153 protein-coding genes, 1 tRNA gene and 6 pseudogenes are annotated in these 163,740 nt (G+C 66.4%); 98 read left to right on the forward strand and 62 right to left on the reverse strand.

What is annotated here, in order from left to right; all coding sequences use genetic code 11:
- The 3 genes and pseudogenes from ASE91_RS03500 to gyrB all read right to left on the reverse strand — a co-directional run.
- Positions 1-268, reverse strand: a pseudogene (locus ASE91_RS03500) (ArsR/SmtB family transcription factor); the annotation flags it as partial.
- A 24-nt stretch (positions 269-292) separates the two neighbouring features.
- Positions 293-712 (reverse strand): annotated as a pseudogene (locus tag ASE91_RS18585) (ArsB/NhaD family transporter); the annotation flags it as partial.
- Between the two features lie 125 nt (positions 713-837).
- Positions 838-3,318, reverse strand: a complete 2,481-nt coding sequence (gyrB, locus tag ASE91_RS03510) for a DNA topoisomerase (ATP-hydrolyzing) subunit B (RefSeq protein WP_056001274.1) — start codon at positions 3,316-3,318, stop codon at positions 838-840.
- 197 nt (positions 3,319-3,515) lie between these two features.
- Between gyrB and ASE91_RS03515 the strand changes: the two genes are divergently transcribed.
- Positions 3,516-3,890 (forward strand): glycine zipper 2TM domain-containing protein, encoded by a 375-nt coding sequence (locus ASE91_RS03515; RefSeq protein WP_056001271.1) that lies wholly within the window; start codon positions 3,516-3,518, stop codon positions 3,888-3,890.
- Between the two features lie 86 nt (positions 3,891-3,976).
- Here the strand turns inward: ASE91_RS03515 and ASE91_RS03520 are convergent, their stop codons facing one another.
- Complete coding sequence (locus ASE91_RS03520) at positions 3,977-7,000, reverse strand: TonB-dependent receptor (RefSeq protein ID WP_082453782.1); 3,024 nt, start codon at positions 6,998-7,000, stop codon at positions 3,977-3,979.
- Between the two features lie 263 nt (positions 7,001-7,263).
- Here ASE91_RS03520 and ASE91_RS03525 point away from each other — a divergent pair, with 263 nt between their 5' ends.
- Together ASE91_RS03525 and ASE91_RS03530 are read left to right on the forward strand one after the other, a co-directional pair.
- On the forward strand, positions 7,264-8,778 hold the full coding sequence (locus ASE91_RS03525; RefSeq protein WP_056622677.1) for a tryptophan halogenase family protein: 1,515 nt from the start codon (positions 7,264-7,266) through the stop codon (positions 8,776-8,778).
- Positions 8,779-8,869: 91 nt separating this feature from the next.
- Positions 8,870-11,422 (forward strand): TonB-dependent receptor, encoded by a 2,553-nt coding sequence (locus ASE91_RS03530; RefSeq protein WP_235530291.1) that lies wholly within the window; start codon positions 8,870-8,872, stop codon positions 11,420-11,422.
- A 143-nt stretch (positions 11,423-11,565) separates the two neighbouring features.
- Here ASE91_RS03530 and era read toward each other — a convergent pair whose 3' ends face one another.
- On the reverse strand, positions 11,566-12,468 hold the full coding sequence (gene era / locus ASE91_RS03535) for a GTPase Era (protein WP_056622693.1): 903 nt from the start codon (positions 12,466-12,468) through the stop codon (positions 11,566-11,568).
- 184 nt (positions 12,469-12,652) lie between these two features.
- Between era and ASE91_RS03540 the strand changes: the two genes are divergently transcribed.
- Complete coding sequence (locus ASE91_RS03540) at positions 12,653-14,227, forward strand: alpha-N-arabinofuranosidase (RefSeq protein ID WP_056622695.1); 1,575 nt, start codon at positions 12,653-12,655, stop codon at positions 14,225-14,227.
- Between the two features lie 172 nt (positions 14,228-14,399).
- Entirely contained in the window at positions 14,400-14,957 is a 558-nt protein-coding gene (locus ASE91_RS03545; RefSeq protein WP_056622697.1) for a hypothetical protein, read from the forward strand.
- Here the strand turns inward: ASE91_RS03545 and ASE91_RS03550 are convergent.
- On the reverse strand, positions 14,918-16,018 hold the full coding sequence (locus tag ASE91_RS03550; RefSeq protein WP_056622699.1) for a glycosyltransferase: 1,101 nt from the start codon (positions 16,016-16,018) through the stop codon (positions 14,918-14,920). The genes ASE91_RS03545 and ASE91_RS03550 overlap by 40 nt on opposite strands.
- Before the next feature lie 138 nt (positions 16,019-16,156).
- Between ASE91_RS03550 and ASE91_RS03555 the strand changes: the two genes are divergently transcribed.
- Positions 16,157-16,930 (forward strand): hypothetical protein, encoded by a 774-nt coding sequence (locus ASE91_RS03555; RefSeq protein WP_235530292.1) that lies wholly within the window; start codon positions 16,157-16,159, stop codon positions 16,928-16,930.
- A gap of 166 nt (positions 16,931-17,096) precedes the next feature.
- Here ASE91_RS03555 and ASE91_RS03560 read toward each other — a convergent pair whose 3' ends face one another.
- Both ASE91_RS03560 and ASE91_RS03565 read right to left on the reverse strand, forming a co-directional pair.
- Positions 17,097-18,572, reverse strand: a complete 1,476-nt coding sequence (locus ASE91_RS03560) for a hypothetical protein (protein WP_056622703.1) — start codon at positions 18,570-18,572, stop codon at positions 17,097-17,099.
- A 4-nt stretch (positions 18,573-18,576) separates the two neighbouring features.
- Positions 18,577-20,184 carry an inorganic phosphate transporter gene (locus ASE91_RS03565; protein ID WP_162233612.1) on the reverse strand — a complete coding sequence of 536 codons (1,608 nt, stop codon included), beginning with the start codon at positions 20,182-20,184 and terminating at the stop codon, positions 18,577-18,579.
- A 218-nt stretch (positions 20,185-20,402) separates the two neighbouring features.
- Here ASE91_RS03565 and ASE91_RS03570 point away from each other — a divergent pair, with 218 nt between their 5' ends.
- The 7 genes from ASE91_RS03570 (at position 20,403) to ASE91_RS03600 (ending at position 28,874) form a co-directional block, all read left to right on the forward strand.
- On the forward strand, positions 20,403-20,762 hold the full coding sequence (locus ASE91_RS03570; protein WP_056001243.1) for a hypothetical protein: 360 nt from the start codon (positions 20,403-20,405) through the stop codon (positions 20,760-20,762).
- 83 nt (positions 20,763-20,845) lie between these two features.
- Positions 20,846-21,259, forward strand: coding sequence for a DUF2147 domain-containing protein (locus ASE91_RS03575; RefSeq protein WP_056622705.1), 414 nt, complete (start codon positions 20,846-20,848; stop codon positions 21,257-21,259).
- Positions 21,252-23,867, forward strand: coding sequence for a bifunctional lysylphosphatidylglycerol flippase/synthetase MprF (gene mprF / locus ASE91_RS03580; protein WP_056622707.1), 2,616 nt, complete (start codon positions 21,252-21,254; stop codon positions 23,865-23,867). Before ASE91_RS03575 ends, mprF begins: the two co-directional genes overlap by 8 nt.
- Positions 23,864-24,613 (forward strand): AcvB/VirJ family lysyl-phosphatidylglycerol hydrolase, encoded by a 750-nt coding sequence (locus tag ASE91_RS03585; protein WP_056622710.1) that lies wholly within the window; start codon positions 23,864-23,866, stop codon positions 24,611-24,613. Before mprF ends, ASE91_RS03585 begins: the two co-directional genes overlap by 4 nt.
- A gap of 97 nt (positions 24,614-24,710) precedes the next feature.
- A complete protein-coding gene (locus ASE91_RS03590) occupies positions 24,711-25,847 on the forward strand; it encodes an HlyD family secretion protein (RefSeq protein WP_056622714.1) in 1,137 nt (378 codons plus the stop codon).
- A 1-nt stretch (position 25,848) separates the two neighbouring features.
- Positions 25,849-27,405, forward strand: coding sequence for an MDR family MFS transporter (locus ASE91_RS03595; RefSeq protein WP_056622719.1), 1,557 nt, complete (start codon positions 25,849-25,851; stop codon positions 27,403-27,405).
- Complete coding sequence (locus ASE91_RS03600; RefSeq protein WP_056622723.1) at positions 27,405-28,874, forward strand: efflux transporter outer membrane subunit; 1,470 nt, start codon at positions 27,405-27,407, stop codon at positions 28,872-28,874. The genes ASE91_RS03595 and ASE91_RS03600 overlap by 1 nt, the downstream gene beginning before the upstream one ends.
- On the opposite strand, the gene ASE91_RS03605 is transcribed toward ASE91_RS03600, so the two are convergent.
- Positions 28,816-29,397, reverse strand: coding sequence for a TetR/AcrR family transcriptional regulator (locus ASE91_RS03605; RefSeq protein ID WP_056622726.1), 582 nt, complete (start codon positions 29,395-29,397; stop codon positions 28,816-28,818). The two genes, ASE91_RS03600 and ASE91_RS03605, sit on opposite strands and share 59 nt — an antisense overlap.
- Before the next feature lie 217 nt (positions 29,398-29,614).
- Here ASE91_RS03605 and ASE91_RS03610 point away from each other — a divergent pair, with 217 nt between their 5' ends.
- The 4 genes from ASE91_RS03610 (at position 29,615) to ASE91_RS03625 (ending at position 34,541) form a co-directional block, all read left to right on the forward strand.
- Positions 29,615-31,006: an MATE family efflux transporter gene (locus ASE91_RS03610; RefSeq protein ID WP_235530293.1), complete on the forward strand. Its 1,392-nt coding sequence runs from the start codon at positions 29,615-29,617 to the stop codon at positions 31,004-31,006.
- Positions 31,007-31,145: 139 nt separating this feature from the next.
- Positions 31,146-31,433: a co-chaperone GroES gene (groES, locus tag ASE91_RS03615; protein WP_056001221.1), complete on the forward strand. Its 288-nt coding sequence runs from the start codon at positions 31,146-31,148 to the stop codon at positions 31,431-31,433.
- Positions 31,434-31,512: 79 nt separating this feature from the next.
- Entirely contained in the window at positions 31,513-33,159 is a 1,647-nt protein-coding gene (gene groL, locus ASE91_RS03620) for a chaperonin GroEL (RefSeq protein ID WP_056622729.1), read from the forward strand.
- A 200-nt stretch (positions 33,160-33,359) separates the two neighbouring features.
- Positions 33,360-34,541 (forward strand): acyltransferase family protein, encoded by a 1,182-nt coding sequence (locus tag ASE91_RS03625; protein ID WP_082453784.1) that lies wholly within the window; start codon positions 33,360-33,362, stop codon positions 34,539-34,541.
- On the opposite strand, the gene ASE91_RS03630 is transcribed toward ASE91_RS03625, so the two are convergent.
- Both ASE91_RS03630 and ASE91_RS03635 read right to left on the reverse strand, forming a co-directional pair.
- The gene (locus tag ASE91_RS03630; RefSeq protein WP_056001215.1) at positions 34,504-34,914 is read right to left on the reverse strand and encodes a DUF2147 domain-containing protein; all 411 of its coding nucleotides are present in this window, start codon (positions 34,912-34,914) and stop codon (positions 34,504-34,506) included. The genes ASE91_RS03625 and ASE91_RS03630 overlap by 38 nt on opposite strands.
- Positions 34,911-35,192 carry an ETC complex I subunit gene (locus ASE91_RS03635; RefSeq protein ID WP_056001213.1) on the reverse strand — a complete coding sequence of 94 codons (282 nt, stop codon included), beginning with the start codon at positions 35,190-35,192 and terminating at the stop codon, positions 34,911-34,913. The genes ASE91_RS03630 and ASE91_RS03635 overlap by 4 nt, the downstream gene beginning before the upstream one ends.
- 298 nt (positions 35,193-35,490) lie before the next feature.
- Between ASE91_RS03635 and mdh the strand changes: the two genes are divergently transcribed.
- The 9 genes from mdh (at position 35,491) to ASE91_RS03680 (ending at position 47,024) form a co-directional block, all read left to right on the forward strand.
- The gene (gene mdh, locus ASE91_RS03640; RefSeq protein WP_056001210.1) at positions 35,491-36,453 is read left to right on the forward strand and encodes a malate dehydrogenase; all 963 of its coding nucleotides are present in this window, start codon (positions 35,491-35,493) and stop codon (positions 36,451-36,453) included.
- A gap of 102 nt (positions 36,454-36,555) precedes the next feature.
- Positions 36,556-36,843 (forward strand): GIY-YIG nuclease family protein, encoded by a 288-nt coding sequence (locus ASE91_RS03645; protein ID WP_056622734.1) that lies wholly within the window; start codon positions 36,556-36,558, stop codon positions 36,841-36,843.
- 38 nt (positions 36,844-36,881) lie between these two features.
- Positions 36,882-37,766, forward strand: a complete 885-nt coding sequence (gene sucD, locus ASE91_RS03650; RefSeq protein ID WP_056622737.1) for a succinate--CoA ligase subunit alpha — start codon at positions 36,882-36,884, stop codon at positions 37,764-37,766.
- A 76-nt stretch (positions 37,767-37,842) separates the two neighbouring features.
- Positions 37,843-40,806, forward strand: a complete 2,964-nt coding sequence (locus ASE91_RS03655; RefSeq protein WP_082453785.1) for a 2-oxoglutarate dehydrogenase E1 component — start codon at positions 37,843-37,845, stop codon at positions 40,804-40,806.
- Between the two features lie 42 nt (positions 40,807-40,848).
- Positions 40,849-42,081, forward strand: coding sequence for a 2-oxoglutarate dehydrogenase complex dihydrolipoyllysine-residue succinyltransferase (odhB, locus tag ASE91_RS03660; RefSeq protein WP_056622748.1), 1,233 nt, complete (start codon positions 40,849-40,851; stop codon positions 42,079-42,081).
- Positions 42,082-42,104: 23 nt separating this feature from the next.
- Positions 42,105-42,596: a DUF1877 family protein gene (locus tag ASE91_RS03665; protein ID WP_162233613.1), complete on the forward strand. Its 492-nt coding sequence runs from the start codon at positions 42,105-42,107 to the stop codon at positions 42,594-42,596.
- A gap of 15 nt (positions 42,597-42,611) precedes the next feature.
- Positions 42,612-44,012: a dihydrolipoyl dehydrogenase gene (gene lpdA, locus ASE91_RS03670; protein WP_056001192.1), complete on the forward strand. Its 1,401-nt coding sequence runs from the start codon at positions 42,612-42,614 to the stop codon at positions 44,010-44,012.
- A gap of 289 nt (positions 44,013-44,301) precedes the next feature.
- On the forward strand, positions 44,302-45,822 hold the full coding sequence (locus ASE91_RS03675) for a CpaF family protein (RefSeq protein ID WP_056001189.1): 1,521 nt from the start codon (positions 44,302-44,304) through the stop codon (positions 45,820-45,822).
- 32 nt (positions 45,823-45,854) lie between these two features.
- A complete protein-coding gene (locus ASE91_RS03680; RefSeq protein ID WP_156357640.1) occupies positions 45,855-47,024 on the forward strand; it encodes an aspartyl protease family protein in 1,170 nt (389 codons plus the stop codon).
- A 150-nt stretch (positions 47,025-47,174) separates the two neighbouring features.
- On the opposite strand, the gene ASE91_RS03685 is transcribed toward ASE91_RS03680, so the two are convergent.
- Positions 47,175-47,366 (reverse strand): hypothetical protein, encoded by a 192-nt coding sequence (locus ASE91_RS03685; protein WP_056622757.1) that lies wholly within the window; start codon positions 47,364-47,366, stop codon positions 47,175-47,177.
- Positions 47,367-47,392: 26 nt separating this feature from the next.
- Here ASE91_RS03685 and ASE91_RS03690 point away from each other — a divergent pair, with 26 nt between their 5' ends.
- Positions 47,393-48,193 carry a class I SAM-dependent methyltransferase gene (locus ASE91_RS03690; RefSeq protein ID WP_056622761.1) on the forward strand — a complete coding sequence of 267 codons (801 nt, stop codon included), beginning with the start codon at positions 47,393-47,395 and terminating at the stop codon, positions 48,191-48,193.
- Between the two features lie 521 nt (positions 48,194-48,714).
- On the opposite strand, the gene phaR is transcribed toward ASE91_RS03690, so the two are convergent.
- A complete protein-coding gene (gene phaR / locus ASE91_RS03695) occupies positions 48,715-49,287 on the reverse strand; it encodes a polyhydroxyalkanoate synthesis repressor PhaR (protein WP_056001177.1) in 573 nt (190 codons plus the stop codon).
- A gap of 79 nt (positions 49,288-49,366) precedes the next feature.
- Here phaR and ASE91_RS03700 point away from each other — a divergent pair, with 79 nt between their 5' ends.
- Both ASE91_RS03700 and ASE91_RS03705 read left to right on the forward strand, forming a co-directional pair.
- A complete protein-coding gene (locus tag ASE91_RS03700) occupies positions 49,367-50,368 on the forward strand; it encodes an alpha/beta fold hydrolase (protein ID WP_235530294.1) in 1,002 nt (333 codons plus the stop codon).
- Between the two features lie 29 nt (positions 50,369-50,397).
- Complete coding sequence (locus ASE91_RS03705; protein WP_056502573.1) at positions 50,398-51,570, forward strand: acetyl-CoA C-acetyltransferase; 1,173 nt, start codon at positions 50,398-50,400, stop codon at positions 51,568-51,570.
- Between the two features lie 316 nt (positions 51,571-51,886).
- Here the strand turns inward: ASE91_RS03705 and ASE91_RS19120 are convergent, their stop codons facing one another.
- A complete protein-coding gene (locus ASE91_RS19120) occupies positions 51,887-52,093 on the reverse strand; it encodes a hypothetical protein (RefSeq protein WP_235530307.1) in 207 nt (68 codons plus the stop codon).
- Here ASE91_RS19120 and ASE91_RS03710 point away from each other — a divergent pair.
- The 11 genes from ASE91_RS03710 (at position 52,053) to ASE91_RS03760 (ending at position 59,431) form a co-directional block, all read left to right on the forward strand.
- On the forward strand, positions 52,053-53,324 hold the full coding sequence (locus ASE91_RS03710) for a glutamate-5-semialdehyde dehydrogenase (RefSeq protein ID WP_056623027.1): 1,272 nt from the start codon (positions 52,053-52,055) through the stop codon (positions 53,322-53,324). The two genes, ASE91_RS19120 and ASE91_RS03710, sit on opposite strands and share 41 nt — an antisense overlap.
- Before the next feature lie 31 nt (positions 53,325-53,355).
- A complete protein-coding gene (locus ASE91_RS03715; protein ID WP_056622770.1) occupies positions 53,356-53,616 on the forward strand; it encodes a hypothetical protein in 261 nt (86 codons plus the stop codon).
- On the forward strand, positions 53,604-53,903 hold the full coding sequence (locus tag ASE91_RS03720; protein WP_056001162.1) for a type II toxin-antitoxin system RelE/ParE family toxin: 300 nt from the start codon (positions 53,604-53,606) through the stop codon (positions 53,901-53,903). Before ASE91_RS03715 ends, ASE91_RS03720 begins: the two co-directional genes overlap by 13 nt.
- Entirely contained in the window at positions 53,900-54,523 is a 624-nt protein-coding gene (locus ASE91_RS03725) for a nicotinate-nucleotide adenylyltransferase (protein WP_056001159.1), read from the forward strand. Before ASE91_RS03720 ends, ASE91_RS03725 begins: the two co-directional genes overlap by 4 nt.
- A gap of 35 nt (positions 54,524-54,558) precedes the next feature.
- Positions 54,559-54,912 (forward strand): ribosome silencing factor, encoded by a 354-nt coding sequence (gene rsfS, locus ASE91_RS03730; RefSeq protein WP_056001157.1) that lies wholly within the window; start codon positions 54,559-54,561, stop codon positions 54,910-54,912.
- 12 nt (positions 54,913-54,924) lie between these two features.
- The gene (locus ASE91_RS03735; protein WP_056001154.1) at positions 54,925-55,347 is read left to right on the forward strand and encodes a 23S rRNA (pseudouridine(1915)-N(3))-methyltransferase RlmH; all 423 of its coding nucleotides are present in this window, start codon (positions 54,925-54,927) and stop codon (positions 55,345-55,347) included.
- Positions 55,344-56,495 (forward strand): murein hydrolase activator EnvC family protein, encoded by a 1,152-nt coding sequence (locus ASE91_RS03740; protein ID WP_082453786.1) that lies wholly within the window; start codon positions 55,344-55,346, stop codon positions 56,493-56,495. Before ASE91_RS03735 ends, ASE91_RS03740 begins: the two co-directional genes overlap by 4 nt.
- A gap of 135 nt (positions 56,496-56,630) precedes the next feature.
- A complete protein-coding gene (locus ASE91_RS03745; protein WP_056396423.1) occupies positions 56,631-57,977 on the forward strand; it encodes a S41 family peptidase in 1,347 nt (448 codons plus the stop codon).
- 4 nt (positions 57,978-57,981) lie between these two features.
- Positions 57,982-58,461, forward strand: coding sequence for a disulfide bond formation protein B (locus ASE91_RS03750; protein ID WP_056622773.1), 480 nt, complete (start codon positions 57,982-57,984; stop codon positions 58,459-58,461).
- Positions 58,458-58,997, forward strand: coding sequence for a demethoxyubiquinone hydroxylase family protein (locus ASE91_RS03755; RefSeq protein WP_056622776.1), 540 nt, complete (start codon positions 58,458-58,460; stop codon positions 58,995-58,997). The genes ASE91_RS03750 and ASE91_RS03755 overlap by 4 nt, the downstream gene beginning before the upstream one ends.
- A 35-nt stretch (positions 58,998-59,032) precedes the next feature.
- On the forward strand, positions 59,033-59,431 hold the full coding sequence (locus ASE91_RS03760; protein WP_056622779.1) for a hypothetical protein: 399 nt from the start codon (positions 59,033-59,035) through the stop codon (positions 59,429-59,431).
- Between the two features lie 231 nt (positions 59,432-59,662).
- Here ASE91_RS03760 and ASE91_RS21005 read toward each other — a convergent pair.
- The 3 genes and pseudogenes from ASE91_RS21005 to ASE91_RS03780 all read right to left on the reverse strand — a co-directional run bounded on the left by ASE91_RS21005 (position 59,663) and on the right by ASE91_RS03780 (position 63,056).
- Positions 59,663-60,483, reverse strand: a pseudogene (locus ASE91_RS21005) (IS5 family transposase).
- 110 nt (positions 60,484-60,593) lie between these two features.
- Complete coding sequence (locus tag ASE91_RS03775; protein ID WP_056623036.1) at positions 60,594-61,886, reverse strand: homoserine dehydrogenase; 1,293 nt, start codon at positions 61,884-61,886, stop codon at positions 60,594-60,596.
- 216 nt (positions 61,887-62,102) lie between these two features.
- Positions 62,103-63,056 carry an isopenicillin N synthase family dioxygenase gene (locus ASE91_RS03780; RefSeq protein WP_056622781.1) on the reverse strand — a complete coding sequence of 318 codons (954 nt, stop codon included), beginning with the start codon at positions 63,054-63,056 and terminating at the stop codon, positions 62,103-62,105.
- A 119-nt stretch (positions 63,057-63,175) separates the two neighbouring features.
- Between ASE91_RS03780 and ASE91_RS03785 the strand changes: the two genes are divergently transcribed.
- From ASE91_RS03785 to ASE91_RS03800, 4 genes are read left to right on the forward strand one after another with little or no spacing between them, the layout of a single operon-like run.
- Complete coding sequence (locus tag ASE91_RS03785; RefSeq protein WP_056622783.1) at positions 63,176-64,462, forward strand: multidrug effflux MFS transporter; 1,287 nt, start codon at positions 63,176-63,178, stop codon at positions 64,460-64,462.
- Between the two features lie 54 nt (positions 64,463-64,516).
- Entirely contained in the window at positions 64,517-64,858 is a 342-nt protein-coding gene (locus ASE91_RS03790) for a hypothetical protein (RefSeq protein ID WP_056001134.1), read from the forward strand.
- Entirely contained in the window at positions 64,855-65,496 is a 642-nt protein-coding gene (locus tag ASE91_RS03795) for a hypothetical protein (protein ID WP_056622785.1), read from the forward strand. The genes ASE91_RS03790 and ASE91_RS03795 overlap by 4 nt, the downstream gene beginning before the upstream one ends.
- Positions 65,493-65,891, forward strand: a complete 399-nt coding sequence (locus tag ASE91_RS03800) for an acyl-CoA thioesterase (RefSeq protein WP_056622788.1) — start codon at positions 65,493-65,495, stop codon at positions 65,889-65,891. The genes ASE91_RS03795 and ASE91_RS03800 overlap by 4 nt, the downstream gene beginning before the upstream one ends.
- Positions 65,892-66,028: 137 nt before the next feature.
- Here ASE91_RS03800 and ASE91_RS03805 read toward each other — a convergent pair whose 3' ends face one another.
- Positions 66,029-66,751, reverse strand: coding sequence for an SIMPL domain-containing protein (locus ASE91_RS03805; protein WP_162233614.1), 723 nt, complete (start codon positions 66,749-66,751; stop codon positions 66,029-66,031).
- Between the two features lie 194 nt (positions 66,752-66,945).
- On the opposite strand from ASE91_RS03805, the gene ASE91_RS03810 reads away from it, so the two are divergent.
- The 9 genes from ASE91_RS03810 (at position 66,946) to ASE91_RS03850 (ending at position 77,463) form a co-directional block, all read left to right on the forward strand.
- A complete protein-coding gene (locus ASE91_RS03810) occupies positions 66,946-68,154 on the forward strand; it encodes an efflux RND transporter periplasmic adaptor subunit (protein WP_056622793.1) in 1,209 nt (402 codons plus the stop codon).
- Positions 68,155-68,158: 4 nt separating this feature from the next.
- Positions 68,159-71,356, forward strand: a complete 3,198-nt coding sequence (locus tag ASE91_RS03815; RefSeq protein ID WP_056001123.1) for an efflux RND transporter permease subunit — start codon at positions 68,159-68,161, stop codon at positions 71,354-71,356.
- 87 nt (positions 71,357-71,443) lie between these two features.
- Positions 71,444-72,709, forward strand: coding sequence for a DUF445 domain-containing protein (locus ASE91_RS03820; RefSeq protein ID WP_235530295.1), 1,266 nt, complete (start codon positions 71,444-71,446; stop codon positions 72,707-72,709).
- Between the two features lie 249 nt (positions 72,710-72,958).
- Positions 72,959-73,621 (forward strand): ligase-associated DNA damage response endonuclease PdeM, encoded by a 663-nt coding sequence (pdeM, locus tag ASE91_RS03825; RefSeq protein ID WP_056001116.1) that lies wholly within the window; start codon positions 72,959-72,961, stop codon positions 73,619-73,621.
- A 103-nt stretch (positions 73,622-73,724) separates the two neighbouring features.
- Positions 73,725-74,852: a homoserine O-acetyltransferase MetX gene (gene metX, locus ASE91_RS03830; RefSeq protein WP_056622799.1), complete on the forward strand. Its 1,128-nt coding sequence runs from the start codon at positions 73,725-73,727 to the stop codon at positions 74,850-74,852.
- On the forward strand, positions 74,849-75,283 hold the full coding sequence (locus ASE91_RS03835) for a GNAT family N-acetyltransferase (RefSeq protein ID WP_056622802.1): 435 nt from the start codon (positions 74,849-74,851) through the stop codon (positions 75,281-75,283). Before metX ends, ASE91_RS03835 begins: the two co-directional genes overlap by 4 nt.
- Positions 75,284-75,315: 32 nt before the next feature.
- Positions 75,316-75,903 carry a methionine biosynthesis protein MetW gene (gene metW, locus ASE91_RS03840; RefSeq protein WP_056623038.1) on the forward strand — a complete coding sequence of 196 codons (588 nt, stop codon included), beginning with the start codon at positions 75,316-75,318 and terminating at the stop codon, positions 75,901-75,903.
- Between the two features lie 29 nt (positions 75,904-75,932).
- Positions 75,933-76,625, forward strand: coding sequence for a hypothetical protein (locus tag ASE91_RS03845; RefSeq protein ID WP_056622805.1), 693 nt, complete (start codon positions 75,933-75,935; stop codon positions 76,623-76,625).
- A gap of 40 nt (positions 76,626-76,665) precedes the next feature.
- The gene (locus tag ASE91_RS03850; protein WP_056622810.1) at positions 76,666-77,463 is read left to right on the forward strand and encodes a DUF72 domain-containing protein; all 798 of its coding nucleotides are present in this window, start codon (positions 76,666-76,668) and stop codon (positions 77,461-77,463) included.
- A 3-nt stretch (positions 77,464-77,466) separates the two neighbouring features.
- Here ASE91_RS03850 and ASE91_RS03855 read toward each other — a convergent pair whose 3' ends face one another.
- Both ASE91_RS03855 and tsaD read right to left on the reverse strand, forming a co-directional pair.
- Complete coding sequence (locus ASE91_RS03855; RefSeq protein ID WP_056622812.1) at positions 77,467-78,441, reverse strand: NAD(P)H-dependent glycerol-3-phosphate dehydrogenase; 975 nt, start codon at positions 78,439-78,441, stop codon at positions 77,467-77,469.
- Positions 78,438-79,478: a tRNA (adenosine(37)-N6)-threonylcarbamoyltransferase complex transferase subunit TsaD gene (gene tsaD / locus ASE91_RS03860; protein WP_056622814.1), complete on the reverse strand. Its 1,041-nt coding sequence runs from the start codon at positions 79,476-79,478 to the stop codon at positions 78,438-78,440. Before tsaD ends, ASE91_RS03855 begins: the two co-directional genes overlap by 4 nt.
- Positions 79,479-79,563: 85 nt before the next feature.
- Between tsaD and hemC the strand changes: the two genes are divergently transcribed.
- From hemC to ASE91_RS03890, 6 genes are read left to right on the forward strand one after another with little or no spacing between them, the layout of a single operon-like run.
- Entirely contained in the window at positions 79,564-80,475 is a 912-nt protein-coding gene (hemC, locus tag ASE91_RS03865) for a hydroxymethylbilane synthase (protein ID WP_056001094.1), read from the forward strand.
- Positions 80,472-81,143, forward strand: a complete 672-nt coding sequence (locus tag ASE91_RS03870; RefSeq protein ID WP_056622819.1) for a uroporphyrinogen-III synthase — start codon at positions 80,472-80,474, stop codon at positions 81,141-81,143. The genes hemC and ASE91_RS03870 overlap by 4 nt, the downstream gene beginning before the upstream one ends.
- 33 nt (positions 81,144-81,176) lie before the next feature.
- Positions 81,177-82,091, forward strand: coding sequence for a hypothetical protein (locus ASE91_RS03875; protein ID WP_082449839.1), 915 nt, complete (start codon positions 81,177-81,179; stop codon positions 82,089-82,091).
- A gap of 11 nt (positions 82,092-82,102) precedes the next feature.
- Positions 82,103-83,287 (forward strand): acyl-CoA dehydrogenase, encoded by a 1,185-nt coding sequence (locus ASE91_RS03880; protein ID WP_200911190.1) that lies wholly within the window; start codon positions 82,103-82,105, stop codon positions 83,285-83,287.
- The gene (locus ASE91_RS03885) at positions 83,287-83,799 is read left to right on the forward strand and encodes a GNAT family N-acetyltransferase (RefSeq protein WP_056622826.1); all 513 of its coding nucleotides are present in this window, start codon (positions 83,287-83,289) and stop codon (positions 83,797-83,799) included. The genes ASE91_RS03880 and ASE91_RS03885 overlap by 1 nt, the downstream gene beginning before the upstream one ends.
- Positions 83,796-84,908: a CaiB/BaiF CoA transferase family protein gene (locus tag ASE91_RS03890; protein WP_056622829.1), complete on the forward strand. Its 1,113-nt coding sequence runs from the start codon at positions 83,796-83,798 to the stop codon at positions 84,906-84,908. Before ASE91_RS03885 ends, ASE91_RS03890 begins: the two co-directional genes overlap by 4 nt.
- A gap of 309 nt (positions 84,909-85,217) precedes the next feature.
- On the opposite strand, the gene ASE91_RS03895 is transcribed toward ASE91_RS03890, so the two are convergent.
- Positions 85,218-87,044: an AsmA family protein gene (locus tag ASE91_RS03895; protein ID WP_056622836.1), complete on the reverse strand. Its 1,827-nt coding sequence runs from the start codon at positions 87,042-87,044 to the stop codon at positions 85,218-85,220.
- Positions 87,045-87,727: 683 nt separating this feature from the next.
- Here ASE91_RS03895 and ASE91_RS03900 point away from each other — a divergent pair.
- The gene (locus ASE91_RS03900) at positions 87,728-87,943 is read left to right on the forward strand and encodes a hypothetical protein (RefSeq protein ID WP_056622842.1); all 216 of its coding nucleotides are present in this window, start codon (positions 87,728-87,730) and stop codon (positions 87,941-87,943) included.
- Between the two features lie 180 nt (positions 87,944-88,123).
- Here ASE91_RS03900 and ASE91_RS18595 read toward each other — a convergent pair whose 3' ends face one another.
- The gene (locus ASE91_RS18595) at positions 88,124-88,291 is read right to left on the reverse strand and encodes a DUF1674 domain-containing protein (RefSeq protein ID WP_082449783.1); all 168 of its coding nucleotides are present in this window, start codon (positions 88,289-88,291) and stop codon (positions 88,124-88,126) included.
- A 93-nt stretch (positions 88,292-88,384) separates the two neighbouring features.
- Between ASE91_RS18595 and ASE91_RS03905 the strand changes: the two genes are divergently transcribed.
- The 3 genes from ASE91_RS03905 (at position 88,385) to ASE91_RS03915 (ending at position 92,107) form a co-directional block, all read left to right on the forward strand.
- Positions 88,385-89,644: an RsmB/NOP family class I SAM-dependent RNA methyltransferase gene (locus ASE91_RS03905; RefSeq protein WP_056622845.1), complete on the forward strand. Its 1,260-nt coding sequence runs from the start codon at positions 88,385-88,387 to the stop codon at positions 89,642-89,644.
- 70 nt (positions 89,645-89,714) lie between these two features.
- Positions 89,715-90,374: a ribulose-phosphate 3-epimerase gene (rpe, locus tag ASE91_RS03910; RefSeq protein WP_056622849.1), complete on the forward strand. Its 660-nt coding sequence runs from the start codon at positions 89,715-89,717 to the stop codon at positions 90,372-90,374.
- A complete protein-coding gene (locus ASE91_RS03915) occupies positions 90,371-92,107 on the forward strand; it encodes a heparinase II/III family protein (protein WP_056622853.1) in 1,737 nt (578 codons plus the stop codon). Before rpe ends, ASE91_RS03915 begins: the two co-directional genes overlap by 4 nt.
- A 6-nt stretch (positions 92,108-92,113) precedes the next feature.
- On the opposite strand, the gene ASE91_RS03920 is transcribed toward ASE91_RS03915, so the two are convergent.
- Entirely contained in the window at positions 92,114-92,893 is a 780-nt protein-coding gene (locus tag ASE91_RS03920) for an SDR family oxidoreductase (RefSeq protein WP_056622855.1), read from the reverse strand.
- A gap of 183 nt (positions 92,894-93,076) precedes the next feature.
- Between ASE91_RS03920 and purH the strand changes: the two genes are divergently transcribed.
- A complete protein-coding gene (gene purH, locus ASE91_RS03925) occupies positions 93,077-94,663 on the forward strand; it encodes a bifunctional phosphoribosylaminoimidazolecarboxamide formyltransferase/IMP cyclohydrolase (RefSeq protein ID WP_056622857.1) in 1,587 nt (528 codons plus the stop codon).
- Positions 94,664-94,732: 69 nt separating this feature from the next.
- On the forward strand, positions 94,733-95,335 hold the full coding sequence (locus ASE91_RS03930; RefSeq protein ID WP_082453787.1) for an HAD-IA family hydrolase: 603 nt from the start codon (positions 94,733-94,735) through the stop codon (positions 95,333-95,335).
- A gap of 213 nt (positions 95,336-95,548) precedes the next feature.
- Here ASE91_RS03930 and ASE91_RS03940 read toward each other — a convergent pair whose 3' ends face one another.
- The 3 genes from ASE91_RS03940 to ASE91_RS18600 form a co-directional block, all read right to left on the reverse strand.
- Positions 95,549-96,661 (reverse strand): serine hydrolase, encoded by a 1,113-nt coding sequence (locus tag ASE91_RS03940; RefSeq protein ID WP_235530296.1) that lies wholly within the window; start codon positions 96,659-96,661, stop codon positions 95,549-95,551.
- 94 nt (positions 96,662-96,755) lie between these two features.
- Positions 96,756-98,345, reverse strand: a complete 1,590-nt coding sequence (gene nadB, locus ASE91_RS03945; RefSeq protein ID WP_056622862.1) for an L-aspartate oxidase — start codon at positions 98,343-98,345, stop codon at positions 96,756-96,758.
- A gap of 206 nt (positions 98,346-98,551) precedes the next feature.
- Positions 98,552-98,728: an energy transducer TonB gene (locus tag ASE91_RS18600; RefSeq protein WP_082453797.1), complete on the reverse strand. Its 177-nt coding sequence runs from the start codon at positions 98,726-98,728 to the stop codon at positions 98,552-98,554.
- 194 nt (positions 98,729-98,922) lie between these two features.
- Between ASE91_RS18600 and ASE91_RS03950 the strand changes: the two genes are divergently transcribed.
- Genes ASE91_RS03950 through ASE91_RS03970 form a run of 5 tightly spaced genes read left to right on the forward strand, consistent with a single transcriptional unit; the run spans position 98,923 to position 103,450 of the window.
- Positions 98,923-99,783, forward strand: coding sequence for an STAS domain-containing protein (locus ASE91_RS03950; protein ID WP_056001047.1), 861 nt, complete (start codon positions 98,923-98,925; stop codon positions 99,781-99,783).
- 5 nt (positions 99,784-99,788) lie between these two features.
- Positions 99,789-100,199 carry an STAS domain-containing protein gene (locus ASE91_RS03955; RefSeq protein WP_056001044.1) on the forward strand — a complete coding sequence of 137 codons (411 nt, stop codon included), beginning with the start codon at positions 99,789-99,791 and terminating at the stop codon, positions 100,197-100,199.
- Entirely contained in the window at positions 100,153-100,584 is a 432-nt protein-coding gene (locus ASE91_RS03960) for an ATP-binding protein (protein WP_235530297.1), read from the forward strand. The genes ASE91_RS03955 and ASE91_RS03960 overlap by 47 nt, the downstream gene beginning before the upstream one ends.
- Positions 100,575-101,588 carry an ATP-binding SpoIIE family protein phosphatase gene (locus tag ASE91_RS03965; protein ID WP_200911191.1) on the forward strand — a complete coding sequence of 338 codons (1,014 nt, stop codon included), beginning with the start codon at positions 100,575-100,577 and terminating at the stop codon, positions 101,586-101,588. Before ASE91_RS03960 ends, ASE91_RS03965 begins: the two co-directional genes overlap by 10 nt.
- The gene (locus ASE91_RS03970; RefSeq protein ID WP_056622868.1) at positions 101,585-103,450 is read left to right on the forward strand and encodes an ATP-binding protein; all 1,866 of its coding nucleotides are present in this window, start codon (positions 101,585-101,587) and stop codon (positions 103,448-103,450) included. The genes ASE91_RS03965 and ASE91_RS03970 overlap by 4 nt, the downstream gene beginning before the upstream one ends.
- A 140-nt stretch (positions 103,451-103,590) precedes the next feature.
- On the opposite strand, the pseudogene ASE91_RS20400 reads toward ASE91_RS03970, so the two are convergent.
- Positions 103,591-103,786, reverse strand: a pseudogene (locus ASE91_RS20400) (IS3 family transposase); the annotation flags it as partial.
- Positions 103,787-104,313: 527 nt separating this feature from the next.
- Here ASE91_RS20400 and ASE91_RS03975 point away from each other — a divergent pair.
- Together ASE91_RS03975 and ASE91_RS18605 are read left to right on the forward strand one after the other, a co-directional pair.
- A complete protein-coding gene (locus tag ASE91_RS03975; protein WP_056622872.1) occupies positions 104,314-105,519 on the forward strand; it encodes a tyrosine-type recombinase/integrase in 1,206 nt (401 codons plus the stop codon).
- Between the two features lie 157 nt (positions 105,520-105,676).
- On the forward strand, positions 105,677-105,850 hold the full coding sequence (locus ASE91_RS18605; RefSeq protein WP_235530305.1) for a helix-turn-helix transcriptional regulator: 174 nt from the start codon (positions 105,677-105,679) through the stop codon (positions 105,848-105,850).
- Positions 105,851-106,009: 159 nt separating this feature from the next.
- Here the strand turns inward: ASE91_RS18605 and ASE91_RS19130 are convergent, their stop codons facing one another.
- Positions 106,010-106,465, reverse strand: a complete 456-nt coding sequence (locus tag ASE91_RS19130; RefSeq protein WP_156357644.1) for a hypothetical protein — start codon at positions 106,463-106,465, stop codon at positions 106,010-106,012.
- Between the two features lie 1,015 nt (positions 106,466-107,480).
- Here ASE91_RS19130 and ASE91_RS19135 point away from each other — a divergent pair.
- Positions 107,481-107,981 carry a hypothetical protein gene (locus tag ASE91_RS19135; RefSeq protein WP_156357645.1) on the forward strand — a complete coding sequence of 167 codons (501 nt, stop codon included), beginning with the start codon at positions 107,481-107,483 and terminating at the stop codon, positions 107,979-107,981.
- A gap of 1 nt (position 107,982) precedes the next feature.
- Here ASE91_RS19135 and ASE91_RS03980 read toward each other — a convergent pair whose 3' ends face one another.
- A complete protein-coding gene (locus ASE91_RS03980; RefSeq protein ID WP_056622876.1) occupies positions 107,983-108,558 on the reverse strand; it encodes a recombinase family protein in 576 nt (191 codons plus the stop codon).
- 204 nt (positions 108,559-108,762) lie between these two features.
- Here ASE91_RS03980 and ASE91_RS18615 point away from each other — a divergent pair, with 204 nt between their 5' ends.
- Positions 108,763-109,509: an FRG domain-containing protein gene (locus ASE91_RS18615; protein ID WP_082453790.1), complete on the forward strand. Its 747-nt coding sequence runs from the start codon at positions 108,763-108,765 to the stop codon at positions 109,507-109,509.
- A complete protein-coding gene (locus ASE91_RS18620; protein WP_082453791.1) occupies positions 109,506-110,588 on the forward strand; it encodes a DUF262 domain-containing protein in 1,083 nt (360 codons plus the stop codon). Before ASE91_RS18615 ends, ASE91_RS18620 begins: the two co-directional genes overlap by 4 nt.
- A gap of 777 nt (positions 110,589-111,365) precedes the next feature.
- Here ASE91_RS18620 and ASE91_RS03985 read toward each other — a convergent pair.
- A complete protein-coding gene (locus ASE91_RS03985) occupies positions 111,366-112,304 on the reverse strand; it encodes a hypothetical protein (protein WP_156357647.1) in 939 nt (312 codons plus the stop codon).
- Positions 112,305-112,506: 202 nt separating this feature from the next.
- Positions 112,507-112,599: transfer RNA gene (locus ASE91_RS03990), tRNA-Ser, on the reverse strand.
- 164 nt (positions 112,600-112,763) lie between these two features.
- Between ASE91_RS03990 and ASE91_RS03995 the strand changes: the two genes are divergently transcribed.
- On the forward strand, positions 112,764-113,483 hold the full coding sequence (locus ASE91_RS03995) for a DUF1134 domain-containing protein (protein WP_056622884.1): 720 nt from the start codon (positions 112,764-112,766) through the stop codon (positions 113,481-113,483).
- A gap of 159 nt (positions 113,484-113,642) precedes the next feature.
- Here the strand turns inward: ASE91_RS03995 and ASE91_RS04000 are convergent, their stop codons facing one another.
- Positions 113,643-114,974, reverse strand: a complete 1,332-nt coding sequence (locus ASE91_RS04000) for a dihydroorotase (RefSeq protein ID WP_056622887.1) — start codon at positions 114,972-114,974, stop codon at positions 113,643-113,645.
- 45 nt (positions 114,975-115,019) lie between these two features.
- On the opposite strand from ASE91_RS04000, the gene ygfZ reads away from it, so the two are divergent.
- Positions 115,020-115,751 (forward strand): CAF17-like 4Fe-4S cluster assembly/insertion protein YgfZ, encoded by a 732-nt coding sequence (gene ygfZ / locus ASE91_RS04005; protein ID WP_056622891.1) that lies wholly within the window; start codon positions 115,020-115,022, stop codon positions 115,749-115,751.
- 7 nt (positions 115,752-115,758) lie between these two features.
- On the opposite strand, the gene ASE91_RS04010 is transcribed toward ygfZ, so the two are convergent.
- The 18 genes and pseudogenes from ASE91_RS04010 to ASE91_RS04090 form a co-directional block, all read right to left on the reverse strand.
- Positions 115,759-116,568, reverse strand: a complete 810-nt coding sequence (locus ASE91_RS04010; RefSeq protein WP_056622893.1) for an APH(3')-I family aminoglycoside O-phosphotransferase — start codon at positions 116,566-116,568, stop codon at positions 115,759-115,761.
- A 110-nt stretch (positions 116,569-116,678) separates the two neighbouring features.
- Entirely contained in the window at positions 116,679-117,800 is a 1,122-nt protein-coding gene (locus tag ASE91_RS04015; protein ID WP_056622896.1) for an OmpA family protein, read from the reverse strand.
- A gap of 107 nt (positions 117,801-117,907) precedes the next feature.
- On the reverse strand, positions 117,908-118,408 hold the full coding sequence (locus tag ASE91_RS04020) for a DUF2793 domain-containing protein (protein ID WP_235530298.1): 501 nt from the start codon (positions 118,406-118,408) through the stop codon (positions 117,908-117,910).
- Entirely contained in the window at positions 118,408-120,522 is a 2,115-nt protein-coding gene (locus ASE91_RS04025; RefSeq protein ID WP_056622904.1) for a GTA baseplate fiber-binding domain-containing protein, read from the reverse strand. The genes ASE91_RS04020 and ASE91_RS04025 overlap by 1 nt, the downstream gene beginning before the upstream one ends.
- Before the next feature lie 9 nt (positions 120,523-120,531).
- A complete protein-coding gene (locus ASE91_RS04030; RefSeq protein WP_056622908.1) occupies positions 120,532-120,891 on the reverse strand; it encodes a hypothetical protein in 360 nt (119 codons plus the stop codon).
- The gene (locus ASE91_RS04035) at positions 120,888-121,670 is read right to left on the reverse strand and encodes a DUF2163 domain-containing protein (protein WP_056622912.1); all 783 of its coding nucleotides are present in this window, start codon (positions 121,668-121,670) and stop codon (positions 120,888-120,890) included. Before ASE91_RS04035 ends, ASE91_RS04030 begins: the two co-directional genes overlap by 4 nt.
- Positions 121,667-123,955, reverse strand: a complete 2,289-nt coding sequence (locus ASE91_RS04040; RefSeq protein ID WP_056622916.1) for a DUF2460 domain-containing protein — start codon at positions 123,953-123,955, stop codon at positions 121,667-121,669. Before ASE91_RS04040 ends, ASE91_RS04035 begins: the two co-directional genes overlap by 4 nt.
- A 1-nt stretch (position 123,956) precedes the next feature.
- On the reverse strand, positions 123,957-124,508 hold the full coding sequence (locus ASE91_RS04045; protein ID WP_056001007.1) for a tail tape measure protein: 552 nt from the start codon (positions 124,506-124,508) through the stop codon (positions 123,957-123,959).
- Complete coding sequence (locus ASE91_RS04050; protein WP_056001004.1) at positions 124,501-124,692, reverse strand: phage tail assembly chaperone; 192 nt, start codon at positions 124,690-124,692, stop codon at positions 124,501-124,503. Before ASE91_RS04050 ends, ASE91_RS04045 begins: the two co-directional genes overlap by 8 nt.
- Positions 124,689-125,000 (reverse strand): GTA-gp10 family protein, encoded by a 312-nt coding sequence (locus ASE91_RS04055; protein ID WP_056001002.1) that lies wholly within the window; start codon positions 124,998-125,000, stop codon positions 124,689-124,691. The genes ASE91_RS04050 and ASE91_RS04055 overlap by 4 nt, the downstream gene beginning before the upstream one ends.
- Positions 124,997-125,404, reverse strand: a complete 408-nt coding sequence (locus tag ASE91_RS04060; protein WP_056622918.1) for a phage major tail protein, TP901-1 family — start codon at positions 125,402-125,404, stop codon at positions 124,997-124,999. The genes ASE91_RS04055 and ASE91_RS04060 overlap by 4 nt, the downstream gene beginning before the upstream one ends.
- 67 nt (positions 125,405-125,471) lie before the next feature.
- Positions 125,472-125,852, reverse strand: coding sequence for a DUF3168 domain-containing protein (locus ASE91_RS04065; RefSeq protein ID WP_056622920.1), 381 nt, complete (start codon positions 125,850-125,852; stop codon positions 125,472-125,474).
- Entirely contained in the window at positions 125,849-126,052 is a 204-nt protein-coding gene (locus tag ASE91_RS04070; protein ID WP_056000997.1) for a hypothetical protein, read from the reverse strand. Before ASE91_RS04070 ends, ASE91_RS04065 begins: the two co-directional genes overlap by 4 nt.
- On the reverse strand, positions 126,049-126,543 hold the full coding sequence (locus ASE91_RS04075; protein ID WP_056623046.1) for a hypothetical protein: 495 nt from the start codon (positions 126,541-126,543) through the stop codon (positions 126,049-126,051). Before ASE91_RS04075 ends, ASE91_RS04070 begins: the two co-directional genes overlap by 4 nt.
- A gap of 150 nt (positions 126,544-126,693) precedes the next feature.
- On the reverse strand, positions 126,694-126,881 hold a 188-nt coding region (locus ASE91_RS20410), incomplete at its 5' end, for a phage major capsid protein (protein ID WP_235530299.1).
- A 3-nt stretch (positions 126,882-126,884) separates the two neighbouring features.
- Positions 126,885-127,728 (reverse strand): annotated as a pseudogene (locus ASE91_RS04080) (phage major capsid protein); the annotation flags it as partial.
- A gap of 77 nt (positions 127,729-127,805) precedes the next feature.
- Complete coding sequence (locus ASE91_RS04085; RefSeq protein WP_200909558.1) at positions 127,806-128,183, reverse strand: HK97 family phage prohead protease; 378 nt, start codon at positions 128,181-128,183, stop codon at positions 127,806-127,808.
- Positions 128,171-128,479: a DUF6127 family protein gene (locus ASE91_RS04090; protein ID WP_056622923.1), complete on the reverse strand. Its 309-nt coding sequence runs from the start codon at positions 128,477-128,479 to the stop codon at positions 128,171-128,173. Before ASE91_RS04090 ends, ASE91_RS04085 begins: the two co-directional genes overlap by 13 nt.
- 36 nt (positions 128,480-128,515) lie before the next feature.
- On the opposite strand from ASE91_RS04090, the gene ASE91_RS19145 reads away from it, so the two are divergent.
- On the forward strand, positions 128,516-128,665 hold the full coding sequence (locus ASE91_RS19145; protein ID WP_156357649.1) for a hypothetical protein: 150 nt from the start codon (positions 128,516-128,518) through the stop codon (positions 128,663-128,665).
- Between the two features lie 6 nt (positions 128,666-128,671).
- Here the strand turns inward: ASE91_RS19145 and ASE91_RS04095 are convergent, their stop codons facing one another.
- The 3 genes and pseudogenes from ASE91_RS04095 to ASE91_RS04105 all read right to left on the reverse strand — a co-directional run bounded on the left by ASE91_RS04095 (position 128,672) and on the right by ASE91_RS04105 (position 131,745).
- Positions 128,672-129,799: a phage portal protein gene (locus ASE91_RS04095; protein ID WP_056622926.1), complete on the reverse strand. Its 1,128-nt coding sequence runs from the start codon at positions 129,797-129,799 to the stop codon at positions 128,672-128,674.
- Positions 129,800-129,960: 161 nt separating this feature from the next.
- Positions 129,961-131,260 (reverse strand): annotated as a pseudogene (locus tag ASE91_RS04100) (DNA-packaging protein); the annotation flags it as partial.
- Complete coding sequence (locus tag ASE91_RS04105; RefSeq protein WP_056000984.1) at positions 131,257-131,745, reverse strand: hypothetical protein; 489 nt, start codon at positions 131,743-131,745, stop codon at positions 131,257-131,259. The pseudogene ASE91_RS04100 and the gene ASE91_RS04105, both read right to left, overlap by 4 nt.
- 269 nt (positions 131,746-132,014) lie before the next feature.
- Here ASE91_RS04105 and ASE91_RS20050 point away from each other — a divergent pair, with 269 nt between their 5' ends.
- Complete coding sequence (locus tag ASE91_RS20050) at positions 132,015-132,185, forward strand: hypothetical protein (RefSeq protein ID WP_200910889.1); 171 nt, start codon at positions 132,015-132,017, stop codon at positions 132,183-132,185.
- The gene (locus tag ASE91_RS04110) at positions 132,182-132,520 is read left to right on the forward strand and encodes an antitoxin Xre/MbcA/ParS toxin-binding domain-containing protein (RefSeq protein ID WP_235530300.1); all 339 of its coding nucleotides are present in this window, start codon (positions 132,182-132,184) and stop codon (positions 132,518-132,520) included. Before ASE91_RS20050 ends, ASE91_RS04110 begins: the two co-directional genes overlap by 4 nt.
- A gap of 253 nt (positions 132,521-132,773) precedes the next feature.
- Here ASE91_RS04110 and dapF read toward each other — a convergent pair whose 3' ends face one another.
- Both dapF and ASE91_RS04120 read right to left on the reverse strand, forming a co-directional pair.
- Positions 132,774-133,727 carry a diaminopimelate epimerase gene (gene dapF, locus ASE91_RS04115; RefSeq protein ID WP_056622934.1) on the reverse strand — a complete coding sequence of 318 codons (954 nt, stop codon included), beginning with the start codon at positions 133,725-133,727 and terminating at the stop codon, positions 132,774-132,776.
- Positions 133,724-134,380, reverse strand: coding sequence for a glutathione S-transferase family protein (locus tag ASE91_RS04120; protein ID WP_056622936.1), 657 nt, complete (start codon positions 134,378-134,380; stop codon positions 133,724-133,726). Before ASE91_RS04120 ends, dapF begins: the two co-directional genes overlap by 4 nt.
- Positions 134,381-134,429: 49 nt before the next feature.
- On the opposite strand from ASE91_RS04120, the gene ASE91_RS04125 reads away from it, so the two are divergent.
- Positions 134,430-136,880 (forward strand): DUF2339 domain-containing protein, encoded by a 2,451-nt coding sequence (locus ASE91_RS04125; protein ID WP_235530301.1) that lies wholly within the window; start codon positions 134,430-134,432, stop codon positions 136,878-136,880.
- A 71-nt stretch (positions 136,881-136,951) separates the two neighbouring features.
- Here the strand turns inward: ASE91_RS04125 and ASE91_RS04130 are convergent, their stop codons facing one another.
- Positions 136,952-137,404: a DUF6456 domain-containing protein gene (locus tag ASE91_RS04130; RefSeq protein WP_056622942.1), complete on the reverse strand. Its 453-nt coding sequence runs from the start codon at positions 137,402-137,404 to the stop codon at positions 136,952-136,954.
- Between the two features lie 94 nt (positions 137,405-137,498).
- Here ASE91_RS04130 and ASE91_RS04135 point away from each other — a divergent pair, with 94 nt between their 5' ends.
- From ASE91_RS04135 to ASE91_RS04165, 7 genes are all read left to right on the forward strand, one after another.
- Positions 137,499-138,059, forward strand: a complete 561-nt coding sequence (locus ASE91_RS04135) for a helix-turn-helix domain-containing protein (protein ID WP_056402299.1) — start codon at positions 137,499-137,501, stop codon at positions 138,057-138,059.
- A gap of 237 nt (positions 138,060-138,296) precedes the next feature.
- Positions 138,297-140,573 carry a phosphoenolpyruvate--protein phosphotransferase gene (gene ptsP / locus ASE91_RS04140; protein WP_056622945.1) on the forward strand — a complete coding sequence of 759 codons (2,277 nt, stop codon included), beginning with the start codon at positions 138,297-138,299 and terminating at the stop codon, positions 140,571-140,573.
- A gap of 229 nt (positions 140,574-140,802) precedes the next feature.
- Positions 140,803-141,615, forward strand: coding sequence for a helix-turn-helix domain-containing protein (locus tag ASE91_RS04145; RefSeq protein WP_235530302.1), 813 nt, complete (start codon positions 140,803-140,805; stop codon positions 141,613-141,615).
- A gap of 59 nt (positions 141,616-141,674) precedes the next feature.
- On the forward strand, positions 141,675-142,637 hold the full coding sequence (locus ASE91_RS04150; RefSeq protein ID WP_056622952.1) for a hypothetical protein: 963 nt from the start codon (positions 141,675-141,677) through the stop codon (positions 142,635-142,637).
- Positions 142,638-143,028: 391 nt separating this feature from the next.
- Positions 143,029-144,075: a tRNA lysidine(34) synthetase TilS gene (gene tilS, locus ASE91_RS04155; protein ID WP_056622957.1), complete on the forward strand. Its 1,047-nt coding sequence runs from the start codon at positions 143,029-143,031 to the stop codon at positions 144,073-144,075.
- Positions 144,076-144,144: 69 nt separating this feature from the next.
- On the forward strand, positions 144,145-146,109 hold the full coding sequence (ftsH, locus tag ASE91_RS04160) for an ATP-dependent zinc metalloprotease FtsH (protein WP_056402315.1): 1,965 nt from the start codon (positions 144,145-144,147) through the stop codon (positions 146,107-146,109).
- Between the two features lie 170 nt (positions 146,110-146,279).
- Positions 146,280-148,217 (forward strand): CocE/NonD family hydrolase, encoded by a 1,938-nt coding sequence (locus ASE91_RS04165; RefSeq protein ID WP_056622959.1) that lies wholly within the window; start codon positions 146,280-146,282, stop codon positions 148,215-148,217.
- Between the two features lie 44 nt (positions 148,218-148,261).
- Here ASE91_RS04165 and ASE91_RS04170 read toward each other — a convergent pair whose 3' ends face one another.
- From ASE91_RS04170 to ASE91_RS04180, 3 genes are all read right to left on the reverse strand, one after another.
- Positions 148,262-149,170 carry a prephenate/arogenate dehydrogenase family protein gene (locus ASE91_RS04170; RefSeq protein ID WP_056622962.1) on the reverse strand — a complete coding sequence of 303 codons (909 nt, stop codon included), beginning with the start codon at positions 149,168-149,170 and terminating at the stop codon, positions 148,262-148,264.
- The gene (hisC, locus tag ASE91_RS04175; RefSeq protein WP_056622965.1) at positions 149,170-150,264 is read right to left on the reverse strand and encodes a histidinol-phosphate transaminase; all 1,095 of its coding nucleotides are present in this window, start codon (positions 150,262-150,264) and stop codon (positions 149,170-149,172) included. The genes ASE91_RS04170 and hisC overlap by 1 nt, the downstream gene beginning before the upstream one ends.
- A gap of 256 nt (positions 150,265-150,520) precedes the next feature.
- Positions 150,521-151,360: a zinc-ribbon domain-containing protein gene (locus ASE91_RS04180; RefSeq protein WP_056622968.1), complete on the reverse strand. Its 840-nt coding sequence runs from the start codon at positions 151,358-151,360 to the stop codon at positions 150,521-150,523.
- A 189-nt stretch (positions 151,361-151,549) separates the two neighbouring features.
- On the opposite strand from ASE91_RS04180, the gene ftsE reads away from it, so the two are divergent.
- The 5 genes from ftsE to ASE91_RS04205 all read left to right on the forward strand — a co-directional run bounded on the left by ftsE (position 151,550) and on the right by ASE91_RS04205 (position 154,917).
- Positions 151,550-152,230: a cell division ATP-binding protein FtsE gene (ftsE, locus tag ASE91_RS04185; protein ID WP_056622971.1), complete on the forward strand. Its 681-nt coding sequence runs from the start codon at positions 151,550-151,552 to the stop codon at positions 152,228-152,230.
- The gene (locus tag ASE91_RS04190) at positions 152,227-153,108 is read left to right on the forward strand and encodes a cell division protein FtsX (protein ID WP_056000938.1); all 882 of its coding nucleotides are present in this window, start codon (positions 152,227-152,229) and stop codon (positions 153,106-153,108) included. Before ftsE ends, ASE91_RS04190 begins: the two co-directional genes overlap by 4 nt.
- On the forward strand, positions 153,105-153,644 hold the full coding sequence (locus ASE91_RS04195) for a YdcF family protein (protein WP_056622974.1): 540 nt from the start codon (positions 153,105-153,107) through the stop codon (positions 153,642-153,644). Before ASE91_RS04190 ends, ASE91_RS04195 begins: the two co-directional genes overlap by 4 nt.
- Positions 153,641-154,336, forward strand: a complete 696-nt coding sequence (locus ASE91_RS04200) for a lysophospholipid acyltransferase family protein (protein WP_056622977.1) — start codon at positions 153,641-153,643, stop codon at positions 154,334-154,336. The genes ASE91_RS04195 and ASE91_RS04200 overlap by 4 nt, the downstream gene beginning before the upstream one ends.
- A gap of 206 nt (positions 154,337-154,542) precedes the next feature.
- Positions 154,543-154,917 (forward strand): hypothetical protein, encoded by a 375-nt coding sequence (locus tag ASE91_RS04205; protein ID WP_056622980.1) that lies wholly within the window; start codon positions 154,543-154,545, stop codon positions 154,915-154,917.
- A 187-nt stretch (positions 154,918-155,104) separates the two neighbouring features.
- Here the strand turns inward: ASE91_RS04205 and ASE91_RS04210 are convergent, their stop codons facing one another.
- Positions 155,105-157,189: a malate synthase G gene (locus ASE91_RS04210; RefSeq protein ID WP_056622983.1), complete on the reverse strand. Its 2,085-nt coding sequence runs from the start codon at positions 157,187-157,189 to the stop codon at positions 155,105-155,107.
- Positions 157,190-157,320: 131 nt separating this feature from the next.
- On the opposite strand from ASE91_RS04210, the gene ASE91_RS04215 reads away from it, so the two are divergent.
- The 4 genes from ASE91_RS04215 to ASE91_RS04230 all read left to right on the forward strand — a co-directional run bounded on the left by ASE91_RS04215 (position 157,321) and on the right by ASE91_RS04230 (position 161,219).
- Positions 157,321-158,226 (forward strand): LysR family transcriptional regulator, encoded by a 906-nt coding sequence (locus tag ASE91_RS04215; RefSeq protein WP_056623051.1) that lies wholly within the window; start codon positions 157,321-157,323, stop codon positions 158,224-158,226.
- A gap of 52 nt (positions 158,227-158,278) precedes the next feature.
- Positions 158,279-159,337: a 4-hydroxyphenylpyruvate dioxygenase gene (gene hppD / locus ASE91_RS04220; protein WP_056622985.1), complete on the forward strand. Its 1,059-nt coding sequence runs from the start codon at positions 158,279-158,281 to the stop codon at positions 159,335-159,337.
- Positions 159,338-159,570: 233 nt separating this feature from the next.
- On the forward strand, positions 159,571-160,863 hold the full coding sequence (gene hmgA / locus ASE91_RS04225) for a homogentisate 1,2-dioxygenase (protein WP_056622987.1): 1,293 nt from the start codon (positions 159,571-159,573) through the stop codon (positions 160,861-160,863).
- Entirely contained in the window at positions 160,860-161,219 is a 360-nt protein-coding gene (locus tag ASE91_RS04230; RefSeq protein ID WP_056622988.1) for a Rieske (2Fe-2S) protein, read from the forward strand. Before hmgA ends, ASE91_RS04230 begins: the two co-directional genes overlap by 4 nt.
- Here ASE91_RS04230 and ASE91_RS04235 read toward each other — a convergent pair whose 3' ends face one another.
- The gene (locus tag ASE91_RS04235) at positions 161,220-162,254 is read right to left on the reverse strand and encodes a patatin-like phospholipase family protein (protein ID WP_056622992.1); all 1,035 of its coding nucleotides are present in this window, start codon (positions 162,252-162,254) and stop codon (positions 161,220-161,222) included. It lies immediately after the preceding gene.
- 369 nt (positions 162,255-162,623) lie between these two features.
- On the opposite strand from ASE91_RS04235, the gene ASE91_RS04240 reads away from it, so the two are divergent.
- Positions 162,624-163,241 (forward strand): YbhB/YbcL family Raf kinase inhibitor-like protein, encoded by a 618-nt coding sequence (locus ASE91_RS04240; RefSeq protein ID WP_056622995.1) that lies wholly within the window; start codon positions 162,624-162,626, stop codon positions 163,239-163,241.
- Between the two features lie 175 nt (positions 163,242-163,416).
- Here ASE91_RS04240 and ASE91_RS20830 read toward each other — a convergent pair whose 3' ends face one another.
- Positions 163,417-163,545 carry a hypothetical protein gene (locus ASE91_RS20830; protein WP_268795016.1) on the reverse strand — a complete coding sequence of 43 codons (129 nt, stop codon included), beginning with the start codon at positions 163,543-163,545 and terminating at the stop codon, positions 163,417-163,419.
- Between the last annotated feature and the right edge of the window lie 195 nt (positions 163,546-163,740).

The raw sequence follows: 163,740 nt of genomic DNA on the forward strand, positions 1-163,740 counted from the left end.
CGCGGGCGTCGGCAATGGCGTACCAGAGCGTCTGGCTCTGCCGCCGATAGGTGACGAGACCTTCGTCGCGCATCTTGGCCAAGTGCTGCGAGCAGGCCGATTGCGACAGGCCGACATCGCGGGCGAGATCGCCGACCGTCAGCTCGCCATGTTCGACCAGCTTGCACAGCAGCATCAGCCGGCGCGCATTACCGATCGCCTTCAGCGTGTCGGCAACCTGTCCGGCCTTCGCTTCGAATGTCGCGAGGTTCATCGATGGCTTGAACATCGCCGCCACTCCATAAGTTTATTCTTATGTAGAATCCTCTAATATATTGGCAAGTGCTACGGGAAGAAATTTTGATCCGGCGCTATCGGAATTCGCGGCGTCACGGATCGCGGCGCCGCGAGCGCGGTGCACGGCCACATCGTAATTTCGCGGTATGTCACGACGAAGAAGAACATCAGCGCGCGCAGCGTGGCGGTAATCGCCAACAGGTCGACCGGCACCATCGCGGCGCATCGTTGGCAAACCGGTCTTGAAGAAGGCGGCCGACACGATGTTGACGAGGTTCGTCACGACCAGCGGCAGGCCGGCGGTGTCGGAGACGAGCCCCGCTGCCATGACGAACGCAAGTTTCGTCTCGTCCTCGAAATCCGGCGTCCGCAGCACATCGATGACGATCGACGTCAGGATCGGCGCCACGCCATCTCGAGCGAACAGCGCCACGACGGCCCCGCCCGTCGCGCTGTTCTGATCGTGTTAAGACGCGCCTGACCTATTCAGCGACTTGATCCCAAATTCCGGCTTTCTGCTTCCGTTTCCGATTATTCGCATAAGGGAACATGAGACCGATTTCACACGTCCAGATTGGCGACGTTCAACGCATTTTCCTGAATGAAGTCGCGCCGCGGCTCGACGACATCGCCCATCAACCGCGTGAAGATCTCATCGGCCACATCGGCCTGATCGATCGCCACCCGCAGCATCGACCGGTTCGACGGGTCGAGCGTCGTTTCCCACAACTGCTCGGCGTTCATTTCGCCCAACCCCTTGTAGCGCTGGATTGACAGTCCCTTGCGCCCGGCGGCGAGAATCGCGTCGAGCAACTGGCTGGGTCGTGCGACCAGTGTCTCGCCCTTGGCGGCAACGGCGGGGATTTCGCCCTCCTCGACCTCGGGTTCGGCGACGGGATCGCTCGCGGCGCTGCGCGCGCTCACCAGCTTCGACACGCCGGCATAGCTCGCCGCTTCCTCGGCGGCGAGGCTGTGGAGCTTGCGCCCTTCCGCCGACAGCAGGAACGCCGGTTCGATATTGTGGGTGTCGGTCACCCCGCGCCAGCGCCGCTGGAACTGCAACCCGCCATCCTCGGTCACGCGCGCGGTCCAGTCCGCCTCGACATCGGTCCGCCCGATCCGCGACACCGCGTCCTGCAACCGCGTCTGGCGGTCGGTGTCGTTGATCTGCGGATCGAGCACGCCGGCCAGCGCCAGCACCTCGACGATGCCCATGTCGTACCGCCGCGGCACATAGCGCATCAGCGTCCGCATCCGCCGGGCATGACCCAGCAGCGCCTTCAGGTCGTCGCCGCTGCGCGCGCCCGCCGGGCTTTCCAGCACATGCGCGCTGACCCCGGCCTCGACCAAATATTCGTCGAGCGCGTTGTCGTCCTTCAGATACACTTCGGACCGGCTTTTCGTCGCCTTATACAGCGGCGGCTGCGCGATATAGAGGTGCCCCGCCTCGATGATCTCGGGCATCTGGCGATAGAAGAAGGTCAGCAGCAGCGTGCGGATATGCGCGCCGTCGACATCGGCGTCGGTCATGATGACGATCTTGTGGTAGCGCAGCTTGTCGAGATTGAAATCGTCGCGGATACCGGTGCCGAGCGCGGTGATGATCGTCCCGATCTCGCGGCTGGCGAGCATCCGGTCGAACCGTGCGCGTTCGACGTTCAGGATCTTGCCGCGCAGCGGCAGGATCGCCTGGAAATGGCGGTCGCGGCCCTGCTTGGCCGATCCGCCGGCCGAGTCACCCTCGACGAAGAACAGTTCCGATTTGGCGGGATCGCGCTCCTGACAATCGGCCAGCTTGCCGGGCAGCGAGGCGATGTCCATCGCGCCCTTGCGCCGGGTCAGCTCGCGCGCCTTCTTGGCGGCCTCGCGCGCGGCGGCGGCGTCGATGACCTTCTGGATGATCGACTTCGCATTGGCGGGATTTTCCTGAAGATACTCGGCCAGCTTGTCGGCCATCAGCGCTTCCAGGGGCTGACGCACTTCCGACGAAACCAGCTTGTCCTTGGTCTGGCTGCTGAACTTCGGATCGGGCAGCTTGACCGATACGATCGCGGTCAGCCCCTCACGCATGTCGTCGCCGGTGAGGCTGACCTTTTCCTTCTTCAACATGCCCGACTTGTCGGCATAGTTGTTGAGCGTGCGCGTCAGCGCGGCGCGGAACGCCGCCATGTGCGTGCCGCCGTCGCGCTGCGGAATGTTGTTCGTGAAGGCGAGGACGTTCTCATAATAGCTGTCGTTCCATTCCAGCGCGACGTCGATGCCGACATCGTCGCGAAAGCCGTGGATCGCGATCGGATCGGGCATCAGCGGCGTCTTGGTCCGGTCGAGATATTTCACGAACGCGGCGATCCCGCCTTCGTAGAACAGTTCGATTTCGCGCGGCTCCTCGTGCCGGGCATCGACCAGCACCAGCCGGACGCCGGAGTTCAGGAATGCCAGTTCGCGAAAACGATGTTCAAGCTTGTCGAAGTCGAATTCGACGATCTTGAACGTGTCGGGGCTGGGCAGGAAGGTGACGCGGGTACCCCGCTTGTCCGACGGCCCCACCATCTTCAGCGGCGCCTCGGCATCGCCGCGGCGGAAGCGCATGTAATGCTCCTGCCCGTCGCGCCAGATCGTCAGGTCGAGGAAGTCGCTGAGCGCGTTGACCACCGACACGCCGACGCCGTGCAGGCCGCCCGACACCTTGTACGCATTGTCGTCGTTGGTGTTTTCGAACTTACCGCCCGCGTGCAGCTGGGTCATGATGACCTCGGCCGCCGACACGCCTTCTTCGCTGTGGATGCCGGTCGGAATGCCGCGGCCGTTATCCTCGACCGAGACCGACCCGTCGGCGTTGAGCGTGATCAGGATGCGGTCGCAATGTCCGGCCAGCGCTTCGTCGATCGCATTGTCGCTGACCTCGAACACCATATGGTGCAGGCCGGAGCCGTCGTCGGTGTCGCCGATATACATGCCGGGGCGCTTGCGGACCGCATCCAGCCCCTTGAGCACCTTGATCGAGTCTGCGCCGTAGTCGTTCTGATTGGGGTTCGTTGCCATAGCGAGTATATAGGGTTTCGGGGCACGGAACTAAAGCAAAACCCGCATGTGCGCCGCGACCGTTCCGGCCCGATAATGAACGGCAGCTAACAGGCGCATTCAGTATCGGCTCAAGCGAATCGGCGCATACCCCAAATCACAGACGGACCAACCGCCAGGGACTTTCGGACCGTCGCCAGATTTGAGGGAGAAGACCCATGTTCAAGAAGCTGACGCTCGCTGCCGCCGCACTCGCCACGGTCGCCACCGCCGCCGCTCCCACCGCCGCATCGGCGCAGAGCTGGCGCGGGGACCGCTACGAGCGGGACTATCGCGACGGCCGCAGCTATCGCGAATATCGCGGCGACCGCGGCTATTACAACGACCGCAACTACGCCCGCCGCAGCAACAATCGCGGATGCGAGAATGGCGATGGCGGCACGGTGATCGGCGCGATCGCCGGCGGCCTGCTCGGCAACCAGGTCGGTGGCAATGGCAACCGCCTGCTCGGCACCATCCTCGGCGGTGGCGTCGGCGCACTGGCCGGCCGGGCGATCGATAAGTCGGACGCCCCGCGCTACTGCCGCCGCTAAGCCTTTCCCGACCCCGAGTTGCGTAACGGGGTCACGGGAATGGGGCCGGTCCTCCGACACGGAGGGCCGGCCCTTTTTTATCGCGCTCAGTCGCCGAAGCGGAAGCGCAGACCCACGCCATAGTAGCGACCCTCGTCGCGCACGTCGATCGGCGACGACCGGCCGGGCTGGAAGTTGACATAGTTACGGAACGGCCGCGCCAGGATGTTGCCGATATCGGCGCTGACGGTGATGTTCTTGTTGATGTCATAGCTCGCCCCGGCGTCGAGCCGATCGCGGGCATAGGTGGATTCGCCCGAATATTGGAAGCCGCTCAGCTGGTCGGTATTATACCGGTTCACCCAGTCCGAACGCCGGTTGTACGAGACGCGGGCGACGAGACCCGACTTCTCGTAAAACAAGGCGGCGTTATACGTCCATTTCGACAGGCCGGGAATGGTCAGATACGCGCCCTCGCCTTCGAACGTGTCGGTATTCGGGTTGTAGCCATTGGGGTAACGGTTCTTTCCGGTCAGGTAGCTGACGTTGCCCGAGACACCGAAACCGCTCAAAGCGCCCGGCAGGAAGTCGAAGAAGGTCTGGAAATTGGCTTCCGCGCCCTTGATGTTCGCATCACCCGCATTGATCGGGCTCGACAACGACAAGATGCCGAATTGCGGATCGTTGCGGAACCGCTGCACCCCGGTCGTGAACCCGAAAATGTCCCGCTGGAACACCGACGCGCTGACGAAGCCCGTTTTCGAGAAATACCATTCGAGGCTGATGTCGTAGTTCGTCGACGTGAACGGCTTGAGCGACGGGTTGCCCTGCGACCCGCTATAGTTCGGGTAGATGCGGCCCGGAATCCGGCAGCTCGTGGTGTCGGTCGGATTGTAGTTCGGGGCGGTCGGTTCGAGGCACGGCTGGTAAATCACCGGCTGAATGTTCAGCGCCGGATTGAGGTCGCCGAAATTCGGCTTGGTCCGCGTCTTGGTGTAGCCGAGACGAAGTTGCAGTTCGGGCGTGAATTTGAAACGGGCACTGACGTTGGGCAGGATGTCGAGATAGTCCTGCTTCTCGGTCCGCTCCGACAGCGAGCGGATGCAGGTGTCATCCCGCGGATCGGCCGGCGTACCGCCATCGTTCAGGGTGCAGATGTTCGATACACCGAAGCTGGTGCCGTGGGTCATGACGGCGCGAACGCCGACGACGCCATCGATTTCCAGCCCACCCAGCGCGAAATTATACTTGCCCTGCGCATAGGCCGCGTAAGTGCTCTCGTCGGCCTGCCAGCCCGAAGTCGTGGGCGGCTGGACCGTTTCGGTGCTCCATTCGGCCAGCCGGTCCTTATACCCCTGATCGTTCGGGAACCGTGCCACCAACTGGGCAAGCGTATCGTAGCTCAGCTTCCGCAGTGCTTCCCGGTTCTCGTAGATGCCGGCACGCGGCGGCTGGAGGTACGACACAAAACCCTGCGCGCTGCCACGGAACGGATCGATCGTCTTCGCCAGGTCGCCGATCGGCAACGATGCATAGGGGATCAATGCCGCCGACAATTCGGCATAGCGTGAACCATCGGTGGTTCGCTCACTGTGGTGCTTCGTCGCGCGCAGACCGAACTGGATCTTCGGCAGAACGGCCCAGTCGGTATCGAGCGCGAGGTCGCCGCGCCACTGCCAGTCGTCGCCCTTCACATCGTACGTGGCTTCATAATAGCCGCGGAACATATAGTTGGCGGGGTTGAACGGGTCCCAGCTCGGAAAGTTGAACGACACGCCACCATCGCGATTGAACGCGACGTCGACCGACTTTGCGCCGATGGTACGGAAATCGAGACTGTAATTGTCGCGGGTGTAGCGGCTCCGGCTATAGGCGAGGTCGGTCGACAGCGTCGCACGATCGGTCTGCCAGCGCGCACCGGTCGCGATCTGATAGGTGTTGGTCTGGTCCTGCGTCGTGTTGCGATAGCCCTGCGGCTCGGAGCCTGACGTCTTCGACAGCGATACCGCCTGCGGTACCGTCGTCACGTCATAGGGCGGCTCCTTGCCGGGAAGCAGCTTGGTGTCGTTGTACGACTGCCCGTCCATCAGCACGACGTTGGTGAAAACCGGTGGGGTCGAATTCGGACCCCATTGCTCCAGCGGCACGTCGAAATTGTCGGCATAGCCGCGACCGCGATAGCCTTGGTAGATGCCCTCTACATAGATTTCGGTGTCGGGGTTCGGTTTATACTGCAGCGAGAAGTTGCCGGACGGACGATACCGTTTGCCGCCATCATTATACAGGCCGACATTGTTCGGGAAGAAGAAGAGGCCGTTGGCGTTGCCCTTGTCGAAATTGTCGCGAACCTTCGCTCCCTGCACACCGAAGTCCGAGTAACGGGAATCGCGGACATAGCTCGCATTGTAGCGGACGCCGTTATAATATTGCGACTGTGCGAAAGTGGCGTTGACCAGCAGGCCCATTTCGCCGTCGCCCACCTTCCAGCGGTCCGAAATCAGCACGTTGCCGCCCGGATCGTACTTGCGGCTCTGGTCATTATAGGTACCGCGGAAGCCGCCGGCGATGACGCGGCCGTTGAAGTCGAGCGGACGACGCGTGCGGACGTTGATCAGGCCGGCAAGACCCGGTTCGACCAGATCGGCGGTACCCGACTTGTACACTTCCATGCTGGCGATCGCCTGTGCCGGAAAATCCTGCAACTGCACGCGGCGCAGTTCGGCAGTGAACAGTTCGCGACCGTTATACGACGTCGCAACGTCAGGCAGGCCACGGATCAGCACCCCGTTCACTTCATCGCTGAAGCGGGTGACCTGGACACCGGCGATACGCGCCAGGCTTTCGGCGGCGGTGTAATCCGGCAGCTTGCCGATATCGTCAGCGACGATCACGTCGATGATCGAGTCCGAATTGCGCTTGATCGCCTGCGAGCTGGCAAGGCTGCGGCGAAGACCACGCACCAGGATTTCGGACTGTTCGTCGTCCTTCTTGGTCGCGTCCGGCACTTCGACCGTTTCGCCGGCATCGGCACCGACCGGTCTGTCGGTCGGCGAAACCTGCGCGAATACTGGCGCGGCAGCCAGCATGATTGGCACGACGGCGACCGACGCCATCAGCGTGAAACGACGCATTATACCCCCCCTTTTTGTATTTTATGTTCTATATGACAAATCGCTATTATCTATTTGTCCTACTTTCAAGCGGTATTTGTTGCTGAAGGGTTGCTGATATCGCTACCAATTGCGCATGTGCGCCGAACCCGACGGTCGACGCCGGATCGATATCGCACTACCCCTTGCCACATGCCGGGATCGGGCAAGATCGTTGCCGATAATACGATATTCGAACGATCGGCCGCCGGTGATTCGATCCTGAACCGGCAAAGGAGGGGGCCATGCCAAAACCTGCGACTGTGTCGACAACGGATGCATTAGTACGGCAAGTCGTTATCGTCGGCGGGGGAACGGCAGGCTGGATGGCGGCGGCAGCGCTGTCGCGCGCGCTCGGACCGGTCGGGCGTCATATCACGCTGATCGAATCCGACGCGATCGGTACGGTCGGCGTCGGCGAAGCGACCATTCCGCCGATCCGTGCCTTCAACGCCATGCTCGACATCGCCGAGGACCGCTTCCTGCGCGAAACGATGGGCAGCTACAAACTCGGCATCGAATTCGTCGATTGGGGCCGGATCGGGCAGCGTTATTTCCATCCCTTCGGCGCGGCGGGACAGGATTTCCACGGTGTGCCATTCCACCAACTGTGGCTGCGCCACCGGGCGCGCGGCGGCGATACCGGGCTGACCGATTATTCGATGTGCACCGTCACCGCGCGCGAGGGACGGTTCGGGATCCCGCCGGCGGGCGACCGCACCCCGCTCGCGCATATCGCCCATGCCTATCATTTCGACGCGACCCTCTATGCCGCGCTGCTGCGCCGCGTCGCCGAGGAACAGGGCGTCGTCCGCCACGAGGGGCGGGTCGTACAGGTCGATCGCGACGGCGGGACGGGCGACGTCACTGCGGTCCGGTTGGACGACGGCCGGACGATCGCCGGCGATCTGTTCGTCGATTGCTCGGGGTTTGCCGGGCTGCTGATCGAAGGGGCGCTGGCGACCGGCTATCACGACTGGCGGCATTGGCTGCCGATGGACCGCGCGCTGGCGATGCCGACGACCCGGCTCGATCCGCTGCCGCCCTACACCCGCGCTACCGCCCATTCCGCCGGATGGCAGTGGCGGATACCGTTGCAGCATCGCACCGGCAACGGGCATGTCTATTCCAGCGGCTTCACCACCGCCGAGGATGCCGAACGCCTGCTGCGCGACCATGCCCCGGGCGAGCCGTGCGGCGATGTCCGGTCGCTGTCGTTCACCACCGGTATGCGGCGCAAGGCATGGTCGCACAATGTCGTCGCACTCGGCCTTGCCGCCGGTTTCGTCGAGCCGCTCGAATCGACCAGCATCCACCTGATCCAGCATGGCATCCAGCGGCTGATCGCGTTGTTTCCGGGCGCTGCCGTCCACCCGGCCGAACGCGACGCCTTTAATGCCGACATGGCCCGCGCGTTCGAGGCGGTCCGCGACTTCGTCGTGCTGCATTACAAGGCGACGACCCGCAACGACAGCGACTTCTGGCGTACGATGCAGGCGATGACCGTGCCCGACAGCTTGGCGCACCGGATCGAATTATGGCGCGCGCAGGGGCGGTTGATCCCGCAGGCGGGCGACATCTTCGCGGTTCCCAGCTGGGCAGCGGTGCTGACCGGACAGGAGCTATGGCCCGCGGCCTACGAACCGGGCGTCGACCGGCTGAACGCCGATTCGGTCGAGGCCGCGCTGCGCGACATGCATGCCGCCTATCGCCGCGCTGCGCGGTCGCTGCCGATGCACGCCGCGGCACTCCCCCGATAGAATCGCCCCGCCGCGCGGTTGCCTCGTTTCGCCACGATCCGGTCGGAAACGCCGCCTACTGCGCGCTCGCAACGACGATGGAGCATGCTGCATGACGGGACACGGGCGGAACGGCTGGCGGATGCTGGCCGGGGCGGCATTGGTGATGGCCCCTGCCCCGGCACTGGCGCAGGACGATCCCGAACCGGCCACCGATGACCGACGTAAGGACGACATCGTCGTCACCGGCAAGCGTCCGCCGGGATCGGCGCTGGGCGAGGCCGCACCGGTCGCGGTGCTCGATGCGGAGGCGATCCGCGCCCTGGGCGTGACCAGCATCAACGACCTGCTGAAACTGCTCAAGCCGCTGACCACGTCGAACAGCGGCGGCGAACCGGTGTTCCTGCTCAACGGCCGCCGCATCTCCGGCTATCGCGAGATCCAGACCCTGCCACCCGAAGCGCTGGAGCGGACCGAGATCCTGAACGAACAGGATTCGGCGCGGTTCGGGTTCCCGGCCACGGTCCGCATCGTCAATTTCGTCACCAGGAAACATTTTCGCGCGCTGACCATCGAACAGGGGGCGGGCACCACCACCGATGGCGGCGGCGGCACCGCGCGCGTCGAACTGGGCACGACCCGGATCGAGGGCGACCGCCGCACCTTGCTGTCGATCAAATACGACCGGCAGAACCCCCTATTCGCCGATGAACGCCCCTATCAGATCGACAGCGACACGGTGTTCGACCGTACCGGCAATCTGCGCGGGCTGAACGGCGGCAGTATCGACCCCGCGCTCGATCGCCTCGCCGGCCGCGCGGTCACCGCCACCGCCGCGCCGACCGATCCGGCCCGGCGCGACAGCCTGAGCGCCTATACCGCCGGCACGACCCGCGCGACCGATCTCTCGCCCTTCCTGTCGCTCCGCAGCAACGACCAGTTGAAGGTCGACATGACCCATGCCGTGCCGATCGGCAAAACCCTGACCGGGTCGCTGAACCTGATCGTGGACGCGCAACGCGGTTTCGCGCTGGCCGGGTTGCAGGGGGCCGCGCTGCGCCTGCCCGCCGCCAATCCCGCCAGCCCGTTTGGCGGCGACGTGATGCTCTATCGCTATCTGGACGAAGCCGGCGCGCTGACCCAGCGCAACGACAATCTGACGCTGCATGCCGGATCGGCCGTGCAGGGCGGGATCGGTCGCTGGATGTGGACGGTCAGCGGCGAATTCGACCGCGTCCGCGCCCGCGCCTCGGTCGATCGCGGCGTCGATCCGGCGGTGTTGCAGGCGGCGGTCGATGCCGGCGCCGATCCGTACGACCTGTCCGGTCGCGTCGCCACCGCCGGCCGGATCATCGTCCGCAGCCGCACCCTGACCAACACCGCCACGGCCAAGGCGACCGCCAACGGCCCGCTGTTCGATCTGCCCGCCGGACAGGCGCTGCTGACCCTGAACGCAGACTACGCCTATTCAAACAGCACCGGGCGGCTGGCCGACAATGCCGAGGCGGCAACGTCGCTCACCCGGACGATCGCGGGCGGCAGCGCCAGTCTCGACCTGCCGATCACCTCGGCCGATCGTGGCGTGCTGGACGCCATCGGCACGGTTTCGGCCAATGCGACGCTCGGGCTGACCGGGGTGTCGGATTATGGCAACCTGACCAGCAGCAACCTCGCGCTGCGCTGGAATCCGTGGCGTCCGATCCAGATCACCGCATCGATCAACACCGCCCGGACGCCGCCGGCGATCGCGGCGCTGACCAATCCGATCGTCACCGTCCCCAATACGCCGTTCTTCGACTTCGTGACCGGCGTGAGCACGTTGATCGTGGTGACCGGCGGCGGCAATATCGATCTCGCGCCCGAAGAGCGGCAAATCCGCACCCTCGGCGTCGACTGGCAACCGATCAAGGGCAGCGAGCTGCGCCTGAACCTTGCTTATGTCGACACGCGGATCACCGATCAGCTGGTCTATCCGGGCAGCGCGACCGCCGCGCTGCAAGCGGCGTTTCCCGAACGATTTCCGCGTGATGCCGCCGGACAATTGCTGCGCGCCGACCTGCGCCCGATCAACGCGCTGCGCGAACGCGAACGCAAGATCACCACCGGCTGGTCGTTCTTCGGCCAACTCGGCCCCAAACCGCCCGCACCGACGCCCCCGGCCAAGGACGCGCCGTCCCCGCCTCCGCCCAAGGAGCGCCCGATGCTGTGGAGCTTCACCACCTTCACCGTCCGGCTCGATGATCAGCTGGTGCTGGCCCCCGGCCAGTCGCAGCTCGACCTGCTCAATGGCGCGTCGCTCGACGGCAATAGCGGGCGTCCGCGCTATGAAGTGCAGGGCAATGTCGGCGGTTCCTACGGCCCGGTGCGGTTGGGTACCTATATCCTCTGGCAGGCACCGACCCGCATCCGCAGCACGATCGCCGCATCCGACCTGCGCTTCACCCCGGCGACGTTCATGGGCTTTTATTCGCAGTTGGAGGGCCAGCAACTCGCCCCCAAGGCGGCGTGGGCCAAGGGCATGACCTTCCAGTTCGAGGTGCAGAATATCCTCAACGACCGACCCGACGTCCGCGACCGGAACGGCGCGGTGCCGTTCCGTTTCCAGCCCTCGTTCCTCGATCCGTACGGGCGGATCATCAAGCTGTCGGTGCGCAAGCTGTTTTGAGAGCGCCCCGTCCCATTGCCTCCGTCATTCCCGCGCAGGCGGGAATCCATATACGCCGACATCCGGGCAGAGTTCGCCACCATAACGTCTATGGATTCCCGCCTGCGCGGGAATGACGGCTGTGAGACGGAGGACGCTGGCCCCTACTCGACCCAATCCAGCCCGATATCGCGGTACAGCATCCGGTCTTCTTCCCAGTTCGGCTTGACCTTCACATGCAGGTACAGGTGCACCCGCACGCCGAGCAGTTCCTGCAATTCCTTGCGCGCGGTCGCGCCGATTTCCTTGATCCGCTGCCCGCCCTTGCCCAGCACGATCGCGCGCTGCGTATCGCGCGCGACATAGATTTGCTGGTGGATTTCGACCGACCCGTCCTCGCGCTCCAGATAGCGTTCGGTATCGACCGCGCTGGCATAGGGTAGTTCCTCGTGCAGCTGATGATACAGCTGCTCGCGCGTCACTTCGGCCGCCAGCATCCGGTCGGTGGCATCGCTCACCTGATCCTCGGGGAAATGCCACGGCCCCTCGGGCATTCGCTTCGCCAGCGCCGCCTTCATCTCGGGCAAGCCGTCGCCGGTCGTCGCGCTGACGAAGAACGTCTCCTCGAACGCCGCCAGTTCGTGCAGCCGCGCGGCGTGGTCGAGCAGGCGCGGCTTGTCGGCGATATCGACCTTGTTCAGGATCAATATCTTCGATTCCTTCCGCCCGGCGAGCGGCTCGACGATCGCGCGGACCTTCGGCCCGATCCCGCCCTTGCCATCCACGACCACCGCGACCGCATCGGCACCCGCCGTGCCCTCCCACGCCGCCGACACCATCGCCCGGTCCAGCCGCCGCTTCGGTTCGAAGATGCCCGGCGTATCGACCAGCAACAGCTGCGTATTCCCCTCGATCGCGATGCCCATCAACCGGGTGCGCGTCGTCTGCGCCTTGGGACTGGTGATCGCGACCTTCTGTCCGACCAGCGCATTGACCAGCGTCGACTTGCCCGCATTCGGAGCACCAAGGACCGCGACGAGGCCGCACGACTGGGGAGAAGACGTCAAAAGCTAACCTCGTTCGTTATTGGATAGCGTCCTTCATACCCGCCGCCGCCGCGCAAGCAAAGCGGCTGCGGATGTCGATCAACGCTTGATCCCCTTGCCCATGCCCGCTACCCAATAGTCCGACAAGAATAAGTCAGGAGGGGGCGAGAACCCAATGCGTGACCAATCCACTGCGCGCCGCACGATGCGGACCCGTGCGCGCAATTTCGTGCTCGGTACGGCATCGCTGCTGATCGCGGCGACCGCGTCGGCACAGACGCCCGCCACCACGCCGCAGCCGGGCGAGCCGGCGCAGATCGCGATCCGGGGCGACCAGCAGGGTCCGACCTATGACCGCCGCATCTTCACCCAGTTCGCCGAGCATCTCGGCAACGGCATCTATGGTGGCCTGTGGGTAGGCAACGACCGCAAAATTCCCAACACGCGCGGCTTCCGCAACGACGTCGTCGCCGCGCTGAAGCGCCTCGGCGTGCCGGTCATCCGCTGGCCCGGCGGCTGCTTCGCCGACGAATATCACTGGCGCGAAGGTATCGGGCCGAAGAACAAGCGCCCGGTCAAGATCAACAACCACTGGGGCGGCGTGACCGAGGATAACGCGGTCGGCACCCATGAATTCATGGACCTGACCGAACAGGTCGGCGCCGAAGCCTATATCTCGGGCAATGTCGGCAACGGCTCCCCGCGCGAAATGGCCGAGTGGGTCGAATATATGACGCAGGAGGCCGGCACACTTGCCGACGAACGCGCAAAGAACGGCCGCAAGGCACCGTGGAAGGTGCCCTATTTCGGCATCGGCAACGAACTCTGGGGCTGTGGCGGCAACATGCGCCCGCAATATGCCGCCGACGAGACCCGCCGCTTCGCGACCTTCATCAAATCGCCCGCCGGCAGCCGCATCCTGAAGATCGCGTCGGGCGCGAACAACGACGACTATAACTGGACCGACGTGATGATGCGCGAATCGATCGGCCAGATCGATGCCGTCTCGCTCCATTACTATACGGTTCCGGGCAGCTGGCCGCCGCGCGCCTCTCCGACGCAGTTCGACGAATCGAGCTGGGCCGAAACGCTCGCGCTGACGTGGCGGATGGACGAATACATCACCAAGCACGTTGCGATGATGGATAAGTACGACCCGCAAAAGCGCGTCTGGCTGGCCGTCGACGAATGGGGCACGTGGTATGCACAGGACCCGGGCACGACGCCAGGCTTCCTGCGCCAGCAGAACACGATGCGCGACGCGCTGGTCGCCGCGATCAACCTCGACATCTTCGCCAAACATGCCGACCGCGTGAAGATGACCGCCATCGCCCAGATGGTGAACGTGTTGCAGGCGATGATCCTGACCGACGGGCCGAAGATGGTCCTGACGCCGACCTATCACGTGTTCGAAATGTACAAGCCGTTCATGGACGGCACGGTGCTGCCGATCACGGTCAACAGCCCCTATTACTCACGCGACAAATGGGTGATGCCGGCGGTGTCGGCCTCGGCGGTGCGCGGCAAGGACGGGGTGGTCCATGTCGCCCTGTCGAACGCCGATCCGAACCGTCCGACCACCGTGTCGGCGGCGCTGACCGGGATCAACGGCGCAACCGTCACCGGCCGCGTGCTGACCGCGCCCACGATCACCGCGCACAACACCTTCGACAACCCGAACGCCGTGACCCCGACCGCCTTTACCGGTGCACAGGTCGCGAACGGCACGCTGACGGTAACGCTGCCGGCCAAGTCGGTGGTGATGCTCGACATCAAGTGAGGAACGGGGCGGCGCAGGTCGCCCCGGACCGCTCCCCTCCCCGAAACGGGAGGGGAACCACACTGGTCGACGCAACGACCGCGCATTCTTCACCGAATCTGCACAGGCCATCCATTCGCGGCCGACACCGACCGGCCATAGGGTCCGGTACGAAGACCGCGAAAGGACCGTCATGCCCCGATCGATCAATCCACACCTGCTCGGCTGGGGCGGCGCGCTGCTGCTGCTCGCCATGCCCGCCCTGCTGGGCGCGCCATGGACGTCGTCCGATTACGGTTTCGCCGCGATCCTGTTCGCGCTGGCGGGCGGCGCGGTCGAACTCGGCCTGCTGGCATCGTCGAACATCGCCTATCGCTTCGGCACGATGGTGGCGGTCGTCACTGCGTTCCTGCTGATCTGGGTCAATGCGGCGGTCGGGTTTCTCGGCAACGAAGCCAATCCCGCCAATGCGTTGTTCGGCATCGTGCTGCTCGTCGCGCTCGGCGGGGTGGTCCTCGCCCGCTTCACGGCACGCGGCATGGCACAGGCGATGGCCGTCGCCGCCGTCGCGCAACTGCTGGCGGGCATCGTCGGCTGGAGCCTCGGCTGGGCCTCACCGGGCGCGAACGGTGTCCGTGAAGTGGCGATTGGCACCGGCCTGTTCTGCGCGCTATGGTGCATCAGCGCGGCGTCGTTCGCCCGCGCCGCGCGTCACTCCGCCCAGAGCCGCACCGCCAGCCCCTCGATATAATCCGCCGCCCGCGCCGCCGCATCCGCGTCGTAAAGCGCGGCCAGCGCCGCCGGATCGAGTGCCTTCGCCGCATCCAGCAGCCCGCGCCACGGTGCCAGCGACCCCGGCCACTGGTGCAGCGCCACCGCCGCGCCGACCTCTGCCAGCCGGTCGGCCTTGCGCGTCTGTTCGGCGAAATACCGCCATTCGGGCGCGCAGATATAGGGGCGGCCGACCCGCGCGATCTCGTGCACCGTATTGTCCCCCGCCGATGCGATGACGACGTCGGCGGCGGCGATGTAATCGGTGACGCCCTCGACCCAGCCGCGCTCGACCAGATTGCCGAAATCGGTCTCATGCCCCTCGCGGTGGACCGGCCCGATCACCAGCCACAGGGCTTGCGGAACCGCCCGCGCCGCCATGGTCAGCGGCGCATAGGGCGTCCCCGCCCCGCCGCCGCCGGTCAGCACCAGCACGACCTCTTGGGTAGGATCGATGCCCAGCTTCGCCCGTGCCTCGTCCCTGGTCGGCACGGGATCGGTCGTGGTGCACAGGCCACCGGTGTAACAGGTCTTGGCCCGGCCCCAATCGGGGAAGTCGTCCTGTTCGATCGCTTCGTCGAACGGCGCCAGCAATCCGACGCATGCCTGATACGCGCCCAGATGCCCCGGATCGGTGCGATCGCCATGCATCCGGATCTTGATCGCAGGCACGCTGGCGATCCGCGCCATCAGCGCGATCTCTGCCGAAACGTCGACCACGAACAGCGCGGGTGCGGCATCGTCGAGATGGTCGAGGATCGTCCGCATCGTCCGCCGCGTCGCCTCGACGCCCAGCGGCACGCAGTGCAGCACTTCGGGCGTCGGCTGGTCGAACAAGGCCCTGGTCGGCACCGGCGCGCCGATCATGTTCGGCAGGGCGACGATCTCGATCGGGCGGTCGAATCCGTCGAACAGGTCGGGGCGGGCGCACAGGATCGTCACCCGCCGGTCGGCGGGCAGTTCCCGGATAATTGCGATCGCCCGATTGGCATGGCCGCGACCCTGATGGTGGATGAAGAAGGTGATCGGCCGCGTCGTCATGTACCCCCCGGAGAAACCCGTCTTGGCCGCACGAACGCGGCGGAACCGATTCCGGCTCCCCGCGTAGCTGCCTTCAGCAGAAATTATTTCGGAAGCTCAACGATTTCCGATGATTTAGATGGGAATAGAACCTGCATGATGACGCATGACGGCTGGTCCAATCCGCGCCCCGGCCTGACGATCCTGCGTCGCGGCGACGCGCCGATCCGCTCGATCCAGGTGTACGGACAGCGTTGTTCGGGCACCAACGTTCTGATCCGGTCTATCGAGGCCAATCTGGGCCGCACCGCCTTTACCGAAAGCTACGGCTTCAAACACTGGTTCGTACCCGAACAGGTGTTGTTCCCACGCGACGTGATGGTGCTGGTGGTGGCGCGCGACCCGGTCGACTGGGTGCGCAGCCTGCATCGCCAGCCATGGCACGCCCATCCCGAGATAAAAAAACTCGGATTCTCCGACTTCATCCGCGCGCCGTGGCATAGCTATTGGGACAGCGAATTCTGGGGGGTCGAGGCGGATCATCCGGTGCTGGGGCGCGAAATGCTGCACGAACGCTGCCCCGATACCGGCGATCGCTTCGCCAATCCGGTGGCCAAGCGCACCGCCAAGCTGCGTCACTGGGCCGGGCTGCACGACCGGGCGCATCATGTGGCATTGCTGGGCCATGCGGCGTTCTGCGCCGATCCGGCCGGCGTGATCGTCGACCTCGCCGCCGCGACCGGCCTTGCGATGGCCGATCCCTTCATCGCGCAGGACACGTACAAGGGACAGGGCCGGCGCAGCTTCACCCCGACCGCCTACCCACCGGTATCCGACGCCGATCTCGCCCATATCCATGCGTGGCTCGACCCGGCGGTCGAGGCCAAGTTCGGTTTTGCCATTCCGGAACGTCAGGCGCAGGCGGCGGAATAGAAGAATGGTTCACGCGAAGGCGCGAAGACGCGAAGGGGTTTCGCCAGCGGGCAACCCACCCGCGCCAGCGGTCTCATCTCCGTTGCAACTGGTGAAGGTGTCTCCCGATCGCGCGACCGTCGCCCGGAACGCAACGCCTTCGCGTCTCCGCGCCTTCGCGTGAACCCTATCTTCCTTCAGCCTTAGCCCGCCCGACCAACACCGCCAAAGCAACCGTCAGCAACCCGGCAACCAACGCCCAGATCGCCAGCCCCTGCCACGGCGTATACCCGAACCATTCATCGGCCACCGTCCGCAAATACCCCGGATCGAACCGCGCCGCGAACACCGACTTTAACAGTGCGCGCGGTTCGTCCTGCGGGGCGGTGATCTCCGCGCTGGCGATCGCCATGTTCAACGTGACCGACCCGGCCAGCAGCGCGCCGACGGCCACCCGCGACCAGCGGGTCGTCCGTGCCCAGAAGGCACCGATGCCGATGCACAGGAATCCGACCGCCGGCAGCGCATGGCGCGGCCCGGTCGCGTTGCCGCCGTCCCAGTAATAATAGGAGGCGTTGATCAGGAACGGCACCACCGCCCCTGCGATCGCCAGCCAGCCGAGATCGCGCGTGGCGCGATCACGCACCAGCATCGCCAACCCGAACGGCGCGACGATCAGGATCGGCGCGACCCACACCATGCCGCGCCGCTCGCCGAAAACCAGTTCGAACAACACATAGGGCTTGGGATAGGTCAGTCCGAACAGCCCCTCCTGCATCCCTGCAAAGCCGGCCACACCCGAATAGCCGAGCCGGAACACCGTCCCGAACGCGATCAGGTTATAGGCGAGCAGTACGACCAGCGCGCTCGCCCCCGCCGCCAGGGCGACGACGACCGTCCGTATGGCGGTGGCGCGCGGCAGGTCGCGCAACCGCCACAGCGCGAAGCCCGCAACCGGCAGCCCGGCGATCAATGCCGAATGCTCGATCAACACCGCCCAGCCGAGCGCCAGCCCGGCGATAACGGCATGCCCCCGCGATCGCGCCGGCCCGGTCCCGCGCCACACCGCCCAGCTCGCGATCAGCAGCAGCGCGGCGACCGGCGCATGGCCGAAGATCGTGGTCGACCATCCCCAGACGGTCGTGCCCAGCCCATAGGCGAGCGCGGCGACCGCCCCCGCCTCGATATCGCCGGAGATCCGGCGAACGAGATCGTAGAGCAGCATCGCTGCCAGCGCGCTCAACACCGCACAGATCGTCGCCGCGACCAGCCGGATGCGGACCTTCAGGAAACGGTTGAACGCGGAATTTTCGAAGGCGGGGACGAAGGTATCGGCGCGCTGCCCCGATGCCCGGTCGGCAAGGGCGACGGCGGGGATGCCGAGCACGGTCATCCCCGGTGCCTTGTCCGAATAATAATGCTCCCCGAACTGCGCCTTGTCGATCGTCAAGGGCGCGAATTCGTCGATCGTCGCATCGCCCTGTTCGACCAGCGACAGCGTGGCGAACATCCGCACGGCGTTGTTGGGATTGAACTCCCACGACCCGAACCATGCGCAGGAGAACCAGACCAGCAGCGCGATCAGCCATGCCACCGGATCGCGGCGGAGCTGCACGACCGGCACCGTATCGGGCCGGTCGACCCGCTCCGCCGCCCCCGTCATCCGGTCAGAAGACCCGGTTGAGCAGCAGGTACAGCGACCCCGACAGCAGCACCGACACCGGCAGCGTCAGCACCCACGCCATCAGGAGGTTGCGCACCGTCGACGTCTGCAACCCCGACCGGTTGGCCGCCATCGTGCCGGCGACGCCCGACGACAGGACATGGGTGGTCGACACCGGCAGGCCCATGCTGTCGGCACCGAAGATCGTCGCCATCGCCACCAGTTCGGCCGACGCGCCCTGCGCATAGGTCAGGTGGGTCTTGCCGATCTTTTCGCCGACGGTGACCACGATCCGCTTCCACCCGACCATCGTGCCGAGGCCGAGGGCAAAGGCGACCGCGACCTTTACCCAGAGCGGGATGAAGCGCGTACCGGCGTCGAGCGAGCCGCGATAATCGGTCAACACCTGCTGATCGCGCTCGTTCAGGCCCAGCGACTTTTCCTTGCCGAGGCGCTTCACCGCTTCGGAGGCGAGGTACATGTCGTTGCGCATGTTGCCGCTGACGGCGGCCGGTACCTTCGCCAGCGAACCATATTCGCGGACCTGCCGGTCGATCGTGCCGACCAGCGCAGTGACGGCGGGCACGGTTTCGGCGTCCAGCTTGCGCTCGGTGATGTAGCGCTGCGTCTGGCTGCGGGCGGCGGTATCGTCGAGGCTGACGCGCGCGCCGCGGGGGCTCAGCACCTGCGTCGCGGCCGCGCTGTTGGTGACGAACTGCGCTTCATATTCGGCGGGAACCGCGCGGTTGAGCGCATAGGCGGTCGGCACGGTACCGATCAGGATCAGCATGATAAGGCCCATGCCCTTCTGCCCGTCATTCGACCCGTGGGCAAAGCTGACGCCGGTGCAGGTGAAGATCAGCAGCGCACGGATCCACAGCGGCGGCGGCGTATCGCCGACCGGCGCCTCGTACAGCTTGCGGTTGCGGATCAGCGTCTTCATCGCGAGGAACAGCAGCGCGGCGACCCCGAAGCCGATCAGCGGCGAGATGAGCAGCGCCTTGCCGATCTCGGTCGCCTTGTCCCAGTCGACGCCAGCCGACCCGCTGCGCCCTTGCAGGATCGCATTGGCGACGCCGACGCCGATGATCGATCCGATCAGCGTGTGCGACGACGACGACGGGATGCCCAGCGCCCAGGTGGCGAGGTTCCACACGATCGCCGCGATCAGCAGCGCGAAGACCATCGCGAAGCCCGAAGACGACCCGACCTGCAAGATCAGTTCGATCGGCAGCAGCGAGATGATGCCGAACGCGACCGCGCCGGTCGACAGCAGCACGCCGAGGAAATTGAAGAAGCCCGACCACACGACCGCGACGTGCGCGGGCATCGAATTGGTGTAGATCACCGTCGCCACCGCATTGGCGGTGTCGTGGAACCCGTTCACGAATTCGAAGCCCAGCGCGATGATGAGCGCCAGCACCAGCAGCCCGAACGGCATCAGCGTCAGCGGATCAACACTCGCCGCCGCCGCATCGCGATAGACGTTGTAGACGACATAGCCGAGCGCGGCGACGATCGCCACGGCGAATCCAAACGTACCGGCACGACCAAAGCTGTCGTCCAGTTTCGGGCCGGGGCGTACATCCCGCTCCAGCGCTGCGCTCGTCATCGAAATTCCCCTGCCGAATGGACGAATCGCCCTACTGGCGAAGTGTGACAGTTGCACACCGCCCCCGCGTCGGCATCGCGGTCGGCGAGCGGCCCATAGCCGATGGAAGATGCTTTGGCGATATGATGCGAAAGGGTGTTCGGCCACGGTTTATCCGCCGGCCGCGCCCTTTTCTGTGCTTGACGCAGACGCCCGCTTCGCCGCACCGCAGGGCCGCCATGACCGACCGCATCGATCCGCCGCGCGCCGGACGGCGCAACCGTCGCGACCTGCTCGACGAGCGGACCTGTCAGATGATCTGCCCGATCGCCGCGGCGATGGTCGGCGTCTGCCTGACCGGCATCGGGCTGCTCCACGTCACCATCACCCTGCGCGCGCGCCAGACCTTTGCGGACGACCTGTTGTCGATCGACGCGCTGATGTTCCTGATCGCGACGCTCAGCGCCTATTTCGCGCTGCGGGTACAGGGCGTGCGGCGACTGCACTGGCTGGAACGGATCGCGGATACGGCCTTCATCATCGCGATGCTGTTGCTGACCGCCGCCTGCTTCTTCATCACCTACTCGCTCAACCGGTGAATCATTACCGATTGTTCAGCGCGCGCTGAACGCCCGGCAAGAATAAAACCGCTACACGCCCCAGGATGAAGGGGATGTGAGCGATGCGCAGGTGGTTGGCGATTTTGGCGATGACACTGGCGGTGCCGGCGGGCGCGGCGGAAGCGCCCCAGCCCGCCGGGCTGTGGCTCAGCCCGCATAGCGATGTGGCGGTCCGCACCGCGCCGTGCGGCAACCGGCTGTGCGGCTGGGTGGTCTGGGCCAGTGCGACCGCGCAGGCCGATGCCCGCGCCGGCGGCACCGACCGGCTGATCGGCACCGAATTGCTCGAAGACTATACCGCCGACGGGCGCGGCACCTGGTCGGGCATGGTGTTCGTCCCCGATATGGGCCGGCGGTTCTCGTCGCGGATCGAACAGCCCTCGGTCGATCGCCTGCAGATTCGGGGCTGCCTGCTCGGCGACATGCTGTGCCGGACCCAGATGTGGACCCGGATCGCGCAGGTGCCCCATGACTGACCTGCGCCGCTGGATCGAACGCTATCGGACGCCGATCAGCGTCCTGATCGTCCTCGTACTGATCGGACTGGGCTTTGCGGCGCTGGAGCATCTGACGCAGGAAGTCCGCTTCGACGATGTCCGCACGGCAATGCACGCGCTGTCGCCGCACCGGATCGTGCTGGCGCTGATGGCGACGGCGGGCAGCTATCTCGCGCTGACCTTCTACGACGTGCTGGCGCTGAGCGTCATCGGACGCCCGCTGCCGTGGCGGACCGCCGCGCTCGCCTCGTTCACCAGCTATACGCTCAGCCATAATCTCGGCCTCGCCCTGCTGACCGGCGGATCGGCGCGCTACCGCGTCTATACCACCGCCGGACTCGACGGACCCGACGTCGCCCGCGTCATCGCGATCGCCAGCGGCACCTTCTGGGCCGGGGTGATCAGCGTCACCGGCGTGGCGCTGCTGCTGCATCACGGCCCCCTCGACCTTGTCGGGTTGAAGCTCGGCGCGGGTGAGGTCGCGCTGGCCGGCTGGGGCATCGCGGCGCTGACACTCGGGTCGCTCGCCGCCTGTGCGCTGATGCGCAGCCCGATCCGCCTGTTCGGCTTTTCCATCCCGCTGCCGACGCCGATGCAGCTGTTCCTCCAGATCGCCATCGCGCTGATCGACATCAGCTGCGCCAGCGCCGCCCTGTTCGTGCTGATCCCCGGCGCGACCCCGGCGCTGCTGCCCGCCTTCATCCTCGCCTATGCGCTCGGCATCGTCGCGGCGGTCATCACCCATGTTCCGGGCGGGATCGGTGTGTTCGAGGCGGTGGTGCTGGCGGTCGTCCCCGCCGGCCGCGCCAAGCTGTTCGCCGCGCTGATCGCCTATCGTGTGCTCTATTACCTCCTGCCGCTCGCGCTCGGCATCCTCGTGCTGGCATGGCATGAAGGCGCGCGGCAGCGGCGGCGGCCGGTTCGCTTCCTGTCGGGCGTCCGCGCCGTCGCCACCGGCGTCGCCCCACTGGCACTCAGCGCCGCGACCTTCACCACCGGCGCGATGCTGCTGCTGTCGGGATCGCTGCCCTCGGTCCGCGCGCGTATGGGCGACCTTGCCGCGATCCTGCCGCTGCCGATGATCGAGGCGAGCAGCATCGCCGCCAGCCTGACCGGCACCGGCCTGCTGCTGCTCGCCCCCGCGCTCTATCGCCGGCTCGATGGCGCGTTCGTTGCCGCCCGCGCACTGTTGATCGCGGCCGCGCTGTTCTCGATCGGCAAGGGGCTGGATTATGAGGAAGCGACGATCTGCCTGACCGTCGCCACGCTGCTGCAATGGACCCGCAGCGCATTCTATCGGCGCACGACGCTGACCAGTCAGCCGATCGGTCCCGGCTGGATCGCATCGGTCGCGGCCGTCATCGCGCTGACGATCTGGGCGGGCTTCTTCGCGTATCGCCACGTCCCCTATTCGGAAAATCTGTGGTGGAAATTCGCGCTGAACAGCGATGCGCCGCGGTTCCTGCGCGCGTCGCTGGGCGTGATCGTGATGCTGGCGGGCGCGTGCATCTGGCGGTTGATGGCACCGACCGCCGCCGCCGCCCGCACCATGCCCTCGATCGTCGACGCCGCCAGCGTCCGCCGCATCCTGACCCAGGCCAACCGCACCGATGCGATGCTGGCGCTGACCGGCGACAAGCGTTTCCTGCTGTCCGATGCGGGCGACGCCTTCGTCATGTATCAGGTGTACGGCGCCAGCTGGATCGCGATGGGCGATCCGGTCGGCCCGCGGGCGGCGTGGGGCGAATTGCTGTGGAACCTGCGCGATCTGGCCGATCGCGAACAGGGGCGGCTGCTGCTCTACGAAGTATCCTCCCCGGTGCTCGACATCGCGATCGGCATGGGATTGAACATCGTCAAATATGGCGAGGATGCGGTGGTCGACCTGACGACCTTCACCCTCGACACGCCCCGCCTGCGCGCGCTGCGCAAGTCCGAACGCGCCGTCGCGCGCAAGGGCGCAAAGCTGCACATCGTCGCCGCCAGCGAACTCGGCAGCATCATCGACGAACTCGAAAGCGTGTCCGACGAATGGCTGACGGCCAAGGCGCAGCGCGAAAAGGGCTTCAGCCTCGGCCATTTCGACCGCGCCTATCTCAGCCATTTCGACGTGGCGGTGGTGACGATCGACGACCGCATCGTCGCCTTCGCCAATCTGTGGCTGACCGCGTCGAAGAACGAAGCCTCGGTCGACCTGATGCGCCATCGCAGCGACGCACCGCCGGGAACGATGGATTTCCTGCTGGTCGACATGATGCTGTGGGCGCAGGCACAGGGCTATGCCCGCTTCTCGCTCGGCATGGCCCCGCTGTCGGGGATCGAGGATCGTCGGCTCGCCCCCGCCTGGGCCAAGGCGGCGGCGTTCATCTTCCGCCATGGCGAACGATTCTACGGTTTCCGGGGCCTGCGCACCTACAAGGAGAAGTTCGCGCCCGGGTGGGAGCCGCGCTACATCGCCGGCCCCGGCGGCATCGGCCTGTTGCAGAGCCTGCGCGACCTTTCCCGCCTGATCGGTCGCCCGCAGCCAGCCCAGTATCTGCCCCCCGCCCCGGCCCCCGCCCCCCTGCCAGCGAAAGTCCATCCATGAGCCTGTCGCCCCGCGCCCGCCGCACCCGCCTGCGCCGCCGGATCGGCATCGGCGCACTCCTTGCCGGGCTGCTGGTCCTGCTCGGCCTCGCCGCCCCGGCGCTGCACCTGATCGATACCCAGTCGATCCGCTTCTTTCAGGGAAAAAAGCATCCCGACGTCGTCGCCGTGTACTTCTCCGGTGACATGGGATTGCGCTTCGGCATGGGCAGCAAGGTCGTGCCCGCGCTCGCCGCGCACGGCATTCCGGTGATCGGGGTCAGCTCGCCGGTCAATTTCGGCACGACCCGCAGCCGCGAACAGGCCGATGCGATCGTCGTCGGGGCCATCCGTACCGCGCTGGCGCAGACCGGCGCGCACCGCGTGATCCTGATGGGCCAGTCGTTCGGCGCCGACATCGTCTCGGCGATCGCGCCCGACCTGCCCGCCGACCTGCGGGCAAAGGTCGCGGCGATCAACGTCGTCGTGCCGGCGCAGACCGTCTTCTTCCGCTCCGACCCGACCGGCATCCTGTATCACGGCACGCCCGATGCGCATCCCGAAGCGGCGATGCGCGCACTGCACTGGGCACCCGTCATCTGCATCTACGGCACCGACGAGACTGAAAGCCTGTGCCCGACGTTGCGGGGTAGCGGGGCACAGGTCGTCGGCCTGCCCGGCGGGCATTTCCTGCGCAACGACGACCAGTTGCTGGTCGCGACCATCCTCGCGACGCTGCGCACTGCCGACCCGTCGATCCTGACGTGAGGATTCTCCCGCTCGGTCTTGAACCGGACATTTTGCCCGCTTATTGTGCGATGCAGCGGACGGAGGGGCGTTCCGCGACTCATCGGAACGACGACGCATGACCGACCAGCAGCCCATTGCCGTTGCCGCCGACGAACCGGAATCAGCGAAGCCAACCCGCAAGAACGGCCGGGCGAAGCTCATCCTGATCGTCGTGCTTCTCGTCGCGCTGGTCGCGGGCATCTGGTGGTACATCGGCTATCAGGACCGCGGCAAATATCTGCAGGACACCAACGACGCGACGGTGCAGGCCGACATGGTGACCATCGCCCCGCGCGTATCGGGCTATGTCGCCGAGGTGCTCGTCGCCGAGAATCAGGACGTTCGCGCCGGCCAGCCGCTGGTCCGCATCGATCCGCGCGACGCGCGCGCACAGGCGGCGCAGGCCGAGGCGCAGATCGCCGTCGCCGGGGCGCAGGCCGATACCGCCCGTGCGCAGATCAACGAACAATATGCCGCGATCGAACAGGCGCGCGCGCAACTCGCCGCCGCCCGCAGCAAGGCAGCCTATGACGCCGCCGAGGTCGCACGCTATCGCCCGCTCGCCGCGTCGGGTGCCGAAACCCGCCAGCAACTGGCGCAACTCGACGTCGCCGCGCGCCAGTCGGCCGACAATGTCCGCGCGGCGCAGGCCGCCCTCGCCGCGCAAGAGCGCCGCGTCGGATCGCTCGAAAGTCAGGTCGCGCAGGGCCGTGCGCAGGGGCAAGCTGCCCGCGCCCAACTCGCCGCCGCCAGCGTCGATGTCGGCGCGACGCAGCTGACCGCGCCGATCGGCGGGCGGATCGGCGACAAGACGGTGACGATCGGCCAATATGTCCAGGCCGGCACGCGGCTGATGTCGATCGTCCCGCTCGATCGGCTTTATATCACTGCCAATTTCAAGGAAACGCAGCTCGCGCTGATGCGCCCCGGCCAGCCGGTCGAGATTCATGTCGACGCGCTCGACGATGTGGTGGTGAAGGGTCGGGTCGAAAGCCTCGCCCCCGGCACCGGCGCGCAATTCTCGCTGCTGCCGCCGCAGAACGCGACCGGCAACTTCACCAAGATCACGCAGCGCGTGCCGGTCCGCGTCTCGATCGAGGCGCCGCCCGCCGCCCGCCGCCTGCTGATCCCCGGCCTGTCGGTGACCGTCACCGTCGACACCCGATCGGCCCGCGACGAAATGCAGCAGCTTCGCGAGCAGGCGGGCCGCTGACATGGCCAGTGCGGCGATGACCGCCGCCGCCCCGCCGCAACGTGCCGATCTGAGCGCGTGGCTCGCGGTGATCGCCGGCAATCTCGGTGCGCTGATGGCGACGCTCGACATCTCGATCGTCAATTCGGCGCTGCCAACCATTCAGGGGGAGATCGGCGCGAGCGGGACCGAGGGGACGTGGATCGCCACCGCCTATCTGGTCGCCGAGATCGTCATCATCCCGATGGCCGGCTGGTTGCAGCGGATGCTGGGCCTGCGCACCTTCCTGCTGATCGCCGCCGGGCTGTTCACGATCTTCTCGGTCGTCTGCGGCATCGCCACCACCCTGCCGATGATGATCGTCGGCCGGGTCGGACAGGGCTTTACCGGCGGGGCGATGATCCCGACCGCGCAGACGATCATCGCCCAGCGCCTGCCGCGATCGCAGCAGCCGATCGGCATCGCCGTGTTCGGCGTGACTGCGATCCTTGGCCCGGTGCTGGGTCCGCTGGTCGGCGGCTGGCTGACCGAGAATATCAGCTGGCACTACGCGTTCTTCCTGAACATTCCGATCTGCGCGATCCTCATCACCCTGCTGCTGGTCGGGTTGCCGCACGAGAAATCGAAGCTCGAACTGTTCCGGCAGGCCGACTGGTTCGGCATCGCCGGCCTCGCGCTGGGTCTCGGTGGCCTCACCGTGTTCCTTGAGGACGGGCAGCGCGAACAATGGTTCGATTCCGAACTGATCCGCTGGATGGCGTTCATCACCGCCATCGGCTTCGGCCTGCTCTTCTATGGGCAGGCGACGTCGCAGCGCCCGATCATCAAGCTGAAGCTGCTGCTCGACCGGCAATTCGGGTCGGTCGCACTGATGGGCGTGGTGCTCGGTGTCGTCCTCTACGGCACCAGCTACGCCATTCCGCAATTCCTTGCGGCGCTGGCCGATTACAACGCGTTGCAGGCGGGCAAGGTCGTGCTGCTGTCGGGCATCCCCAGCCTGATCCTGATGACGATGGTCCCGATCCTGCTCAAACGCGTCGATATCCGCATCGCGGTATCGGCCGGGCTGCTGATCATGGGCACGTCGGCGCTGCTCGACGCGAACCTTACCGCGCAATCCTCCGGCCCCGACTTCACCGTGTCGCAGCTGATGCGCGGTGTCGGGCAGATTCTCGCGATGCTGTTCCTCAGCCAGGCCTGTGTCCGCTCGGTCCCGCCCGAGGATGCCGGCGATGCGTCGGGCCTGTTCAACGCGATGCGCAATCTGGGGGGCAGCTTCGCGCTGGCCGGCATCTCGATCCTGCAGGATCAGCGGATGTATTTTCATTCGCGCCGCATCGAGGAAACGCTGAACGCCAACAGCCCGGCGGTGCAATCCTATGTCACCGGCCTCGGTCAGGCGGCCGGCGACCAGCGCGCCGGCCTGCGGCTCCTGTCGCAACAGATCGCGCAACAGGCGCTGACCATGACCTACAATGACATCTTCTGGATCATGGGCGTCGGCGCACTCGCCGTCCTGCCGCTGGTCCTGTTCCTGCGCCCGCTGCCCACGGGTGCCGAACCGGTAACGGTGCACTGATGACCCGATCCTTTCCCCTGTTCGCCCTGTTGCTGCTCGGTGCCTGCACCGTCGGTCCGAACTATGCCGGTCCGCCGGCAACCGCATCGGACGCCAGCGGACGCAGCGGTTTCGTCCGCGCGACCGATGCGGCGCTGACTCCTGCCCCCGGCCTTGCCCGCTGGTGGGAAGGGCTGAACGACCCGCTGCTCACCCGGCTGGTCGACGATGCCCTGACCCAAAGCCCGACCATTGATCTGGCCACCGCCCGTCTGCGCGAGGCGCAGGCGCGGCTGACCCAGCAGCGCGTCGGCCAACTGCCCAGCGCCAGCGCCAACGGCACCGCGATCTTTGCCGAACTGCCGCCGATCGAACCGGGGTCGGGCAGCGCCACCGCCAGCTTCTACAATCTTGGTCTCAATGCGTCGTGGGAAGCCGACCTGTTCGGCGGTGGCCGCCGCGCGGTCGAACAGGCGCGGGCGACCGCCGGTGCCCGGCAGGCCGATCTTGCCGATGCGCAGGTCTCGCTGTCGGCTGCCGTCGCCCAGGCCTATGTCGCGCTCCGCGACGTACAGGCCCGCATCGGCTTGAGCGACGCCAACACCCGCCTGCAACAGCGCCAGCTCGACCTGACCCGCCAGCGCTTCGCCGCCGGCACCGCGTCCAGACTCGCGATCGAACGGCTCCAGACGCAGCTTGAGAATACCCAGGCCGACGCGATCCCGCTCGCCGCACAGCGCGACGAGTATCTGAACCAGCTGGCGGTCCTAACTGGCCGCACCCCCGGTACGCTCGATGCGACGCTCACCCCGCCCGCCCCGGTGCCGCTGCCGCTGCCGCCGCAACGCGTCGCGGTCGGCGATCCCGCCGCGCTGATCGCCCGCCGCCCCGACATCCGCGCCGCCGAGCGCCAGCTTGCTGCCGGCACCGCCGCGATCGGGGTGAGCAAGGCGCGCGAACTGCCCGGCATCCGCTTTCTCGGGCTGCTCGGCCTTGGCGGCACGTCGCCCGAAAAGATCCTCGACCTCGGCAATCTGGCGGCACTCGCGGTGCCGTCGCTCAACTGGTCGTTCCTCGACTTCGGCCGTGCCAAAGCCGCCACCCGCTCGTCGGAGGCGCAGCGCGATCAGGCCGACGCGACCTATCGCCGCACCGTGCTCGACGCGTTGCAGGATGCCGAGACTGCCCTGTCGCGCTTCGGCAATCGTCGCCGGCAACTGGGGCAATTGGTGCAGGTGGAGGCGACCGCCGCCCGCGCCGCCGCGCTCAATCGTCAGCGGGTCGCCGCCGGCACCGCCACACTGATCGACCAGCTCGATATCGAACGCCAGCAGGTCTCGGCGGCCAGTGCCGTCGCACAGGCGCGCGCCGGGCTGACCCAAAGCTATATCGCGGTGAACAAGGCGCTGGGGCTCGGCTGGACCGATCCGGTCAGCGCGGACGCAGCCCCGCGAACAACAGCCGCAGACCCGTCTCGATCTGCGCGCTGACTTCGTCGTCGCTCATCACCGGCAGCACCAGACTGCCGGCCATGCGTAGCGCCAGCACCAGATCGCGCGACGTCGCATCGTCCCGCACCTCGCCGCGCCGCTGCGCCGCGACCAGGGCCGGAGCGAGGATCGCCTCCAGCCGCCCCCCGAGCGCCTGAAACGCCGCGCGGTTGGCATCGTCGAGATGCAGTTCGGCGGCAATCCGTGCGAACAGCGAGAACGCCCCTGTCCCCGCCCGCACCATCGCCGCGACCGTCTGCGCGATCGGCAGGGTCGGGTCGACCAGCACCGCCAGCCGATCGACCGCGCGCGAAAAGATCGCCAGTGCCAGCGCCTCGCGATCGTCGAAATTGCGATACAGCGTCGCCCGCCCGACCCCGGCGGCCGCCGCGACGGTTTCCAGCGGCACGCCATAGCCCTGTTCGGCAAAACACGTCGCCGCCGCATCGATCAGCGCATCGCGCCGACGGGCGGCATCGCGCCGGAGCGCGCGGATCGACCGTGGCTCGGCATCGTCGTTCATCACGGTGTCCTACCGGGAAAAGGGGGCGGCGTCATCGGCCCGACACGCTCCATCGCTTCCATCGTCGCTCCCGCGAAGGCCGGAGTCCATAAACGCTACCGGTGCGAACCCCGCCGAAACGTTGGCGGGTATGGATTCCCGCCTGCGCGGGAATGACGAATATAGTACCCCCCGCCCCCAACTGGCCTCCCCCCGTCAAAACCACTACACGCCCCCCGTGACCAACGCCGCCGCCCCTGCCGCGCCCGCCAGCGCCCGCGCCGAACTCGCTGCGACGTTGCGGCTGGCGGCGCCGCTCGTCGGCGCGAACTTGTTGCAGATGGCGGTCTATGCCGTCGACGTGGTGTTCGTCGCCCGGCTCGGTGCGGTCGAACTCGCCGCCGCGACTCTGGGCGTCTATCTCTACAGCGTCATCCTGTTCGCCCTGTCGGGGCTGGTCGGGGCCGCCGCGCCGATCATCGCCGCCGAACTCGGTCGTCGTCGCCATGCCGTGCGCGAAGTGCGACGCTCGTTCCGCATGGGCGCATGGATCGCGGTGCTGGGCAGCCTGCCGTTCATGGCGATCCTTGCCCATGGCGAGAGCCTGTTGCTGCTCGCCGGGCAGGACCCGCGCGTCGCCGTGCGCACCGATGCGTTTCTCGACATTCTGCTCTGGGCGTTGATCCCGGCGCTCGCCGGCAACGTGATGCGCATCACTGCCTCCGCGCTCGGCCGCGCGGGATGGGCAATGGCCATCACCGCGCTGGGTCTCGGCGTCTCGATCCTTGCCAACTGGTTGCTGGTGTTCGGCAATCTCGGCTTTCCGGCGCTGGGGCTGGAGGGGTCGGCGGTGGCCAGTCTTAGCACCGCGATCGCGATGATGATCGCCTATGCGGTGGTCCTGCTCGCCGATCGCCGGCTGCGGCGCTTCCACCTGTTCGGCAACTGGTGGCGCGGCGAATGGACCCGCCTGCGCCAAATTTTCGTGCTGGGGCTACCGATCGCGGCGACGATGACGTTCGAAGGGGCGCTGTTCTCCGCCGCCGGGTTCCTGATGGGCCTGATCGGCGTGACCGAGGTGGCGGCCCATGCCATCGCGCTACAGATCGCCGCCTTCCTGTTCCAGGTGCCGTTCGGCATCGCGCAGGCCGCGACGATCCGCGTCGGCCTCGCCTATGGGGCTGGCGACCGCATCTGGATCGCGCGCGCCGGATGGTCGGCGCTGATCGTCGGCACCGGCTTCATGGGGTTCACCGCGCTGCTGCTGTGGATCGCGCCGCGTGCCTTCCTGTCGATCTATATTGATACAGACGCATCCGCCAATGCGGCGATGGTCGCGCTGGCGCTGCAATATCTCGCCATCGCCGCCATCTTCCAGCTGGCCGACGGTGCGCAGGCGGTCGCGGCGGGAGTCCTGCGCGGGGTACAGGATACGCGGGTGCCGATGGTGATCGCGTTCGTCGGCTATTGGGGCGTCGGCTTCACCGCCTCGGTCGCGCTCGGCTTCTGGACCGATCTGGCCGGGGTCGGGGTATGGATCGGCCTCGCGCTGGGATTGCTGGCGGTTGCGCTGCTGCTGGTCGACCGCTGGCGCCGGCGCGAACGGCTGGGGCTGGTTCAACCCGTCTGACGCGGGCCACGTAGTACCTGCAAAATTGTTCCGGCCCTGCTTGACGCTGCGTGAACGGCTCCACATATCCCGGCTGCTGGCACTCCCGAACGGTGAGTGCCAGGATCAGTTTCGTATTACCAATCAAAGGGAACCGCGCATGAACTTCCGTCCGCTGCACGACCGCGTGCTCGTCCGCCGCGTCGAGGCCGAGGAAAAGACGCTCGGCGGGATCATCATCCCCGACACCGCCAAGGAAAAGCCGCAGGAAGGCGAAGTCGTCGCCGCCGGCACCGGCGCACGCACCGAAACCGGCACGATCACGCCGCTCGACGTCAAGGCCGGCGACCGCATCCTGTTCGGCAAGTGGTCGGGCACCGAGGTCAAGGTGAACGGCGAAGACCTGCTCATCATGAAGGAATCGGACATTCTCGGCATCGTTGGCTGAGCGACCGATCCTGATCCGGTCGCACTTGCATGGCGAGTGTGACCTTTGTGACTTTTGACATTTGGAAAGGGTAGCCACCATGGCAGCCAAGGAAGTAAAATTCGGTCGTGACGCCCGTGAGCGCATTATGCGCGGCGTCGACATCCTCGCCGATGCGGTGAAGGTCACGCTCGGGCCGAAGGGCCGCAACGTCGTGATCGACAAGTCGTTCGGCGCGCCCCGCATCACCAAGGACGGTGTGTCGGTCGCCAAGGAAATCGAACTGAAGGACAAGTTCGAGAACATGGGCGCGCAGATGGTGCGCGAAGTGGCCTCGAAGACCAACGACATCGCGGGCGACGGCACCACCACCGCCACCGTGCTGGCACAGGCGATCGTCCGCGAAGGCATGAAGTCGGTTGCCGCCGGCATGAACCCGATGGACCTTAAGCGCGGCATAGATATCGCCGTGACCAAGGTCGTCGAGGACATCAAGGCGCGTTCGAAGCCGGTGTCGGGCACCAACGAGATCGCCCAGGTCGGCATCATCTCGGCCAATGGCGACCGTGAAGTCGGCGAGAAGATCGCCGAAGCCATGGAAAAGGTCGGCAAGGAAGGCGTCATCACCGTCGAGGAGGCCAAGGGTCTCGAATTCGAGCTGGACGTCGTCGAAGGCATGCAGTTCGACCGCGGCTATCTCTCGCCCTACTTCATCACTAACCCGGAAAAGATGCAGGTCGAACTGACCGACCCGTACATCCTGATCCACGAGAAGAAGCTGTCGTCGCTGCAGGCGATGCTGCCGATCCTCGAAGCGGTGGTGCAGTCGGGCCGTCCGCTGCTGATCATCGCCGAGGACATCGAAGGCGAAGCGCTGGCGACCCTCGTCGTCAACAAGCTGCGCGGCGGCCTGAAGGTCGCAGCGGTCAAGGCTCCGGGCTTCGGCGATCGTCGCAAGGCGATGCTCGAAGACATCGCGATCCTGACCAAGGGCGAAGTCATCAGCGAGGACCTCGGCATCAAGCTCGAGACCGTGACGCTGGGCATGCTCGGCACGGCCAAGCGCGTGACGATCGACAAGGACAACACCACGCTGGTCGACGGCGCCGGCGATGCCGAAGCGATCAAGGGCCGCACCGATGCGATCCGTCAGCAGATCGAAGTCACCTCGTCGGACTATGACCGTGAGAAGCTGCAGGAGCGTCTGGCGAAGCTCGCCGGTGGCGTCGCGGTCATCAAGGTCGGCGGTGCGACCGAAGTCGAGGTCAAGGAGCGCAAGGACCGCGTCGACGACGCGCTGCACGCAACCCGCGCAGCCGTCGAAGAAGGCATCGTTCCCGGCGGCGGCACCGCGCTGCTGTACGCGACCAAGGCGCTCGACGGCGTCACCGGCGCGAACGACGACCAGACGCGCGGCGTCGACATCGTCCGCAAGTCGCTGACCTCGCTGGTGCGTCAGATCGCGCAGAATGCCGGCCATGACGGTGCGGTCGTCTCGGGCAAGCTGCTCGACCAGACCGACACGTCGTTCGGCTTCAACGCCGCGACCGACGTGTACGAGAACCTCGTCGCTGCCGGCGTGATCGACCCGACCAAGGTCGTCCGCACCGCGCTGCAGAACGCGGCCTCGGTCGCCGGTCTGCTCATTACCACCGAAGCGACCGTTTCGGAACTCCCGGACGACAGCAAGGGCAGCGCAATGCCCGCCGGCGGCGGCATGGGCGGCATGGGCGGCATGGACTTCTGATGTTCGACCGGGGCAGGAAAACCTGCCCCGGACAGAAAATCGGAACGACCGGCGGGTGCCAAGGCACCCGACCGACGGCCACCGGCTTTGCCGGTGCCAGACCCCAGAGAAAAGGCCGGGAAGGGACACCCCCTTCCCGGCCTTTTCGCATTTTCTGCCAACATATCAAATATTAGCACCTGTCGGGTACGACGACGGCGATGACCGCCGCCCCCGCCACCGCGATCTCCCACGACCGACCCTCGACCGCGCATTACCCCGCGCTCGACGGTCTGCGCGGCATCGCGGCGCTATTGGTGGTCGCCTTCCATCTGTTTCAGGCACATGCGCGCGGCGACGTGCAGCGGCAGATCGTCAACCACGGCTATCTGGCCGTCGACTTCTTCTTCCTCCTGTCGGGCTTCGTCCTCGCACACGCCTATGACCATCGCTGGGGAAGCATGTCGGTCGCCGACTTCTGGCGCCGGCGTGTGATCCGGCTACAGCCGATGGTGGCGATGGGCAGCGTGATCGGCGCGGCGCTGCTTCTGTCCGGTGCATCGTCCGCCACCGAAGCCATATCGCCCCCCCGCGTCCTCGGGATCCTGCTGCTGGGCGTGGCGATGATCCCGCTCGCGCCCCATGCCGGCTTGCAAGGAGGCGCGGCACTCTATCCCCTCAACGGGGCGGCGTGGTCGCTCTTCTACGAATATATCGCCTATGCCGCCTATGCCGCAGGCGTGCGCAACGCCTCCGATCGGGCATTGGGGCTGCTGGTCGCCCTGTCGGCGCTGGCGGTATTTCACCTCGCCGTGTTCGGCCCGCATGGCGAGATGGTCGGCGGCTGGGCGTTCGACGGGTGGGGCGTGCATGTCGGGCTGACCCGGGTCATGTTCCCTTTTTTCGCGGGCATCCTCCTGCGCCGCAGCGGCTGCGCGCTGACCGTCCGCCACGGCTTTCCCATCGCCGCGGCGCTCCTCGCGGTCGCTCTGGCGATGCCGAGAATCGGCGGCACCGACGGGCTCTGGCGCAACGGCCTGTACGAGGCTGGCTGCGTCCTGCTGCTATTCCCGCTGATCGTCATACTCGGCGCGAGCAGCGGCGGGGCCGCCGGCCGCCCCGGACAGGCCGCCCGCTTTCTGGGCGACCTGTCCTACCCGCTCTACATCACCCATTATCCGGTCGTGACGCTCTACGCGGACTGGGTTGACCAGCGCCACCCGCCGATCGTCGCGACCAGTTTGATCGGACTTGCCGTGTTCGTCGCCTGCCTCGCCGTCGCGCTGCTCTGTCTCCGGCTATACGACGTTCCGGTCCGGCGCTGGCTGTCGCGTCCGTCGCGCGCGCGCCGGGCCGAAACCGGCCTTACCCCGCCGGCTTCCACCGCTGCGTCTGGCAGATGAAGGCGATACACCCCTGCACCTTCAGCGTGCCGTCGCCGTTGCGCGACACGATCGATTTATAGCTCTTGCCGTTGCGCGGGTCGTAGATGCGGCCGCGCCAGTCCTTGCCGCCGTCGGCGAAGCCGCTCAGGATCGGCATGCCCAGAATAGGCCGCGAACGGAGCGCCGGATCGCTGTTGTTGACGTCGGTCTTGGGCGCGTTCGGCTCGGACTTCAGGATGCGGACCAGCTTGCCGCAGACCGTCGCGCCGCAGCGGCCGATCTCGATCACGCCCGACCCGTCCTCGGTCACATACCGCCCGGCGATCGGCGTCGCCGCGAACGCGGGCATGGCCAGCAGCATTGCGCCGGCGACGAACGAAGCGCGGATCATTTGAAGTTGTCCGCATAGGCTTGCAGCTTCAGCTTGCGCTCGGGCGCCGGTACCACGTGAAAGTCGATCCCTTCGCGCTTCGCGTAATCGGTCGCGGCGTCAAGCGACGGAAAGCGCAGCTTGACCTGTTCGCGCGTATCGCCCGACCCCGCCCAACCGGTCAGCGGATCGGCCTGTTTCGGCTCGGCCGGTTCGAATTCGAGCATCCAGATCTGCGTCTTGGCACGACCCGACTGCATCGCGTTCTTCGGGTACTGATAGATACGGGCGTTGGGCATCGACGAAACCTTAGCAATCGGAATTCACCGCCTGCATAGCAAAGCCCACGCCGGTTGCCAGCAGAGTCGCACAGCGGACCACCCCGAATCGCGGTTTGTTACTCCCGCCGGCTGGGTTGATGGCAAATTTTTAGCGGTTGTTCCGTAAGAAGCCCGCATTTACGACCCGATTGAACCCTATTGCACTTGCGATCTATTATCATTAAGATGTGCTTTAGGGTTGTTTCTCGTTGGAAAACGCCGTACAGCGCCCCCGTCGCGGCAGGACCGCGCCCGACTTGCTACGGAGAGAGACGTCTTGGCTCGCAAGAAGATCGCGCTGATCGGCGCTGGCAACATCGGCGGCACGCTCGCCCACCTCGCTGCCCTCAAGGGGCTGGGTGACATCGTTCTGTTCGACGTCGTCGAAGGCGTGCCGCAGGGCAAGGCGCTCGACCTGTCGCAGTGCGGACCCGTCGAAGGGTTCGACGCGACGATCACCGGCACCAACGACTATGCCGACATCGCCGGTGCGGACGTCATCGTCGTCACCGCCGGCGTCGCGCGCAAGCCCGGCATGAGCCGAGACGATCTGCTCGGCATCAACCTGAAGGTGATGAAGGCGGTCGGCGAGGGCATCAAGAACAACGCCCCTGACGCGTTCGTCATCTGCATCACCAACCCGCTCGACGCGATGGTGTGGGCGCTGCGCGAATTCAGCGGCCTGCCGCACAACAAGGTCGTCGGCATGGCCGGCGTGCTCGACAGCGCGCGCTTCAGCCACTTCCTCGCCGACGAGTTCGAGGTGTCGGTCAAGGACGTTAACAGCTTCGTGCTGGGCGGACATGGCGACACGATGGTCCCGGTCCTCGAATATTCGACCGTCAGCGGCATCCCGGTCACCGACCTGATCGAAATGGGCATGTCGACCAAGGAGCGCGTCGACGCGATCGTCAAGCGCACCCGTGGCGGCGGCGGCGAGATCGTCGGCCTGCTTAAGACCGGTTCGGCCTTCTACGCACCCGCGACCAGCGGCATCGCGATGGCCGAAGCCTATCTGTACGACCAGAAGCGCGTCCTGCCCTGCGCGGCGTATCTGTCGGGCGAGTACGGCATCGACGACCTGTATGTCGGCGTGCCCGTCGTGATCGGTGCCGGCGGCGTCGAGAAGATCGTCGAAGTGAAGCTGGCCGACGAAGCCAAGGCGAACCTCTCCGTCTCGGTCGATGCGGTCAAGGAACTGCTGGTCGCCTGCAAGGGCATCGACAACAGCCTCGCATAACTTAGGTGACGTACCCCCGCGCAGGCGGGGGTCAAGGGTAACGGAGCGTACCGCTCGTGGCTCTGGATCCCCGCCTGCGCGGGGATACGAAGGGGCGGCGGGATGAAGACAGGTTTGGTCTACATCGTTGCCAGCCGCCGGAATGGAACGATCTATACCGGTTCGACCAGCAATCTGATCCAGCGCGTCCATCAGCATCGCGACGGTACGGTTGAGGGATTTACGAGCCAACACGAATGCATTCTTCTGGTCTGGTACGAATGTCATGACGATCTGCAGGAAGCGCGACTACGCGAACGCCGGATCAAGAAATGGAACCGTGACTGGAAGTTGCGGCTGATTGAAGAGAACAACCCCGGCTGGCACGATCTGTTCGGACAGCTGACCTGATTTTCGCTCCGTCACTCGGAGCAGCAAGGGAAACGAAGATGAGCATCCTCGTCAACAAGAACACCAAGGTCATCACCCAGGGGATGACCGGCGAAACCGGCAGCTTCCATACCAAGGCGGCGCTGGAATACGGCACGCAGATGGTCGGCGGCGTGACGCCGGGCAAGGGCGGCACCGAGCATCTCGGCCTGCCGGTCTACAACACTGTCGCCGAAGCCAAGTCGAAGACCGGCGCCGATGCCTCGGTCATCTACGTGCCGCCGCCCTTCGCCGCCGATTCGATCCTTGAGGCGATCGACGCCGAAATCCCGCTGATCGTCGCGATCACCGAAGGCATTCCGGTGCTCGACATGGTGAAGGTCAAGCGCGCGCTGTCGGGTTCGAAGTCGCGGCTGATCGGCCCGAACTGCCCTGGCGTGCTGACGCCGGGCGAGTGCAAGATCGGCATCATGCCGGGCTCGATTTTCAAAAAGGGCAGCGTCGGCGTGGTCTCGCGCTCGGGCACGCTGACCTATGAAGCGGTGTTCCAGACCTCGAACGCGGGCCTCGGCCAGACGACCGCCGTTGGCATCGGTGGCGATCCGGTCAATGGCACCAACTTCATCGACGTGCTCGAGCTGTTTCTCGCCGACGACGAGACCCAGTCGATCATCATGATCGGCGAGATCGGCGGCGACGCCGAAGAACAGGCCGCGCAGTTCCTGATCGACGAAGCCAAGCGCGGTCGCAAGAAGCCGATGGCGGGCTTCATCGCGGGCCGTACCGCCCCTCCGGGCCGTCGCATGGGCCATGCCGGCGCGATCGTGTCGGGCGGCAAGGGCGATGCGGAAAGCAAGATCGCGGCAATGGAAGCCGCCGGCATCAAGGTTGCGGCTTCCCCAAGCGAACTGGGTTCGACGCTGCTCGCAGTGCTGAACGGTTGAAGGTGACTTGCCCCGTGCGACCACCCGCACAGGGCACCGCCCGGTTCGACCGGGCAGAAGCGGACAGGATGTGACCATGGGCTACGAAGGCCAGGATTTCGACATCGCCGCCGGCGTCAGCCCGGCATTCGTGGAAACGCTCTATGGTCGCTACCGCGAGAACCCCTCGTCGGTCGATGCCGGCTGGCGGCAGTGGTTCGACGGGCTGGAGGGTGCGACCCAGCATCCCAGCTGGCAGAGCAAGCGCTGGCCGCTGACCGAGACCGACGCGCTGACCGCCGCGCTCGACCCGACGCAGATGGAGCCGGCGCCCAAGCCCGCCCGGGGCGGCAAGCCCGCCCCGGCCGCCGCTGCCGCGCCCGCGCCGAAGGTCGACGTCGCCAAGGCCGCCGGTGACGCGATCCGCGCGCAGTTGCTGATCCGCACCTATCGCGTGCGTGGTCACCTCGCCGCCAATCTCGATCCGCTGGGCCTCGCCCGTCGCGAACTGCCCGAGGACCTGCGCACCGAATATCACGGCTTCTCCGATGCCGAGATCGACACGCCGGTCTATCTGGGCGGTACGCTCGGCCTCGAATGGGCGACCGTGCGCGAGATCGTCGACATCCTGCGCGCCAATTACTGCGGCAATGTCGGCCTCGAATATATGCACATCGCGGATGTGGAGGAGCGCAAGTTCCTGCAGGACCGGATGGAAGGCCGTGACAAGGCGATCCAGTTCACTCCGGAAGGCAAGAAGGCGATCCTCGCCAAGGTCATCGAGGCGGAACAGTGGGAGAAGTTCCTCGGCCGCAAATATGTCGGCACGAAGCGCTTCGGCCTCGACGGCGGTGAATCGATGATCCCGGCGCTCGAAGCGGTCATCAAGTACGGTGGCCAGCTCGGCGTGCGCGAGATCGTGTACGGCATGGCGCATCGCGGCCGTCTGAACGTGCTGACCAACGTCATGAACAAGCCGTTCCGCGTCCTCTTCCACGAATTCGCGGGCGGCAGTGCCAACCCCGACGATATCGGCGGTTCGGGCGACGTGAAATACCACCTCGGCACCTCGACCGACCGCAGCTTCGACGACGTGTCGGTGCATATGTCGCTGGTCGCCAACCCCAGCCATCTCGAAGCGGTCAATCCGGTCGTGCTCGGCAAGGTCCGTGCGCAGCAGACCTTCCGTGGCGATCTGGAAAAGCATGAACAGGTCCTGCCCGTCCTGATCCACGGCGACGCGGCGTTCGCGGGCCAGGGGATCGTGTGGGAATGCCTCGGCTTCTCGGGCATCCGCGGCTACAATACCGGCGGCTGCGTCCACTTCATCATCAACAACCAGGTCGGCTTCACGACCTCGCCGCAATTCGCACGCTCGTCGCCCTATCCGTCGGACGTGGCGAAGGGCGTTCAGGCACCGATCTTCCACGTCAACGGCGACGATCCCGAGGCGGTGACCTTCGCCACCAAGATGGCGATCGAATTCCGTCAGGCGTTCAAGCGCGACATCGTCATCGACATGTGGTGCTATCGCCGCTTCGGCCATAACGAAGGCGACGAGCCGTCCTTCACCCAGCCGCTGATGTACGCGAAGATCAAGGGCCACCCCGGCGTCAGCGACATCTATGGCAAGCGGTTGCAGGACGAAGGCGTCATCGACGGCGACTTCGTCACCGCCAAGACCGCCGAGTTCACCCAGCATCTCGAAGGCGAATTCGAAAACGCCAAGAGCTACAAGCCCAACCGCGCCGACTGGTTCGCCGGTCGCTGGTCCGGCCTGCACGCGCCGATGGATGCCGAAGGATCGCGCCGTTCGGTCGATACCGGCATCGAACAGAAGCTGTTCGATTCGCTCGGCCGCACCCTGACGACGGTTCCCGACAGCATTCAGGTCCACAAGACGCTGTCGCGCGTCCTCGATGCCAAGCGCGGCATGTTCGCGGGTGGCGAAGGCTTCGACTGGGCGACCGCCGAGGCACTGGCGTTCGGTTCGCTGCTGTCGGAAGGCTTCGGGGTGCGCCTGTCGGGTCAGGATTCGGGTCGCGGCACCTTCTCGCAACGCCATGCGGTGTGGGTCGACCAGACCGACGAGCACAAGTACGTGCCGCTCAACAATATCGAGCATGGCAGCTTCGAAGTGCTCGACAGCCCGCTGTCCGAATATGGCGTGCTCGGCTTCGAATATGGCTATGCGCTCGCCGATCCGAAGGCGCTGGTGATCTGGGAAGCGCAGTTCGGCGATTTCGCCAACGGTGCGCAGATCATGATCGATCAGTTCATCGCGGCGGGCGAAGCCAAGTGGCTGCGCGCCAACGGCCTCGTGTTGATGCTGCCGCACGGCTATGAAGGTCAGGGTCCGGAACACAGCTCGGCGCGTCTCGAACGCTTCCTGCAGCTGTGCGCTGGCGACAATATGCAGGTCGCCAACGTCACGTCGCCAGCCAACCTGTTCCACCTGTTGCGGCGACAGATGCACCGCAATTTCCGCAAACCCTTGGTCATCATGACGCCCAAGTCGCTGCTGCGGCACAAGATGGCGGTGTCGAAGACCGAGGACTTCCTGCCGGGCACCCATTTCAAGCGGTTGCTGTCCGATCCGTCGGCACCGGCCGATACGAACACGACCCGGCTGGTGCTGTGTTCGGGCAAGGTCGCCTTCGATCTGATCGAGGCGCGCGATGCGGCCGGCGATACCGCGACCCAGATCGTCCGCGTGGAGCAGATTTATCCGTTCCCGTCGGACGCGCTGGTCGAGCGGCTGAAGCGTCTGCCCAACCTGACCGACGTCGTCTGGGCACAGGAAGAGCCGAAGAACAACGGTTCGTGGTTCCTGGTCGAACCGGCGATCGAGGAGGCGCTGGCCGAGGCCGGTTCGCAGGTTCCGCGCGCCCGGTACGCGGGTCGTGCGGCGGCGGCATCGCCCGCCACCGGGCTGATGAAGCGGCACCAGGCCGAACAGGGCGCGCTGGTCGCCGATGCGCTCGGCCACAATGTCCGCGACGAAATCCGCCGCACCCGTCAGGCCGAGGGCGATCGCGCCACCGGCAAGGCCGCATCCTAACCGTGTTATTACCCCCGACACGGGGGAGATGAGGAAGATCCGATGGCAACCGAAGTTCTGGTCCCCACGCTGGGCGAATCGATTACCGAAGCGACGCTGGGCGAATGGTTGAAGAAGCCCGGTGAGGCGGTCGCCGCCGACGAACCGATCGCCAGCCTCGAAACCGACAAGGTGTCGGTTGAGGTGCCCGCGCCGGTCGCCGGCGTCATGGGGCAGCACGCCGTGCAGCCCGGCGATACCGTGTCGGTGGGCGCGATGATCGCGACGATCGAATCGGGCGACGGCGCCGCCGCTGCGCCGAAACAGGACGCAGCGCCTGCCGCCGCCCCTGCCCCGGCCGCTGCGCAGCAGGCTCCGGCCGCTAGCGACAACAATGTCGACGCCGCCGCGCTTTCGCCGTCTGTCCGCCGCGCGATCCTCGAACATGGCGTCGACCCGGCCAAGGTGAAGGGCACCGGCCGCGACGGTCGCATCACCAAGGAAGACGTGGTCGCCGCCGCCGGTGACAAGTCGGCCGCTGCTGCGCCCGCCGCTGCTGCACCTGCCGCCACCCCGGCCGCTGCCGCCGCACCGACGCGCGGTGAAGAGCGCGTGAAGATGACGCGCCTGCGCCAGACGATCGCCCGCCGTCTGAAGGAAGCGCAGGACACCGCCGCGCTGCTTACCACCTTCAACGACGTCGACATGACGGCGGTGATCGAGGCCCGCGCGAAGTACAAAGACCTGTTCGAAAAGAAGCACGGCGTTCGGCTGGGCTTCATGGGCTTCTTCGTGAAGGCCGCGACGATGGCGCTGAAGGACATTCCGTCGGTCAACGCATCGATCGAGGGCGATGAGATCGTCTATCGCGACTATGCCGACATCTCGGTCGCCGTATCGGCACCGGGCGGCCTGGTCGTTCCCGTGATCCGCGACGCCGACAAGCTGTCGGTCGCGGGCGTCGAAAAGACGATCGGCGACTTCGGCAAGCGCGCCAAGGATGGCACGCTCAAGATGGACGAGATGAAGGGCGGTACCTTCACCATCTCGAACGGCGGCGTGTTCGGCTCGCTGATGTCGACGCCGATCATCAACCCGCCGCAGTCGGCGGTGCTGGGCCTGCACCGGATCGAGGAACGCCCGGTCGTCCGCAACGGACAGGTCGTGGTGCGCCCGATGATGTATCTGGCACTCAGCTATGACCATCGCCTGATCGACGGTCGCGAAGCGGTGACCTTCCTCGTCGCGCTCAAGAACGCGATCGAGGATCCGACCCGCCTGCTGATCGACCTTTAAGGGCGACCCGGAAACCGATGGGCATGGTCATCTATCTGCGGCGGGCCGGCGATGCCGACATCGACCGGCTGGTCGCCGACCCATCGGTGTTCGAAGACTTTCTGTTCGAGGAAGGCGTCGAAGATCTCGACTTTCTCGATCTGGGCGAGGCGTGGCACGCGGTCCATTACCTGCTGACGGGATCGGCGGACGATATCGGCGACACGCTGGGCATCATCATCGCCGCGCTCCCCGAACTGGGCGCGGACGAGAATGGCGAGGGCGGGATCGGCCTGATCGCGCCGCCGCTGATGCAGGCGTTCGCCGATGCGCTCGACCGGCAGGACGATGCCACCCTTGCCCGCCGCTTCGATCCGCGGGCGATGGCGAAGGCCGATGTCTATCTGGCCGACACGTTCGGCGGCGCCGATGCACTTGATTACGTGATGCGGGGGATTCCGGCCCTGCGACAATTTGCGGCACAATGCCGCCGTACCGGCGACGGCGCGATCCGCGTGATCGCCCACAACGACTAGGACGGGATAGAGACTATGGCTGAATATGACTTCGACGTCCTCGTGATCGGTGCCGGCCCCGGCGGCTATGTCGCGGCGATTCGTGCGGCGCAGCTTGGGCTAAAGACCGCGTGCGCCGAAGGGCGCGAGACGCTGGGCGGCACCTGCCTGAACGTCGGGTGCATCCCGTCCAAGGCGCTGTTGCATGCGTCCGAACTGTATGAGGAAGCAACCGGCGGTCACCTCGCCAAGTTCGGCGTCGAGATCCAGGGCGCGACACTGAACCTCGACCAGATGCATGCTGAAAAGGCCAAGGCAGTCGGCGAGCTGACGGGCGGCATCGAGTATCTGTTCAAGAAGAACAAGGTCGAATGGCTGAAGGGCTATGCCGCGTTCGAGAACGACCATAGCGTGAAGATCGGCGACCGCACCGTCACCGCGCGCGACATCGTCATCGCCACCGGTTCGAGCGTTACCCCGCTGCCGGGCGTGGCGGTCGACAACGACGCAGCGATCATCGTCGATTCGACCGGTGCGCTGGCGCTGCCCAAGGTACCCGAGCATCTGGTCGTCATCGGCGGCGGCGTGATCGGGCTGGAGCTGGGCAGCGTGTGGCGGCGCCTGGGTGCGAAGGTCACCGTGGTCGAATATGCCGACCAGATCCTGCCCGGCTTCGACGGCGAGGTCCGCAAGGAGTCGGCCAAGCTGTTCAAGAAGCAGGGCTTTGACCTCAAGACCTCGACCAAGGTCACCGGCGCGTCGGTCGACGGCGGCACCGCGACGCTGACGGTCGAACCGGCCGCCGGCGGCGAAGCGACCACGCTGACCGCCGACGCCGTGCTCGTATCGATCGGTCGCCGCGCCAACACCGAACATCTGGCGCTCGACAAGGCCGGGCTGTCGGTCAACCAGCGCGGACAGGTCGATATCGATGATGAATTCCGCACCAAGGTCGACGGCATCTGGGCGATCGGCGACGTGGTCCATGGGCCGATGCTGGCGCACAAGGCCGAGGACGAGGGCGTCGCGGTCGCCGAATTCATCGCCGGTCAGACCGGCATCGTGAACCACGACGTCATCCCGAGCGTGGTCTACACCATGCCCGAAATCGCCGGCGTCGGCCTGACCGAGGAAGCCGCGAAGGAAAAGGGCGAGGTAAAGGTGGGCAAGTTCCCGTTCGCCGCCAACAGCCGTGCCAAGACCAACCGCGACACCGATGGCTTCGTGAAGGTCATCGCCGATGCCAAGACCGATCGCGTGGTCGGTGTGTGGATCGTTTCGTCACTGGCCGGCACGATGATCGCGCAGGCGGCCCAAGCGATGGAATTCGGCGCGACCAGCGAAGACATTGCATACACCTGCCACGCACACCCGACCCATGCCGAAGCGCTCAAGGAAGCGGCGATGGCGGTACGGGGCAAGCCGATCCACATCTGATCGGGTGCGGACGGGATCGTCGTTCCCGCGCCGGCGGGAATGACGAGCAGCCGCCGAGGGATGGAAGCAGACATATGCGGGGCGGGGCATGGCGACATGCTCCGCCCTTTCGCTGTCGGGCTTGGCCGAGACGCAGAGGCAATTACCCTCCCCTCCCTGGAAGAGGAGAAGCGCCCCCGTCCGACCGCCTACCGGACGTAGTTAGGCAAATATAAAAACATCCCCCCTAGCCTGTCGTCTGAGAATCAATGGGGTGGCGAGCGTGAACGCATTCGGGCGGCGGAGCGGCATGGGCGGAGCGGGCGGCGGCAGGCCGTCCTTCGGGGTCGCGCGGCCGATGCAGGGATCGGGGCCGGCACGCGCCGCCGATCTCGACCTTGGCTCGCAATTTCCATCGCTGACCCAGATACCGCTGTCAGGCGACGATTTCACCCCGATGCCGGGCGAACAGGCGGGTAGCCTGCCGCAGGGGGTGGGCGACGCGATGCAGCGGCTCGCCGACCGACAGGCATTGTCGGGTGACGCCGGCAACAGCCGCGTCGAAGGGTTCGAATCCTCGATCCACCGCATTAAGGAACAGGTGTTGCCGCGCCTGCTCGAACGCGTCGATCCCGAAGCCGCCGCAACGCTCAACAAGGACGAGCTGGCGGAGGAATTTCGGCCGATCGTTGGGGAGGTGTTGGCCGAATTGAAGCTGACGCTGAACCGGCGTGAGCAGTTCGCACTGGAAAAGGTGCTGGTCGACGAGCTGTTGGGCCTTGGGCCGCTTGAGGAATTGTTGGCGGACCCGGCGATCAGCGACATCATGGTCAACGGTCCGGAACAAACTTTCGTCGAGCGTAAGGGCAAGCTGGAACTCGCCAATATCGCGTTTCGCGACGAAGAGCATCTGTTCCAGATCGCGCAGCGCATCTGCAACTCGGTCGGGCGGCGTGTCGACCAGACGACGCCGCTGGCCGATGCACGGCTGAAGGACGGCAGCCGCGTCAACGTGATCGTGCCGCCGCTCAGCCTGAAGGGCACCGCGATCTCGATCCGTAAATTCTCGGCGAAACCAATTACCATCGACATGATGTCGGGCTTCGGATCGATGAGCAAGGAGATGGCGACCACGCTGAAGGTCGCGGGCGCCAGCCGGTTCAACGTTGTGATCTCGGGCGGCACCGGCTCGGGCAAGACCACCATGCTCAACGCCCTGTCGAAGATGATCGACCCCGGCGAACGCGTGCTGACGATCGAGGACGCCGCCGAATTGCGGCTGCAACAGCCGCACTGGCTACCGCTGGAAACCCGCCCGCCCAACCTGGAGGGGCAAGGCGAGATCACCATCCGCGATCTGGTGAAGAACGCCCTGCGTATGCGCCCGGACCGGATCATCCTCGGCGAAATTCGTGGCAGCGAGTGTTTCGACCTGCTCGCGGCGATGAACACCGGTCACGACGGATCGATGGCGACGCTCCACGCCAACTCCCCGCGCGAATGCCTCGCGCGGATGGAGAACATGGTGATGATGTCGGACATCAAGGTGCCGAAGGAAGCGATCAGCCGCCAGATCGCCGACTCGGTCGACCTGATCGTACAGGTCAAGCGCCTGCGCGACGGTTCGCGGCGCGTCACCAACATTACCGAGGTGATCGGCATGGAAGGGCCGGTGATCGTGACGCAGGAGCTGTTCAAGTTCGAGTATCTCGACGAAAGCGCCGACGGCAAGATCATCGGCGAATACCGCTCGATGGGGATGCGCCCCTACACGCTCGACAAGGCGCGGCAATATGGCTTCGATCAGGCGCTGCTGGAGGCCTGCCTGTAGCGCTTGCGCGACCGTCGCCCTACATCCGGACGGTGTTGCTCCGCCTGATCCTCGCGCTGCTGCTGTGCGCGCCCGCCATCGCCCGTGCGCAGGGCACGCTGTCCGCCGATGCCGAGGCGCGCTGGGTGCCCTTCACCCTGACCGCCGCCAACCATCTGCGGTTCGCGATGACCATCAACGGGGTCGCGGCGCAGGCGCTGCTCGACACCGGCCTCAACCATTCGGCGGTCAGCCGCGACTTCGCCCGCCGCGCGAAGCTGACCATCGATCCGCAGGGCGCGGCGTCGGGCGTGGCGCTGGGCGGTTCGATCCGCGTCGACTGGGCAGCGACCAAGTCGGTTGCGTTCGGCGCGCTCGACCGCAGCGGCGGACGGGTGGCGGTGATCGACCTGCCCAAACTGCTCGCCAGCGCCTCGGGCGATGCCGATGTGCTGGTCGGCACCGACCTGATCTCTCCCCATGCGCTCGACATCGATTTCGCCAACCGCCGGTTCCGCCTGTTGCCGAGCGGACGGATGCCGTTCACCGGCACCCGCGTGCCGCTGTCGATCCAGTCGGGCAGCGGCCTGTATCTGACGCAGGCGACGCTGGCCAAGACGCGCGTCCGCCCGCTGCTGATCGATACCGGCGATGGCGGCGCGCTCAGCATCGCGCGCAACGCGTGGCGCACGGCCGCGATCAGGGGCGCGCGGGTCACGTCGACAATCGCCTATGGCGCGGGCGGGGTGGTCGATGCCGGGCTGACCGTTACCGACGCGGTATCGCTGGGCGGGCAACCGACCGGGCCGATCGAAGTGCGGATCGAGGCGGATGGCGGCTTTGCCAAACAGGTCCGCGTCGCCGGGCGGGTCGGCACCGGGCTGTTGCTGCGCTACCGCGTGCTGCTCGATCCCGGCGCAGGGCAAATGCTGTTGTCGCCGAACCCCGACGCCCCACCCGCGCCGCTCAAATCGACCAGCGGCCTGCTGCTGGGGTACGACCGGGCACGGTTGCGCGTGCTGCATGTCATGGCCGGCGGCCCGGCGGCGAAGGCGGGGTGGAAGGCCGACGACCTGATCTGTCAGGTCGATGGACAGGCCGTGGCACTGAAACCCGATGGCGGCGTCGACGTCCGCTGGGGCACCGATGCACCGGGACGGGTCGTGCGGCTGACGATGTGCGACGGCGCGGCCCGGACGCTGACGCTGGCGCGCTTCTATTGAGCGGCGGGAGTGCGGGTGCATGATCGCCACCCGCCCGGCGTCACCGCCCGCGTAACCGGATCGTACTGAATCGCCTGCATTTTCGCCGGCGTCAGCCGCGACGGCCGCCTGCAAGCCTCCAGCGCCATCTTACCGGCAGGATATCGCGCCCTATTTCAATGCCATCGCGACGCTGAACACCGTCAGCAGCACCGCGATCAGCTGGACCAGCGTCCATGGCATCCAGCCGACGCGATCGGGATCGCGGCGCAGGGTACGGCGACGTTCCGCCAGCACCGACACTGCAAAGAGCATCGCCGCCACGCCCGCGATCGTCCATAACAACCTGTGTGCGTCGTCCACCCGTTCCTCCCGTCAGGATTTTCCCCATGCGTCGAACCGCCCTGTTCCTGCCAGTCCTAAGTACCGCGCTGGTCGCGCTGACCCCCGCCCCGGCGCAGGCACCGCGCGGCCCGCTGGCCGCTGCGGTCGCATCGCCGCTGCGCGATCCGGCCAATACTCAACGCGATCGCTATCGCCATCCGGCCGAGACGCTGAGCTTTTTCGGGGTGAAGCCGACCGACACGGTAGTCGAAATCTGGCCGGGCAATGGCTGGTACACCGAAATCCTCGCACCGATGCTGCGGGAAAAGGGCCGCTATGCCGCCGCCGGCCCCTTGCCGCGCACCGCCGAGATGGTCGCGAAGCTGCAAGCGCGCGATGCGACCGCGTTCGGCAAGGTGCAGGCGATGGCCTTCCCCGCCGATGCCGGACAGGCCGGCGTGCCTGACGGCGTCGCCGACAAGGTGCTGACATTCCGCAACGTCCATAACTGGCGCTTCGGCGGGGCCGATCAGGCGCAGGCGGCGTTCAACGCGATGTTCCGGATGCTCAAGCCCGGCGGCGTGCTGGGCGTGGTCGAGCACCGCCTGCCCGAGCAACGCGACGCCGCCGCCGAAGAGAAATCGGGGTATATGAAGGAAAGCTCGGTCATCGCCTTTGCGACGAAGGCCGGGTTCAGGCTGGCCGGCACATCGAACGTGAACGCCAACCCCAAGGATACCGCCGACTGGCCGCAGGGCGTGTGGACGTTGCCGCCGACCTATCGGTTGAAGGACGTCGATCGCGCCAAATATGCCGCGATCGGCGAAAGCGACCGGATGACGCTGCGCTTCGTCAAGCCGAAGTAACGTTCATGGGGTGGGGGCTGCATCGCTCTCACCCCGGCCGTTCGCGGGGATCGAGCCCGTTCGAGCAGCGGCGATCGAAAATGACCGGGACACCCGGAAGCGCGTATCGGGTTACGGGTGGCATGTCCTTCGATACACCGCTTCGACTTTGCTAAGCGGCTACTCCAGACGAACGGACCAGGACCGATCGACCTTCAGTTCGCTGGGCGCAGGAATGGCCTTCCATCCCCGTTCGTCACTCCCGCGCAGGCGGGAGTCCCTATACGCCAGCGTCGCGAATCCAGCCAAACCGCCGGTGTCTATGGATTCCCGCCTGCGCGGGAATGACGAAATTTCGTGGTTATCTCTGAATGTCGATCGGCCCTAAAGCCAATCGCGCCATTCGGTTCGAGCCGCGATCGGACAACGTACCGCGCGCATCGGGAACGGGGTTTCGCAGGGTAGCCGTTCTCGACAGACGCTTCCCGACAAGCTCGACCCCGACAGTATGGATGGGGGAGCCGAACGGCACCCCCGTCCGCTCATCCCAGCTTGTCGACCTTGTCCTGCAACCGGGCGAGTTCGGCGCGCAGGGCGGCCATTTCGTCGACCTTGACCGGCGTTTCGGTCGTGGTCGTCGCGGGGGTCGCAGCCCCGGGTGCACCGGGGGCACCCGGCTTGAACGCATGCGCCGCCGCTTCGAACATGGCAAGGTTGCGCTTGGCGATTTCCGCGAAGGGCGAATGGGCGAAGGCACCCTCGACCGCGGTCTTGAACTGTTCCTGGTTCCGGCGGAAGCTGTCCATCGACGCCTCCAGATACCCCGGCACCATTGCCTGCATCGAATCGCCGTACAGCGTGATGAGTTGACGCAAGAAGCTGACCGGCAACAGCGTCTGTCCCCGGCTCTCCTCCTCCATGATGATCTGCGTCAGCACGTTATGGGTGATGTCGTCGTCGGTCTTCGCATCGACGACCTTGAAATCGCGATGTTCGCGCGTCATCGCTGCCAGATGCTCGAGCGTGATGTAGGACGAAGTCTCGGTATTATAGAGCCGACGATTGGCGTATTTCTTGATGATGACGGGGCTGCCGTCGGCCGCTGCCTTCTTCATGCGAAATCCTTGCGCGAAAGATGTTCCTATGGCTACACCGGTTGATACCGCGCCGCAACACGGACCACGGCCTTTACCGTTGTTTCTCTCGATGTTGCGCAGCGAAACCGCCGATGATCCCGGCCGTCGCGCCCGCGCGCTGACGGGCCTGCGCGCCTATCAGGACGCGCCGCGCCTGCCGCGCACGCCCATGGCCGAACCGGTCGCGCGCGACGGACGGATCGTTCTACGCGATTATGGCGGTGCGGGACGACCGGTGGTGGTGATCCCGTCGCTCATCAATCCGCCGTTCGTCCTCGACCTGTCGCCCGAAAAATCGCTGCTGCGCTGGCTGGCCGGACAGGGGCTGCGGGTGTTGCTGGTCGACTGGGGGACGCCCGCGCCTGACGATCGTGCGATGGACCTTGGGCGTCATGCGCAGGCGGCGGCGCGGCTGTGCGCGACGCTGGACGAACCGCCGTTGCTGGTCGGCTATTGCCTTGGCGGGACGATCGCGCTCGCCACGGCGGGGTTCGTGCCGGTGGCGGGCATCGCCCTGATCGCGACGCCGTGGCATTTCACAGGGTTCGACGATGCGACCCGCGCCGGCATCGCCGACCAATGGACCATGGCGCAGCCGACCGCCGAGCGGATGGGCCTCGTCCCGATGGAGTTCCTTCAGGCGATGTTCTGGCAGCTCGATCCGGGGCGCACCGTCGACAAATATGTCGGCTTCGCCGATCTCGACCCGGCATCGGCCAAGGCGCAGGCGTTCATCGCGCTGGAGGATTGGGCCAATGCCGGCGCGCCGCTGCCCTATGCGGCGGGGCGCGAATTGTTCGACGACCTGTTCGATGCCGATCTGCCCGGCACCGGACGCTGGCAGGTCGCCGATCGCATCGCCTCCGCCGACCATCCTGTGCCGATGGTCGAATTCGTCGCGGCGGACGACCGCATCGTTCCCGCCGCCAGCGCGATCGGCCTGCCCGACCGGCGTATCGTGCCCGCGGGCCATGTCGGCATGATCGTCGGATCACGCGGACCAAGCGTCCTGTGGGAACCGCTTGCGCACTGGCTATGCGACGGTTCGCGCACTAGATAGCGCGCGAACCTTTAGGAGAAGGATTGCCCATGACCGACGTCGTCATCGTAGCCGCCAAGCGTACCCCCGTCGGGAGCTTCCTCGGCGCTTTTGCCGCGGTGCCGGCGCATGAACTGGGGCGGCAGGCGATCGCCGCCGCGCTGGATCAGGCCGGCGTCGCTGCGGCGGACGTATCGGAAGTGATCCTCGGCCAGGTGCTGACCGCGGGACAGGGCCAAAATCCGGCCCGGCAGGCGTCGATGGCGGCGGGCGTGCCGAAGGAAGTGCCGGCATGGAGCCTGAACCAGGTGTGCGGGTCGGGCCTGCGCGCGGTGGCACTGGCGGCACAGGCGATCCAGACCGGCGATGCAACGATCGTGGTCGCGGGCGGACAGGAAAGCATGTCGCTGTCGGCGCATGCGGTACAACTGCGCGCCGGCACCAAGATGGGCGACGGCACGATGGTCGACACCATGATCAAGGACGGCCTGACCGACGTCTTCAACGGCTATCACATGGGCATCACTGCCGAAAACCTTGCCGAGCAATATCAGGTGACCCGCGCCGAGCAGGACGAATTCGCCGTCCGTTCGCAGAACCGCGCCGAAGCCGCCCGCAGCGAGGGCCGCTTCGTCGACGAGATCGTCCCGGTGACGATCAAGGGCCGCAAGGGCGACACGGTCGTCGATCAGGACGAATATATCCGTGCCGGCGCGACCATCGACGGCGTGTCGGGCCTGCGTCCGGCGTTCAAGAAGGACGGTTCGGTGACCGCCGCCAACGCGTCGGGCCTGAACGACGGTGCCGCCGCGCTGGTCGTGATGTCGGCCGACGAAGCCGCGAAGCGCGGTCTCGAACCGCTCGCCACGATCAAGAGCTGGGCGACCGCCGGCGTCGATCCGTCGATCATGGGCATCGGCCCGGTCCCCGCCTCGCGCCGGGCGCTGGAAAAGGCCGGCTGGAGCGTCGACGACCTCGATCTGGTCGAAGCCAACGAAGCCTTTGCCGCACAGGCGCTGGCGGTCGGCAAGGACATGGGCTGGACCGCCGACAAGGTGAATGTGAACGGTGGCGCTATCGCGATCGGCCATCCGATCGGCGCATCGGGCGCCCGCGTGCTGACCACGCTACTGTACGAGATGAAGCGCCGCGACGCGAAAAAGGGGCTGGCGACGCTGTGCATCGGCGGCGGCATGGGCATCGCGATGTGTGTCGAGCGGTGATTCCGGAATTGTAACGAAGTATTGCTGCGCAGCTTAATGAGCTGCTCTCGAGATAAAAAGCTGCGCAGCACTACCAAGCCGACCAGCGCCAATCCGCTTGCGCGATATGGGCGGGCCTTCAGATTCCTGTCCGATGGCTCGTTTCAGGCAGATAACTGTCTCAACGACCTGCGCGTTGCGGTCGCAAGCTCGAATTGCGTTGGCGGCATCGGTTCGACGCTGCGTCTGACCGGCACGTTGCAGATGCCCATCGAACGTTGTGGTGCCAACCAGTTCGCGCACATCGGTGAAGTACGGCCGGGTCGGAACATCCTATTCAATGGCCGGCAACGTCCTGCAGCTGCAATATGTCGGGTTCAAAACGAAATTCTGATCGAGCCTGCCAGCGGCGATCGGGGGCCGCCTGTATGGCGGCCCCTTTTTTATGGACGACGTTGCCATATTGGGCGATGCGCCATCGCAGGATCATGAAGGGATCTTCGATGTCAGCCGCCGAGACATATACCAATCCGGTCACCGACATGGCCGCCCTGGGGCGAACCGCCCGGACCGCCGCACATGCGCTGGCGACCACGCCGACCGCGGTCAAATCGACGGGTCTCCGTCACGCCGCAGCCGCGATCCGCGAAGACGCCGCCGCGATCCTAGCCGCCAACGCACAGGACATTGCCGCGGCCGAAGCCAACGGCCTGTCGGGGGCGATGCTCGACCGGTTGCGACTCGACCCCGCCCGGCTCGAAGCCACGGCCGCGGGTGTCGAGGCAGTGGCGGCCTTGCCCGATCCGGTCGGCGACGTCATCGACCGCTCCGAACGGCCCAACGGCCTCGTCCTCACCCGCGTTCGCGTGCCGATCGGCGTGATCGGGATCATCTATGAAAGCCGCCCCAACGTGACTGCCGATGCCGGCGCGCTGGCGGTGATGGCGGGCAATGCCGCGATCCTGCGCGGCGGCAGCGAGGCGATCCATAGCAACCGCGCGATCCATGCGGCGATGGTGCGGGGGCTGGTGGCCGGCGGATTGCCCGAAGGTGCGGTGCAACTGATCCAGACGACCGACCGGGCGGCGGTCGGGGCGATGCTGGCTGCCGAGGGGCTGATCGACCTCATCATTCCGCGCGGGGGCAAGAGCCTCGTCGCGCGGGTGCAGGCGGAAGCGCGGGTGCCGGTGCTGGCGCATCTCGACGGGTTGAACCACAGCTATGTCGATCGCGCCGCCGATCCGGCAATGGCGCGGGACATCGTCGTCAATGCCAAGCTGCGTCGCACCGGCGTGTGCGGCGCGACCGAGACCCTGCTGATCGACCGGGGCTATGCCGATCCGCTGCCGATCCTGACCGGGTTGCTCGACGCCGGCTGCGAATTGCGCGGCGATGCGGAGGTGCGGGCGCTGCACCCCGCGATCCTCGAGGCGAATGACGACGACTGGGACACCGAATATCTCGATGCGATCCTGTCGGTGAAGCTGGTCGACGGCGTCGACGCGGCGATCGCGCATATCGCGGCGCATGGATCGCACCATACCGACGCGATCATCACCGCCGACGAAGCGACCGCCGACCATTTCCTCGCGCGGGTCGATTCGGCGATCGTGATGTGGAACGCCTCCACCCAGTTCGCCGATGGCGGCGAATTCGGGTTGGGCGCGGAGATCGGCATCGCCACCGGCCGGCTGCATGCGCGCGGCCCGGTCGCACTGGAGGGGCTGACGACGTACAAGTGGATCGTGCGTGGGACCGGTCAGACCCGGCCTTGATGCCGGGGCTGGCGCGGCATAGGTTGCTGCGATGGAAAAGACCCCGCTGACTGCGTCGATCGACGTCGAAACCGCCGCCATCGTGCAACGATTGGCGACGGCTCGCGGTCAATCGATCGGCGATGTCGCTGCGGCTCTATTGCACGAAGCTGCCCTGTCCGAAGAACGCCTGCTGGACGCCGCGCAGACCGGACTGGACGACTTGCAGCACGGCCGAACGATTCCCCATGACGTGGTGATGCGGGAATTGGATGCGATGATCGCTCGCCATCGCGCACGATGCCAGGACTGATCTGGACCGCGTCGGCCCTTCGCGATCTGGCCGATCTCGATGCCTATCTGATCGAGCAGGATGCCGCCCTGTCGGCGGTGCGCATCCTGGGTTACCTTCGTGCAGCGGCTGATCGGGTGCGAGATTACCCTGGCATCGGTCGATCGATCGCCCAGGGCGTCCGGGTCTGGCGGGTTGCCCGCACCGCTTATATCCTGCTCTACACGCTCGAGCAGGACGATGTAGCGATCCTCCGCGTCTTGCACGAACGTCGGAACTGGCGCGACGACCGGTCTTCGCTGGCATGAGCCGCATCGGCCTGCTCGGCGGATCGTTCAATCCCGCGCACAACGGCCACCGCCGGGTGTCGCTCGCCGCCAGACGCGCACTGGCGCTGGACGAGGTGTGGTGGCTGGTATCGCCCGGCAACCCGTTGAAGCCCGCTGCCGGCATGGCACCGCTTGCCGCGCGGCTGGCGTCGGCCAAGCGAGTGGCACGCCATGCGCCGATCCGGCCAACCGCGATCGAACGCCGGCTCGGCACCCGCTATACCGTCGATACCTTACGGAGACTGGTGCGGCTGTACCCGCAGCATCGCTTCATCTGGCTGATGGGTGCGGACAATCTGGCGGAGTTTCATCGTTGGCGCGACTGGCGCGGAATTGCGCGGACGGTGGCGATTGCGGTCGTCGCGCGTCCGGGCTATGACGGTCGCGCCCTCGCTAGTCCTGCGATGGGCTGGTTGCGGCGCCATGCGCGGCCCGCAGGCCAGGCGAGACGATGGACGATGTGGAGTTTGCCGGCGCTGGTCCGTTTACGCTTCCGCCCCGATCCGACTTCGGCGACCGCGATCCGCGCCGCCGATCCCGCTTGGCACCGTCGGGCAATTCCGCCCGTCCGGTCCGGTGCACAGGCCCCTGAAAGCTGACCCCCTTGCCGACTTCTTCCGACCCGACCGATGCCATGCGCGAGACCGAAGCGCTGCACCGCCTGGTGCTCGCCAGCCTCGACGACGACCAGGCGGTCGAAACGGTGTCGATCCCGCTCGCCGGCAAGTCGAGCATCGCCGATTACATGGTCATCGCCAGCGGCCGGTCCAGCCGGCAGGTGGCATCGATGGCGACCAAGCTGGCCGAACGGGTCAAGGCCGAGTTCGGCCGTCCGTCGCGCATCGAAGGGCTGCCGACCGCCGACTGGGTGCTGATCGACACCGGCGACGTGATCGTCCACCTGTTTCGTCCCGAAGTCCGCACCTTCTACAATCTGGAGCGGATGTGGGCGTTCGGCGATACGCTGAACCCGACCGCACACGCATAACGCCGTCCGCCCGTGCTGCTGCATATCGTCGCGCGCGGGCGGATCGGGCGTGGCCCCGAAGCCGAACTGATCGACCGCTATCTCAAGCGGGTCGGCTGGCCGACCCGGATCACCGAACTGCCCGATACCGGCGGCAAGATCCCGCCGGTCGATCCGGGCACGCGCATCGTGATGCTGGATGAAAAGGGCCGCGACCTGCCGTCGCTGGCGTTCGCGACGCAGCTTGGCCGCTGGCGCGACGATGGCGTGCGCGAAACCCGGTTCCTGCTGGGTGCCGCCGATGGCTTCGACGATGCGCAGCGGGCACAGGCCGATCTGTTGCTGGCGTTCGGCCGGGCGACATGGCCGCATCTGATGGCACGGGCGATGCTGGCCGAACAATTGTGGCGCGCGACCAGCATCCTCGCCGGCCACCCGTATCACCGCGAAGGATGAGGCGCGCCTTCGCCCTGATCGCCGGGCTGGCCGCGCTGGCGGGCGCGGCGGCGTGGGCGCAGGATGACCCGGTCGCCAGCGGGCGCGAGCGGCTGGAAAGCGCGCGCCGGGCGGCGGCGGCAGCCAGCGTCCGATCGCAACAGCTCGACCGTGCCGCCCGTGCCGCCAGCGCCGGGGCCGAACGCAGTCGTGCCGCGCAGGCCGCGCTCGCCGCGCGCATCACTGCTGCCGAAGCGGATCGCCGGGCGGCGCAGGCGCGCGTTGCCCTGATCGGGGAACTGCTCGCCCGGCGGCGTAGCGAACTGGCCGCCCGGCAGGCTCCGGTCGCGCGGCTGGTCGGGGCGTTGCAGTCGCTGGCCAGTCGTCCCGCATGGCTGGCCGTCGCGCAGCCGGGGTCGACCGACGATCTGGTCCATGTCCGCGCGGTGCTCGGCACCGTGGTGCCGGCGATGCAGCAGCGTACCGCCGCGGTGCGCACCGCCATCGCCGATGCCGCGCGGCTGCGCTCGCAAGCCGGCACGGCGCTGACCGCGCTGGCGGCGAGCAACGCGCGACTGGAAAGCGAACGACTGGCACTGGTGCAGGCAGAGGCGGCACAACGGCTGCGCTCGCGGGTGCTGGCGCGCGGGGCGCTGGTCGAATCGGACCGGGCGATCGCGCTGGGCGAACAGGCGCGCGACATCGTCGATTCGCTGGAGGAACTGGGCGAGGTCAGCGATACCCGCGCCGCGCTGGCCGCGTTGCGGGGACCGCTGCCGCGCCCCGAAACCGGCGCATCGCCCCTGCCCCCGCCTGCCTATCGCCTGCCGGTCGCGGGGATCGTCGCCGCAGGATTCGGTGAAATCAGCGACAGCGGGGTGCGTGCGCGCGGCGTCACGCTGACCGTTCCACCGGGGGCTGTCGTCGTCGCGCCGGCGGCCGGCACCATCGCGTTCAGCAAGCGGTTTCGCGGCTATCGGCGGGTCATCATCCTCGACCATGGCGGCGGCTGGACGACGGCGATCACCGGTCTTGCCGCCAGCGCCGGTCCGGTCGGCGCGCATGTGCGCGCGGGAACGGTGATCGGGCGCGCGCCGGGCGGGGAATCGCCGGTGACCGTCGAACTGCGGCGCCACGGCGTGCCCGTCGATCTGGCCGCAATGCTGTAGCGAGGGCCGAAAACCGCTTGCATCCGGCCCCGCGTCGTCCATCTCCGGTTCAGGCCATCGCCGCTTTGATCGCCGGACGATTTCCAGCTAGTGTGGCTTCCGTACCGCAGTCGAAAGCATCAAGCCTATATGCGTATGTCCCGTCCGTTTCTTCAGGCTACCGCGATCGTCGGCGCGCTGGCGCTGGTCCCCGTCGCGACCGGCGCGATGGCGCAGGCCGATGCCGGCAGCTTTCGCGAACTCGATAACTTCATGGACGTCTATAACCGGGTGAAGGCGAGTTACGTCGACAAGGTCGACGACAAGACGCTGATGGAAGGGGCGATGCGCGGCATGCTGGCCGCGCTCGACCCGCATTCCAGCTATCTCGACGCCAAGGATTTCGAAAATCTGCGCATCGCCACGAGCGGCAATTATTCCGGCCTCGGCCTGTCGGTCACGATGGAGGACGGCGCGGTCAAGGTCATCACCCCAACCGAGGATACGCCGGCGGCGCGCGCGGGCATCAAGTCGGGCGACTATATCACCCATGTCGACGGCAAGCTGATCGTCGGCGGAACGCTGGACGAAGCGGTCGCGCAGATGCGCGGGCCGACGGGGTCGAAGGTATCGCTGACCATCGTCCGCCCCGGCCGCGACAAGCCGATCGAACTGACGCTGGTGCGCAGCACGATCGTGCAGAAGCCGGTGAAGTGGGAAGTGAAGGACGGCATCGGCGTCATCAACATCAACACCTTCAGCGAGACGACCGGGGCCGATACCCGCGCCGCGATCGCCGGGATCGACAAGGCGCTGGGCCACAAGCCCAAGGGCTATGTCATCGACCTGCGCGACAATGGCGGCGGCCTGCTGACGCAGGCGATCGAGGTGTCCGACACCTTCCTTGCGCGCGGCGAGATCGTGTCGCAGCGTGGCCGCGACAAGGCGGATACCGAACGCTATTTCGCCGAGGAAATGGTGCCGGGCGATCTGGCGCAGGGGTTGCCGATCATCGTGCTAACCAATCCGGGGACGGCATCGGCGTCGGAGATCGTCGCCGGCGCGTTGCAGGACCATCACCGCGCGATCGTGATGGGCGAGCGCAGCTTCGGCAAGGGATCGGTCCAGTCGATCTTCGACCTGTCGAAGAATACCGCGCTGCGCCTGACCACCGCACGCTATCACACGCCATCGGGTCGATCGGTACAGGAAGGCGGTATCGACCCCGACCTGAAGGTACCGCAGATTTCGGACCCCGATTACAAGAGCCGTCCGGTGTACCGCGAGGCCGATCTGCGCCGGCATCTGGTCAACGAAGCCGGCATCGACGACAAGACCCTGACCGAAGATACGAAGGACGATCCGCGCTTCGCCGAAACCGCCGAATCGCTGAAGAAGCGCGGCGTCGACGATTTCCAGCTCTATTATGCGTTGCAAACGATGGGCCGGGTCGGTCCGACGACGCGGATGGCCGCCGCCGCACCCAAGCCGGGCAAGCGCTGAACCGATGCGCGCCAACGACCTGCCGCTTGCGCGCTGGATCGCGCTGCTGCTGCCGCTGACGCTGATCGCGGGAGCGCTTGGCTCGCAATATCTGGGCGGGCTGTATCCGTGCGAGATGTGCCATTGGCAGCGCTGGCCGCATTATGCGGCGATAGTGCTGGCGGCGCTGTCGTTCTTCGCGCCGCGTACCTCGGCGAAACGGCTGCTGGTAATCCTTGCCGCGCTGGGCATCTTGGCCAGCGGGCTAATCGGGGTGTTCCACGCCGGCGTCGAATATCACTGGTGGCAAGGCGTCACGACCTGCGCGAACACGCTGCATGCGACCGGCGGCGATTTGCTGGCGGCGATCGTGCGGCAACCGGTGGTGCGCTGCGACGTGCCGCAATGGTCGGTCCTCGGCATCTCGCTGGCCGGATTCAACGCGATCTTTTCAATCACCGGTGCGTTGGTGGTGCTGATGCTGGCGACACGGAGGCGGACATGAGCAAGTGGCGACCCGGCGATCCCCGGCCCGGCGGTGTCCGATCCATGATCCGCGTCGATCAGGCGGGTGAATATGGCGCGACGCGCATCTATGCCGGCCAGCTGGCGGTGATGGGCGACCGCAGCCCGATGTCGGCGGCGATCCAGGGCATGGCGTTGCAGGAGGCCGAGCACCGCGCCTATTTCGACGCGCTGATCGCCGAACGCGGCGTGCGGCCGACGATCATCCAGCCGATCTGGGACGTTGCCGGTTTTGCGCTGGGGGCGGCGACGGCGGCGCTCGGGCCGGAGGCGGCGATGGCGTGCACCGCCGCCGTCGAGACCGAGATCGACAAGCATTATGAGGATCAGCTCACCGAACTGGGCGACGACGATCCCGAACTCGGGGCCGCGATCCGTAAATTCCAGGCCGAGGAGCTGGAGCATAAGGAAGCGGCGCTGGCACACGGTGCCGAACGCGCGCCCGCTTATCCCCTGCTGTCGGCGGCGATCCGCGCGGGCTGCCGCATCGCCATCGAAGTTTCGAAACGCATTTGATCGTCGGGGCGTTACCCCGACAGGAGGATTTTGTGATGACCCGCATGTTTCTGGCCGGTGCCGCCGCGATCGTCGCCTTTGCCATGCCGGCAGTGCCCGCCGATGCGCAGGTCCGCAACGGCACGCTCGTGATCTATGGCAATGACAAATGCCCGACCAACGCCGATGGTGAGGAGATCGTGGTCTGCGTTCGCCGTGGCGAACAGGAACGGTTCCGCATTCCCAAGGAATTACGCGACGGCGAACCGACCCGCGACGGCGAAAGCTGGGCCACCCGGGTCGAGGACAATCTGAACGCGGGCGCAAGCGGAATCGGCAGCTGCTCGACCGCCGGTGTCGGCGGGCAGACCGGATGCTTCGTCCAGCGCGCCAATGCCGCGCGGGCGGAACGTCGCGCACGGCGCGATGCCGAGGCGAACGTCCCGCTGCCGTGAAGACGGTTCGCTGACCGGTAGCTGTCTTGCGGCGTTACCGGGAATGCGGACGTTGCGTGCCTTACCCGGCTTGCATCGGTGACCCTAGGGCCGACCGACATTCAGTAAGGTTTCAACTTCTCCCCTCCCCGACAAGAGCATCTCGCCAGCCCCAGACCGACCCACCCCCAGCCCCTCCCTTGTCAGGGAGGGGAGTAGTGCACTGGCCTGACAGATGAATGTTGATTTGGCCTAGGCATCGTGGACAAAGGGTAGCCAGAGCAGGACTGATGCGAGGTTGACGAAGCCGATGTAGGACTCTGCCGTTTTGTCGTAGCGGGTTGCGATCCGTCGCCAATTCTTAAGTTTGTTGAACAGACGCTCGACCTGATTGCGCCAGCGGTACTTGGTCCGATCATGCGCAGCCGGTTTACGACGGTTGCGCCGAGCCGGTATCACGGCCTCAATGTTCATGCTGGCCAGGGTGTCGCGAACCGCGTCGCTGTCATAGCCTTTATCTGCAAGCAGAGCGTCGATCCGGTCGGCGATCATGCGCATCAATGGTCCAAAGCCTTGCGTGTCGTGTGCTTGGCCCGGTGTCAGGACAAAGGCGAGCGGGCGACCTCTGACATCGCAGCGGGCATGGAGTTTGGTGGTGAAGCCGCCTCGCGATCGGCCAAGCGCCTCGGCCGCGCCAGTCCCTTTTTTATGCCCACGGCACAATGATGCGCCCGGACAACCGTACTGTCGATCATGTCGGCCCGGCCATCGCGTTCGACCGCGCCGGCCAGCGTCTCCAGCATGGCCTCGAACACGCCTGTCGTCACCCAGCGACGATAGCGGCGGAACACGCTGTTCCACTTGCCATATTCCTCCGGCAGATGCCGCCACTGCGCACCCGTCCGCGCAATCCACATCATACCTTCGAAGAAGGGCCGGTTGTCACCAGCGGGACGACAGCCTCGTCCACGCTCGGCCGGTAGCAGCGGCCCGATCAGCGACCATTCCTCATCCGGCAAACCGATCCGCTCGCCCAAGCCTGCCTCCAAATGGCAGCCTTGAATCAGTGGCACATCACGCCGTCAAGCTTTGTCCACGGTTCCTAGGGACATACGCCGGTCGCCAAATTCAGGCGGCGATCCGGTACCCGCGACAATCGCGACAGCATGCTACAATGCGACGCTCACGCGCCCAGCACGTGCATCCACATCGGTCGGCCGAGCACGCTGGTCGAGCTTTCCAGCTTCTCCAGCGCCTGCGCGACGCTGCGCTCCGGCCCTTCATGCGTGACGATCGCCACCAGCACGCTGCCATCGGCATTCGCGCCGCGCTGTATCAGGCTTTCGATCGACACGCCGGCATCGCGCATCGCCGCGGCGATTTCGGCGAGGACGCCGACCTTGTCGGTGACCTGCAACCGCAGATAGGCGCGCCCGCGACGGTCGCCGGTCGGTTCGGGGGCCGCCGGGGTCAGATCGGCGACCGGCATCGCATAGGGCGGGCCGAATTCGCCACGGGCAATGTCGATCAGGTCGGCGACCACCGCGCTGGCCGTCGGCCCATCGCCGGCACCGCGCCCCTGAAAGAACAGCCGCCCGACGAAATTACCCTCGGCGACCACGGCATTCAGCGACCCGGTAACATGCGCCAGCGGGTGGTCGAGCGGCACGAGGTGCGGATGGACCCGCTGGAACAGCCCGCGCGGCCCCGCTTCCCCCACTCCGACCAGCCGGATGCGATAGCCGAGTGCCGCCGCTTCGGCGATATCGGCGGCCAGCACGTGGCGGATGCCGGTGACCGCCACCGCATCGAACGCCGGCTGCGTATTGAAGGCAAGGCTGGCGAGGATCGACAGCTTGTGCGCGGCATCGACGCCGTCGATGTCGAAGCTCGGATCGGCTTCGGCAAAGCCCAGCGCCTGCGCCTCGGCCAGCACCTCGGCGAAATCACGCCCCTCGGCCTCCATCTTCGACAGGATGAAGTTGCAGGTGCCGTTGAGGATGCCGAAGACCTGCAAAATCTCGTTGGCCGCCGCCCCTTCGCGCAGGCCCTTGACGACCGGCACGCCGCCCGCGACCGCCGCCTCGAACTTCAGCGCGACACCCTTGCCCTCGGCGGCCTTCGCCAGTTCGAGGCCGTGATGCGCGATCATCGCCTTGTTGGCGGTGACGAAGCTCTTGCCCGCTGCCAACGCGCCGCGCGCCAGCGTCAGTGCCGGGCCATCCGATCCGCCGATCAGTTCGACCACGACATCGGCATCGCCCGCCTGCACCAGCGCGGCGGTGTCGTCGACCCATTGGTAGCGCGACAGGTCGACGCCACGATCGCGGCTGCGGTCCCGCGCCGATACCGCGACGACCTCGATCGGGCGACCGGCCCGGCGTGCGATCAGCGCGCCGTTGGTTTCGATCAACCGAATCACGCCCGCACCCACGGTTCCAAGGCCGGCAATGGCGACGCGGAGCGGTTCGGTCATGATATCCTCGGTTCGTTGCGACATAAAATTGCGGCCGGAGCGTCGCCCCGGCCGGTTTCGTATCTCTAATGGGTGCGACGCGGGAGGGAAAGGGTGTTGGGTACACCCATCGTCATCCCCGCGCAGGCGGGGATCCATAGACGCCAGCGTTTCGAACGAACCGTGACGACAGCGTTCGTGGATTCCCGCCTTCGCGGGAATGACAGGGAGCACGGCTTACGGCTTGATCAGCCCGATCTCGACCAGCCGCTGGTAGAGATAGTCGTGGGCGGTGATCGGCGTTTCGTAGCGATTGGGGCGTTCGTCCGAGATACAGCCCGGCAGCGTCTCAATCAGGAAATCGGGGGCGGGATGCAGGAAGAACGGCATCGAATAGCGCGAATGGCCGCGCCGTTCGGGGGCCGGATTGACGACGCGGTGGGTGGTCGAGGGCAGGACATGGTTGGTCAGACGTTGCAGCATGTCCCCGACATTGACGACCATTGCCCCCGGCGGCGGTGCGACCGGCAGCCAGCGCCCGTCGCGGTCGAGCAGTTCGAGACCCGCTTCCTCCGCCCCCAGCAACAGGGTGATAAGGTTGATGTCCTCATGCGCGCCGGCGCGCACTTCGGGCGCATCGGCCGCAACCGGCGGATAGTGGAGCAGGCGCAGCACCGAATTGCCGTCCTTGACCGCAGGATCGAACCAGTTCGGCGCCAGCCCGAGATAGCGCGCGATCGCCGACAACAGCCGGTCGCCCGCCGCATCCAGCGCGGCGAACAGGTCGAGGAACGCCTCGCGAAACCCCTCCGGCCGGTCGGGCCAGACATTGGCGGGCATGACGTCGCCATAGCGGTGCCCGGCGGCAAGTTCGCGGCCGACATGCCAGAATTCCTTCAGATCGACATGGGTCGCGCCCTTGGCGATCTCGGTCTTGAACGGGGTATAGCCGCGCGCACCGCCGCCGCCCTCGACGAAATAGCCGCGCTTTTCCGCCTCGGGCAGGTCGAAGAACGCCTTCGTCATCGCCCATGCGCGGTCGATGATGTCGCTATCGACACCATGGTCGGATACCATCGCGAAACCGAAGCGTTGGAACGAGCCGCCGAAATCGCGGGCAAAGCCATCGGGGTCCTGATCCGCTTGCGCCATTGAAATCAACGGAACCTGCGAAAGCGGCGTGTCGGCCATGGGTCTCAAATCCTGAAAGATACCGGAACGAAGCCATGAAGATAGACGCCCGGCCCGCCCACGAACAGGGTCATCCTTTGCGTGACGCAGCGCCCGAGTTCCGGCATGGGGATGATGCGATGCAACAACGATCCGATCCCCTGTCGCCTGACACCGCCGCCGCGTCGGCTGCCGCCACCCCCGCACCTGACGGCGCCGGGTCGGCGGACCGTTCGCCGTTGCCGTTCGGGGAGTTCGTGACGCTGATCGCGGCGCTGATGGCGTTGACCGCGCTGGGCATCGATTCGATGCTGCCCGCGCTGCCCGCGATCGGCGACGCGCTGGGCGTCGCCGAACCCAATACGCGGCAGTTCGTCGTCACCTCGTTCCTGCTCGGCTTTTCGATCGCGCAGCTGGCCTATGGTCCGCTCGCCGATCGCTATGGCCGGCGGCCGGTGCTGATCTTTGCGCTGATCGCGAGCACGATCACCAATCTGGTCGCGGCGGTATCGGGCAGCTTCCTGCTGCTGCTGATCGCACGTTTCGCATCGGGCGCGGCGGTGGCGGGCGGACGCGTGGTCACCGTGGCGCTGGTGCGCGACTGTTATTCGGGGCGGGCGATGGCGCGGGTCATGAGCCTTGCCTTCATCTTCTTCATGGCCGCCCCGGTGCTGGCGCCGACCTTCGGCCAGTTCGTGCTCGCCTTCGCATCGTGGCGCTGGATCTTCGGCGGGATCGCGATCGTCACCGCCGCGGTGTTCGCGTGGTTCGTGCTGCGGATGCCCGAAACGCTGGCCGAATCGGACCGCGCGCCGCTCGACCCCAGCCGGATCATGGCCGGTTATCGCATCGTCCTGCGCGATCGGTATGCGGTCGGCTATACCGTCGCGGCGGCGCTGCTGTCGGGCGGGCTGTTCGGCTTCGTCGGGTCGATCCAGCAGATCATGGAAGTGACGTTCGGCCGCCCGAAGCTGCTGACGGTCGTGTTCGCCTGCGTCGCGGGCACGATGGCGGCGGGGTCGTTCTTCAATTCGCGGATCGTGATGCGCTTCGGCACGCGGCTGATCTCGCACGCCGCCTTGCTGGGGCTGGTCGCGGTTGCGGCGGTCCATCTGGCCATCACGCTCGCCGGTCTCGAATCGCTCACCAGCTTCATCATCCTGCAGGCGATCATGATGGCCTGTTTCGGTCTTGCCTCCTCCAACTTTTCGGCGATGGCGATGGAGAATATGGGGTCGATCGCCGGCACCGCCTCGTCCTTGCAGGGATTCGTGTCGATGCTGGGCGGCGCGGTGCTGGGCGCGCTGATCGGTCAGGCATTCGATGGGACCACCGTGCCGCTCTATGGCGGGTTCCTGTTCCTTGGGCTGATCGCGCTGCTCGTCGTGTTTCGTACCGAACATGGCCGCCTGTTCCGCCGCGGATAGGAACCGGGGCGCGATGCGGCGGGTTTCCCTGTCCTAACCAGCAGGAGTCACGCGATGGGTGGTCATCAGGTAAATGGTCAGGGGTCGGGCGACGACGGCTATGACGAGGACGGCTATGACGAAAGCCAGCGCGCCGAAATCCTCGAAGCGACCCGCGACGGACCCAGCGACGGCACGATCCTGACCGACCTCGAACCCGATCTCGGCCTGTCCGACGATGAGGACGAGGACGAACTCGACATGGTCGACGACGAGCTCGCCGAAGAGGATGAGACGGTCACGATCACCGGGCAGGGCGATCAGGCCGAGGACGAGTTGCAGGAAGATTTCGACGAGGACAATCTGGCCGAAGACGGCGACCTTGCCGATGCCGATCGGGACGCGATCGAACCGTGAGGACGGCGGCGGTTGCCGGGCTGGCGGTGCTGCTGTCGGCGTGCGGCGGCGGCGAGGCGGGTAACGAGATGGCGGCGGCGAACGACGCCGCCGTCGCTGCTGCCGAATCGACCCCCGTTGCCGGTGCCCCGACACCGGTGACGCCGTCAACCAAATTGCCGCCCGGCGACGGCATTCCCGGCGTATCGGCCCCGCCCCCGGCCAATGACGTCCGCGCGGTCGCCACACCCGATCCCATGGCGACCGAAGCAGGTCCACAGGAAGCGGTGGCGGTGCTGAACCGGTATTTCGCCGCGATCGACAGCGGGCGATATGACGATGCCTACCGCCTGTGGAACGGGCGTGGCGAGGCGGCCGGCATGTCGGCCAAGGCGTTCGCCGATTCCTTCGCCAAATACACCGAGTATCGCGCGACGATCGGAACGCCCGGCCGGATCGATGCCGGGGCCGGGCAACGCTATATCGACATACCGGTACGGGTAATCGGACGGTTGCGGGACGGGACGCCGGTATCGCTCGCCGGGCCGATCACGCTGCACCGGACCGGCGATATCGACGGCGCGACCGCCGAACAACGGTCATGGCGTATCCAGACCAGCGGGCTGAAGCCGCGCCCTGCGACCGCCCCTACGCAATGAGCCCGCCTCGCTACACCCGACAGATCACCGCCGGTCCCGACGACATCGATGAGCTGGGCCATGTCAACAACGCCGTCTGGGTCCGCTGGATTCAGGACGTGGCGGTCGCGCACTGGCACGCACTGGCCACGCCCGAACAACATGCGGCCTATGTCTGGGTCATCACCCGCCACGAAATCGACTATCGCGGCAGCGTCCTCGACGGGGAAACGGTCACCGCCGAAACCTGGGTCGCCGATGGACCGAAGGGGGCGAGGTTCGACCGGCTGATGCGGTTTACCGGCACGGATGGCCGGGTGAAGGTCGATGCCCGCACGACATGGGCATTGCTCGACCGGCAGAGCGGGCGACTGCTGCGCGTGCCTGCCGAGGTGGTCGATCGGTTTACGCGATAACCGTCCATCACTCCCGCGAAGGCGGGAGTCCATACACGCTACCGGCGCGGCCCGTGTCGCCAACGTAAGCGCCTATGGATTCCCGCCTTCGCGGGAATGACGAAGGAGGCTTCCCCGGTTGAGAGATCCGCCTGCGATCACCGCAGCAGGAAGCGGACCGAGACATTGATCGTCATATCCTGTTCGCCCGCCGCGACCGGCGTCGAATCGGCCATTTTCACCATGCGCGCCATTTGCAGCATCGGCATCGGCGGCTGCGGCAATTGTCCGCCGTCCTCCGCGATCAGCAGGATGCGGTCGACCCGCAGCCCGGCAGCGCGGGCATAGAGATCGGCACGGGTACGCGCCCGGCGGATCGCGTCGGTGCGGGCTTCGTCGAGCGCGGCATCGGCGGCATCGACCGACAGCGTCGGCCCGTCGATCTGGTTCGCGCCCTGCGCCACGAGTGCATCAAGGATCGCGCCGCTCTTCGCCACGTCGCGGAACCGGACCGCGACACTGTTGCTCGCCTGATAACCGGTGATCGCCGGGGGCTGGTTTTCGGCATAGCGATATTGCGGCTGCAACTGGATCTGGGCCGTCTGGATATCGCGATCGGCGACCCCGGCGCGGCGCAGCGCGGCGACGACGCGGGTCATGCGCTGGCTGTTGTCCGACAACGCCGCCGCGGCCGTCGCCGCCTGACTGACCACCCCGGCGCGGATGGTGGCGATGTCGGGCACGCGCGTCGCCTTCCCGGTCGCGCTGATGTCGAGCAGCGTCCCGTCGGTCAGGACCGGCGCCGACGCCGACACCGTCGATTGCGCGGCGGCGGGAAGTGCGGTGCCGATGGCGGCAAGGATCAGGACGGAACGGAGCATCGACAATTCCCTTTCGACTATAGTCACGACGAACGACCGGTCGTTACGCATCCGCCGCAAAACGTCGCATGAACGCAATCGATGCAGCCCTTGCCGTGCTTATCGAAAAACGCGATGTCTATGCTTGAGGGAAGTGCTGTATTCGGGTAATACAGCATGGAATTGGCTGGGGGCCTTCCAACAGGATGGGGTGGATGAATTACGAATCGACGTCGATCGCGGGTGACCGCCAGCTTCTGACCGGACCCGACGGCGCGAAACGTTCGCGCCGCCGTGCCGTCATCGTCGGGATCGTGATCGTCCTGCTCGTCCTGCTCGGTGCCTTCTGGGCATTCGGTCGCAAGGGGGGCGACGCGCCGGCCGCACAGGGTGCGCCGCCCGCCGCTGCCGGCGGTACGCTGCCCAAGGTGACGGTGGTGGTTCCCGGTCGCGACACGGTGACCCGTGCGGTCACCGGTACCGGATCGCTCGCTGCCCGCCGGGAAATGCCGGTCGGCGTCGTCGGCGAAGGCGGTCTGGTCACGCGGGTATTCGTCGAGCCGGGCAGCTGGGTAAGCGCCGGACAAGTGTTGGCGACCGTCGATCGCTCGGTCCAGGCGCAGACCGCTGAATCGCTGTCGGCGCAGGTGCGCGTCGCCCGCGCCGATGCGCAGATCGCGCAGACCGAACTCGACCGTTCGAACCAGCTGGTCGAGCGCGGCTTCGTGTCGAAGGCCGATATCGATCGCAAGACCGCGACCCGCGACGCCGCCAACGCCCGCGTACGGGTGGCGCAGGCACAGCTGGCCGAGACGCAGGCGCGCAACCGCCGCCTCGACATCCGCGCGCCCGCCGCCGGCCTCGTGCTGACTCGCGCGGTCGAGCCGGGTCAGGTCGTCGGCAGCGGCAGCGGCGTGCTGTTCCGCATCGCGATGGGCGGGCAGATGGAAATGCGCGCGCAGCTGTCCGAGGCCGATCTCGCCAATGTCCGCGCCGGTTCGGCGGCGCAGGTCGTGCCGGTCGGCGATACCCGCGTGTTCAAGGGGCAGGTGTGGCAGGTCGCGCCGATCATCGACCCGCAGACGCGACAGGGTATCGCCCGGATCGCGCTGAACTACGACCCGGCGCTGCGCCCCGGCGGTTTTGCCAGCGCGCGCATCGCGGCGGGTGCCTCGACCGCGCCGCTGCTGCCCGAATCGGCGGTGCTGAGCGACGACAAGGGCAGCTATGTCTATCTGGTCGATGCCCAGAACAAGGTGATCCGCCGCGACGTCCGCGTCGCCGAAGTGTCGGACGAAGGTGCGCTGATCGCCTCCGGGTTGATCGGTGACGAACGCGTGGTCGCAAGCGCCGGCGCGTTCCTGAATGTCGGACAGGAGGTGGTGCCGGTACGCGCCGCCGCCGCTTCCGCTCGCAAGGAATAGCGCCATGGGCTTTCGCAACATTTCGGCATGGTCGATCCGGAACCCGGTACCGCCGCTGGTGCTGTTCCTCGCGCTGACGATCGCCGGGATCGTCAGCTTCATGCGCATGGACGTGAACCAGGACCCGGATATCGAATTCCCGGTCGCGATCGTCGTGATTACCCAGCCGGGTGCTGCGCCTACCGAACTCGAAACGCAGGTGACGCAGCGCGTCGAGGCGGCGGTGCGATCGCTGCAGGGCATCGACCAGATCGAATCGAGCGTTACCGAAGGATCGTCGCAGACCGTCATCCAGCTCGATATCGGCACGCCGATCGACCGCGCCGTCAACGACGTGCGTGAAGCGGTGAACCAGATTCGCGGCCAGTTGCCCGACGGCATCCTCGAACCGCAGGTCTTCCGCGCGAATACCACCGACAAGGATCTGGCGTCGTGGACCGCGATCGCCGACGACATGACCGCCGAACAGCTCAGCTGGTACGTCGACAATACCGTCGCCAAGGAATTGTTGGGTATCGAGGGCATGGCGACCGTCGAACGCGTCGGCGGCGTCGACCGCGAAATCCGCGTGACGCTCGACCCCGCCCGGTTGCAGGCGCAGGGGCTGACCGCCAGCCAGGTCAATCAGGCGCTGCGCCAGGTCAATCTGAACGCGGCGGGTGGTCAGGCAGAAATCGCCGGCACGCAGCAATCGGTCCGCGTGCTCGGCAACGCCGCCACCGCCTATGCCCTGTCGCAGACGCAGGTGCCGGTCGGCAGTGGCCGCTCGGTCCGGCTGGCCGACATCGCCGACGTCCGCGACGCCTATGCCGAACCTACCAGCCGCGCCGAATATAATGGTCGCCCGGTGCTGGCGTTCGATATCAAGCGCGCCAAGGGCGCGTCGGACGTGACCGTGTTCCACGAGGCGGAAAAGAAGCTTGCCGACCTGCAGAAGCGCAATCCGCAGGTTCGCTTCGCCCTGCTGTCCAATTCGGTGAAGTTCACCGAAATCCAGTATCATTCGGCGATGACCGCGATGGTCGAGGGCGCGCTGCTCGCGATCGTCGTCGTGTTCCTGTTCCTGCGCGACTGGCGGGCGACGATCATCTCTGCGCTCGCCATCCCGCTGTCGGCGATTCCCGCCTTCTGGTTCATGGACATGCTGGGCTTCACCCTCAACCAGATGACGCTGCTCGCGCTCAGTCTGGTCGCGGGGGTGCTGGTCGACGATGCGATCGTGGAGATCGAGAACATCGTCCGCCACATGCGCATGGGCAAATCCGCCTATCAGGCATCGATCGACGCGGCCGACGAGATCGGCATCGCGGTGCTGGCGACGACGATGGCGATCGTCGCGGTCTTCCTGCCGGTCGGGTTAATGCCGGGCATTTCGGGCCAGTTCTTCAAGAATTTTGGCCTGACCGTCGTCGCGTCGGTGCTGATGAGCCTTGCCGTCGCGCGGCTCATCACGCCGATGATCGCCGCCTATTTCCTGAAGGCGCACGGATCCGCCAGCCATGGCGAAGGCTGGCTGATGGACCGGTATATGGGCGTGCTGCGCTGGACGCTGCGCCATCGCTGGTCGACGATCGTCGGCGGCGCCGTCGCACTGACGCTGACCGTCATCATGTTCATGGTCCTGCCGCAGACCTTCCAGCCGCCGCAGGACCGCGACCGCGTGACCGCCAGTGTCGAAATGGTGCCCGGCACCACCCTCGAACAGACCGCGGTCGTCGTGAAGCGCGTCGAGGATCTGTTGCGGGCGCAACCGCTGGTCAAATCGGTCTATTCGTCGAGCTATGCCGGCAACGGCCGGGTGACCGCCGAGCTGCTCGACAAGCCGAGCTTCGGCCAAAGCGTCCGCCACACCTTCGGGCTGGTCGACGACGCGACCTATGACGCGATGCGCAAGTCCAAGAGCACCGAGTTCGAACGCGGCCTCGCCCCCCAGCTCGCCGCCATTCCCGATGCGCGGGTAACCTTCCGGTCGCAATTCGGCTGGGGCGGGTCGAGCCGCGACCTGTCGATCACGCTGGGCGGCGACGATCCGGTCAAGCTGAACGAAACCGCGAACCAGCTGGTCAAGCAGATGGAAAAGCTGCCGATGGTCGTCGCCCCGCGCGTGTCGGGCGATCTGAAGCGGCCGGAGATCATCATCCGGCCGCGCAGCGACCTTGCCGCCAGCCTCGGCGTCACCACCGCCGCGTTGTCGGGGGCGATCCGCATCGCGACGCTGGGCGATATCGACCAGAACAGCGCGCGCTTCTCGCTGTCCGACCGGCAGATCCCGATCCGCGTCGCCCTGTCGCGCGATGCCCGGTCGCGGCTGTCGACGATCCAGAACCTGCCGGTCCCGACCGGCAATGGCGGATCGGTGCCGCTGTCGGTGGTCGCCGATATCGGCTTCGGCGCCGGCCCGACCAAGATCGACCGCATCAACCAGCAACGTCGTCTGGTCGTCGGCGCCGATCTGGCCCCCGGCGTGGTGTCGGGCGTCGCGCTGGAGGCGATCCACAAACTGCCGATCATGCAGAACCTGCCGCTGGGCGTCACCGAACTGACCGTCGGTCAGGCGAAGTGGCAGAGCGAGATGATCACCAACTTCATCGTCGCGGTGATTTCGGGCATCCTCCTCGTCTTCGCGGTGCTGGTGCTGCTTTACAAGCGGGTGATGCCGCCGTTCGTGAACATGGGATCGCTGTTCCTCGCACCGCTGGGCGGGCTGCTGGCATTGTGGATCACGGGCAACCCGATCTCGATGCCGGTCTATATCGGGCTGCTGATGCTGCTCGGCATCGTCGCCAAGAACTCGATCCTGCTGATCGATTTCGCGCTGGAGGAAATGGAGAAGGGCGTCGACAAGGAGGTCGCGATCCTCGATGCCGGGCACAAGCGTGCGCAGCCGATCGTGATGACCACCGTCGCCATGGTCGCCGGCATGGTGCCGACCGCGATGGCGCTGTCGGGCGACGCATCGTCTCGCGCGCCGATGGGCATCACCGTGATCGGCGGGCTGGCACTGTCGACGCTGCTGACGCTGCTGATCGTGCCGGGCGCGTTCAGCCTCGCGGTCGGGCTGGAACGCTGGGTCGGTCCGCGCCTGTCGCGGCGGCTGCTCACCTATCGTCCGGGCGATGGCGACCGGCCGGCGATCGAACATCAGCCGGGCGGGCAATTGCCGCCGGCCGACGGGCCGAAGTCGCTGCCGGCGGCGGAATGACCCATCGCCGTCCGGTTCGCGCCCGTCGCGAACCGGATGGCGATGCCAGCGATTGAACTTTCCCCGCAGCCGGCGATTGTTTCGCTGATGCCACGATCTTCCACCATCGCTGGGGCCGGCGATGCGGTTCCCCTTCCCTTACGCCGGATGCGGCGGCTCGCCACCTTCATGCTGGTGGCGATGGCGGCGCTGTTCCTGCTGTCGCGGCGGCTGGAGGGGGTCCACCCGGCATGGGGCTTCGTACAGGCCTTTGCCGAGGCGGCGATGGTCGGCGGCCTTGCCGACTGGTTCGCGGTCACTGCCCTGTTCCGCCATCCGCTCGGCCTGCCGATCCCGCATACCGCGATCATCCCGCGCAACAAGGACCGGATCGGCGACACGCTGGCCGCGTTCCTGCGCGACAATTTCCTGACCGCGCACGTCGTCGCGCGCCGCATGCACCGCGTCGACGCCGCCGCCGTCGCCGGCAAGTGGCTGGCCGACCCGGCGACGCGCAGCGGGCGGCTGCGGCATGGCGCGTCGCGGCTGGCGGTCAACGTGCTGGAGGGCCTCGACCCCGATCAGTTCGGGACGATGGTCCGTGGCGCGCTCGCCAACCGGCTGCGCGCGATGCGGGTGTCGCCCGCGCTTGGCCGCACGCTGGCGGCGGCGATCGCCGAGGATCGCCACCTGCCGCTGATCGACGCCATCATCCGCTGGACGTCCAAGACGCTCGACGCGAACGAGGAACTGGTCCGCACGATGATCCAGAAGCGCGCGGGTGCCGTGTTGCGCTGGACCGGGCTGGACGCGACGCTGGCGACGTCGGTGCTGAACGGCCTGCACAAGATGCTGGCCGACGTCGCCGAAGACCCGACCCATCCGCTGCGCGCCAAGGCGAACGAGGGCCTCGCGCTGCTGGCCCACGATCTGCAACATTCGCCCGAGATGCAGGCCAAGGTCGAACGGCTGAAGAACGAGCTGATCGAAAACCCGGCGCTGGCCGGCTGGTGGATGGGGGTGTGGGAAAAGATTCGCGGCGGCCTGCTGAACGCCGCCCGCAATCCCGACCGTGCGCTGGCCGGACCGATTGGCGAAGCGATGCGGCAACTGGGGCTGACGCTGCAATCCGATCCGGTACTGAAGGCAAAGGTCAATCGCTTCGTCCGCCGCGCGGTGGTCGGGGCGGTCGCCGATTATGGCGACGGCATCGTCCGGCTGGTGTCGGACACGGTGCGCGGCTGGGACGCGCAGACCATCACCGGCCGCCTCGAAAACGCGGTCGGGCGCGACCTGCAATTCATCCGGATCAACGGCACGCTGGTCGGTGGCACGGTCGGGCTGGCGATCCATGTGGTCGATATCTGGCTGTAACGTCGACGCTGGTGAACCTTCGAACGGCCCCTCCCTCATCGCCCCGGACCTGAGCAAGGCGTCTGCGCAAGTACCAATTCTCGACCCTGCCGTACCCCCACTTGCGTGGGGGTACGGCGAGTTTCGGCCAAGCTTGCGTCTTTCGCAAAGGTCTCGACCTGATCCGATGTGACAAAAGAACGACGACCGCGCAGATCGTTACGCCCTCATGGCTTGAGCATCCCCCCGGCTTGCGTCATAGGCGCGGCCATGGTTCGCCTTTCGTTCGCCGGTCACGCTTTCGATGCCCTGTCCGCCGGTGCGCTGTTCTGGCCGGCGCGGCGCGCGCTGCTGCTCGCCGACCTGCATTTCGAAAAGGCGAGCTGGTTCGCGCAGTTCGGGCAGATGCTGCCGCCCTATGATACGCTGGAAACGCTGGCGGGGATCGAGGCGGTGGTGGCGCGGACCCGGCCGGCCGAAATCTGGTGCCTCGGCGACAGTTTCCACGATGTCGGCGGCTGCGACCGGTTGGGCGACGAGGCGCAGACGCGGCTGCGCGCGCTGACGACGGCAAGCGACTGGACGTGGATCACCGGCAATCACGACCGGATCGTCGCCGACCATTGCGGTGGCCGGGTGATCGACGAAGCGGTCGTCGACGGACTGGTGCTCCGCCACGAAGCCGACCCAGCCGAACCCCGCCCCGAACTGTCGGGCCATTTCCACCCCAAATTGCGCGTCAGGCTGCGCGGACGGGGCGTGTCGCGCCGCTGCTTCGTGGCGACCGCGACCAAGCTGATCCTGCCCGCCTTCGGCTCGCTCACCGGCGGTCTCGACGCGGACCATCCCGAAATCGTCCGCGCGGTCGGTGGCCGGGCAGAGGCGTTGATCGCGCTGGAGGACCGGCTGCTGCGATTTCCGCTAGCTGCTTGACGGCGGTTTGAAAATGCGCAGTAGCGCGCGTTTCGCAGGCGGTGCCGACCCGATCCCACCGCAACGCTTGAACCCGGTGCCGAGCGCAATTACCGCAGCGCCCATGGATTCCCGTTTCGGTCCCGATCGCCGCGCGACACTGGCCACCCCGCTGGCGCTGGATGGCGGCGCGACACTGCCCGCGATCGACATCGCCTATGAAACCTATGGCACGCTGTCGCCCGCGCGCGACAACGCGATCCTGATCTGCCACGCGCTGACCGGCGATCAGCATGTCGCCTCCACCCATCCGCGCACCGGCAAACCCGGCTGGTGGTCGCGCATGATCGGGCCGGGCAAGCCGATCGACCTCAACCGCCATTTCGTCATCTGTTCGAACGTGCTCGGCAGTTGCATGGGATCGTCGGGACCGGCCAGCATCGATCCCGCGACCGGCAGCCCATGGGCGATGCGCTTTCCGGTGCTGACCATTCGCGACATGGTGCGCGCACAGGGGATGTTGCTCGACCATCTCGGCATCGACTGCTTGCGCGCGGTAGTCGGCGGGTCGATGGGCGGGATGCAGGCGCTGTCCTGGTCGGCGACGTTGCCCGACCGGGTGCAGGCGGTGGTGGTGATCGCCTCGACCGCGCGGCATTCGGCGCAGAACATCGCCTTTCACGAAGTCGGACGACAGGCGATCATGGCCGACCCCGACTGGCGCGGCGGCGATTATTATGCCGACGGGTCGCCGCCCGCCGCCGGGCTGTCGGTGGCGCGGATGGCGGCGCACATCACCTATCTGTCCGAAGCGGGTCTGACCGCCAAATTCGGCCGCAAGCTGCAGGCGCGCGCCGATGGTGCGGCCGGGACCAAGACCTTCGGCTTCGACGCCGATTTTCAGGTCGAAAGCTATCTGCGGCATCAGGGGCTGGCCTTTACCGACCGGTTCGACGCCAATTCCTATCTCTACATCACCCGCGCGCTCGATTATTTCGATCTGGCGGAGGAACATGGCGGGGTGCTGGCCAATGCGTTCCGCGCGACGAAGGCACGGTTCTGCGTCGTCAGCTTCGATACCGACTGGCTGTATCCGACCGCCGAATCGCGCAGCATCGTCCATGCGCTGAACGCTGCCGGCGCACCGGCCAGCTTCGTCGAACTGTCGTCGCCGTTCGGCCATGACGCGTTCCTGCTCGATTCGCCCGAACTCGACCGGATCATGCGCGGCTTTCTGGAGGCGGGCGCATGACCTTCGACCTTTCCGATGATCGCAACCGGCTCGACATCGCCCGTATCCATGGCTGGCTGGCATCGAGCTACTGGTCGCCCGGCATCGAGCGCGAGCGGGTCGAGCGCGCCATCGCCGGGTCGCAGCCGATCGGTGCCTATCGCGACGGTGTGCAGATCGGGTTCGCCCGCGCGATCACCGATCGGGCGACCTTCGCCTGGATCGCCGACGTGTTCGTCGACGACCGCACACGCGGGCAGGGCATCGGGCGGGCGATGGTCGGCTGGTTCGTCGATCACCCCGATCTGGCCGGTATCCGCCGCATCGGCCTCGTCACGGCGGACGCGCATGGCGTGTATGCGAAGCTCGGCTTCCAACCCCTGCTGCGGCCCGATCGCTATATGGAACGGTTGTCGGCGGAAGCGACGGCAATGCTGGAGGCGATGCCATGACCACGATCGCCGGATCACCGCGTCGGACTCCGCTGGCCCTGCGCCCCGACCTTGCGATCATCGCGGCCAATATCACGCCCGGTTCGCGCATCCTCGATGTCGGTTGCGGCGACGGGCAGTTGATGGCCGCGCTGCGCGACGAACGCGGCGTCGATGCGCGCGGGCTGGAAATCGATCCGGGCAATGTCGCCGATGCGATGGCGCGCGGGCTGTCGGTGATGCAGGGCGATGCCGATCGCGACCTTGCCGACTATCCCGACGCCAGCTTCGACTATGCGATCCTCAGCCAGACGTTGCAGACGGCGATGCGGCCGCATGTCGTGCTCGACCATCTGTTGCGCATCGGTGCGCAGGCATTCGTGTCCTTCCCGAACTTCGCGCACTGGCGGGTGCGCGCGTCGCTGCTGTGGGGCGGGCGGATGCCGGTGACGACGCTGTTGCCGCTCGAATGGTATGAAACGCCGAACATCCACCACGTCACCATCGACGATTTCCGGGCGTTCGTCGCAAAGCGGGGGATCACCGTCGTCGATGCGTGGTTCCTGTCGGGGGGCAAGCGTACCACGGCGGCGGCGGCGAATTTCCGTGCCGAACACGCGGTGTTCCTGCTGCAACGCTGATGCCGCGGGAACGAAGGGGAGTGAGAAAGATGCGTAGCCGCCTGCCGCTGGTCGTCGCCTGCGGGGTCGCCCTGCTTGCCGGCTGCGCCCGCAGGACGCCGGAGGTGGCGACCGTCACCCCGCCGACCATTCTGGTCCCGCCGCCCGCGCCGAAACCCAAACCGCCGCAGGGGGCCGCGCCGAACCTCGTCATCCCGGCGACCACGCCCGATGGCGGCTATGCCACGCTCAACCGGGGCCTTTCGCCCGATGCCGCGCTCTGGCACCTGCGCGCTGCGCTGAATGTCGCGGCGCTACAGTGCAACATCGGCGATCCGGCCGGGGTCGCGGCCTATAACCGGCTGCTGAAGGTACATGCCACCCGCTTCGCTGCGGCGTTCAAGGCGCTGGAGGCGGAGTATAAGCGCGGCGGCGGCGACTGGCAGGACCGGTTCGACGACGCGATGACCCGCGTCTACAATTACTTTGCGCAGCCGCCGGTCCGCGATACCTTTTGCGCACGCGCGCTGCCGATGTTGACACAGGTGGCCGACATGCCCGCCGGCGGGCTGGATGCCGTCGCCGCGCCGAATATCGAGGCGCTCGACCAGCCGTTCGTCGATTTCTACCGCGCCTACGACCGCTATCGCGCCGACCTGTCAACCTGGACCGCCGCACAGCCCCCGGTGCTGAGCGTCGACCCGCAAATTCTGACGACTTCTACGGACGTTACCGCCCACTGACCCCTTGCCAGCCCCCTCGCTACGCGACACCTTCGTCACCATGACCCACGCTCCCATTCGCATCGGCATCGGTGGCTGGACCTTCCCGCCATGGCGCGGCAGCTTCTACCCCGAAAAATGGCCGCAGAAGCGGGAGCTGGAGTTCGCGTCGCACGCGCTGACCGCGATCGAGATCAACGCGACCTATCACGGCACCCAAAAGCCGGCGAGCTTCGCCAACTGGGCCGCGACCGCACCCGACGATTTCGTCTTCGCGGTAAAAGCCTCGCGCTTCTGCACCAATCGCAAGATACTGGCGGAGGCCGGGGAATCGATCGCGAAATTCGTCGACTCCGGCATCACCGAACTCGGCGACAAGCTCGGTCCGATCCTGTGGCAGTTCATGGCGACCAAGAAATTCGACGCCGACGACTTCGCCGCCTTCCTCGCATTGCTGCCCGCAACCCATGCCGGCGTGAAGCTCCGCCATGCCATACAGGTCCGCCACGACAGCTTCCATGTTCCCGAATTCGTGGACATGGCGCGCACGGCGGGCGTCACGATCGTCTATGCCGACTCGGCCGACTATCCGGCGATTGCCGACATCACCGGCGATTTCGTCTATGCCCGGCTGGAAAACGCGGTTGAGGACGTGGCCACCGGTTATGACGACGCCGCGCTGGACCACTGGGCGAAGGCGGCACGGACGTGGGCGACGGGTGGTGCGCCGGACGGCCTGCGCTATGCCGACCCGGACCAGCCGCCCGTAAAGCCCCGCGAAACGTACATCTTCTTCATCAACGGCGCGAAGGTGCGTGCGCCAGCCGGCGCGCAGGCGCTGATCGATCGCGTCAAATAGCCGCTACATGCCCTCGCGGCGTAGCGGACGGCTGAGCAGCGTATCAATCACCTGCCCCACCGGCATGCCGGTCAGCAGCGCACCGACCGCCGCCGTCACCGGCATGTCGACGCCGGCGTCGGCCGCCGCCTCGCAGAGCACCGGCGCAGTGAACGCCCCCTCCGCTACGGTCCGACGGTCCGCAAGCAGGTCGGCGGCGGCGCGCCCCTGTCCCAGCCCGACGCCCAGCGAATAGTTGCGCGACGCGGTCGACGAACAGGTCAGCACCAGGTCGCCCAGCCCCGACAGCCCGGCCAACGTTTCGGCCCGCGCCCCGCGCGCCAGACCGAAACGGGTCATCTCCGCAAAGCCCCGTGCGATCACCGATGCGCGGGCGTTTTGGCCCAGCCCGGCCCCCTCGACCACGCCACAGGCGATGGCCAGCACGTTCTTGACCGCCCCGCCAATCTCCGCCCCAATCACGTCGTCGCTGGCATAGGGCCGGAAACCCGGTGCGGCGAGCCGCTCGGCCAGCCGGTCGCGCAAGGCGGCATCGGCGCAGGCGAGGGTAACGGCGGTCGGCTTGCCCGCCGCGACCTCGTGCGCGAAGGTCGGACCGGACAGCACCGCCACCGGAGCCTGCGGATGGACCGCACGCGCGACCTCGCCGACCAGCATCCGGCTGCCTGCCTCGATCCCCTTGGCACACAGCACCAGCGCGCGGTCGCCGACGTCGATCGTCGACAGCACGGCGCGGACATGCTGGGCGGGGGTCACCACCAGCAGCGCGTCGGCTGAGTCGAGATCGGCGCTGTCGGTCGTCGCGCGAATGGCCGATGACAGCCTCACGCCGGGCAGGAAGACCGGATTTTCGCGGGCATCGTTGATCGCATCGGCGACGGCAGGCTCGCGCACCCACAGCGTCACATTGCCCCCGCGCGCGGCGACCTGTGCCAGCGCGGTGCCCCATGCCCCGCCGCCGATGACCCCGATCCTCATGCCTTCACCCCTGCCCCGCGCACTTTTTCCGCCGATGGATCGAGCGGCCAGCGCGGGCGCGCCGCCACGTCGAGCGGATCGCTATGCCCCGCCATGAACCGCTCCGCCCCGGCCCATGCGATCATCGCTGCATTGTCGGTACACAGCCAGAGCGGCGGCGCGACGAAGCGCAGACCGTTGGTTCCGGCCAGCCCCTCCAGCGCGCCGCGCACCGCGCGATTGGCGGCGACCCCGCCCGCCACGACCAGCGCGCTGACCGGCCCCGCCAGTGTCAGCGCCAGCCGCGTCCGGTCGAGAAGACAGTCGACCACCGCCTGCTGAAATGACGCGGCGATATCCGCCACCGAATAGCTGCCGGCGTCATGCGCGCGCAGCACCGCGCTCTTGAGACCGGCGAAGGAGAAATGCGGATCGGGCGTACCGAGCAGCGGGCGCGGCAACGGCACTGCCCGCGCATCGCCGTCCAGCGCCGCCGCCTCGACGCGCGGGCCACCGGGATAGCCCAGCCCGAGCACCTTGGCGGTCTTGTCGAACGCCTCGCCCGCCGCGTCGTCGATCGTCGTGCCGAGGCGGCGATAGCGGCCAACCCCGTCGACGCGCAGCAACTGGCAGTGCCCGCCCGATACCAGTAACAACAGATAGGGATAGGCGAGATCGGGATCGGTCAGCCGGGGCGACAGCGCGTGGCCCTCGAGGTGATTCACCGCCACCAGCGGCTTGCCCGCCGCCAGCGCCAGCGCCTTGGCCATCACCAGCCCGACCATCACTCCGCCGATCAGCCCCGGCCCGGCGGTCGCGGCAATCGCGTCGACATCGCCGAGCGCCACGCCGGCATCGGCCAGCGCCCCTTCGACCAGCGACGGCAGAATCTCGACATGGGCGCGCGCGGCGATTTCGGGAACGACGCCGCCGTAAGGGGCATGCGCCGCTTCCTGTCCGGCAAGGCGATGCGACAGGATCGTGCGGTCGCCACGGACGAGCGCCACGGCGGTTTCGTCGCAGCTGGATTCGATACCGAGGATCAGGGGGGTGGCCATCCATCCGGCCTTAGCGCGGATTGACCGGCGGTGCGAAGCCTTCGCGTGGCTTGCCCTTGCCGCACGCCATGCGTAGCGAGCAGCCATGACGTTCAAACTAGGCACGCGCGGATCGCCGCTGGCGCTGGTACAGGCGCATGCCACGCGTGACGCGCTGGCGATGGCGCATCAGATCGATCCGGCGGACATCGAGATCGTGACGATCAAGACGACCGGCGACCGGGTGCAGGACCGCGCGCTGGCGGAGATCGGTGGCAAGGCGCTGTGGACCAAAGAACTCGACCGCGCGCTGTGTTGCGGTGAGATCGATGCGGCGGTCCATTCGATGAAGGATGTCGAGACGATCCGCCCGACCGAAATTCGCATTGCCGCGATGCTGCCGCGCGCCGATGTCCGCGACCGACTGGTCGGGATCGCGGCGCTGGCAGAATTGCGCGAGGGCGGCGTCGTCGGGACCAGCAGCCCGCGGCGCGCGGCGCAGGTGCTGCACCACCGTCCCGACGCGAAGATCGTGCTGTTCCGGGGCAATGTCGACACCCGGCTCGGCAAGCTGGCGGCGGGCGAGGTCGACGCGACCCTGCTTGCCGCGGCCGGTCTCGCCCGACTGGGGCGGCCCGATGTCGGCACGGCGATCGCGATCGACGACATGCTCCCCGCCCCGTCGCAGGGTGCGGTCGGGATCGAAGTGCGGGCCGAGGACGACCGCACCCTCGCCTTCGTCCGTGCCATCGACCATGCGCCGACGCATCAGGCAGTGCGCGCCGAGCGCGGCTTCCTTGCGGCGCTGGGTGCCGATTGCCATTCGCCGGTCGCGGCGCTGGCGACGATCGCGGGCGATGTGCTGACGTTGACCGGCCAATTGCTGGCGCAGGACGGCAGCGCGCAGGTGCACGGCAGCGTCAGCGGTGCGATCGACGACATCGACCTGCCGCGCGGCCTGGCCGAACGACTGCTTGCCACCGCGCCCGAGAATATCGCCAAGCTGTTCGCGCAATGATCGTGCCGATCGCGGTGTTGCGCCCCGAACCGGGCAATGCCGCGACCGTCGCCGCCATCGAGGCGCTGGGCAGATGCGCGATCCGCCTGCCGCTGTTCGTGGTTCTGCCGCTGGCCTGGGACGGTCCCGATCCGGACGCGCAGGACGCGCTGGTGCTGACCAGTGCCAATGCGGTGCGTCATGCCGGACCGGCGCTGTCGCGCTATGCCGCGCTGCCGGTCCGCGCGGTCGGTGCGGCGACGGCGGCGGCGGCGCGGGCGGCGGGGCTGCAGGTGTTCGCGACCGGCAGCAGTGATGGCCGGGCCTTGCTCGACGCCGCACTGGCAGACGGCGTGCGCGCGGCATTGTTGCTGACTGCGCGCGACCGGGCGGTGACCGCGCACCCGGCGGTCACCGCGATCGAAGCGGTCTATGCCAGCGAGGCCGTCGACCCCATCGACCCCGCCCCCCTGACCGGATCGGTCGCGCTGGTCCATTCGCCCCGCGCGGCCCGGCGGCTGGCCGATATCGTCTCCGATCGCAGCCGCATCGCCGTCGCGGCGATTTCCGATGCCGCCGCCGCGAGCCTCGGCAGCGGCTGGCGGGCGGTGACGGTCGCGACGCGGCCCGACGACGCGAGCGTGATTGCCGCCGCCATCGCGCTGGCCGACACGCTAGCACGCGATTGACCCGGCGGACGGGCGCGGGGATAAGGCAGCATGATGAGCGAAGATGCGTCCTTTGCGACGACCAGCGGCCCGTACCGGCAGCGACGAAGCCGCGGATGGCTCCTTGTCGCCGTGCTCGCCTTTCTGATCGGCATCGGCGCGACGCTGGCCGTGCTACGCTATGTCGCACCCCGGCTCGGCTGGGGCGGGTCGACGCAGGTCGCCACGCCGGTCGCGCAACCCACCCCGGTCCCTGCACCGCAGCCGGTCGCGGCGGTCGCGCTGCCGATCCTGTCGGCGCGTGAGGCGGCGCTGGCGGCGCGGATCGCCGATCTGGAGACACGGATCGTCGGCCTCGACAACAGCGCACGCAACGCCGCCGGCTATGCGACGCGGGCCGAAGACATGATGGTGGTCGTCGCCACCCGCCGCGCGCTCGATCGCGGTCGGCCGCTCGATTATCTGGAAGGACAGTTGCGCGAGCGGTTCGGCGACAGCCGTCCCGATGCGGTCCGCACGCTGATCGCCGCCGCACAGGCACCGGTCACGCTCGACGACCTGCGCACCGCGCTGGATGCGGTGGCGACACCGCTGATCGCCGGCCCGACCGGCGAAGGCTTCTGGAACGGGCTGCGTCGCGAATTCGGCCAGCTGATCGTCCTGCGACAGGGCGCGACGCCCAGCAGCCGCCCGATCGACCGGCTGGATCGGGCGCGACGGCGGCTCGACACCGGTCAGGTCGAACAGGCGATCGCGGAGATCGAGCGGATGCCTGGTGCCGCCAGCGCGCGGCGCTGGACCGCCGCCGCCGAACGCTTCGTCGCGGCGCGCAAGGCGTTGATCGACCTCGAATCGGTCGCACTGACCATGCCGCGGCCCGCCCCCGTTACCCAACCCGCGCCGGTGCCTGCCGCACCGCCGCCATCCGAATCCCCGGTCGCCGCCGATCCGGTCGACCCGACGCTGTAAGGACATTGATCATGGCCGACATGGGCCGTTTCGACTGGCAGGACCCGTTCGCGCTCGACGCGCAGTTGACCGACGAAGAACGCATGGTCCGCGACGCGGCGCATGGCTATGCCCGCGAAAAGCTGTTGCCGCGCGTTACCCGCGCCTTCCTCGATGAGGATTTCGCGCGCGAGATCATGTCGGAAATGGGCGAGCTGGGTCTGCTGGGGCCGACGATCGATCCCGAATATGGCGGGGCGGGCCTCGGCTATGTCGCCTATGGTCTGGTCGCGCGCGAGGTCGAGGCGGTCGATTCGGGCTATCGCAGCGCGATGAGCGTGCAGTCGAGCCTCGTGATGCATCCGATCAACGCCTATGGATCGGAGGAGCAGAAGCGGAAGTATCTGCCGAAGCTGGCGAGCGGCGAATGGGTCGGCTGTTTCGGGCTGACCGAACCCGATGCCGGATCGGACCCGGCGGGTATGCGCACCCGTGCCGCGAAGATCGACGGCGGCTATCGCATCTCGGGTGCCAAAATGTGGATCACCAATTCGCCGATCGCCGATGTCTTCGTCGTGTGGGCCAAGTCCGATGCGCATGACGGCAAGATCCGCGGCTTCGTGCTGGAAAAGGGCATGAAGGGGCTGTCCGCACCGAAGATCGAGGGCAAGCTGTCGCTGCGCGCGTCGATCACCGGCGAGATCGTCATGGACGGGGTCGAGGTCGGCGAGGACGCGTTGCTGCCGCATGTCGAGGGGCTGAAGGGGCCGTTCGGTTGCCTCAACCGCGCACGCTATGGCATCGCATGGGGCACGATGGGCGCGGCGGAATTCTGTATGCAGGCGGCGCGGCAATATACGCTGGACCGCAAGCAGTTCGGCGTGCCGCTGGCGTCCAAGCAGCTGGTTCAGCTGAAGCTGGCCGACATGCAGACCGAGATCGCGCTGGGGTTGCAGGCGGCGTTGCGCGCGGGGCGGATGTTCGACGAGGGGACGCTTGCCCCCGAAGCGATCTCGATCATCAAGCGCAACAATTGCGGCAAGGCGCTGGCCATCGCCCGCGTCGCGCGCGACATGCATGGCGGCAACGGCATCGCCGCCGAATTCCATGTGATGCGCCATGCGATCAACCTCGAAACGGTCAACACCTATGAGGGGACGCACGACGTCCATGGCCTGATCCAGGGCCGGGCGATCACCGGGATCGCCGCCTTCTGATGAACCGGCAACCGGTGTTGCAGGGGGCGCTGGTCCGGATTGCGCCGACGGTGCCAGAGGAGTATGCCGCGCTCTTCGCCGTCGCGTCGGACCCGGCGATCTGGGACCAGCATCCGGCGCACGACCGCTGGCAGGAAGACGTCTTTCGCGCGTTCTTCGACGAGGGGCTGGCCGGCGGCGGGATGCTGACGATCCGCGATGCCGGCGACGGCAGCGTGATCGGGTCGAGCCGCTATGGCCCCCATGACCGGCACGCCGACGAGATCGAGATCGGCTGGACCTTCTTTGCGCGCGACCGGTGGCGGCGGGGCTATAACCGCGAGACCAAGCGGCTGATGATCGACCATATCGCGCCCCATGTCGCGGCGGTCACCTTCCATATCGGTCAGGAGAATCGCCGGTCGCGGACCGCGGTGGCGGCATTGGGCGCGACCTTGCGGCCCGGCACCGTCGACGTGCTGCGCGGCGGGCGGATGGTGCCGCACGTCATTTACGAACTGCGCGGCGCGTGAAACCGCTGGCCGGGGTCCGCGTGGTCGAGCTGGCGCGCATCCTGGCGGGGCCGTGGTGCGGGCAGTTGCTCGCCGATCTGGGGGCAGAGGTGGTGAAGGTCGAGCGGCCGGGGGCGGGCGACGACACCCGCCATTGGGGGCCGCCGTTCGTCACCGCGCCCGACGGCTCGGCGCGCGACGCCGCCTATTTCCACGCCGCCAATCGCGGCAAGCGGTCGGTGGCGATCGATATCTCGACGCCAGCGGGGCAGGAACAGGTCCGCGCGCTGGTCGGCGGGGCCGACATCGTCATCGAGAATTACAAGGTCGGCGGCCTGTCCAAATACGGCCTCGACCACGCCGCGCTGTCGGCGGTGCGGCCGGGGCTGATCACCTGTTCGATCACCGGGTTCGGGCAGGACGGGCCCTATGCCCACCGCGCCGGATACGACTTCATCATCCAGGCGATGGGCGGAGCGATGTCGCTGACCGGCGAGCCGGACGGGCCGCCGCAAAAGGCGGGGGTCGCCTATGCCGACATCTTTACCGGCACCTATGCGGCGGTCGCGATCCTCGCCGCGCTGCGCCGTCGCGACCGGACCGGTGCGGGCGCGCATATCGACATGGCGCTGCTCGACACGCAGGTCGCGGTGCTCGGCAATCAGGCGCTGAACTGGATGGCGAGCGGCATCGTGCCGACGCGGATGGGCAATGGCCATGCGAACCTCGCCCCCTATCAGGCGTTCGAGACCGCCGACGGTGCGCTGATCGTCGCGGTCGGCAACGACCAGCAATTCGCGCGGCTATGCGGCGTGCTGGGGCTAGACCTGTACCTCGATCCGCGCTTTGCGACCAACCCGGCGCGGGTGGTCCATCGCCGCGATCTGGTGCCGGCGATCCAGACGGCGGTGGCACGCTGGGCCAAGGCCGATCTGTACGAGGCGCTGGAAGCCGCCGGCATTCCCGCCGGCCCGATCAATGCGCTGAACGACGTGTTCGCCGACCCGCAGGTGATGGCGCGCGGGATGGCGATCCGGCCCGACGGCCTGCCCGGCCTCGCCAGCCCGATCGTCATCGACGGCGAGCGGATGGTCGCGGAACACGGCGCGCCGCCGCGACCCGACGCCTGACCACGACATCAAAGGTCACAAAGGTCACACTTGCACGCGGTTCGTTTGCCACGGTTCGAACGGACGGTGCGGTATACCTCGCAGCAGCTCGGCGCGGCGTACCCGGCTTCAAAGGTCACGAACGTCACACTTGCACGCGGTTGGCGATGTAGCGGATCGCGCGTCACCTACGGGATCAAAGGTCACAAAGGTCACACTCGCGCGCGGTTGCCGGCATAGCGGCGCAGAGGGCGGATCGGATGGATGTCAAAGAGCAGGCGCACGACGCGCGCCGGCGATCCTGCCGCCGTGGCATAGTGTAGGAAAGCGTTATCGCAGCACCCGCCGGACCAGCGCGCCGCAATCGGCGTTGCCCGCGCGCGGGGTGTCGTCGCCGCCGATCGCGCGGCCCAGCATGCGCAGGATGCCGCCCGCGCTCTTCACGCCGGGCGGGATGCGGATGTCGGGGCTCTGGATCCGGCCGCCGATGCGGACCGGCTTGTCGAGGTGGAGCAGCGTGCGTTGCTTGGGGCTACCGGTCAGCGCGATCGACAGGCGTTCGTTGGACAGGCGCACCACCCCCTGCCCCCGCGTCTGCGCGCGCGAGGTGTCGATCAGCATCGGGTCGATCCGGCCGATGCCATTGGTGACGTTCAACCGTAGCCCGAGGCAGCGCAGCCGGGCGCGGGCATCGTCGTCGGTGGTCAGCCCGCGCGCGACATCGGCACCGAGCAGCGACGCCATCTTCGCCGGAAGGGTCCCGCCCGCCGCCGCGAAGCCGATCATGCCGTCCGACCGCCCGATCGCCTCGCGGATCGTGTCGCCGCTGCCGACCAGCTTCAGCCGCGCCCGCAGCGGAGCATCGACCGGCGCGCCGCCGGCAAAGGTCGAGATGCGCGAATCGACCAGCTTCAGGTCGAAGGTGGCGCGGGGCGTCGTCCGTTCGCGCTGGTCGACGATCACCTGCCCGGTAATCCGCCCCTGCGCCAGCCGCACCGTCAGCGGCGCGACGGTCAGGCGGCTGTGATCGATCGCCAGCACGGTATCGAGGCTGCGCAGACCCGCCATGTCGAGCAGCCGGTCGACGCGGATCGCCAGTCGTCCGTCGACGCCGCCCATCTTTGCCAGATTGATGCGGGTGCCGGGCACCACGCGCGGGCCGATGCGGCGTTCGATCGCGATGGCGCGGGCGCGCCCTTCGTCGGTGGCGAGGTCGTCGAACGACAGGTCGGCGAAGCGCAGGCTGCCGTCAATCTTCGTCCGTTCGCCATCCTTGCCGATCGTCGCGTTCGCCGATGTCAGGCTCGACCGACCGATCGTGCCCGCCAGCCGTTCGATGACCCACGTCGGATCGTCGTGGCGGACGCGCGCGGTCAGCTTCACCGGCTGGGTCCCGAACAGACCGGCCTCGATCAGCGCGTCGAGCGTCTTGAGGTCGTTGGCGCGCGCGGTCAGGTCGACGGTCATGCGGTTGGTGCCGAGCGGGGAGGCCATGACCCCCTTCGCATCGACGGTGATGGTCGGGCCATCGACCCGCGCCCGGAACGGCCATGGCCCGTCGCCGGTGATGGTCGGGCCGGTCAACGCGACCTGCACCGGGCGGTTGTCGATCGCGCCGTTCCCCTGCGCGCGAAAGCCCTTTGCATCGGATGCGACGGTGACGGCGAAGCGGCGGTTCTGCACCGCGTCGCGATAGTCGATCACGAGGTCGCGGATCGACAGGCTGGTGATCGCCGCCGCCGAACTTTTCTCACCGCGTTTGTCGGGTTGCCAGTTCTTGCGCCCGTCGCGGGTACGGACCATCGCGACGCGCCCGCCATCGATGGCGAGTGCCTGAAGATCGAACTTGCCGCGCAGCAGCGGCAGCACGTCGAACCGGAAATCGACGCGTTTCAGCCGGACCAGATCGCCCTGCCCCGCCCAGCTCGGCTGCGCGATGGTCAGGTCGCGGACGATCAGCGTGGGGGAAAAGGACAAGGCCTCGACCCGTTCGATCGTGCCGATCGACACGTCCGACCCGAACCGCTGCGCCAGCCGCGCGCTGACCCGGTCGCGCAGCACGCCCCAGGGGAAGGCGGCGAGGATCAGCAGGAGGAGGAGTGCGAGGCCGAGGATGCCGCCAAGGATGAACCGCCACGGGCGCGCGAGCCTGACCATTTTTGGATAAGTCGGAACGCGGGCGTTCGTTCCATGGGCGCAATGGAATTAGCGACACGGTAAAGGCAGCTACGGACGATGAACCGTTTCAAATTGGGCTGTTCGGCGAAGGTCCTTCGAGGTCGGAACGACGCCGTCGCTTCGGCCCATGTCCTTCCCAAGCTTGGAGTATGGCGATCCAATCGGCCAGCATTGAATTTCCTACACAATTGAAACCATCTTCTCCCAAATGGAATGGTGGATCATCGAATAAGTTCGTCATGAACCTGCCGGTCGCTTCGTCCATTGGACAGTCCGAGACAGGATCCAGAATGCCTATTGCAGCGATTGCCTTGATATAGACGGCAACGTCAAAAGCCCGGTGACAGTATTGGCAACCGATCCGAACCAGAAAATTGGTTTCGTAATATGTGAACTCGTCTGGATCATATTCGCAGTAGCGTGGGATACCTTCCAGCCACCACTTCGGCGGTTCGGGAATACGGTCCGTGTATCCATCAGGGGGTAGTACATTCGCATCCTCCGCCGCTAACGGCCGAAGGATACAAGGTCCGAATAGCAAATTGAAGCGCGACAGACGTTCAAGGAACGACCGGGATCGACCGAAGCGACAATCGGTCGTTCTTATCCCAACCGATATAGCCTGCTTGCGGCAGTTTGCATCAATGATCTAAGGCGTGACCATGCATGCGATTGGTCGTGAAATTCTCCTATTCGGCGTCGTCCCGACTATACTCATCATGTTCTGCGGGATCGGTTTAGTGGGCGGCATCACGCACGCAGAAGCGATGGTGCCAGTATACCTCGCCGGCCTTATCTATGGCGTTGCCGCCATTATGATGTTTGCCGTTTTTTCGCTGTCCAGAATTGTTCGCCGGGTCGCCAAAAGCTTACGGTAGCCAGCCGATTTTGGCCTTTCCGGCTTTCCCAAGTAAGGACCGATGCAGGGAACGTCACCGACCCGATCGCAGTCGAAGGTCCGGAACGCTTTGATTTCCTTATCCCTAACCAATCGCGTTTCCCGGGAACTGCCGGTCGGCCATGCTTAATGAGAAAGCCGGTGCCCCGGCACCGCCCCGTCAAAAATCGACCGCAATGCCCTTGTGCGTCCAGTCGCCATAGCGCGTCGGGCTCAATCCCAGCGGGTCGTCGGCGTCCGGTTTGGGCGGGATCGGTTCGGGGGTCGGCACCGGCGGCGATTTGGAGAGGTGCGCGGGTGGCTTCACATGCGGGGGTCGGGTGCCCATAGGAGACTCCTTCACGGTTCGTCAGGATGCACTTGGCGGACCAGCGACAGGAATCAAGTGATCGATCGACCAACTTCGCCGGAGCGCCGCTGAATGGCCCGCCCGCAACTCGCCCCCGAAGCACCGGGTCTTGCCGCGCGCCGCGCCGCGCTGCGGCTGCTCGATGCCGTCATCCGGCGCGGACTGCCGCTGGAGGCGGCATTGGCGAAGGCCACGCAGGAACTCGACCGGCGGGAGGATCGTGGCCTTGCCCATGCCATCGCGGCGGCGGTGCTGCGGCGGCTGCCCGATCTCGACGCGCTGATCGACAGCGCGACGCAGCGCCCCCTGCCCGACGATGCCAAGGCGCGGTTCGTGCTGCGCATCGCGCTGGGGCAGGCGCTGGTGCTGAACACGCCGCCGCATGCCGCGATCGCGACGGTGCTGCCGCTGGTCGAGGGCGGTCCGCGCAAGCTGGTCCACGGGGTGTTCGGCACGCTGATGCGCGGCAATGCCCGGCTGCCGGATGCGGCGACGCTGCCCGCCGATACCGATGCCCGCTGGTGCGCGGCATGGGGCGAGGACATGGTGATCGCCGCCGCGCACGCCATCGCGCAGCAGCCGCCGGTCGACCTGTCGCTGAAGGGTGAGGCGGGGCCGGACGGCGTGGCGCTTGCCCCCCGTCACCGGCGACTGCACGATGCGGGGTCGATCCCCGACGTTCCCGGCTATGCCGAGGGCGAATGGTGGGTGCAGGATCTGGCGGCGTCAATCCCGGCGCGGCTGCTGGGAACCGGGCCGGGCACCGCGATCGACCTGTGCGCGGCACCGGGCGGCAAGACGCTGCAACTGGCCGCCGCCGGGTGGGACGTGACCGCGCTCGACAATTCGGAAAGCCGGATGGGGCGGTTGCGCGAAAATCTGGAGCGGACCGGCCTGACGGCGTCGGTCGTCACCGGCGACGCGCTGGTGTGGAAGCCGGGCGAGCCGGCGGACGCGGTGCTGCTCGACGCGCCGTGCAGCGCGACCGGCATCTTCCGCCGCCACCCCGATGTGCTGCACCGGGTGCGGCCGAGCGTGATCGCCGAGACGGCGGCGTTGCAGGCGCGGTTGCTGGCGCGCGCCGCCGACTGGGTGAAGCCGGGCGGGCGGCTGGTCTATGCGACCTGTTCGCTGGAGCCGGCCGAGGGCGAGGCGCAATTGGCGCGGTTCCTGTCGGGGCGGAGCGACTATGCGGTCGAGCCGGCGAGCGCGGACGAACTGCCCGCCGGGGTTGCGCCGCACGCCGACGGCTATGTGCGGACGTTGCCGGGGATGCTGGCGGAACAGGGCGGGATGGACGGGTTCTTCATCGTGCGGTTGCGGCGGCGTTGAGGAACGGGGTTCGTGCGGTGTGCGAACCCCAAGCCTTGCCGCGACAATCAACCATGCTAGGACGAATTTCATGCAGCCCGTCCGTATCGCCCCGTCCATCCTGTCCGCCGATTTCGCCAAGCTGGGCGAGGAAGTCCGTGCCATCGACGCGGCGGGCGCGGACTGGATTCATATCGACGTCATGGACGGGCATTTCGTCCCCAACCTGACGATCGGCCCGGCGGTGGTGAAGGCGCTGCGCCCGCATAGCCCCAAGCCGTTCGACGTCCACCTGATGGTATCGCCGGTCGATCCACTGGTCGAAGCATTCGCCGACGCCGGGGCCGATATCCTGTCGGTCCACCCGGAATCGGGGCCGCACCTCCACCGCACGCTGCAACGGATCAAGGCACTGGGCAAGCGCGCCGGCGTGGTGCTCAATCCCGGCACCCCGGTCGAGGTCGTCGATCAGGTGATCGATCTCACCGACCTGTTGCTGGTGATGAGCGTCAATCCGGGGTTCGGCGGGCAGAAGTTCATCGACAGCCAGTTGCGCAAGATCGAAGCGCTGCGGGCGCGAATCGATGCGACCGGCCGGCCGATCGATCTGCAGGTCGATGGCGGCATCGACCGCGCGACCGCGCCGAAGGCGATCGCGGCGGGGGCCGACTGCCTCGTCGCCGGCACTGCGACCTTTACCGGCGGGCCGACCGCCTATGCCGCGAACATCGCCGCATTGCGGGGCGCATGATCCCGCCCCAGCCGATCGACGAACCGCGCGACGGGATCGACGTCGGCAAACGGCTGGTCCGGCAGGGCGGGGGCACCGGGCTGTCGCTGTCCGAACGCATCGCCGAGAAGCTGCAACGGCTGGCATGGCGCACGCCGCTGCACGGGCTAAGGCTGAAGGGACGGCATCCGCTCAAGCTGATCGCGATCGCCGACGACCCGTTCCTCGGCGATCTGGCGCGCGGACAGGCGCTGCTGGCGGGGCAGTTGATGTTCCGCGGCGAAAGCGTTCCGATCGACCGGCTGGGGCTCGACCGGCCGAAATTCTCGGCGGCGTTCGCCGAGCATCTGCACGGCTTCGCGTGGCTGCGCGACCTGTCGAGCGTCGCGCCGCGGGTGACGGCGGTGCCGATCGCCGAAACGCTGATGCTGCAATGGCTCAACGCGCATGGCGACCGGGTGTCCGAACCGGCCTGGAGCGCGCACCTGACCGGGCGGCGGATGCTGTTCTGGATCGCGCACGCGCCGCTGATCCTGTCGTCGACCGACCTCGTCTATCGCTCGCGCGTGCTCAACACCATCGCCCGCGCCGCCCGGCATCTGGACGGTGAGGCGGGCAAGGCACCGGCGGGCATCCGCGCGATCACGGCATGGGCCGGGGTGGTCGCCGCCGGCCTCGTCATTCCGGGCGGCGATCCGCGGCGCGGCTTTGGCGAGAACGGCTTGGCGCGGGCGCTGACCACCGGCGTGTTCGACGATGGCGGCATCGTCAGCCGGTCGCCCGCCGACCAGCTCGACGTGGTGATGACGCTGACCGCCTTGCGCGAAATCTATGCCGCGCGGCGGCTCGAGGTGCCCGAAGCGCAGCAACTGGCGCTGACCCGGATGGTCGCGGCGCTGCTGGGCGTGGCGCATGGCGAGGGTGGCCTTGCCTGCTGGCAGGGATCGGGACCGGTCGATGGCGACCGCATCGCCGATGTCGTCGCCGCGACCGGCGTACGCACCCGGCCGCTGCGCCATGCCAGCGACTGGGGCTATCAGCGGCTGGCGGCGGGGCGCACCGTGCTGATCGTCGATTCCGCGCCGCCGCCGGTGGCGCGCGCCGCGCGCGAGGGGTGCGCGTCGACGCTGGCGTTCGAACTGTCCGATCAGGGCCAGCGCATCGTGGTGAATTGCGGCGGGGCGGCGGCGGCGCTGCTCACCCTTTCGGCCGATCTGCGCCGTGCGCTGCGCACGACGGCGGCGCATTCGACACTGGTCCTCGACGACACCAATTCGACCGCGATCCATGCCGACGGGTCGTTGGGCAAGGGCGTCGGCGTGGTCGACATGGCCCGGCAGGAAAGCGACGCGATCAGCCGGATCGAGGTCGCGCATGACGGCTATGCCAAGCGGCTGGGCTTCCAGCATCGCCGCGTGCTGACGCTGTCCGCCGACGGCCGCGACGTGCAGGGCGAGGACATGCTGATCTCGACCGGCCGGCGCGGGCGCAAGGGCGAGACGAGCTTCGTCGCGCGCTTCCATCTGGCCCCGGGGATCGAGATCGCCCCGACCCCCGACGGGCAGGCCGCATTCCTGCGCGTGCCCGACGGGCCGGTGTGGCAATTCCGCTGCAGAGGGGCGACACTGGGCGTCGAGGAAAGCCTGTGGATCGACGAGACTGGCCTGCCGGTCGCGACGTTCCAGCTAGTGCTGTCGGGCGCGACGCCGCCGGGCGGGCATGACTTTTCATGGCGGTTCCACCGGGCGCGGTAGGGAGAGCTACCCCGGCGACGCCGCCGATCCGGCAAGCAACCCGCCATCGATATTGACCTCGGTCCCGGTGATATAGGTCGCTTCGTCCGATGCCAGCATCGCCGCGACCGCCGCGACCTCTTCCGGCATCCCGAACCGCTTGAGCGGCGTATCCGCCACCAGTGCCGCCATCCGCGCCTCCCGGTCCGGCCCATCGCCCAGCATCGGTTCCCAGATCGGGGTCAGGATCGCCGCCGGATGGATCGAATTGCAGCGGATGCGCCATCCTTGTTGCGCACAATAGAGCGCGACGCTCTTGCTATGGTTGCGGATCGCCGCTTTCGACGACGCATAGGCTGCTGCGCCGGGAATGCCGACCAACCCCGATCGCGACGAGATATTGATGATCGACCCGCACCCCGCCACCTTCATCGCGCCGATCGCGTAGCGACAGCCGAGGAAGGTTCCGTCGAGGTTGACGCGGTGGACCGCTTGCCAATCCGCCAGCGACGCATGTTCTGGGTCGTGCGCGACCATGCCGCCTTCGAATCCAGTTACCCCGGCATTGTTGACGACGACATCGACGGCGGGAACCTCGCGCGCCAACCGCGCCCAGTCCCCTTCCTCGCGAACGTCGAGGCGTAGGAAGCGACAGCCGATCGCATCGGCGGCGGCGCGGCCGGCGGCTTCGTCGATATCGGTCAGGACGACGTCGCCGCGCTCTTCATGGAAGCGCGTGGCAATGGCGTGGCCGATCCCGCGCGCAGCGCCGGTGACGACACAGATTTTCGATTGCAGACGTTGCATGGGGTATTCCGGTGATGGAGGGTCATGGGCAGCATCTCGCCGCCGATCGTGCCGCACTCAGCGGAACTGCTGGACCATCTTCCGTACTCCGGTTCGTATGGCACGGACCCTACCCCTTCCACCCAAAGGTCGCAACCCGCGCCCCCTTGCCCCGCCGCGCCATTCGCGCGAAAGGGCGCGCCCATGGATCATGTCATCGCACAGCGCGCGCTCCTTTCGGTTTCCGACAAGAGCGGCATCGTCGACCTCGCCACCGCGCTCAGCCGCCATGGTGTCGAACTGGTGTCCACCGGCGGGACCGCCGCCGCGCTGCGCGATGCGGGCCTCACCGTCCGCGACATTTCCGACCTGACCGGCTTTCCCGAAATGATGGACGGCCGGGTCAAGACGCTGCACCCGATCGTCCATGGCGGGTTGCTGGCGGTGCGCGACAATGCCGAGCATGTCGCATCGATGCAGGAACATGGCATCGGCGCGATCGATATCGTCGTCGTCAATCTCTATCCGTTCGAAGCGACCGTGGCCAAGGGCGCCGATCGCGACACGATCATCGAGAATATCGATATCGGCGGGCCGTCGATGGTGCGGTCGGCCGCGAAGAACCATGATGCGGTCGCGATCGTCACCGATCCCGCCGACTATGCCGCGCTGATCGCCGAACTGGACGCGAACGGCGGCACCAGCCTCGCCACGCGTCGCCGGTTCGCCGCGAAAGCCTATGCCGCGACCGCCGCCTATGACTCGGCGATCGCGCAGTGGTTCGCCTTTGCCGATCAGGGACAAGCATTTCCCGACACGCTCCCCCTCGCCTTCACCCGTGGCGCAGAACTGCGCTATGGCGAGAACCCGCACCAGTCGGCCTCGCTCTATATCCCGCGCGGGCCGGCTGCGCGCGGTATCGCCCAAGCCGAACAGGTGCAGGGCAAGGCGCTGAGCTACAACAACTATAACGACGCCGATGCGGCGCTGGAGCTGGTCAGCGAATTTCGCGACGGCCCGCCGACCGTGGTCATCGTCAAGCATGCCAATCCGTGTGGCGTGGCGACCGGCAACACGCTGATCGAGGCGTATCAGGCGGCGCTTGCCTGCGACAGCGTGTCGGCGTTCGGCGGGATCATCGCCGTCAATCGCCCGCTCGACGGCGAGACCGCGCGCGCGATCAGCGGCATCTTCACCGAAGTCGTCGCCGCCCCCGACGCCGATGACGAGGCTAAGGCGGTGTTCGCCGCCAAGAAGAATCTCCGCCTGCTGCTGACCGGCGAGCTGCCCGATCCTGCGCGCGGCGGGCTTACCGTCAAGACCATCGCCGGCGGGCTGCTGGTCCAGTCGCGCGATGCGGGCAATCTCGATCAGGCCGAGCTGAAGGTCGTGACGAAGCGCCAGCCGACCGACCAGGAACTGGCCGATTGCCGGTTCGCATGGACCGTCGCCAAGCACGTCAAGTCGAACGCGATCGTCTATGCCAGGGGCGGCAGCACCGCCGGCATCGGCGCGGGGCAGATGAACCGGCTGGAATCGGCGCGCATCGCCGCGTGGAAGGCGAAGGACGCCGCCGACAAGGCCGGCTGGTCGCAGGCGCGCACGATCGGGTCCGCGGTAGCGTCGGACGCCTTCTTCCCGTTTGCCGACGGGCTGCTGGCGGCGGTCGAGGCGGGTGCGACGGCGGTGATCCAGCCGGGCGGATCGATCCGCGACGAAGAGGTCATCGCGGCCGCAAACGACGCGGGGCTGGCGATGGTGTTCACGGGGATGCGCCACTTCCGGCATTGATAGGCGCCCCCTTCTCTCGGAGGGGAGAAGGGGGTTTGCTCGGCAGCCCCCAACCGGTACGACCGCGCCATGCCGTTGTTCCGTGATACCGCCTACGCCGCCTTCCTGTTCGATATGGACGGGACGCTGCTCGATTCCTCCGCGGCGGTCGAACGCGTTTGGCGGCGCTGGTGCGATCGGCATGGGATCGATGCCGAAGCGCTGATCGCGGTGTGTCATGGGGTCCGGGGCGAGGATACGGTGCGGCGCTTCGCCACGCCGGGCATGGATGTCGATGCCGAAGCCGCATGGCTGAATGCCGCCGAGCTCGAAGACGTCGATGGCGTCGTGCCGATCGCGGGCATCCATGACCTGATCGCCGGCCTTGCCCCCGATGACTGGGCGATCGTCACCTCCGCGCCGCGCAACCTTGCCGAAATACGCCTGGGGGCGATCGGGCTGCCGGTGCCGGCAGTGTTCATTACCGCCGAGGATGTGACGAAGGGCAAGCCCGATCCGCAGGGCTTCCGCCTCGCCGCCGACCGGCTGGGCGTCGCGATCGGCGAATGTCTGGTGTTCGAGGATTCGCCCGCTGGCGTGGCGGCGGGCAAGGCGGCGGGGGCGGCGGTCGCGATCGTCGGACCGCGCGTACCGGCCGAGGAGGGACGCTACGCCATTGCCGACTATCGCTGAATTGACGATCGGTCGCCGGACGCTGCTGGCTGGTTTGGTCGCCGCTGCGGTGCTGCCGCGTGCGGCGCTGGCGGCCAATCGGCCGATCCCCGGCTGGTATGCCGATCCGGAGATCCGCATCTTCGGGAACCGCTACTGGATTTATCGAGCCGAGGTTGCCGACGAAGCGGTAAGCGTATCCCCGCTCGCGCGGGGATATGGGTGGCGACAGCGTTACCCGTGCACGGCGACGATCGCCGACACCACCGTCTGGATCAGCTGCTGGCGTTCCTGCACCGGCCGGGCCGTGTCGCCGATCATCACCGCCACGGCATAGGATTTGCCGTCGGGGGCGGTCAGGATACCCACGTCGTTGAAGCCCGCCGTCCGCCCGCCCAGATCCTGTCCGGTCCCGGTCTTGTGCGCGACGCTCCACCCGGTGGGCAACGCCGCGCGAAGGCGGGCGCGGCCGGTGCGGGTATGGCTCATCGTGTCGAGCAGCCAGCTGGTCGATTGCGGGGTCAGCAACATGCCGTGGCGCAACCGTGCCAGCGCATCGGCGATCGCCCCTGCCCCCGCGCCATCGGGCGGATCGGCGACATAGGCCTGATAGGCGGCGCGACGGACATTGGGGTCGAGCTGCGACCGCGCCTGCGCAAAGGCGTTGCCCTGCGAATATTCCTGTTTCCACGGCAGCCCGGCGGTCTTCGCCTGCAACAGCCGCTCGCCCGGCCCGAAGCGGATATTGCCCAGCCCCCGGCTGGCGATGAAGTCGCGCACCGCCACCGGCCCGCCGGCAAGGTTGAGCAGCTTGTCGTTGGCGGTATTGTCGCTGAGCGTCAGTGCGCGGCGCAGCAGATCGCCGACCGTCGTGCGGAACACGCCGTCCTTCATCAGATACGCGATCGGCTGATGAAACAGCGTCAGGTCGCTGCGGGTGATCGTGACCGGGGTGGCCAGCGCCAGCTTGCCTTCGTCGATCGCGTTCATCGTGGTCAGCGCGACCCACAGCTTGCTGACCGATTGCTGCGGCATGCGCTGATCCATCGCATGGCCGACGACCCAGCCTTCATCGATGCTGCGCACCGCGATCCCGACCCGGCCCTGAAACCCGCCGCCCAGCGCATTGATCGTCGCGACCAGCGCCGGGGGCGCGGGGCGCGTCGGTGCGGGCAGCGGCACCGGAACCGCCGCTTTCGGCACGGCCGCCTGCGCCACAGGCGGCAAGGTCCGCGTCGCCAGACCCACGCCGCCGAGCGCCATCAGTCCCATCACCAGCGCCGCCTGTTGCGGCCGGACTTTCTTCAGCATCTGCACGATCTTCTCACCCCGTCCTGCGCCGACCATGCTGCGAGGGCGATTAACATTACAAGACGTTGTTGCCGCCTTGCGACGAATCTCCCCGCACAGACGACGAATGGCGGAAACCCATGCCGCAGCGTCAGGGGACGAGGATCGTGTCGACTGCCTCCGCCGCCGTTTCGGGATAATCGAGCGTGTAGTGCAGCCCGCGGCTCTCCTTGCGGTGCAGCGCGGACCGGACGATCAGGTCGGCCGACTGGAGCAGGTTGCGCAACTCGATCAGGTCGGGGGTGACGCGGAAATGGCCGTAATAGTCGGCGACTTCCTCGTTCAGCATCGCGATGCGGTGGCGCGCGCGCTCCAGCCGCTTGGTCGACCGGACGATGCCGACATAATTCCACATGAACCGGCGGATTTCGGTCCAGTTCTGCTTGATGACGACCTCTTCGTCCGAATCGGTCACGCGGCTTTCGTCCCATGGCCGGATCGCGGGCGGCGGGGGCAATGCGTCCCAGCGTTCGGCGATGTCGCGTGCCGCCGCCTCGCCGAACACGAAGCATTCGAGCAGCGAGTTGGACGCGAGCCGGTTGGCACCATGCAGCCCCGATTGCGACACCTCGCCCACCGCATACAGGCCGGGCAGGTCGGTGCGCCCGTCGCGATCGATCACCACCCCGCCACAGGTGTAATGCTGCGCCGGCACCACCGGGATCGGCTGGCGCGTCATGTCGATGCCGAGGCCGAGCAGCTTTTCATGGATGTTGGGGAAATGGCCGCGCACGAAGTCGGGGTCCATGTGGCTGATGTCGAGATGGACGTAATCCAGCCCGAACCGCTTGATCTCGGCATCGATCGCCCGCGCGACGATGTCGCGCGGCGCAAGTTCGGCGCGCGGGTCGTAATAGGGCATGAAATTCTTGCCGGTGGTCGGGTTGATCAGCTTCCCGCCCTCGCCGCGCACCGCCTCGGTAATCAGGAAGTTCTTGACCTCGAGATTGTACAGGCAGGTCGGGTGGAACTGCATGAACTCCATGTTCGACACGCGGCATCCCGCGCGCCACGCCATGGCGATGCCGTCGCCGGTCGCGCCGCGCGGCGCGGTGCTGAACAGATAGGTCCGCCCCGCCCCGCCGGTCGCAAGGATCGTCGCGCGCGCGGTGTAGAGTTCGACCCGGTCGGTAATGCGGTTGAAGGCATAGACGCCCCACACATTGCCCGCCCCCGAATACCGCTGTTCATGGCGACTGGTCGCCAGATCGACCGCGACCATGTCGGGCAGCAGGGTGATGTTGGCATGCGCCCTTGCCGCCCGGATCAGCGCCTCCTGCACCGCCCAGCCAGTCGCGTCGTCGACATGGACGATACGCCGGTGCGAATGGCCGCCCTCGCGCGTCAGGTGCAGCGCCTCGCCCTCCATGTTGAACGGCACGCCCAGCGCCGCGAGCCGTTCGATGGCGGCGGGTGCCCCCTCGACCACGAACTCGACCGCCGCCCGGTCGTTGAGGCCGGCACCGGCGACCATCGTATCCTCGACATGGTTTTCGAACGTGTCGCCGGGTTCGAACACCGCCGCGATCCCGCCCTGCGCCCACGCGGTCGACCCTTCGTTCAGCGCGCCTTTCGCCAGCACGGTGACGCGGAACCGCTCGGCCAGATGCAGCGCGGCGGTCAGGCCGGCGGCGCCCGATCCGATGATGAGGATGTCGGTCTGGGCAGGGTCGTGGGACAAGGGGCACTCCGATCGGCTTGGGAGGGCGACTATGCGGGTTCGGGGCGGTGTGACAAGGTTGGATGCGGCGGCGACGCAGGTGCGTAGACGCAGCGCCGGCAAGAAGACGCGGAAGTTGGCGCCCGAGGTCCGCGCGCGAATGGTTCGGATGGTGCTCGCCGACGAACGCGGCTACCCGTAGCGACTGAACACGGCCGGACCGGACGTCAGCGAAGTTCGAACGGGATGCGGACGAGGCCCTTCACCTGGGCAGGCCGCCCGTCGACGATCGTGGGCGACCAGCGCCAGCGGCGTACCGCGCCCGGCGCCGCCTTGTCGAGGCGATCGGGTTCGCGACTGGCTGGGCCAGACCAGCGGATAGAAGGTCCGCTCAGCCAAGATATGAAGGCCGCCGGATGATCGGTAGCAAAGACCCCGTAACGGGCACTTCACGCATCGATCCGGCTCGCCAACTGGGCTGCTTATTCATGCGAAAATCGTACGTTGTTCAACCATTTCCAGCTGCCCTATCATACGATGCGACAAGCCTCTTCAACCTCGCTAAGGGTTTGAAAACGCCGTCAGGAGGATTGTGATCATGGAAGACGGCTTTGCCGCATTGTCGAAGATCGTAGGTGAGCGCGAGCGCGAGATCGTTGCGCGCTGGCGCGAGTTACTGGCCATGTCCGCCGGTGGCGCAGGCCGGATCAAGGATGCGGAAGTCGAGAAACAGTGCCGCGATTTCCTGTCTGCCTTTGCCGATGGTTTGCGTGCGGGGGCGACGGCGGCGAGCGACCCCGCATTCGCGCCTGCCCGACAATTGCTGGACGGCGTATCCCGATCGCGTGCCAATCAGGGCTTCACGCCGACCGAAACGGCGACGTTCGTGTTCTCGCTGAAGGAGCCGCTGTTCGAGCAGGTGCGCGTCAGATTTCCGGACGACGCCGCCCGCGTCGCGGGTATCGGTTGGGAAATGACCAGGATTCTGGATCAGCTCGGCCTGTACACGATGGAAGTCTACCAACGCAGCCGCGAGGAGGTTGTACGCCGGCAGCAGGAGGAGATCGCAGAGCTGTCGACCCCGGTGGTCAAGCTATGGGAAGGAATCCTTGCCCTGCCGCTGATCGGTACGCTCGATTCCGCACGCACCCAGGTGGTGATGGAGAACCTGCTGCAGGCGATAGTCGACCAGAGCGCCGACCTCGCCATCATCGACATCACCGGCGTGCCGACGGTGGACACGCTCGTCGCGCAACATCTGCTCAAGACGATCGCCGCCGCGCGCCTAATGGGTGCGGACTGCATTGTGTCGGGCATTCGTCCCCAGATCGCACAAACGATGGTGCATCTGGGCGTCGAACTCGACGTGGTGTCGAAAGCCACGCTCGCCGACGCCCTGGCGCTCGCGTTTCAGCGCACGGGGCGGTCGGTCGTCCGCAAGGTCGCATCGAAGGGCTGAGCAGCATGGATCGCATTCCCATCCTGAAGCTCGGTCGCGCTTTGCTGGTCAGCATCCAGGTCGACATTCACGATCGTCTCGCCAAGGCGCTGGAAGAGGATCTGTCGGAGCGCATCGTCGCGACTGGCGCGCGCGGCGTGATGATCGATATTTCGGGGCTCGAGATCGTCGACTCGTTCATGGGTCGCATGCTCGACAACATCGCCGCCGTATCCCGCCTGCTCGATGCCGACACGGTGGTCGTCGGCATGCGCCCGGCGGTCGCCATCACGCTTGTCGAACTCGGGCTGTCGCTGACCGGGGTCAAGACCGCGCTCAATGTCGAGCGCGGCATGGCCTTGATCGGCAGCGGGCAGTACGAAGACAGCGATGGCGAAGACGCCCCGGAGGGCGGCGATGAACGCGACGCGGGATGATACCCTGCCGATCAGGGAGTCCGACGATGTCGTCCGCGTCCGTCAGGCCGTTCGGGTACAGGCCATCGCTGCGGGCCTGGGCCTTGTCGACCAGACCAAGATCATCACCGCTGCGAGCGAGCTTGCCCGCAACACTCTCGACTATGGCCTTGGCGGAACCGCCCGGATCGAGACCTTCACCGTTCCGCCGCGGCGGGGCGTGCGGCTGACGTTCGAGGATTCGGGTCCGGGCATTCCCGACCTCGATCGCGCGCTGACGGATGGCTACACGACCGGCGGTGGTCTTGGCCTCGGGCTGAGCGGCGCGCGGCGTCTATGCAATGATTTCGAGATTCGGTCCGTGGTCGGCGAGGGAACGTACATCATGATCGCGCGATGGAAATGACGATGCGCGCGGTCGAAGTTCGTGAGATTTCGCAGGTCGCAGAAGCACGCCGCGTCGCCGTTGCCCTTGCCGAGGCGCATGGCTTCGGCGAGAGCGATGCAGGGCGCGTGGCGATCGTGGCAACCGAACTCGCGACCAACATCCTGAAACACGGTGACGGCGGAAGCCTGCTCTTCGGCAGCTTCGAGGATTCGTCCGGCGCCGGGATCGAGTGCATTGCCCTCGACAAGGGCAGCGGCATGGCGAACGTGGCCGATTCGATGCGTGACGGGCACTCCACGACGGGCACGGCCGGTAACGGACTCGGCGCGATCGCCCGGGGTTCCCACATGACAGACATCTATTCCGCGCCCGGCGGTGGCACCGCACTTCTTGCGCGTCTCCAGCGGGGCAAGCCTACGCATCTTGGCGCTCCTCCACATCCGACGTTCGGCGCTATCAGCCTGCCGATGCATGGTGAGGAGGTCTGCGGCGATGCCTGGTGCCGGAAGGACGATGCGAGCGGTGCGACCTTCATGGTTGCGGACGGGCTTGGTCATGGTCCCCTGGCCGCGCAGGCCGCCCATGCCGCGACGCGCATCTTTTATTCCAGCGCGGCGCCACTGCCGAGCGAGATGCTGCCTGTTATGCACAATGCGCTACGCCCGACCCGAGGAGCAGCGATCGGGATCGCGCATGTCGATGCGAGGGCCGGCCAGATCATCTTCGCCGGCGTCGGGAACATCGCCGCTACCCTTATCGATGGCAACGGCGTCCGCCGCATGGTCTCCAACAATGGCACCATCGGTCACATCGCCCGCCGCATGCGCGACTTTACCTATCCCATCGTGGGTGAAACCTTGATCGTGCTGGCATCGGACGGCCTGGCGACCAGTTGGGATCTCAATGCCTATCCCGGGCTCGTCGCACACCATCCTTCGCTCATCGCCGGCGTGCTGTGGCGCGATTTCAACCGTGGGCGGGACGATGTGACGGTATTGGTGTCGAGGGTGGAGATCGGATGACACTCAACCCCATCCTGACCGTGGCGCTGATCGGGGAGGCCGACATCGTCGCGGCCCGCCAGCGGGCTCGCCAGATCGCCGGGCTGCTGGGCTTCGAGGCGCAGGACCAGACACGGATCGCCACCGCCGTGTCCGAGATCGCGCGCAATGCCACGACCTATGGTGCTGGCGGCCGGATTGAATTCGGCGTGGAGCGGGCCGATCCGTCCAGCCTCGTCATCCGGATCCGCGACAAGGGGCCCGGTATTGCCGATGTGGACGCGATCCTGGAGGGTCGTTTCAAGAGCGTCAGCGGCATGGGCGTCGGTATTTCCGGAACCCGACGGCTGATGGACCGGTTTGAATTGGAGAGCCAGCCTGGCCGCGGTACGTCGGTCCTTCTCGGCAAGTGCCTGCCTTCGACTGCACCGTCCGTCTCACCGGCGTACCTGGCGGAGATCGGAAAGGTGCTCGCGGCGACGGGCGCCTCGGATCCGCTGGCCGAAGTGCGTACGCAGAACCAGGAATTGCTGCAGGCGCTGGCGGACCTGAAGCTTAAGCAGGACGAAAGCGAGCGGCTCAATGCCGAACTGGAGGAAACCAATCGTGGCGTGGTCGCCCTCTACGCCGAACTGGACGAGAAGGCAGGCGAATTGGCCGCGCTGAACGGAGACCTCGAACAGCGGGTAGCTGCGGCCGTTATGGAATGCCAGCAGGCCAACGACGCCTTGCGGCAAAGTCAGAAGATGGAAGCCGTCGGGCAGCTTACCGGCGGCATCGCGCATGATTTCAACAACCTGCTCCAGATCGTCACGGGCAACCTCGAAATGCTGTCGCGCAGGCTCCCCGCCGATGATCTCCGACTGCGACGGGCGGCGGACAACGCCATGTCGGGTGCGCAGCGGGCGGCGACGTTGACGCAGCGCCTGCTCGCCTTCGCGCGGCGACAGCCGCTCGCCCCCAGGCCGCTCGATTCGAACACTCTCGTCGAAGGTTTGTCCGATCTCATGCGCCGTACGCTGGGTGAGTCCATCTCGATCGAGGTCCACCTCGCGCCAGAGCTGTGGAAGGTCGAGGCGGATGCCAACCAGTTGGAAAATGCGCTGCTCAACCTCGCCGTAAACGCGCGCGACGCGATGAAGCCTGGCGGCACGCTGACGATCACAACGGCCAACGGCATCATCGGCGAAGCCGATGCCGAGGACGATACCGTACCCGGTCATTATGTCTCGCTTGCCGTATGCGATACGGGTGACGGCATGTCGGAAGCGACGATGTCGCGCGTATTCGAACCGTTCTTCACCACGAAGGAGGTCGGCAAGGGTACGGGACTCGGCCTCTCGATGGTGTACGGATTCGTCAAGCAGTCGGGTGGCCATCTCAGGATCGAGAGCAGCATCGGCCGCGGTACGACGGTGACCCTGTACCTGCCCAAGTTCACGGGCACCGTCGTCGAGGAAACGCCGCTCGTCATCGGCGCAACCGCCACTGCGCGGCCGGGCGAGAGAATTCTTATTGTCGAGGACGACCCCGACGTGCGCGCGCATAGCTGCGATGTCCTGACGGAACTCGGCTATAGGATCGTAGCAGTGGCCGACGGGTCGGCCGCGATCGACATACTCGACGGCGATGGTCCGATCGATCTCGTCTTCACCGATGTCGTTCTGACGGGAACCGTGAACGGCCGGGACATCGCCGTGCACGCGCATGCGGTCCGGCCGGGAACCCCGATCCTTTTCACCTCCGGATATGCGCGTGAAGCGATCACGCATAATGCGCATCTTGACGAAGGTATCAGCTTGCTACCCAAGCCGTTCAGTTACGACGATCTTGCCGCGCGTGTTCGCCTGTCGATCGATCAGGCGCTCGCCGTGCGCGCCTGACCGTCGGTGGTTCGTAGCGCCGCTCATGTCATCGCCACCGGTGACGAAAGCCGGAAAGCCCGACCCGGTGAAGCAAGGCCCCGGGAAGCTGAAAGCCGGACCGATGGCCCCCTCGTTTTTCTGTACACGGGTTTCGGTCCTGTTGCGTTCAGCTTTTCCGGGGCCCTGTATCCGATGGTGAGTGGATCCGCGGGCAACCATCGTAACCCTCGATATGCGCGAACAGATCGCGTCTGGCATCCTCGCGGATCGCCCTTCGTCACTGGTGAACGAGTTCGACCTTGAGCGTGAAGAAGAAGCTTTCCGAAGGCCTTTGTCGTAGCAGCAGGCAGTCCGGCACGTTGTGGTTTGGCCTTCCTCGATGTCCGCAAGCCACACCCGACGGGGCACCCCGGCGACGAACTCCCGGTTCAGGCGGTTTAGCTCGACCGGCCGATGGTGGTGGCGGAAACAACCATCCACTGACCGCCAACCCGGACCACCCGATGGAGGGCGCGCATCGAAGCGGGCGGAAACCCGTGCCTCGGACCCAGGCACTCAGAACTTTTCGCGCCAGCATCGGACGGGATGACATGCGAAACCTTCCGCATGGGTCGCAGCACGACTGTTCCTGTATGACGCTACTTTTAGATGTTGGTCCATTCGGACGCACCGACCGACCAACCGAGCCAAAGTTGGCGGAGACGGAGGCCGCTACCCCTTGTTCTAGCGAATTCCTGTGCGTTCCCTAACAGTCTGATTCTTTTGACAGTTTAAAGAGTAGGTTCCTGTGCGTTCTTGCTACGGCAGGCATATTCCAAATTTCGATGATGGGCGTTATGTGGGGCGCGACGTTTAGGGAAGATGTTGGGCGGGGTGTTTGAATGGGTGGGTACAAGCCGACGGGTAGGCATCGCGAAAAAGTGCTTACTGCCGCAGCCGTTCGAAATCTTGGTCCGGGGTTTCACGGCGATGGGGGGAACCTTTACCTGAAAGTCGACAAGTCCGGTGCTAGGCGATGGATTGTACGGCTCAATGTCCAAGGTACACGCCACGATATTGGTTTGGGTTCGGCTGCGCTGGTAAGCCTCGTAGAAGCCAGAGAACAGGCCGTACAGCACCGCAAGCTAGCGAGGGCAGGTGAGGACCCATTGGCTGCCAGGAGGCGCTCCAATGCCATTCCTAGCTTCGAGGAAGCTGCACGGCAGGTTCATGCTCATAACGAAGGCGCCTGGCGGAACGATAAGCATCGCAAGCAATGGCTTTCCACGATGGAAACCTATGTGTTTCCCTACATCGGGAACCGATCAGTAGGCGCAGTATCCAGCGCCGATTTGTTGCTTGTGCTTGATCCGATTTGGACAACGAAGAATGCGACTGCCCAACGGGTAAAGCAACGGCTCGGAATGGTTTTGAAATGGGCAATTGCCCGCGAGTTCCGTTCCGATAACCCGGCAGAGGTGGTTCAACAGGCTCTAACGAAGCAAGACCGATCCAACGTGAAGCGTATGTTGGCGCTGCCCTACGGTGAGGTTGCAAAAGCGATCGAAAAAATCTCTGCAAGCAAGGCTTCTGATGTCACTAAGCTAGCTATCCAATTTTTGGTACACACTGCTTGCCGTTCGGGTGAAGTTCGTGGTGCGCTTTGGAGTGAGATTGATTTTGCGCGGATGGTTTGGACCATTCCACCAAGCCGAATGAAAACTAAACGCCAGCACAGGGTTCCTTTGACACCAGCCGTGTTAGCGATTCTGGAACGGGCGAAGGCGTTTAGGCAGAACGATAGCGATCTGGTTTTCCCCAGCCTCACGGGGAAACCCCTTTCTGATAACACTCTTTCAAAATTGATGAGGGAACTGGCCATAGCTGCTGTGCCTCATGGCTTTCGGTCGTCGTTCCGGGACTGGGCAGGTGAAGCGACTCACCATCCCCGCGAGGTCATCGAGTTCGTTCTTGCGCATGTCATCAACGACAAGGCGGAAGCCGCTTACGCACGTTCCGACCTGTTCGAAAAACGCCGCGGAATTATGCTCGATTGGAGTGTCTTTCTGGCAACACCACAGAAAACGCCTAATGAAATCAACGCTTAATTATTTAGGGCAGTAGAAAGAAGTCTGATTTGCGTTTCTTTCGGTGCCCGGAAGTAATTCGTCAGAAAACCAGTAAGTTAAGTCGTTGACGCCCTTCCATTCGCCGTTCTAACCAGCGGTAACGGATTTGGAGGAAGCAATGAACACTAATCGGATTATGCGTAGACCCGAAGTAGAGCAGGTCATTGGTTTGAGCCGTAGTGCTATCTACGCTGCAATGGATCGAGGTGATTTCCCTCGTCCTATCCAGATTGGCAGGAGAGCCGTTGGTTGGAAATCGACTGATATCGACAGCTGGTTAGACAAGAGGCCTGTATCTAACGGTTGGTAAATAAGTTAAATTACAGGGTATTATTCATTTAATTATATTAAACTTATTTCAATGTATCTTTAGATAAGTATCTTCCATACCTTACAGACAAGGGCGGGATTACACCGCCCCTGCTTGGGTTTTCCCCGAATGCAAGTTAGGTCCTTTCCGCAAGTATCCCTAGGACGCGCTCTCGGTCAAAGTAGGAACATGAGTTGCGGAAAGTAGGATGCTCTCCTGACCTTCCTTCAATATATAGCCAACCGCATTGCCAGTCAGAAACTGGACGTCGTATTTGGGAAGATACCAACTGGACCTTTCCCAACTCGCAATGAATGCGTTACGGAACTCCGTGAATTTTACACCCGGCGGCAACTTAATGCAACCATGTATGTGATTTCTGCCAAATCTCCCACGTTCTACGGTCGATAAGTTCGATAACCTTCTGCGTCGTTGCCGTCCCCGCCGAAGGCGTTTCGCCGTATCGTTTAGTAGACCGGTCATTGCACGGTCATATGCTTCGCGGTCGCCATTAATAAAAACACCGCGATCGTTCTGTATGCCTTGCTTCACGGACAGGGTGAAGAATACTTCTGGCTGTACTTCCCTTTCAATACTTTCTGCAAACTTCTTCATATAATACCACTTACTACACCTTTCTTGGTATCGCAGCAAATGCACTGCGCTGGGTTCGATATATCGAATGTCATTGACTGTACATCCCGTTTCTCCAAGGAAAGTGTGAGTTGCGGAAATATTTAAGTATTGTCTGAAAAGAATGCAGACAAAGTAAAGCCATTAAACTCTAGGTCTTCGTAATATGCACAAGAACTTTTGCGTCATACCAATGCCGCCAATAAAGACATTAGAGCGTCGTTCACGTCGGGCGGTACAATAGTAGCATTGTTACGGGAAAACGTCTGTGCGGCCTTCTTAGGCGCCGTAGCGTTGATCCTATACCGCTTACGATGCTCATCGCTTCACAGGCGAACGGTCGCACATTGGTCGCTGTATCGGACATTCCTTCCCACGCGAGGAACGGAGCCGTGCCGCTTCAACATTGCGGGTATGTTGCTTGATCGCTTCCGTGACGAAACGCCGACTGGCATCACTATCGGCGCTTATGCCACCGGCAACGATAGCTGAACCCCAGGAACGGCAAGTACAGCCTTTGCCCTCTGCGCTGCACTGACAGCTTGCCGGTACTGAACGGTTGCGTAGCGCTCGGCCTCTTCGAAGCTGTAGGGTGCCCATTCATCTGACGGGTAGACCTCGTCGTAGATTGCCCGTGCAGTTTCGCGAAGGGCGGCATCATGTTGCAGGCTCGGCATCGGCTCGACTCGCTTATGGTCCCAAGCCCGAGATGGTAGAACGAAACAAGAACGCATGGCAACGGCGACCTTTCAGAGGCCGTGGAGTGAACCGTATTGCGCTTTGCCTAAGCGCCAGCCATTACGGCGGTGCCCTCCTGCAAAATCAGGGGGCGGGGCTTGGAATCCCCGTGGTCACGTCGCTCGGTCGAGTTTTCGGCCGGGTGCCGCCGTGCTGTACAGGGTTCGTCCTAAAAGCGGCGGGCCTTGTGCGACGTGCAAGGATTCCAACGCCCGGCTTTTCGCCGGGTGGTCCCTGAATTGAACAGGGGGAATATTTCATGCAGTTTTATATTGGACGGCTGGTCATCGGCGTCATGGCCTTGGCTCTAACGGCATGTGAAATGCCTGCGCCGCCACCCTCTAAAGAAGATTTGGAAAGGGCTGCGAAGGCCGCTTTCGAAACGAAGGTGCAGGATGCCGTGAAACGCATTCTTCGCGATCCTGAATCTGCACGTTTCGGAGAAGCCGGAGGATACTTCCCTGACGATGAGACTGCCTGCGGTGAGGTGAACGCGAAAAACGCTTTTGGTGGGTATACCGGTGATGATCATTTTGCATATGATCACGGGCGGGTTGAACTAATGAGTGATGACTCAAACGCTTGGATGGTACTTTCCAAGAAATGTACGGTATCGGCGCAGAAAAATACGCTTATTATCCTCAAAGGATTACGTGAAACCATCACCAGTAAGACATATCCGGCAGACCGTAGGGAAAAGGAACTGCCCAAGCTGAACCGACAGATCGAAGAAGCCGAAAAGGCGGTGGCGCGCAGCTAAGCTAGGCTCGCTTTTCGACCCGCTGGATAGCTGCACGGGTGACACCGTATTCAGTGGCTAGGACGCCCAAGGAAACGCCCTCTGCGCGTCGGGCTAGGATTTCCCTATGCTGCGCGTCTGTAAGGCTCCTTGGCCGTCCTAGGGCCTTCCCTTCGGCCTTTGCTCGCTGCAATCCGGCTTGGGTACGCTCAATCAGTAGATCGCGCTCAAACTCCGCCACGGCGGCAATAACCTGCATCGTCATACGACCGGCAGGGCTGCACAGGTCAACGCCACCAAGGGCGAGGCAATGTACCCGAACACCGATCGCGCAAAGGTTATCGACGGTCTGCCTAACGTCCGTGGCATTGCGGCCTAGCCGATCCAGCTTGGTGACAACGAGCACATCACCGGCTTCCAACCGATCAACCAGCTTGGCAAACCCCTTGCGCTCCATAGCTGCAACAGAACCGGACACGGTTTCGGTTACGATCCTACGGGTATCAATGCTGAACCCGGCAACTTCAATCTCGCGAACCTGATTGTCGGTCGTTTGATCGATTGTACTTACCCGGCAGTACCCAAACACCCGCGCCATGACCCGACTCCGTATCGATTTCCTGTATTGATACTGCCAGTGTATCTAAATGGTGTCGAGTCTATTTTATGATACACACAGCAGCGGTGTATCGGAAACGACCGTTTTCCAACTAACGTTACATACAATCTGACGTGGGCTTTTTTATCGTACTGGCACGGACGGGATCAGCGAGCTAGCGTTGTTGAAAGATGGGACTAGCCGATGATCGAACGTGAGATTGAGTCCATAGGATCGTTTCTTGCCGCCAGGATCGAAGATCGTGCCCGGTTTAACGGCGCCACATGGTACCGCGGGCATTCCGACGCGTCTTGGAAATTACAACCAAGCTACATACGAAAAGAGCGTCCATTATCCGAAACCTCGTTGATATCCCGTTTTCGACAAAGCGCCGCCATGTTGACAGAACGGATGCCGAAGGACGAGTTCGACTGGCTATTCCTAATGCAGCATTACGGCGTTCCTACGCGTCTATTGGATTGGTCAGAAAGCCCTTTGGTCGGCCTATACTTTGCTCTGGAAAATCACAGTGTCTCGCCTGACACCGACGCCGCCTTATGGTGCTTATCCCCAACAATTTTAAATAAGAACGCAAACATAGTAAGTGCAGATGAACCAAACTACATACCATCTTTCGAAGATATAGAACTACAAGGATATATCCCAAGTAGTGTAAGGCAGAAACACCGGCTAGAGCTATATCCAGTTGCAACCATTGCAACGCGGAATAATGCCCGAATACAAGCACAGCTCGGCACTTTCACTATTCATCACGCCAACCCCGTTGCTATCGAAGCCGTCGGTGATAAAAGCCATATCATCAAGTACGTAATTCCAGCCAAACACAAAGAGACTATAGCAAATGAGGTTGCGGAGCTTGGAATAGACCGCTTCTCATTGTTTCCAGAACTAAGCAGCGTTGGCTTAATATTGTCGGGATTAATCGGATGAGCTACGTAGATACCTCGATGCTTAAAAATAGCACTATTATGCTATTATATTCAGAGCAGGATGAAATCCTAACTGACCCACCTTACCAGCGGATGGGAGGCGTATGGAATATTGAGAAAAAGCGCCTTCTAATTGACTCGATACTAAACGATTACGATATTCCTAAAATATATTTTCACGCCTACGTTCGCCCGGAGCTTACCGAACTAGGGTTTAAGTACGCCATCATTGATGGACGACAACGCCTGGAAGCGATCTGGCAGTTCATGGATGATAAGTTTCGTCTTTCTAACGACTTCGAGTATCAGCGTGATACGTCAGTTAACTTGGCGGGATTATCTTATGGAGATATTGCTAAACGTTATCCAAAAATTAGAATTAAGTTTGACTCATTCGTACTGCCCGTCGTTACGGTTACAATCGCGAATGACGATCTTGATCTGATTGAGGATATGTTTTCCAGGCTGAACGAAGCCGTTCCATTGAATGCGGCGGAGAAAAGAAACGCAATTGGTGGACACGTTGTTCGTGCAATCAACGCCGTTTCGAACCATCCCTTTTTTGTTGAGAACGTTAAGTTCAGTAATTCCAGGTATCAGCATAAAGAAGTTGCAGCGAGATTTCTCCTCGTCGAGGACAGCCTGGCAACACATGGCAGAATAGTCGATACGAAAAAGATATTTTTAGATGCCTTAGCAAAGCGCTATCGAGTGAGGGGTGAACCTTACATTGAAGACATTAAAAATAAGGTGTCGCTGGTACTAGATGAAATGTACGCAGAGTTTTCTCTATCAGACGAGCTGCTAGCAGCACAGGGTTCGATGGTAGTTTATTATCTAATTTTCCGCAACGCATTGGACATGGGCGAAAGCAATAAGGTCAGTCGACGCGGACTATTGGATTTTCGGAAAGAACTAGCGGAAAATCGCAAGCGCGCGGAAAACGATCTGGAATCATCATTCCAGTTGCTAGAGTTTGACCGATTAAACCAACAGGGTACGAATGACGCATCGAGTATCAAGGAACGCGTTGCGATAATGTCGGCTTGGTTGAATCTTAGCAAAACTGATGTTTCGTAGGTAGAACGCAACTTACGATCGCAATCGCCTTGTTCAAACGCTGCTGATTGGCTTAATTTGCGCTTACTAAAAAGTGGCTGGATGTAAGTTTAGCTAGTGCTTTATAAAAGCTATCAGCGCAAAGTATTACCTGCAACTACGAACGACAAAATATCGTATTAACTTCACTTTCGTAACGATCTTTATTGCCGAGCTGCTAGCAGCATCCGCTCACGAAACAAGTAGGTAATCCTTTTTACAATTCTAACGAACGTCGCAAGTGACTCGATAGAACATGCGAAGGTAAGGCATATGAGGATACGCAATAAAACTGGGAATGCGTCCTTAACTGCATAGGCTGCGACCGGCATAGGGTATTTAAAACGCTCTGGAACGAAGTCGAGCGAATATGGTAGATAGGCATTTAAGAGAAGCATTCCACACGATAGGCCAACGCTACATATGGATATGAAATTGAAGTAGCTTACATTGTAGAATATTTCATTAGAAAGAACGCGTAATTTATGCGCCTTCTCCTCATATTCTAACTTTTCGGAAACAATGTGGACGGTCATAGGGTTGGCAGATAAGTAGAACAGAACATTAAACGCAAAACCCACAAGTATCGACTGAACTGCTATTAATCCGGTATAAAGATCGTCGTGCAACCTTCCAAACAGCATTGCACCTACGGTCGCAAATGCCATTATGATAAGATATCGCTTTACCGGCGAAGTTGGCTCGCCAGTTCTATAATTGTAGAAAGTAGCAGAGTTTGCTTTAACAATATCACGAACGTTAAACATCGGATATCGCCGATATTACCTTTCCGCGGAGAATCTCAATCATCTTGGCCTTTGTCGGCGCGGCTTCGGGATGGCCGTCAGCGTTGAAACTCGTATCAAGATGGAACTGGGTCGCAAACAATCCTTGCGCTATCATGTAGACAGTCTTAGTTCGGCCATTCACTTTCCCGATTACAGTGCAGTCGGCAACGTCACTATCGACGACGTCGATTAGGCCGCTATCGCGAACAATTTCCGAAGCAGCTTTCTTTACTGCTGCAACGTCTGTTCCCATCACCGGAAGGAGTTTTTTCTTCACCTTATCCGCAAAGTTTTCGTCCTTTCGTCCTTTTTTGAACGTCACAAGAGCCTCATCGGTCAATGTACCGCGTGCAGCAATTTCGGTTGGCTTACGAATCACCCTGACGCGTACCTCACTTGGCTCGACGTCTTCGAAAAGAGCTGAATCTTGTCGAAACGAATGCGAGACTACGTTCTTGGAGTCGGAGATGAACGAGACTATCGTATTCTTGATGCCTTCGTAGCTGCCGAATAAACCGAGGTACTGAACGCCGATATAGATTCTCTGGTCGGCGCCGTAGTACAATAGGAAGTAGAATGGTCGTAAGCTAATGCTATCGGCTGGGATTTTCCCCACGGCAGTATTCTCGTATGCATGACCCCAATACGCTGCCCTATACCCGCCAAAAATTATACTAGAGCTGACTAGTTCTATATTTTCGAGTGGTACCAATCTTTTGAAACGAACGGCGTCTTTGACACCTTCCGAGCTTAAGTCCATTAGCGGCAAATCCACTAACCGTTTTGCCAGTGCCCTAAATTCGTCAGCAGAGAAGCCCCACTGGCTACGAATTCCGTCGTTCGATTCGGACTCCCGCGTCAGATAGTGGAAGCTTACGGTAACGACTTCTTTCTTCCTAACTTTAGACAAGTTCGTTTTCCCCTCGCTTCGCTGACACCGCAGCTACGTAAGAGTCACAAACTTGAATTTTAAACGCAAGGAAATTGCCAGCCTGGCCTCCGATTGGCCTCAAAACAACGCGCTATCTCACCGCTATATGTTGGGTGAATTGTTGGGTTTCGCACCGCGCGACCGTCTAAAGCGCTCATAAATAAGCTGAATGCCAAAAACCTGGCGGAGACGGAGGGATTCGAACCCTCGGTAGGAGTAATCCCCCTACGGCGGTTTAGCAAACCGCTGGTTTCAGCCACTCACCCACGTCTCCCGAGCGCGTTGCGCCTTGGAGTGGGGGCCTATAACGAGGGTTTGGGTTGCGATCAACTCCCTACGTCGAACGTAATTGCCGGCCGATCGAACGCGCGTTCATTGCAGGGACAGGCGCTTGGCCGCTATCGTGCGCACGAGGGCTTGCATGCGGGGAGTAGCGTGATGAAACGGTTGATCGGCTGGATGGCGCCGCTGTTGTTGATAGCGATCCCTGCCGAGGCGCAGGTGCGCACCGTCGACCCCAATGATGCGATCGATGGCGATCTGGCACCTGCGCCGCAGCCGACGCCGCGCAGCGACGTGCCGCCGGCCTATCGGCAGGAACCGGTCCAGCCGGCCCAGAACCAGCCGCCGGTGAACCAGACCCCACCCAGCAGCACCACGACCAGTACCGCCAACGACACGTTCGAACGCGACGACCTGATCGGTGCGGCGGAAGGCGTGTTCGGGCGCGGTGCCGAAGGGCTGGCCGGCATCATCGAGAACATCCTGAAGGATCAGGGCAAGCCCAACGCCTACATCGCCGGGCGCGAAGCAGCGGGCGCATTCGTCGTCGGCCTGCGCTATGGCTCGGGGATCATGAACCATCGGGTGGAAGGGCAGCGCCCGGTCTATTGGACCGGACCGTCGGTCGGGTTCGACGTCGGTGGCGATGCGACCAAGGTCTTCGTACTGGTCTACAACCTCTACGATTCGCAGGAGCTATACAAACGCTTCCCGGCAGCCGAAGGTCGCGCCTATTTCGTCGGCGGATTTTCGGCGAGCTACTTACGGCGTGGCGATGTGGTCATGATCCCGGTGCGCCTCGGCGTCGGCTGGCGGCTCGGCGCGAATGTCGGCTATATGCGTTTCAGCGAAAAGCAGCGGTGGTTGCCATTCTAGGGGCAGGGGCGGCCCGCAACTGCGGGACTCGCCCAAGCCCGGCCGACGACGCGGCCTTTGTCCGCGGTGCGGGCAAAGGAATTATCGAGAGCGGGTGAAAGAAGAAGCGTCACCCCGGATCACGTCCGGGGCGACGATGACCCTATCGCCCTACTCGCTTCACCCACCCCGAAAAGCGGTCGATTCGAACCGGACCGGCGCACCCAGCGCTTCCCCGACCAGTTCCGCTTCCCACATCGCGGTCCGTCCGCGCACGATCGTGCCGACCGGACGCCCCGTCAGCGTATCGCCGGTGAACGGCGACCAGCCGGCGCGCGACGCCAGCCAGCTTTCCTCGACCGTCCAGCGCCGCTTCAGATCGACGACGGTAAAATCGGCGTCATAGCCGAACGCGATCCGCCCCTTGCCCGCCAACCCGAAAATCCGCTGCGCTCCGGCGCTGGTAAGATCGATCAGCCGCTGCAGCGTCAGCCGCCCCTCCGCAACATGGTTGAGCAACAGCGGCAGCAGCGTCTGCACGCCGGGCATTCCGCTCGGGGTCGCCGGATAGCGCTTCGCCTTCTCCTCGACGGTGTGCGGCGCGTGGTCCGATCCAATGACGTCGGGCACGCCCTGATTCAGCCAGAACCACAGCCCGTCACGGTGCGCCCCCGACCGGATCGGCGGGTTCATCTGTGCATAGGTGCCAAGCCGCGGATAGGCGTCCTCGCCCGCCAGCGTCAGGTGCTGGGGCGTCACCTCGCACGACGCGATATCCTTGTTCGCACCCAGCAATTCCAGCTCGGCCGGGGTAGTGACGTGCAGCACATGCACCCGCCGCCCCGCCTCGCGCGCCAGCCGCAGGATGCGCGTCGTCGCGATCAGCGCGCTTTCGTCGTCGCGCCACACCGGGTGCGACGCCGGATCGCCGCTCACCCGCTCACCCTCGCGGGCGATCATCCGCATCTCGTCCTCGGCATGGATCGCCACGCGCCGTTGGCCCGATCGCAAGACGCGCAGCAGATCGTCATCCTCCGACACCAGCAAATCGCCGGTCGACGATCCCATGAAGACCTTGATACCGGCCGTGCCCGGCAACCGCTCCAGTTCGTCGAGATGATGCGCGTTGCGCGCGGTCGCCCCGACATAGAAGGCGTGATCGCAATACATCCGCCCCTTGGCACGGGCGAGCTTGTCGGCGATCGCTTCCTCGGTATCGGTCGCCGGCTTGGTGTTCGGCATTTCGAACACCGCGGTCACCCCGCCCATCACCGCCGCGATCGATCCGCTGGCAAGGTCTTCCTTATGCTCCAGTCCCGGCTCGCGGAAATGGACCTGCGTGTCGATGACGCCGGGCAGGATGTCGAGACCGGTACAGTCGATCGTCTCGCCGGCATCGCCCGCCACACCGATGCCGGCGATCCGGCCGTCGATGATGCCGATATCGACGCGCGCCGCGCCGCCGGGAAGGTGGACCGTGCCACCGGTAAGCTTGGTATCGAAGGTCGCCATTGCCGCCTCTTGTAGCCAGGGGGTGGGCCGTCCTACCTGTTGACCATGACCGTTACCACCCCCGGAACCTGGCTTGCCGACCGCGCCCTCCTGCGCATCGCGGGCGACGAAACACGCGCCTTCCTACAGGGGCTGGTGACGCAGGACATGGCAGCGGTCACCCCCGACACCTCGCAATGGGCAGCACTGCTGAGCGCGCAGGGCAAGGTGCTGTTCGATTTCATCCTGTGGGCCGACGACGACGCCATCCTCATCGATTGCGAAGCCGACGCCGCCGATGCGCTTGCCAGGCGGCTGACGCTCTACCGGTTGCGACGCGCGGTAACGATCGAGCGCAGCGATGCCGGCGTGCACTGGTCGCCTGCGGGCGGACGCGGCGTCCCCGATCCCCGTCTGGCCGAACTCGGCTATCGCTGGATCGACGCGCCGGGCGATCCGGCGCATGGCTGGACCGGGCACCGGTTACGCCACGGCGTGACCGAGGGCCGCGCCGAACTGGGCGACGGTCAAACACTCTGGCTCGAATGCAACGCCCGCGAACTGAACGGCGTCAGCTTTACCAAGGGCTGTTACGTCGGACAGGAAAATACGGCGCGGATGAACTATCGCTCGACCGTCAACCGCCGGTTGGTGGTCGTCCCGACCGTCACACCTGGTCCGCGCACCCGCTTCATCCACGAATCGCTCGGGCTCGCGGTCGAACATCGCCGGATCGACGACCTCGGCGAGGCACTCCGCCCCGACTGGCTGGCCGCTGCTCTCGCCGAACCTGCCTGACCGCGCGTCAGAACAACTCATCGAGCAGTAGATCAAAATCGATCTTGCGCTGGTCGGGCTGGGCGACGCCGTAACGTTCGAACATCCGCCGGGTTAGTCCAGCATCGAATTCGTCCAGACAATAGCCAAGGATCGCCAGATCCTGATAACGATCGGCGACGCCGACCCGCCCGAGATCGATGCAGCCGACAACCCGCCCCTTCTCGATCAGCACGTTGTCGAGCGAGAAGTCGCCATGGGTCACGACCGCGTCGGGCGACAGCGGCAACAACTGCCCCATCGCTTCCCAAACCTGCCCGGCGCTCCAGCCCTGCCGCGCGTCGTCGAAATCGTCTTCGTCGATCAGCCCGGCCTCGATCCGCGCATGCGCCGCCGCAAGCCGAACACCGTGCCCGCTATCGAACGGACAATCGCTGACCGGAATGGTATGAAGCGACCGCAAGAACTCGGCCAGCGCATCGACCACTTCGTCGCCGCGCTTCGGTTCGGCATCGAGAATCTGCCACGCGGTCCGTCCCGGCAGGGCCGTCGTCAGCAGCCACGCGGTATCGGTCGTCACCTCGCAACGTACGAGTGCCGGTACCGCGATCCGGCCGGTCAGCCAGCGTAACCGGACCATTTCGTCGACGATATCATCCGCAACCGTGCCAGTGCCGTGTTTCAGGAAGCGTTCGGGCGCTCCTGCCCTGCCGCGTACCCGGTAGATTGTCGCTCCCGACTCTCCCACGCGATCACGTGCCCAGCGACACCCGGCTACATCGGCCGTGAACGCAGGCGGCACTTCAACCGGCGCGCATGTTGTTTCGCGTTCGTCCATATGCCCCCTTTAATCCAGACCGCGCCCCGCAACGCGACGTGCACAAACGAAAAGGGAGGCCGGTTGCCCGACCTCCCTTCCGAGAATTCCGCTTCGACGACGAAGCTGAATTACATGCCCGAACCCGGACCGTAGGTGATTTCCACGCGACGGTTCTGCAGTTCGCGGACGCCATCGGCGGTTTCGACGCGCGGACGCGCTTCACCGAATGCCTCGGTCGAGATCGAACCACCCGAGATGCCACGGCCTTCCATGTATGCACGGACTGCATCAGCGCGACGCTGCGACAGACCGACGTTGTACTGGGCCGAACCCGAACGGTCGGTGAAGCCTGCCAGCATGACCTGGGCATTGCCGCACGACTTGTAGTTCGAGATGGCGTTGTCAAGAATGCCCGCCGCTTCCGGCGTGACGTCCGACTTATCCCATTCGAAGAACACGATGTACGGTCCTGGCGTGCAAACCTCAACAACCGGCGGCGGGGTATCGACGACCGGAGCAGGCGGCGGAGCGACGGGTTCCGGCTGCGTCGGAGCCGGCGGCGGCGGGGTCGGCGCACCGAAGTTGAAGGTCAGGCCACCCAGCAGGCTGTGCGACCGGAAACGACCGTCATAACCAACGCCACGAACGTTCACCAAGCGAACGTCATCGGCGTTGAAGAAACGATACTTCAGCGAAACGTCAACGTTTTCGCTCAGCGGCGCGCGGATACCCGCCAGAGCCTGCCATGCGAACACGGTGTCCGAATCGTCGAGCGCCGCGAAGCTGTTGTTCACGCGATAGTCGTGCGCCTTGACGCGTGCGACACCGGCACCGCCGCCGACGAAGCCGCTGATGGCATCGTCATCGCCGAAGTCGAGCAGGGCATTCGCCATGAACGACAGCGCCGAGGTACGGCCACCGCCGCTGTACGTGCCCGCGCCGACCGCAGTCGACGGACCGGTTGCGATCGAACCGGTGGTACGCAGTTCGTCTACCGACGCGCTCTTGTACGCAACTTCGGTTTCGATGCGCAGCGCACCGAAATCGTAACCGACGATGCCACCGACGTCATAGCCGTAGTTGCTGTCGACGGTGGTGACGCCACCGGCCGGCGTGGTCAGATCATAGTCGATATCTTCGACGATCATTGCGCCGCCTTCCACACCCACATACCACGCGTTGTCGCGGGCGAGGGCGGGAGTTGCGAGCGCAGTGGTCGCGAGCGCCAGTGTGACGGCAAGCTTCCGCATTCTAGTCCCCTTTCACAGTTGTCCTACAGACAGCGCAAACCAAGTATCGAAGCGTTAGTTTCCACGCAAGCGCACAAAATCTGCGGTGTTGCACGATTACAACGGAATCAGGTGGCGATCAGCCCATGCCCGCGCAGCGCTGCCAACACGGCCGACAGCGTCTTGCGCGCCTCTTCGTCACGGACCGAACCGCCCTCTGCGCCTGCGATGGCAGCGCGTTGCGATCCAATCACCGGCACCCCGTCGATCGTCAATCGCGTACCGCGCAGGTCGCCGACACGCCACGAACCACCGCGGAACTCCACGGTCGTTTCGCTGGCAGACCACCAGAGCCGCATGCCGTCGCGCGGGGCCGCGAACCGCCATCCGCCCACCGTCATCCCCGCGAGATGCCGCGCCTTGCCCGCCCATGCACCGGTCGGCGTCGCCCCGACGATCCAACAAGTTCCGACGATCGCATTCGGCGGCGGCGTGTCCTCCGCGACCCCGGCGACGCATCCATGCAACAGCATGTCGATCAGGGTCAGCGCCTCGTTATGCGTCATTTCCTTCTGCGCCTGCGAGGCGTGCAGCAGCGGCAGCGACAGGCGGCTGGTCTGTTCGGTCATCATCTCGTCTCCGGTCGATAGATTGTCGTCGCCGCGCCCGACGGGCCATGAATGCCGATCTGGCGAACCTCGATGGGTAGCGGCATCGTCGGCAGCGCGATGCGCAGCAGCGGTTCGGCGATCTCGATGGTCCGCGTACCGCCCAGCGTGACGCGATACGCCTCGCGCTCCTCGCCGATCGGCACCTCGACGCCGTCGCGCCACGCCACCACACCCCGCGCGCACCGTATCCAGCGCAATTCGAGCATGTTCTCCCGCATCTCGGCGGTCAGGTGGACCGGCGCGGGCGGCACCAGCCCCCGTCCTGCCGGAACGATGGTCGCGGTGGTGACGTCGTCGGCGGCGATCCCCACCGCCATCGCCGTCACCGTTCGTCCGACCGCCGGTACAGGCTCGTCGATCCGCCGCAGCGTCGCTGGATCCAGCAGCACGAACGCCTCGCCCGCCACGTGCCCGGCCATCGCCGCCGCGGTTCCACGCCGGCCGCGCCATAGTCCCGACAGCCGCCAGCGCGCGACCCCGATCCGCTCGGCCCGCGCGAACTGCACGATTTCGTCGCCGATCAGCGCCGCATTGCCGCCACGGTCGATCGCCGCCGCATCGATCCCGGCCAGCGTCATCGCGTCGTGCAGCAACGCGACCTCGACGCTGTTCATGCGGTCCTCGATCAGCGCACTCGCCGGTCCGGGCGGCAGGGTGACGGTACCGATCACTGCCGGGGCCGCGCTGTCGCCGATCTCGCTCCAGCCACCGGCATCGTCGCCGGTCAGCACCATCGCCCGCCGCCAGCCCGCCTGCGTTCCCGCTGCCAACGCCGCGATGGCCGGCACGCTGTCGCCTGCCTCCGCCGGCAGCTCGACGAGCATCAGCCGCGTCCGGCCCGCGACCACATCCGCCGCCAGTCGCGGCTGCCCGACCGCCGCCGGGGCCGGCAGCGTCGCCGCCGCGATCCGCACCAGTTCGATGGTGATCCGCATCGCCTCGATCCGGGTCCGTCGCACCCGCCACGCCCCCGGCTCGCCCGCGATCGTCACCCGGTCGCCCGGCGCGACATCGATCGCACGCCAGTCGAGCACGACCGTCCGCACCTCCCCCGCCAGCACTGCGCGGGCGGCGATATCACCCGCGATTTTCGCCGCCCCCGCCGCATCCAGCACCGCCGGCAGTTCGATCCGCAGCATCCGGCGCGCACCGCCGGGTCGCAGCACCTGCTGCACCCCCGCCTGATAATCGCGCGCGACATCGTGATAGGCGATGGCGACGTCGCTCGGGCTCATCGGCGGCCGCCGCCATTCGGGTGCTTCGCCGACCGGGCCATCGTCGCGGATCGTTCGCGCCGGTCCGCTGCCGATCCGCAGCAGCGTGCCCTCGCCATCGGGCGCATACCAGCCGCCCAGCGGATCGACCAGCGCCGCCACCGCATCGCGCACCCGCGCACCGCTCGCCGCATAACCGATCAGCACCGGCCCGGCCGTCTCCGCCCGAATCGCGCCATCGCCCAGCGCCTCGGCGATCCGCCCGACCGCGACCGGCGCATCGTCGGCGATCACCTCGAAGGTCAGCGACGGGATACGATTGCCGAAATCGGCCAGCGCCAGATCCTCGAACACCGCATAGGCGATGCCGCGATGCGCCGGGGAGTTGCCGATCCCGACGATGCTCTCGATCAGCGGATCGGGCGTCTGCGCCTCATCCCCCGGATACCAGCGAAATCCGGTCCGCGTCTTCCAGTCGCCCGCCGCCCCGCGCAACAGCTTGCCCTCGGCCCAGATGCGCCCGATCCCCCGGATCGGCCGCGCCGACAGCGCTACCGCGAACGACGCGGAATAGCTGTAGTGCCGCGTCCGCGCCGACCCCTTGCCGCTGGTCGCCGACGCCTCGCGCAGATCGGTCGCCCAGATCACCGTCCCCGCCACCCGCATCGTCCCGAACAGTTTCGGGATCGCCGCGCCATAGCTGGATAGCTGCACCTGCAATTCGCGCAGCCGCGGCCCGTCGCGCGGCGGCCCGGGGAACAGCTGGTCGTCGATCGCTCGCCCGGCCATCGCACCGATCGTCGCGCCGATCGGCCCCGCGATCGCGCCACCCACCACGGTCAGCACCACCGTCGCCATATGTCTCTCCTATTTCCGCCAGATGCTCAGGATCGGCCACGGCACGTCGCGCCGCTCGACCACCGCCCGCGCCACCGCATCGGCGTGCAGGATACCGCCCCCGGTCGACAGCCCCAGATGCAACTGCCCCGGCCCGCCCAGCAGCAGCAGCACATCGCCGGCCATCGCCCGATCGACCCGCCGAAACCCTGCCGCCGCCAGCACCGTCACGACCCGCGTCGCATCGCCGCTGCGCCCGGGATAGTCCGCCGGCACGTCGACCTTATGCGCCCAGCCGACCAGCCCGACACAGTCGAACCCGCCCGCCCCGCGCCCCTGCCGCCGGAACCGCACCCCGATGACGCTGCGCGCCCGTTCGAGCGCGCTCATGCCCCCGGATACCGGGTCAGCAGGTCGATCCCCGGCAGATACGGCTCGCCCCGAAAATTCGCCACATTGCCGAACCGGTCGCGACAGGTGTCGAGCGTGCCGTCGCACCCCTCGGCGATCTCGACCAGCGCGCCCTTGCCCTCGAACCGCGGCGGCAGTTCCAGCGTCACGCCGGCCGCGTCCCCGGCAAGGATTACCGCCGACAGCCCGCTATTGGCACCGCCGATCCACCGCAGCCGCCCGCGCGCAAAGCCCGCCCCGCCCGCCAGCGACAGCCGCGCGCCATCCTGCGCCGTCACCCGCACCATCCGCCGCCGCCCGGCCATCGCCACCCGGCACCGCCTGTCGCCCAGCGTCGCGCGGCACCCCGGCGAGGTCGCCTCCACCACCGGCGCATCGAGCCGCACCTCGCCCCCCAGCAGTTCTGCCGAGAAACGCCCGCGCCGCGTCTCGACCCCGCCGATCCGCCCCGTCGCGACCGGCACCGGCGTCCCCGGCGTTTCCCAGTCGACCGCGAACACCGCCACCCGCGCCCCGTCATAGCGCCCCGCCATCAGGTCGCGCTCACCGATCGCGGCATGGCTCAGCGCCCCCTCGACCGCCATCACCGGCGCGTCGAGCGTGTCGTCACGCACGATCGCCGACGGCACCATCCCCGGCGCGGCGCGATACAACAGGCCATCGACCACCAGATCGCGGTCATGCGCGGTGAGGCCGATCGTCACCCCGTCGCGCCGGTCGATCCGCCAGCACCACGTCAGCGTCGTCACCGCGCTCATGGCTCGCGCACCTCGATCAAGGGCACGCTGGCGGCGCTCGCCGCGCCAAAGGTCGCGCGCGCCACCTGCAACCGGTCCTCGGCAAAGCGTACGGCCACGTCGAACGCGAAGCCCGCCGTTACCGCCACACCCCTCGCCGGTGCGACATCGAGCTGCACCCAGCCGCCGGCGACCACCGCAAAGCCCTGCGTCTCGACGCCACCGACGCCGACCCGCACGCTGCCCGCCACCGGCCGGGTGATCCGCCGCACCATCGCACCGTATCGCTTCACCAGCGCGAACCGCGTCGTCATCCCGTCGCCGGTCCCGATCGCCACGTCGCCGAATGCGGGCGGCACCCCCGTCGCGTGATCGAACGGGTCCTGCAACCGGAACCCCCGCGCCGGCCCCAGCCGTGCCCGAAAGAAATCGAGCAGCACCGCCACGTCGCGCTCCGACCGGACGCCCGGTCCGACATCATAGCGCGTGCGCGGTTCGGCCCAGTCGACATTGCGCGCCTCCGCACCCCCGGCCCCCACCGCGATCGCGGTCGACGTCTCCGGCATCACCTCCGCCTGCGCGCCCAGCGCCAGCGGAAAGCGCACGTCATCGAACGCCTCCATCGCTCCCTCCTCCTCGAAATAGGTGAACCCGTCGCGCAACACCTGCGGCAGCGCCCAGACGAACGTCTCCGCCACCCCCCGCGCCCGCCCGACCTCCGCCGCCGCCGTGATCGCCGGCCACTGGCCACGATCCTCATGCCGCAGCACGAACCCCGAAAAATAATGCTGCTCGTCGACCGGATAGCCGAGCCGTGCCCCCGCCGCGCTCACGCCGCGCGCGGTCGACCCGACATTGCCGGTCGCCGCCCAGTCATAATCCTCCAGTTGCAGCACATCGAACGCCGGTTTGGCCCAGCCGACCGGCAGATTGGCCCGCTTCACCTGCGGACTGGCCGCGTCGAGGATCGTCGGCAGATAGGCGAGCAGCAACGCCTGTTCCGCCCCCGCCCCCCGCGCGGTCGCGACCAGCGCCGCCGTCGATGCCGCCAGTAATTGCCCCGCCCGGTCGAGCACCGCCCGCTTCGCGGCGGTCAACTCGCCGCGAACATCGTCGATCACCACCGGATTGCCGCCGAGTGCCGCCTTCGCCGCCGCATCGTACAGGCAGATGCGATGATCGGTCGTCACCCACCACCATGGTTCGCCGACCTGAAACCGCCCCTTGCCCCCCGCCGCGCGCGCGATCCCGACGAACGCCCGCGCCACCGCCTGCAAATACGCCATGGCCCCGCCATGCGCGGGCGACAACAGCGTCGATGGCGGCACCCATCCGGTCAGCGCCGGCGACCCGTCGCTCGCCCGCTGTTTCCAGTCGCCCCAGCAATGCGCGTCGAACAACTCGTAACTAAGCGACCAGATAGGATCATAGCCCAGCGCGTCGGCACGCGCCGCAAAGTCGCGATGCCACGCCACGCACGGGCCGTTCAGCACGCCCCCGGCCAGCGACACGAACAGCTCGTCGCCTGAGCGTTCGAGCCGGAAATAATGGCTCATCCCGACATAGTGGACGAGGGCACCACGATACCCCAGCCGCAACGCATTGTGCAGCAACCGCGCGGGCGTCAGGTGATAGCTGTCGTCATAGCCGCTCGCGATGCGCAGCCCATGTTCGGGCACCACGACCTCACCGATCGCCAGCACCGATCCCGGCCCGTCGCACCGGATCGCCGACAGCTCGACCCAACCCTCCGACGGGCTGCTGAGAAATCCGTCGCCCGCATCATAGTCCGGCGGCACCAGCGACACGAACATCCGGTCGACATCGCCCGCCCAGACCGGCACCGCATCGTCGGGCAGCCGGTACCCGCCGACGACGTTCGCGAAATCGATCGCGATCTCCGCATCGTCGGGCGTCCCCGTGGCATAGTTCCACAGCCGCACATACCACGCCCGCGCCACCCCCTCGGCATCGCGCCCCTCGATCGTCAGCACCGGCCCATGCGTCGCATCCAGCGGCCGAAGCCCCGCCGAGCGCCAGCGAAACCGCAACCGGCAGTCGCGATAATCGCGCGACGTTGCGTATCGCAGCAGCACATGGTCGTGCCGATCCTCCGACGCCCAGATCAGCCCCGCCAGATCGTCGCGCCGATAGAATACGCATGTTACCCGCAGCGCATCCGGCGCGGTCGTCACCACCGACGCCATCATCGGTCGCGGAAAATCGACGGTCCAGTACACCGGATCGAACCGCGTCAGCACGCCTTCGTCCTGCACCGTCCGCTGTTCGGCCAGCCAATGCCCCATCTCAAGCCTCCATCAGCGCGGCACGCACCGCCCGCGCGACCTGCCGGCTCGATTGTTGCAGCGCGCGCGGCGCATCCTGCCCCGGCGCATGGACGGTGATCGCCACCCGCACGTCGCGCGCAGGCCCGCCCTGCATCGCCACCACCTGTCCGCTGCTGGTCGGCACGAACAATTCCGGCCCGCGCTCGCCGACCAGATAGGGTCGCGCCGGGCTGACCGGTCCGCCCGTCGCCCGCCCCGGTGCGCCGCCGACCAGCGCACCCAGCACGCCGGCGATCCCGCCCGCCACGCCGCCGCCACCGCCGCCCGACCCCAGCACCGCCGCCGCCGCGATCTCCGCCAGCACCTTCAGTGCGGTATCGCGCAGATCGTCGAAATCCAGCTTGCCGGTGCGGATCGCGCGGCCCAGCGCGGTCTCGATCGCGCGCCCTGCCCGCTCGACCCCGCCGGCAAACGGCCCGTCCAGACTGGCCTGCATCGCCGCCACGTCGCCGGCGAACCCGGCGGTATCGGCGCGCACGCGCACGATCAGCCGTTCGATTTCCTCATCCATCGGGAAAACGCTCCTTCAGCGTGTCGATCGTCGCGCGGTCGCAGGGGGCGGGCGCATCGCCCCGCACCGCCTGCACCAGCGCGCCCAGTTCGGCGGGCGTCGCCGCCCAAAAGGCGTCCGGGCACCACCCGAACGCCACTCCCGCCAGCCCGGCCGCCCGGGCCGCGCCCTCGGCAAAACTCACCGCCCGCCCAATATCTGCGCGATCAGTTGTTTGAGCGCCGGCGTCGCCGCGGCGATCCCGGCCGCCGTCACCGCATCGGCAAACTCCTCGCGCGACATCGCCACCGGATCGCGCAGGCAATGCCACAGCAGCGCAATCAGGTCGGCCAGCGTCAGCCGCCCCGCCGCCGCCCGCTCGACCAGTGCGAACAGCGACCCGACCTCGCCCTCCGCCGCGACCAGCGCGGCAAAGCTCGGCCGCAGCACCAGCGTCTCGCCGCGCACCCGCAGGCTGGCCTCGCCGCGCACGGCATTCGCCGCGCCGCTCATGCCGACACCACCGGGCCGGAGGATTCGAGCGCCAGCGTGTAATTGCGCTCGCCATTATAATCGCCGGCATAGTCGAGCCGCGTGACGAGAAACCGTCCGGTCATCGTCTCGCCCCCTTCGAAGGTCAGCCGATACTCCTCGATCGTGCCGGCCAGCGCATTGGCCCGCAGCCGGACCTCCGCCGCCGATCCGGTGAACACCCCCGCCCCCGACACGCTGACCGACCGCACCCCCGCGCCCGACAGCAGTTCGCGCCACCCGCCCGAATCCTTGCTGGTGATCGCAACCGCCTCGCCATTGACGCTCAACTGCGTCGTGCGCAGCCCCGCGACCGTCGCATAGGCCACCGGCACGGCCCCGTTCCCGATCTTCAGCAGGAACGCACTCCCCTTCTCCGCCGCCATGTCATTCTCCCGATGTTGCAAATCGCAGTCCCGCTCCCCTCCCTGACAAGGGAGGGGAGCGAAAAGCTCACCCCGCCAGCATCCGCACCCGAAACTCGACCGATCCGATCCAGCCCTTGCCGTCGCGCACCACCCGGCTGCGCACGAACACCAGACTGACGATCCGCCACCCCGCCAGAGCCGCAGGCGCGGACAGCACCGCCCATTCCGCCGCCGCCGCCAGCGTCCGCAGCCGCACCGGCACCTCGCCATCGTCGAACAGTTGCACGACCACCCGCCCCTCGCGTCCGGCGGCATCCTTGGTTCCCCAGTCGGACAGCACCGGCATGTCGACCACGACAAAGGGCCGCGCGGCACGCACCGGCGGCGCGTCGAACACGCTCGCCCCGGTCAGCACCGTGCGCAGCCGCGCGACCAGCATCGCCTGCAACAGCGTCCCCGCGATCATCGCCCCCACCCCGCGATATCCTGCAACCGCGGATCGACGATCGTCCGCCGCGCCAGCCCCTTGCCCGACAGCACCACCGCATCGTCGACTGCTTCGGCCCGCACCCCCGGCACCGCCGCCGCTGCCGCAGCTACCCGTGCCTGCATCTCGGCCGCCCGCCGCTCGGCAACCGCGATGCCCCGCACCAGCGCCGCCCTCATCGCCGCGCCCCCGTCAGTTGCATCCGCCGCCACGGCCGCCACAGCGCCCCGACCGCCGCCGGGGGCGCGGCGCTCGCCGTTCGTTGATCGAACAGATGTGCGACCAGCACCACCACCCCTTGCGCGACCGCCGCCGGCACCGCCTCCCACGTCGCTGCGATCCCGGCGGTGAAGTGCACCGGGCTGGCCGCCGCCATCCGCACCCATCCCGTCCCGTCGGCATCGATATCGATCGCCGTGACCGGCGCGACCGCGACGATCGCGCTGACCGGCCCCACCGGCAGCGCCCGCCACTCGCCGCTCGCCGCCATCATCGCCTCGTGCGGCCGCGCGAGGATCGCGGTCCCGGTATAGGCCTCGGCCAGCGCCAGCGCGCTCGCCGCCAGCCGATCGATCACCGCATCCTCGGCACTGCCGGTGATCCGCAGATAGTCCCGCGCCGCCGCGCGCACCCCCGCGATCGCCGCCGCCGGAAAAGGCGCTGCGCTCATATACATCTCCCGTTTTTTGATCCGCTCACGCGGATGGCGGTGCCGGCCCGCTCNCCCCACCCGGCCACCCACACGGTATTCTCGATGGGTGGCCGGGTGGGGGGAGCGGGCCGGCACCGTCTCGGGGCGGGCTATCCCCGCCCCGACCCATTAAGCCGCTGCGATCTTCAGCAGCTTGATCGCCTCCGAATTGACCACCGCCCCGCCGACGCGCTTGGTCGCGTAGAAATGGACGAACGGCTTGTTCGAATACGGATCGCGCAGGATCTGCGTCTCGGCCCGCTCGGTGATCAGATACCCTGCCCGGAAATTACCGAACGCGATCGGGAAACTGCCCGNNNCCGCGATGTCCGGCATGTCCTCCGCCTCGACCACCGGATAGCCCAGCAGCGTATCGGGCTGCCCCGCCGCCAGCCCCGGCATCCACAGGAACGCGCCCTCGGCACTCTTGAACTTGCGGATGCGCGCCGCGGTCTGCGCATTCATCACGAAGGTCGCACCCTGCCGATACGCCCCGCGCAACGCCTGGACCAGATCGATCAGCCGGTTCTCGGGCTCAGCGCCAAAGTCCGCCGCCGCCCCGCTCGCCAGATACTGCATCGTCCCGAACGCCCGCGTCGCATCGCCGGTCGCGGCGGTCGGCCCGGTCAGGAACCCGCGCGGCCGCCCGACGCCGTTACCGCTAACGAACGCCTGCCCTTCCGCGCGGGCGAACTCGCTCGCGATCTCGCCGGCCAGCCATTGCTCGACATCGAACGCGGCATCATCCAGCATCGCCTGACTCGCCGCCGGATTGGCGTAGAGCTCGCCCATCGGCGGTGCGATCTCGTTGAAGGTCGGCGTCGCCGTCTCCGGCCGCGCGCCGCCTTCGCTCGCCCAGCCCGATGGCGTGCCGCCGCTGGTGACCAGCTTGCGATAGCCCGCCGTGCCGACGCTCACGACCTGCGCGATGCGGCGGATCGGGCTGGCACTCTTCAGCGTCGCGCCGATCATCGCATCGATCTCGCGCGGCACCGCCACGCCGCCCGCGGCATCGCTGGTCCCGGCCACCGCCTTGGTCTCGACCTCGGACCCGCTGCGCACGAACGCACCGAAGCCACCCCCCGGCGCGGCCCCGCTCAGCATCGGCCGGCTGCCACCGACACCCGCACCCGAAAAGCTTCCCACCAGCGTATCGATCGTCATACCCTCTTCCCCATGCAAAAAGGGGCGCCGCACCTGCGACACCCCTTCGGTTGAAAAATGATTGTGAAACCGCAGGATCACCCGTCCTCGACGGCATGAATCCGAGCCAGCGGCTGCATCGGCTGCGCGACGATACTGACCTCGACCAGTTCCGCCGCCGCGATCGTCCGCCACGCGCCCTGCTGCACCTGCGTCGCGCGGTATCCGAACGACAGCCCGGTCACCGCCCCGCAGCCGACCAGCCGTGCCGCCTCGCCCCCGTCGATCCGACCGATCACCCGCAAGCCCCGCGCATCCTCGCCGGCCAGCTCGACCGTCCCGATCGGATCGCCCCGATGCTGCCACAGCAGCGGCACCCGCCCGACCGCCGTCAGCGCGCCGGGCAGCACCACATCGCCGCCCCGGTCGGCCCGCCCGAAGATCGCGGCGTACCCTGCGAACCTCACCGCGCCCATTCGGGCCACCCGCTCTTCACCGCGATCCCGACCAGCAGCAGCGCGAACACCATCCGCATCACCCATGCCAGCGCCGCGCGCACCGCCGATCGCTTGGCATCGCGCCACGCCTTCAACAGCTCGCGCAGTTCCTGCACATCGCCCGCCGCCGCCGCATCCGACAGCCCGATCCGCGCCATCGCCCGGCTCGCGCCCAGTTCGCCCGCCTCCTCCGCGATCGCCCGCAGCGTCTGCAGGTCGGCGCCATCGCTCGCCGCCTGTCCCATCAGCTGCGCCAGCAGCACCCCGTCGCCCATCGCCTGTCTCCTGCCATCTGTGCTAGCGGCGTGTCGGTGAGACCCCGCCTGCGCATCATCTTCGCCGCCTTCGGCGCGGCCCTCCTCGCCTTCACCTTCGCGCTGCCCGTGCTGAAGGGGAAACGCTGCACCCAGGCCGGGGGCAGTTTCGACCGCCTGACCATGACCTGCGACCTGCCCCGCTAAGGTCGGTCACAACCCCACCAACGCCCGCTTCTCCTCCGGCGTCAGGAAATCCGCCCCCGCCACCCGCGCCCACAACTGGTCGCGCTCGTCGCTCAGCGCCACCACCCGGTCGAGATCGACGCCAAGCGCCCCGCTCCCGATCCACCCGTCGATCGCCTGCCCCAGCGCGGCCAGCACCCGCTCGCCCAGCGGCACGATCGTCTGCCGCCACAGCGCCCGGTTCGCCTCGCGATAATTCGCAAACGTATTGTCCCCCGGCAGCCCCAGCAGCAGCGGCGGCACCCCGAACGCCAGCGCGATCTCGCGCGCCGCCTGTGCCTTCAACCCCACGAAATCCATGTCCGCCGGCGTCAGGCTCATCGCCTGCCATTTGAGACCGCCGTCGAGCAGCATCGGCCGCCCGGCATTGGCCGCCCCGGCAAAGGCATCGTCCATCTGCGCGCGCAGCCGGTCGAACTGCTCGCCCGACAACACCCCGCCATCGCCCGGATCATGGACCAGCGCCCCGGAAGGCCGCGCGGCATTGTCGAGCAGCGCCTTGTTCCACCGCGCCGCCTCGTTATGGATCGCCACCGCCCCCGCCGCCGCGCCCAGACACCCGAGGCCATAATGATCGTCGAGCGGGTGGAAGCCGCGAATGTGCACCACCGCCGGGCGGCCCGCGCCGTCCTCGGCCGCGATGCGCGTCACCCGCTCGCCCACCCGATACCGGTACGCGACCGGCCAGCCCGCCGCATCCGCCTCCACGGTCACCCGCTCGGGCCGCAGCGCATACAGCTCGCCGATCCCGCCCGCCCCGTCCTCAATCAACTGGATATAGGCATTGCCGTGCAGCAGCAGTTGCGCGGCCACGCTCTCCAGCAATTCCTGCCCCGCCGACCGCGCCGCGACCAGCGCCACCGCCCGCGCGTCGCCCACGACCGGCATCGACGCGACCCCCTCCGCCACCAGCCGCACCGCGCGCTGCGCGATAGGATTGCCCAGATAGGCGGCGCGCACCTGCGCCTCATAGCCCTGCGCCCACCCCCCCGCCGCCGGCCCGCTCCCCTCGCGCCACAGCACCGCACCGGTGCCGCCACGCGCCAACACCGGACGCGACCCGTCGCGCCCGGACCTGCGTCCGAACCATTTCATGGCAATTCTCCCGAAACCAAAGATGACCGCCCATCTTCCCTCTCCCCTTTCAAGGGGAGAGGGTTGCGCAGACTTGGTCTTTGCACAGCAAAGGCCTAGTCGAAGCTGGGAGAGGGGTCAGCGCGCAGCGCGCGAGCCAAAGGCTCGCTCGATCCCCCCNNCCCGAACCGTCGCGACCCCGCGCCGCCCGAACATCAACTCCTGCATCGCCCACACCATCGCATCGGCCCGGTCGGGCGACCGCCCCGGCCCCTGATAGCCGCCCCCGGCGATCAGCCCGCACAATTCGTCCTCCAGCGCCGGGAACGCGCCGACATGGAACGCCCGGCCATGCTCGTACAGCGCCACGATCGGCTCGGCCCGCGCCGCCTTCCCCCGCGATGCGTGGACCAGCGTGACCGGCAAGCCGGCCTCCGCCGCGCGCAGCACGCTGGCGACCATCGCCCCGCCCTGGTTCGATTCCGCCACCACCCGGTCCGCGCCGTGCCGCGCCGCGCATGCCGCGACGGCCCCGGCCCAGCCCTCGGGCGACAGGCCGGCCACGCTCGCATCGGCCAGCACATAGCCATGGCCATCCTCGCCAAGGCCCACCGCGACGATTCCGCACGCATCGCCGTCAACCCCCGCCGGCGGATCGACCCCCACGACCACCCGCACCAGCGTCGGCGTGGTCGCCACCCGCCGTTCCTCGATCAGCGATCGTTGCCACAGCGCGCCTGCCACCTCCTCGATCAGCTCGCCGTCCAGCTCCTGCCGCCCCAGCCTCGTCCCGGCATAACTGCCCTCGACCTGCGCGACATAGCTTTTGGGCAGATGGACATTGTCATAGGTCCGCCCGCCGGTGATCCGCACGCCCGGCATCGCCCGGATGCGCCGCAGCAGCGGCACGACGCGCGGCGTCGTCGTCACCAGCGTCTGCGGCTGCTCGCCCAGCCGCATCCCCATCATCAGATTGTCCCATGTCGCATCGGCATTGCGCCATTTGGCCAGCTCGTCGCACCACGCGATATGGTGTTCGGGACCGCGCAGGTTCTCGCCGCTCTCGGCGGCGTAGATATAGGCACGGGCACCCGAACCGAATTCAACCAATCCGTGCGACGGCCGATAGGTCACCGGCCCGAAATGCCGTCCGATCGCCAGCACGCCGGCGGGTCCCCGGATCATCACTTGTTCGACGTCGCGCCGGGTCGCCCCGACCAGCGCGATGCGCAGGTCGCGCCGATCGGCTGCCTGTTCGCAGACCCATTCGGCACCGGCATGGGTCTTGCCGAACCCGCGCCCCGCCTGGATCAGCCATACCGTCCAGTCATTGTCGGCGATCGTCTGACCGTCATGCGCCCACAGCTTCCACCGCGTCGCCAATTCGCGGCGGCGGTGCGGTGTCAGGCGCGACAATGTTCGTTCGAGTTGCACATCGTCCATCTCGGCCAATGCCCGGACCAGCGGATCCATCTCGCTCATGTCCGACGCTCCAGCTTGCCACGCATCGCCTTGATCCGCTTGATGAGCATCGCGTCCGTTTCGGCCTGCGTCGCCCGCAACTGCGCCTCGCGCCGCCCGGTGCCCTGCTTGACCAGCGCCTGATGCCGATCGAGCAGACGGATCGCCTGTTCGACGCTGATCGGGCCGGTGACGACCTTGTCGGGATCGCCGGCCGGAACATCCTCCAACGCGGCGATCGCTTTGGATACCAGCATCTCTTCCAGCCGGTCGTACCCGGCCAGCAGCGCCATTCGCCACTGTTCGGCAAAGGCAACGTCGCGTCGGCGCAGGGCATAAACGCTGGCCTGCGTCAGCCCGACCGCTTCGGTCGCCGCCCGGACGTTACAGGTCGCGGCTACATGGTCCAGAAACTGCGCGCGGCGTGATGGCGTCCATCCGGCGGCGATCCGCTGCTGTTGCACCGGTCGCCTGCCGCCGCTGGTAAGCACTTTCTCCCGCTCCATCGCCTTCCCCCCGATCGCGTGCCCCGGACGCGAAACGGGGCCGAAGGCGTCGCCGCCCGGTCCCGATCCGCAATTCCTCACTGTTCCTGTTTTGTGCCAGATGAGCGTGACGATGTCAAGCGCAATGTTCCTATTTGGTTCGTTTTGCGCCGGCCATGGCGACGGGCGCACCGCATCCCCATATAGGTTGCATCGTTGGCAGATGGTCCGTAGGCGCCAGCGACCGGGAGACTCGCGTGCTTCCGCTTACGCTGTTGGGAGCGTCGATTATGGACCTCAACGATTTGCTGCACCGCCATCAGGTGGCGCTGATGCGCGCGGCCTCGGCCGCCACGAACGAGGCGCGCGAGTCGCACGACGGCACCGCGCGCTGCTACGAAACCAAGATCGAAACGGTGCGCAGCATGCTCGGTGCATCCGGCCGGATGGTGGCGGCATGACCGCCGCCCCCGACACGCTGGCCGACCTGCCCGCCGACGCCGTGGCCGAACTGCCCGTCGAGGCCGTGGCCGAAGCGCCGGTCGAAACCCCGCGCAAGCCAGGGGCGATGCGCTTCAAGCGCAAGTACACGACGGTGCGCCTCACCCCCGATCAGGCCAGTCGTCAGGGTCAGGTCGCGACCAGCGCCTTTCGCCGCTTCGGCGAGCGCGACAAGGCGATGGCGTTCCTGAACGACCATGACGACGCCCTTGGCGGACGCCCGCTCGACCTCGCGATCGCGAGCGCGGAGGGGCTGCAAAGCGTCGAAGCGGCGATGCTGGCGCGGACGGCCTAACCACGCATCAATCCATCTCGCGGGGCAGGCGCTCCGCGAGAGGCGGATCGATGAAGGCCTCTGCGAACGTCGCACGCGCCATCACCGCGTGACTATACTCCGCAGGCTTCGGTCAAGGGAGGCGCGGCTTCCTCCCCCCGTTCAGTTCGAGCAGCTTCGAGCCTGTCGAGAAGCGTCCGTCGAGAACCCGGCCCGCTTGAGCCACCCCTCCTCGACAAGCTCGAACCGAACGGGCCGCGAGCAAGGGCCGCCCTCACAACCCCGCGAGCATCGCCTCCCACGCCGCGACTTCGTCCTCGCGCCGCGCCACGATCCGCAGCGGCCCGACCGCACCGGTCGCCGGATCGACCTCGATTTCCCCGTCCCATGCGAACGTCGCATTGCCCGCGATCGTCACCACGTCGCCGACATCGGCCGTCGCGCGCACCATGCCGCCCCGGTTGAAGACCCGCGTCTCGACGCTCCAGCCGATCCGCCCGGTCCGCGCCGCCGCCAGCGTCGACGCCGCCATCGCGCTGCCGCAGCTGTTGGTCAGCCCGACACCGCGTTCATAGGTCCGCACGAACAGCGCGCGCTCATGCCCCTTTTCGCGCAGTTCGACGAAACTGACATTGGCCCGCGCCGGGATCAGCGCCGGTCCGCACTCGCACCAGTCGCCCAGCGTCACCAGCTCGCCATCGTCGACCGCATCGACGAACGCCACCAGATGCGGGTTGGGCATGGCGACGGCGGTGAAGCGCCGCTCGCTCGGCAATCCGGGGATCGCCGCCTCGACGAACGCCGCGTCGCCAACGGTCAGCCCGACGTCCGCCGGCCGCAGCGATACCGGTCCGACCTTCGTCTCGATCGTGGTGACGCCCATGGCGATCGGCGCGACCCGCCGTGCCTCGGCATCGCTGACCTTCAGCCGCACCCGCCCGGCCTCGGTGCCGGTCACCTCGAACCCCAGCCGTGCGGTACAGCGCAGGCCGTTCAGGCACGTCTCCGCCTCCGACCCGTCGGGATTGAACATCCGCATCCCGAAACTATGCGAGGAATCTTCGCCGGTTAGCAGCAACAGCCCGTCGCCGCCGACATCCCCCGCACGATCCGCCAGCGCCCGCGCCACCCGCGCCCATTCGGCATCGGCCAGATCGATGCCCCGCGCATCGATCAGCGGGAAATCATTGCCCGACCCATGGCAATGCACGAACGAAAACTTCTTCACCCTATCTTACTCCGTACCTTGGCAAGGAACCCGCGCTCCGCCTCCAGCCGCCGGGCAAAGGCCGGCCGCGCCAACATCCGGTTCAGATAGCGCGCCAGTTCCGGATGGCCCCCCGCCTCGATCGGCGCGGCCGCGTGCAGCGAACTCGCCAGCGCGCTGGTCACCGCGATATCGGCCAGCGTGAAACCGTCCCCGACCAGAAAGTCGCGCCCCGTCACCGCCTGTTCCAGATAGGCGAGGATCGGCGGCCACTGCTCGCGCTCGGCCCGGTCCGCCGCCGCCGCATCGCCCGGCACCCCGCGCAACAACGGCCCGACCACTCGATTGAACAACATCGTCCTGCCCGTGGCGAAGATCACCGTATCCGCCAACTCGTCGAACCAGATCGTCCGCCCGCGCGGCCGCGCATCGGCCGGGATCAACGCCGGTTCGGGATGTTCCGCCTCCAGATAGGCGATGATCGCGCTCGAATCGGACAGGGCGTAGTCGCCGTCGACCATCGCCGGGATCTGCCCGAACGGGCTGATCGCACGAAAGGCGGGTGTGGTATCGCCCGGCGCGGTCGGGACCAGCTCGGCTTCCAGCCCCTTTTCCTCGGCAAAGACCACTGCCTTGCGCACGAAGGGCGAGATGGTCGATCCGTATATCTTCATGGGTGCGTCTCCATTGGCCCCGACAAGGGGCGACACCGGCCCCCGGCCTGTGCCACAACCGGTAGTGGTGACGATAGTCCTCCTCCTCGCGGTGATCGCCCTGTCGGTCGCGCTGGCCCGGTTGCAGCGGCGCGTCGCGGCGCTGGAGGCACGACTGGCCGCCCCCACGCCGCCGATCGCCTTGCCCGAAGCGGCGGCACCGGCGGCACGCGAGGCGCACCGCCCCCGCATCGCCCCGCCTCGCCCAAGGTTGCCGCGACCGACCATACCGAGCATCGATTTCGAAACGCTCGTCGGCAGCCGCCTGCCGGTGTGGATCGGCGGATTGGCGCTGGTCGTCGGCGGCATCTTCCTCGTGCGGCTGTCGATCGAGGCGGGGTGGCTGACCCCGGCGATCCGCACCGCGTTCGCCGCCGCCTTCGCGCTGGCGCTGCTGATCGGCAGCGAAGCGGCCCGTCGCCTGCCTGCCACCCATGACGATCCGCGCATCGCCCAGGTGCTGGCCGGGGCCGGCATCGCCTCGGCCTATGCCACGCTCTATCTCGCCGCCGCGCTCTATCATCTGGTCGATCCGCTTGCCGGGTTCGCGATGATGCTGGCCATCACCGCGCTCGGCCTGTTCCTCGCGCTGCGCCACGGTCCGCCGACCGCGGTGATGGCCTTGGTCGGCGGGTTCGCGGCGCCGTTGGTCGCGGGCTATGACGCCGCCGGCATCGGCGCGCTGCTGGTCTATCTCGGCCTGTTCGTCGCCGCCCTGCTCAGCCTCGCCATCGTGCGCGGCTGGGCGTGGCTGGCGATGAGCGCGCTGGTCGCCGCGTTCGGCTGGGCGGGGTTGCTGATCGCGCTGGTCCCGCCCGACCGGCTGGCGGGCATCGGCGCGTTCCTCGTCGCACTCGCAGTCGCCGGCAGCCTCGCCGCCCCGCGCGCCGCGATCGAGCGCCGCTGGCTGCGCGCCGCGCCGCTGCTGGCGGCATTGGTCCAGATGCTGGCGATCGCGCCGATGCTCGATTTCTCGGCACTGGCATGGGGCTTCTACCTGACGCTGTCGGCGGCGGCGCTGTTCCTCGCATGGCGCGACAGCGCGCTGCTGTCCGCCGCCATCGCCGCCGCGATTCTCGTGACCCTGCTGACCGCGGCCGGGATGGTGCAGGATGACGGCAACGCGACCGAATCGATGGTGCCGATCGCCATGCTGATCTTCGCGGGGGCCGGTGCCGGGTTGTCGCGGCGCAGCGCAGGCTGGGCATGGGTCGCCCTGATCGGCAGCATCTGCCCGCTGCTGGCGACACAGTTCTGCACGCCATGGATCGCGCGTCCGGCGCTGTGGCTGCTGCTCGCGCTGGCCGGGGCGGCGCTCGCATGGCGGCATCGCGACCGCAGCGGGACCGGCGATGCCGGACTGGTCGGGGGTGTCGCCACGGTCGCGCTGGCGGTCGGCATCCTGCTCGCCACCTATCTGCCCGCGCCATGGCTCGCACTCGCGCCGCTGGCGGCGGGTGGAGTACTACTCGCCGCGCTGCGCTTCGACCGCCATGCGATCGGACGGCTGGCCGCGCTGCCATGGCTGTTGCTGATCCTCGCCGCCGGCGAACCGATCGCGCAGATCGGCGTGGCGCTCGGCAAGTCGCTCGGCTTCGACGTCTTTCCCTATGCCTATCTGCCGCGCGCCGCCGATGCCGCCACCCTCATCCTACTGCCCGGCATCGCGATCCTCGCCGCGGCATGGCGCGCGCCGGCGCTGTTCGCCTCGTTCCGCCGGGTCATCGTGCCGATCGAGATCGCGCTGACCGTCCTCGGCAGCTATGTCCTGCTCAAACAACCCTTCGCCATCACCACCCTGCCCGCCTTCCAAGCCAACGGGTTCGTCGAGCGCGTCCTGCTGACCGACCTCGCGCTGCTGGTCGGTGCCCTGCTGTGGCAACGGCATCGCCGCCTTGCCACCGCCTTCCTCGCGCTCGGCCTCGCGCGTCTCGTCTGGTACGACCTGCTCGGCCTCAATCCGATCTGGATACCGCAAGCGGTCGGCCCGCTCCCGCTGCTGAACGCCGCCACGCTCCACCTCGGCTTCGCCGCCGCGCTGGTCTGGCGGCTGCGCGACTTCCCCCGCCGCAGCCTGATCGCGGCGCTGCTCACCCTTGCCGCGACGCTCGCCACCATTCGCCAGCTGGCGCATGGCACGCTGCTGACCGGTCCGGTGTCGACGCCCGAAAACTGGGGCTATTCGGCGGCGATGCTCGGCCTCGCGATCGTGTGGCTGTGGCGCGGCCTGTCGGTGGGCAGCGCCGACCTGCGCCGCTTCGGCCTCGCGCTGCTGACCCTCACCACGCTGAAGGTCTTCCTGATCGATGCCGCCGCGCTGGCGGGCGTGCTGCGCATCCTGTCGTTCATGGGGCTGGGCGCGGCGCTGATCGCAATCGGCTGGGCGTATCGGAAGTTTCTGGTTGCGGCACCGGCCCGCTCCCCCACGGGGCCCCCGCAAAGTAATACTTTGCGGGGCTGACCCCACCCCACCACCCACGCAAGTATCATGAATGGGTGGTGGGGTGGGGGAGCGGGCCGGTGCCGTCTTCCTCAAAACCGGTAATGCGCCGCCAGTCGATCCAGCGCCAGCGTAAGCACCAGCCGCCCGGCCCGCGCCGGCCAGCCCAGCGCCTTCTCCGCCGCCGGCAGCCCCTCGTTCGCGCACACCGTTCGCCACAGGATGTCCGACAGCCCCGGCCCGACCGCCGCGATCGCCGCATCGAACCGGGCCTTGGCCGCGACCTGCCTGCCCGACGGGTCGATCGCTGCGCCGTTGCTGCCGCGTGGCGCACCGTCCCAGCGCATCGTCACCTGCGGCCCCAGCGACGCGCGTTCGAAATCGCCGCGCAGCCGCTCCCCCGCCTCGAACTGCCGACCATCGACCAGCGACCGCGCCTTCAGCCAGTCGAGCGGCGATTCACGCAGGTTGACCGTCACCCGCCGCCCGCCCGCCGCATCGCGGATCCGCCCGGCCTCCAGCCGCCGTTCCAACAGTTCGCGCATTCCGTATCTCCCATCACCGAGTCCGGCGGGCTTGCCATGGGGTCACGCTTGTAGGAAAGCGATTGTACCAGATGGGTTTGCGAAAGGGCCATTGATGATTACCGCCATCCGCGAGGTGCGCCGCGCCCGCGGGCTGACGCTGGAGGAGGTCGCGATCCGGTGCGTACCCCCCACAACCGCGCAGACCATCGGCCGCCTCGAAACCGGCACGCGGACCGTGTCGGTCGGCTGGTTGAACCGCATCGCCGGGGCGCTGGCGGTCGATGCCGCCGATCTGGTCCGCCTGCCCGAACGGCCCGACCTGCCGGTCGCCGCGCTGCTCGACGCGTCGGGTGCCGCCGCACCGCGCCGGGCGATGAGCGTCACCCCGCCGCGCATCGAACCCGATCTCGTCACCGTGATCGTGCAGAGCGCGACCGGCGATTATCGCGCCGGTGACCTCGTCTGGTGCCGCCGCCTCGCCCCCGCCGATTACCTCGCCGCGCTCCACCGCGACGTCCTTGCCCCCGGCCCCGCCGGCCGCTTCGTGTACGGCCGGCTGCTCGCGTTCGACGGCGACGCGGTGTCGCTGCTCCCGACCCGGCTCGGCGCCAGTCCGGTCGCGCTGATCGCCCCGTGGCTCGCGGTCGCCGAACGGCTGGTGCGCAATTTGTGAGCCGGCAACGTCGCCCCCGGACGAAACGTTCGAACGGGCGACGTCGGCCGTAAACAAGCCGTCGTCCCCGCGAAGGCGGAGACCCATAGACGCAGCGGCGCGCTTCCTGCCCGAACGTCAGCGTGTATGGATTCCCGCCTTCGCGGGAATGACGAACCGATGGGAGCACCCCCAATTCCCCCCGCCCCCGACCTAAAGCGTCGTGACGCCCCCTCCTTCCCGTGTTAGCCCTGTGCCATGCCCCTATCGGCCACCGCCTCCGCCCGCGAAATCCTGACGAACCTTCACGACGTGATGGCGTCGCGAAGTCCGGCGCAGGCCAAGCTCAACTCGGTCGTCCGCATCATCGCCGAGGCGCTCGATAGCGAAGTCTGCTCGATCTACCTGCTGCGCGAGGGGCTGCTCGAACTCTTCGCCACGGTCGGCCTCGCGCAGGAGGCGGTCCACGTCACCAAATTCGCGCCGGGCGAAGGGCTGGTCGGCACCATCGTCGCCAATGTCGAGACGCTGAACCTTGCCGAGGCGGCGAGCCATCCCGACTTCGCCTATCGCCCGGAAACGGGGGAGGACAAATATCACAGCTTCGCCGGCGTGCCGGTCATCCGCCGCGAACGCGCCGTCGGCGTGCTGACCGTGCAGCATGCCGACCCGCGCCGCTATGCCGATATCGAGATCGAGGCGCTGCAGACCGTCGCGATGGTGCTGTCCGAACTCATCGCCAATGCCGACCTGATCGACGCGACCGCCGGTGCGTCGATCCGGCCGCAGGCGACCGGCGCGGTGCGGGTGCCCGGCTTCAAGCTGGTCGAGGGGATGGGCGCGGGCGTCGCCGTCTTTCACCAGCCGCGCATCGTCATCGAACATACCGTGGCGGAAGATACCGAGGCGGAACGCCACCGCGTCTATGCCGCGTTCGACAAGATGCGCGACCAGATCGAACGCATGTCGAACCAGGCCGAATTCGGCGTCGGCGGCGAACATGACGAGGTGCTCGCGACCTACAAGATGTTCGCCTATGACGAGGGCTGGGCACGCCGCATCAACGAGGCGATCGACAGCGGCCTGACCGCCGAGGCGGCGATCGAACGCGTGCAGCAGCGCACCCGGATGCGGATGCGCGAGATCAAGGACCCGCTGCTCGCCGACCGGATGCACGATCTGGAGGACCTGTCCAACCGGTTGCTGCGTATCGTGTCGGGCCAGCTCGGCACCGCCGCGCAATTGGGCCTGCGACAGGATACCGTCCTGATCGCGCGCAACCTCGGCCCCGCCGAGTTGCTCGAATATGACCGCCGCCGCCTGAAAGGGGTCGTGCTGGAGGAAGGGTCGCTGACCGCGCACGTCGTCATCGTCGCTCGCGCGATGGGCGTGCCGGTGCTCGGCCGCGTCCGCGACGTCCGCCGCCTGATCGCGGAGGGCGACCGGCTGCTGCTCAATTCGGTCGAGGATCTGCTGGTCATCCGCCCGACCCCGGCGATGGAGGAAGCGTTCGAGGCGAAGCTGGCGCTGACCCAGAAACGCCGCGCCACCTTCGCCGCGATGAAGGGTGAACCGCCCGTCACGCGCGACGGTCATCGCATTACGATGATGGTCAATGCGGGCTTGCGCGACGACGTCGCCGCGCTCGACCTGACCGGGGCCGACGGCATCGGCCTGTTCCGCACCGAATTCCAGTTCCTCGTCTCCGCCACCCTGCCGCAGCGCGAGCGCCAGCAGCGGCTCTATCGCGACGTACTGGACGTCGCCGGCGACCGCCCGGTCGTGTTCCGCACCGTCGATATCGGCGGCGACAAGGCGCTGCCCTATCTCGACCATGCCGAGGGGCATGCCGAAGAGAACCCGGCGATGGGCTGGCGCGCGCTCCGGCTGGCATTGGGTCGCGAAGGCCTGATGAAGGCACAGGCCCGCGCGCTGATCGAGGCTGCCTCGGGCCGCACGCTGAACGTCATGTTCCCGATGGTCAGCGAACCGTGGGAATTCGACGAGGCCCGCACCCTGTTCGAGGCGCAGCGCGAATGGCTGCGCGGGCGCGGCAAGTCGCTGCCGACCGACATCCGCTACGGCGCGATGCTGGAGGTGCCAGCGCTCGCCGACGTGCTGGATTTCCTGTGGCCGAACCTCGATTTCCTGTCGATCGGCACCAACGACCTTACCCAGTTCCTGTTCGCCGCCGACCGTGCCGATCCGCGCCTCGCCATGCGCTACGACTGGCTGTCGCCTGCGATCCTGCGCTTCCTGCGCCGCGTTACGAAGGCCGCGCACGAAGCGGGCAAGCCGGTCGCGGTGTGCGGCGAAATGGGCGGGCGTCCCTTGGAAGCGATGGCGCTGATCGCGCTCGGCATCGACCGCCTGTCGATCACCCCGGCAGCGGTCGGCCCGGTCAAGGCGATGATCCGCACGCTCGACCGGCAGGCGGCGATGGCCGAGATCGACCGCCTGCTCGCCATCCCCACCCGCACCCTCCGCCCCGCCCTTGAAGAATGGGCGAGGACGAACGGCGTGGAACTCTCCTGAAACTCCTCCCCGCACGCGGGGAGGGGGACCGCCGCAAAGCGGTGGTGGAGGGGGCGCGCCCCGCAACGCAACGCAACGGCAGGGCATGCCGCCGCCCCACCCGCATGACATACGATCCCCGCCCCAATTCCCCGCCAACTCCCCGCTCCGGCGTTGACAGGCGCAGCCCGCTGGCCGAAACCCCTTCGCGACCGGGGGCTGGCAGCGGCGGGTAAGAAGGGTAGTGATGATGGACGGCGACGGCACCACGGGCACGCCACGCACGGCGGGCATGATGCTGCGCTCCGCACGCGAGGCGCAGGGCCTGACCCTGTCCGACATCGCGCAGCGCACCCGCATCCCCTTGCGCCACCTCGAAGCGGTAGAGGACAGCAAGTTTCAGGCGCTGCCCTCTTCCACCTATGCGATGGGGTTCGGCCGCGCCTATGCCCGCGCGGTGAATATCGACGAGACCGATGTCGCCCGCGCGCTCCGCGCCGAACTCGCCACCAATTATCAACGTCCTGAACCGCTGCAGGACCTTGAGCCGATCGACGTGCGCCGTGGTCCGTCGGGCGGGCTGGTCGCCGCCGCCGCCGCGATCGCGATCGTGCTGTTGCTGGTCGCCGGTGTGTTCTTCGGCACGTCGCTGTTCCGGCAGGACGAGCCAGCGGCCCCCGCCGCGACCGTCGCCGGCGATCTCGGCATGCTGCCCGAAGCCACCCCGACCGCGGCCCCCGGCGGTGCCAGCGTCCCCGTCGCCGCGCCGGCCAGCGGCGGACAGGTGACGCTCACCGCCACCGGCCCGGTCTGGGTCCGGATCTTCGACGATTCGGGCACGCTGGTGAACAAGGAAATGGCCGCGAACGAGCGCTACGACGTGCCCGCGACCGCCAAAAATCCGCAGATCCGCACCGGCCGCCCCGATCTGCTGACCGTCACGCTCAACGGATCGAACGTGCCGCCGCTCGGCACCGCCGAACGCGCGGTCACCGTCGGCATCAGCGCCGACGCGATCCGCGGCCGCACCACGCCCACGCCGACCCCCAGCCCGGCGGGTTAAGCGTGGCGACAGGCGACATGCGCCACAGTCCTCCCCGTTCCGCCTCGAAGGGCCTTTCCATGCGTACTTTCTTTGGCCTGCCGCTCGCCGCGCTCGGCCTGCTCCTCGCCCTGCCCGCCGCCGCCCAGGATCAGGGCGCGCTCGACGGCCGCGTCAACAAGCTCGAGCGCGAGATGCGCGCCGTGCAGCGCAAGGTGTTCCCCGGCGGCGCCCCCAATCAGGTCGAGCCGCAGATCACCGCGCCGACCCAGCCGACCGACATTCCCGGTTCCCCGTCGAGCGGCCCGCTCGCCACGCTGACCGCGCGGATCGACGCGCTCGAATCGCAGCAACAGTCGCTGACCGGTCAGCTCGAACAGGTGCAGTACAAGCAGCGCCAGCTCGAAGAGTCCTTCGCCGCCTACAAGGCCGCGACCGACGCCCGGCTGAAGACTGCCGAGGCCGGCGCACTGCCCCCCGCCACCCCCGGCGCGATCGCTGCGGCGGGCGACACCAGCACCGACACGCCGCCGCCGGCCGCCACGCGCGGTCCGGGCAATGGCGGCGGAACGCTCGGTACGCCTGCCGCCACGCCCGCCGCCGATCCGGCCCGCGCCGCCCGCGTGAACGCGATCGAGAAGCCTGCGACCGGCGACGCGGCCGAGGACGGCTACACCTATGGCTATCGCCTGTGGAACGCGAAGCTCTATCCAGAAGCGATCGCCGCGCTCCGTCCGGTCGTCCAGCAATATCCCAAACACCGCCGCGCCAGCTTCGCCCAGAACCTGATCGGCCGTGCCTATCTCGACGACGGCAAGCCCAGCCTCGCCAGCCGCGAGTTCTACGAAAACTACAAAAATGCCCCCGACGGCGAACGCGCCCCCGACAGTCTGTTCTATCTGGCCGACGCACTGACCAAGCTCAGAAAGACCAAGGAAGCCTGCGACGTCTATGGCGAGCTGACCGATGTATATGGCGACAAGATGTCGGGGACGATGAAGGCCGATATTGCGAAGGGGCGGACGGCGAACAAGTGTGTATGATGCACAGCTATACGCACATTGTTCATGCTGAATAGGGACTGAACTTGTCGAAGGCCCGTATCGAAACGTTGGTGTCGGTCCTTCGCGACGCTATTTCGACAGGGTCGACCGCTGCGCAGGACGAATGGCGGGGGATTGCGTTCGGGCCACCCGGTCAGACTACGCGCCTATTCGTTGCCGGAATGACCTCCCCCCACCCACGCCGTTCGGTTCGAGCAGCTTCGAGCGAAGTCGAGAAGTGTCCGTCGAGAACGGGTCGTTCGAGGCACCCCCTTCTCGACTACGGTTCTCGACAAGCTCGAACCTGCGCTCGAAGCAAACGGGGAGGGGCAGGCGAACGGATCGGAAGCACGGCGGGACCCGTCCCAACAACACGCCCCCACTCCCCCCAATGACCCTCCCCCCCGAAGCCATCACCCGCTTCACCACCGACCTCACCACGCTCGCGCCGGCACCGACGCCCGCCAGTCCGCTCGCGGTCGCCGTCTCCGGCGGCCCGGACTCGATGGCGATGCTGGCGCTTGCCACCGCCGCCTTCCCGAACGCGGTCATCGCCGCCACCGTCGACCATCGCCTGCGCCCCGCCGCCGCGCAGGAAGCCGCGATGGTCGCCACATGGTGCGCAACCCACGGCATCCCCCACGCCACCCTGTTCCCCGATCACCCCCCGACCGGGGCCAGCATCCAGGCACAGGCCCGCCACCTCCGCTACGCCCTCCTCGCCGACTGGGCGCTCGCGGCGAGAGCCGGCGCGCTCGCCACCGCGCACCATGCCGACGATCAGGCAGAAACCTTCCTGATGCGCGCCGCGCGCGGTTCCGGCCCCGCCGGTCTCGCCGGCATCCGCCCCCGCTGGAACTTTCGCGCCGATCGGTGGGCCGCCGACCCGGCCCGATCCCCTGCGAACGCCGGGCTACGGTCGGATCGCAAGGCACCGGCCCTCCCGATCATCCGCCCCCTCCTCGCGTGGCGTCGCGCGGACCTACGCACCCTCGCCGCCGACCTGCCCTTCATCGACGACCCATCGAACACCGACCGGCGCCACGACCGCACCCATGCCCGCGCGCTGCTCGCCACCGGCCAGATCGACCCGCTCGCGCTCGCCGCTGCCGCCGCGCATTGTCGCGACGTCGATACGGCGCTGACCGACACCGTCGACTGGCTCTGGCGCACCCGGCGCACGGCCGATGACGCAGCGACCCGGATCGACGTCACCGACCTCCCGCGCGAACTTCGCCGCCGCCTCGCCCGCCGCGCGATCGGCGACGTCCGCGCGACTCACGCCGTCACTGAAGGCCGCTGGTCCGACGCCACCAATATCGAATCGCTGCTCGACGCGCTCGAGTCGGGGAAACCCGCGACCCAGGCCGGCATCCTGGTCGTGCCAAAGCGCCAAATTTGGCGGTTTTCTTCCGCTCCGCCGCGTCGTTCAGTCTGATCGACGTTGTTCCATTGTCATTAACCTTCGCTGGCCTATCTTGTGGTTACTGAGAGGTAACACGTCCGCATGAACGACAACGACAAGCAGAACGGCCCCGACAACAATGGCGGCGGCAATCCGTGGATGAAGAGCCTGTTGATCTGGGTCGGCATCCTCGTATCGCTGGCGATCTTCGTCCAGTTGTTCAACGGTCCCTCGACACAGAATCAGGGACAGGTGATCCCGTATTCGACCTTCCTGAACAAGGTCGACGAAGGGTCGGTCCGCGACGTCAACATCGCGACGACCACCATCACCGGTACCTATACCAATGATGACAAGTTCCGCACCAACGCGCTGAACGATCCCAACCTGATCGAACGGCTGCGCGCGAAGAACGTCGTCATGAACGCGCGCCCCGACGAAGGGCCGAATATCTGGCTGGTCATGCTGTACCAGTCGCTGCCGTTCCTGCTGTTCCTCGGCATCGCCTTCTTCGTCCTGCGCCAGATGCAGAAGGGCGGCGGCGGTGGCGGCGCGATGGGCTTCGGCAAGTCGCGCGCCCGGATGCTGACGCAGAAGGAAGGCAAGGTAACCTTCGACGATGTCGCCGGCATCGACGAAGCGCGCGCCGAGCTGACCGAGATCGTCGACTTCCTCAAGGACCCGACCAAGTTTGCGCGGTTGGGCGGCAAGATTCCCAAGGGCGCATTGCTGGTCGGTTCGCCCGGTACCGGCAAGACCCTGCTCGCCCGCGCCATCGCGGGGGAAGCGGGCGTGCCGTTCTTCACCATTTCGGGTTCGGACTTCGTCGAAATGTTCGTCGGCGTTGGTGCCAGCCGCGTGCGCGACATGTTCGAACAGGCCAAGAAATCGGCCCCGTGCATCGTCTTCATCGACGAAATCGACGCGGTCGGCCGTCATCGCGGTGCCGGTCTCGGCAACGGCAATGACGAGCGCGAACAAACGCTGAACCAGCTGCTGGTCGAAATGGACGGGTTCGAGGCGAACGAGGGGATCATCATCGTCGCCGCGACCAACCGTCCCGACGTGCTCGACCCCGCGCTGCTGCGTCCGGGCCGCTTCGATCGTCAGGTCGTCGTGCCCCGCCCCGATATCGAGGGCCGGATCAAGATCCTTCAGGTCCATATGAAGAAGGTGCCGCTGGCGCCCGACGTCGATCCGCGCGTCATCGCGCGCGGCACGCCGGGCTTCTCGGGTGCCGATCTCGCCAACCTCGTCAACGAAGCGGCGCTGACCGCAGCGCGCAAGGGCAAGCGCCTCGTCGCGAACCAGGAGTTCGAGGAAGCGAAGGACAAGGTCATGATGGGTGCCGAACGGCGCTCGATGGTGATGACCGACGATGAAAAGCGGATGACCGCCTATCACGAGGCTGGCCATGCCATCGTCTCGCTCCACGAACCGGCATCGGACCCGATCCACAAGGCCACGATCATCCCGCGCGGTCGTGCGCTGGGCATGGTGATGCGCCTGCCGGAACGCGATTCGTACAGCTACCACCGCGACAAGATGTACGCGAACCTGTCGGTCGCCATGGGTGGCCGCATCGCCGAGGAAATCATCTTCGGCTATGACAAGGTGTCGTCGGGCGCATCGGGCGACATTCAGCAGGCGACTTCGCTCGCCCGCGACATGGTCACCCGCTGGGGCATGTCCGATGCGGTGGGTCCGGTCGAATATGGCGAACCGCAGGGCGAAAGCTTTCTCGGCTATTCGTCGTCGGCCCCGGCGCGGATGTCGAACAAGACCGCCGAGCTGATCGACAGCGAGATCAAGCGCATCGTCGAAGGCGGTCTGGACCGCGCCCGCAAGCTGCTGACCGACCATGTCGATCAGCTGCATCTGCTGGCCGGCGCGCTGCTCGAATTCGAAACTCTGTCGGGTGACGAGATCAAGCGCCTGATCGCGGGCGAGGATATCGGCCGCGACGAAGGGACGCCGTCCACCCCGTTGGCCGCCGGCGGCACCTCGATCCCCAAGACCCGCCGCCCCCGCGGACCCTTCGGATCGCCGACCCCGCAGGGCGCATAACGCGATCGCGTGTCAACTTACGCGGCGGCGTCGCCCCTGAACCGGGGGCGGCGCCGCTGCCGTTTGCTGCGCAGTGCGTGGCAACTTCGTAACCTTGGAAACAGTTCGTAATTGACTTCGCGTCACCACCACCGGACGATGAAACATCATCTCCCGTGGAGCCCGTATCGATGCGTATCCGCCCGCTGCTTCTCGCCTGCACCCTCGCCCTCGGCGCGTCGTCGCTCGCGGCGCAGACCGCCGCCCCCGGCCCCGACATCTGGCCGGCCAAGGGGGACATTCCGGCGAACTTCGTGCCGCCGACCGACAAATACGACTATGTGAAGCGCGAAGTGATGGTCCCGATGCGCGACGGGGTGAAGCTGCACACGGTCATCATGATCCCGAAGGGCGCGGTGAACGCCCCGATCCTGCTGACCCGCACCCCCTATAACGCGTCGGGCCGCGTCGCCCGCGCCGACAGCACCAGCTATGTCGCGACGCTGCCGCAGGGCGACGAGGTCTTTACCCGCGCCGGCTATATCCGCGTGTTTCAGGACATTCGCGGCAAATACGGGTCGGACGGCGATTATGTCGTCACCCGCCCGGTACGCGGCCCGCTCAACCCGACCGACGTCGATCATGTCACCGACGCCTATGACACGATCGACTGGCTGGTGAACAAGGCGAACCTGCCCGAAAGCAACGGCCGCGTCGGTATGCTCGGCTCGTCCTACGAAGGCTTCACCGTCGTCATGGCGCTGCTCGCCCCCCATCCCGCGCTGAAGGTCGCAGCACCCGAAAGCCCGATGATCGACGGCTGGATGGGCGACGACTGGTTCCATTACGGCGCGTTCCGCCTCGCCAATATCGGCTGGATCGGCAGCCAGACCGGCTACAAGGGTGCCGGCGCCGCCCCGCCGTCGACCACCTACGACGATTACGACCAGTTCCGGAACGTCGGCTCGGCGAACGACTGGGCCAAGGCGTCGGGCTATGCCCAGCTCCCCTTCTGGCAGCGCTTCGTCGCGCACCCGTCCTACGACGCCTATTGGCAGGGGCAGGCGCTCGACAAGCTGCTCGCCGCCAACCCCTCCAACGTTCCGACCATGTGGGAACAGGGGCTGTGGGATCAGGAGGATATGTACGGCGCGATCACCGCATGGGAGGCGCTGAAGGCGAAGGGCAAGGGCGGCAACAACTTCCTCGTCATGGGGCCATGGCGCCACAGCGGCGCCAACTACGACGGCTCGACGCTGGGCGACCTGAAGTTCAACGGCGATACCGCGCTGCAATGGCGCGAAAAGTATCTGTTCCCGTTCTTCGACCAGTATCTGCGCGACGGCCGCCCCGCCTTCACCCCGCCGCAGGCGCTGATCTACAATACCGGTGAGAACCACTGGGACGAACTGCCGGGCTGGCCGCTCGCCTGCGAGAAGGGCTGCGCCGCGCCGCTCAAGCCCATCTATCTGGGCGAGGATGGCGACCTCGGCTTCGCACCTGCCAAGCCCGGCGGCGACAGCTATGTCTCCGACCCCGCGAAGCCGGTTCCGCACCTGTCGCGCCCGGTCAATTTCGACGATGGCCGGTGGAAGGCGTGGCTGGTCAGCGACCAGCGCCATGCCGATGGCCGCACCGACGTCATGACCTACCAGACCCCGGTCCTGACCCAGCCGGTCAAGGTATCGGGCGCGCCGATCGCCGACATCTTTGCGAAAACGACCGGCACCGACGGCGATTTCGTGGTGAAGGTCATCGACGTCTATCCCGACGTGGTGCCCGGCGAACCGGCGATGGGCGGGTATCAGCTACCGATCAGCCTCGATATCTTCCGCGGCCGCTATCGCAACGACTTCGCCAAGCCCTCGGCGATCCCGGCGAACCGGACACAGCGCTATCGCTTCCGCCTGCCGACGGTGAACCATGTGTTCCAGCCGGGCCACCGCATCATGGTGCAGGTGCAATCGTCGCTGTTCCCGCTCTACGACCGCAACCCGCAAACCTATGTCCCGAACATCTTCACCGCCCCCAAGGACGCGTACAAGAAGGCGACGGTAACGATCGAACGCGGCGGCAGCAGCCCCAGCGCGGTGTGGCTGCCAGTGGTGCCAATGGCGCTGACGAAGTAACCCCGCGCCCCGTCATCCCGGCACCGGCCGGGATGACGGGGGGATTACCCGTGATCGCGCCCGAAATCCTCGCGGGCGTCATCCTGCCCCTGCTCGACGATCGACCGCCGGATCGCGCGGGTCCGGGTGAACAGGTCGAACAGCTCGTCGCCCTTGTCCCACCGAATCGCCCGTTGCAGCGCCGACAGGTCCTCCGAAAAGCGCTGGAGCATCGCCAGCACCGCGTCCTTGTTGGCAAGGAACACGTCGCGCCACATCGTCGGGTCCGACGCGGCGATGCGGGTGAAGTCGCGGAACCCACCCGCCGAATATTTGATGACCTCGCTCTGCGTCACCGTTTCGAGGTCGGACGCGGTGCCGACGATGGTATAGGCGATCAGGTGCGGCAAATGGCTGGTTACCGCCAGCACCAGATCGTGATGCGCCGCGTCCATCGTGTCGATCTCGGCACCCAGCCGCCGCCAGAACTCGGCGACCCGCTCGACCGCTATCGGATCGGCATCGGCCGCCGGGGTCAGGATGCACCACCGCCCCCGGAACAGCGTCGCGAAGCCCGCATCCGGCCCGCTGCGCTCGGTCCCCGCCACCGGATGCGCCGGGACGACGGTAACGCCCGGCAACACCTCGGCAAAGGCGGCGGCGACCCCCGCCTTGCTCGATCCGACATCGCTGACGACCGCGCCCGAGGGCAGGTCGTCGGCGATCTCGGCGGCGACCGCACCGATTGCCCCCACCGGCACGCACAGGATCACCAGATCGGCATCGATCACCGCCGCCCCGGCATGATCGGTGCAGTCGTCGACGATCCCCAACGCACGCACCTGCTCGCGCGCCTCGGCCGAAGCATCGTGCCCGGTCAGCCGCACCGTCGGCATCTCCGCGCGCACCGCCCGCGCGATCGACGATCCGATCAGCCCCAGCCCGATGATGGCGACGCGGGAAAAGGGCAGCATCAGCCGCCCACGATCTCGCGCAGGGCGGCGGCGACACCGCGCACCTCCGCCTCGGTCCCGATCGAAATGCGCAGGCCATTGGCCAGCCCCTGTCCGGGCAGCCAGCGGACGATGAAGCCCCGGTCCATCAACGCCTGATACGCATCGCCCGCGCCGACCGGCCCGTCGAACAACACCAGCACGAAATTGGCCTTGGACGGCACCGCGCGCAGGCCCGCATTGCCCATCGCCGCGATCTCGCCCTCGAACCACGTCCGCCACTGGCGGTTATGTTCGCGGCTCGCCTCGACGAACCCCTTGTCGCGGATCGCCGCGATCGCCGCCTGCTGCCCGGCAGTGGTCACGTTGAACGGCGCGCGGATGCGGTGCATCGCATCGATCGCCTCCGCCGAACCATAGCCCCATCCGATCCGTTCGGCGGCAAGGCCGTGGATCTTCGAAAAGGTCCGCGTGACCAGCACGTTCGGCTGCGTCCTCGCCAGTTCCAGCCCGTGATCGTCCTCGGCCGCGTCGAGATATTCGGCATAGGCCTGATCGAGGACCAGCAGCACGTCGGACGGCAGGTCCGCATGCAGCCGGGCGATTTCCGACCGGGGGCAGAAGGTGCCGGTCGGGTTGTTGGGATTGGCCACGAACACCACGCGGGTCCGATCGGTCACGCAGGCGAGGATCGCGTCGACGTCCGTTGCATGGTCCTTGTCGGGTGCGATTACCGGCGTCGCGCCGACCCGCCGCGCCGCGATCTCATAGACCGCAAAGCCGTATCGGACGAAAATCACCTCGTCGCCCTGACCCGCATAGGCCCCGGCCGCCAGATGCAGCACTTCGTCCGACCCGGTGCCATAGATGATCCGGGCCGGGTCCAGCCCGTGCGCCTGCCCGATCGCCGCGCGCAGATCGGCCGCCCCGGCGTCGGGATAGCGTTCGAGGCTGCGGTCGGCGGTGGCAAAGGCCGCGCGGGCATGGGGGGAGGTGCCGAGCGGGTTTTCGTTCGACGACAATTTCGCCACCTGCCGCCCGTCGTCGGTCTTCGACCGGCCGGGAACATAGGGAGCGATGTCGAGAATCCAGGGCTTGGGAGCAGGCGCGTTCATGGTGCGGCACTGGCAAATGCCGCCGCCGAACGCAAGGCATCGGTCATGGGTGGCGGGCGGTCTTGGAGTCCGTTTGAAAAATGCGGTGGCGCATTTTTGCGGTACCGGCCCGCTCCCCCTCCCGGCCACCCATTAAAATACCGTGTGGGTGGCCGGGAGGGGGAACGGGCCGGTACCGCCTGCGAAACTCGCTCTACCGCGAGTTTTCAAACAGCCTCTTGCCTACTCACCACGACCCCGCCGCTCGACTTGCTGCCTACAGTCCCGACGCGAAGCTCAGTTCGAGTTCCTTCGCATTGGCCGGGACATCCAGCGCCGCGCTGTTGAAACTCAGGCTGCCGCTCGGTCCGATCGCCCGCGTCTGCGGCTTGATCGTCCAGCTATAAACGCTGCGATCCTGATCGTCCTTCAGCACCGCACGAATATCGGGGATCCGCTGGCGGCTGCCGGTTTCGTTGATGATCTTGCCCGAGACCGCGAACAATTCGTTGCCGCTCGACAACAGCCGCCGTTCGGGGGTGTTGATGGCGAATTTCAGCGCCGCATCGGCATTGGTCGCGATCGGCAGACCCAGTTGTTCGGCGATGCCCGGCGTGCCCGTATACAGGATCGCCCCCGTCGCGGCGAGCATCGCGACGCCCGCGGCCACCGCGATCGCGGTGCGACGGCGCGCGGGATTGCGGCGCGGTACGAAGGGCGGCTGATGGGCAAAGGCGCTGACCGTCTCGCCACGCTCGGCCCGTTCGGCATCGGGGTCGATATACCGCCGCGCCGGTTCGGCGGTGCGCGCCCGCAACGGCCGCGCCACATCGGCGGCATAGGCGGCTTCGGCGAAGACCGGTGCCGCCGGAGCATAGTCGACGGCCGGAGCGGAACGCGGCATGTCGGGCACGGCATCGGCGACCACCGGTTGCGGCACGCGCACCGGCTCGGCCGGCGGCGGCGTCTCGCGCGGACCATGACCCAGATCGACCATCGCCGGCGGCTGGAACCAGCTATGCCGGCATCCCGCGCAACGAACCGTGCGCCCCGCAGGTCCGATCGCCGAATCGGCGACCAGATAGCGCATATGGCATTGCGTACATTCGAGGATCATTACGTCCCCTGCCCCCTGCATGAGCCGCGCCGCGCCACCGCTGATGCGGGGCGAACCGGGCGCGCCTTGAAATCAAGCGCTGAATCTACGTCCCCGACGCCATCCGGGCAAGGCGCGATGTTGCCCGGCTTGAGACAAACGCCCCCATGTGCGATTGGCAGGGACGACCGGCGGAATCCAAGGGCGCACGTGGCCAGTATCGTTCAGTTCGAGAATGTCGGCCTTCGCTATGGTCACGGGCCGGAAACGCTGAGCGATCTCAGCTTTACGCTCCGTGAAGGCACGTTCCATTTCCTGCTTGGCGCATCGGGCGCGGGCAAGACCTCGTTGTTGCGCCTGCTCTATCTGGCGCAGCGGCCGAGCCGCGGCGTGATCCGGCTGTTCGGCGAGGATATGGTGTTGTCGCCGCGCGAACGGCTGCCCGGGTTCCGGCGGCGGATCGGGGTGGTGTTTCAGGATTTCCGGCTGGTCCCGCATCTCTCCGCCCGCGACAATATCGCGCTCCCCTTGCGCGTCGCAGGCATGCCCGAGGACGAACTGGCCGGGCCGGTTGCCGAGATGCTGGCATGGGTCGGGCTGACCGATCGTGCCGATGCCCGTCCGCCGACGCTGTCGGGCGGGGAGCAGCAGCGCGTCGCGATCGCCCGTGCAGTCATCACCCGCCCCGAAATCCTCGTCGCCGACGAACCGACCGGCAACGTCGATCCGATCATGGCCGAACGCCTGCTGAAGCTGTTCGCGTCGCTCAACCGGCTGGGTACCACCGTCGTCATGGCGACCCACGACCATCACCTGCTCCATCGCGTCCCCGATGCGCTGGTGATGCAGCTGGATGCCGGGCGGCTGCTCGCCGCGACGGACGCGGCATGATCGGGCGCGCGGCCGTGCAACCGCTGCTCGACGACCGACAGGGGCGACGGGCGATGGTGTGGATCATGGCGATCATGATCTTCCTGACGACGCTCAGCGCCGCGCTCGGCCTGTCGACGCAGGGTGCGGGGCGCGCGCTCGACCGGCAACTCGCCGCGCGGGTGACGGTCCAGGTGATCGAGGGCGACGCCGCCCGCCGCGACGCGGTCACCGCCGCGCTGCTCGGCCGGTTGCGCCGTTCCGCCGACGTCGCCCGCGCGAACGAGGTCGACCGCGCCCGTCTCGCCGAACTGCTCGAACCGTGGCTGGGCGAGGCGGGGCTCGACGCCGACCTGCCGATGCCGGCGATGGTCGATGTCGACCTGCGCAGCGGCGACGACGCCACCGTCGCCCGGGTCGATGCGCTGGCGAAGGCGGTCGGCGACGGCATCCGCGTCGATCGTCATGCAACGTGGCTGGCCCCGGTCCGCGCCTTCGTGGCGGCACTCGGCTGGACCGCGCTCGGGCTGGTGATGGTGATGGCGAGCGCCACGGCGGCGGTCGTCCTGCTGGTGGCCCGTGCAGGGCTTGATACCCATCGCGGAACGATCGACATCCTGCATATGCTGGGTTCGACCGACCTTCAGATCGCCCGCCTGTTCCAGCGGCGCATCGGGCAGGATACGCTGACCGGCGGGCTGATCGGCGCGCTGGCCGGCGGGCTGCTGGTGGCGTTGCTGGGACAGCGGATGGCGACGCTCGACTCTCAGCTGGCCGACGGCGTTTCGCTGCTGCCGCTCGACTGGTTGGTCATCGCCGTCCTGCCGGTCGCCTTCACCCTGCTCGCGATGTTCGCCGCGCGGATCGCGGTGCTGCGGCGGCTGGCGCGGGTGTTATGATGGGACGGCTCTTCTCGGTCGCGCTGCTGCTTTATGCGCTCGGCTTCGCGCTGTTCGCGGTGACGCTGCCACAGCCCGGCCCCCTGCAACAACGGACCGACGGCGTCGTCGTCCCTACCGGTGGCCCCGGTCGCATCGATCGCGGGCTGGCAGTGCTGGCATCGGGTCAGGCGCGGCGGATGCTCATCACCGGCGTCGACCCCGATGTCCGCCCCCGCGAACTGGCCGCGGCGATCGATGCGCCGCGTGCGCTGTTCCGCTGCTGCGTCGATCTGGGCAAGGAAGCGGTCGACACCCGCTCCAATGCCGACGAAACCGCCTTATGGGTCCGCCGCAACCGCTATCGCTCGATCCGGCTGGTGACGTCGAACTGGCATATGGCGCGCGCGACGATGGAGCTGCGCCACGCGCTGGGCAATTCGGTCGAGATCGTGCGCGATCCGGTGACCGGCCATCCGGGCTTCGCGCTGCTGTTCGGCGAATATAACAAATATCTGGTGCGGGGCGTGGTGATGCGGCTGGGAATCGATCTGTGATCGCGTGGATTCGCACGTGGGTGTTCCGCATCCTGTTCTACGCCGCGTCGGGGCCGATCGTCCTGAGCGCGCCGGTCTCGGCATGGTTCGGGCAGCGGGCAATGCACGTCCACGCCCATGTCTGGATCGCCACCCACCGCTTCCTCGCCCGCTGGATATTGGGCGTGCGCGTCCGGGTGGAGGGGAAGCGACCGCCCGGCACCTATCTGTTCGCGGTCAAGCATCAGGCGATGTTCGAAACGCTGGAAATGGCGCAGCGGATCGACGGCCCGCTGATCGTGATGAAGCGCGAGCTGATCGACATGCCCTTCTGGGGCCGCACCGCCCGTGCCTATGGTGCGATCGGCGTCGACCGCGATGCGTCGTCCAAGGCGCTGCGCCAGATGCTGAAGGAAGCCGCCGTCGCACGGAAGCAGAACCGCTCGGTCCTGATCTTTCCCGAAGGCACGCGGGTCCCCGTCGGCGAAGCCCCGCCGCTCCGCTCGGGGTTCGCCGGGCTGTACAAGGCGCTCAACATGGCCGTCGTCCCGGTCGCGCTCGACAGCGGCCACTGCATGCGACGCCCCGGCCCCAACCGGCCGGGCATCATCACCATCCGCTTCCTCGATCCGATCCCCCCCGGCCTGCCGCGCGAGGAGATCGAGGCGCGGGTCCATGCCGCGATCAATGCGCTGGAGCCTGCGGCGGGATGAGCATTCTTTAGTAGGAAACGTACTGGCCGCTCATGAAGCGGTGGACGCGGTAAGCGTATGTCTGCCTAAGTACCAAGGCGAAACAATCGAACGATTGTCGGTCAGCCTAAAAGCTTTGTCGAACGCCTGATGCGACCTGCAACTGCCCAGGCTAGCTCGTCCCCTTTTCAACCAAACTTTAACCGAGCATACTGTATGAAACGCGAATGTCTGCCAAGTTCGCCTTCACGGTCGATCCTGTTCGTAGCTTCGTACGGATTGTGATGGGCGGCTTCTTCTCGGAAGCCGACATCGTGCGCTTCTCGCACGCGCAGGACGAAGCTTATCTTATGCTGAAATGCGCACTAAACCAGCATGTAACAATGGTCGACATGCGAACCATGCAAATCCAAGCTCAAGAATGCGTGGCGGCATTCGAATCCCGTATGAAAAATCCAAAGGTCGCGTCCCGGAAGATTGCGTTCGTTGTTTCAAAGTCGCTTGCACGGATGCAGATTAAGCGAGCGACACATGGACTGAATGCGCAGCTGTTCTTGTGCCGAAATGAGGCAGAAGCATGGCTCCTGCAAAGCTCGGATTAGAACCGTGTTTGTCGGGTAGCCTGGTCTCGGGTGATAGTACGTTATAAGAGGACTGGACATTCGTTGTTCCACTCAGCGAACTGTTCGCTTCTGGGATCGGCATTGAACTAGCCGAACGTCCTCAGTTGGGCATGAGCGGATGTCCGTCCTCATCTCCGGGGCCATTTAACGGCATCCCAATTACCCCTTACCCCGCCGCCTTCGCCACCTTCCGATACGCATGCAACAACGGCTCGGTATACCCGTTCGGCTGGGCCAGTCCCTCGAACACCAGCGCCCGCGCCGCCGCCAGCGCGACGCCGCCTGCCAACGGCTGGTATGCCGGATCGCCCGCATTCTGCGCGTCGACCTTGAGTGCCATCCGGTCGAACGCCGCATCGACCTCCGCCGCCGAACACACTTCGTGCAGCAGCCAGTTGGCGATATGCTGCGACGAAATGCGCAGCGTCGCGCGGTCCTCCATTATGCCGACGTCATGGATATCGGGCACTTTCGAACAGCCAATCCCCTGATCGATCCAGCGTACGACATAGCCGAGGATCCCCTGCGCATTATTGTCGAGCTCCCGCGCAACCTCTTGCGGCTGCCAGTTCCGCCCGACGGCGAGCGGCAGCGTCAGCAACCGCGTCAGCGGCGCGACCGGTTCGGCTGCCCGTGCCGCCTGTCGCTGCGCAACATCGACCGTATGATAATGCAGCACGTGCAGCGTTGCGGCGGTCGGCGACGGCACCCACGCGGTGCTGGCCCCGCTCATCGGATGCGCGATCTTCTGGTGCAGCATGTCCGCCATCCGGTCGGGCGCGGCCCACATGCCCTTGCCGATCTGCGCCCGCCCGCCAAGGCCGCAGGCAAGCCCGATCTGGACGTTGCGATTCTCATAGGCGGCGATCCAGTCGGCCCCCTTCATCTCGCCCTTCGGGATCATCGGCCCGGCATGCATCGCGCTGTGCAGTTCGTCGCCGGTGCGGTCGAGGAAACCGGTATTGATGAACACGATCCTGTGGCGAACGGCATGGATGCACGCCGCCAGATTGGCGGAGGTGCGCCGTTCCTCGTCCATCACCCCGACCTTGATCGTATGGCGTGGCAGCGTCAGCAGGTCCTCGACCGCGTCGAACAGCCGATCGGTGAACGCGACCTCCTCCGGTCCGTGCTGCTTGGGTTTGACGATATAGATCGATCCGGCCCGGCTATTGGCGCGCGCACCGTTCAAATCGTGCAGCGCGATCAGGCTGGTGACGATCGCATCGAGGATGCCTTCGGGGGCCTCGCTGCCATCGGCCAGTAGCAGCGCGGGCGTCGTCATCAGATGCCCGACATTGCGCACGAACAGCAGCGACCGTCCCGGCAGGACCATTTCGCCGCCATCGCTGTCGACATAGCGGCGATCGGCGGCAAGGGTGCGGGTGACCGTCCGTCCGCCCTTTGCAAAGCTGGCCGACAGATCGCCCCGCATCAGCCCCAGCCAATTGGCATAGGCCGCGACCTTGTCCCCGGCATCGACCGCCGCGATCGAATCCTCCAGATCGCAGATCGTGGTCAGCGCCGATTCGAGCAGGATGTCGGCCAGTCCCGCCGGATCGGTGCGCGCGATCGCATGGTCGCGATCGATGACCAGTTCGATGTGCAGCCCGTGATGGCGCAGCAGCAGATTATCACCCGCCCGCCCGACCAGTTGCCCGGGGTCGGCCAGTCGCGGCGCGTCGCCGGTCCAGTCGCGCCAGCTCGACCCGGCCAGCGGCACCGTCTCGTCCAGAAACGCCTTCGCGCGGTCGATCACCGCCTGCCCGCGCGCCGCATCATAGCCGCCCGGTGCCGGCGTGCCGACGATCGCATCGGTACCGTACAACGCATCGTAGAGGCTGCCCCAGCGCGCATTGGCAGCGTTCAGCAGGAATCGCGCGTTCAGGATCGGCACGACCAGCTGCGGCCCGGCCAGCGTCGCGATCTCCGCGTCGACGCCGGTCGGATCGACCTCGAACGGCGCAGGCTCGTCCAGCAGATAGCCGATCGAGCGCAGGAACGCCGCCTGTTCGGCCGGATCGATCGCTTGGCCCGCGCGCTCGACGAACCATGCATCCAGCTGCACCTGCAACGCATCGCGCCGGGCAAGCAGCGCGCGATTTTCGGGGGCGAAGCGCGCAAGGATCGCGGCCGATCCTGCCCAGAAGGAGTCGACCGGGATGCCGGTGCCGGGCAACGCCCGTGCTTCGATAAACTCGGCCAGTTCGGCGGCGACCGACAGTCCGGCACGATCGACATAGGCTTGCATCACGGCATCCTCCCCGCACGTCGTCCCGGCGAATCCCGGACAGACGGTTGTTGTACGACGAAGCGCTACCACCTCGCCTTTCGCATCGGTAGCGGTCATAATCACAGGACAGTCATTCCATGGAGGAACGAATGACCCTCGATCCCGACCATGCGCTGTTCGTCGCGATCCTCGACAGCGGCAGTATCGCCGCGACGGCACGGGCCAGCGGCCTGTCGCCGGCGATGGTCTCGAAACGGCTGGCCCGGCTGGAGGCGCGGCTCGGGGTACGGTTGATCGAACGAACGACCCGGCGGCTGCACCCGACCCCGATCGGTACGCAACTCCATGCCGACCTGACGCAGATTCTTGCCGCGCTGGCCGCGGCGGAGGCGCGCGTGACCGGTGCCGCTGCGGCCCCTGCCGGGCCGCTTCGCATCGCCGCGCCTACCTCGTTCGCACGGCTGCATATCGCGCCCCATCTCGGCGACTTCCTCCGCCTGTATCCGGCGGTCGCCTTCGAACTCACGCTGTCGGACGGCTATGTCGATCTTGCCGCCGAACGGATCGACTGTGCGATCCGCATCACCGCCGACCCGCCTGCCGGCTATGTCGCGCGGCGGCTGGCGGGCAACCGGCGGGTGGTGTGCGCCAGTCCCGCCTATCTGGCCGCGCACGGCGTGCCGACCAGCCCCGCCGCGCTCGCCGGCCATCGCCTGCTCGCGGCGGAGGGGCAGTTGCCGTGGACGCTGCTGCGACCGGCCCGGCGCGCCGTGGTCGAGGGTGCGTCGCACGTCCGCACCAATTCGAGCGAGATCGTCCGCGAACTGGCGCTGGCCGGGGTCGGTATCGCACTGCGATCGCTATGGGATGTCGGAACGGCGCTGGCCACTGGCCGGCTGGTCCGCGTCTTGCCCGAATGGGAGGGCGCGCATGACCTTGCCATATACGCGCTGCACGCCGGCCAGCCGCGCCCGGCGGTCACCGCCTTCGTCGATTTCCTCGCCGATCGCCTGTCGCCGCCGCCATGGGAGCCGCTTGACACATCGGTCGGTTAGGATCAGTTTCGTATCAATTGATACGAAATAGGAGGATGCTGCCGTGGAGCATATGGACGTCAACCCGATGGGTCTCAACGGTTTCGAATTCTGCGAATTCACCGCCCCCGATCTCGACCGCATGGCCGCACAGCTCGAACAATTCGGCTTCGTCGCCGCGTCGAAGCACCGGACCCGCGACGTCGTCCGCTACAAGCAGGGCCGGATCAACCTGCTGCTCAACCGTCATCCGAATGGCCATGCTGCGGAATTTGCTGCGCAGCATGGGCCGTCGGCATCGGGCATGGCGTTCCGCGTTGCCGATGCGAAAGCGGCGTTCGAAGCCGCCGTGGCGCGCGGTGCGACACCCGCCGACCCGGCGCGTGGCGTACTTGGCGAAGGGTATGCGTTGCAGGGCATCGGCGGATCGATGCTGTATCTGGTCGACCGGCATGGTGCGGCCGGATCGCTGTATGACGACTGGGACGCGATTCCCGGCGCTGCCGAGGCGGAAGCCGCGAACAACGTCGGCCTCGACCTGCTCGATCACCTGACCCACAATGTGAAGCGCGGGCAGATGCGGACCTGGTCGACCTTCTACAACCAGATTTTCGGATTCGAAGAACAGAAATATTTCGATATCAAGGGCAAGGCGACCGGCCTGTTCAGCCAGGCGATGATCGCCCCGGACAAGGCGATCCGCATCCCGCTGAACGAAAGCCAGGACGACAAGAGCCAGATCGAGGAATTCATCCGCGACTATAATGGTGAGGGTATCCAGCACCTTGCCTTCACGACCGACGACATCTTCGAGACCGTCGAAAAACTGCGTGCGCGCGGCGTGAAGTTGCAGGACACGATCGAGACCTATTACGAACTGGTCGACAAGCGCGTGCCCGGCCATGGCGAGGACCTCGAACGCCTGCGCCGCAACCGCATCCTGATCGACGGCAATGTCGGCGAAGAAGGGTTGCTGTTGCAGATCTTCACCGAACCGATGTTCGGGCCGATCTTCTTCGAAATCATCCAGCGCAAGGGCAATGAAGGCTTCGGCAACGGCAATTTTCAGGCGTTGTACGAAAGCATCGAACTGGATCAGATCCGGCGCGGGGTAATTACGGTCGACGCCTAAGCGTCGAGCGGATGCCGGGACAAAGGTCCCGGCCCCGCGCCGGCCAGCGCGACGGAGCCGGGCCACAAGGCGCGGCTTCGCCGCGACTGACGGCCCGGCGGGCACCAAGCGCAAGCCGTCATCCCGGCGCAGGCCGGGATCCATGGTAACGACCGGCATCGGCAGGGCCGTACCGTCGCCTGTCCATGGATTCCGGCCTACGCCGGAATGACCAAGTAAATAGGGAGAGGATCATGTCGGGCTCCGCTTACCACCCCGGTTTCGCCAACCACATCGCCACCGAAGCCGTCGCGCATGCGCTACCGGTCGGCCGCAACAGCCCGCAGCATGTCCCGTTCGGGCTCTATGCCGAACAACTCTCCGGCACCGCCTTCACCGCGCCGCGCAGCGAGAACCGCCGGTCCTGGCTCTACCGCCTGCGCCCGACCGCCAATCATGGCGCGTTCGTGCCGTACACCGGCGCAACGACCGTTGAAACCGCGCCGATCGCCGGTCCGCCGCCCAGCCCGAACCGCCTGCGCTGGGACCCGCTGCCCTTGCCGACCGAACCGACCGACTGGGTCGACGGCCTCGTCACCTATGGCGCGACCGGCGACGTCGCGGCGCAGAGCGGCGTCGGCATCCACCTCTATGCCGCGAACCAGGACATGGCGCGCGCCTTCTTCTCGGCCGATGGCGAGCTGCTGATCGTGCCGCAGCAGGGACGGCTGGCGATCGACACCGAACTCGGCCGGATCGACATCGCCCCGCTCCAGATCGCGCTGATCCCGCGCGGCGTCCGCTTCCGCGTGTCGCTGCCCGATGGTGCCGCGCGCGGCTATGTCTGCGAGAATTACGGCAGCCTGTTCCGCCTGCCCGACCTCGGGCCGATCGGCGCCAACGGCCTCGCCAACCCCCGCGATTTCGAGACGCCATCGGCATGGTATGAGGATCGCGACACCCCCTGCGACGTGATCCAGAAGTTTCAGGGCGGGCTATGGACCACCACGCTCGACCATAGCCCGTTCGACGTGGTCGCATGGCACGGCAATCTCGCGCCCTGCCGCTATGACCTGACGGGCTTCAACACGATCAATACCGTCAGTTTCGACCATCCCGACCCGTCGATCTTCACCGTGCTGACCGCGCCCAGCGACACGCCCGGCACCGCCAATTGCGACTTCGTGATCTTTCCGCCGCGCTGGATGGTCGCCGAAGACACGTTCCGCCCGCCATGGTTCCACCGCAACGTGATGAGCGAGTTCATGGGCCTCATCACCGGTTCCTATGATGCGAAGGAGGGCGGCTTCGCCCCCGGTGGCGCGTCGCTGCACAACCAGATGAACGGCCACGGCCCCGATCAGGCCAGCTATGACAAGGCCGTCGCCGCCGATCTGAAGCCGCACAGGATCGCTGACACGATGGCGTTCATGTTCGAAACCCGCCACGTCGTGAAGCCGAGCCGCTGGGCGATGGCATCGTCGACCATGCAGCTTGACTATGACGAGGTATGGACCGGTTTCGCCAAGGCGCGCCTGCCCGGATGAGCGACGCCCGCGTCTTCGCGACCCCAGCTGGCGTCACGCTCGGCCCCCTGACCGACATCGCCGAAGGTCGCGCGCGCAATTATGTGCTGCAACTGCGCGCCGGACGGTTCCACGGCTTCGTCGTCCGGCGCGGCGATACGGTGGTCGGCTATGTCGACCGCTGCCCGCATATGGGCCTGCCGCTCGCGCAGACGCTCGACGCCTATCTGACGCCCGATGGCAGCGCGATCACCTGTAGCTGGCACGCCGCGCTGTTCGCGATCGACGACGGCACCTGCCTTGGCGGTCCCTGCCCCGGCCAATCGCTGACGCCGTGGCCGGTGGACGTACGGGACGGCGCGATCGTCACCGCCTGATCAGGCCGCCACCGCCTCGGGCAATTCGGTCAGCGTCGATCCCTGCCCCAGTCGCGCGCCATGCTCGGCCAGCCACGCATCCGCCGTCGCCCGCCCCAGTTGGCGCAGCGCCTCCAGCTGCGACCGGCGCGTGTCGCTCTTGCCGGTCGGCCCCCGCTCGGACAGCGTCGGCGCGGCCTCCATCAGGTGCAGGTTGGTCCGCGCCAATGCCGTGAAATTATCGTCGATCGGCGGCGCGCGCCGCGCGATCGCCTGCACCTCGGTCAGCGCCTTCAGGTCGCGCAGCAGACATGCGTTGAACCCGATATCGCTCATCCGACCCATCACCTCGACCAGCGTGTCGGACGTTTCGCCGGTGGCGAACGGCGTGATCTGCACGATCAGCATGTCGGTCTGGCCATGCCCCCCGAAAATCAGCGGCTCCAGCGCCGGATTGGCCGAAAAGCCGCCATCCCAATACGGTTCGCCATCGATCGTCACCGGCCCGAACAGCTCGGGCAAGCAGGCCGACGCCATCAGTGCATCGAGCGTGATCTCGTCATTCTGGAACAGCCGCGCCGCCCCGGTCGCAACCCGCGTGGCGGCGATCGACAACGGGATCGCGCCGGGCGACGTCAGCAGCGACAGGTCGAGACTGTCGCCAACCACCCGCCGCAGCGCCCGCATGTCGCGCAGTCCCGGCGACAGCGGCGCGATATAGCGGCTGATCAGCTTTCCGAACTCCAGCGACCGGCGCAACAATGGCTCGAACGCCGGCAGCATCCAGAAGTCGGTATCGAACGCCTGCAACGGCGAGTTGCGCGAAACGCTCTCCCACAACCGCGCCAAGGCGTCTTTCGCTCCCTGTCGCCCGCCGCTGGCGAAGCCGGTGACCAGCGCCGCACCGTTCAGCGCCCCGGCCGACGCTCCGCTCACCGCGACGATTGGCCAGTCCTCCTCCAGCAGCCGGTCGAGCACGCCCCAGCCATAGGCACCATGCGCGCCGCCCCCTTGCAGCGCGAGCGCCAGACGTGGCGGTTGGACGGGTACGGTCATGACGGTCTCCGGACAATCGATTCATGCTGCAACGCAGCAATGCCGGATCGTATCCGGTCGACCGGTCGTCGACGATCATACCCCGTCTCACCCCGACACAGGCAACCTCTGCGAACGTATAGAATCCTGTCTCCGGCCCTACTCCCGCGCAGGCGGGGGGCCGGGGTTCCAGGCGCAAGCAGTTGTTCTGCCCGGCTCTGGACCCCCGCCTGAGCAGGGGTACGGCGAGTTTTTGGCGAAGCTTGCGACGTTCGCAGAGGTCGCACACAGCGGACGTGGATACATTCGAACGAGGATTTCTGACGATCCCGTGGACCTTGCCGTCGGTCTCGCCGGTTATCGGCGGACCATCGCGACGAAAGGACCATCATGCTCGAACATGTTCCGGGGTGGCTGGGCGCCTTGCTGCACAATGTCCGCGCGGGCGCGTCGAAGCTGACGATCGTCGATCCGGCGCTGGGCAGCTTCGCCAGCCTCGACCTTGCCAGCCTCGCCTTTGCCGACGGACAGCGCCTGCCGGAACGCTTCACCGCCGATGGCGAAGGCGTCTCGCCGCCGCTGCACTGGCGCGGCATTCCTCCGGAAGCGACGTCGCTGGCGCTGATCGTCGAGGACCCCGACGCCCCCTCGACCCAGCCGCTGGTCCACGCGATCCTGTGGGGCATCCCCGCTGCCGACGGCCAGGTCGCCGAAGGTGCGATCCGCCCCGATGGCGACGGCGATGCGCTCCATGGCGATGTCGGTCGCAACAGCTATCTACGCGAAGGCTGGCTGCCGCCCGATCCACCGACCGGGCACGGCGAACATCGCTACGCCTTCCAATTGTTCGCGCTGAAGGACGCGCCGCAGCTCGACCCCAATCCCGGCCGCAGCGCGGTGGTCGAGGCAATGGCCGGGCGGGTGCTGGCGGCGGGGCTGCTCACCGGGGTCTATTCTCGTGAAGAACCGGCCGAAGTCGGCCCGGTCGGCGCAACGGCACCAGCCTGAAGCTCCTCCCCGGCACGGGGGACTGTTTAAATGAGGTGCTTTTTGGATTCTCTTCTGTTCGTGTAATTTGGGACAGGGAGGATGGGATGCGGTGTCCAGAGTGTGATGGGACGGACCTGATCAAGCGGGGACGCAAGTCGGGCCATTAGCGCTACGCGTGCCGGACCTGCGGTCGCTACTGCACCGACAGCCAGCCCAGGTTCAGTGCCGAGACGAAAGCCCTGGCGATCGAGATGTACATGAACAGAATGGGCATCCGGGCGATCGGCCGGGCGATCGGTGCATCGTCGGCGGGGGGCCTCAAGTGGATCTGTAAGGAGCATGCGGGGGCCTGTCAGGAGTTTCGTGTGCGGGCGGGCATAACGGGAAAGAAGGAGCCCCGATATGTCTCGACGCAAAGAGCCTGCGATACCGAATGATCTTCTGGATCAGCTGTTGGCCGGGGACGACGGCGCCGGCAATTCGCGCAACGGCTACGGTCGGAAGACGATCACGACTG

It is taken from the genome of Sphingomonas sp. Leaf62 (assembly GCF_001421915.1).
Taxonomy (GTDB): domain Bacteria; phylum Pseudomonadota; class Alphaproteobacteria; order Sphingomonadales; family Sphingomonadaceae; genus Sphingomonas.

Excerpts from the sequence above, each read along its gene's own strand:
- gyrB (WP_056001274.1), bottom strand. The coding sequence starts at position 3,318 with ATGGCAACGAACCCCAATCAGAACGACTACGGCGCAGACTCGATCAAG.
- ASE91_RS03515 (WP_056001271.1), top strand. The coding sequence starts at position 3,516 with ATGTTCAAGAAGCTGACGCTCGCTGCCGCCGCACTCGCCACGGTCGCC.
- ASE91_RS03520 (WP_082453782.1), bottom strand. The coding sequence starts at position 7,000 with ATGCGTCGTTTCACGCTGATGGCGTCGGTCGCCGTCGTGCCAATCATG.
- ASE91_RS03525 (WP_056622677.1), top strand. The coding sequence starts at position 7,264 with ATGCCAAAACCTGCGACTGTGTCGACAACGGATGCATTAGTACGGCAA.
- ASE91_RS03530 (WP_235530291.1), top strand. The coding sequence starts at position 8,870 with ATGACGGGACACGGGCGGAACGGCTGGCGGATGCTGGCCGGGGCGGCA.
- ASE91_RS03540 (WP_056622695.1), top strand. The coding sequence starts at position 12,653 with ATGCGGACCCGTGCGCGCAATTTCGTGCTCGGTACGGCATCGCTGCTG.
- ASE91_RS03545 (WP_056622697.1), top strand. The coding sequence starts at position 14,400 with ATGCCCCGATCGATCAATCCACACCTGCTCGGCTGGGGCGGCGCGCTG.
- ASE91_RS03550 (WP_056622699.1), bottom strand. The coding sequence starts at position 16,018 with ATGACGACGCGGCCGATCACCTTCTTCATCCACCATCAGGGTCGCGGC.
- ASE91_RS03555 (WP_235530292.1), top strand. The coding sequence starts at position 16,157 with ATGACGCATGACGGCTGGTCCAATCCGCGCCCCGGCCTGACGATCCTG.
- ASE91_RS03560 (WP_056622703.1), bottom strand. The coding sequence starts at position 18,572 with ATGACGGGGGCGGCGGAGCGGGTCGACCGGCCCGATACGGTGCCGGTC.
- ASE91_RS03565 (WP_162233612.1), bottom strand. The coding sequence starts at position 20,184 with ATGACGAGCGCAGCGCTGGAGCGGGATGTACGCCCCGGCCCGAAACTG.
- ASE91_RS03570 (WP_056001243.1), top strand. The coding sequence starts at position 20,403 with ATGACCGACCGCATCGATCCGCCGCGCGCCGGACGGCGCAACCGTCGC.
- ASE91_RS03575 (WP_056622705.1), top strand. The coding sequence starts at position 20,846 with ATGCGCAGGTGGTTGGCGATTTTGGCGATGACACTGGCGGTGCCGGCG.
- mprF (WP_056622707.1), top strand. The coding sequence starts at position 21,252 with ATGACTGACCTGCGCCGCTGGATCGAACGCTATCGGACGCCGATCAGC.
- ASE91_RS03585 (WP_056622710.1), top strand. The coding sequence starts at position 23,864 with ATGAGCCTGTCGCCCCGCGCCCGCCGCACCCGCCTGCGCCGCCGGATC.
- ASE91_RS03590 (WP_056622714.1), top strand. The coding sequence starts at position 24,711 with ATGACCGACCAGCAGCCCATTGCCGTTGCCGCCGACGAACCGGAATCA.
- ASE91_RS03595 (WP_056622719.1), top strand. The coding sequence starts at position 25,849 with ATGGCCAGTGCGGCGATGACCGCCGCCGCCCCGCCGCAACGTGCCGAT.
- ASE91_RS03600 (WP_056622723.1), top strand. The coding sequence starts at position 27,405 with ATGACCCGATCCTTTCCCCTGTTCGCCCTGTTGCTGCTCGGTGCCTGC.
- ASE91_RS03605 (WP_056622726.1), bottom strand. The coding sequence starts at position 29,397 with ATGAACGACGATGCCGAGCCACGGTCGATCCGCGCGCTCCGGCGCGAT.
- groES (WP_056001221.1), top strand. The coding sequence starts at position 31,146 with ATGAACTTCCGTCCGCTGCACGACCGCGTGCTCGTCCGCCGCGTCGAG.
- groL (WP_056622729.1), top strand. The coding sequence starts at position 31,513 with ATGGCAGCCAAGGAAGTAAAATTCGGTCGTGACGCCCGTGAGCGCATT.
- ASE91_RS03625 (WP_082453784.1), top strand. The coding sequence starts at position 33,360 with ATGACCGCCGCCCCCGCCACCGCGATCTCCCACGACCGACCCTCGACC.
- ASE91_RS03630 (WP_056001215.1), bottom strand. The coding sequence starts at position 34,914 with ATGATCCGCGCTTCGTTCGTCGCCGGCGCAATGCTGCTGGCCATGCCC.
- ASE91_RS03635 (WP_056001213.1), bottom strand. The coding sequence starts at position 35,192 with ATGCCCAACGCCCGTATCTATCAGTACCCGAAGAACGCGATGCAGTCG.
- ASE91_RS03645 (WP_056622734.1), top strand. The coding sequence starts at position 36,556 with ATGAAGACAGGTTTGGTCTACATCGTTGCCAGCCGCCGGAATGGAACG.
- sucD (WP_056622737.1), top strand. The coding sequence starts at position 36,882 with ATGAGCATCCTCGTCAACAAGAACACCAAGGTCATCACCCAGGGGATG.
- ASE91_RS03655 (WP_082453785.1), top strand. The coding sequence starts at position 37,843 with ATGGGCTACGAAGGCCAGGATTTCGACATCGCCGCCGGCGTCAGCCCG.
- odhB (WP_056622748.1), top strand. The coding sequence starts at position 40,849 with ATGGCAACCGAAGTTCTGGTCCCCACGCTGGGCGAATCGATTACCGAA.
- ASE91_RS03665 (WP_162233613.1), top strand. The coding sequence starts at position 42,105 with ATGGTCATCTATCTGCGGCGGGCCGGCGATGCCGACATCGACCGGCTG.
- lpdA (WP_056001192.1), top strand. The coding sequence starts at position 42,612 with ATGGCTGAATATGACTTCGACGTCCTCGTGATCGGTGCCGGCCCCGGC.
- ASE91_RS03675 (WP_056001189.1), top strand. The coding sequence starts at position 44,302 with ATGGGCGGAGCGGGCGGCGGCAGGCCGTCCTTCGGGGTCGCGCGGCCG.
- ASE91_RS03690 (WP_056622761.1), top strand. The coding sequence starts at position 47,393 with ATGCGTCGAACCGCCCTGTTCCTGCCAGTCCTAAGTACCGCGCTGGTC.
- phaR (WP_056001177.1), bottom strand. The coding sequence starts at position 49,287 with ATGAAGAAGGCAGCGGCCGACGGCAGCCCCGTCATCATCAAGAAATAC.
- ASE91_RS03705 (WP_056502573.1), top strand. The coding sequence starts at position 50,398 with ATGACCGACGTCGTCATCGTAGCCGCCAAGCGTACCCCCGTCGGGAGC.
- ASE91_RS03710 (WP_056623027.1), top strand. The coding sequence starts at position 52,053 with ATGTCAGCCGCCGAGACATATACCAATCCGGTCACCGACATGGCCGCC.
- ASE91_RS19120 (WP_235530307.1), bottom strand. The coding sequence starts at position 52,093 with ATGTCGGTGACCGGATTGGTATATGTCTCGGCGGCTGACATCGAAGAT.
- ASE91_RS03715 (WP_056622770.1), top strand. The coding sequence starts at position 53,356 with ATGGAAAAGACCCCGCTGACTGCGTCGATCGACGTCGAAACCGCCGCC.
- ASE91_RS03720 (WP_056001162.1), top strand. The coding sequence starts at position 53,604 with ATGCCAGGACTGATCTGGACCGCGTCGGCCCTTCGCGATCTGGCCGAT.
- ASE91_RS03725 (WP_056001159.1), top strand. The coding sequence starts at position 53,900 with ATGAGCCGCATCGGCCTGCTCGGCGGATCGTTCAATCCCGCGCACAAC.
- rsfS (WP_056001157.1), top strand. The coding sequence starts at position 54,559 with ATGCGCGAGACCGAAGCGCTGCACCGCCTGGTGCTCGCCAGCCTCGAC.
- ASE91_RS03740 (WP_082453786.1), top strand. The coding sequence starts at position 55,344 with ATGAGGCGCGCCTTCGCCCTGATCGCCGGGCTGGCCGCGCTGGCGGGC.
- ASE91_RS03745 (WP_056396423.1), top strand. The coding sequence starts at position 56,631 with ATGTCCCGTCCGTTTCTTCAGGCTACCGCGATCGTCGGCGCGCTGGCG.
- ASE91_RS03750 (WP_056622773.1), top strand. The coding sequence starts at position 57,982 with ATGCGCGCCAACGACCTGCCGCTTGCGCGCTGGATCGCGCTGCTGCTG.
- ASE91_RS03755 (WP_056622776.1), top strand. The coding sequence starts at position 58,458 with ATGAGCAAGTGGCGACCCGGCGATCCCCGGCCCGGCGGTGTCCGATCC.
- ASE91_RS03760 (WP_056622779.1), top strand. The coding sequence starts at position 59,033 with ATGACCCGCATGTTTCTGGCCGGTGCCGCCGCGATCGTCGCCTTTGCC.
- ASE91_RS03775 (WP_056623036.1), bottom strand. The coding sequence starts at position 61,886 with ATGACCGAACCGCTCCGCGTCGCCATTGCCGGCCTTGGAACCGTGGGT.
- ASE91_RS03780 (WP_056622781.1), bottom strand. The coding sequence starts at position 63,056 with ATGGCCGACACGCCGCTTTCGCAGGTTCCGTTGATTTCAATGGCGCAA.
- ASE91_RS03785 (WP_056622783.1), top strand. The coding sequence starts at position 63,176 with ATGCAACAACGATCCGATCCCCTGTCGCCTGACACCGCCGCCGCGTCG.
- ASE91_RS03790 (WP_056001134.1), top strand. The coding sequence starts at position 64,517 with ATGGGTGGTCATCAGGTAAATGGTCAGGGGTCGGGCGACGACGGCTAT.
- ASE91_RS03800 (WP_056622788.1), top strand. The coding sequence starts at position 65,493 with ATGAGCCCGCCTCGCTACACCCGACAGATCACCGCCGGTCCCGACGAC.
- ASE91_RS03805 (WP_162233614.1), bottom strand. The coding sequence starts at position 66,751 with ATGCTCCGTTCCGTCCTGATCCTTGCCGCCATCGGCACCGCACTTCCC.
- ASE91_RS03810 (WP_056622793.1), top strand. The coding sequence starts at position 66,946 with ATGAATTACGAATCGACGTCGATCGCGGGTGACCGCCAGCTTCTGACC.
- ASE91_RS03815 (WP_056001123.1), top strand. The coding sequence starts at position 68,159 with ATGGGCTTTCGCAACATTTCGGCATGGTCGATCCGGAACCCGGTACCG.
- ASE91_RS03820 (WP_235530295.1), top strand. The coding sequence starts at position 71,444 with ATGCCACGATCTTCCACCATCGCTGGGGCCGGCGATGCGGTTCCCCTT.
- pdeM (WP_056001116.1), top strand. The coding sequence starts at position 72,959 with ATGGTTCGCCTTTCGTTCGCCGGTCACGCTTTCGATGCCCTGTCCGCC.
- metX (WP_056622799.1), top strand. The coding sequence starts at position 73,725 with ATGGATTCCCGTTTCGGTCCCGATCGCCGCGCGACACTGGCCACCCCG.
- ASE91_RS03835 (WP_056622802.1), top strand. The coding sequence starts at position 74,849 with ATGACCTTCGACCTTTCCGATGATCGCAACCGGCTCGACATCGCCCGT.
- ASE91_RS03845 (WP_056622805.1), top strand. The coding sequence starts at position 75,933 with ATGCGTAGCCGCCTGCCGCTGGTCGTCGCCTGCGGGGTCGCCCTGCTT.
- ASE91_RS03850 (WP_056622810.1), top strand. The coding sequence starts at position 76,666 with ATGACCCACGCTCCCATTCGCATCGGCATCGGTGGCTGGACCTTCCCG.
- ASE91_RS03855 (WP_056622812.1), bottom strand. The coding sequence starts at position 78,441 with ATGAGGATCGGGGTCATCGGCGGCGGGGCATGGGGCACCGCGCTGGCA.
- tsaD (WP_056622814.1), bottom strand. The coding sequence starts at position 79,478 with ATGGCCACCCCCCTGATCCTCGGTATCGAATCCAGCTGCGACGAAACC.
- hemC (WP_056001094.1), top strand. The coding sequence starts at position 79,564 with ATGACGTTCAAACTAGGCACGCGCGGATCGCCGCTGGCGCTGGTACAG.
- ASE91_RS03870 (WP_056622819.1), top strand. The coding sequence starts at position 80,472 with ATGATCGTGCCGATCGCGGTGTTGCGCCCCGAACCGGGCAATGCCGCG.
- ASE91_RS03875 (WP_082449839.1), top strand. The coding sequence starts at position 81,177 with ATGAGCGAAGATGCGTCCTTTGCGACGACCAGCGGCCCGTACCGGCAG.
- ASE91_RS03880 (WP_200911190.1), top strand. The coding sequence starts at position 82,103 with ATGGCCGACATGGGCCGTTTCGACTGGCAGGACCCGTTCGCGCTCGAC.
- ASE91_RS03885 (WP_056622826.1), top strand. The coding sequence starts at position 83,287 with ATGAACCGGCAACCGGTGTTGCAGGGGGCGCTGGTCCGGATTGCGCCG.
- ASE91_RS03895 (WP_056622836.1), bottom strand. The coding sequence starts at position 87,044 with ATGGTCAGGCTCGCGCGCCCGTGGCGGTTCATCCTTGGCGGCATCCTC.
- ASE91_RS03900 (WP_056622842.1), top strand. The coding sequence starts at position 87,728 with ATGCATGCGATTGGTCGTGAAATTCTCCTATTCGGCGTCGTCCCGACT.
- ASE91_RS18595 (WP_082449783.1), bottom strand. The coding sequence starts at position 88,291 with ATGGGCACCCGACCCCCGCATGTGAAGCCACCCGCGCACCTCTCCAAA.
- ASE91_RS03905 (WP_056622845.1), top strand. The coding sequence starts at position 88,385 with ATGGCCCGCCCGCAACTCGCCCCCGAAGCACCGGGTCTTGCCGCGCGC.
- rpe (WP_056622849.1), top strand. The coding sequence starts at position 89,715 with ATGCAGCCCGTCCGTATCGCCCCGTCCATCCTGTCCGCCGATTTCGCC.
- ASE91_RS03915 (WP_056622853.1), top strand. The coding sequence starts at position 90,371 with ATGATCCCGCCCCAGCCGATCGACGAACCGCGCGACGGGATCGACGTC.
- ASE91_RS03920 (WP_056622855.1), bottom strand. The coding sequence starts at position 92,893 with ATGCAACGTCTGCAATCGAAAATCTGTGTCGTCACCGGCGCTGCGCGC.
- purH (WP_056622857.1), top strand. The coding sequence starts at position 93,077 with ATGGATCATGTCATCGCACAGCGCGCGCTCCTTTCGGTTTCCGACAAG.
- ASE91_RS03930 (WP_082453787.1), top strand. The coding sequence starts at position 94,733 with ATGCCGTTGTTCCGTGATACCGCCTACGCCGCCTTCCTGTTCGATATG.
- ASE91_RS03940 (WP_235530296.1), bottom strand. The coding sequence starts at position 96,661 with ATGGTCGGCGCAGGACGGGGTGAGAAGATCGTGCAGATGCTGAAGAAA.
- ASE91_RS03950 (WP_056001047.1), top strand. The coding sequence starts at position 98,923 with ATGGAAGACGGCTTTGCCGCATTGTCGAAGATCGTAGGTGAGCGCGAG.
- ASE91_RS03955 (WP_056001044.1), top strand. The coding sequence starts at position 99,789 with ATGGATCGCATTCCCATCCTGAAGCTCGGTCGCGCTTTGCTGGTCAGC.
- ASE91_RS03960 (WP_235530297.1), top strand. The coding sequence starts at position 100,153 with ATGGCGAAGACGCCCCGGAGGGCGGCGATGAACGCGACGCGGGATGAT.
- ASE91_RS03965 (WP_200911191.1), top strand. The coding sequence starts at position 100,575 with ATGGAAATGACGATGCGCGCGGTCGAAGTTCGTGAGATTTCGCAGGTC.
- ASE91_RS03970 (WP_056622868.1), top strand. The coding sequence starts at position 101,585 with ATGACACTCAACCCCATCCTGACCGTGGCGCTGATCGGGGAGGCCGAC.
- ASE91_RS03975 (WP_056622872.1), top strand. The coding sequence starts at position 104,314 with ATGGGTGGGTACAAGCCGACGGGTAGGCATCGCGAAAAAGTGCTTACT.
- ASE91_RS18605 (WP_235530305.1), top strand. The coding sequence starts at position 105,677 with ATGCGTAGACCCGAAGTAGAGCAGGTCATTGGTTTGAGCCGTAGTGCT.
- ASE91_RS19130 (WP_156357644.1), bottom strand. The coding sequence starts at position 106,465 with ATGAAGAAGTTTGCAGAAAGTATTGAAAGGGAAGTACAGCCAGAAGTA.
- ASE91_RS19135 (WP_156357645.1), top strand. The coding sequence starts at position 107,481 with ATGCAGTTTTATATTGGACGGCTGGTCATCGGCGTCATGGCCTTGGCT.
- ASE91_RS03980 (WP_056622876.1), bottom strand. The coding sequence starts at position 108,558 with ATGGCGCGGGTGTTTGGGTACTGCCGGGTAAGTACAATCGATCAAACG.
- ASE91_RS18615 (WP_082453790.1), top strand. The coding sequence starts at position 108,763 with ATGATCGAACGTGAGATTGAGTCCATAGGATCGTTTCTTGCCGCCAGG.
- ASE91_RS18620 (WP_082453791.1), top strand. The coding sequence starts at position 109,506 with ATGAGCTACGTAGATACCTCGATGCTTAAAAATAGCACTATTATGCTA.
- ASE91_RS03995 (WP_056622884.1), top strand. The coding sequence starts at position 112,764 with ATGAAACGGTTGATCGGCTGGATGGCGCCGCTGTTGTTGATAGCGATC.
- ASE91_RS04000 (WP_056622887.1), bottom strand. The coding sequence starts at position 114,974 with ATGGCGACCTTCGATACCAAGCTTACCGGTGGCACGGTCCACCTTCCC.
- ygfZ (WP_056622891.1), top strand. The coding sequence starts at position 115,020 with ATGACCGTTACCACCCCCGGAACCTGGCTTGCCGACCGCGCCCTCCTG.
- ASE91_RS04010 (WP_056622893.1), bottom strand. The coding sequence starts at position 116,568 with ATGGACGAACGCGAAACAACATGCGCGCCGGTTGAAGTGCCGCCTGCG.
- ASE91_RS04015 (WP_056622896.1), bottom strand. The coding sequence starts at position 117,800 with ATGCGGAAGCTTGCCGTCACACTGGCGCTCGCGACCACTGCGCTCGCA.
- ASE91_RS04020 (WP_235530298.1), bottom strand. The coding sequence starts at position 118,408 with ATGACCGAACAGACCAGCCGCCTGTCGCTGCCGCTGCTGCACGCCTCG.
- ASE91_RS04025 (WP_056622904.1), bottom strand. The coding sequence starts at position 120,522 with ATGGCGACGGTGGTGCTGACCGTGGTGGGTGGCGCGATCGCGGGGCCG.
- ASE91_RS04030 (WP_056622908.1), bottom strand. The coding sequence starts at position 120,891 with ATGAGCGCGCTCGAACGGGCGCGCAGCGTCATCGGGGTGCGGTTCCGG.
- ASE91_RS04035 (WP_056622912.1), bottom strand. The coding sequence starts at position 121,670 with ATGAGCGCGGTGACGACGCTGACGTGGTGCTGGCGGATCGACCGGCGC.
- ASE91_RS04040 (WP_056622916.1), bottom strand. The coding sequence starts at position 123,955 with ATGGGGCATTGGCTGGCCGAACAGCGGACGGTGCAGGACGAAGGCGTG.
- ASE91_RS04045 (WP_056001007.1), bottom strand. The coding sequence starts at position 124,508 with ATGGATGAGGAAATCGAACGGCTGATCGTGCGCGTGCGCGCCGATACC.
- ASE91_RS04055 (WP_056001002.1), bottom strand. The coding sequence starts at position 125,000 with ATGAGCGGCGCGGCGAATGCCGTGCGCGGCGAGGCCAGCCTGCGGGTG.
- ASE91_RS04060 (WP_056622918.1), bottom strand. The coding sequence starts at position 125,404 with ATGGCGGCGGAGAAGGGGAGTGCGTTCCTGCTGAAGATCGGGAACGGG.
- ASE91_RS04065 (WP_056622920.1), bottom strand. The coding sequence starts at position 125,852 with ATGATCGCGGGGACGCTGTTGCAGGCGATGCTGGTCGCGCGGCTGCGC.
- ASE91_RS04070 (WP_056000997.1), bottom strand. The coding sequence starts at position 126,052 with ATGAGGGCGGCGCTGGTGCGGGGCATCGCGGTTGCCGAGCGGCGGGCG.
- ASE91_RS04075 (WP_056623046.1), bottom strand. The coding sequence starts at position 126,543 with ATGAGCGCAGCGCCTTTTCCGGCGGCGGCGATCGCGGGGGTGCGCGCG.
- ASE91_RS04085 (WP_200909558.1), bottom strand. The coding sequence starts at position 128,183 with ATGGGCGCGGTGAGGTTCGCAGGGTACGCCGCGATCTTCGGGCGGGCC.
- ASE91_RS04090 (WP_056622923.1), bottom strand. The coding sequence starts at position 128,479 with ATGGGCGACGGGGTGCTGCTGGCGCAGCTGATGGGACAGGCGGCGAGC.
- ASE91_RS04095 (WP_056622926.1), bottom strand. The coding sequence starts at position 129,799 with ATGAAATGGTTCGGACGCAGGTCCGGGCGCGACGGGTCGCGTCCGGTG.
- ASE91_RS04105 (WP_056000984.1), bottom strand. The coding sequence starts at position 131,745 with ATGGAGCGGGAGAAAGTGCTTACCAGCGGCGGCAGGCGACCGGTGCAA.
- ASE91_RS20050 (WP_200910889.1), top strand. The coding sequence starts at position 132,015 with ATGGACCTCAACGATTTGCTGCACCGCCATCAGGTGGCGCTGATGCGC.
- ASE91_RS04110 (WP_235530300.1), top strand. The coding sequence starts at position 132,182 with ATGACCGCCGCCCCCGACACGCTGGCCGACCTGCCCGCCGACGCCGTG.
- ASE91_RS04120 (WP_056622936.1), bottom strand. The coding sequence starts at position 134,380 with ATGAAGATATACGGATCGACCATCTCGCCCTTCGTGCGCAAGGCAGTG.
- ASE91_RS04130 (WP_056622942.1), bottom strand. The coding sequence starts at position 137,404 with ATGCGCGAACTGTTGGAACGGCGGCTGGAGGCCGGGCGGATCCGCGAT.
- ASE91_RS04135 (WP_056402299.1), top strand. The coding sequence starts at position 137,499 with ATGATTACCGCCATCCGCGAGGTGCGCCGCGCCCGCGGGCTGACGCTG.
- ptsP (WP_056622945.1), top strand. The coding sequence starts at position 138,297 with ATGCCCCTATCGGCCACCGCCTCCGCCCGCGAAATCCTGACGAACCTT.
- ASE91_RS04145 (WP_235530302.1), top strand. The coding sequence starts at position 140,803 with ATGGACGGCGACGGCACCACGGGCACGCCACGCACGGCGGGCATGATG.
- ASE91_RS04150 (WP_056622952.1), top strand. The coding sequence starts at position 141,675 with ATGCGTACTTTCTTTGGCCTGCCGCTCGCCGCGCTCGGCCTGCTCCTC.
- tilS (WP_056622957.1), top strand. The coding sequence starts at position 143,029 with ATGACCCTCCCCCCCGAAGCCATCACCCGCTTCACCACCGACCTCACC.
- ftsH (WP_056402315.1), top strand. The coding sequence starts at position 144,145 with ATGAACGACAACGACAAGCAGAACGGCCCCGACAACAATGGCGGCGGC.
- ASE91_RS04165 (WP_056622959.1), top strand. The coding sequence starts at position 146,280 with ATGCGTATCCGCCCGCTGCTTCTCGCCTGCACCCTCGCCCTCGGCGCG.
- ASE91_RS04170 (WP_056622962.1), bottom strand. The coding sequence starts at position 149,170 with ATGCTGCCCTTTTCCCGCGTCGCCATCATCGGGCTGGGGCTGATCGGA.
- hisC (WP_056622965.1), bottom strand. The coding sequence starts at position 150,264 with ATGAACGCGCCTGCTCCCAAGCCCTGGATTCTCGACATCGCTCCCTAT.
- ASE91_RS04180 (WP_056622968.1), bottom strand. The coding sequence starts at position 151,360 with ATGATCCTCGAATGTACGCAATGCCATATGCGCTATCTGGTCGCCGAT.
- ASE91_RS04190 (WP_056000938.1), top strand. The coding sequence starts at position 152,227 with ATGATCGGGCGCGCGGCCGTGCAACCGCTGCTCGACGACCGACAGGGG.
- ASE91_RS04195 (WP_056622974.1), top strand. The coding sequence starts at position 153,105 with ATGATGGGACGGCTCTTCTCGGTCGCGCTGCTGCTTTATGCGCTCGGC.
- ASE91_RS04205 (WP_056622980.1), top strand. The coding sequence starts at position 154,543 with ATGTCTGCCAAGTTCGCCTTCACGGTCGATCCTGTTCGTAGCTTCGTA.
- ASE91_RS04210 (WP_056622983.1), bottom strand. The coding sequence starts at position 157,189 with ATGCAAGCCTATGTCGATCGTGCCGGACTGTCGGTCGCCGCCGAACTG.
- ASE91_RS04215 (WP_056623051.1), top strand. The coding sequence starts at position 157,321 with ATGACCCTCGATCCCGACCATGCGCTGTTCGTCGCGATCCTCGACAGC.
- hppD (WP_056622985.1), top strand. The coding sequence starts at position 158,279 with ATGGACGTCAACCCGATGGGTCTCAACGGTTTCGAATTCTGCGAATTC.
- hmgA (WP_056622987.1), top strand. The coding sequence starts at position 159,571 with ATGTCGGGCTCCGCTTACCACCCCGGTTTCGCCAACCACATCGCCACC.
- ASE91_RS04230 (WP_056622988.1), top strand. The coding sequence starts at position 160,860 with ATGAGCGACGCCCGCGTCTTCGCGACCCCAGCTGGCGTCACGCTCGGC.
- ASE91_RS04235 (WP_056622992.1), bottom strand. The coding sequence starts at position 162,254 with ATGACCGTACCCGTCCAACCGCCACGTCTGGCGCTCGCGCTGCAAGGG.
- ASE91_RS04240 (WP_056622995.1), top strand. The coding sequence starts at position 162,624 with ATGCTCGAACATGTTCCGGGGTGGCTGGGCGCCTTGCTGCACAATGTC.